General features: G+C 62.7%; 190 protein-coding genes, 4 tRNA genes, 1 other RNA gene, 2 pseudogenes and 1 riboswitch. Of the genes and pseudogenes, 77 read left to right on the forward strand and 120 right to left on the reverse strand.

Annotated elements, in window-relative coordinates; all coding sequences use genetic code 11:
* Positions 1-125: 125 nt before the first annotated feature.
* The 11 genes from NKH30_RS12010 to NKH30_RS12060 all read right to left on the reverse strand — a co-directional run bounded on the left by NKH30_RS12010 (position 126) and on the right by NKH30_RS12060 (position 11,970).
* Positions 126-1,457, reverse strand: a complete 1,332-nt coding sequence (locus tag NKH30_RS12010; RefSeq protein ID WP_352613954.1) for an ABC transporter substrate-binding protein — start codon at positions 1,455-1,457, stop codon at positions 126-128.
* Between the two features lie 49 nt (positions 1,458-1,506).
* Positions 1,507-2,544, reverse strand: a complete 1,038-nt coding sequence (locus tag NKH30_RS12015) for a branched-chain amino acid ABC transporter permease (protein WP_023722896.1) — start codon at positions 2,542-2,544, stop codon at positions 1,507-1,509.
* Positions 2,545-2,547: 3 nt separating this feature from the next.
* Entirely contained in the window at positions 2,548-3,444 is an 897-nt protein-coding gene (locus tag NKH30_RS12020; RefSeq protein ID WP_352453924.1) for a branched-chain amino acid ABC transporter permease, read from the reverse strand.
* On the reverse strand, positions 3,444-4,346 hold the full coding sequence (locus NKH30_RS12025) for an ABC transporter ATP-binding protein (protein WP_352517943.1): 903 nt from the start codon (positions 4,344-4,346) through the stop codon (positions 3,444-3,446). Before NKH30_RS12025 ends, NKH30_RS12020 begins: the two co-directional genes overlap by 1 nt.
* Before the next feature lie 55 nt (positions 4,347-4,401).
* On the reverse strand, positions 4,402-5,502 hold the full coding sequence (sfnG, locus tag NKH30_RS12030) for a dimethylsulfone monooxygenase SfnG (protein WP_023722893.1): 1,101 nt from the start codon (positions 5,500-5,502) through the stop codon (positions 4,402-4,404).
* Between the two features lie 27 nt (positions 5,503-5,529).
* Positions 5,530-6,099, reverse strand: coding sequence for an FMN reductase (msuE, locus tag NKH30_RS12035; protein ID WP_352813641.1), 570 nt, complete (start codon positions 6,097-6,099; stop codon positions 5,530-5,532).
* A 199-nt stretch (positions 6,100-6,298) separates the two neighbouring features.
* Complete coding sequence (locus tag NKH30_RS12040) at positions 6,299-7,186, reverse strand: ABC transporter permease (RefSeq protein ID WP_352995579.1); 888 nt, start codon at positions 7,184-7,186, stop codon at positions 6,299-6,301.
* Complete coding sequence (locus tag NKH30_RS12045; RefSeq protein ID WP_352453579.1) at positions 7,183-8,142, reverse strand: ABC transporter permease; 960 nt, start codon at positions 8,140-8,142, stop codon at positions 7,183-7,185. The genes NKH30_RS12040 and NKH30_RS12045 overlap by 4 nt, the downstream gene beginning before the upstream one ends.
* 7 nt (positions 8,143-8,149) lie before the next feature.
* The gene (locus NKH30_RS12050) at positions 8,150-9,787 is read right to left on the reverse strand and encodes an ABC transporter substrate-binding protein (protein ID WP_352813646.1); all 1,638 of its coding nucleotides are present in this window, start codon (positions 9,785-9,787) and stop codon (positions 8,150-8,152) included.
* A gap of 33 nt (positions 9,788-9,820) precedes the next feature.
* Complete coding sequence (locus tag NKH30_RS12055) at positions 9,821-10,597, reverse strand: DUF427 domain-containing protein (protein ID WP_352813648.1); 777 nt, start codon at positions 10,595-10,597, stop codon at positions 9,821-9,823.
* A 14-nt stretch (positions 10,598-10,611) separates the two neighbouring features.
* Positions 10,612-11,970, reverse strand: coding sequence for an LLM class flavin-dependent oxidoreductase (locus NKH30_RS12060; protein WP_352813650.1), 1,359 nt, complete (start codon positions 11,968-11,970; stop codon positions 10,612-10,614).
* A gap of 191 nt (positions 11,971-12,161) precedes the next feature.
* Between NKH30_RS12060 and NKH30_RS12065 the strand changes: the two genes are divergently transcribed.
* From NKH30_RS12065 to NKH30_RS12075, 3 genes are all read left to right on the forward strand, one after another.
* Positions 12,162-13,964 (forward strand): dipeptide ABC transporter ATP-binding protein, encoded by a 1,803-nt coding sequence (locus NKH30_RS12065; RefSeq protein WP_352813652.1) that lies wholly within the window; start codon positions 12,162-12,164, stop codon positions 13,962-13,964.
* Between the two features lie 295 nt (positions 13,965-14,259).
* Complete coding sequence (locus NKH30_RS12070) at positions 14,260-14,487, forward strand: hypothetical protein (protein WP_352813653.1); 228 nt, start codon at positions 14,260-14,262, stop codon at positions 14,485-14,487.
* Positions 14,488-14,554: 67 nt separating this feature from the next.
* A complete protein-coding gene (locus NKH30_RS12075) occupies positions 14,555-14,893 on the forward strand; it encodes a BRA0787 family protein (protein WP_352995584.1) in 339 nt (112 codons plus the stop codon).
* A gap of 165 nt (positions 14,894-15,058) precedes the next feature.
* On the opposite strand, the gene NKH30_RS12080 is transcribed toward NKH30_RS12075, so the two are convergent.
* Positions 15,059-15,133, reverse strand: a tRNA-Thr gene (locus NKH30_RS12080).
* A 160-nt stretch (positions 15,134-15,293) separates the two neighbouring features.
* On the opposite strand from NKH30_RS12080, the gene NKH30_RS12085 reads away from it, so the two are divergent.
* From NKH30_RS12085 to NKH30_RS12130, 10 genes are all read left to right on the forward strand, one after another.
* Positions 15,294-15,500, forward strand: coding sequence for a hypothetical protein (locus tag NKH30_RS12085; protein ID WP_352501732.1), 207 nt, complete (start codon positions 15,294-15,296; stop codon positions 15,498-15,500).
* A 157-nt stretch (positions 15,501-15,657) separates the two neighbouring features.
* Positions 15,658-16,950: a UDP-N-acetylglucosamine 1-carboxyvinyltransferase gene (gene murA / locus NKH30_RS12090; protein WP_023677408.1), complete on the forward strand. Its 1,293-nt coding sequence runs from the start codon at positions 15,658-15,660 to the stop codon at positions 16,948-16,950.
* Between the two features lie 301 nt (positions 16,951-17,251).
* Entirely contained in the window at positions 17,252-17,686 is a 435-nt protein-coding gene (locus NKH30_RS12095; protein WP_352470153.1) for a DUF2948 family protein, read from the forward strand.
* A gap of 4 nt (positions 17,687-17,690) precedes the next feature.
* Positions 17,691-18,983 (forward strand): histidinol dehydrogenase, encoded by a 1,293-nt coding sequence (hisD, locus tag NKH30_RS12100; RefSeq protein WP_352995674.1) that lies wholly within the window; start codon positions 17,691-17,693, stop codon positions 18,981-18,983.
* Positions 18,984-18,985: 2 nt separating this feature from the next.
* On the forward strand, positions 18,986-19,471 hold the full coding sequence (locus NKH30_RS12105; protein ID WP_352470151.1) for a UPF0262 family protein: 486 nt from the start codon (positions 18,986-18,988) through the stop codon (positions 19,469-19,471).
* A complete protein-coding gene (locus NKH30_RS12110; protein ID WP_502893829.1) occupies positions 19,459-19,941 on the forward strand; it encodes an arsenate-mycothiol transferase ArsC in 483 nt (160 codons plus the stop codon). The genes NKH30_RS12105 and NKH30_RS12110 overlap by 13 nt, the downstream gene beginning before the upstream one ends.
* An 89-nt stretch (positions 19,942-20,030) precedes the next feature.
* Positions 20,031-20,249: a translation initiation factor IF-1 gene (gene infA / locus NKH30_RS12115; protein WP_006200926.1), complete on the forward strand. Its 219-nt coding sequence runs from the start codon at positions 20,031-20,033 to the stop codon at positions 20,247-20,249.
* A gap of 25 nt (positions 20,250-20,274) precedes the next feature.
* Entirely contained in the window at positions 20,275-20,904 is a 630-nt protein-coding gene (locus NKH30_RS12120) for a Maf-like protein (protein ID WP_352470150.1), read from the forward strand.
* Positions 20,901-21,092: a DNA gyrase inhibitor YacG gene (gene yacG / locus NKH30_RS12125; protein ID WP_352470149.1), complete on the forward strand. Its 192-nt coding sequence runs from the start codon at positions 20,901-20,903 to the stop codon at positions 21,090-21,092. The genes NKH30_RS12120 and yacG overlap by 4 nt, the downstream gene beginning before the upstream one ends.
* Positions 21,093-21,411: 319 nt before the next feature.
* A tRNA-Phe gene (locus NKH30_RS12130) sits at positions 21,412-21,487 on the forward strand.
* A 190-nt stretch (positions 21,488-21,677) separates the two neighbouring features.
* On the opposite strand, the gene ggt (NKH30_RS12135) is transcribed toward NKH30_RS12130, so the two are convergent.
* The 8 genes from ggt (NKH30_RS12135) to NKH30_RS12170 form a co-directional block, all read right to left on the reverse strand.
* Positions 21,678-23,270 (reverse strand): gamma-glutamyltransferase, encoded by a 1,593-nt coding sequence (gene ggt / locus NKH30_RS12135; protein WP_352813654.1) that lies wholly within the window; start codon positions 23,268-23,270, stop codon positions 21,678-21,680.
* Positions 23,271-23,291: 21 nt separating this feature from the next.
* The gene (locus tag NKH30_RS12140; RefSeq protein WP_352995676.1) at positions 23,292-23,984 is read right to left on the reverse strand and encodes an ABC transporter permease; all 693 of its coding nucleotides are present in this window, start codon (positions 23,982-23,984) and stop codon (positions 23,292-23,294) included.
* A gap of 22 nt (positions 23,985-24,006) precedes the next feature.
* Positions 24,007-24,720, reverse strand: a complete 714-nt coding sequence (locus tag NKH30_RS12145) for an ABC transporter permease (RefSeq protein WP_502906845.1) — start codon at positions 24,718-24,720, stop codon at positions 24,007-24,009.
* Between the two features lie 84 nt (positions 24,721-24,804).
* Positions 24,805-25,650, reverse strand: a complete 846-nt coding sequence (locus NKH30_RS12150; RefSeq protein ID WP_352470146.1) for a transporter substrate-binding domain-containing protein — start codon at positions 25,648-25,650, stop codon at positions 24,805-24,807.
* 78 nt (positions 25,651-25,728) lie between these two features.
* Positions 25,729-26,376, reverse strand: coding sequence for a GntR family transcriptional regulator (locus NKH30_RS12155; protein ID WP_352683191.1), 648 nt, complete (start codon positions 26,374-26,376; stop codon positions 25,729-25,731).
* A 535-nt stretch (positions 26,377-26,911) separates the two neighbouring features.
* Positions 26,912-27,289 (reverse strand): VanZ family protein, encoded by a 378-nt coding sequence (locus NKH30_RS12160; protein WP_352501727.1) that lies wholly within the window; start codon positions 27,287-27,289, stop codon positions 26,912-26,914.
* Between the two features lie 652 nt (positions 27,290-27,941).
* Entirely contained in the window at positions 27,942-28,208 is a 267-nt protein-coding gene (locus tag NKH30_RS12165) for a DUF6894 family protein (protein ID WP_352501726.1), read from the reverse strand.
* A 102-nt stretch (positions 28,209-28,310) separates the two neighbouring features.
* Positions 28,311-28,502 (reverse strand): DUF3606 domain-containing protein, encoded by a 192-nt coding sequence (locus NKH30_RS12170; RefSeq protein ID WP_023719459.1) that lies wholly within the window; start codon positions 28,500-28,502, stop codon positions 28,311-28,313.
* A gap of 422 nt (positions 28,503-28,924) precedes the next feature.
* Between NKH30_RS12170 and NKH30_RS12175 the strand changes: the two genes are divergently transcribed.
* The 3 genes from NKH30_RS12175 (at position 28,925) to NKH30_RS12185 (ending at position 30,333) form a co-directional block, all read left to right on the forward strand.
* The gene (locus NKH30_RS12175) at positions 28,925-29,224 is read left to right on the forward strand and encodes a DUF1236 domain-containing protein (RefSeq protein WP_352470142.1); all 300 of its coding nucleotides are present in this window, start codon (positions 28,925-28,927) and stop codon (positions 29,222-29,224) included.
* A gap of 136 nt (positions 29,225-29,360) precedes the next feature.
* Positions 29,361-29,810, forward strand: a complete 450-nt coding sequence (locus NKH30_RS12180; protein ID WP_352775778.1) for a hypothetical protein — start codon at positions 29,361-29,363, stop codon at positions 29,808-29,810.
* Between the two features lie 181 nt (positions 29,811-29,991).
* A complete protein-coding gene (locus tag NKH30_RS12185; protein ID WP_292663955.1) occupies positions 29,992-30,333 on the forward strand; it encodes a hypothetical protein in 342 nt (113 codons plus the stop codon).
* A 59-nt stretch (positions 30,334-30,392) separates the two neighbouring features.
* Here the strand turns inward: NKH30_RS12185 and ggt (NKH30_RS12190) are convergent, their stop codons facing one another.
* On the reverse strand, positions 30,393-32,129 hold the full coding sequence (gene ggt, locus NKH30_RS12190; RefSeq protein WP_352813656.1) for a gamma-glutamyltransferase: 1,737 nt from the start codon (positions 32,127-32,129) through the stop codon (positions 30,393-30,395).
* 388 nt (positions 32,130-32,517) lie between these two features.
* Positions 32,518-32,658 (reverse strand): annotated as a pseudogene (locus NKH30_RS12195) (sugar isomerase); the annotation flags it as partial.
* A 26-nt stretch (positions 32,659-32,684) separates the two neighbouring features.
* Here NKH30_RS12195 and NKH30_RS12200 point away from each other — a divergent pair.
* Both NKH30_RS12200 and NKH30_RS12205 read left to right on the forward strand, forming a co-directional pair.
* Entirely contained in the window at positions 32,685-32,813 is a 129-nt protein-coding gene (locus NKH30_RS12200; RefSeq protein ID WP_352813657.1) for a hypothetical protein, read from the forward strand.
* Position 32,814: 1 nt separating this feature from the next.
* Positions 32,815-33,060, forward strand: coding sequence for a hypothetical protein (locus NKH30_RS12205; protein WP_352813658.1), 246 nt, complete (start codon positions 32,815-32,817; stop codon positions 33,058-33,060).
* A 67-nt stretch (positions 33,061-33,127) separates the two neighbouring features.
* On the opposite strand, the gene rhaI is transcribed toward NKH30_RS12205, so the two are convergent.
* The gene (gene rhaI, locus NKH30_RS12210) at positions 33,128-34,420 is read right to left on the reverse strand and encodes an L-rhamnose catabolism isomerase (protein ID WP_352470137.1); all 1,293 of its coding nucleotides are present in this window, start codon (positions 34,418-34,420) and stop codon (positions 33,128-33,130) included.
* A 125-nt stretch (positions 34,421-34,545) separates the two neighbouring features.
* The gene (locus NKH30_RS12215) at positions 34,546-36,648 is read right to left on the reverse strand and encodes a bifunctional rhamnulose-1-phosphate aldolase/short-chain dehydrogenase (RefSeq protein WP_352613935.1); all 2,103 of its coding nucleotides are present in this window, start codon (positions 36,646-36,648) and stop codon (positions 34,546-34,548) included.
* 187 nt (positions 36,649-36,835) lie between these two features.
* Here NKH30_RS12215 and NKH30_RS12220 point away from each other — a divergent pair, with 187 nt between their 5' ends.
* The 7 genes from NKH30_RS12220 (at position 36,836) to NKH30_RS12250 (ending at position 43,977) form a co-directional block, all read left to right on the forward strand.
* On the forward strand, positions 36,836-37,645 hold the full coding sequence (locus tag NKH30_RS12220) for a DeoR/GlpR family DNA-binding transcription regulator (RefSeq protein ID WP_023677380.1): 810 nt from the start codon (positions 36,836-36,838) through the stop codon (positions 37,643-37,645).
* 55 nt (positions 37,646-37,700) lie between these two features.
* Positions 37,701-38,696, forward strand: a complete 996-nt coding sequence (gene rhaS / locus NKH30_RS12225; RefSeq protein ID WP_352541324.1) for a rhamnose ABC transporter substrate-binding protein — start codon at positions 37,701-37,703, stop codon at positions 38,694-38,696.
* Between the two features lie 83 nt (positions 38,697-38,779).
* A complete protein-coding gene (locus NKH30_RS12230; RefSeq protein ID WP_352685301.1) occupies positions 38,780-40,321 on the forward strand; it encodes a sugar ABC transporter ATP-binding protein in 1,542 nt (513 codons plus the stop codon).
* A complete protein-coding gene (locus tag NKH30_RS12235) occupies positions 40,318-41,295 on the forward strand; it encodes an ABC transporter permease (RefSeq protein WP_352501720.1) in 978 nt (325 codons plus the stop codon). The genes NKH30_RS12230 and NKH30_RS12235 overlap by 4 nt, the downstream gene beginning before the upstream one ends.
* Positions 41,292-42,293, forward strand: a complete 1,002-nt coding sequence (locus NKH30_RS12240; protein WP_352501719.1) for an ABC transporter permease — start codon at positions 41,292-41,294, stop codon at positions 42,291-42,293. The genes NKH30_RS12235 and NKH30_RS12240 overlap by 4 nt, the downstream gene beginning before the upstream one ends.
* The gene (rhaM, locus tag NKH30_RS12245) at positions 42,293-42,610 is read left to right on the forward strand and encodes an L-rhamnose mutarotase (protein WP_352470130.1); all 318 of its coding nucleotides are present in this window, start codon (positions 42,293-42,295) and stop codon (positions 42,608-42,610) included. The genes NKH30_RS12240 and rhaM overlap by 1 nt, the downstream gene beginning before the upstream one ends.
* Positions 42,607-43,977: an FGGY-family carbohydrate kinase gene (locus NKH30_RS12250; protein WP_352995590.1), complete on the forward strand. Its 1,371-nt coding sequence runs from the start codon at positions 42,607-42,609 to the stop codon at positions 43,975-43,977. The genes rhaM and NKH30_RS12250 overlap by 4 nt, the downstream gene beginning before the upstream one ends.
* 36 nt (positions 43,978-44,013) lie before the next feature.
* Here the strand turns inward: NKH30_RS12250 and NKH30_RS12255 are convergent, their stop codons facing one another.
* Complete coding sequence (locus NKH30_RS12255) at positions 44,014-45,264, reverse strand: D-amino acid dehydrogenase (protein ID WP_352813661.1); 1,251 nt, start codon at positions 45,262-45,264, stop codon at positions 44,014-44,016.
* Positions 45,265-45,307: 43 nt separating this feature from the next.
* Positions 45,308-46,303: a UDP-glucose 4-epimerase GalE gene (gene galE / locus NKH30_RS12260; protein ID WP_352813663.1), complete on the reverse strand. Its 996-nt coding sequence runs from the start codon at positions 46,301-46,303 to the stop codon at positions 45,308-45,310.
* Between the two features lie 265 nt (positions 46,304-46,568).
* Here galE and hemA point away from each other — a divergent pair, with 265 nt between their 5' ends.
* Complete coding sequence (hemA, locus tag NKH30_RS12265) at positions 46,569-47,846, forward strand: 5-aminolevulinate synthase (RefSeq protein ID WP_352613927.1); 1,278 nt, start codon at positions 46,569-46,571, stop codon at positions 47,844-47,846.
* 151 nt (positions 47,847-47,997) lie between these two features.
* On the opposite strand, the gene NKH30_RS12270 is transcribed toward hemA, so the two are convergent.
* Positions 47,998-49,164, reverse strand: a complete 1,167-nt coding sequence (locus NKH30_RS12270) for a pyridoxal phosphate-dependent aminotransferase (protein ID WP_352488243.1) — start codon at positions 49,162-49,164, stop codon at positions 47,998-48,000.
* A 111-nt stretch (positions 49,165-49,275) separates the two neighbouring features.
* Positions 49,276-49,698 (reverse strand): large conductance mechanosensitive channel protein MscL, encoded by a 423-nt coding sequence (gene mscL, locus NKH30_RS12275; protein ID WP_352577002.1) that lies wholly within the window; start codon positions 49,696-49,698, stop codon positions 49,276-49,278.
* A 232-nt stretch (positions 49,699-49,930) separates the two neighbouring features.
* Between mscL and NKH30_RS12280 the strand changes: the two genes are divergently transcribed.
* Positions 49,931-53,419, forward strand: coding sequence for a PAS domain-containing hybrid sensor histidine kinase/response regulator (locus tag NKH30_RS12280; RefSeq protein WP_352813664.1), 3,489 nt, complete (start codon positions 49,931-49,933; stop codon positions 53,417-53,419).
* Between the two features lie 3 nt (positions 53,420-53,422).
* Here NKH30_RS12280 and NKH30_RS12285 read toward each other — a convergent pair whose 3' ends face one another.
* Positions 53,423-54,085: a response regulator gene (locus tag NKH30_RS12285; protein WP_473556440.1), complete on the reverse strand. Its 663-nt coding sequence runs from the start codon at positions 54,083-54,085 to the stop codon at positions 53,423-53,425.
* 119 nt (positions 54,086-54,204) lie between these two features.
* Positions 54,205-54,636 carry a hypothetical protein gene (locus NKH30_RS12290; RefSeq protein WP_352613925.1) on the reverse strand — a complete coding sequence of 144 codons (432 nt, stop codon included), beginning with the start codon at positions 54,634-54,636 and terminating at the stop codon, positions 54,205-54,207.
* Positions 54,637-54,762: 126 nt separating this feature from the next.
* Between NKH30_RS12290 and NKH30_RS12295 the strand changes: the two genes are divergently transcribed.
* Both NKH30_RS12295 and NKH30_RS12300 read left to right on the forward strand, forming a co-directional pair.
* On the forward strand, positions 54,763-55,113 hold the full coding sequence (locus NKH30_RS12295; protein WP_352613924.1) for a DUF952 domain-containing protein: 351 nt from the start codon (positions 54,763-54,765) through the stop codon (positions 55,111-55,113).
* The gene (locus NKH30_RS12300) at positions 55,110-56,186 is read left to right on the forward strand and encodes a quinone-dependent dihydroorotate dehydrogenase (protein ID WP_352813666.1); all 1,077 of its coding nucleotides are present in this window, start codon (positions 55,110-55,112) and stop codon (positions 56,184-56,186) included. Before NKH30_RS12295 ends, NKH30_RS12300 begins: the two co-directional genes overlap by 4 nt.
* 3 nt (positions 56,187-56,189) lie before the next feature.
* On the opposite strand, the gene NKH30_RS12305 is transcribed toward NKH30_RS12300, so the two are convergent.
* The gene (locus tag NKH30_RS12305) at positions 56,190-57,614 is read right to left on the reverse strand and encodes an MATE family efflux transporter (protein WP_352814096.1); all 1,425 of its coding nucleotides are present in this window, start codon (positions 57,612-57,614) and stop codon (positions 56,190-56,192) included.
* Between the two features lie 50 nt (positions 57,615-57,664).
* Between NKH30_RS12305 and NKH30_RS12310 the strand changes: the two genes are divergently transcribed.
* Positions 57,665-58,567 carry a histone deacetylase family protein gene (locus tag NKH30_RS12310; RefSeq protein WP_352813668.1) on the forward strand — a complete coding sequence of 301 codons (903 nt, stop codon included), beginning with the start codon at positions 57,665-57,667 and terminating at the stop codon, positions 58,565-58,567.
* Positions 58,568-58,571: 4 nt separating this feature from the next.
* On the opposite strand, the gene NKH30_RS12315 is transcribed toward NKH30_RS12310, so the two are convergent.
* Positions 58,572-58,835, reverse strand: a complete 264-nt coding sequence (locus NKH30_RS12315) for a DUF6460 domain-containing protein (protein ID WP_023677362.1) — start codon at positions 58,833-58,835, stop codon at positions 58,572-58,574.
* A gap of 131 nt (positions 58,836-58,966) precedes the next feature.
* Here NKH30_RS12315 and NKH30_RS12320 point away from each other — a divergent pair.
* A tRNA-Gly gene (locus NKH30_RS12320) sits at positions 58,967-59,040 on the forward strand.
* A 314-nt stretch (positions 59,041-59,354) separates the two neighbouring features.
* On the opposite strand, the gene NKH30_RS12325 is transcribed toward NKH30_RS12320, so the two are convergent.
* Entirely contained in the window at positions 59,355-60,344 is a 990-nt protein-coding gene (locus NKH30_RS12325; protein WP_352464898.1) for a LysR family transcriptional regulator, read from the reverse strand.
* A gap of 315 nt (positions 60,345-60,659) precedes the next feature.
* On the opposite strand from NKH30_RS12325, the gene chvE reads away from it, so the two are divergent.
* The 4 genes from chvE to araD1 all read left to right on the forward strand — a co-directional run bounded on the left by chvE (position 60,660) and on the right by araD1 (position 65,829).
* Entirely contained in the window at positions 60,660-61,724 is a 1,065-nt protein-coding gene (chvE, locus tag NKH30_RS12330) for a multiple monosaccharide ABC transporter substrate-binding protein (RefSeq protein WP_254816339.1), read from the forward strand.
* A gap of 99 nt (positions 61,725-61,823) precedes the next feature.
* A complete protein-coding gene (gene mmsA, locus NKH30_RS12335) occupies positions 61,824-63,356 on the forward strand; it encodes a multiple monosaccharide ABC transporter ATP-binding protein (RefSeq protein WP_023677359.1) in 1,533 nt (510 codons plus the stop codon).
* Positions 63,353-64,645, forward strand: a complete 1,293-nt coding sequence (gene mmsB, locus NKH30_RS12340; protein WP_352774687.1) for a multiple monosaccharide ABC transporter permease — start codon at positions 63,353-63,355, stop codon at positions 64,643-64,645. Before mmsA ends, mmsB begins: the two co-directional genes overlap by 4 nt.
* A gap of 191 nt (positions 64,646-64,836) precedes the next feature.
* Entirely contained in the window at positions 64,837-65,829 is a 993-nt protein-coding gene (araD1, locus tag NKH30_RS12345) for an AraD1 family protein (protein ID WP_352457733.1), read from the forward strand.
* Between the two features lie 30 nt (positions 65,830-65,859).
* Here araD1 and NKH30_RS12350 read toward each other — a convergent pair whose 3' ends face one another.
* Positions 65,860-66,954 carry a 2'-deoxycytidine 5'-triphosphate deaminase gene (locus NKH30_RS12350; RefSeq protein ID WP_352995596.1) on the reverse strand — a complete coding sequence of 365 codons (1,095 nt, stop codon included), beginning with the start codon at positions 66,952-66,954 and terminating at the stop codon, positions 65,860-65,862.
* Between the two features lie 135 nt (positions 66,955-67,089).
* Positions 67,090-67,167, forward strand: a riboswitch (SAM riboswitch).
* Between the two features lie 70 nt (positions 67,168-67,237).
* On the opposite strand from NKH30_RS12350, the gene NKH30_RS12355 reads away from it, so the two are divergent.
* Positions 67,238-68,428 (forward strand): O-succinylhomoserine sulfhydrylase, encoded by a 1,191-nt coding sequence (locus NKH30_RS12355; RefSeq protein WP_352813673.1) that lies wholly within the window; start codon positions 67,238-67,240, stop codon positions 68,426-68,428.
* A gap of 36 nt (positions 68,429-68,464) precedes the next feature.
* Here the strand turns inward: NKH30_RS12355 and NKH30_RS12360 are convergent, their stop codons facing one another.
* The gene (locus NKH30_RS12360; protein WP_352813674.1) at positions 68,465-69,616 is read right to left on the reverse strand and encodes a ceramide glucosyltransferase; all 1,152 of its coding nucleotides are present in this window, start codon (positions 69,614-69,616) and stop codon (positions 68,465-68,467) included.
* A 227-nt stretch (positions 69,617-69,843) separates the two neighbouring features.
* Here NKH30_RS12360 and apaG point away from each other — a divergent pair, with 227 nt between their 5' ends.
* Complete coding sequence (gene apaG / locus NKH30_RS12365) at positions 69,844-70,236, forward strand: Co2+/Mg2+ efflux facilitator ApaG/CorD (RefSeq protein WP_352470114.1); 393 nt, start codon at positions 69,844-69,846, stop codon at positions 70,234-70,236.
* A gap of 6 nt (positions 70,237-70,242) precedes the next feature.
* Here the strand turns inward: apaG and NKH30_RS12370 are convergent, their stop codons facing one another.
* The 3 genes from NKH30_RS12370 to NKH30_RS12380 all read right to left on the reverse strand — a co-directional run bounded on the left by NKH30_RS12370 (position 70,243) and on the right by NKH30_RS12380 (position 73,541).
* Entirely contained in the window at positions 70,243-71,253 is a 1,011-nt protein-coding gene (locus NKH30_RS12370; protein WP_352501705.1) for an Hsp33 family molecular chaperone, read from the reverse strand.
* A 162-nt stretch (positions 71,254-71,415) separates the two neighbouring features.
* Positions 71,416-72,327, reverse strand: coding sequence for an ornithine carbamoyltransferase (gene argF, locus NKH30_RS12375; protein WP_352470112.1), 912 nt, complete (start codon positions 72,325-72,327; stop codon positions 71,416-71,418).
* A gap of 14 nt (positions 72,328-72,341) precedes the next feature.
* On the reverse strand, positions 72,342-73,541 hold the full coding sequence (locus tag NKH30_RS12380) for an aspartate aminotransferase family protein (RefSeq protein ID WP_352470110.1): 1,200 nt from the start codon (positions 73,539-73,541) through the stop codon (positions 72,342-72,344).
* A 355-nt stretch (positions 73,542-73,896) separates the two neighbouring features.
* Here NKH30_RS12380 and NKH30_RS12385 point away from each other — a divergent pair, with 355 nt between their 5' ends.
* Positions 73,897-74,421, forward strand: coding sequence for a GcrA family cell cycle regulator (locus NKH30_RS12385; protein ID WP_023677348.1), 525 nt, complete (start codon positions 73,897-73,899; stop codon positions 74,419-74,421).
* A gap of 166 nt (positions 74,422-74,587) precedes the next feature.
* Here NKH30_RS12385 and NKH30_RS12390 read toward each other — a convergent pair whose 3' ends face one another.
* The 3 genes from NKH30_RS12390 to NKH30_RS12400 form a co-directional block, all read right to left on the reverse strand.
* Entirely contained in the window at positions 74,588-75,595 is a 1,008-nt protein-coding gene (locus tag NKH30_RS12390; RefSeq protein WP_023677347.1) for a magnesium and cobalt transport protein CorA, read from the reverse strand.
* A gap of 116 nt (positions 75,596-75,711) precedes the next feature.
* Positions 75,712-76,437, reverse strand: coding sequence for a phosphate signaling complex protein PhoU (gene phoU / locus NKH30_RS12395; RefSeq protein ID WP_023677346.1), 726 nt, complete (start codon positions 76,435-76,437; stop codon positions 75,712-75,714).
* A gap of 117 nt (positions 76,438-76,554) precedes the next feature.
* Entirely contained in the window at positions 76,555-77,817 is a 1,263-nt protein-coding gene (locus NKH30_RS12400; RefSeq protein WP_352813676.1) for an ATP-binding protein, read from the reverse strand.
* Positions 77,818-78,014: 197 nt separating this feature from the next.
* On the opposite strand from NKH30_RS12400, the gene ppk2 reads away from it, so the two are divergent.
* Positions 78,015-78,917, forward strand: coding sequence for a polyphosphate kinase 2 (gene ppk2, locus NKH30_RS12405; protein ID WP_352766989.1), 903 nt, complete (start codon positions 78,015-78,017; stop codon positions 78,915-78,917).
* A gap of 24 nt (positions 78,918-78,941) precedes the next feature.
* Here ppk2 and NKH30_RS12410 read toward each other — a convergent pair whose 3' ends face one another.
* The 3 genes from NKH30_RS12410 to NKH30_RS12420 all read right to left on the reverse strand — a co-directional run bounded on the left by NKH30_RS12410 (position 78,942) and on the right by NKH30_RS12420 (position 81,174).
* Positions 78,942-79,691 carry an enoyl-CoA hydratase-related protein gene (locus NKH30_RS12410; protein WP_023677343.1) on the reverse strand — a complete coding sequence of 250 codons (750 nt, stop codon included), beginning with the start codon at positions 79,689-79,691 and terminating at the stop codon, positions 78,942-78,944.
* 15 nt (positions 79,692-79,706) lie between these two features.
* Complete coding sequence (locus NKH30_RS12415; RefSeq protein ID WP_023677342.1) at positions 79,707-80,345, reverse strand: acyl-homoserine-lactone synthase; 639 nt, start codon at positions 80,343-80,345, stop codon at positions 79,707-79,709.
* Positions 80,346-80,442: 97 nt separating this feature from the next.
* Positions 80,443-81,174, reverse strand: a complete 732-nt coding sequence (locus NKH30_RS12420) for a helix-turn-helix transcriptional regulator (RefSeq protein WP_023677341.1) — start codon at positions 81,172-81,174, stop codon at positions 80,443-80,445.
* Positions 81,175-81,445: 271 nt separating this feature from the next.
* On the opposite strand from NKH30_RS12420, the gene NKH30_RS12425 reads away from it, so the two are divergent.
* Positions 81,446-82,297: an ABC transporter substrate-binding protein gene (locus NKH30_RS12425; RefSeq protein ID WP_352501702.1), complete on the forward strand. Its 852-nt coding sequence runs from the start codon at positions 81,446-81,448 to the stop codon at positions 82,295-82,297.
* A gap of 14 nt (positions 82,298-82,311) precedes the next feature.
* On the opposite strand, the gene NKH30_RS12430 is transcribed toward NKH30_RS12425, so the two are convergent.
* A complete protein-coding gene (locus NKH30_RS12430; RefSeq protein ID WP_023677339.1) occupies positions 82,312-82,722 on the reverse strand; it encodes a tellurite resistance TerB family protein in 411 nt (136 codons plus the stop codon).
* A 238-nt stretch (positions 82,723-82,960) separates the two neighbouring features.
* On the opposite strand from NKH30_RS12430, the gene NKH30_RS12435 reads away from it, so the two are divergent.
* Positions 82,961-84,616 (forward strand): lysine--tRNA ligase, encoded by a 1,656-nt coding sequence (locus NKH30_RS12435; protein ID WP_352685723.1) that lies wholly within the window; start codon positions 82,961-82,963, stop codon positions 84,614-84,616.
* Here NKH30_RS12435 and NKH30_RS12440 read toward each other — a convergent pair.
* The 7 genes from NKH30_RS12440 to NKH30_RS12470 all read right to left on the reverse strand — a co-directional run bounded on the left by NKH30_RS12440 (position 84,579) and on the right by NKH30_RS12470 (position 93,532).
* Positions 84,579-85,418: a thermonuclease family protein gene (locus tag NKH30_RS12440; RefSeq protein ID WP_352813677.1), complete on the reverse strand. Its 840-nt coding sequence runs from the start codon at positions 85,416-85,418 to the stop codon at positions 84,579-84,581. The two genes, NKH30_RS12435 and NKH30_RS12440, sit on opposite strands and share 38 nt — an antisense overlap.
* 11 nt (positions 85,419-85,429) lie before the next feature.
* On the reverse strand, positions 85,430-86,074 hold the full coding sequence (locus NKH30_RS12445) for a S24 family peptidase (protein ID WP_352995600.1): 645 nt from the start codon (positions 86,072-86,074) through the stop codon (positions 85,430-85,432).
* A gap of 82 nt (positions 86,075-86,156) precedes the next feature.
* Positions 86,157-88,376: a 3-hydroxyacyl-CoA dehydrogenase NAD-binding domain-containing protein gene (locus NKH30_RS12450; protein WP_352813680.1), complete on the reverse strand. Its 2,220-nt coding sequence runs from the start codon at positions 88,374-88,376 to the stop codon at positions 86,157-86,159.
* Positions 88,377-88,388: 12 nt separating this feature from the next.
* Positions 88,389-89,597, reverse strand: coding sequence for an acetyl-CoA C-acetyltransferase (locus tag NKH30_RS12455; protein ID WP_352813682.1), 1,209 nt, complete (start codon positions 89,595-89,597; stop codon positions 88,389-88,391).
* A gap of 32 nt (positions 89,598-89,629) precedes the next feature.
* On the reverse strand, positions 89,630-90,799 hold the full coding sequence (locus tag NKH30_RS12460) for an acyl-CoA dehydrogenase family protein (RefSeq protein WP_352813684.1): 1,170 nt from the start codon (positions 90,797-90,799) through the stop codon (positions 89,630-89,632).
* 237 nt (positions 90,800-91,036) lie between these two features.
* The gene (locus NKH30_RS12465; protein WP_352813686.1) at positions 91,037-92,833 is read right to left on the reverse strand and encodes an acyl-CoA dehydrogenase; all 1,797 of its coding nucleotides are present in this window, start codon (positions 92,831-92,833) and stop codon (positions 91,037-91,039) included.
* 237 nt (positions 92,834-93,070) lie between these two features.
* Entirely contained in the window at positions 93,071-93,532 is a 462-nt protein-coding gene (locus NKH30_RS12470; RefSeq protein WP_023677331.1) for a MerR family transcriptional regulator, read from the reverse strand.
* Positions 93,533-94,083: 551 nt separating this feature from the next.
* Here NKH30_RS12470 and NKH30_RS12475 point away from each other — a divergent pair.
* The 4 genes from NKH30_RS12475 to NKH30_RS12490 all read left to right on the forward strand — a co-directional run bounded on the left by NKH30_RS12475 (position 94,084) and on the right by NKH30_RS12490 (position 101,215).
* Positions 94,084-97,944: a peptidoglycan-binding protein gene (locus NKH30_RS12475; protein WP_352995605.1), complete on the forward strand. Its 3,861-nt coding sequence runs from the start codon at positions 94,084-94,086 to the stop codon at positions 97,942-97,944.
* Between the two features lie 191 nt (positions 97,945-98,135).
* Positions 98,136-99,059, forward strand: coding sequence for a sulfite exporter TauE/SafE family protein (locus NKH30_RS12480; protein WP_023676949.1), 924 nt, complete (start codon positions 98,136-98,138; stop codon positions 99,057-99,059).
* On the forward strand, positions 99,059-99,850 hold the full coding sequence (locus tag NKH30_RS12485; RefSeq protein WP_352455141.1) for a TIGR02186 family protein: 792 nt from the start codon (positions 99,059-99,061) through the stop codon (positions 99,848-99,850). The genes NKH30_RS12480 and NKH30_RS12485 overlap by 1 nt, the downstream gene beginning before the upstream one ends.
* A 108-nt stretch (positions 99,851-99,958) precedes the next feature.
* Positions 99,959-101,215, forward strand: a complete 1,257-nt coding sequence (locus tag NKH30_RS12490; RefSeq protein ID WP_352995607.1) for an Hsp70 family protein — start codon at positions 99,959-99,961, stop codon at positions 101,213-101,215.
* Between the two features lie 5 nt (positions 101,216-101,220).
* Here NKH30_RS12490 and NKH30_RS12495 read toward each other — a convergent pair whose 3' ends face one another.
* Positions 101,221-102,123 carry a LysR substrate-binding domain-containing protein gene (locus NKH30_RS12495; RefSeq protein ID WP_352770812.1) on the reverse strand — a complete coding sequence of 301 codons (903 nt, stop codon included), beginning with the start codon at positions 102,121-102,123 and terminating at the stop codon, positions 101,221-101,223.
* Between the two features lie 280 nt (positions 102,124-102,403).
* On the opposite strand from NKH30_RS12495, the gene NKH30_RS12500 reads away from it, so the two are divergent.
* The 3 genes from NKH30_RS12500 to NKH30_RS12510 are packed head-to-tail and all read left to right on the forward strand — an operon-like array spanning position 102,404 to position 107,012.
* Positions 102,404-105,334 (forward strand): molybdopterin oxidoreductase family protein, encoded by a 2,931-nt coding sequence (locus NKH30_RS12500; RefSeq protein ID WP_352995610.1) that lies wholly within the window; start codon positions 102,404-102,406, stop codon positions 105,332-105,334.
* Positions 105,331-106,065 carry a 4Fe-4S dicluster domain-containing protein gene (locus tag NKH30_RS12505; RefSeq protein ID WP_352767011.1) on the forward strand — a complete coding sequence of 245 codons (735 nt, stop codon included), beginning with the start codon at positions 105,331-105,333 and terminating at the stop codon, positions 106,063-106,065. Before NKH30_RS12500 ends, NKH30_RS12505 begins: the two co-directional genes overlap by 4 nt.
* Before the next feature lie 11 nt (positions 106,066-106,076).
* A complete protein-coding gene (locus tag NKH30_RS12510; protein ID WP_352767013.1) occupies positions 106,077-107,012 on the forward strand; it encodes a dimethyl sulfoxide reductase anchor subunit family protein in 936 nt (311 codons plus the stop codon).
* A 2-nt stretch (positions 107,013-107,014) separates the two neighbouring features.
* Here the strand turns inward: NKH30_RS12510 and pdeM are convergent, their stop codons facing one another.
* The 5 genes from pdeM to NKH30_RS12535 all read right to left on the reverse strand — a co-directional run bounded on the left by pdeM (position 107,015) and on the right by NKH30_RS12535 (position 112,977).
* Positions 107,015-107,731: a ligase-associated DNA damage response endonuclease PdeM gene (gene pdeM / locus NKH30_RS12515; protein ID WP_352470092.1), complete on the reverse strand. Its 717-nt coding sequence runs from the start codon at positions 107,729-107,731 to the stop codon at positions 107,015-107,017.
* Positions 107,728-110,250 carry a ligase-associated DNA damage response DEXH box helicase gene (locus NKH30_RS12520; RefSeq protein WP_352813695.1) on the reverse strand — a complete coding sequence of 841 codons (2,523 nt, stop codon included), beginning with the start codon at positions 110,248-110,250 and terminating at the stop codon, positions 107,728-107,730. Before NKH30_RS12520 ends, pdeM begins: the two co-directional genes overlap by 4 nt.
* 67 nt (positions 110,251-110,317) lie before the next feature.
* A complete protein-coding gene (locus NKH30_RS12525) occupies positions 110,318-111,229 on the reverse strand; it encodes a C40 family peptidase (protein ID WP_502899550.1) in 912 nt (303 codons plus the stop codon).
* Positions 111,192-111,542, reverse strand: a complete 351-nt coding sequence (locus NKH30_RS12530) for a MarR family winged helix-turn-helix transcriptional regulator (RefSeq protein WP_023676939.1) — start codon at positions 111,540-111,542, stop codon at positions 111,192-111,194. Before NKH30_RS12530 ends, NKH30_RS12525 begins: the two co-directional genes overlap by 38 nt.
* A 70-nt stretch (positions 111,543-111,612) precedes the next feature.
* Positions 111,613-112,977, reverse strand: coding sequence for a leucyl aminopeptidase family protein (locus tag NKH30_RS12535; protein ID WP_352767021.1), 1,365 nt, complete (start codon positions 112,975-112,977; stop codon positions 111,613-111,615).
* A gap of 122 nt (positions 112,978-113,099) precedes the next feature.
* Here NKH30_RS12535 and NKH30_RS12540 point away from each other — a divergent pair, with 122 nt between their 5' ends.
* The gene (locus NKH30_RS12540) at positions 113,100-113,921 is read left to right on the forward strand and encodes a tetratricopeptide repeat protein (protein ID WP_352470190.1); all 822 of its coding nucleotides are present in this window, start codon (positions 113,100-113,102) and stop codon (positions 113,919-113,921) included.
* Positions 113,922-114,037: 116 nt separating this feature from the next.
* On the opposite strand, the gene NKH30_RS12545 is transcribed toward NKH30_RS12540, so the two are convergent.
* The 9 genes from NKH30_RS12545 to NKH30_RS12585 form a co-directional block, all read right to left on the reverse strand.
* Entirely contained in the window at positions 114,038-115,054 is a 1,017-nt protein-coding gene (locus NKH30_RS12545; RefSeq protein ID WP_023676936.1) for a type II secretion system F family protein, read from the reverse strand.
* 9 nt (positions 115,055-115,063) lie between these two features.
* Positions 115,064-116,077, reverse strand: coding sequence for a type II secretion system F family protein (locus tag NKH30_RS12550; RefSeq protein WP_023676935.1), 1,014 nt, complete (start codon positions 116,075-116,077; stop codon positions 115,064-115,066).
* 29 nt (positions 116,078-116,106) lie between these two features.
* Positions 116,107-117,615, reverse strand: a complete 1,509-nt coding sequence (locus NKH30_RS12555; RefSeq protein ID WP_352541281.1) for a TadA family conjugal transfer-associated ATPase — start codon at positions 117,613-117,615, stop codon at positions 116,107-116,109.
* A gap of 29 nt (positions 117,616-117,644) precedes the next feature.
* Positions 117,645-118,928, reverse strand: a complete 1,284-nt coding sequence (locus NKH30_RS12560) for a CpaE/TadZ family protein (RefSeq protein ID WP_352541280.1) — start codon at positions 118,926-118,928, stop codon at positions 117,645-117,647.
* 55 nt (positions 118,929-118,983) lie between these two features.
* Positions 118,984-119,718 (reverse strand): CpaD family pilus assembly protein, encoded by a 735-nt coding sequence (locus NKH30_RS12565; RefSeq protein ID WP_352448620.1) that lies wholly within the window; start codon positions 119,716-119,718, stop codon positions 118,984-118,986.
* Between the two features lie 14 nt (positions 119,719-119,732).
* Positions 119,733-121,259, reverse strand: coding sequence for a type II and III secretion system protein family protein (locus NKH30_RS12570; RefSeq protein WP_352613899.1), 1,527 nt, complete (start codon positions 121,257-121,259; stop codon positions 119,733-119,735).
* Positions 121,256-122,071, reverse strand: coding sequence for a Flp pilus assembly protein CpaB (gene cpaB / locus NKH30_RS12575; protein WP_023676931.1), 816 nt, complete (start codon positions 122,069-122,071; stop codon positions 121,256-121,258). The genes NKH30_RS12570 and cpaB overlap by 4 nt, the downstream gene beginning before the upstream one ends.
* Before the next feature lie 189 nt (positions 122,072-122,260).
* On the reverse strand, positions 122,261-122,779 hold the full coding sequence (locus NKH30_RS12580) for an A24 family peptidase (RefSeq protein WP_352613898.1): 519 nt from the start codon (positions 122,777-122,779) through the stop codon (positions 122,261-122,263).
* A gap of 149 nt (positions 122,780-122,928) precedes the next feature.
* On the reverse strand, positions 122,929-123,099 hold the full coding sequence (locus NKH30_RS12585; RefSeq protein ID WP_023676929.1) for a Flp family type IVb pilin: 171 nt from the start codon (positions 123,097-123,099) through the stop codon (positions 122,929-122,931).
* Between the two features lie 342 nt (positions 123,100-123,441).
* On the opposite strand from NKH30_RS12585, the gene NKH30_RS12590 reads away from it, so the two are divergent.
* The 3 genes from NKH30_RS12590 to NKH30_RS12600 all read left to right on the forward strand — a co-directional run bounded on the left by NKH30_RS12590 (position 123,442) and on the right by NKH30_RS12600 (position 125,227).
* Positions 123,442-123,864, forward strand: a complete 423-nt coding sequence (locus tag NKH30_RS12590) for a pilus assembly protein N-terminal domain-containing protein (RefSeq protein ID WP_352613897.1) — start codon at positions 123,442-123,444, stop codon at positions 123,862-123,864.
* A 151-nt stretch (positions 123,865-124,015) separates the two neighbouring features.
* Entirely contained in the window at positions 124,016-124,576 is a 561-nt protein-coding gene (locus tag NKH30_RS12595; RefSeq protein WP_352613896.1) for a TadE/TadG family type IV pilus assembly protein, read from the forward strand.
* Positions 124,577-124,606: 30 nt separating this feature from the next.
* Complete coding sequence (locus NKH30_RS12600; protein ID WP_352470083.1) at positions 124,607-125,227, forward strand: TadE/TadG family type IV pilus assembly protein; 621 nt, start codon at positions 124,607-124,609, stop codon at positions 125,225-125,227.
* 101 nt (positions 125,228-125,328) lie between these two features.
* Here NKH30_RS12600 and NKH30_RS33130 read toward each other — a convergent pair.
* Positions 125,329-125,457: pseudogene (locus NKH30_RS33130) on the reverse strand (phosphate/phosphite/phosphonate ABC transporter substrate-binding protein); the annotation flags it as partial.
* A gap of 160 nt (positions 125,458-125,617) precedes the next feature.
* On the opposite strand from NKH30_RS33130, the gene NKH30_RS12605 reads away from it, so the two are divergent.
* From NKH30_RS12605 to NKH30_RS12645, 9 genes are all read left to right on the forward strand, one after another.
* A complete protein-coding gene (locus NKH30_RS12605) occupies positions 125,618-126,859 on the forward strand; it encodes a phosphopentomutase (protein ID WP_352813700.1) in 1,242 nt (413 codons plus the stop codon).
* Entirely contained in the window at positions 126,852-127,742 is an 891-nt protein-coding gene (gene mutM / locus NKH30_RS12610; RefSeq protein ID WP_352613894.1) for a bifunctional DNA-formamidopyrimidine glycosylase/DNA-(apurinic or apyrimidinic site) lyase, read from the forward strand. The genes NKH30_RS12605 and mutM overlap by 8 nt, the downstream gene beginning before the upstream one ends.
* A 24-nt stretch (positions 127,743-127,766) precedes the next feature.
* Positions 127,767-128,540 (forward strand): enoyl-CoA hydratase, encoded by a 774-nt coding sequence (locus NKH30_RS12615; protein ID WP_352613893.1) that lies wholly within the window; start codon positions 127,767-127,769, stop codon positions 128,538-128,540.
* A 160-nt stretch (positions 128,541-128,700) separates the two neighbouring features.
* The gene (rpsT, locus tag NKH30_RS12620) at positions 128,701-128,967 is read left to right on the forward strand and encodes a 30S ribosomal protein S20 (RefSeq protein ID WP_023676922.1); all 267 of its coding nucleotides are present in this window, start codon (positions 128,701-128,703) and stop codon (positions 128,965-128,967) included.
* Between the two features lie 841 nt (positions 128,968-129,808).
* Positions 129,809-131,356: a chromosomal replication initiator protein DnaA gene (gene dnaA / locus NKH30_RS12625; RefSeq protein ID WP_031211816.1), complete on the forward strand. Its 1,548-nt coding sequence runs from the start codon at positions 129,809-129,811 to the stop codon at positions 131,354-131,356.
* 208 nt (positions 131,357-131,564) lie between these two features.
* Positions 131,565-132,683 (forward strand): DNA polymerase III subunit beta, encoded by a 1,119-nt coding sequence (gene dnaN / locus NKH30_RS12630; RefSeq protein WP_023676920.1) that lies wholly within the window; start codon positions 131,565-131,567, stop codon positions 132,681-132,683.
* A 26-nt stretch (positions 132,684-132,709) separates the two neighbouring features.
* Positions 132,710-133,858, forward strand: a complete 1,149-nt coding sequence (recF, locus tag NKH30_RS12635; RefSeq protein WP_352470079.1) for a DNA replication/repair protein RecF — start codon at positions 132,710-132,712, stop codon at positions 133,856-133,858.
* A gap of 76 nt (positions 133,859-133,934) precedes the next feature.
* Positions 133,935-134,696 (forward strand): molybdopterin-synthase adenylyltransferase MoeB, encoded by a 762-nt coding sequence (locus NKH30_RS12640; RefSeq protein WP_352470078.1) that lies wholly within the window; start codon positions 133,935-133,937, stop codon positions 134,694-134,696.
* A complete protein-coding gene (locus NKH30_RS12645; protein ID WP_352819237.1) occupies positions 134,693-135,181 on the forward strand; it encodes a GNAT family N-acetyltransferase in 489 nt (162 codons plus the stop codon). Before NKH30_RS12640 ends, NKH30_RS12645 begins: the two co-directional genes overlap by 4 nt.
* Before the next feature lie 64 nt (positions 135,182-135,245).
* On the opposite strand, the gene NKH30_RS12650 is transcribed toward NKH30_RS12645, so the two are convergent.
* On the reverse strand, positions 135,246-136,247 hold the full coding sequence (locus NKH30_RS12650; protein ID WP_352470076.1) for a 2-hydroxyacid dehydrogenase: 1,002 nt from the start codon (positions 136,245-136,247) through the stop codon (positions 135,246-135,248).
* A gap of 156 nt (positions 136,248-136,403) precedes the next feature.
* Here NKH30_RS12650 and NKH30_RS12655 point away from each other — a divergent pair, with 156 nt between their 5' ends.
* The gene (locus NKH30_RS12655) at positions 136,404-136,961 is read left to right on the forward strand and encodes an SH3 domain-containing protein (protein ID WP_352541270.1); all 558 of its coding nucleotides are present in this window, start codon (positions 136,404-136,406) and stop codon (positions 136,959-136,961) included.
* A gap of 80 nt (positions 136,962-137,041) precedes the next feature.
* On the opposite strand, the gene NKH30_RS12660 is transcribed toward NKH30_RS12655, so the two are convergent.
* Together NKH30_RS12660 and irrA are read right to left on the reverse strand one after the other, a co-directional pair.
* Positions 137,042-137,401 carry a DUF4260 domain-containing protein gene (locus NKH30_RS12660; RefSeq protein WP_352770784.1) on the reverse strand — a complete coding sequence of 120 codons (360 nt, stop codon included), beginning with the start codon at positions 137,399-137,401 and terminating at the stop codon, positions 137,042-137,044.
* Positions 137,402-137,410: 9 nt separating this feature from the next.
* Positions 137,411-137,842, reverse strand: coding sequence for an iron response transcriptional regulator IrrA (gene irrA, locus NKH30_RS12665; RefSeq protein ID WP_352969655.1), 432 nt, complete (start codon positions 137,840-137,842; stop codon positions 137,411-137,413).
* Between the two features lie 239 nt (positions 137,843-138,081).
* Here irrA and fabA point away from each other — a divergent pair, with 239 nt between their 5' ends.
* The 3 genes from fabA to fabI all read left to right on the forward strand — a co-directional run bounded on the left by fabA (position 138,082) and on the right by fabI (position 140,769).
* Positions 138,082-138,600 carry a 3-hydroxyacyl-[acyl-carrier-protein] dehydratase FabA gene (gene fabA, locus NKH30_RS12670; RefSeq protein WP_352470073.1) on the forward strand — a complete coding sequence of 173 codons (519 nt, stop codon included), beginning with the start codon at positions 138,082-138,084 and terminating at the stop codon, positions 138,598-138,600.
* Between the two features lie 122 nt (positions 138,601-138,722).
* A complete protein-coding gene (fabB, locus tag NKH30_RS12675; RefSeq protein WP_352969656.1) occupies positions 138,723-139,943 on the forward strand; it encodes a beta-ketoacyl-ACP synthase I in 1,221 nt (406 codons plus the stop codon).
* Between the two features lie 13 nt (positions 139,944-139,956).
* Positions 139,957-140,769, forward strand: coding sequence for an enoyl-ACP reductase FabI (gene fabI, locus NKH30_RS12680; protein WP_352613887.1), 813 nt, complete (start codon positions 139,957-139,959; stop codon positions 140,767-140,769).
* A gap of 36 nt (positions 140,770-140,805) precedes the next feature.
* Here fabI and NKH30_RS12685 read toward each other — a convergent pair whose 3' ends face one another.
* The 10 genes from NKH30_RS12685 to rimP all read right to left on the reverse strand — a co-directional run bounded on the left by NKH30_RS12685 (position 140,806) and on the right by rimP (position 153,185).
* Positions 140,806-141,819 (reverse strand): class I SAM-dependent methyltransferase, encoded by a 1,014-nt coding sequence (locus NKH30_RS12685; protein ID WP_352969657.1) that lies wholly within the window; start codon positions 141,817-141,819, stop codon positions 140,806-140,808.
* 89 nt (positions 141,820-141,908) lie between these two features.
* Positions 141,909-144,056, reverse strand: coding sequence for a polyribonucleotide nucleotidyltransferase (gene pnp / locus NKH30_RS12690; RefSeq protein WP_023676908.1), 2,148 nt, complete (start codon positions 144,054-144,056; stop codon positions 141,909-141,911).
* Between the two features lie 406 nt (positions 144,057-144,462).
* Positions 144,463-144,774 (reverse strand): 30S ribosomal protein S15, encoded by a 312-nt coding sequence (gene rpsO, locus NKH30_RS12695; protein WP_280940423.1) that lies wholly within the window; start codon positions 144,772-144,774, stop codon positions 144,463-144,465.
* A 140-nt stretch (positions 144,775-144,914) separates the two neighbouring features.
* A complete protein-coding gene (corA, locus tag NKH30_RS12700; RefSeq protein WP_352680483.1) occupies positions 144,915-146,009 on the reverse strand; it encodes a magnesium/cobalt transporter CorA in 1,095 nt (364 codons plus the stop codon).
* A 145-nt stretch (positions 146,010-146,154) separates the two neighbouring features.
* Positions 146,155-147,108, reverse strand: coding sequence for a tRNA pseudouridine(55) synthase TruB (gene truB / locus NKH30_RS12705; RefSeq protein WP_023676905.1), 954 nt, complete (start codon positions 147,106-147,108; stop codon positions 146,155-146,157).
* Positions 147,108-147,533: a 30S ribosome-binding factor RbfA gene (gene rbfA / locus NKH30_RS12710; RefSeq protein ID WP_352969659.1), complete on the reverse strand. Its 426-nt coding sequence runs from the start codon at positions 147,531-147,533 to the stop codon at positions 147,108-147,110. Before rbfA ends, truB begins: the two co-directional genes overlap by 1 nt.
* Before the next feature lie 123 nt (positions 147,534-147,656).
* Positions 147,657-150,224 carry a translation initiation factor IF-2 gene (gene infB / locus NKH30_RS12715; protein ID WP_352995620.1) on the reverse strand — a complete coding sequence of 856 codons (2,568 nt, stop codon included), beginning with the start codon at positions 150,222-150,224 and terminating at the stop codon, positions 147,657-147,659.
* A complete protein-coding gene (locus NKH30_RS12720) occupies positions 150,221-150,871 on the reverse strand; it encodes an RNA-binding protein (RefSeq protein ID WP_352995623.1) in 651 nt (216 codons plus the stop codon). Before NKH30_RS12720 ends, infB begins: the two co-directional genes overlap by 4 nt.
* Positions 150,872-150,909: 38 nt before the next feature.
* Entirely contained in the window at positions 150,910-152,505 is a 1,596-nt protein-coding gene (nusA, locus tag NKH30_RS12725; RefSeq protein WP_023676901.1) for a transcription termination factor NusA, read from the reverse strand.
* Positions 152,506-152,552: 47 nt separating this feature from the next.
* Positions 152,553-153,185, reverse strand: a complete 633-nt coding sequence (gene rimP, locus NKH30_RS12730; RefSeq protein ID WP_023676900.1) for a ribosome maturation factor RimP — start codon at positions 153,183-153,185, stop codon at positions 152,553-152,555.
* Positions 153,186-153,466: 281 nt separating this feature from the next.
* Between rimP and NKH30_RS12735 the strand changes: the two genes are divergently transcribed.
* Entirely contained in the window at positions 153,467-153,631 is a 165-nt protein-coding gene (locus NKH30_RS12735; RefSeq protein WP_352995626.1) for a hypothetical protein, read from the forward strand.
* Between the two features lie 60 nt (positions 153,632-153,691).
* On the opposite strand, the gene trmB is transcribed toward NKH30_RS12735, so the two are convergent.
* The 17 genes from trmB to NKH30_RS12820 form a co-directional block, all read right to left on the reverse strand.
* Complete coding sequence (gene trmB, locus NKH30_RS12740; protein WP_352969663.1) at positions 153,692-154,393, reverse strand: tRNA (guanine(46)-N(7))-methyltransferase TrmB; 702 nt, start codon at positions 154,391-154,393, stop codon at positions 153,692-153,694.
* 11 nt (positions 154,394-154,404) lie between these two features.
* Positions 154,405-155,694, reverse strand: coding sequence for a methionine adenosyltransferase (gene metK / locus NKH30_RS12745; RefSeq protein WP_023676896.1), 1,290 nt, complete (start codon positions 155,692-155,694; stop codon positions 154,405-154,407).
* 329 nt (positions 155,695-156,023) lie between these two features.
* Positions 156,024-156,443: a helix-turn-helix domain-containing protein gene (locus tag NKH30_RS12750; RefSeq protein WP_023676895.1), complete on the reverse strand. Its 420-nt coding sequence runs from the start codon at positions 156,441-156,443 to the stop codon at positions 156,024-156,026.
* A 137-nt stretch (positions 156,444-156,580) separates the two neighbouring features.
* Positions 156,581-158,167 carry an apolipoprotein N-acyltransferase gene (gene lnt / locus NKH30_RS12755; RefSeq protein ID WP_352969665.1) on the reverse strand — a complete coding sequence of 529 codons (1,587 nt, stop codon included), beginning with the start codon at positions 158,165-158,167 and terminating at the stop codon, positions 156,581-156,583.
* A gap of 376 nt (positions 158,168-158,543) precedes the next feature.
* Positions 158,544-159,617 carry a hemolysin family protein gene (locus NKH30_RS12760; RefSeq protein ID WP_352613880.1) on the reverse strand — a complete coding sequence of 358 codons (1,074 nt, stop codon included), beginning with the start codon at positions 159,615-159,617 and terminating at the stop codon, positions 158,544-158,546.
* Positions 159,618-159,645: 28 nt separating this feature from the next.
* Positions 159,646-160,143 (reverse strand): rRNA maturation RNase YbeY, encoded by a 498-nt coding sequence (gene ybeY, locus NKH30_RS12765; RefSeq protein WP_352541254.1) that lies wholly within the window; start codon positions 160,141-160,143, stop codon positions 159,646-159,648.
* 17 nt (positions 160,144-160,160) lie between these two features.
* Positions 160,161-161,210 carry a PhoH family protein gene (locus NKH30_RS12770; RefSeq protein ID WP_352541253.1) on the reverse strand — a complete coding sequence of 350 codons (1,050 nt, stop codon included), beginning with the start codon at positions 161,208-161,210 and terminating at the stop codon, positions 160,161-160,163.
* 26 nt (positions 161,211-161,236) lie between these two features.
* Positions 161,237-162,646 (reverse strand): tRNA (N6-isopentenyl adenosine(37)-C2)-methylthiotransferase MiaB, encoded by a 1,410-nt coding sequence (miaB, locus tag NKH30_RS12775; RefSeq protein ID WP_352681250.1) that lies wholly within the window; start codon positions 162,644-162,646, stop codon positions 161,237-161,239.
* A gap of 63 nt (positions 162,647-162,709) precedes the next feature.
* Positions 162,710-163,510, reverse strand: a complete 801-nt coding sequence (gene olsA, locus NKH30_RS12780; RefSeq protein WP_352613878.1) for a lyso-ornithine lipid O-acyltransferase — start codon at positions 163,508-163,510, stop codon at positions 162,710-162,712.
* A 21-nt stretch (positions 163,511-163,531) separates the two neighbouring features.
* Complete coding sequence (gene rimI / locus NKH30_RS12785) at positions 163,532-164,026, reverse strand: ribosomal protein S18-alanine N-acetyltransferase (protein WP_352470057.1); 495 nt, start codon at positions 164,024-164,026, stop codon at positions 163,532-163,534.
* On the reverse strand, positions 164,026-164,718 hold the full coding sequence (gene tsaB, locus NKH30_RS12790) for a tRNA (adenosine(37)-N6)-threonylcarbamoyltransferase complex dimerization subunit type 1 TsaB (RefSeq protein WP_352969667.1): 693 nt from the start codon (positions 164,716-164,718) through the stop codon (positions 164,026-164,028). The genes rimI and tsaB overlap by 1 nt, the downstream gene beginning before the upstream one ends.
* Before the next feature lie 159 nt (positions 164,719-164,877).
* Positions 164,878-165,984, reverse strand: coding sequence for a DUF1513 domain-containing protein (locus NKH30_RS12795; RefSeq protein WP_352969669.1), 1,107 nt, complete (start codon positions 165,982-165,984; stop codon positions 164,878-164,880).
* A 2-nt stretch (positions 165,985-165,986) separates the two neighbouring features.
* On the reverse strand, positions 165,987-167,060 hold the full coding sequence (locus NKH30_RS12800; RefSeq protein ID WP_352969671.1) for an imelysin family protein: 1,074 nt from the start codon (positions 167,058-167,060) through the stop codon (positions 165,987-165,989).
* A complete protein-coding gene (locus NKH30_RS12805) occupies positions 167,060-168,667 on the reverse strand; it encodes a di-heme oxidoreductase family protein (protein WP_352470052.1) in 1,608 nt (535 codons plus the stop codon). The genes NKH30_RS12800 and NKH30_RS12805 overlap by 1 nt, the downstream gene beginning before the upstream one ends.
* Before the next feature lie 12 nt (positions 168,668-168,679).
* The gene (bfr, locus tag NKH30_RS12810) at positions 168,680-169,165 is read right to left on the reverse strand and encodes a bacterioferritin (RefSeq protein WP_023676883.1); all 486 of its coding nucleotides are present in this window, start codon (positions 169,163-169,165) and stop codon (positions 168,680-168,682) included.
* Entirely contained in the window at positions 169,131-169,442 is a 312-nt protein-coding gene (locus NKH30_RS12815; RefSeq protein WP_023676882.1) for a (2Fe-2S)-binding protein, read from the reverse strand. Before NKH30_RS12815 ends, bfr begins: the two co-directional genes overlap by 35 nt.
* Before the next feature lie 57 nt (positions 169,443-169,499).
* Positions 169,500-170,792, reverse strand: a complete 1,293-nt coding sequence (locus NKH30_RS12820; RefSeq protein WP_502895699.1) for an imelysin family protein — start codon at positions 170,790-170,792, stop codon at positions 169,500-169,502.
* Positions 170,793-171,215: 423 nt separating this feature from the next.
* On the opposite strand from NKH30_RS12820, the gene NKH30_RS12825 reads away from it, so the two are divergent.
* From NKH30_RS12825 to NKH30_RS12835, 3 genes are read left to right on the forward strand one after another with little or no spacing between them, the layout of a single operon-like run.
* Positions 171,216-172,469: an NAD(P)/FAD-dependent oxidoreductase gene (locus NKH30_RS12825; protein WP_352969675.1), complete on the forward strand. Its 1,254-nt coding sequence runs from the start codon at positions 171,216-171,218 to the stop codon at positions 172,467-172,469.
* A gap of 44 nt (positions 172,470-172,513) precedes the next feature.
* Complete coding sequence (locus NKH30_RS12830; RefSeq protein ID WP_352995632.1) at positions 172,514-172,729, forward strand: hypothetical protein; 216 nt, start codon at positions 172,514-172,516, stop codon at positions 172,727-172,729.
* Positions 172,730-172,756: 27 nt separating this feature from the next.
* The gene (locus NKH30_RS12835; RefSeq protein WP_352969677.1) at positions 172,757-173,359 is read left to right on the forward strand and encodes a sulfotransferase family protein; all 603 of its coding nucleotides are present in this window, start codon (positions 172,757-172,759) and stop codon (positions 173,357-173,359) included.
* Between the two features lie 62 nt (positions 173,360-173,421).
* Here NKH30_RS12835 and NKH30_RS12840 read toward each other — a convergent pair whose 3' ends face one another.
* The 12 genes from NKH30_RS12840 to ffs all read right to left on the reverse strand — a co-directional run bounded on the left by NKH30_RS12840 (position 173,422) and on the right by ffs (position 186,432).
* Positions 173,422-174,699, reverse strand: a complete 1,278-nt coding sequence (locus tag NKH30_RS12840) for a 4-aminobutyrate--2-oxoglutarate transaminase (RefSeq protein ID WP_352969679.1) — start codon at positions 174,697-174,699, stop codon at positions 173,422-173,424.
* A gap of 353 nt (positions 174,700-175,052) precedes the next feature.
* Positions 175,053-175,802, reverse strand: coding sequence for an ABC transporter ATP-binding protein (locus NKH30_RS12845; protein WP_352995635.1), 750 nt, complete (start codon positions 175,800-175,802; stop codon positions 175,053-175,055).
* Positions 175,799-176,632 (reverse strand): ABC transporter ATP-binding protein, encoded by an 834-nt coding sequence (locus tag NKH30_RS12850; RefSeq protein ID WP_352542928.1) that lies wholly within the window; start codon positions 176,630-176,632, stop codon positions 175,799-175,801. The genes NKH30_RS12845 and NKH30_RS12850 overlap by 4 nt, the downstream gene beginning before the upstream one ends.
* 10 nt (positions 176,633-176,642) lie before the next feature.
* Positions 176,643-177,563, reverse strand: coding sequence for a nickel transporter permease (nikC, locus tag NKH30_RS12855; protein WP_352448584.1), 921 nt, complete (start codon positions 177,561-177,563; stop codon positions 176,643-176,645).
* 13 nt (positions 177,564-177,576) lie between these two features.
* Positions 177,577-178,644, reverse strand: a complete 1,068-nt coding sequence (locus tag NKH30_RS12860; RefSeq protein WP_352448583.1) for an ABC transporter permease — start codon at positions 178,642-178,644, stop codon at positions 177,577-177,579.
* Positions 178,645-178,675: 31 nt separating this feature from the next.
* Positions 178,676-180,319 carry an ABC transporter substrate-binding protein gene (locus NKH30_RS12865; RefSeq protein WP_352681266.1) on the reverse strand — a complete coding sequence of 548 codons (1,644 nt, stop codon included), beginning with the start codon at positions 180,317-180,319 and terminating at the stop codon, positions 178,676-178,678.
* A 201-nt stretch (positions 180,320-180,520) separates the two neighbouring features.
* Positions 180,521-181,786 carry a lytic murein transglycosylase gene (locus NKH30_RS12870; protein ID WP_352995639.1) on the reverse strand — a complete coding sequence of 422 codons (1,266 nt, stop codon included), beginning with the start codon at positions 181,784-181,786 and terminating at the stop codon, positions 180,521-180,523.
* A 178-nt stretch (positions 181,787-181,964) separates the two neighbouring features.
* Positions 181,965-182,570 (reverse strand): recombination mediator RecR, encoded by a 606-nt coding sequence (gene recR, locus NKH30_RS12875; RefSeq protein WP_023676872.1) that lies wholly within the window; start codon positions 182,568-182,570, stop codon positions 181,965-181,967.
* Positions 182,571-182,811: 241 nt separating this feature from the next.
* Complete coding sequence (locus NKH30_RS12880) at positions 182,812-183,750, reverse strand: cell wall hydrolase (protein WP_352995642.1); 939 nt, start codon at positions 183,748-183,750, stop codon at positions 182,812-182,814.
* Positions 183,751-184,037: 287 nt separating this feature from the next.
* Positions 184,038-184,361, reverse strand: coding sequence for a YbaB/EbfC family nucleoid-associated protein (locus NKH30_RS12885; protein ID WP_352470044.1), 324 nt, complete (start codon positions 184,359-184,361; stop codon positions 184,038-184,040).
* 31 nt (positions 184,362-184,392) lie between these two features.
* Positions 184,393-186,231, reverse strand: a complete 1,839-nt coding sequence (locus NKH30_RS12890) for a DNA polymerase III subunit gamma/tau (RefSeq protein WP_352995645.1) — start codon at positions 186,229-186,231, stop codon at positions 184,393-184,395.
* A 104-nt stretch (positions 186,232-186,335) separates the two neighbouring features.
* Positions 186,336-186,432, reverse strand: an RNA gene (ffs, locus tag NKH30_RS12895) — signal recognition particle sRNA small type.
* A gap of 359 nt (positions 186,433-186,791) precedes the next feature.
* Here ffs and NKH30_RS12900 point away from each other — a divergent pair.
* From NKH30_RS12900 to NKH30_RS12910, 3 genes are read left to right on the forward strand one after another with little or no spacing between them, the layout of a single operon-like run.
* The gene (locus NKH30_RS12900) at positions 186,792-187,211 is read left to right on the forward strand and encodes an HIT family protein (RefSeq protein ID WP_023676868.1); all 420 of its coding nucleotides are present in this window, start codon (positions 186,792-186,794) and stop codon (positions 187,209-187,211) included.
* A gap of 38 nt (positions 187,212-187,249) precedes the next feature.
* Positions 187,250-188,191: an NAD(+) diphosphatase gene (gene nudC, locus NKH30_RS12905; RefSeq protein ID WP_352995648.1), complete on the forward strand. Its 942-nt coding sequence runs from the start codon at positions 187,250-187,252 to the stop codon at positions 188,189-188,191.
* Between the two features lie 25 nt (positions 188,192-188,216).
* On the forward strand, positions 188,217-188,519 hold the full coding sequence (locus NKH30_RS12910) for a Dabb family protein (protein ID WP_352995651.1): 303 nt from the start codon (positions 188,217-188,219) through the stop codon (positions 188,517-188,519).
* A gap of 25 nt (positions 188,520-188,544) precedes the next feature.
* On the opposite strand, the gene NKH30_RS12915 is transcribed toward NKH30_RS12910, so the two are convergent.
* The 7 genes from NKH30_RS12915 to NKH30_RS12945 form a co-directional block, all read right to left on the reverse strand.
* Entirely contained in the window at positions 188,545-189,486 is a 942-nt protein-coding gene (locus NKH30_RS12915; protein ID WP_352455091.1) for a 2-hydroxyacid dehydrogenase, read from the reverse strand.
* A gap of 95 nt (positions 189,487-189,581) precedes the next feature.
* A complete protein-coding gene (locus tag NKH30_RS12920; protein ID WP_352995654.1) occupies positions 189,582-191,213 on the reverse strand; it encodes an ABC transporter ATP-binding protein in 1,632 nt (543 codons plus the stop codon).
* The gene (locus NKH30_RS12925) at positions 191,210-192,349 is read right to left on the reverse strand and encodes an ABC transporter permease (RefSeq protein ID WP_352995657.1); all 1,140 of its coding nucleotides are present in this window, start codon (positions 192,347-192,349) and stop codon (positions 191,210-191,212) included. Before NKH30_RS12925 ends, NKH30_RS12920 begins: the two co-directional genes overlap by 4 nt.
* Positions 192,349-193,443 (reverse strand): microcin C ABC transporter permease YejB, encoded by a 1,095-nt coding sequence (locus NKH30_RS12930; RefSeq protein WP_352470038.1) that lies wholly within the window; start codon positions 193,441-193,443, stop codon positions 192,349-192,351. Before NKH30_RS12930 ends, NKH30_RS12925 begins: the two co-directional genes overlap by 1 nt.
* Before the next feature lie 279 nt (positions 193,444-193,722).
* A complete protein-coding gene (locus tag NKH30_RS12935; RefSeq protein ID WP_352995660.1) occupies positions 193,723-195,591 on the reverse strand; it encodes an extracellular solute-binding protein in 1,869 nt (622 codons plus the stop codon).
* On the reverse strand, positions 195,591-197,474 hold the full coding sequence (locus NKH30_RS12940) for an extracellular solute-binding protein (RefSeq protein WP_352995662.1): 1,884 nt from the start codon (positions 197,472-197,474) through the stop codon (positions 195,591-195,593). The genes NKH30_RS12935 and NKH30_RS12940 overlap by 1 nt, the downstream gene beginning before the upstream one ends.
* A 172-nt stretch (positions 197,475-197,646) precedes the next feature.
* Positions 197,647-198,300 (reverse strand): c-type cytochrome, encoded by a 654-nt coding sequence (locus tag NKH30_RS12945; RefSeq protein WP_352995665.1) that lies wholly within the window; start codon positions 198,298-198,300, stop codon positions 197,647-197,649.
* A 192-nt stretch (positions 198,301-198,492) separates the two neighbouring features.
* Here NKH30_RS12945 and NKH30_RS12950 point away from each other — a divergent pair, with 192 nt between their 5' ends.
* On the forward strand, positions 198,493-199,221 hold the full coding sequence (locus tag NKH30_RS12950) for a 3-deoxy-manno-octulosonate cytidylyltransferase (RefSeq protein WP_352995667.1): 729 nt from the start codon (positions 198,493-198,495) through the stop codon (positions 199,219-199,221).
* A gap of 30 nt (positions 199,222-199,251) precedes the next feature.
* Positions 199,252-200,115, forward strand: a complete 864-nt coding sequence (locus NKH30_RS12955) for a prephenate dehydratase (RefSeq protein ID WP_352969707.1) — start codon at positions 199,252-199,254, stop codon at positions 200,113-200,115.
* A 7-nt stretch (positions 200,116-200,122) separates the two neighbouring features.
* Here the strand turns inward: NKH30_RS12955 and NKH30_RS12960 are convergent, their stop codons facing one another.
* Both NKH30_RS12960 and NKH30_RS12965 read right to left on the reverse strand, forming a co-directional pair.
* The gene (locus tag NKH30_RS12960; RefSeq protein ID WP_352681286.1) at positions 200,123-200,479 is read right to left on the reverse strand and encodes a hypothetical protein; all 357 of its coding nucleotides are present in this window, start codon (positions 200,477-200,479) and stop codon (positions 200,123-200,125) included.
* A 55-nt stretch (positions 200,480-200,534) separates the two neighbouring features.
* Complete coding sequence (locus tag NKH30_RS12965; protein ID WP_352969709.1) at positions 200,535-201,479, reverse strand: methyltransferase domain-containing protein; 945 nt, start codon at positions 201,477-201,479, stop codon at positions 200,535-200,537.
* A 108-nt stretch (positions 201,480-201,587) separates the two neighbouring features.
* Between NKH30_RS12965 and NKH30_RS12970 the strand changes: the two genes are divergently transcribed.
* Both NKH30_RS12970 and NKH30_RS12975 read left to right on the forward strand, forming a co-directional pair.
* Positions 201,588-202,598, forward strand: a complete 1,011-nt coding sequence (locus NKH30_RS12970) for a ligase-associated DNA damage response exonuclease (protein WP_352969710.1) — start codon at positions 201,588-201,590, stop codon at positions 202,596-202,598.
* A gap of 235 nt (positions 202,599-202,833) precedes the next feature.
* Positions 202,834-204,435, forward strand: a complete 1,602-nt coding sequence (locus NKH30_RS12975) for a cisplatin damage response ATP-dependent DNA ligase (protein ID WP_352995672.1) — start codon at positions 202,834-202,836, stop codon at positions 204,433-204,435.
* Between the two features lie 98 nt (positions 204,436-204,533).
* On the opposite strand, the gene NKH30_RS12980 is transcribed toward NKH30_RS12975, so the two are convergent.
* Complete coding sequence (locus NKH30_RS12980) at positions 204,534-205,685, reverse strand: hypothetical protein (RefSeq protein WP_352969714.1); 1,152 nt, start codon at positions 205,683-205,685, stop codon at positions 204,534-204,536.
* Between the two features lie 341 nt (positions 205,686-206,026).
* Here NKH30_RS12980 and NKH30_RS12985 point away from each other — a divergent pair.
* Positions 206,027-206,102 (forward strand) — tRNA-Thr (locus tag NKH30_RS12985).
* Positions 206,103-206,214 lie beyond the last annotated feature (112 nt).

Raw genomic sequence — 206,214 nt, forward strand, 5'->3', positions numbered from 1 at the left:
GGCGTTGTTAGCCGCCCGCCACGCTACTCCCACACTGTATCGTTTTTCCGGGGCGGTACATCTTTTACACCCAAATCGGCTGTAAATCGCGGCCGGCCGGTGGGCCGGCCGCGAGTTGTTGGACTTCAGTTGCTGACCACTGCTTCGGCGTCTTCGGCCGTGCGGATCTTGATGCCCTTTTCCCTGGCATAGGCCTCGGACGACTTCTCGATGATCGGACGCAGCAGCTTCCAGTCGGGCGCAATCCAGTCGGAGACGACGTTCCACTTCTTGCCGTCCCACTGCTGGAAGGTCACGTAGCCGTCACCTTCGTGATTGTCCCAGGAGACGTTGATCGAGTGGAACAGGTCCTTGGCGCCCAGCGCCTCGACGCGTGCCGGATCGAGCTTGAGATGCTCGAAGCCCCAGCGGACTTCGTCGCCGGTGAGCGTGCGGTTGCCGAACTTGGCCTGCGCGATGCGGACCGCCTCGACATTGAGGATGCCGTTGACGATGCCGAGATTGTGGTAGACCGAGCCGATACGGCTCTTTTCCTCGAGATTGCCTTTGCCGGCGCCGTAGACCGTTTTGACGATCTCCTGGACTACCGGATACTGCTCGCCTGACGCCTGGGTGGTGATGGCCGTATAGCCCTTGGCGGCATCGCCGGCGGGGATCACATCCTCTTCCGAATTCGACCAGACATTGCCGACGATGTGATCGGCCGGGAAGCCGGTCTTCTGCGCGGTCTTGAGCGCAACCGGGTTCATCACGCCCCAGCCGCGCAGCACCACATAGTCCGGATGCTCGCGACGGATCGTCAGCCACTGCGCCTGCTGCTCGTTGCCTGGATGCGGAACCTCGATCTGCGACAGCTCGAAGCCGTATTTCTGCGACAGCAGCTCATAGATCGGAATCGTCTCCTTGCCATAGGGCGAGCCGTGATAGAGCACGACGATCTTCTTGCCCTTGAGCTTGTCGAGGCCACCTTCCTTGGAGGCGATATAGTTCACGATGCCCGAGGTCTCGCTGTAGGGATTGAGCAGCAGCGGGAAGACGTAAGGGAACACGCGTCCGTCCGTGGTGTCGGTGCGGCCGTGGTTGATGGTGATCAGCGGCACCTTGTCATCGGTGATGCGGTCGATCATGGCATAGGCGATGCCGACCGAAAGCGGGTTCCAGGCGGCGATGCCGGGATTGCTCTTCAATCGTTCATAGACCTCGACGCCCTTCTCGACCTCATACTGCGTCTCGCCCTCGCTCCAGGTCAGCTTGACGCCGTTGACGCCGCCGTCGCGGATGTTGATCAGGTTGAGATAGTCGATGAAGCCGCCGAAGAAGCCGGTGCCGCCGGCGGCATAAGGGCCGACGCGGTAGCTCTGCAGGGGAAAATACTGCTCGTCGGCGTGGACCGCCGTCGCGCCGAGGACGAAGGCCGTGGCGATCGCCGCTTTCTTGAGGTGACTGAAGAAGGTCATGGATTGCGTCTCCTGAGGTTGTGGTCCGTGAGAGGATGTCGAGCGGCGCTCAGCTGGACCTTGAGCCGATCCGTCGTTTCAGGCGGTCGAAGAGGGCCGACAGCCCGTTCGGTTCCGCGATGAGGAAGATGATGATGAGCGCGCCGAGCACGATGCGCTGGCTCATGTCGAGAACACCCGAATCGAACAGTCCGCCAAACAGGAAGGCGCCAAGCCGCGACAGGATGAGCGGAAAGATGACGATGAACGCCGCTCCCAGAAAGGCGCCGCGTATCGAGGCCAGCCCGCCGATGATGATGATGAACAGGATCTGGAACGAGCGGTCGAGATTGAAGCCGGCCGGCTCGACCGTGCGCAGATAGGTGAAGGCCCACAGCACCCCGGCGACGCCGATAATGAAGGACGAGATGGCGAACGCGAGCAGCTTGGTCTTCAGCACAGGGACGCCGATCACCCGCGCGGCGGTCTCGTTGTCGCGCACGGCGATGAAATTGCGGCCGGTCGCGCTGTTGACCAGGCGCCAGACGAGCGCCGTGAGCACGATGACCGTGGTCACCGAGAGCAGGTAGCGGCCCGTCGCCCTGTCGAGCGAGAAGCCCGCAACGGCAAGGTGCGGCGCCGAGATCACCCCGGAAGGGTTGTCGTTGGAGAACCAGCCGAACTTGGTCAGCGCCCACTGCACGAAGAACTGGGCGGCGAGCGTCGAGACGGCGAGATAGAAGCCGCGCAGGCGCAGGCTCGGCAATCCGAACACGACGCCGATGCCGGCGGCCGAAATCCCGGCCAGGATCATGGTCGCAGCCAGCGGCAGTCCTTCGACCCGAAGGTTGAAATTGTAGGCGGCGAAAGCGCCGACCGCCATGAAGGCGGAGGAGCCCAGCGAAAGCTGGCCGCAATAGCCGGTCAAAAGGTTGAGGCCGACCGCCGCCAGGCTGAGCGCAAGGAACGGCAGCAGGATCGCCTCGACGAGATAGCTCGACGCATAGGCGGGGATCAGGCCGTAGGCCACGGCAATCAGGGCGACGGGCAGAGCTAACCTCTGCCAGTCGATGGGAAGCCTTGCGGCATCGAGCGCTTGCACGGCCATCGGTCAGACCCTTTCGACAGTCTTCTGGCCAAACAGGCCGGAGGGGCGCACCAGCAGGACGACCAGCGCCAGCGCATAGGCGAACCAGCCTTCGATGCCGCCACCGACAAAGGGTCCGAGGTAGACCTCGGCGAGCTTCTCGCTGGCGCCGATGATGAGGCCGCCGACGATGGCGCCGAGGATAGAATCGAAGCCGCCAAGCACCAGCACCGGCAGCGCCTTCAGCACGATCAGCGACAGCGAGAACTGGACGCCGAGGCGCGCGCCCCACAAGAGCCCCGCGACCAGTGCCACGAACCCCGCGGCCGTCCACACCGTTCCCCAGATCCGGGGCAGCCGCAGCCCGACGGCGAGCGCCGCGAACTGGTCGTCTGCGACGGCGCGAAACGCTAGGCCGACGCGGGTCCAATAGAAGAATGCGCTCAAGCCGGCGACCATCGCCGCGGCAATGCCTGCAGCAAGAAGATCGAACGACGATATCAGGATACCGCCGACCTCGAACGGCGTGTCGTCGATGCCGAGATCGAGCCCGTGCACCTGCGTGCCCCACACCAACTGGGCAGCGCCTTCAATGATGTAAGACAGGCCAAGCGTGGCCATGAACAGCGTCATCGGCGAGCGATTGACCAGCGGCCTCAGCACAGTTCGCTCGATGGTGAAGCCCAGCGCAACCATGACCGCGAGGGTAATGAGCATTGAAAGCGCAAACGGGATGCCGCGTTCGACAAGGCTGACAAAGGTGAGTGCGGCGAACAGCACCATCGACCCTTGCGCGAAGTTCAGCACGCCCGACGTCTTGTAGATCAGCACGAAACCGATGGCGACGAGCGAATACATGACGCCTGAGAGCAAGCCACCGACCAGCACCTCGATGACGAAGAGGAAATCATAGTAGCTCATCAGATGCCCTCGCCATCTTCGCCTTCGGCGGTGCCGATATAGGCCCGGATCACCGCCGGATTGGCCCTGACCTCGGCCGGTGTCCCGTCGGCGATCTTGCGGCCGTAGTCGAGCACGGCGACGCGGTCGGAGAGCCCCATGACCACGCCGATGTCGTGTTCGATGAGGATGATGGTGACGTCGTGCCGGTCGCGCGCTGCGCGCACGAAACCGGCCATCTCGGCCTTCTCGGTCGCCGTCATGCCGGCCATCGGCTCGTCGAGCAGCAGGATCTTCGGCTCGGCGACAAGCGCGCGCGCCAGTTCGACCCGCTTCTGCAGGCCGTAGGGCAGCGTTGCGACCAGGCGATCGGCGACGGCCTCGAGATGCAGGAAGGCGATTGTCTGGTCGACCTTTTCAGCGATCGCGGCATCTTCGCGCCGGGCGCGCGGTAGACCGGCGATATGTTCGACGAAGCTGGCGCGCCGAGTGTGGACGCGGCCCGACGCGATGTTGTCGCGCACTGAAAGCCCACCGAACAGTGCCAGGTTCTGGAAGGTGCGCGCGACGCCGAGCCGTGCCAGACGGCTTGCCGACACCCGGGAGAAGGACTGGCTATCGATCGCGATCTTGCCCTGATCGGCGTGATAGAGGCCGCTGATGATGTTGATCAGCGAGGATTTGCCGGCGCCATTGGGACCGATCACAGCGCGAATCTCGCGGCTTTTGACCTCGAGGTCGACATCCCGCAGTGCCGTGACGCCACCAAAGGAAATGCTGATCCCGCCCAGCGCCAGGATCGCATCAGCCTTTGCCGACAGGCGCGCCGGGCGCGTGTCCTCGACGGGACCAGCACCAGCAAGAATGCCGGAAATTTCGGGCGCGCGCTCGTATGCGGCGGCTCCCAGCGAAGCACCAATCATGAAACGTCCCTGATTTTGAAGGCGTGCGGGCGGCGGCCTGGAGGCCGCGCGTGTCCTATTCCGCGGCGACGAGCTCCCTGTCGCGCGCCGCTTCCAGTTCGCGCACCAGAGGGATGACGCGCTTGCCGAAGAACTCCACCTCTTCCTGGAAATGCAGGAAGCCGAGCAGTATCAGATCCGCGCCGGCATCCTTCAGCTTGAGGATGCGTTCGGCAATCTGTTCCGGCGTGCCGATGAGATTGCTGCGGAAGCCGTCATTGTATTGGACAAGATCCTCGAACGAGGATTTCGCCCAGTTACCCTCGCCTTCCGGCGACGCCTTGCCGGCATTCTTGACCTGATCGGCGAAACCCTGCACCGCCTCCGGATTGGCCTTGGCGATGATCTCGTCGAGCACGGTGCGCGCTTCTGCCTCGGTTTCGCGAGCGATGGCAAAGGCGTTGACGCCGATCTTGACCTTGTGGCCATTGGCCTTCGCCTTGGTCTTGATGTCGTCAACCTGCTTCTTGATCTCTTCCGGCGTGTTGCCGTTGGTGAAATACCAGTCGGAAACCCGCGCAGCCATGTCGCGCGCCGCGCGTGATGAGCCGCCCTGGAAGATCTCCGGCTGCGGATCGATCGGCTTCGGCTTCATCGAGTAGTTGGTAAAGCGATAGAAGTCGCCCTTCAGAGTGAAATTGTCCTCGGTCCAGATGCCGCGCAGCGCACGGATGAATTCCTCCGAACGGCGATAGCGCTCGTCATGGTCGAGCCACAGCTCGCCGATGGCGGCGAACTCACCGCGGAACCAGCCGCTGACGACATTGACGGCGACACGGCCATTGGTCAGGTGGTTGATGGTGGCTATCTGCTTGGCCGCCAGCGCTGGATTCCATGGGCCGGGCAGGATCGCCGCGATGACTTTCAGCGTTGTGGTCGCCGCAAGCAAGGCATGGCTGAACGATACCGATTCGTGCTGGTTGTCGGCGCCATAGCCGGCCGTGAAGCGTATTTGGCTCAGCGCGTAGTCGAAGCCGTTGGCCTCGGCGATCTGGGCGAGCTTGCGGTTATAGTCGATGTCCCAGCCGGTCCGCTGCTCGATGTTGGAGATGACCAGGCCGCCCGAGACGTTCGGGACCCAGTAGGCGAATTTCACGTTGTCGGAATTCGAGGTCATTTCGTTCGTTTCCCCTTTTGATTGGCTTCAACCGACGCGCGTGGCGACGGCAGTGTTTGCATCACTGGAATTAAGCAAGGAAATCGCTTCGGTAGCGGCCCGTGAGATGCGCTCGATAATCGCCGCGCCGACGATCTTGGCATCGACGAAATCGTCGGGCGCGCCGTAGACGCCGGTCGGGACCGTGACGGCCCCGAAAAAACCGAACAATGGCCGGAGCTGATGTTCGAGAACCAGGCCATGGTATGGACTTCCGCCGGTTGCCGCGAGAAGCACGGTCTTGCCCGTCAGTGCACGATGATCGACGAGGTCGAACAGGTGCTTGAGAGCGCCGGTGTAGGACGCCCGATAGACCGGCGTTCCGACCACGAGCAGGTCGGCCTTCTCGACACGCTGGATGATCGCTTCGCCAGACGCGCCGAGCGCACGACGAGACAGCCCGGCGAAAATCGAAGGCGCCGCCTCGGTGATTTCGATCAGGCCGGTGTCTGCCGGGACGCGCAAGGCGACTGCCTTGACCAGCGCGTTGACCACCGCGGTAGTGCGCGATGGTGTGCTTACGCCGCCGGATATTCCGAGAACCGATAGCCTTGCCAACTCGTCAATCTCCCGGACCCTGCATGCGCATCGGGTCATTTCCAAACCGGGGCAGACGATATTCGACAAAATCTATAGAGATAAGGAACTACGTTCCGATTTTTCGGCCTCGCGGAGAAAAATGCCGTTCTGCTAATGGACGTAGCAATGTCCGTATAGCGAGCAGACCGAAGCTCAGGCCATCAATACGGCTTCGCATTCATCCATCACCATTTTCAAACGCGCCTAAGCCTTGGGCAATTAGGTTCGTTGCCATGACCAGTGAAACGATCGCGCCGGAATTGAAAACGACGACCCACCATTTACCGTCGGTCAGGAAGCCGTAGCCGTCGGCGACGGCTAGCCCCCAATCGGCGGAAGGCGGCTGGATGCCGAGGCCCAGAAAACTCAGCGTCGCGATCGAAAAGAACGCGTAGCCCAGCCGAGTGACGAACTCGATGAGGATGGTCTCCCTGATGTTGGGCAATATCTCCAGGAACATGATGGCGAGCGCGCCTTCGCCGCCAAGCCGGGCGGCGCTGACATAGTCGCGCTGCTTCTGCTCGCGCACGGCGGCGCGGACGGTGCGCGCCACCAGCGGCGCATAGGCGATGCCGATCACCAGGACGACGGTCAGGTTCGACGGCCCGATCGCCACCAGCGTCATGGTGACGAGAACGATGAATGGAAACGCCATCAGTGTATCGAGCAGCCGCGCGCCGATGGCATCGGTGAGGCCATCGAAATAGCCGAGCACCAGGCCGATGATGCTGCCGGCGGCAACGCCGACCAGCGTCGCCAGCGGCGCAACCAGCAGGATATCGCGCGATCCGGCGATAATGCGGGACAGCACGTCGCGGCCGAGCTGATCGGTCCCGAACCAGTGCGAGGCATCGGGCGGCGTCAGCATCGCCAGAAAATCCTCGGCATAGGGATCATACGGAGCGAAAAGATTGCCTGCTACCGCGCATACGACCCAGAACAGTAGCAGCAGCGTTCCGATCACGACCGATGGGGGCAGTCCGGAGAAGGCACTGCCGATCCTGCGCACCGCCGGAAAACCGGCCACGGCGCGCCGTGATGCGGGAAACTCCGTCAGATCCGTCATGGCGAGGTCCGACGGCGTTGCCGCGGATCGAGCAAGGCCAGCACGAAGTCGCCCGCCGCCGCCGAAAGAACAAAGATTGCCGCCATCACCAGCACCCCCGCTTCAAGCATCGGGAAATCTCGCGCCTTGGCCGCGTTCAGAACCAGATTGCCAAGTCCCTGGATGCCGAACAGCGCTTCGATCACAACCAGCCCGCCAAGCATGTATCCGGTCTGCGTCGCCAGCACCGCGATGGTCGGGGTCAGCGCATTGCGCAGCACGTGCCGAAGGATGATCTCGCGCCGCTCAAGCCCTTTCAGGACGGCGGTGCGTGTGTAGTCGGCGGCCATCGCCTCGATCACGCCGGCCCGCGTCATCCGGGCGATGTAGCCGGCAAGATTGAGCACCAGCGGCAGCGCCGGCAGGATCAGATAATAGCCTTGCGTCCAGAAGCCCGCGCCATCCGGCGCAACGCCTGAGATCGGGAACCAGTTCAGCCACAGGCCGAAAACGATGAGCAGCATCAGGCCGGACACAAAATCCGGCACGATGCCGAAGGAGACGCCCGCCATCACGATCAGCCGGTCGATGAGGCGGCCGGCGTTGAGACCGGCGATGACACCGCCGCCAACCCCGAGCGGAATGAGAAAGACCAAAATAATGCCGGCAAGGGATGCGGAGCGCTTCAGGCTCTCCAGCACGAACGGGGCCACCGGCGCGCGCATCGAAAGCGAGGTGCCGAAATCGCCTGACACCGCCTTGCTGAACCAGAGCCAATACTGGACGAGAACTGGCTGGTCGGCGCCCAGCCGCTTGTTCAGCTCCGCCACCGCCTGCGCGTCGGCAAACGGCCCGAGCATCACGCGGCCGACATCGCCGGGCAAAACCTGCCCGGCGAAGAAAACCAGGACACTGACAAGCCACAGCGTGAGGACAAGAGTGCCCACACGCGCTGACAGAATGCGGCCGGTCAGCATGTCGCGATCATGCCTGGACGAAGGAAACGCGATCGAGCAGCAGATGCGAGATTGCGGTGAAGCGCACGCCCTCGACCTTCGAGCTGACAATCCGGCTGTATTGCGAGAAGTAGCTGATGATCGCCGGCGTCTCGTCAAGCAAAAGCGTCTGGATCTTGCCGGCAGCAAGGCGCTGGGCATTGAGGTCACGCGCCTTCGAGTAGTCGAGCAGCAGCGCATCATAGCCGGGGTTGTTGAAATGCGCCGCGTTCCAGGCTCCCGTACTCTTCAGCGTGGCGTTGAGGAAGATGTCGGGCGTGCCGCGATGGCCGTAGTCGGTGATGCCGAGAACCGAATCCAGCCAAGGCGAGCTGCCGAAGGTCGCCGAGCCGTAATAGGCGTCCTGCGGCAGGACATTGAGCTTGACATCGATGCCGATCTTTTTGGCGAAGTTCTGGATGATCACCGCATAGTCGGGAATGTCATAGGCGCGTTCGGTGGTCAGCGTCACCTCGAAGCCGTTCGGCACGCCAGCCTCGCCAAGCAGCCGCTTGGCTTCCGTGATATCGTGCTTGCGCTGCGGCACCGACGGATCGGCCGAAGGGAAGATCGGCGCGAACGGGGTGTCGTTGCCGACGATGGCGCGGCCCTTCAGCAGCCCCTTGACCACCGCCTCGCGGTCGATGGTGAGTGCCAGCGCGCGGCGGATGCGCTTGTCGGTGAACGGCGCCTGGTCGGTTCTGAGATGCACCTGGTCATGCGAGCTTGCCTGCACGCTGAGCAGCTTGAAGTTGGGGTTGCCCTCGATCGCCAGTTCCAACCGCGTCGTGCTGGGGATGACGTCGAGCTGGCCGGCCTGCAGCGCCAGCACCTGCGCCTGCTCGTCGTCGAAGAACTTGATCTCGATGCGGTCGGGCAGTGCCTTCTCGCCCCAGTAATCCGGATTGCGCACGAAGCTGGCGCCTTGCTTGGGACGGAAGGATTCGAGCTTGAACGGGCCGGTGCCGTTGAAAGTCTTCTCGAAATCGCCGGCATAGTCGGCCGGCAGGATGACGGCATTATAGACGTCGGAGGAGACATAGAAGGGAAAGTTGCTGTTGGGACCGTCGAGATCGAAGGCGACGGTCTGCTCGTCGACCAGTTTGGCGCCACCCTTGGACAGGATGCCCTTGTAGGCTGAGAGCGCCGACGAGCCGCTGGCGGGATCGACCAGCCGCTCGAAGCTCGCCACCACGTCCCTGGCGGTGACCGCGCGGCCATCGTGGAATTTCACCCCTTGCCGCAATTTGAAGGTCCAGCGGCTGGCTGTCTCGTCGGCCTCCCAGGACAAAGCGAGCTTCGGCTGGAGACCGTCCTTCGGATCGTCGAGGATCAGATATTCGCCGACCTGGCTGATCACCCCGATGCTGGCCGGATCGGTCACCGAAACCGGATCGATCGCCTTGGTCGGCTGACCGAGCCCGACACGAACCGTGCCGCCGGCGGCGGCCGCGGCGCGTGCGGCTCCGAACCCCTGCGAGGCGGCAAAGCCTGTCAGGCCGAGCAGTGCGGCGTATTTCAGGAGATCGCGGCGCTTGAGAAAGCCGCCCTGATATTCGTCGACGGCGACATTCCAGATGTCCCCCGACAGGCTGCGAAGTGCGTCGATATCCCTGCGTTTGGTCATGTTAAACCCTGCTTTGAAATGAAAATTAAAAATCTATGCGACGGGTTCGCCGTCGAGATGGATGCGGTCAACGGCCTGCGGATAGAAGGCGATGAGGCCTTTGATCTTCGGCATTTCGACGATTGGATCCCGGTAGCTCCAGGCGATGTCCGGGCGCACCGTTCCGTCGCTCAGCAGCCCCGACCAGTAGGAGGCAATGCCCTTGTAGGGACATCGCGTCGTTGTAACGGACGCCATCAGCCGCTCCAGCCGGATGTCTTCCGCCGGTAGATAGAAACGCGTCGGCAGATGGGTCTCGAACAAAAGCACCGGGCGGTGACTGTCGGCGATCGGCTCGCCGTCGAACCAGACCTGCACATGGCTCGTGCTTTGCAGCACATCAATGCGCGCATAAGGGTCTCGCGCATGGACGAAGACCTCTTCGTCCTCCTCGAACCATTGGTCGACGGCCTTCCAGGTGAAGGCGATCCGCCCGGCCAGGGACGCCAGCGCTTCGTCCGGCGGCGAGATGAACGCCCACGCCGCGTTGGCACTGCGCCTGTCGCCGCTGTCGATATCCCAATAGGCCGTCTCGCCACCGACTGGATGCGGTTCGCGATGCAGCGAGGGCTTCAGCACCGACGGATCTACCGCTGACGGCGGGAAGAAATAGATCGGCAGGAAATGGTTGGAGCGCAGCACCAGCACGTTGCGGCTGTCGGCGATGGTGCGGCCGCCGAATTTGACGCGCACACGCTTGGGACTGTGCAGGACATTGACGAGCTGCGGCGCGGTGGCTTCGCGAGGCTGCAATCTTGGCGCGACGGTCATGATCGTTCTCCCGGTCAGGACACGGCGCGTGCGTTGTCGCGCTGCTCGGCGAAGCGGTTTGCCGGCCGCGCCAGACCGAAGCGGTCACGCAGCGTTCCCGGCGCGTATTCGGTCGGGAACACGCCGCGGCGCTGCAGCTCCGGCACCACCTGCTCGGCGAAATTCACCCAGTCCTCGGGCAGCAGCGGGAACATCAGGTTGAAGCCGTCGGCGGCGCCTGAAACGAACCAGTCCTGCAACTGGTCGGCGATCTGTTTGGGCGTGCCGGCGACGGTCGGCACCGAACCGCTGTTGGCGAGCTTGCGGGCGATGTCGCGTAGGCTGAGATTCTGCTTCGACCATTCCTTGACCCGGTTGAGCGATGTCCGTCCGCCATTGAAGGTGCTCTCGTCCGGCAGCGGCGGCAGCGGCCCGTCTGGCGGATAGACGGAGAGATCGATGCCGCTCCAGCTGGACAGAAGGTCGATGCCGACCTGATCGGGCAACAGGGTCTGGAGGTATTCCTGCTTTTCGCGGCCTTCCGCCTCGGAAGCGGCGACAATCGGCAGAATGCCCGGCAGGATCTTGAAGCTCTCCGGCCGCCTGCCATAGCGGGCGAGGCGCTCGTTGATGTCCTGCCGGTATTTGATGCCGTCTTCCCTGGTGCTGTAGATGGCGAAATGCACGTCGGCCTGGGCGGCGGCGAAGTTCTTGCCGTCCTCGGACGAGCCTGCCTGGACGATCAGCGGGTGGCCCTGCGGCGGCCGCGAAACGTTGAGCGGCCCGCGCACCTTGAAGTGCTTGCCCTTGTGATCGATGGGGTGGACCTTGTCGGGATCGGCGAAATAGCCCGTCTCCTTGTCGATCAGCAGCGCCTCGTCTTCCCAGCTGTCCCAAAGCGCCTTGACGATATCGAGGAATTCGGCCGCGCGCTCATAGCGGAACGCATGTTCGATGTTGCCGTCGCGGCCGAAATTGCGCGCCTCCTCGTCCATGGCCGATGTGACGACGTTCCACGACGCCCTGCCCTTGCTGATATGGTCGAGCGAGGCGAACATGCGCGCAACATTGTAGGGCTCGCTGTACGAGCTCGACACCGTGGTGATCAGGCCGATGTGTTTGGTCACGCCGGCCAGTGCCGACAGCAGCGTCAATGGCTCAAGGCGGGCATTGGCGTAGTGGGCGACACCGCTCTTGACCGAATCCCAGATCGAAACGTGGTCGGCGACGAAGATGGTGTCGATCCTGGCCCGCTCGGCCGCTTGCACGAGATCACGGTAGAACTCGAAGTCCAGCACCTCCCGGCCCGGCGCCCGCGGATGGCGCCACGACATCCGATGATCGCCCTGCGGGTTGAAGAAAAATGCGCTGAGGATCATGTGGTCTCGAGCCATGCCGGTCTCCTTCCAGATCTGCTCCGGAGATTGTCGCACTGCTTCGGCAAGCGGCGACAATCGCTCTTGAGCCATGAAAGTTAGATTGCGCTCCGTCCTAATTCGAGTAACTTTATAGATATAATGCGTTGCGAAAGTGGAAGCGATTGCCCTCGATCGCGACGCTGGAAGAAAGTGGTTTCAAGCTCCCAATGTCCTCCTCGGTTCTGAACGTCGACCAGCTTTCCATCGCCTATGACGGGCGCAATGGATCGCATCCCGCCGTCAGTGGCGTCTCCCTGCGCATAGGCGAAGGCGAAGCACTCGGCCTTGTCGGCGAGTCTGGATCGGGGAAAAGCTCGGTGGCGCTCGCCATCCTGCGCTATCTGCCGAAGAATGCCCGCATCGCGGCGTCAGCGCTGGAGTTCCAGGGCCGCGAAATCCGCGACCTTTCCGCCGAGCAGTTGCGCCAACTCAGGGGAAATCATATCGCCGCCGTCTACCAGCACCCGGGCGCGGCCCTCAACCCAAGCATGACGATCGGCCGCCAGATCACCGAGACGATCATGCGGCATCGCCCGGTGCGCCATGACGAGGCGCGCGAGCGGGCTTGCGAACTGCTCGGGCGCGTTCGGGTGAGCCATCCGGAGCGGGTGCTGGGGCTCTATCCACACGAACTCTCCGGCGGCATGCAGCAGCGCGCCAACATCGCCATCGCGATTGCGCTCGACCCGTCGCTGCTGGTGCTGGACGAGCCGACGACGGCGCTCGACGCCAGCGTCCAGTCCGAGATCATCGCTATCCTCTCCGGCCTGCGCAGGGACCACAAAACCAGCATTCTGCTGATCAGCCACGACATCAACATGATCCGCCGCACCTGCGACCGGGTGGCGGTGATGCAGTCGGGAACCGTGGTCGAAAGCGGCGCCGCCGCCGACGTCTTCGACAACCCCTCTCACGCCTATACGAAGGCGCTGATCGCCTCGATCCCGGCGCTCAACTACACGAAGCGGAATGGAAGACTGGCGGAGACGGACGGCCTGCCATCGCACTCGGCGGTCCAGAATGAAGACGCGGGCCGGCGCAAAGAACGCCGAATCGCGATCGCCTGCAAAGGCATCAGCCATGCGTTCGGCAGCCAACTGGTGCTCAGCAATATCGATCTCGACATCGGCCACGGCGAGACCTTCGGGCTGATCGGCGAATCCGGTTCCGGCAAGTCGACGCTGGCAAGGATCGTCACCGGCCTACAGATGCCAGACGCCGGATCGGTCGAGCTGTTCGGCAGGACGGTCGCACCGCGCGTCGAGAAGAGAAGTATTGGCGAACGCCGCGATGTGCAGATGGTTTTCCAGTCGCCGGATCGCACGCTCAATCCGCGTAAGCGGATCGGCAGGATACTCGGCCGCCCGCTGCGCCGGCTCGCCGGCCTGCGCAGCAGTGAGATCAAGGCCCGCGTCAGCGATTTGCTGCAATCGGTTCGCCTTGCCGGCGCCACAGCCGAGCAGAAGTCGCGATCACTATCCGGCGGCCAGCGGCAACGGGCGGCCATCGCACGGGCCTTCGCCGGCGTGCCGAAGGTCGTCGTGCTCGACGAACCCACTTCGGCGCTCGACGTTTCCGTCCAGGCAACCGTTCTCAACCTGCTCAACGACCTGCAGCGCGACAAGGACACGACCTATCTGTTCATCAGCCACGATCTCAGGGTCGTGCGCTACATGGCCGACAGGATCGGCGTGCTGTACCGCGGCCGCCTGGTCGAAACCGGCTCATCCGACCAGATTTTTCACGGACCCAATCATCCCTATACGAAACTGCTGCTGGCGGCGTCTTCAGACGATGCAGCGCCGAAGATCATCTCTCAGGCCGACATCGCGGCGGGCCCGAGCCAGGGATGCGCCTTCGCCGGCCGTTGCTCGCTCGCTGTTGCTGATTGCTGGAAAGCCGAACCGCCCCTCAGCCAAGCTGGCGACGAGCACCTGATCGCATGTTGGCGGCTCGACCAAGGTTCATGAAGGACGGATCATCATTCTGAAGATCCGTCGCGCTCGCGAGGAAGGCGCGATGGAGCTGATCCCCGTCGCAAAGTGCCAAGAGACCGGGAGCTGCGGCCGTTCGAGGCGCGGATAGCAGGAAGCTTGGCGATCAGGCATCCACCGTAGTCACAGGCAAGCTCGCATGGTATTTCGTCTGAGGCTCGCTCCTTACAAGCCAATGTCTACAAGTTTGATAGACATTTGCTAAGAAGCCGGTCATACTGCCCGCTTCAAGTGCCTGACTTTTCGCCGTCCATGTTCGCAGGATCAGGAGATGACGATGACGCAGACATTTCTGGAAGCCGTTCCGGGCTGTATCAGGATCGTGATCGGCGCCCTTTTCCCGCCCATGGAGCGTTCACGTTATGCGCCGGATCAGGCGCAGGCGGACGACGCTTCTGATTCCGAGGCGAAATTTCGCCGCTCAGGACGGGATGAAGCCTTCTATTGGGGCATCGGCACTTGCGGCTATTGGGTACGCGCCCGTCGCATCCGGCCATAGACCAATCATCGAAATGCGGGGGTTACCTGGCAGCATTGGCTGGCTGCCGCGATCCAGGAGGAAACCGATGACCACACGCCTTTTACCCGTACTGCATGAGGGCCATGCTCCGATTCATTTGCACGGAGCCTTCGACGCTGCCTTGGAAGCTTACCAAACCTGGATTCCGGGAACGGACGAGCCGCACGTGGAATTTGAGGACCAGATGGTGCCGATCAGTTCGGTCTTCGGCCGCATGCGGACCTGCACCGATATTCTTCCTTGGCGCATCGAGGGCGATGTCCTAGAGGTTGTCGGCAATGCACTGGTTTTCGGCGGCGAAAAGGCGATCACTTACGCCGATGCCGCTCTGGTCCTTCGCGCTTTGTGCGTGAAGCGGCTCCGGAGCGGCGACGTCGGCAACTAACAGGCGACGCTGCATAGGTTCCCGTCAAAGCCGGAGGAGCCGGGCACAAGGCAGCTCGGCTCCGTATCATTCAGCCGGTATGCGTCGCGATCTGCCCTGATAGCCTCTATTTGCTCAGTCGGTCATGCGCGGCGATGGCCATAGCTCTGCATGGTGCGGATAGACTGGTGCTGCGAGAGAGGATTGAACTCTCGACCTCTCCCTTACCAAGGGAGTGCTCTACCACTGAGCTACCGCAGCCGCCGATGGCGGGGCTTCTGCCATATCGAACCGGCAAGCGCAAGGCCAAGACAAAGACGGGTTGAAAGGCCGCACCGGGCGATCGTTGCGGACATGGCCGTGCCACAATGTTGGCTATCCCTTTATATGCACCGGCGGGTCGCCGGCCGGGGGCAGAACGATGAACGGCAAGACAGTTTCTCCGAACAAGGATGGATCACCGAAGAAGGATGGTTCAGCGAAAAAGGCCGGAACGGGCCGCAAGGACCGGCTGGCCGAGCAGTTGCGCGCCAACCTGCAGAAGCGCAAGGCGCAATCGCGCTCACGAAGAGCCGGCGACGCCGACAAGCGGCCGGAGGGGCTGCAAGCGGTGATGAAAAAAGATTAACGCGAATCGGCTATGTTGGTCGCCGGTACTTTGGCCAAGTCGGCGTGGGCCAAAGTGGGGAGTAGCCTGTTTCTTGAACCAAGCCGGCCAATGGTCTAGATGGCCGCAACAGACTCAACCGATTTAAACCGGCCTTGGCGCCGAGGGGACGCTCTTCATGGATCGCATCAGAATTGTCGGCGGCAACAAGCTTGCCGGAAGCATTCCGATCTCGGGCGCGAAAAACGCTGCGCTGCCGCTGATGATCGCCGCGCTTTTGACCGATGACACGCTGACGCTGGAAAACGTGCCGCATCTGGCCGATGTCGAGCAGCTGATCCGCATCCTCGGCAATCACGGCGTCGACTATTCGGTCAATGGCCGCCGCGAAAAGCAGCAGGAAGGCTATTCGCGCACCATCACTTTCTCGGCCCGCAACATCGTCGACACGACGGCGCCTTACGAGCTGGTGTCGAAGATGCGGGCGTCGTTCTGGGTGATCGGCCCGCTGCTGGCCCGCATGGGCGAGGCCAAGGTGTCGCTGCCCGGCGGCTGCGCCATCGGCACACGGCCGGTTGACCTCTTCCTCGAAGGCCTGCAGGCGCTGGGCGCCGATATCGACGTCGACACCGGCTACGTCATCGCCAAGACCAGGAACGGCCGGCTTGTCGGCAACCGTTATGTGTTCCCGAAAGTTTCGGTCGGCGCCACCCATGTGCTGATGATGGCGGCCTCGCTGGCCAAGGGCGAGACGGTGCTCGAAAACGCCGCGCGCGAGCCGGAGATCGTCAATCTCGCCGAATGCCTCAACGCCATGGGCGCGAAGATCTCGGGCGCCGGCACGGCGACCATCACCATCGACGGCGTCGAGGCGCTGTCGGGTGCTCGCGTCAGGGTGATCCCCGACCGCATCGAGACCGGCACCTATGCGATGGCGGTGGCGATGACCGGCGGCGACGTCGTGCTGGAAGGCGCGCGGCCCGACCTGTTGCAGACGGCGCTCGACATCATTTCGCAGACCGGCGCCGAGATCACGCAGACTAATTCCGGCATCCGCGTCAGGCGCAACGGCGCCGGCATTTCGCCGGTCGATGTGACGACGGCGCCCTTCCCGGCTTTCCCGACCGATCTGCAGGCGCAGTTCATGGGCCTGATGACGATGGCCAAGGGCAAGTCGCGCATCACCGAGACGATCTTCGAAAACCGCTTCATGCACGTCCAGGAACTCGCCCGGCTCGGCGCCCACATCACGCTGTCCGGCCAGACGGCGATCGTCGACGGCGTAGCGAAGCTGAAGGGCGCGCCAGTCATGGCGACCGATCTTCGGGCCTCGGTGTCGCTGGTCATTGCCGGCCTTGCGGCCGAAGGCGAAACCACGGTCAACCGCGTCTACCATCTCGACCGCGGCTTCGAGCGGCTGGAGGAAAAGCTGTCCGGCTGCGGCGCGGAGATCGAGCGCATTTCGGGGTGACCATAGCAGGCTCAGGTCGGCGCTGCCCCTCATCCCCCTGCCGGGACCTTCTCCCCGTATAGGGACGGGGAGAAGGGACGCCTCGCGAAGGATTTCGCCAATCTCCAGCGTTGCGGGAGGGTGCCGAGGTTGCGGCCAGCCCCTTCTCCCCGTCCCTATACGGGGAGAAGGTCCCGGCAGGGGGATGAGGGGCAGCGCCGACTGGGGCGATTGCCTGGACAAGACCTCCGGCGCGGTTGCACGAGCAGGAAAGACCGCCTAACAGAAGGTCGAATAATCAACTCGCAGGTGCGAATTCCGCATGAATGGCCTCAAGCTTGTCGCGCTCGACGATCAGGATCTGAGCATCATCTCGGCGCATGTCCAGGATGCCGTCATGAAGGTCAGCGATCTCGAATACCTGCCTTCGGTAAAGCGCTTCGTGCTGACCATGAACCGCTTCGTCTGGGAGGCGAAATCCGGCTTCTTCCGCCAGCACAATGAGCGGCGGCAGGCCGTGCTGCATTTCGACCGGGTGCTCGGCGCCAAGACCAGCGGCATTGCCCGCGACAAGCCGGACGAGGTGCTGTCACTGCTGGCGATCAGCTTTCTCGCGCTCGACAAACCGGCCGGCATCGTCGAGCTGATCTTTTCGGGCGGCGGCGCGATCATGCTCGATGTCGAATGCATCGAGGCGCGGCTTGCCGATGTCGGCGGCGCCTGGGAAGCGACGTCGCGCCCGGTCCACAGGGTCTGATATGATGGTTATCACGCTTCGCCAGTCCGACGCCGATTTCGAGCAGCGCTTTGCCGCGTTCCTGCTGACCAAGCGGGAAGTCTCGGCCGATGTCGACGCCGTGGTGCGCGAGATTATCGCCAAGGTGCGTGCCGAGGGCGACGCGGCGCTGGTCGGGTACACGCAGAAATTCGGCGGCGGCGACCTGGCCAGGCTCGGCATCGCCGTCTCCAGGGACGACATTGCCAAGGCTTACGAGGCCGCCGATCCGCAGACGGTCGAGGCGCTGAAATTCGCGCGCGAGCGCATCCGCGCCCATCACCAGCGGCAGCTGCCGCAGGACGACCGCTACACCGATGCCGCCGGCGTCGAGCTCGGCTCGCGCTGGACGGCAATCGAGGCCGTCGGGCTCTACGTGCCGGGCGGCACGGCGAGCTATCCGAGTTCGGTGCTGATGAACGCGGTACCGGCCAAGGTCGCCGGCGTCGAGCGCATCGCCATGGTGGTGCCGGCCTCTGGCGGCGAGGTGCCGCCGCTGGTGCTGGTGGCAGCCGATCTTGCCGGTGTCTCCGAAATCTACCGCGTTGGTGGCGCCCAGGCGATCGCGGCCCTTGCCTATGGTACCGAAACGATAAAGCCCGTCGCCAAGATCGTCGGCCCCGGCAATGCCTATGTCGCGGCGGCCAAGCGCCAGGTGTTCGGCACGGTCGGCATCGACATGATCGCCGGGCCGTCGGAAGTGCTGGTTGTCGCCGACGGCAGCAACGATCCGGACTGGATCGCCGCCGACCTCCTCGCCCAGGCCGAACACGATGTGTCGGCGCAGTCGATCTTGATCACCGACGACCGTGCCTTTGGCGCAGCGGTCGAACAGGCGGTGGAGCGGCAGTTGCAGAACCTGCCGCGCGGAGAAACGGCGGCGGCGAGCTGGCGCGATTTCGGCGCCGTCATCCTGGTGCCGACGATCGAGGCAGCACTGCCGCTGGTCGACCGAATCGCGGCCGAACATGTCGAGCTTGCCATCGACGACCCAGAGGCGTTCCTGGCGCGGATGCGCAATGCCGGTGCGGTGTTTCTCGGCCGCCACACGCCGGAAGCCATCGGCGACTATGTCGCCGGCTCCAATCACGTGCTGCCGACGGCGCGCTCGGCGCGCTTTTCGTCCGGGCTTTCGGTGCTCGATTTCGTCAAGCGCACTTCGATCCTGAAGCTCGGGCCGGAGCAGTTGCGGGCACTGGCGCCGGCGGCGATCACGCTCGCCAAGGCGGAAGGCCTCGATGCGCATGGACGCTCCGTCGCCATCCGGCTGAACATGTAGAAATGTCCGACTACGACCAAACCCGCGCCAGGCTGATCGATGTCGAGCTCGACGAGACGATCGGCCGCTCGACGCCCGATGTCGAGCATGAGCGGGCGGTGGCGATCTTCGACCTGATCGAGGAGAACCGCTTCCAGCCGGTCAATGACGACGGCGCCGGGCCATACCGGCTGAAACTGTCGCTGGCCGAGTCCCGGCTGGTGTTCGCGGTGACGCGCGAGGACGGCGCAGCCGTGGTCACCCACATCCTGTCGCTGACGCCGCTTCGGCGCATCGTCAAGGACTACTACATGATCTGCGAAAGCTATTACGATGCCATCCGCACCGCGACGCCAAGCCATATCGAGGCGATAGACATGGGCCGGCGCGGCCTGCACAATGAAGGCTCGCAGAGGCTGATGGACCGGCTTGCCGGCAAGATCGAGATTGACTTCGACACGGCGCGCCGGCTGTTCACGCTGGTTTGCGTGCTGCACTGGCGAGGCTGAAACTGGCCGCCCCGCTGCCCCGCCAGATCCTGCCCCGCTCGATCCTGTTTGTCTGCGGCATGAACGCCGTGCGCTCGCCGATGGCCGAATTGCTGGCGCGCAAGGTGCTCCCGCCTACCACCTTCGTCGCCTCGGCGGGAGTGCGCGGCGGCGAACGCGATCCGTTCGTCGATGCCGTGCTGGCCGAAGAAGGGCTGTCGCTCGGCGAACGGCACCCGAGAACGATGGATGACCTCGAGGACGATTATTTCGACCTGATCGTCACGCTGGCGCCGGAAGCCCACCACATCGCGCTCGAACTCACCCGCTCGCTGGCCGTCGAGGTCGAATATTGGCCGATGCCCGACCCGACCGGCGTCAGCGGCACGCGCGAGCAGATCATGGCCGCCTACCGCGACGTGCGCGAGCGGCTGAAGGCGCGGATCGGCCGCCGTTTCCTCGGCAACGGGGCTGAAAACGCCGCGGATTAAGCATGTTCACAAGCGGGCGTTTATCATATAGGTTCCGCGCAACTTTCCGGCCGGGGCGCTGGAAGTACCCATCCAAGCAAAGGTATCGAATGCCGAAGGAAGAAGTCCTCGAGTTTCCGGGTGTCGTGACGGAACTGCTGCCCAACGCGATGTTCAGGGTCAAGCTCGAAAACGAACATGAAATCATCGCCCATACCGCCGGCCGCATGCGCAAGAACCGCATCCGCGTTTTGACCGGCGACAAGGTCCTGGTCGAGATGACGCCCTACGACCTGACCAAGGGCCGCATCACCTACCGCTTCAAGTAAGTTCAAGGACCCGGCCGGGATCGCGATGGGCATTTTGCAGAAGCTCGTGCTTGCCTCGGGTTCGCCACGCCGGATCGAGCTGCTGCAGCAGGCCGGCATCGAGCCGGACCGTGTGCTGCCGGCTGATGTCGACGAGACGCCGCTGCGCGCCGAGCACCCGCGCTCGCTGGCCAAGCGCCTGGCGACGCAGAAGGCCGAGAAAGCGCTGGCCTCGCTGAAAACCGAGACGGACTACGCGCCGAGCTTCGTGCTGGCGGCCGACACGGTGGTGGCCGTCGGGCGACGCATCCTGCCCAAGGCCGAGACGCTCGACGACGCCGCCAACTGCCTTGGGCTTTTGTCCGGCCGTTCGCACCGCGTCTATTCCGGCATCTGCCTGATCACACCTGGCGGCAAGCAGCGCTTGCGGCTGGTCGAGACCAGGGTGCGCTTCAAGCGGCTGCCGCGCGAGGAGATCGAGGCCTACATCGCATCCGGAGAATGGCGCGGCAAGGCCGGCGGCTATGGCGTCCAGGGGCTTGCCGGCGCCTTCGTCGTCAAGCTTGTCGGCTCCTACACCAACGTCGTCGGCCTGCCACTCTACGAGACGGTAGCGCTTTTGAGCGGCGAAGGGTTTAAGGTGCACGCCAACTGGCTGTCGGGTGCGCGGATATGAGCCCGGACGACAAGGTCACGCCGTTGCGGCCCAAGCGGCCCTGCCCCGAATGCGGCAAGCCATCGGCGCGCGAAACCTACCCGTTCTGCTCGACGCGCTGCAAGGACATCGACCTCAACCGCTGGCTGAAGGGGGTCTACGTCATCCCGGGCCGCGACGACGAGGATCAGAACGACGACCAGAAATAGCACCGTCCACCTGCGGTTTTCCACAGGCTTGGGACGGTTTCGCAGCCGCGATCGTGACCGATGATCGGCCTTGCGGACTGCCTGTCGTTTCCCGCCTGAAATCAATGTCCAGAACTTGTTCCATCCGGACACTGTCGGACGGAACAGGTTCTGGCGTTTTGTCTGAGCATGATCTTTTCCGAAAACCGGATTCCACTTTTCGGGATCATGCTCTAAGCGCTGGACAGGCCGGATTCCCGTGCTATAACCCACGCGCTTTCAAGGGGTGCCGACGGCGCTTTCATGAACCCGGTGTGCAGATTGCCGCCTACCGGAGCAGGCCCAGATAGCTCAGTTGGTAGAGCAGCGGACTGAAAATCCGCGTGTCGGTGGTTCGAATCCGCCTCTGGGCACCATTTTTTCCCTGTACGGCTCGGAGACATGGGTAACAGTTTGTACCTAAGACATGGGTGACAACCTCGCGCCGATCGGATTGTCGATGGCGTGCAAGAATTATCGGGACCATGGCGCCAGCGGCTCCTGCTCGGCCAAATGTCGATGGAGTGCATCTTCGGCATCTTGCATCTCGCTCTGGCCATAACCGCTCTACAGACCGAGGGCGCAGCCGTCCTTGCGCGGTTCAGAACCGCCCAGCAGGGTCCCGTTTGCCCAATCGATGCGAATGGCCTGCGCACCGCCGATCGGGTCCGTGGCGGGAATGATTTCGAAACCGCGTCGGCTAAGTTCAGCTACGGTTTCGCCAGCGAGCCCGTGTTCGGCCTGGACGTTCATGGTGCCGCTGACGGGGGTGACCCGCGGCAGATCAATCGCCTCCTGCAGATCCATCCCGAAATCGAGCACCTTCGTCAGCAGGTGCGCGTGGCCCATTGCCTGGTAGTAGCCGCCCATAACGCCGAAAGGCATTTCTGCCCGGCCGTCTCTCGCAAGCATCCCGGGTATGATGGTATGCAAAGGTCGCTTGTTCGGCGCCACTGCATTGGGGTGCCTGGGGTCAAGCGAAAAGCTTTGCCCGCGATTGTGCAAGACGACACCGGAGCGTGGCGAGACCAGGCCCGAGCCAAAGCTGTCGAAGACCGAGTTAATGAAACTGACCGCATTGCGGTCCTTATCGACAACGGAAATATAGACCGTGTCGCTGTGCAGCGGCATATCGAACGCCGGCAGGTCCGCGCGGGCGCGCTTTAGGTCAATCATGCCGGCCAGACGATCGGCCCAGGCATTCGACAACATCTCGGCCACCGGGACCTCGGAAGTGTCGGGATCGGCGACGAGCAGGTCACGCGCGGCGTAAGCGAGGCGTGTTGCTTCGATTTCCAGGTGAAGCCGGTCCGCGGATTGCGGGTCGCCGTGCGCTTCGAAGCGCGAGAGGATGTTTAGAATGAGCAGCGCGATCACACCCTGGCCATTCGGCGGACATTCGAACACATCGCAGCCTCGGAACGCCGTGCTGATCGGGGTCACGTATTCGCCTGTTGCCGAGGCGAAATCTTCGAGTGTGTGCAATCCGCCGAGCCCACGAAGATAGGCGACCATGTCGTCGGCCACAGGGCCAGTATAGAAGGCCTCGCGTCCCTTCTTGGCGATCAGCCGCAGCGTTGCAGCCAACTCAGGCTGGCGATGCACTTCGCCAACACGTGGCGCGCGGCCGTTTGGCAGGAAAATCCGTTTCGCGGCTACATCGGAGGCCAGAAGTTCTTCTTCCAACGCCCAGTCACGATGGACCCGCGGTGAAATGGCGTAGCCTTCCTCGGCGAAACGTATAGCGGGGGCCAGGATTTGATCGAAGGGCATATGTCCATGATCAGCGTGCAATCTGGTCCAGGCATCGATGGCTCCCGGGATGGTGACGGAGCCGGGAGAATTGCGGGCCACCTCGGCCATGCCACGTTCGAGGAACCAGTCAATTGTCAGGGCGGCGGGTGTCCTGCCCGATCCGTTGTAGGCGATGACCTCGCCGGATCCGTTTCGCGACAGAAGAGCGAAGCAGTCGCCTCCAATGCCGGTCGAGGCTGGCTCGACGACACATTGCACCGCGCAGGCTGCGATGGCGGCATCCATGGCGTTGCCGCCGGCCGCCATGATCTCGACCGCCGTCAGGGTCGCCGACGGATGAGAGGTGGCGGCCATGGCCTCGCGTGAAACGACGACCGAGCGCGTTGGTTTCTCAAAATTTCGCATGCTATGCCCTTCTGATCGTGCTCAAGAGGCGGCGTCGCTCATCGTCGAGGGGCGGTGCCGCAGATGCCGCGACATCCAGTATTCGAGTGCCGCCAAGGCACGGATGATCGCGAAGTTCAAAGCGAGATAAATGGCGCCCGCGCAAATGAAGACTTCAAAGGCGCGGTAGGTCTGGGAGATCAATCCCTGGGCAATTCCAGTCACCTCCATCAAGGTCACGATGGAAGCCAGAGACGTGCCCTTGATCATCAGGATGATTTCATTGCCGTAACTCGGCAGCGCCTGGCGAAAGGCCAGCGGCAGGATAACGTGCCGATAGGTCAAACAGGTGGACAGGCCGACAGACCGCGCCGCCTCGACAAGGCCGCGTGGCACCGATTGAATCGCGCCGCGGAGGATTTCGCTGCCATAGGCGGTGGTGTTGAGGGTCAGCGCGATGATTGCGCACCAGTAGGGTTCGCGGAAAACGGCCCATAATCCAATTGCCGACAGTTGGTGCCGGAACTGACCAAGGCCATAATAGGTCAGAAAAATCTGCACCAGCAGAGGCGTGCCCCTGAACACGGCAACGAAGCCACGGATCGGCAAGACGACGAAGGGCGATTCCGATTGCTGGGCAAGCGCCAATGTGACGGCAAGAACGAAGCCGGCAACGATGGAAGTCAGGGCCAGTTCCACCGTGAGCGGCAGGCCGGCGAGTAGCTTCGGCAGGATTTCGAGGAAAAACTGAAATCTATCATGCCGACCGGACGCGCCACGGCGCCTTCCGTTCCAGACGGTAAAAGGCGTGGCCCGTGACGGAAGCGATAGCCAGATAGAGCAAGGCTGCAGCAATGTAGAAGATGAACGGTTCACGGGTCGAACCTGCAGCGATCTGCGCCTGGCGCATCAGTTCAACGAGGCCGATTACCGATATCAGCGAGGAGTCCTTCAGAACCAACTGCCACACATTGCCGAGACCTGGCAGCGCGTATCTCAGGAGCTGGGGAAAAATAACCTGTCGCAGCCGCTGCAGCCGGTTGAGACCAAGCGCGCAAGCGGCATCGTGCTGTCCCTGGTCGATGGCGACGTAAGCCCCTCGATAGACCTCGGCTTGATAGGCGCCCGAGATGATCGCGATAGCCAAGGTTCCGGTGGCAAAGGCCGGAACGCCGACGAATCCGGACCCGCCCAGGCTATGACCAAGCGAGGTCAGGGCGACGCTACCTCCATAGTAAAGCAGATAAATGGTCAGAAGGTCGGGCACGCCCCTGAAAACCGTGCAATAGCCAAGGGCCAAGAACCTCAATATTCTGGAGTTGCGGAGACGCCCGGCCGCTGCCAGCCCGCCAAATACAGCGCCAAGCGCAAAGCCCAGCACAGACAGGAGCACTGTGACCGAGGCCGCCATGAGAAGAGCAGCCCCCCAACCTCCGTGCTGGAAACCAAGCAGCCGGAATGCGTCAACCATTGATACCCCCGGCATTGATGCCCCGGCAGGACGAACGGCTCAGCTCCGGAACGTGGTCAGGAATGGCCGTTCGCCGGCAAGCGCTTACTTGACTGGAGTAACGTCGCTCTTGAGCCATTTAAGCGACAGAGTTTTGATCGTGCCGTCGGCGGTCGCGGCGTCGATGGCGCCGTTGAGCATGTCTTTCAGCTTGGTGTCCTCTTTGCGGATGCCGGCCCCTGAGCCAAGACCGAAGAGACCCCCGACAAATCCTGGTCCTGCAAGCGTATAGTCGCTGAACTCCGGCTTGCTCAGCGTGGCGGCCAGCGCTGTCTGTTGCGCGAAGAGCGCGTCGATGCGACCCGCGGCAAGATCGAGATCGTGTTGCTCGGTGGTCTTGTATTCGCGAATCTCGGCGACGTCCGAGAAGTATTTTTTCAGGAATTCCAGGTTCGCCGTTGCAGCCTGAACTCCAATGATCTTTCCCTTCAGCAATGGCTTGAGCTTGTCGATTGCCGCCTGCGAAGTGGCTTCATTGTCCAGCTTGAACCGCTCGTTGGAAATGCCGAGCTTGCCCAGTTCGCTATCCTTGGCGACCGCGAAACCTGAGGGGTCAACCGCATATGGCTGGGTAAAATCAATGACCTTCAGACGTTTTTCAGTGATGAACATGCTCGCCATGATCACGTCGAACTTGCCGACGGTCAGCGCGGGGATCATGCCGTCCCAGTCCTGTGCGACGATCTTGCACTCGATCTTCATTCGCCCGCACAGATCATTGGCGAGATCGACTTCGAAGCCGTCCAGCTTGCCGTCGGCTGTTGTGAAATTCCAGGGCGCGTAGGCTCCTTCGGTGGCAATGGTAATTGCCTTTGGTGTTTCTTGTGCAACGGCGGCCTGGACCAGGCCGAACAGGACCGACGCAATGGCTGCGATGCGGCTAATTTTCATGTCATTCTCCTCTTTTTTGCCGGTACGGCAGTTCCCTTTCGTCGTGCCGGATTATCTTTCGGCTTCAACGAGTATTCCCTAGCGGCGGCCGGGACTTGCGAAGTTGGCCAGAAGCGGCGCTGTCTCGACGATATGATCCCGCATGACGATCTCAGCCTTGCCGGCGTCACCTGACCGCAGCACGTCGATCAGGATCTCGTGCTCGGCACGCGCGCTGGCGGGCTTGTCGACATAGTCGAACCAGATGCGCAGGTAGGGTTCGATCACGACGTGCAGGCTGGCAATCTGCCGGACGAGTTTGGGTCGGTTGCTCAGTTGGCAAATCTGCAAATGGAAGGCCTGATGGCGCACGACCCAGTCGCTGCTGCCGGTCTGGCTGGCGCGCTCCATGCGGTCCAGCTGGCGTTCCAGTTCTTCAAGCACTTCGGCATCGATGTGCGGCATGGCAAGCCTCACCGCCAGCCCTTCGAGCACCGAGCGTATTTCAAAGGTTTCGTAGATCTCATCGAGGGTAAGCCCGGCGACGATGCAGCCACGGTTCGGGCGAATGACCACAAGACCTTCCGCGGCCAGTTGGCGGAATGCTTCGCGAACCGGCATGCGGCTCATGCCGATTTCCGTCGCGATCTCTTCCGGGATCAGCCGGTCCCCGGCCCGGTAACGCCCCATCCTCAGGGCCCGCTGAATGTGGCGATAAGCCTCCTCCTCGGCGGTCGTGATGCCCAACGGCTCGATTGCGTCAGCTGCCATGTCCCTGGTCCGATCAGAGCGTATCTGTGTATCCACTTATCCAGTTATCGAAACCTGTGTCAAGCACCGATGCTTGGGCGCTTTAGAATTTCTCTTGTGAGAATAAGCACTTGGCAGGGGAAATCGGGCTAAGCACACCGTGATCGGCTAAGCCGCTGATCGGCCTACTTTTCAACGTCCGGCAAAAGGCCCGCCGCTCCATTTGCGAAGCGGCGAGGCCCCATATTCGGGGACGATTGCCGGGATTTCCCGGCATTGCCTGCAGTGCAATTCAGGTGCCAGATTTGTTGATCCAAAACGGGTCACCGCACCGGAGGCGCCAACGCGGACCTTCCGCGATCACGCTACTGCCGCGCTTTGCCGTTCCTGCTATGTTACTTTGCGGCGGACGTAATTTTTCCGCCTGGCCGGCGCCCCATCAGGCAACTTACCCCAACGCGCCCCCCAGTGGCGCCGGCCAATTTCCCCTTATTGGGGCACGGGCGCGCCGATTCCGTTATGCGCTTTCGAGCTATGGCAATCCGCCGGCGAGCCGCCTTGTCCAGCTTGCAACCATCAGTCCGCACGCGATTCCCGCGCAGTCGGCGACCCAGTCGAATAGATCCGGGTCGCGCCCTATCAGTCGCACGGCCTGAAGCCCCTCGATCGCCGCGCCCGTGAGAACGAGGAGTACGATCAGCTTCGCCTTGCGTTCCGGCCAGCCGAAACTTCCGAGAGCCGCCAGGACGACGAAGGCGGCGGCGTGATTGAGCTTGTCGTGATCAGACGTGAAAGCCAGGCCAAGGCCCCGCAGGACTTGCTCCGGCAAAAGGGCGAACAGCAGAACGCCGGCAAACGCGGCCGTAAAGGCAAACCTTGCCACGATCTGATAAGAATCCAGGCGCGACAAGGATAGAATGGCCTTTCGTCCGAAATCTGCAGGGAGCATCGGCCGCTGAATCGAGAGCGAGTGCTGCGTCCAATTTCCGCCGTCGGGGCGTCCGGTGCATCGTCAGAATGAATGAATGCATCGGGTCAGCCGCTGGGCAGACCGAACTGCTGGGAGGGCTCTGCAATGGTGCGGCTTCCGCGATCACGCAATTACCTGCTGCGCCGGCGCGGCTACAATCTGGCTGCGGCGGACCTGATTTCCGCTTGGCCGGCGCTGCGTCAGGGCACCTTACCCCATGCCACACGAAGCGGCGCCGGCCAGAATTCCATCGATTGCGTGATGACCGACCCGCGTCAAAAAAGCCCGCCGCCCTGTCGGACGACGGGCTCCGTTGCCTGGGCGCCAGGGCGCCGCGGTAGCGACAGATGTTACTAATGCTCCCGCAGGCCTCCAATATGCTGCTGCCGAACGGCGTTGCGCATCGGCTAAACAAACGAAGCCCGCGCCTCTGGCGGAGGGCGCGGGCCGATCGGGTTGCACCCGATCTGCAGCAGAAACCTGGGAGGTTCCCGCTGCTTAAGATAACAATTAGAGATTTCTAATGTTCCGCGCCAGGGGAAGATGCCGCTGCACCAGAAATCTGATGCTCGGCGCGATGATGATCGAGCCGTCAGTTCGTGCGCAAGTCGATCCGGAAAATCCGCTCGTCGAAGTGCCGCGTTTCAACGGCAAAGGTCAAAGCCACTTCAAGGACCAGACCGCCACGGTCGTCCCGGACCTTGACTGCAATCCTGCGATGAGGAAGGCCATCCCTGGCCATCTCGGCCAATGTGCGAAGGGCTTCTTTCCTGACCAGCGGGAGATCGTCATATAACGTTCCCTGATCGTCGGAATAGACAATTCCGTCTTCATCGGAATCGAAGAAGTAGCGGGGCATTGCGCTTGGCCGAAGCGGCGGCATCCGGGCACGTTGTCGATAGCTGGCCGGATCTCGGCCGATCGCGATCAGTGCCTTTCCACCGTTGGCTTCGCCGCCAGCTCACTTGCGCTCGCGCAATGCCTTCACCGCCTGCGAGAGGATCATCCGGTCGCCGCCGGTCCTTTTGATCAGCTTGCTCACCTGGCTGGGCGAAACACCATTTTCCCGCGCGAAATATTCGACCTCATAATATTCATCCGCCGAAACGCGATTGCGGTCGCTGAAGTCTCGCTTGCTCTTGTCATCGGCCATTTCCGCTCTCCTCGCCCCTTCTCTTCGCTTCAGGGGGTCAACTTTGGTGCACACAGCAATTTGAGGGTTCGCCCGCCACAAAGTGACGCGCGAACCCTTATCGGCGCAGGAAGGGACAGTGCTGCGCAGATGCCGGGTTCGATCGGAATGGAAACAGCCTGGACCGGTGCGAGCAACCGTCGACCTTTTCCATGGAATCCTCCCGGAACGTGCAGCCAGCAACGGCCACGCGCCGCCACGGTTCCGGGTCACGCGGCAAACCCACCCTTTGCGCGCAAGGATCAGACTTAGGTCCTGCGGCAACACGTCGGTTGGTCCCTGCCGGGCGGGACCGAAGCCCCGTCGACGGAACGTTTTCAGCTGCCTTCCGTTCGAGTGAGCCTTGGCGTGAAGAGCGGACCGAGTTCGCAAAGGAGACGACCATGAGAATGCATCTTTCCACCGCGGTGGCGGGATTTTTGCTGCTGGCAGGCATCGGCGCCGCTGCGGCGCAAGACGTTGTCATCGAACCGCAGCAGGAAACGATCATCAAGGAGTATGTGAAAAAGCAGCCGCTGGCCTCGGTGAAAATCCCTGGGGTGGAGCTCAATATCGGCTCGACGCTCCCCGATACCGTCGAGCTTCATGAAGTCCCCAACGTCAAATACCGCTATGTCGTCGTCGACAACCGCACCGTCGTCGTCGACCCAGGCACGCGCAAGATCGTCAAGATCATCGAGTGACGTGAAAGCTCGGGCAGTCGTCGCCCGCCGCTCGGAAATGCGCGGCGGGCGACGTATGCGTTAGGCGGTTCCTCGGCGTCGTCGCTCAGCAGGAACCCGCCGTACCGTCGAGGCGGGGGCCTCACAGGCAGTTTCAATGCGAACAATCAGCAGACTTTTTGATTCCCATGACCAGGCGGCGCGAGCCGTCGAAGCACTTCAGGCGGCAGGAATTGCGCGCCACCAGATCAGTATCATCGGACCCTACGACGACGAAATCGGCGCCGTCTTGCGCGGTCCAGGCACCGGTGCCGCCCTCGGCGCGGCGGCGGGTTTGTTGGCCGGCCTCGGCGCCTTCGATATCCCCGGCATCGATCCGCTCGGCGCGGGATGGCTGGCATCGGTCCTCGTCGGTGCAGTCTTGGGCTGCGTTGCCGGCAGACTTTTCGGCGCATTGTCCGATATCGGCAAGCTGCCAGGCAAGCCGGATGCCGCACAAGGTGTGATCCTGCTGCTGGCGCATGTCGATGAAAGGCAGGCAGACAGCGCACAGGCGGTGCTTGGGGCTTCCGTTCAGGCAACGCAGTCCTTGGCCAGGGCGGCATGAAGGTTCAGCTCGGGCAAAGCGCTTGACCAGGCCGCGCAGCGGGGCGGCGATCCAATCGCGAATTCAAAAATCTCTGGCAAGCCGCCGCCAGAAAGTGTTGAACACCGTGCCGATCACATTCGGCGAGCGGTTGCGCTCGGCGAGGCTTGATGATTTGCTGTCGGTTTGCGGAGAACGAATAATGCATGAGCCTGTCGGTCAAGACGAATATGGGTCGACCAGCCCGTTCGATCCGGACGATCTGTCGAGGTTGAACGCAATCGGCCCGAGCGCCGGCAGCAACGATTTCGAAAAATACGCAGTCGCCGTGATCATCGTGTTCGGCGCCCTGATCATCGGTGGCCTGATGGCTGCCGGCTTGAGCTTCGGGCGCCGCAGCACCTTCTTTTTCGCGCTTGGCGGAGCCACCGCGGCATGGATATCCGGCAATGCGCTTCTGCTCGACCGGCCACGCATCTACGCCCTGTTCGTCGGCATCGCGGCGCTGATGCTGATAGCGTCGACGATCGCGCTGGTCACCTGATTCAGAGCGAAATTGTTGACCATGATCTTATCCGAAAAACCGATTCCCACTCTTGGGGTCTAATACCCGATAGCCTTGCCGGATGCGGCGCGGCTGTCGATGGCGCCATTGTAGCGGGCGCCGCCGCCCTTCTCGATTTCCGCCAGGCTCTTGCCGCCGACCAGGATGCCGGTCGCCTGGCCCCAGGTCGTGTCGGCAAGATCGAGGTGGTAGCCCATGCCGGTGAGCAGCTTTTCGGTATCGGGCGACAGGCCGAAACGTTCGATATAGACCGTGTCAGGCAGCCATTGGTGATGGATGCGCGGTGCGTCGATGGCCTCCTGGATGTTCATACCGTGGTCGACGACGTTGACGATCGCCTCCAGCGTGATGGTGATGATGCGTGAACCGCCGGGGCTGCCGATGACCATGAACGGCTTGCCGTCTTTGGCGAGGATGGTCGGGCTCATCGAGGACAGCGGCGTCTTTTTCGGCGCGATCGCATTCGCCTCGCCCTGGACCAGGCCATAGAGATTGGGCACGCCGGGTTTCTGGGTGAAATCGTCCATCTCGTTGTTGAGCAGGATGCCGGTGCCGGCGGCGACAACGCCGGCGCCGAAAGAGCCGTTCAGCGTGTAGGTTACCGCGACGGCATTGCCATCATTGTCGATGATCGAAAAATGCGTCGTCTCGTTGCTCTCGCCAAAACCCTTCGGCATCAATTCCTGCGAGACGCCGGCCCGGAACGGATCGATCTTTTCGCGAATTTCCCTGGCGTAATTCTTGTCGAGCAGTTTTGCGACCGGATTGTCGATGAAACCGGGATCGCCGAGCGCCGAATTGCGGTCGACATAGGCGTGGCGCATCGCCTCGACCATGACGTGAACCGTCTCGGCCGAACCGGCGCCGAGATAGGACAACGGATAGAACTCAAGCACGTTGAGGATCTCGCAGATGATGACGCCGCCGGAGCTCGGCGGCGGCGAGGAAATGATCTCGTAGCCGCGATAATTGCAGGTCACGGGCTTGAGCTCGCGCACCGCATAGCTTTCGAAATCAACCCTGGCCAGAATGCCGCCCTTCTCCCCACTCGCCCTGACGATGGCGTCGGCGGTCGCGCCTTTGTAGAAGGCATCCGCCCCGCGTTCGGAAATGGCGGCCAGCGAAGCCGCGAGGTCGGGCTGAACAAGACGCTCGCCGACAGCATAGGGCTTGCCGTCCGGCTTGAGGAAAATGGCCGCCGCCGCTGGGTCCCTTGCCAACCGCTCCGCGCCGCCCTGGAGCGAGGCCGCATCGCCCTGCTCCAGCACGAAGCCTTCCTTGGCAAAGCGGATGGCCGGCGCCAGCAAGTCCTGCCGCGACAGCGTGCCGTATTTCTCCCGCGCCATCTCGAAACCAGCGACCGAGCCCGGCACGCCGATCGCCAGATAGCCGTCGAGACTGGCGCCTTTTACCGGCTTGCCGTCCTTGTCGAGATACATGGTTTTGGTCGCGGCCAGCGGCGCGCGCTCGCGAAAATCGAGGAAGGTCGAGCGGCCGTCCTTGAAGCGGATGGTCATGAAGCCGCCACCGCCGATATTGCCGGCGGTCGGGTAGACCACGGCCAGCGCATAGCCGACGGCGACCGTGGCATCGACCGCGTTGCCGCCCCTCTTCAGCACCTCGACGCCGACCTCAGACGCAAGATGCTGGGCGGTCACCACCATGCCGTGCTCGCCCTTCGCCGGCTGCGGCGAGGCGGCATAGGCGAGGAAGGGTACGAAGGTCAGGGTGAGGGAAAGGCTTACGGCAATCAGCGTCCGGCGGAAATTGTGCATGGCCGTTCTCCGAGGCTTGGGGTGGGCCTAGGAAAGCGGTTTGGGGAGGTCGAGTCTACTGCGAAGATCGAAAGAATCGGGAGGGTTCGCACGCCTGTGCCGGTTCGCCTCGCAACCGCCGTTGCAATCTTCGGCGACTGCAACGGCATGGATCCTAGGGTCTCCGCTACGTCGCTTCGCTCCTGCTCCGCCCTAGGATCCATGCCGTAACTTCTGAGCGCCGCAGCGTTGGTAGCAAGGCCACGCTTCATCGCGGCTCTCAGAATTTTTCAGTTACACAGCAACTTTGTTCTTGCTTTGTGCCGGCAGCTATGCTATTAATTTGGTAATGGTGCTAATTGGCTCCAACGACCCGCCCTTCGTGGCGGGTTTTCATTTTCAGCCAATATCAAACAATCCCGCCGCCGACGCTCGCCACGGCCGGCCGTTCCGCTGCAACCTTCGCCCGGTAGCCCGCGGCGCGGTAGGCGGCGACCGGATCGATGGCGCCGCCGGTCTTCAGCCGCGCCATGGCAAGGATAGGCCGCAGCCACTGAGCATGGTACAGGCGCAAGCATGGCTGATCCGAAGCAATCCCAGATCCACAACTTCAAGGACGTAGCCCGCGGGCCTGAACGCGACGACGAGAAGCCCTTGGGCGAGCGGCTCAAGAAGCTGGTGAAGTACAAGCGACAGAGAATTTGACGTGACCGACGAGCAGTTGGTTTTGGTAGCGATCCCATCGCTTGTGGCGGTTCTGCTCAATCGCGAACAGCAAAAGGGCTCGCCTTTGACTGAGGACGAAGTCGTGGCGATCAGGGACAGCGCCGCATGCATGGCGATGCCATACGACGTCGCCGCGCAGGTGGCGGAGAAGCGCGGCTATGATGACATCAGGCTTGAGAATGCTTGGGAAGACTGGAATGCGGTCCGCCCAAGCCTGGGCTTATAAACGCAACAATCGCGATTGATTCGCACCGACGACCCGCCTTAGGCGGGTTTTCGTTTTTCAGCCAATATCAAACAATCCCGCCGCCGACGCTCGCCACCGCCGGCCGTTCGGCTGCGACCTTCGCCCGGTAGCCGGCGGCGCGGTAGGCGGCGACCGGATCGATGGCGCCGCCGGTCTTCAGCCGCGCCATGGCAAGGATAGGCTCGACGTCGGTGCGATAGGCTGTCTTCAGCGTCTGCGTCGCCATCAGCGCGTCATTAGCGTCCTGGAAGCCTTCGAGCGCCTTGCGGTCGACCAGCAGCGCCTGCGCATAGGCGCGCTGCACCTCGACCGCCGACAACATCAGGCTTTCTATCGGATCGGTGACGTTATGGCTCTGGTCGAGCATGTGGGCCGGATCGAAACCTTCGGCACCGGCAAGCTCGGCATCGACCAGTTCATTGAAGACGAGGAACAGCCGGTAGGGATCGATCGAGCCGGCGTCGAGATCGTCGTCGCCATATTTCGAATCGTTGAAATGGAAGCCGCCAAGTTTCTTGAACTGGATCAGTCGCGACACGATCATCTCGATGTTGACGTTGGGGGCGTGATGGCCAAGGTCGACCAGACAGAACGCCTTGTCGCCAAGCTCGTTGGCGATGATGTAGTTGGTGCCCCAATCCTGCACGACGGTCGAATAGAAGGCCGGCTCGTACATCTTGTGCTCGGTGAACAGTTTCCAGCCGTCCGGCAGTCCGGCATAGATCTCCTTCATCGCGTCGAGATAGCGCTCGAATGCCTTGGCGAAATTGACCTGGCCGGGAAAGTTCGAGCCGTCACCGATCCATACCGTCAGCGCTTTGGAGCCCAGCGTCCTGCCGATCTCGATGCATTCGAGATTATGCTCGACCGCCTGCCGGCGTGTCGCTGCATCGGCATGCGACAGCGAGCCGAATTTATAGGAAAGTTTTTGGTCCCTGGCGTCGGAGAAGGTGTTGGAGTTGATGGCGTCGAAGCCGAGGCCGAAGCGGGATGCCGCCTGCTTCAGCCGGTTCGGATCGGCCTTGTCCCAGGGAATATGCAGCGAGACGGTCGGCGTCGCCTGCGTCAATTGCCGGATGACGGCGCAGTCCTCGATCTTGTCGAAAATGTCACGCGGCTCTCCGGCGCCGGGAAAGCGGGCAAAGCGGGTGCCGCCGGTGCCGACGCCCCAGGACGGGATGGCGACGGCGAATTTCTCGACCTTGTCGCGGATGGCGTCGATGGCGATGCCGCGGCGGTCGAGGCGCTCGCCGAGGGACTCGTAGTCGCGCTTGAGATTGGCGTTGCGCGCGGCATTATCTTTCTCGACAACATCGGCGGAGATGATGGTTTCGGACACTAAAGTTTCCTCCCAAATGCGTTCGGTTGGCGCTGCCCCTCATCCGCCTGCCGGCACCTTCTCCCCGTATGGTAACGGGGAGAAGGGTAAAGCTCCGGCGTCGGCGCCAACCCTCAAACGACTGCTTATCGCGTAAAGCTCTGTGCGTTGCCGGCGTCGACGTTGATGATGTTACCGGTCGATTTGGCCGACATATCGGAGGCGAAGAAATAGATCGCCTCGGCGATGTCTTCGGGGAACACCGACCGCTTCAGCATCGAACGCGAGCGGTAGTGCTCCTCGAGATCGTCGGTCGACATCTTGTAGGCGGCGGCGCGCTGTTCCTTCCATTCGCCGCTCCAGATCTTCGAGCCGCGCAGCACGGCGTCGGGGTTGACGACATTGACCCTGATCTGCGCTTCCGCGCCTTCCAGCGCCAGGCAGCGTGCCAGATGGATTTCGGCGGCCTTGGCAGTGCAATAGGCGGCGGCGTTTGGCGATGCGGCAAGCCCATTCTTGGAGGCGACGAAGACGACGTTGCCGCCGATCTTCTGCGCCCGAAACAGCCGGAACGCCTCCCGCGAAACCAGGAAATAGCCGGTCGACAGGATGTCCATGTTCTTGTTCCACAGCGTCAGCGTGGTGTCCTCGATCGGCGCCGAGGAGGCCAGGCCGGCATTGGAGACCAGAATATCGATGCCGCCGAATTCGACCGCCGTTTCGGCAAAGCCGGAGATCACCTGATCCTCGGACGTGACGTTGATGACTACGGGCCGCACGAAATCCTTGCCATAGGCCTTGGCAAGCTCGTCATTGGCGCCGGCAAGGGCTGCTTCGTCGATATCGGCCAGCACGACGCACGCGCCCTCGCGCAGCAGCCGGTTGGCGGTGGCCCGGCCAATGCCGCCGGCGCCGCCGGTGACCAGCGCAATCTGGCCGGCAAGAGCCTTTGGTTTCGGCAGGCGCTGCAGCTTTGCCTCTTCGAGCAGCCAGTATTCGATGTCGAAGGCTTCCTGGTCGGGCAGGCCGACATAGGTCGAGACCGTCGAGGCACCGCGCATGACGTTGATGGCGTTGACGTAGAACTCGCCCGATATGCGCGCCGTCGCCTTGTCGCCGGCGAAGGTGAACATGCCAACGCCGGGCATCAGATAGACGACGGCGTTCGGATCGCGCACCGGTGGCGAATCCGCGTGCTTGCAGCGGTCATAATAGGCCTGATAGCCGACGCGATACTCCGCCACATCATCGGCAAGACGGGCAATGACGGCATCGACGTCGGGATTTTGGGGGTCGAACTCGATGACGAGCGGCCGGATCTTGGTTCGCAGGAAGTGGTCCGGGCAGGACGTGCCGAGTGCCGCCAGCGGCCGCAAATCCCTGGAATTGACGAATTCGAGCACGGCAGGGGAATCGTCGAAATGGCCGAGCTTGTGGCTGTTCTCCGAGATCAGGCCACGGATCCTCGGCATCAGTTTTGCGGCCGCGGCGCGACGCGCAGGCGCATCGAGGGATTTGACGACTTCGCCGCCGAAAATCGGCTTGCCCTGGCTCTTGCGCTCGAACCAGTCGATCGCCTGGTTGATCACCGAGATCGTCGTCTCGTAGCATTCCTTCGGCGTGTCGCCCCAGCTGAACAGGCCATGACTGGCCAGTACGACACCCTTGGCTTCGGGGTTTTCGCGGCAGAATTTCTCCAGCCACAGGCCGAGCTCGAAGCCCGGACGTTTCCATGGCAGCCAGCCGATCGTGTCGCCGAAGATCTCCTTGGTCAGCGCCTGCGAATCCTTGGCGGCGGCAATGGCGATGATGGCATCGGGATGCATATGGTCGACAAAAGGCTTCGGCACGAAGGCATGCAGCGGCGTGTCGATGGAAGCCGCGCGCGGGTTGAGGTTGAAGGTGCAATGGGGCAGATAGCCGACCATCTCGTCTTCATGTTCGAGGCCGCGATAGAGACCTTTCAGCGCGCGCAATTTGTCCATGTAGAGCGTGGCGAAGCCGTCGAGCTTGATCGAGGCGCTGTCGCCGCCCGAGCCCTTGACCCACAGCACTTCCACGCTCTCGCCGGTGAGCGGATCGTTTTGCCAGATCTTGGAGGAGGTGTTGCCGCCGCCATAATTGGTGACGCGCTTGTCGGAGCCAAGAACATTCGAGCGATAGACCAGACGTTCGGGCTCGCTCATTGCTTGCGCTTTTGCGTCATCCCAAAGATTGGCGAGGCGCGTGCCGGAGCGCTTGTCGAGCATAGGTATCCTCCCTTTGGGACACGCAAACGGCGCGGGTCCCTTTTGTACGAATTTCTACGCAAGCAGCGGCCTTGTCAATCACAAACGATCAATATCAGTCATATTGCATTGCACAATGAAATTATCTGATCGGAAATGATTGACACTGCGCGCTTTGGGTGACTAGATGCTCCGGCAGGGAGGAACCATGCACGAGAAAGAGCGCCACAGGATCATTCTGTCCGCCGTCCAGGAAAAGCCTGTGGTGACGGTGCAGGAGATGGTCGACCTGACGGAGTCGTCGGAGGCGACGATCCGGCGCGACATCGCGGCATTGCATGTGCAAAAGCGGCTGCGCCGGGTGCGCGGCGGCGCCGAGGCGCTTTCGCCGCCGCAGTTCATCGGCCTTGCCGGCCGGCCCTTTTCCGTCAACGAGACCATCAACGCTTCGCAGAAGCGGGCAATCGCGCGGGAAGCCGTGGATCTGTGCAAGGACGGCGAGCCGATCATCATCAATGGCGGCACCACCACCTTCCAGATGGTGCATTTCCTGACCGGCCGCCGCATGCCGATCTTCACCAATTCCTTCCCGATCGCGGAGCACTTGCTCAGGCACTCCAAGAACACGGTGATGCTGTCGGGCGGCACCATCTACCGCGAGCAGAACATCATCCTGTCGCCGTTCGACAATGACGTGACGCGCAATTTCTACGCGCGCCGCATGTTCATGGGCGCGCAAGGGCTGGGGCCGCTCGGTCTTATGGAAGGCGACCCGCTGCTGATCCAGGCCGAGCAGAAACTGATCGACCAGGCAGACGAATTGGTGGTGCTGGTCGATTCCTCGAAGTTCCGCAAACGCTCGAGCCTGATCCTGTGCGGCCTGTCGCGCATCGCCACGGTGATCACCGACGACGCCATCGAGGATCGCGAAGCCAAGATGCTGGAGACCGCCGGCGTGACGCTGATCATCGCCCGCACAACGGCAACCAACAAGGAAGAATCTTCGCTGCAGGCCTGAGAACCACTCACGCCCGCAGCGGCGATGGAATGCAACGCTCAAGGGAGGATATTCGATGAGCTTTCTGAAGAAATTGATGGTTACGGCGGCGTTCTCCGCCGCCATGTTCGTGAATGCCGCCTACGCCGAAAACGTCAAGATCGCGCTGGTGGTGAAGTCGCTCGGCAACGGCTTCTTCGACGCCGCCAACAAGGGCGCCGAAGAGGCGGCCAAGGAACTCGGCGATGTCGACATCATCTACACCGGCCCGACCAAGGCGACCGCCGAAGCGCAGATCGAAGTGGTCAATTCGCTGATCGCCCAGAAGGTCGATGCCATCGCCATTTCGGCGAACGACGCCGACGCGCTGGTGCCAGTGCTGAAGAAGGCGATGCAGCGCGGCATTACCGTCATCTCGTGGGATTCAGGCGTCGCGCCGGAAGGACGCCAGCTTCACCTCAACCCCTCCGATACCAACCTGATCGGTGAGACCATCATCAAGCTGGCCGCCGACTACCTGCCGGAAGGCGGCGATGTCGCCATCCTGTCGGCTTCTTCGACCGCGACCAACCAGAATGCCTGGATCGACGCCGCCAAGAAGGTGCTGCCGGAGAAGTTCCCCAAGATCAAGCTCGTCGCCACCGTCTATGGCGACGACGACTCGGCCAAGAGCACGGACGAAGCCAAGGGCCTGCTGAAGTCCTATCCGAACCTCAAGGCGATCATCGCACCGACCACGGTCGGCGTCGTTGCCGCCGCGCAGGTGGTGACCGATGAAGGCCTGATCGGCAAGGTCAACGTCACCGGCCTGGCGCTGCCGTCGGAGTTCAAGAAGTTCATCGACAATGGCGCCAGCCAGGCGGTTGCGCTGTGGAACCCGATCGATCTCGGCTACTCCGCCGTCTACCTCGCCCACGACCTGGCGGTGAAGAAGGAAGAGGCCAAGCCCGGTGCTACGCTGTCGATCGGCCGCGTCGGCAAGGTCACGCTCGACGACACCAACTCGGCTGCGATGGCTCCGCCCTTCCAGTTCGACAAGTCGAACATCGAAAAGTTCTCCAAGATCTATTGATCCTGGGACCTTCGAAACGGTGCGGCGGGGCTCAGGTTCCGCCGCGCTTTCAAACGAACCTTGCTACAGGGCTTGATACGATTATGGACACGACAGCCCAGCACGAAGTGGCACATGAAGCGCCTTTGTCATCCGGACCGCGCCTGACGCTGTCCGGCATCTCGAAAAGCTTTCCCGGCGTGCGGGCGCTGCACAATGTCGGCCTGTCGCTGTATCCCGGCCAGGTAACCGCGCTGATCGGCGAAAACGGCGCCGGCAAGTCGACGCTGGTCAAGATCATGACCGGCATCTACCAGCCGGATGCTGGCACGATCAGCATCGACGGCCAGCCGGTCACACTGCCCAGCGCCCACGCCGCGTTCGGGCATGGCATCACCGCCATCCACCAGGAAACCGTGCTGTTCGACGACCTGACGGTGGCCGAAAACATCTTCCTCGGCCATGCGCCGCGCACGCGTTTCAAAACCATCGACTGGCGCACCATGCGCAAGAATGCCCGCGAGGTGCTCGACACGATGGGCGCCGGCCATATCGACGCCGACGCCAGGCTGAAGGATCTCGGCATTGCCAACAAGCACCTAGTCGCGGTTGCCCGCGCCATGTCCATCGACGCGCGGATCGTCATCATGGACGAGCCGACGGCAGCGCTTTCGATGAAGGAGATCGAAGAGCTTTTCCTGCTGATCGAATTCCTCAAGAGCGACGGCAAGGCGATCCTGTTCATCAGCCACAAATTCGATGAGATCTACCACATCGCCGACCGCTATACCGTGTTCCGGGACGGCGAGATGGTCGGCGAAGGCCTGATCAAGGACGCCGGCCAGAGCCAGATCGTGCGCATGATGGTCGGCCGCTCGGTCGATCACATCTTTCCGCAGCGCAAGGCCGAGATCGGCGCGCCGGTGCTGGCCGTCTCCGGCCTGTCGCACCCGACCGAGTTCGACGACATAGGCTTCGAGCTGCACAGGGGCGAAATCCTCGGCTTCTACGGCCTTGTCGGCGCCGGGCGCAGCGAGGTGATGCAGGCGATATCAGGCATCACCCGCACCAGCGGCGGCACGATCACGCTGGAGGGTAAGGCAATCGCGCCGAAATCGGCGGCGGATTCGATCGACGCCGGCATCGTCTATGTGCCGGAGGAGCGCGGCAAGCAAGGCGTGGTGATCGGCCTGCCGATCTTCCAGAATGTCTCGCTGCCCTCGCTCAAACGGACATCCAAGTCCGGCATATTGCGGCTGGCCGAAGAGTTCGCGCTGGCCCGCTCCTACACCGAGCGGCTCGATCTGCGCGCCTCCTCGCTCAGCCAGGACGTCGGCACGCTGTCGGGCGGCAACCAGCAGAAGATCGTCATCGCCAAATGGCTGGCGACCGCGCCCAAGGTGATCATCCTGGACGAGCCGACCAAGGGCATCGACATCGGCTCGAAGGCGGCCGTGCACGGCTTCATGGCCGAGCTCGTCGCGCAAGGCCTGTCGGTGATCATGGTGTCGTCCGAATTGCCGGAAATCCTCGGCATGTCGGACCGCGTCGTGGTTATGCGCGAGGGCCGCATTGCCGCGGTCTACGACAATAAAGGGCTCGACGCCGAAACCTTGGTCAGGACGGCAGCGGGGATCGCGGCATGAAGGCTCTTCTCAAACATCGCGAGGTCTGGCTGCTGGCGGCAATCGCCGTGCTGATCGGGCTGATCTCCACGCGGTTTCCAGGTTTTGCCGATCCGGCCAACCTGCGCCAGGTGTTCAACGACACGTCGATCCTGATGATCCTGGCGCTCGGCCAGATGGTCGTCATCCTGACCCGCTCGATCGACCTGTCGATGGCTTCAAATCTCTGCTTCACCGGCATGGTGGTGGCAATGCTGAACGCCGCGCATCCGGCGATCCCGATCCCGCTGCTGATCGTCATCGCACTTCTGGTCGGCCTGGTGCTCGGCGCCATCAACGGCCTGCTGGTATGGCGGCTGAACATTCCCTCGATCGTGGTAACGCTCGGCACCCTCACCATCTACCGCGGCGCCACGTTCGTCATTTCAGGCGGCGCGTGGGTCAACGCCGACCAGATGAGCGCTGAGTTCATCGGGTTGCAGCGCGCGGCTTTCCTCGGCATTCCGGTTCTGTCCTGGATCGCCCTGCTGGTCATTGCATTGTTTTTCCTCGTGATGACGCGCACCGCGCTCGGCCGCTCGATCTATGCCATTGGCGTCAACCCGACCGCATCGGTCTATGCCGGCATCGATGTCGGCCGGACGAAATTCATCGTCTTCTGCATCTCGGGGATGATCGGCGGCCTCTGTGGCTATCTGTGGATCTCGCGCTACGTCATCGCCTCGGTCGAGGTCGCGAATGGCTATGAGCTCAATATCATCGCCGCCTGCGTCATCGGCGGCATTTCGATCGCCGGCGGCATCGGCTCGGTCGGCGGCGCCGTGCTCGGCGCGCTGTTCCTCGGCATCATCTCCAACGCACTGCCGGTGATCAACATCTCACCCTTCTGGCAGATGGCGATTTCAGGCAGCGCCATCATCCTGGCCGTGGTGCTCAACGCGCGCGGCGAACGCCGGCAAGGCCGCATCATTCTCAAAAAGGCGGAAGCGGCATGACCGATACCCCTGCCCCACGCCACATTCCCGATCGGCTCGACAAGCCGTTCACCGCGGCGGTCTTCTCCTGGGAGGCGCTGCTCGTCGCGGTGGCGGTCGCCATCTTTGCCATCAACAGTTTTGCCTCGCCCTATTTCCTCGACCCATGGTCGCTGTCGGACCTGACCTTCAACTTCACCGAAAAGGCGCTGATCGCGCTGGCCATGGCGCTGCTGATCATCTCCGGCGAAATCGACCTGTCGGTGGCCGCCATCATCGCGCTGGCGTCAACAATGATGGGCATGGCGGTGCAGGCCGGCGCCGGCACGCCTGAACTGGTGGCAATCGGCCTCGTCGTCGGGCTCGGCTGCGGCGCCTTCAACGGACTGCTCGTCACCAGGCTCGGCTTGCCGTCGATCGTCGTCACCATCGGCACGATGAGCCTGTTTCGCGGCATTGCCTTCATCATCCTCGGCGACCAGGCCTACAAGGGCTATCCCGCGAGCTTCGCCTTCTTCGGCCAGGGCTATGTCTGGTGGGTGGTGTCGTTCGAACTGACGCTTTTCCTGATCGCGGCAGTCGTCTACTGGTTCCTTCTGCACCGGACGAGCTTCGGCCGCCGGGTCTTTGCCATCGGCAACAACCCGGTCGCGGCGCAGTTTTCCGGCGTACGCGTCGGCCGTATCAAATTCATCCTGTTTTGCCTGACCGGCCTGATGGCGGGCATCGCCTCGGTGCTGATCACATCGCGGCTCGGCTCGACCCGGCCGTCCATCGCACAGGGCTACGAGCTGGAAGTCATCACCATGGTGGTGCTTGGTGGCGTCAGCATCCTGGGCGGGGCCGGCAGCATAGTCGGCGTCGTGCTCGCGGCCTTCATCATGGGGCTGGTGACCTTCGGCCTCGGCCTGCTCAATGTGCCAGGGATTGTTATGTCGATCTTCATCGGCCTGCTGCTGATCATCGTCATCGCGCTGCCGATCCTGTGGCGGCGAGTACGGCGGGAGCGCTTTGCCTGATGCCGGAGAAATACGCGTTCAAGATGAAGCTCAATCCGGGCATGAAGGCCGAATACAAGAAGCGCCACGACGACATCTGGCCGTCGCTGGTCGCGCTGCTCAAGCAGGCCGGTATCTCCGATTACTCGATCCATCTCGACGAAGAGACCAACACCTTGTTCGGCGTGCTGTGGCGCCGTGACGACCACGGCATGGACGAATTGCCGAAGCATCCGGTGATGCAGCGTTGGTGGGCCGAGATGGCGGACATCATGGAGACCAAGCCGAACAACGAGCCGGTGGCGGTGCCGCTGGAAACAATGTTCCATATGGAATGACCCGCCACGTCGCCGTCATCGATATCGGCAAGACCAACGCCAAGGTGGCGCTGGTCGATCTTGCCGCAGCAAGCGAAGTCACGCTGCGCAGGATGGTGAACGAGCCGGTTCGGCAAGGCCCATACCCGCACCATGACGTCGAGCGGTTATGGGCGTTTATCCTTGGCAGCCTGGCCGAGATCGACTGCGAGCAGCGCATCGATGCGATATCGATCACCACCCATGGCGCAACGTCCGTGCTGGTCGACGCATCAGGCGAACTGGCGCTGCCGGTGCTCGACTACGAATTCGATGGTCCGGATGCCTTTGCCGGGGACTATGACACGATCCGTCCGGCGTTCTCCGAGACCGGCACGCCGCGCCTGCCGGCCGGCCTCAATCTCGGCGCGCAGCTGTTCTGGCAGCAGAAGCGCTTTCCGGCGGATTTCGCCAGAACCGCCGCGATCCTGATGTATCCGCAATACTGGGCCTTGCGCCTGACCGGCGTCGCCGCCAGCGAGGTGACTTCGCTCGGCTGCCACACCGATCTGTGGAACCCGTGGAAAGCGGATTTTTCGTCGCTGGTCGACCGGCTGCAATGGCGCCGGCTAATGGCGCCGGTGCGGCAGGCCAAGGACCGCCTCGGGCCGATCCTGCCCGCGCTTGCGACACGGACCGGGCTCGACCCGCAAACGCCGGTGTTTTGCGGCCTGCACGATTCCAACGCCTCGCTGCTGCCACATCTCCTGTCCGACCGACCGCCTTTCTCCGTGGTCTCGACCGGCACCTGGGTGGTGTCGATGGCGGTTGGCGGCAACAAGATCGCGCTCGACCCGGCCCGCGATACGCTGGTCAATGTCAACGCGCTCGGCGATCCCGTGCCGTCGGCGCGCTTCATGGGTGGCCGCGAGTTTTCCGTGCTGACCGAGGGCCAATCGGAGAACTGGACGGAAGACGATGTTGCCACGGTGCTGGCGCGCAAGACGTCCCTATTGCCCTCGACCCAACAGGGTTCGGGCCCGTTTCCGCATCATACCGCATCATGGCTTAACGCGGACGGTATGAGCGTCGGCCAGCGCTTTGTCACCATCTCGTTCTACCTGGCGCTGATGACCGCGACCTGCCTCGACCTGATCGGCGCGGACGGTCCAACCATCGTCGAAGGACCCTTCGCCCGCAACCGGCTGTTCACCCGCATGCTGGCTGCGGCGACGGCGCGTGGCGTCATCGCCTCCGAGGCCGCCACCGGCACCAGTATCGGCGCCGCCTTGCTGGCGTCGGACCAGGGGACACCGCAAGGCAGAGGCGAAAGGACCGAACCGTCGGCCGATCCACTCTGGACAAGTTACGTGCGCTCCTGGCGTTCAGCGGTCGACGAACGAGCCTGACCGCCGAGCTCATGGCGCCCTGATGTCCGGAGATGCCTAGCCCGCATAGAGCAATCCTTGCGGGTCGATCTCCGGCTTGCGGCCGGCGACCACATCGGCAAGGAACTTTCCCGAGCCGCAGGCCATGGTCCAGCCGAGATGACCGTGGCCGGTGTCGAGGTAGAGATTGTCGTACCGCGCCCGGCCGATGACCGGCACAGAGTTCGGCATCATCGGGCGAAGTCCAGCCCAGAGCTCGGCCTTGCTCTCGTCGAAAGCGCCGGGGAACAGGTCCTTGGCGGTGTTCAGGATCGAGTTGAAATCGCGTGGCTTGAACGTGCGGTCGAACCCGGTGAACTCCGCCGTCGAGGACATCCGCAGCCGATTTCCCAGCCTGGAATAGCCGATCAGCCGGTCCTCGTCGGCGCCACCCATGATCGGCCCCTTGCTTTCATCTTCCAGCGGAACAGTCACGGTATAGCCCTTCACGGGATAGACGGGCAGATCGATGCCGTAGCGGCGGCCGAGCAGACCGCTCTCCGGCCCCATGGAAATGACCACTGCGTCACCTGCCACCGGGCCGGCCGAGGTCATCACGGCGCGCACCCGATCGCCGTCGATGTCGAGGCCTTCGACCGTGGTGCCGTAGAGGAATTGGACGCCGAGTTTCTCGGCGGCATAGGCAGCGAGGTTCTGCGTGAATTGACTGGAGTCGCCGGTCTGGTCGATCGGCGAATAGACGCCGCCGGCTATCTTGTCCTTGGCGCCGGCAAGGCCGGGCTCGAGCTCGACCAGCCGGTCGCGGCCGACGATCTCGATCGGCAGGCCGTGTTCGCCGAGATAACGATAATTGTCGGTGCCGGTATCAAAGCTCTGCTGCGAGCGGAAGAAATAGAGAATGCCTTTCTTGCGCTCGTCATAGTGGATGCCGGTTTCGGCGGAGACGGCGTTGATGCAGTCGCGCGAATAGAGCGCCAGACGCAGCTTGACGTCGGTGTTGGCGCGCATGCGCTTATGCGTGCACTGGCGCAGGAAGCGCAGGCTCCAGGCGAAAAAATACGGATCCAGGCGCAGCCGCACCTTGATGCCGAGATCGTGGTTGTAGAGGCCGCGCAGGAACGTCTTCAGCGCGGCGGGCGAGGCCCAGGCGGTGGCATCCCCGGGCGACACCAGGCCGGCATTCGACCGGCTGGTGCCGCGTGCCGCCGCCGGATGGCGCTCGATCACCGTCACCTCATGGCCGTCGCTGGCCAGATAAAAGGCCGCCGCCGTACCGACGACGCCGGCCCCAAGCACCAGGATTTTCATTCCGCCCCCAGCCCGCTGAACCAACCTTTGCGGAGAGCCCACTTCACCCCAGAGCCGAATTCTTGCTGGTCAGGATGCGCTCCCAGGCAAGCGCATCGGCAACGATCTGGTCGAGGTTGTCGCGCTGCGGGGTCCAGCCGAGCTCGCCGCGCGCCAGCTCCGAATTGGCGACGACCGCGGCGGCGTCGCCGGCGCGGCGATCGCCCATCCGCACGTCGAAATCATGGCCGAAGACGCGGCGGACGCTGTCGATGACCTCGAGCACCGAATACCCGTGGCTGTAACCACAATTGGCGACCAGGCTCGATCCGCCGGCACGCAGCCGCTGAAGCGCCAGCCGATGCGCCGCCGCCAGGTCGCTGACGTGGATATAGTCGCGCATGCAGGTACCGTCCGGCGTCGGATAGTCGGTGCCGAACACCTGCATGAAGGGGCGCTTGCCGAGCGCCGTCTCGCAAGCGACCTTGATCAGATGCGTGGCACCGGGCGTCGACTGGCCGGTGCGGCCCTTCGGATCGGCGCCGGCGACGTTGAAATAGCGCAGCGCCGTATAGCGCAACCCATGGGCAATTGCCGCGTCGCGCAGCATCCATTCACTCATCAGCTTGGACAGGCCATAGGGCGATTCCGGCGCAAGCCGGGCATCCTCGCGCACCGGCTCCAGGCCGGCGCCGCCATAGACGGCGGCGGTCGAGGAAAAGATGAAATTGGGCACGCCTTCGCACACCGCGGTCTCGATCAAGGTGCGCGTGTTGCAGGTGTTGTTCTCGTAATAGGCAAGCGGGTCAGCGACCGATTCGGGGACCACGATCGAGCCGGCGAAATGGATGATCGCGTCGATCTTATTGTCGCGAATGATCGAAGCGACCAGTTCCCTGTCGGCGACGTCGCCGACGACGAGCTTTGCTTCCGGGGCCACCGCCCATTCAAAGCCGGTAGAAAGCCGGTCGAGGACGACGACGCTGTCGCCCGTGTCCAGCAATTCCCAGACCATATGGCTACCGATATAGCCGGCACCGCCTGTCACCAAAACCGTCATCCGCATCCTCGCTATTTATGATTTATCGGAACTGTCTCAATCGTCGCCGTACTGGAAAATCCGCCGCCAGGCCATTAAAACCTGCGGTAACCAGTCTCATCGGCGCGTGGCATTGTCCTGAAACAAGATTGATCCACATCAAGGGAATAGGCCACGTTCCGTGGTCGTTAGGAACAGGCTCGGGGCGTGGCATTTTGACCAAAAAGGCCAGGTGGACGACGAATGGGCCAATGACTATGATCCCGCGCAAAACTGGGAAGGCGACATGAATTATCAGCGGTTTTTCGAGGAAGCGATCGACCAGCTCCATGCGGAGCGTCGCTATCGCGTCTTCGCCGACCTTGAGCGTATCGTCGGGAAATTCCCACGCGCCATCTGGCGCGCCAATGGCCGCGCCGAGGAAATCACCGTCTGGTGCTCCAACGACTATCTCGGCATGGGCCAGCATCCCGACGTCATTGCCGCGTTCCAGAAGGCGGCAGGCAAGATGGGGTCGGGGGCCGGCGGCACCCGCAACATCTCCGGCACCAGCAACCCGCTGGTCGAGCTCGAACTGGAGCTTGCCGACCTGCACGACAAGGAAGCGGCACTGGTTTTCACCTCCGGCTTCGTTTCCAACGAGGCGTCGATCTCGACCATTGCAAAGCTGCTTCCCAATTGCCTGATCATCTCGGACGAGCTCAACCACGCTTCGATGATCGAGGGCGTGCGGCGCTCAGGCGCCGAGAAGAAGATCTTCCGCCATAACGACGTCGCGCATCTCGAAAGCCTGCTGCAGACGGCCGGCCGCGAGCGCGCCAAGCTGATTGTCTTCGAGAGCGTCTATTCGATGGACGGCGACATCGCGCCGATCAAGCAGATCGTCGATCTCGCCGAGCGCTACAACGCCATGACCTACATCGACGAGGTCCACGCCGTCGGCATGTACGGGCCGCGCGGCGGCGGCATCACCGAGCGCGAAGGGCTGGCCGACCGCATCGACATCATCGAGGGCACGCTGGCCAAGGCGTTCGGCACGCTTGGTGGCTACATCGCCGGCACCAGCGCCGTGATCGACGCGGTGCGCTCCTATGCGCCGGGCTTCATCTTCACCACGGCGTTGCCGCCGGCGATCGCTGCCGCGGCAACCACCTCGATCCGCCATCTCAAGCGCTCGCAGGCCGAGCGCGATGCGCAGCTGCGTCAGGCGACGCGGACCAAGCAAGTGCTGGCCGCGGCCGGCCTGCCGGTGATGGAGTCGCCTACCCACATCGTGCCCCTTCTGGTCGGCGATCCCGAGCTCTGCAAGATGGCCAGCGACCGCCTGCTCGGTGTGCACGGCATCTACATCCAGCCGATCAACTACCCGACAGTGCCGCGCGGCACCGAGCGGCTGCGCATCACGCCGACACCGTTCCATTCGGACGCGTTGATTGCGTCCCTGCAGGACGCGCTGGTCGAGACATGGGATGCGTTGGGGATTCCTTACGGTTCGGCGGGCCGACCGTCGGTCGCCAAGAGCGACCGCGTCATTCCGTTGCTGGTGCCGAAGTCGGGCGGCTGAAGCCCGTTTGAAACTCTACTCCGGCGGCCATCTGACGCGGCTTTCTGCGCTTCCGGTGCTCACGGACCCAAATGTCCGCTGCGCTCCGGTTCTCGAAACCCACGCCAGCTGACTCGCCGGAGCGAGTTTGAACTCGGGGCTTCGAGGCAGCTCACATATTCTTCATCCATTTCGCCAGCCGGTGCGCGGCTTCCTCGAGCTGGTCGAGACGGCGGTGGAAGCATAGCCTGAGAAAGGATTCGCCGCCGGGGCCGAAGGCGGTGCCGGGAGCCAGGCCGACATTGGCGCGGTCGACCATGTCGAAGGCGGCAGCGCGGGAATCGGTGATGCCGTCGACCGCGAAGAACAGATAGAATGCGCCCTGCGGCACGGTGAACCGCGCCCTGCCGGTTTCGGCGAGAATGCCGCACACCAGGTCGCGCGCCGCCCTCGCCCGCTCCACCTGCTCGACGATGAAGGCGTCGCCCTCATCGAGGGCAACGACGGCGCCGCGCTGCATGAACTGCGCAACGCCGGACGTCGAATACTGGACCAGGTTCTCGAACACCTGCTGCAAGGCGGGATGGATCTTGATCCAGCCGATGCGCCAGCCGGTCATCGCCCAGTTCTTGGAAAAGGAATTGACGAACAGGATGCGATCCTCATCGGCCATGATGTCGATGAAGGACGGCGCGCGACTATCGCCGTAATGAAACAGCGAATAGATCTCGTCGGCGATGATCCACAGGCCCCTTTCGCGGGCAAGGTCGAGGATCGCCTGCAGCGTCTCCTTGTCGGCGGTCCAGCCGGTCGGGTTGGACGGCGTGTTGACGAACAGCGCCTTGGTCCGCGGCGTGATCGCGGCTGCGATCTTGTCGACATCGCAGGACCAGCCATTGCCCGACTGGTCGAGCGTGACCGCGACCGGCACGGCGCCGGCGACGCCGGCGGCGGCGGCGAAGTTCGGCCATGCCGGCGACAGGTAGACGAGTTCGTCGCCCTTGCCGGCCACCGCGTCGATGGCCATCTGGATGGCATGCATGCCGGAGCCGGTGACGATGAATTCCTCGTTGGCGAAAGTCTTGCCGAAATGCCTGGTGTAGTAGCGGGCGAGTGCCTGCCTGAGTTCGGGAATGCCCCGCTGCCAGGTGTAGAAGGTTTCACCGCCGGCGAGTGCCTTGGCGGCGGCATCAGTGATGAAGGCAGGCGTCGGCAGGTCGCCCTCGCCGGCCCAGAGCGGGATCATGCCGTCGCGGCCGCGGCCACGGTTCATGACGGCGACAATGCCGCTTTCAGGCGCCGCCCGCGCTTCGGCGCGCAGAGTATCGATCAGGGTCATGGATGGGTCCGTTTTCGTTTGCTCGACTGCTAGCGTGTTTCAGGGCGGACGAAAACAGAAAACCCCGGCCGCAGGCGACCGGGGTTTTGGTCCAGAAAGTTGCCGCAGGCGCTATTTTCTGGCGAGGAGATCGCGAATTTCGGTGAGCAGCGCGACGTCGGCCGGTGGCGGGGCAACCGGGGCGGCCGGTTTCTCGCGCTCCAGCCGCTGGCGCAGATTGTTCACCGCCTTGACCATCAGGAAGATGATGAAGGCGAGAATGAGAAAATTCAGCGCCACGGTGATGAAACTGCCATACGCAAAGACCGCGCCCTGCTTCTTTGCGTCGGCCAGCGATGTGGCGTTGACGGCTGAAGACAAGGGCAGAAAGTAGTTGTTGAAGTCCAGTCCGCCGAAAATCGCCCCGATAATCGGCATGATGATGTCGTTGACCAGCGAATCGACGATCTTGCTGAAGGCAGCGCCAATGATGACGGCGACGGCCAGGTCCATCACATTGCCCCTGGAAATGAATTCCTGAAATTCTTTCAGCATTCGACCCTCCTTGTCCTGACCGGCCGTGCTGCCGTCCACGCCTCGGCATCGACCGGTCGGCAGAATAGCAAAAACCTGCGGTTGCGACAGGCGCAAAGACGTGTTTCCCCGGCCTGGATTGCGCGAAGCCACAGCCATAATGCGCCGAAAGCCGCGATGGACTTGATCGCCAAGCTGTGATTGCGTCTGCAAGGCCGGATGAAAAAACCGGCGCAGGGAGGAAGTTCGAGGCGTGCAGGGCTGGTTCATCGTCATCATCGCGATCGCCTATGTGACGTTGCTGTTTGCTATCGCCAGCCTGGGCGACCGGCGCTCGACGTCATCGGGGCCTGGCCGCGCCCGGCCCTTCATCTATGCGCTCAGCCTCGCCATCTACTGCACCTCCTGGACCTTCTTCGGCTCGGTCGGGCTGTCCTCCGAGCGCGGCCTGGAGTTCCTCGGCATCTATATCGGACCGGTGCTGGTGTTCGTGTTCGGCTTTCCGCTGCTGCAGCGCATCGTCAGGCTGGCCAAGACCGAGAAGATCACCTCGATCGCCGACTTTCTCGGCGCCCGCTACGGCAAGAGTTTTGCTGTCGCGGCGATCGCCACACTGATCGCGACCATCGGCGCGGTGCCCTATATGGCGCTGCAATTGAAGGCGATCTCGGGCTCGGTCAGCCTGATGGTCGAGCACTATACCGGCTCGCCGCCGTCGTTCGATCCGTTCGTCAGCGACATCTCGCTGGTCGTTGCCATGCTGCTGGCGCTGTTTGCGGTGCTGTTCGGCACGCGCCACGCCGATGCCACCGAGCACCAGGACGGGCTGGTGCTGGCGGTGGCAGTCGAAACCGTGGTCAAGCTCGCCGCCTTCCTGGCAATCGGCCTGATGGTCATGTTCCTGATCTTCGGTGGGCCAGGCGACATGTTCGACCGGCTCGCCGAAAACACGCAGGTGCGCCAGGCGATGGGCTACAACACCTCGCTCGCCACCTGGCTGGTGCTGACATGCCTGAGCGGCTTTGCCATCCTGATGCTGCCGCGCCAGTTCTATGTCACCATCGTCGAGAACCGCAGCGAGGCCGAGCTGCGCACCGCGACATGGGTGTTTCCGCTCTATCTGGTGGCAATCAACCTGTTCGTGCTGCCGATCGCGCTGGCCGGCCTGGAACTGGTCGGCCCCAGGACCAGCAGCGACCTTTACGTGCTGTCGCTGCCGCTGTTCAGCGGCCACGACGTGCTGGCCATGGCCGCCTTCATCGGCGGGCTGTCGGCGGCGACCGCAATGGTGATCGTCGAAAGCGTCGCGCTGTCGATCATGATCTCCAACGACCTGGTCATTCCGCTGTTCGTGCGCCGGCTGCTGCGGACCACGACATCCGAGAACGAGGACTGGTCGACGCTCATCCTCAATGTACGCCGGGCGGCGATCTTCATCATGCTGTTCATCGCCTTTCTCTACTACCGCGAGAGCACCAATAGCGCGCGGCTGTCCTCGATCGGCCTGATGTCGTTCGCCGCGATCGCGCAGTTCGCGCCGGCAATGATCGGCGGCCTGATCTGGCGCGGCGCCAACGGAAGGGGTGCCGCACTTGGCATGGTCGCCGGCATCGTCGTCTGGAGCTATACGCTGCTGCTTCCCTCGCTCGTCGCGCCCGATACCGGCATCCTCGTCCACGGCCTGTTCGGCTTCGATGCATTGCGGCCGCAGGCTCTTTTCGGCACCGTCGCCGAGCCGCTGAACCATGGCGTGCTGTGGAGCCTGTCGATCAACACGATTTTTTTTGTGTTCGGCTCGCTGTCGCGCGCCTCCGTGCCGCTGGAACGCATCCAGGCATCGATCTTCGTGCCGCGCGAGGCGGGGCCGCTGCCGAGCCTGCGCCGCTTCCGCACCACCATAACCGTCAACGACCTCAAGGACACGATCGCGCGCTATCTCGGTGTCGAACGCACCGAGCGGTCATTTCAGTCGTTCGAAAAGAGCGGCGGCACTTCACTGCACGGCAACGAACAGGCCAGCATGGATGTCATCCGCTTCTCCGAGCAGCTTCTGGCCAGTGCCGTCGGCTCCTCTTCGGCGCGGCTGATCCTGTCGCTACTGCTGCGCCGCAACGACCGCGAATCCAAGGACGCCTTCCGCCTGCTCGACGACGCCACGGAGGCGCTGCAGCACAATCGCGATCTGCTGCAGATCGCACTCGACCAGATGGAACAGGGCATCACTGTCTTCGACCGCGATTTCCGGTTGATTTGCTGGAACCGCCAGTACCGGGCGCTGTTCGACCTGCCCGACGAGATGGGCCAGGTCGGCGTCTCACTCGATCGTATCCTGCGCCACCTTGCCGAGCGCGGTGACATACCGGCAGACCAGCGCGTCACCATGCTCAACCGCCTGACCAGCTTCGTCAGCCCATGGCAGATGGAGCTGAAGACCAGCGGGCGCATCCTGGAATTGCGCTCCAATCCGATGCCGGACGGCGGCATCGTCGCCACCTACGCCGACATCTCTGGACGCGTCGAGCAGGATCTGGCGCTGAAGCGCGCCAACGAATCCCTGGAACAGCGAGTGAAGAGCCGCACCGCCGAGCTCACCCGCGTCAATGAGGAGCTGGCGCAGGCGCAGATGCTGGCCGAGGAGGCCAATCTCGGCAAGACCCGCTTCCTCGCTGCCGCCGGCCACGACATCCTGCAGCCGCTGAACGCCGCCCGCCTCTATTGCTCGTCACTGATCGAGAAGACTGGCAAGGGACCTGCCGGCAAGGCGGCGATGAACATCGAATCGTCGCTGGAATCGGTCGAGACCATCCTCGGCGCGGTGCTCGACATTTCGCGCCTCGATGCCGGCGCGATGAAGCCGGACGATACGAGCTTCGGCCTCGACGGGCTGCTGCGCCAGATCGGCAACGACTTCCGGCCGCTTGCCGCCGAAAAGAAGCTCGAACTCTCGATCATGCCGTCGTCGCTCAGCGTCATGACGGACCGCAATCTGCTGCGCCGGCTGATCCAGAACCTGGTCTCAAACGCCATTAAATACACGCGCCATGGCCGCATCCTGGTCGGCGTGCGGCGGCGCGGCGAATTGGCCGAGATCCAGGTTATCGACACCGGCATCGGCATTGCCGGCGACAAGCTCAACACCGTGTTCCGCGAATTCACCCGGCTCGACGAGGGCGCACGCGAGGCGGAAGGCCTCGGCCTTGGGCTCTCCATTGTCGACCGCATCGCCCGCGTCCTGCGCCTCGAAATCCGGATCTTCTCCAACCCAGGCAAGGGCACACGCTTTTCCGTGTTGCTGCCGGTGGTGGCCGTGCAGGCACCGCGGCGCGAGGCCGAGGCGAAGCCGCCTGCCCGTGCCGCGGCCTCGCTTGCCGGGCTCCATGTGCTCTGCATCGACAACGACGCCCGCATCCTCGACGGCATGCGGCTGCTGCTCGAGGGTTGGGGCTGCAGCGTCGACACGCTTTCCGGCGCGGAGGATCTCGAGAGGTCCGGCATGCATCGGCCGGACATCGTGCTTGCCGACTATCATCTCGACAACAGGACCGGCCTCGAATTGATCGCCCAGTTGCGTGCGATCCATGGCGAGGACTTGCCGGCCGTGCTGGTCACCGCCGACCGCTCCAGCGAGGTTCGCGCCGCTGCCGGCAGGCTCGACGTGCCGGTGATCAGCAAACCACTGAAACCGGCAATGCTGCGCTCGATGATGGCCAGGGTCAGGCCGCTGGCGTCGGCGGCCGAATAGGAATCAGCCGGCCGTCTGCAGCGGGTCGCTGCCGATTTTGGACAAAAGGATCACCGCCTGCGTGCGGCTGTCGACGCCGAGCTTCTGCAGGATGGCCGAGACATGCGCTTTGATCGTCGCTTCGGAGACCCCGAGCTCATAGGCGATCTGCTTGTTGAGCAGTCCCTCAGCCAGCATGCCGAGCACGCGCGTCTGCTGTGGAGTCAGCGCTTGCAGGCGCTTGATCAGGTCGGAAATCTCGGGATCGCGCTCGACACCGAGATCGACCCCGGCGGGTGCCGCGATATCACCTGCGAGCACCGACTGCACCGCATTGCGGATCTCCTCCATGCTGGCCGATTTGGAGATGAAGCCGGAGGCGCCGAGATCGAGCGCGCGCCGGATCGTCACCGGATCGTCATGCGCCGAGACCACCATCATCGGCACCGCCGGATGGATGCCGCGCAGCGAAATCAGGCCGGAAAGACCGCTTGCCCCCGGCATCGAGAGATCGAGCAGCACCAGATCGACATCCTCATTGGCCAGGACCAGCGCCTTGGCGCTTTCGAAATCGCCGGCCTCGTGAATGGCGGCAACGTCTCCGATGCCCGCGAGTGCCTCCCTCAATGCACCGCGAAAAAGCGGATGATCGTCGGCAATGACGAATGTGTAGCCCAACGGTGATATCCCTCCCCGACTCCCATTGGCGATGTTCCGCCTTGCAGGATCTGAACGATTGTAACGCTACGCCTGCCGTCCGGCGTGGGCGGCTTGCTATTCCCGCCCCAGGTCTTTTTGCGAATTGCCTAGGTCTTTTGCGAATTGGGCTTGGCGCCGTCTTCGTCCTTGTCCATGTCCTTGACGATATCCATGAAGCTGCGCAGGAAGCGCTCCATGTAGCCCATCGTCTTGTTGAAATCCTCCTCGCTGGGCAAAGTCGATTCGAAACGGGCGGCAAGCGAATTTTCGAGCTTGGCGACGCGTTCGTCGAGCGCCTTCACCGAACTTTGCAGCCGGTCGACCTCGCCCTGGAAGGCGGCGCGCTCGTCGGCCGCCATCTTGCAGACGAGCTGGCCGGAACGCTCCTCGCAGAGCGACATGGCGCCGGTTTGCGTATCCATGCGGACATAGCCATTGGCCGATTTCTCCAACCGGTAGCGATCGGCTTCATCGGAAAAGGCCGACGCCGCGACAAGCGACACCAGTGCTGCGGGGATCAAGACGTGTTTCAGACGCATGTTTTCCTCCATGAGCCAGTCAGCGCAATCTATCACAGTTTGCGCCTGAAATGGGGACGAACCTGAAATGGGGAAGAACACGGGCCTGCCCTTCCCCGCGTGGTCGGTTCGGACTATAGCGCAACTATGTCCGAGATCATCTACAAGATAGTTCCCGAGGTGCTGTGGCGCGAGGCTGAAAGAGAAGGCCGCTTCACCGGCGCGCCTATCGACGTCGCCGACGGCTTCATCCATTTTTCTACCGCCGGGCAGGTTCGGGAAACGGCGGCCAAACATTTCGCCGGCCAAAGCCGGTTGCTGCTGGTCGCCGTCGATAGCGCGCGCCTCGGCGATGCGCTGAAATATGAGGTCTCGCGCGGCGGCGCCCTGTTCCCGCATCTCTATGGCGGGCTCGGCCTCGATGCGGTCGTTTCGGTGCAGGCATTGCCGCTCGGCGCTGACGGCCGGCATGAATTCCCGGCGCTGGAGGCCGAATGAGCGCGTTCGACCGGATCGGCCAGAAACTGCTGTTCACGCTCGATCCGGAAACCGCGCATGGGCTGTCGATTGCCGCGCTGAGATGCGGGCTGCCGGTCGCCGGTCGTCCGCCGCAGGACAACAGGTTAAAGGTCAGCCGTTGCGGGCTCGATTTCCCGAACCCGCTCGGCATGGCCGCGGGTTACGACAAGAATGCCGAAGTGCCGGACGCGCTGCTCGGCCTCGGCTTCGGCTTCGCCGAGGTCGGCACGATCACGCCGCTGCCGCAGACGGGCAATCCAAAGCCACGCATCTTCCGGCTGCCTTCGGAGGGGGCGGTGATCAATCGGCTGGGCTTCAACAATGAGGGCCACGCCGCCGCGGAGAAGCGCCTTGCCGCCCGCAAGGGCCGCCCCGGCATCGTCGGGATCAACATCGGCGCCAACAAGGACAGCGCCGACCGCGTCAGTGATTATGAGCGCGGCATGATCCGGTTCGCGCGATATGCCAGCTATCTGACGATCAATATCTCCTCGCCGAACACGCCGGGCCTGCGCAACATGCAGGCGCGCGACCAGCTTGGCGAGCTCCTGTCGCGGGTCATGGCTGCGGGTGCGGCGGCACCGGCAAAACCGCCCGTCTTCCTCAAGATCGCCCCGGACCTGGTCGAGCCCGAGCTTGAGGACATCGCCGCCGAGATCAGCGACAAGCAAATGGACGGCGTCATTGTCTCCAACACCACGATCGCGCGATCCGGCCTGCGCAGCGCCGGCCTTGCTGGCGAGGCCGGCGGGCTTTCGGGGAAACCCTTGTTCGAGCGCTCGACCATCGTGCTGGCAAGGATGCGAAAACTGCTTGGCCCGGATCCCACTATCATCGGCGTCGGCGGCGTTGATTCCGCCGAGACGGCGTTGGAAAAGATCCGCGCCGGCGCCGATCTCGTGCAGCTCTACACCGGCATGATCTATGCCGGGCCCGCGCTGCCGGGGCGCATTCTTTCCGGCATGGCCCGTTTCATGGACAGTCAAGGGCTGAAGTCGCTGCGCGAGCTTCGCGACAGCCGCCTCGATCACTGGGCGGCGAAACCGCTTTAGCGATCAGTTAAAGGCTGTGCGCGCCCGCAGCCGCAATATGGCGAGCAGGCTGAAGCCGCGTACCAGCAGGAAGACATGCAACGCCGCCCACAAGCCGTGATTGCCGAATGCCGGCGCCAGAATCAGCAGCGCGGCGCTGAACGACAGGAACGACACCAGCATCATGTTGCGCATGTCGCGCGACCATGTTGCGCCGATGAAAATCCCGTCCATCTCGAAAGCCAGCGCGCCGCTGAGCGAGGTGAACGCCGCCCAGGGCAGGTAGATGTCGGCAATGGCGCGGACGTCTGTCGCGGTCGTGATCAGGGCGACGAGATCGGCGCCCTCCAGCAGGAAGAAGAGCGTCGCCGCGCCCGCCAGCCCGAGCCCCCAAAGCAGCGTCAGCCGCACCGCCTGATCAAACGCCGTGGCGGCACGGGCGCCGATGGCGCGCCCGGCGAGCTGTTCGGCAGCGGTGGCGAAACCATCGAGGAAATAGCCGGCAACCAGGAAGAGGTTCATCAGCACGGCGTTGGCGGCCAGCGTCAGAGTGCCGAATTGTGCGCCTTGGCGCGTGAACAGCGCGAAGGCGGCGAGCAGCGAAAAGGAGCGGATCATGATATCGCGATTGAGCGACATCATGCGCAGGAATGCCGGCAGATCGAGGACGCGGTGGCGCGGCAGCCTGGGCGCCGCCCAAAAGCGCCGGCCGACAATGGCGAGACCCAGCAGCATGGCGACGAATTCGCCGGTGACCGTTGCCCAGGCAACGCCGGCAACGCCCCAGCCGAGCTCCAGGCCAAGCAGGAAGCAGAGGGCGATGTTGATGCCGTTCAGTATCAATTGCAGGATCAGCCCGAGCCCGCCCTCGCCGCGCCCAAGCACGTAACCGAGGATGGCGTAATTGATCAGCGAGAACGGTGCCGCGAGCATCCTGATGCGGATATAGACGTCCATCGCCGCGCTGACGCGCGGCTCGGCGCCGATGAACCATTGCCCGGCGGTGGAGACCAGCGGCGCAAGCGCGGCAAGGACGACGCCGGCGACGACCGCGATCAGCACGGCGCGCCAGAACACCGCCTGCTCCTCCAGCGCATCGCCGCGCCCGAAGGCCTGGGCGACGAGGCCGGTGGTGCCGGAGCGCAGGAAGTTGAAGGTGGTGAAAACGACGTCGAAGATCAGGGCGCCGGCCGCCAGGCCGCCGAGAAGGGCGGCGTCGCCGAACTGCCCAACCACCGCCGTGTCGACAATTCCGAGCAACGGCGTCGTCAGATAGGCAAGCGTCATCGGCACGGCGATGGCGAGCACCGAGCGGTTGGTGACGACGAAGGCCCTGGCTTCGGTGGTGTGGGCTTCGATGGGTAAAGCCTGCTCCAAACGCGTGTTGCTTCCTGTTGCGGCTTGATCGGCCAGCCGATGTGCCCCAGTTTGCGGACCTCGCGCAACCATCCACCCCGTTATGTTCAACCGAAATCCGCCTCTGGCGCACCGGCCGCCCCATGCCCCTGCAGATCGTTCATCATCCCGACTACGACGCCGGCTTCGCCGTCAACCACCGCTTCCCGATGAGCAAATATCCGCGGCTGATGGATGCGTTGCGGGCACGCGGCCTGGCGCAGCCCGAAGCGCTCAACATGCCGGAGGCGGCGCGGCCATCATGGCTGAAGCTTGCCCACGCGGCAGACTATGTCGACCAGGTGCTTGCCTGCAAAGTGCCGGTGGCGATCGAGCGCGAGATCGGCTTTCCCGTCGGACCGCGGGTTTCGCTGAGGGCGCAGCTCGCAACGGCCGGCACGGTGCTGGCAGCGCGGCTAGCGTTGCTGAACGGCATCGCCTGCAACACCGCCGGCGGCAGCCATCATGCACGGCGCGCGCAAGGCGCCGGCTTCTGCACCTTCAACGACGTAGCCGTTGCCGCGCTGGTGCTGCTCGCCGAAGCTGCTGTCCAAAACATTCTGGTCGTCGACCTCGACGTGCATCAGGGCGACGGCACGGCGGATATCCTGAACGACGAGCCGCGCGTGTTTACCTTCTCCATGCATGGCGACCGCAACTACCCCGCGCGCAAGATCGCCTCCGATCTCGATGTCGCCCTGCCCGACGGCGCCGGCTATGCAGCCTATCTGGAGCGGCTGGACGCCATCCTGCCGGAGCTGTCGGCGCGAAGGCGCTGGGACCTCGTCTTCTACAATGCCGGCGTCGATGTCCATGTCGAGGACCGGCTCGGCAGGTTGTCGCTCACGGATGACGGGCTGCGCGCCCGCGACGATATGGTGATCCGCCATTTCCGCACGCTTGGCATACCGGTATGCGGCGTTATCGGCGGCGGCTATTCGACGGATGTCGCAGCACTTGCTGCACGGCACGCCATCCTGTTCGAGGTGGCGGCGGGCTACGCCTGAAAATTCACTTCCGGTAGTTAGCGATCCTGAGCAGGATGAAGGCCGGCACGACGATCGCGGCACCGAGCAGGATGTAGCCGAGAAAGCGGTCGATGGCGTGGAAGCCCAAATTCCACAGGTCGATGAAGAATTTGCGAATGCCATAAAGCACATCCATCGGCGACCAGCCGAAGGCATTCATGACCAGCCCGACGAGGAACGACACCACAAGCAGCTTCAGGATCACCCGGAGCGGCGTATCGCCGAGAAAGCGGTTCAGTGCGGACAAGCCTGTCTCCACAGTCGGGTGCCGCGATTCGGGCACATGCCTAGAAATACGCAGTTGATAGCCCTGCATCAAGCCGAGCCCTCAAACCGGATTGCGCATCGGCGCCGGGCCATGATATCGGAGGAACCAGCGCGGGTATGATGTAATGGTAGCTTGTCAGCTTCCCAAGCTGAACGCGCGGGTTCGATTCCCGCTACCCGCTCCAGCTTTTGCCCCCGGTGCATTGCACTTGTTCTGGCCAAGCTGAAAACCAGCGGATTTATAGGCAGTTTTACGGCCCGGCTGGCCGTCTTTCATCTGTTTGGCCGATGTGCCAGTTCGTGGAATATCTCACATTGAGGGTCGGCGGGGCCTCGAATGACCCCAACCGGAAAGTCTACCCTTGGCCCGCTGGCTTCTGCTGGCGGGCTTTTTTTGAGCATCAGGCAATAGTGGCCGACGTGCATCGGCGCCGCTGCTGGCGGGCCTGTCTGGTCGTCTGGCCGGCCACGGGATGCGCTCCGCTTGCCGCTCCAGCCCTTATCCCACCTCCCGCAGAATAAAGTCGTGCAGCATCTTGGCTGCCGGTGACAGCGCGCGGTTCTTCACCGTGATCAGGCTGTAGGGCCTGACCTCGATGTCGAATTCAGTCTGGACAACATCGATGGCGCCGGCCAGGCCTTCCGGGTTCTGGATGAACTTCGCGACCTGGATCGAAACCGGCGCAATGGCGTCGGATTGCGCGACCATGACCAGAGTCAATAGCAGCGAGCTGGTGTTGAGGATGCGGTCCGGCAGCGCGATGTTGCGGTTCAAAAAGTTGCTTTCCATCGCCTGGCGCAGCGGCGAGCCGCCCGACTGGAAAACCCAGTCATAGGCGGCGGTGTCTTCCAGCCGCACCGCCTTGCCCTTGGTCAGCGGGTGGCCGCGGCGCACGATCAGGCAGGCTTTCTCGACGCCGATGACGCGCGCTTCGAACAGCCGCGGATTGAGGTCGTCGGGGATGCGGGCGATGATGAAATCGTGGCGCGAGGCGATCAGCTCGCGCGCCAGGACGTTCGAGGTCTCGACCTGCATGGTGATTTCGATGCGCGGATAAAGGCGCCGGATCTCGCGGATCGCCGGCACCGCCAGCTCGATCGCCGGTGCTGTCACCGCGCCCAGGAATACTGAGCCGCCCTTGCCCGCCTTGAGCTCGAAAATCTCGCGGTCGACCTCGCGCATCTCGAGCAGGATCGATCGCGCGCGCCGTGCCAACGCCTTGCCATAGGGTGTCAGCGTGATGCCGCGCGGCAGCCTTTCGCAGAGCTTGACGTCGAGCACGGCCTCCATCTCGGCGATCATGCGCGAGGCCGCCGGCTGCGAGATGTTCATGACCTGGGCCGCGGCGCTCACCCGGCCGTGCTCGTCGAGGGCTGCGATCATGCGCATGTGACGCAGGCTCAAGCCGCTGCGCAGCAAGGTTCCGCCATCACCCGGGATCTCATCGTAACCGGCTGATATTCCGCCAGGATTTCGCAGCGCCGCCATGATTCTTCCCTACTCTTACGCCCGGCGCCCTGGCTGGATCCGGCTGCGTCGTCACTAGCCTAAGCCATATCAGTCTCGATATAGCAACCATCAAAGATCGCATTTGACAGTTATGGCAAAGCGACACACCCTTCGCGCGTCCTGAGGCTTGACGGTCGGTGACGAGGGAAACTCGTATCGATTGAACCAGAGTCTCGGGGCCGATTGGGAGGATACCGGAGATCGATTGACGGCAGCGGCGCGTTTGGCGCTCCTGCACGATTGCGCGGCCCACGAAACCCAAGGGTACGCGTCCATCAACCAGGGAGAGTTAATGTGAAGATTATCAAGACACTGGCCGCCGTCGCGGCCCTAGGTATCGCGGCCATGACGCTGCCGGCGCAGGCGGGCGAAGGCCTGATCGGCGTGCTGATGCCCACCAAGACCTCGCAGCGCTGGATCAACGACGGCGACGCCGTCAAGTCCCAGCTCGAGGCTCTGGGCTACACTGTCGACCTGCAGTACGCGCAGGACGACATTCCGAACCAGCTCAGCCAACTGGAAAACGAAATCACCAAGGGCCCGAAGGCGCTGATCATCGCTTCGATCGACGGCACCACGATGGGCGATGCCTTGCAGAAGGCGAATGACGCCGGCGTTGTCGTCGTCGCTTACGACCGCCTGATCAAGAAGACGCCAAATGTCGACTACTACACCACCTTCGACAATTTCGGCGTCGGCGTCATCCAGGCCAAATCGCTGCTCAAGGGTCTCGGTTATCCCGAGAAGAAGGGCCCGTTCAACATCGAGCTGTTCGGCGGTTCGCCGGACGACAACAATGCGTTCTTCTTCTATAACGGCGCGATGTCGGTTCTTCAGCCGCTGATCGATGACAAGACCCTCGTCGTGAAGTCCGGCCAGATGGGCATGGACAAGGTCGGCACGCTGCGCTGGCTGGCGGCAACCGCCCAGGCCCGCATGGACAATCTGCTCTCCGCCAACTACTCGGACGGCAGCCGCGTCGATGGCGTGCTCTCGCCCTATGACGGCCTGTCGCGCGGCATCATCGCTTCGCTGCGCGCCGTAGGCTACGGCACCGCCGATCAGCCATGGCCGATCGTCACCGGACAGGACGCCGAGACCGCTTCGGTCAAGGCGATCATCGCCGGCGAACAGTATTCGACCGTGTTCAAGGACACCCGCGAACTCGCCAAGGCGACGGTCGAACTCGTCGACAAGGTGCTCTCGGGCGGCAAGCCGGAAGGCCTCGACACCACGACCTACAACAACGACGTCAAGGTCGTTCCCTCGATCCTGTTGACACCGCACGACGTCGACAAGTCGAACTATCAGGCCCTGGTGGTCGACTCCGGCTACATCAAGGCCGAAGAGCTGAAGTAATCGCGGTTACAAAGCCTGGGGTCCTGCGCAGGCAGGGCCCCTTTTCGTTGGCGAGCCAGCCCGGTATTGTTTGCGGACCTCGCAGGAGTGGTATTCTCAATGGCATCGACGATTTTGGAGATGCGCGACATCACCAAGACGTTTCCCGGCGTCAAGGCGCTGTCGAACGTCAAGCTCATGGTCGAGGAAGGCGAGATCCATGCCGTGGTCGGCGAGAACGGCGCCGGCAAGTCGACGCTGATGAAGGTGCTGTCGGGTGTATATCCGTCCGGCACCTATGACGGCCAGATCATCTATCGCGGCGATGAGTGCCATTTCAAAGGCATCCATGACAGCGAGCGCAAGGGCATCGTCATCATCCACCAGGAGCTTGCGCTGGTGCCGATGCTGTCGATCGCCGAAAACATCTTTCTCGGCAACGAGCACGCCAGATACGGCGTCATCGACTGGAATGCCAATGAGGCGCGCACCAGTGCCCTGCTCAAGAAGGTCGGCCTCAAGGAAGACCCCAACACGCTGATCACCAATATCGGCGTCGGCAAGCAGCAGCTGGTCGAGATCGCCAAGGCGCTCAGCAAGGAAGTGAAGTTGCTCATTCTCGACGAGCCAACCGCGAGCCTGTCCGAAAAGGACAGCCAGGCGCTGCTCGATCTGCTGCTCGAATTCAAGCGGCAAGGCATCACTTCGATCCTGATCTCGCACAAGCTCAACGAGGTGAACCGGGTCGCCGACAAGGTCACCATCATCCGTGACGGGCGGACCATCGAGACGCTGGCCAAGAAGGACATCTCGGAGGACCGCATCATTACCTCGATGGTCGGCCGTTCGCTCGACGACCGCTATCCGCCGCGCGAGCCGAAGATCGGCGAGACCGTTCTCGAAGTGAAAAACTGGTCGGTCTACCACCCCATCCATGCCGAGCGGCAGGTCATCAAGGGTATCAACCTCAACGCCCGCAAGGGCGAAGTGGTCGGCATTGCCGGGCTCATGGGTGCCGGCCGGACCGAGTTTGCCATGAGCCTGTTCGGCCGGTCCTATGGCCGTCGCATCACCGGCGAGGTGTTCCTCAACGGCAAGCCGATCGACGTCTCTTCGGTGAGCAAGGCGGTGGAACACGGCATCGCCTACGTTACCGAGGACCGCAAGACCTACGGTCTCAACCTGATCGACCACATCAAGCACAACATCACGCTGGCCAACCTGCCCGGCGTGTCGCGCCACGGCGTGATCGACGATTTGCGCGAGCTTTCGGTCGCCAACGATTATCGCGGCAGGACCAATATCCGCGCCTCGAGCGTCTACCAGATGACCGGCAACCTTTCTGGCGGCAATCAGCAGAAGGTGGTGCTCTCGAAATGGCTGTTCGCCAATCCGGAAGTGCTGATCCTCGACGAGCCGACACGCGGTATCGACGTCGGCGCCAAGTATGAAATCTATACGATCATCGCGCGTCTCGCCTCCGAGGGTAAGGCAATCATCGTCATCTCGTCGGAAATGCCCGAACTGCTCGGCATCACCGACCGCATCTACGTCATGAACGAAGGGCGCATCGTCGGCGAAATGGCGGCAAGCGACGCCAGCCAGGAAAAGATAATGCGCGCCATCGTCCGCGGAGAAGGAAAAGCATCATGAGCACCGAAAGCGCTCCCGGGCCGCAGACCGGCGTTGCCCAGGATCTACAACAGGGACCTCGCATTGCCGTCTCGGCGCTGGTCACCAACCTGCGCGAATACGGGTTGGTGCTGGCGTTGATCGCAATCATGGTGTTCTTCCAGTTCACCACGTCCGGAACGCTGTTCAAGCCGGTGAACCTCAGCAATCTCGTGCAGCAGAACAGCTTCATCATCGTGATGGCGCTGGGCATGCTTCTGGTGATCGTTTCGGGCCACATCGATCTCAGCGTCGGCTCCGTCGCCGGCTTCATCGGCGCGCTGGCGGCGATGATGATGGTCATCTGGCCGCTTGGCCCATTGAGCAATCCGCTGGTGGTGTCGATCATCTGCCTGATCGTCGGTGGTGCGATCGGCGGGGCACAAGGCTACTGGATTGCCTATCACCGAATACCGAGCTTCATCGTCACGCTGGCGGGCATGCTGATCTTCCGCGGCATCTGCCAGGCGCTGCTGGGTGGCGGGTCTTCCGTAGGGCCGCTTCCCGTCGGCTTCAAGGCGCTCAGTTCCGGCTTCATTCCGGACCTGATCGGCCCATTGACGCTGATACCGCCAACCGTGAACGCCGCCGGCAAAACCATTGTCGGCAGCGGCCTGACGCTGCACCTGACGACGATCGTGATCGGCCTCGTCGCCGTGCTCGCCTATGCCTATTTCGGGCTCAGGGCACGGCGCACCCGCGAGAAGCATGGCTACGAAGCCGAGCCCTTCTCGCTGTTCGTCGTCAAGACCCTGGTGATCAGCGCGCTGGCGCTGTTTCTCGTCTACCAATTCGCCACCTATAGGGGCCTCCCCATCGTTCTCATGGTGATGGGCGTGCTGATCGCCTTGTTCGTCTTCGTTACCAAACGCATGACGATCGGCCGTCGCATCTATGCGATGGGCGGCAATGCCAAGGCAGCCCAGCTATCGGGCATCAAGACCGAACGGCTGACGTTGATGGTGTTCATCAATATGGGCGTGCTGTCGGCACTCGGCGGCCTGATTATCGCAGCGCGCCTGGGGCAGGCTGTGCCGGCGGCCGGCCTCGGCAGCGAGCTCGACGTCATCGCCGCGGTGTTCATCGGTGGCGCTTCGGCGATGGGCGGCGTCGGCCAGGTGATCGGCGCGGTGGTCGGCGGCTTCATCATGGGCGTCATGAACAACGGCATGTCGATCATGGGCGTCAATGTCGATTGGCAGCAGGTGGTCAAAGGCCTGGTGCTGCTCGGCGCCGTCGTCTTCGACGTCTACAACAAGAACAAGGCTTGAGAGGCAACCAGGAGGCATACGGGTCACATCGCGACGCTGCCGGGCGGCGCAAAGAAGTCCCCCCGAGGGACCTGATCCGCGAGCGCAATCCGGACGAAGAATTTCAACCGAGGCGCGGACAGGGTCCGGGCCGCGCAGGGTAGGGTTTGCCGAGAAAGGGCAGGCCAGCCCACAATTCAGAGAGGGTTACCATGCTGATCTCACAAATCCTCGACGACGCCGAGACGATCCGCGTCGTTGCCCGCAACGGCGGCAAGACCCGCGTCATCAACGGCGCCCGCAGCGTCTATTCGCTGGCGATGGAAGCCGCGCGTACCGGCAGCGGGCTTGTCGCCCTGATCGAGCGCAAGGGCTTCGGCGAAACCGTCGACCTCGACGCTGCCTACAAGAAGGGCCGGCTGCTGTCGCCGATCAACCATCCCGATCCGGCGCATCTCCATCTCACCGGCACCGGGCTGACGCATCTCGGCTCCGCCGCGACCCGCGATTCCATGCACAAGAAGCTCAGCACGGACGGCGAGGAACAGCTGACCGATTCCATGAAGATGTTCCGCATGGGGCTTGAGGGCGGCAAGCCGGCGAAGGGCCAGATCGGCGTGCAGCCGGAATGGTTCTACAAGGGCAACGGCACCATGGCGGTGGCGCCCGGGGCGGCGCTTATGTCGCCGGCCTTCGCCCAGGATGCCGGCGAGGAGCCGGAAATCGCCGGTATCTATGTGATCGGCGACGACGGCGCCCCGTTCCGCGTCGGCTTCACGCTGTCTAACGAGTTTTCCGACCATGTCACCGAGCGTGTGAACTATCTCTTCCTTGCCCATTCCAAGCTGCGCAACGCTTCGTTCGGGCCGGAGATCCTGATCGGCGATCTGCCGTCCGATATCCGCGGCGCTTCACGCATCCTGCGCGACGGCAAGCTGCTTTGGGAAAAGCCGTTCCTGTCGGGCGAGGCGAACATGTCGCACACCATTGGCAATCTCGAGCATCACCACTTCAAATACTCGGCCTTCCGCCAGCCGGGCGACGTGCATGTGCACATGTTCGGCACGGCGACGCTGTCCTTTGCCGACGGCATCAGGACCGAGGCCGGTGACGTATTCGAAATCGAGGCGCAGGATTTCGGCCTGCCACTGCGCAACCCGCTTGAAATCGAGCAGCCGGTGAAGGTGGCGGTGAAGGCACTTTGAGCCGGGCGTAGCCCGCAAGTGAGAGGAAGGTCAGCGCGCGGCGCGGAAATGCTTGGACAGTTTCAGGCCCTGTGCCTGATAATTCGAGCCGAGATCAGTGCCGTAGAGCGCCCGCGGCCGTTTCAGCATGTGCTCATAGACCAACCGTCCGACGATCTGGCCGTGGTCGAGGATGAACGGCACTTCGTGGCTGCGTACCTCGAGCACCGCCCGGCTGCCGGCGCCGCCCGACGCCGAATGGCCGAAACCCGGGTCGAAGAAACCGGCATAATGGACGCGGAACTCGCCGACCAGCGGATCGAAGGGCGTCATCTCGGCCGCGTAGAGCGGCGGCACATGCACCGCCTCGCGCGACACCAGAATATAGAATTCGTCCGGATCGAGCACCAGCTCGCCGGCACCGCTCTTGTAGAGCGGCTCCCAGAAATCGACGACCTCCTGCGCGGCGCGCTTGTCGACGTCGACCAGGCCGGTGTGGTGCTTGCCGCGATAGCCGACCAGCCCGTCCTTGTCTCCGTCGAGATCGATCGATAGCGCGATGCCCCCGCCTGAGATGTTGGGTGGTTCGGTGGCGACCAACATTTCGGCGCGGTGCAACTCGTGCAGCTCGTTTTCCGACAAGAGCGCATTGCCGGTGCGGAACCTGATCTGCGACAGCCGCGAGCCGGTCCGCACGACGATCGGGAAAGTGCGCGGGCTGACCTCCAGGTAGAGCGGGCCTTCATAGCCGGCGGCGATCTTGTCGAACTCGTGGCCGCGGTCGGTCATTACCCGAGTGAAGATATCGAGCCGTCCGGTCGAGCTTTTCGGGTTGGCGGAGGCGGAAATATGGGCGGGCAGCGCCAGGCTTTCGAGCAGCGGCACGATGTAGACGCAGCCGGTTTCCAGCACGGCACCTTCGGCGAGGTTGATCTCGTGCAGCTTCAGCCGGTCGAGCTTGTCGGCAACCCTGTGGTCCGGGCCGGGCAAGAAGGAAGCACGCACCCGCCAGGCCTTGTCGCCGAGCCTGAGGTCAAGGCTGGCCGGCTGGATCTGATCGGCATCGAGCGTGCGCGGCGATTTCAGCGCGCCCGTCTGGAACAGCGCGGAAATATCCTGATCGGGAAGAATGCCTGTCTGCCGCAAGGGTCTGGCTCCGTTCGAACGCCGGGCGAGGTCTTGTTCTGTCGCAGGTCCGACCGTGGACGCGTTTGGCACCTGCTTGGTACAACCCTCTTAATCATGCCGGCAATTGACGCAAGCGTGGCGCGGGTCTAAAGCTCGTTATCCCGTGGTGATTTGGCCGGTCGGCTTGCAGCCACGTTAAACAAGTCGCTAAAGGACCGTCGGGCCGCAAGGCCATATGGACCGGTTGCGACTTTCGCGACCGGTTTTTTGTTGTTTGGACCAATTTTGGTGTTTGGATAGAATGATGACCAAGAAGCGCGACTGGAAGCCTCAGACCGCACTCGTGCATGCCGGAACGCTGCGTTCCGGCTTCGGCGAGACCTCCGAGGCGATGTATCTCACCCAAGGCTATGTCTACGAGACGGCGCAAGCGGCGGAGGCCCGCTTCAAGGGCGAGGAGCCGGGCTTCATCTATTCGCGCTATGCCAATCCGACGGTCGACATGTTTGAGAAACGCATGTGCGCGCTGGAAGGAGCCGAAGACGCGCGCGCCACGGCATCCGGCATGGCGGCGGTGACGGCAGCACTGCTGTGCAGCGCCAAGGCGGGCGACCATATCGTGGCGGCGCGCGCGCTGTTCGGCTCCTGCCGCTGGGTGGTCGAGACGCTGGCGCCGAAATACGGCATTGAGGCAACGCTGGTCGACGGCACCGACATCGCCAATTGGGAAAAGGCGGTCAAGCCGAACACCAAACTGTTCTTCCTGGAAAGCCCGACCAATCCTACGCTGGAAGTGATCGACATTGCCGCCGTCGCGGCACTTGCCAATGCGATCGGCGCCAGGCTGATCGTCGACAATGTGTTCGCCACGCCCTTGCAGCAGAAACCCCTGCAGCTCGGCGCCCACATCGTCGTCTATTCGGCCACGAAGCATATTGACGGCCAGGGGCGCTGTCTTGGCGGCATCGTTCTGTCGGACAAGAAATGGATCGACGAGAACCTGCATGACTATTTCCGCCACACCGGCCCAAGCCTCTCGCCCTTCAATGCCTGGACGCTGCTGAAAGGCCTGGAGACGCTGCCGCTACGCGTACGCCAGCAGACGGAAAGTGCCGGCCGCATCGCGGATTTCCTGGCCGAGCGCCCGCAAATCGCCCGTGTCATCTATCCCGGCCGTGCCGATCACCCGCAAGCGGCCGTGGTCAAGAGGCAGATGTCGGGTGGCTCGACGCTGATCTGCATGGATGTGAAGGCCGGCAAGCAGGGGGCCTTTGCCTTCCAGAACGCACTCGACGTCGTGCTCATTTCCAACAATCTCGGCGACGCCAAGAGCCTGATCACCCATCCGGCCACGACGACGCACAAGAACTTGACCGATGAGGCCCGCGCCGAGCTCGGCATCGGACCGGGAACGCTCAGGCTGTCAGTTGGCCTTGAGGACGCCGACGACCTGCTCGAAGACATCGAGCAGGCACTGAGGTTTGCCGGATAAGGGCTGGCCGAACAGAGGCGAGCGGGGACGCGCCGATCAGGCGCCGGACGGGGTCTCTTCCAGCTCCGCGACGGCCTTGGTCTGGATAGTCATCACATTGCCGCGCCAGTCGACGGCGCCGCTCAGCCATCCGCGCGCCCAAATGGCGGGAAGCATCAGGTCTCGCGCCATCATCGCCGGGATGGTGCGCAGCGACAGCTGCCATCCCTTGGCCGAGGCCAAGGCGCATTCCGGCAGGTAGGCCGCAACCAGCACGGCGATGGCGGTTGCCGGCAGGCTGACGCCGGCGTCAGCCGCCGCGATCAGCGCAAGCACCAGCGGCGGCGCCGCGCCGATCAGGATCTCGGGGGCGAAGAACAGCGCGAAGGTGACGCGGCGCAGCCGCGCCCAGCGCGCCTGCCGCGACCAGATCTCGCCAAGCGTGCGCCGGCCGAGCGGCTGTTCGAAGGGCGAGGCGACAAGATTGACCCGCAGTCCGAGCCCGTTGACCAGCTTGGTCGCGGCGGCGTCCTCGGCGATCTCGGCGGCAAGCGCGCGGATGCCGCCATTGGCGTCGAGCATCGGCTTGTTCCACAACATGCTCTTGCCCTGCGCGAAGCCGAGGCCGAGCGCCTCTCCAGCGTACTGCCAGCGTGCCTGCAGCGTGTTGAGAAAGGCGCATTCGACCTCCCCCCAGAAGCCGTCCGGCCGCGAGCCGATCGGCGTCGAGCAGACGAGGCCAGTGCCATGCCGCCATGCCGCCATCAGCTGCTGGACGTAGTCGCTCGGCATAAGCACATTGGAATCGGCAAGGATGACCCAGCGATAATGCGCCGCTTCCCAACCCTTCACGCAATTGTTGAGTTTTGGATTGCCGCTGATGCGGTCGTCACCGACTAGAAGGCGGGCGCGAATAGCTGGAAAGCGCGCCATTGCGGCGGTGATCGGCTTGACCACCGGGTCGTCGGCATGGGCAACGCAGAAGATGAGTTCGTAGCGCGGCCAGTCGAGTGAGAAGGCGCGCTCCAGCGTCTCTTCGGCAAACGGCTCGATGCCGCGTGCCGGGATGACGATCGATACCGGCGGCGCGTTGGCGGGCGGTGCGATCCTGGCTGGTCGCTTCAGCTTCAGCGAAGCTAACAGGATGCTGGCGAGATTTGAAAGAAGGAGGGCTATGGAAAGGAGGGCGGCTGCGAATGTCGGTTCCATCGAGATCTGGTCACTCCAGAAGTGCCGGCCGCATGACGGCCGTTTTCAACAATTCGACAGAACGCTGAGTCGCCCGGCACAAGCCTGCACACCATCATTGTCATGTGTCACTTAAATGACATTGTTTTTCGGCACCTGCGCTCGAGTCGGGCAAGGAGATGACGCGCATCGTTGATCAAACTGCGCTGAGCGTCGAAAGTTCCATCTACATTGCTTTGGAGCAGTTTATGTACAGCGCCGTCACCCGCAACATCGAAGTGCAGGTCAGGCCGTTCTATCTGGAGGATCACTCCGACCCGCCGCAAAACCGCTATGTCTGGGGATATCAGGTGACCATCGACAATCAGTCGGATGAGTTCGTGCAGCTTCTGTCGCGCTACTGGCACATTACCGACGGCACCGGCAAGGTCGAGGAAGTGCGCGGCCCCGGGGTCGTCGGCGAGCAACCCGGACTCAACCCCGGCGACAGCTATCAGTATACGTCTGGATGCCCGCTCTCGACGCCGTCCGGCATCATGGTCGGGCACTACACCATGCGCAACAGGCGGGGCGAGACGTTCGACGTCGCCATCCCCGCCTTCTCGCTCGACTTGCCGGGAATGCGGCGCACCGTCAATTGACGGCCGTCATCCGGCCGCTGCAAACTCCGCCGGGTCGAAGTCATATTGCTTCGAGCAGAATTCGCAGGCGACGTGAATGCTGCCATCCTCGGTGCTGTCCCTGATCTCCTCGGCGGAAAAGCCTTCGAGGATGCCGTGGATCTTCTCCCTCGAGCATGAGCACTGGTCGGCGACCGGCACCCCGCCGAACACGCGGACGCCATGCTCGTGGAAAAGCCGGTAAAGCAGCCGTTCGGCACCGATCGTCGGATCGATCAGCTCGGTCGGTTCAATAGTACCAAGCAGCGCCAGCAGCTCCTGCCAGGAATTGTCGGTCGGGTCGTGGATTTCCTCACGCGGATCGCCGTCGCCACCTGGAAGGTCGGGTACGCGCATGCGCTCCGCCGATTGCGGCAGGAATTGTGCCAGCAGGCCACCGGCCCGCCATTGTTCGCGGGCACCGCCGACGCCGGGCGTCAGAAGCTTGGCAACCGAAAGCCGGAGGTCGGTCGGAATCTGCTCAGACTGGCGGAAATAAGTGCGTGCGGCATCTTCCAGTGTGACGCCGTCGAGCTGGACGATGCCCTGGTAGCGTTGTGTGTGGGCGCCCTGGTCGATGGTCAGCGCCAGGACGCCGCTGCCGAGCAGCGTCTGCGGTGACGTCTCGCCGGCAGAAGTCAAAGCCTGCAGCCGGTCGGCATCGAAGCGGGCATAAGCGCGCAGCGCGTGCGGCGTGGAGAAATCCGCGACCAGCATGTCGACCGGCCCGTCGGTGCGGGTCTGCAGAATGAACTTGCCCTCGAACTTCAGCGAAGTTCCGAGCAATACCGTCAACACACAGGCTTCAGCCAGGAGCCGGGCGACCGGCTCGGGATAGTCGTGGCGGCTGAGAATAGCATCGAGCATCGGCCCGAGCTGGACGGTGCGACCGCGCACGTCGAGCGGGCCGACCTCGAACGGCACGACATGGTCGTCGCCGGCGTAGCCGAATTCGCCGAGCTTGGGTTTATGTTCAGCCAATTGATGAGTTTCCAACATGACAAAGCTCCGGGGCGCGGCGATGCCGCCCTCCGGGGCGCATGCGACGAGACGCGCTCGATTTGCGTGATGCGCCTGAGATAGGCACCACCAACTCCCGGATCAAGGCGGCCCAGATCAAGGCGGCGCAGATCAGGCCGGCCCGGATCACCGCGGCTCGTATCAAGCGCCCAGGCACCAGGCCAGGACCGCCTTCTGGGCATGGAGCCGGTTCTCGGCCTCGTCGAACACCACCGAATGCGGTCCGTCGATGACCTCGTCGGTAACCTCCTCACCGCGATGCGCCGGCAGACAGTGCATGAACAGCGCATCCGGCTTGGCTTTCGCCATCAGTGCCGCATTGACCTGATAGGGCAGGAAGACATTGTGGCCGCGGGCACGGTGCTCCTGGCCCATCGACACCCAGCAGTCGGTGACGATGCAGTCGGCCTCGTGAACGGCCTCCTCGGGCGAACGGGTGAATTTCAGCTTGCCGCCATTGGCTTTCGACCAGTCGACATGCTTCTGGGCCGGTTCGCTGCCCTCGGGCACGGCGACATTCAGCTTGAAATGGAACCGCGCGGATGCCTCCAGCAGCGAATGCAGCACGTTGTTGCCGTCGCCGGTCCAGGCGATCGTTTTACCGGCCACCGGACCGCGGTGCTCTTCGAAGGTCATGATGTCGGCCATCAGCTGGCAGGGATGGGTCTCGTCGGTCAGCCCGTTAATGACGGGGACCGTAGCGTTTTCCATCAGTTCCAGCAGCCGGTCATGCGAGGTGGTGCGGATCATGATGGCATCGACGTAGCGCGACAGCACCTTGGCCGTGTCGGCAATGGTCTCCGAGCGGCCAAGCTGCATCTCGGTGCCGGTCAGCATGATCGTCTCGCCACCCAACTGCCGCATACCGACGTCGAACGACACGCGCGTGCGCGTCGACGGCTTGTCGAAGATCATCGCCAGCACCTTGCCTTCGAGCGGCTTGCTGCGTTCGCCGGCCTTGAGCCTTGCCTTTCGCACCGCTGCGTCGTCGAGCATGAAGCGCAGATCGCCTTCGGAAACGGCGGAAAGATCGGTGAAATGGCGAAGGGACATCAGGAATTCCAGGATTACTTCGCAGCGGCAGCGACGATGGCATCTGCCAGGCTCTTGGCGCCGGCACGAATGCGCTCGAGCGCTTCGTGGATCTCGGCGTCGGTGACGGTGAGAGGCGGCAGCAGGCGGATAACGTTGTCGCCGGCCGGAACCGTCAAGAGATGCTGGTCACGCAGTGCCACCGTGACCTTGGTGTTGGGCATCGCGCATTTAAGCCCGAGCATCAGGCCGGTGCCCCTGATGCTTTCGATAACATCCGGAAATTCGTCGGCGACGCCAGCGAGCCCCTGCTTCAACAGCAGTGCCTTGCGCTGGACGTCTTCGAGAAAGCCGTCTTCCAGTACCACGTCGAGCACGGCGTTGCCGACCGCCATTGCCAGCGGATTGCCGCCGAAGGTGGTGCCGTGCACGCCGGCGGTCATGCCGACCGCTGCCTCGTCGGTGGCGAGGCAGGCACCCATCGGGAAGCCGCCGCCGATGCCTTTGGCCACCGCCATGAGGTCGGGGGTGACACCCGCCCACTCATGCGCGAACAGCTTTCCGGTGCGGCCGACGCCGCATTGGACCTCGTCGAAAATCAGGAGCAGTCCGTGCTGATCGCAGAGCTGCCTGAGCCGCTTCAGCGATTGCGTCGGCACTTGCCTGATGCCGCCCTCGCCTTGCACCGGCTCGATCAGGATCGCCGCGGTTTCAGGCGTGATCGCCTTCTCGGTGGCATCCACATCGTCGAAACCGACCTGGTCGAAGCCGTCGACCTTGGGGCCGAAACCTTCCAGATACTTGTACTGGCCGCCGGCGGCGATGGTCGCCAGGGTGCGGCCGTGGAAGGCGCCTTCGAAGGTGATTGTGCGGTAGCGCTCGGGATGGCCCTTGACGAAGTGGTAGCGCCGCGCCGTCTTGATGGCGCATTCGAGCGCCTCTGCGCCGGAATTGGTGAAGAACACCTTGTCGGCAAAGCTTGCGTCGGCCAGCCGCTCGCCGAGCCGGCTCTGTCCCGGAATCTCGTACAGATTAGAGACGTGCCAGAGCTTGGCGGCCTGCTCGGTGAGGGCCGCGACCAGATGCGGATGGCTGTAGCCCAACGAATTCACGGCGATGCCGCCGGCGAAATCGAGATATCGCTCGCCCTTGTCGGTGACCAGCCAGGTGCCTTCACCGTGGTCGAAAGCCAGGGGTGCGCGAACAAAGGTCTCGAAAAGCGCCGAACCGCTCATTATATGCGTCTCCGGAACCGGAAAAATCAAAAAGCCGCCAAAGCGGCGGCCCTTGTGGCTTATCGTGTTTTTCGGCCGTGAAGTCAACGAAAAGGTCGCGCAAGGTCGCGCGGCAAGCCCCCCAGCATAACGCCGGCTCCTAAGCGACCGGGCAAGTTGGGGAAAACCGAAAAAACCGATTCGTGTTGGCCTTGGGACTCTTGTCACCGAGTCAGCGCATAAGGTAATTGTAGCAGAGAAATAACTAGATTTCGTGCGGCGGACCTAATCACCCGATATATGTGGTGTCTGCCCGGCAGAAGCCGGGTCGGGAATGGATTCCGATTGCCGCACGTTTCAGCAGGAGCGCGGTCTCATGAACTGGACTGACGAGCGAGTCGAACTTCTCAGAAAATTGTGGTCGGAGGGCCTCAGCGCCAGCCAGATCGCCGCACAGCTTGGCGGGGTCAGCCGCAATGCGGTCATCGGCAAAGTGCACCGGCTGAAACTGTCCGGTCGCGGACGCACGACCGCCTCACCGGCACGCCAGAAGAAGACGGTGCAGGGATCGACGATCCAGAAATCGGTGTCCCGGGCAGCAAGCGCCACGCGCCATGCCACCACCTCGATGTCGATCGGTGCGACCGCGCTCAAGGCGCAGTTCGATGCCGAACCGGTGGCGCGCCACTATATCCGCCCGGTCGAGAACGTCGTCGTGCCGATCTCGCGGCATCTGCAACTTGTCGAACTCAACGAGCGCACTTGCAAATGGCCGAACGGCGATCCGCTTTCGGAAGACTTCCATTTCTGCGGCAACGACGCCGCCGAAACCGGCCCCTACTGCAAGTACCACGCCCGCGTGGCGTTCCAGCCGGCATCGGAGCGGCGGCGGAGCAGATAGTTAGGGGAATAGGGGAGTAAGGCAGTACGGCAGTAGGTGAATTGTAGAGAAGCGCGCTCCCGAAGCGATAGCCTACTGCCCTACTGCCCTACTGCCCTACTGCCCTACTGCCCTACTGCCCTACTGCCCTACTGCCCTACTGCCCTACTGCCCTACTGCCCTCGCTTCAAAGCCACCCATTCTTGCGAAACCGCCAGTAAAGAAACGTGCAGATCAGGGCAATTGCCGCCAGGACGGCCGGGTAGCCATATTCCATCCTCAGTTCCGGCATGTCGCTGAAATTCATGCCGTAAATGCCGGCGAATGCCGTCGGCACGGCCAAGATTGCGGCCCATGAGGCAAGCTTCTTGGAGATCGCCGTCTCCTGGCTTTGACCGACCAGAAGGCTCGCCTCGAAGGCGAAGGCGAGAACCTCACGCAGGCTGTCGATCTTTTCCTGGACAGTGCGGATGTGGTCGGTGACGTCGCGAAACAGCGGGTGCATGGCTGTGTGGATTTGCGGCAGATCGGCGCTGGTGAGCCGCCGGCAGACCTCCACCAGCGGCAGGGCCGCATTACGCAGGCGCAAGAGATCGCGGCGCAGCATGTAAAGCCGTTCGATATCGGAGCCGGTCATCGGTTTCAGCAGAACCTTGTCCTCGATCGCCTCGACCTCGTTTTCGATCTGCTCAAGCACCGGCATATAGTTGTCGACGATGAAATCGAGAATGGCGTAGAGGACGAAATCCTCGCCCTTGGCAAGGGAATGCGGGCAGCTTTCCCAATGCTGGCGAACGGCGGCGTAGGAGGTCGACGGGCCATGCCTGACGCTGACGATGTAGCCCGCGCCGACGAACAGATGCGTCTCGCCGAAGGTGACGCGGCTGTCGATCAGCTGCGCCGTGCGGGCAACGATGAACAGGGCATCACCATATTGCTCGATCTTCGGTCGCTGGTGCGGATGCTCGGCGTCCTCGATCGCCAGCTCATGCAGATGGAATTGCGCCTGGACGCGCAGCAACAAATTGCGGTCGGGCTCCAGCAGTCCGATCCAGACCACGTGGCCCGGCTTCCCGGCCCATTCGCCGGCTTCCTCGATCGGAATGTCGGCGATGCGCCGCCCAGCCGTATAGACGCCGCAAGCGATTATACCGGACATCGGCGGCGCAGGAGCAAACTCGCGGACATATTCCATCGCAGCCTCCTGAAGGCGGGGCCTTCATCGCGGAACTGAGAAGTCGGCGCGTCGAAAGCTTAGCGCAATTTTCTGTCGGGTGGCGAATCCGAAATTCGCATCAGTGCTGAGAGAACTCACTTCGCTGGTTGGGTTGCGGGAAGAATAATCTTGTCCGTCTTATCGCCCTTCGGACGATCGGCCGGCATCTGATCGCCGGTGACGATATAGTAGATCGTCTCGGCGATGTTGGTGGCGTGGTCGCCGATGCGCTCGATGTTCTTGGCGCAAAACAGGAGATGTGTGCAGGGGGTGATGTTGCGTGGGTCTTCCATCATGTAGGTCAGCAATTCGCGAAACAGAGAGGTGTACATGGCGTCGATCTGGTCGTCGCGGTCGCGCACGAAACCGATTTTCTCCACCGACCGCGACGCATAGACGTCGAGTACTTCCTTGAGCTGGGTCAGTGCCAGATTGGCCAAAGCCTCGAGGCCGCGGAACAGACTGTTCGGCTGGCGCCCGTCTGCGACGGCAACCACCCGCTTGGCGACGTTCTTGCCGAGGTCGCCTACCCGTTCGAGGTCAGCCGAGATGCGGATCGCGCCGACGATTTCGCGCAGATCCGTCGCCATCGGCTGGCGTTTGGCGATGATGATGATCGCCTTGTCGTCGATCTCGCGCTGTCCCTCATCCAGAACCAGGTCGTCCCGAATGACTTTCTGGGCAAGCCCCGGATCAGCATTGACCAGCGCCGCGACGGCCTGCTCGACCATGCGCTCGGCATGCCCGCCCATCGCCGCGATGCGCTTCGACAGATATTTCAGCTCCTCGTCATAGGCGCTGACGATATGCACGGACTGCATGGACGAAATGCCTTCCCGGGATCTCGTGGTTGAGTCGTTCCCTCGAATCCCCGCTGATACGCTAGCCGGATGACAGAAAAAAGAAACGGCCCATTATGTGCTAGAGATAGTACTACGCTAGCGAGCCGGCAAATGGACCGTGAACGCCGCACCCTTGCCGACCTCCGACCTGATGGAGAGTCTGGCGTTGTGGCGGGTCAGGATATGCTTGACGATGGACAGGCCAAGGCCGGTGCCCTTCTGGGTTCGGCTGTTCTCGACGTCGACACGGTAGAAGCGCTCGGTGATGCGCGGGATGTGCTCTTCGGGGATGCCGGGGCCGAAATCCCTGATGGTGACGTCGATGCCCGGTTCGGGATCGCTGTCGCTGCGTATGATCGACACCACGACACGTCCGCCCGACTGACCATATTTGCAGGCGTTTTCCAGCAGGTTTTCGAAGACCTGGAAAAGCTCGTCCCGATCGCCGGCCACGTCGAGCGGCCCTTCCGCGAAATCACGCTCGATGACGACGCCGTTTTCCTTTGCGAGCGGCCCAAGCGAATCGATGACGCTGTCGATGGCCTGGCGCAGATCGACCTCGGTTCCCGGCTTGAGATAGGGCTTCATCTCCAGGCGCGACAGCGACAGAAGGTCGTCGATGAGGCGCGCCATGCGGCTGGTCTGGTTCTGCATGATCTGCAGGAACTGCTCGCGCGCCGCGGGGTCGTTGCGGGCCGGCCCGCGCAGCGTCTCGATGAAGCCGGCGATCGAGGCGAGAGGCGTGCGCAGCTCGTGGCTGGCATTGGCAATGAAGTCGGCACGCATTCTGTCGATCCGGCGCGCCTCACTCTGGTCCTTGAACACCAGCACGTAGAGATCCGTGGCATGGCCGACTGAAGACGCGCTCACCCGATAGGCTCGTTCGACCGGCAGCTTTTCTATGTAGTCGACGCTGTCCGAAGCGACGTTGCCCGCCAAGATGCTATCCAGCAAGGCCTGCATTTCCGGCGCGCGGAATTTCAGCGACAGCGACATGCCGGGGGCAATCCCACCGAAGGCGGCAAAGGCAGCGGCGTTGGCGTGGACGATGGCGGCGGAGCGATCGAAAATGATCAGCGGATCGGCAACCGCCGCCGCGAGATATTCGCCGGAAAGTTGTTGCACGCCCGACTCGATGGCCGCGGCATTTTCGGTCGATTGGCGGGCGATGCCGGCCGGCAGCATCGCAGCGGCAACCAGCACGGCGCCAGCCAGCAGCACCACATAGCCAGACATGCCGGCAAAACCATAGACCATCAGAACCGCAACGAGACCGGCCGCCAGCAGCCAGCGGCTGTTCCACAGCCGCATGGCGACGGTTTGCGCCCTGCCTCTCCGCTCTGTGCCGATGTCGGCCATTTGCGCTCCGTCTGCGGCCACTTCAAGAACTTCTTGCTGGACCGGCGCTAGAGCGCAGTGCGTCCAATTGGGCGCACAAAGGACGCTCTACCTCTTTATCTGCTGCATCGTTCTTTCCGAAAATCGATTCCGATTTTCGGGCCGATGCAGTAAGGCTCCCAATAGCACGAGTCCGGAAGCTGGAAAGGTTCGCCTCGATGAAAAACGCCAACGAAAGCCCCGCCGCACCCTCATCGGGGCCGCTGAAGATCATGATCGACGGCAAGGAGAGGGCGTTCGACATCGAGGCCCCCGCGCTTCCCGACTGGGTCGAGGACCGCAAGCTCACTGCCGGCGGTTACCCTTACGACAAGAAGATGAAGAGCGAGGAGTATGACGAGAGGCTAGAGAAGCTGCAGATCGAGCTGGTCAAGGCGCAGGCGTGGCTGCAGTCGACAGGCAGGCGGGTAATGTCGCTGTTCGAGGGGCGCGACGCTGCCGGCAAGGGCGGCACGATCTTCGTTTTGCGCCAGTATCTGAATCCTCGCACGGCGCGCAACGTGGCGCTGACCAAGCCAACGCCCACCGAGCTTGGACAATGGTACTTCCAGCGCTACGTCGACCACTTCCCGACGTCGGGCGAATTCGTCACCTTCGACCGCTCCTGGTATAACCGCGCCGGCGTTGAACCGGTGATGGGATTCTGCACGCCCGAGCAGCACGAGCAATTTCTGGACGAGGTTCCGCATTTCGAGCGGATGATTCGCAACGAGGGCATACATTTCTTCAAATTCTGGCTGAACATCGGCCGGGAAACGCAGCTCGAGCGATTCCACGACCGCCGCTGGAGCCCGCTGAAGAGCTGGAAGTTTTCGCCAATCGACATCGCCGGCATCAGCAAATGGGACGAATACACCAAAGCGCGCGACCTGATGGTCGAGCGCACGCACAAGGAGTTCGCGCCCTGGATCATTGTGCGGGCGAACGACAAACGGCGCGCGCGGCTGGCCGTCATGCAGCGCATTCTCCTTTCGCTTCCCTATGACGGCCGCGACCTCGACGTCATCGGCAAGGAGGACAAGAAGATCATCGGCGAAGGGCCGACTTTCCTCGAAAAATAAGCTCACCTCATCGATACGCGGCTCTCATGCCGCCAGCCGGGCAATCCGCTGCAGTCGCTTCAGCGTGGTGTCGTCCTGCAGCGCCTGCTGGAAAAGCGAGATCTCCTGATCGATACGGTCGCAGAGCGCGCCGGTGTCGCCCCTAAGCAGGTCGCGCGTCTGTAGCAGCGCCGCGACAGGCTTCTTGGCGAGTTGCCTGGCTCTTGCCAACGTGGCTTCCTCGACGCTGCCGTCCGTCACAATCTCGCCGACAAGGCCCAGTGCCCTGGCATCTTCGGCGGCGAGCGTGTCGCCCAGGCAGAAGAAGCGGAACGCCCCGGCATAGCCGAGCTTCTGCGGCGCCAGAATGCTGGTCGCCGCGTCCGGCACCAGGCCGAAATCGACGAACGGCACCCGAAACGTGCTCTTGCTCGAGGCGATCACCATGTCGCAGTGGAACAGGATGGTGCAACCGACGCCGACGGCGTCGCCGTCGACACAGGCAAGGACCGGTTTCGGAAACGTCGCCAGCGTGCGGAACATATCGGTGACGGCGGCGATCAGTCGCCGATGTTTGGTGGCGTCGAGAAATTCGGAGAAATCGGCACCGAGGCAGAAGCACCCGGCCAAGCCGCGCAGGACCACTACGCGGACGTCGTCGTCGACAGCGGCTTCGTGGAATGTCCTGGCCAGGCTTTCATAGGCCCGCCTGTCCAGCACCGGGCGGCCGTCACCCGACGATACCGTGACGATCAGCGTGTGATTGCGGAATTCTGCTTTTGAGTGAACGTTCATGGCCTCTCTCCAATCTCACGAGGCGCGTCTCTGTCCGAGCATGTCCGGATACCCTCTGGCCAGCACCGGCGCAAAGTGGTTGCGGCGCGAACGCACCACGTCGAGCGTGTGCTCGTTGAAGGTGAGCAGTGTGGCAACCACCTGCTGGTTGCCATAGGTACGCTGGTAACCGAGCGGCGTTGCCAGGAAATGCAGCTGCAGCGCGCGAAGCACCCACATCGGCTCGAATTCGATGATCACCTGGTTGACGTTGCGCTTCAGACCCCACTCGACGAAGCCGGCGATCAGCTCGGTGCCGACCGTCGACACGCCGCGCCGACCGTCGCGGAATCCCGGCGCAACCGCATAGCGGGTCAGTTCATAGACATTCGGGCCCGACGGTGGGGTTCCCTCATAAAGGTCCGCCAGCACATCGGTTAGAAGATGGGCCCGGGTTGTCGGCAACATCCGCTGATAACCGGCGAGCTCGCCATTGCGGATGACGATCTGGTGCACTGCCTCGTCGTGGTCGAATTGATCGATCTCGAGGCCATCAGGGCGCTGCAGATCGGTCCATCCCATCTCTTCGACGAAAACTCTGTAACGCAAACGATGAACTGCCTCCCAGAGGTCGGGCCGTTCCATCAATTCCTGGGTTGTGAGGGAAAAAAGCATTTGCCGTCTCCTAGTTTCAATAGGAAGATACGGCCGTGCTTTCCCAAAAAAATTACGCGATCACGCAAGCAAGAATTTCTAGGCCGGCGCGGCCGACCTAGTTAATATAGCCGCGCCTTATCGCTTCCGCGACGGCCTGGACCCGGTTGACGGCACCGAGTTTGCTTTTGGCGTTAAGAAGGTGTTTCTCTGACGTGTGTTCCGAAATGCCGAGAATTTGTGAAATCTCCCATTCGGACTTGCCAACAGCAGCCCATTGCAGGCATTCGCGCTCACGCGGCGTTAATTCGACATGATCGATGGTTTTGCCCGCCATGGTGTGGAGCTGCATTGCGCGGCCAATCGCATAAGTCGAGACCAGCGACACCAACCCGAACTCGGCGCTCGACAATTCGACAGCCTCGCCGCCTAGCGACACCATGACGATCTGGCCATCGAGCGTGATTAGCGGGAAGGCCAACCCGTCGCGCAGCTTGAATTCCCCGGCATCGCCCATCACCTCGCCGCCGCTCTTGCCGATGCGGATGCCCTGAGATGCTTCCCGCCACTGGAATGGCGCTTGAAGCTGCTTCATGTGGCTGACGACGGGGTCGTGATCGACGTAGTTGCGCGCGACGTAGCGCTCAAGCCATTCAGCCGGCCAGTCGCAGAGCAGCACATGGTCCTTTTGCTGGTTTCTCGGCGTGCCAGGTTGCGGAACCGTCCCGGCCATCAGCGCCGTCAGCCCGAACCCGCTTGTTACCCCCAACAGCTTCTCGCAGACGGCGGCGGCTGTGCCGGCGTGCTGCAACTGATCTATCAACTCCAGCGTACGATCGAAATGACCCATCGCAACATCTACCCCATGTTGCCTTCCGCTCTTGAGGCCAATGGCAGTGATCAACCCGCACCACGCCATCAACCCCGGACTGCAAAGCTGCCTCCCCCGTGCGTCCTACTGCTCCTCTTCAGCCGGCATCACGCAGTCACTTGCAAACTCACTAAACAATATCCCTAAATTGCAATGATGAAACCAAAAACCGTCGCACCTGTGTTTTTTTCGTACAAAAACCTGTGTTATTTCGTACGAAAGCCGGGGCAAGACCGAACGGAGTCGTCGCGTGGCGTTTCGGCGCATATCCATTTCATTGATCTCGATATTGATCGGAGCGCAATCGCTTGCGGCTGCTGCGCTCGCCGCGGAGCCGCAGGTGCCCGTGTTCTGGGACGCCAAGGAGCGGCTGCCAAAGCCGGACCTTTCGATGCTGCCGCGGCTGCGATTCCTGACCACCACGGATTTCCCGCCGTTCAATTTCCTCGATGGGGCAGGCCGGCTGTCGGGCTTCCATGTCGACCTGGCGCGCGCCATCTGCGCCGAGCTCGGCGTTGCCGAAAAATGCCAGATCCAGGCGCTGCCCTGGGCCGAGCTCGAAGGTGCGCTCGGGAAAGGCGAGGGCGAAGCGATCATTGCCGGCATCGCCGCGACGCCGGAGTCGCGGTCGAAATACGCATTTTCACGCTCCTACCTGCAATTTCCGGCCCGCTTCATCATGCTGAAGACACAGGCGCTGACCGAACCAATGTTCGACAAGCTGCGCAGCAAGCGTGTCGGCGTGATCGCCGGCTCCGCGCACGAGCGGGTGCTGCGCGATTATTTCGGCGACGTCCAAATCGTCCCGTTCGCAAAGCCGGAGGAGCTTTATGGCGAGCTGAAAGCCGGCAAGATCGACGCCGCCTTCGGCGACGGCATGCGTTTCGCCTTCTGGCTCGGCGGTTCGGATGCAGCGGGCTGCTGCCGCTTTGCCGGCGGCCCCTATCTGGCGCCCGAATATCTCGGCTCAGGCATGGCAATCGCCACCAGGGCCGACGATCCGGCACTGGCCGCCGCTTTCGACTACGCGCTGCAGGAAATCTCGGTGAAAGGCACGTTCGCCGAGTTCTATCTGCGCTATTTTCCCGTCAGTTTTTTCTGAGCTTGGCCGCCGGCTCAGGTCAGCGTGCGAAGGCGGGCCTTGGCGGCTCGCGCAATGGCGGCGACCGTCAGCGCATCGAGGTCGAGTTCCCGGCGGACGAGCTGCAGAACGCGTACCTCCTCCAGGCGCATTTCGAGATCGACAGCTGCGACCTCGAAGGCGGCGGCATAGGCGGTGTCACGCAGGCGTTCGGGCAGCGCCTCGGCGACGCGCGCCAGGACGCCCTCCAGCCCATCCTTTTCATGCAGCATTTTCTGGCAGGCCTGGGCGACCTCGACCAGCCGCTCCTGGTTGAAATCCTCAAACACCGGCCAGGATCGAACGACGTCGCCGATCCGCGCCAGTTCGACGTCGGTCATGTCGCGGTCTGACGCCGAGGTGATGACCATCAGGTAGATCATGGCTTCGTGTGGCGACAATGGCATTTACAACTCCTTGAGATGGTCCCGAAGTTAGGAACGAGGGACCGGCGCCGCAAGGAAAAACAGCCGCGATCGTTGGCGCTCCGATCACGCCTTGGAAGTTGATCCATCCTGACTATCGGGACGGGGGCTTCTTGCCTGATCACGGTCCTGCCCGAAAACCGGGTTCCACTTTTCGGGATCATGGTCTAGAGCATGCGGCTGCCGGCATCGATGCTGGCAACGTTGCAGGAATAGCATCATGGCCGAACAACAGCCGATCGATCTCAGCCCGGAAGTCCTCGCCGCCGCCGCCGAAAGCAAGGCGTGGCCATTCGAGGAAGCGAAAAAGATCGCCGCCCGCTACGCGAGCAGCGGCTACCCGGAAACGGTGCTGTTCGAGACCGGCTACGGCCCGTCCGGCCTGCCGCACATCGGCACGTTCGGCGAGGTGGCGCGCACATCTATGGTGCGCCACGCCTTCCGCGTGCTGACTGAAGACAAGGTCAAGACGCGGCTGCTGTGCTTCTCCGACGACATGGACGGATTGCGCAAGGTGCCTGACAATGTGCCTAACAAGGACATGCTGCGCGCCTACCTCGGCAAGCCGCTGACCAGGATACCGGACCCGTTCTCCAATGAGTATCCGTCCTTCGGCGCCGCCAATAACGCACGGCTGCGCACTTTCCTCGACCGTTTCGGCTTCGATTACGAATTCGCTTCCTCGACCGACTATTATACTTCCGGCCGCTTCGACGCGACGCTGCTCAAGATGCTCGAGCGCTTCGATAAGGTGATGGCAATTATGCTGCCGTCGCTGCGCGAGGAGCGGGCGCTGAGCTATTCGCCCTTCCTGCCGATCCATCCCAAGACCGGCATCGTCATGCAAGTCGCGATCGACGAGCGCAAGCTCGACGCCGGCACCATCGTGTGGCGCGACCCGGACACCGGCGAGCGCTTCGAGACGCCGGTGACCGGCGGTCATGCCAAGCTGCAATGGAAGCCAGATTGGGCGATGCGGTGGGCAGCACTCGGCGTCGATTACGAGATGTCCGGCAAGGATCTGATCGATTCCGTCAAGCTCGCCGGGCAGATTTGCCGCGCGCTCGATGCTCCGGCACCGGAGGGCTTCAATTACGAGCTGTTCCTCGATGAGAACGGCCAGAAGATCTCGAAGTCGAAGGGCAATGGGCTGACCATTGACGAGTGGCTGACTTACGCGCCGACCGAGAGCCTTAGCCTTTATATGTTCCAGCGCCCGCGAACCGCGAAGAAGCTCTATTTCGACGTCATCCCGAAGGCGGTAGACGAATATTACACGTTCCTCTCTGCCTATCAGAGGCAGGACTGGAAGGAGCGGCTGGGCAATCCGGTCTGGCACATGCATGACGGCAATCCCCCGGCAGTCGACCTGCCGGTTCCGTTCTCGCTGCTGCTCAACCTGGTCAGCGCCTCGAATGCGCAGAACAGGGACGTGCTGTGGGGTTTCATTTCGCGCCACGCGCCGGGTGTGACGCCGACAACCCATCCCGAGCTCGACCGGCTGGCCGAATATGCCATCCGCTATTTCGACGATTTCGTGAAGCCGGCGAAAGTGTACCGTGCTGCCGACGCGGTCGAGCGCGAGGCGCTGACCAAGCTTTCGGTAGCGCTCGCCGCGCTGCCGGCTGATGCCGACAGCGAGGCAATCCAGAACGCTGCCCTCAATGTTGCGCGCAAGATCGAGCGCTACCAGGACCATTCCAAGCAGAGCCCGGAGGGCGGACCCGGTGTCTCCGTCGCCTTCTTCCAGATGATCTATCAGGTGCTGATAGGTCAGGAACGCGGACCGCGCTTCGGCTCCTTCGCCGCGCTCTACGGCATCGCCGAAACGCGCGAGCTCATTCAGCGGGCGCTGGCTGGTCAACTGGCGGCATGAGGACGCCGTCTTGCTCCTCCAGGATCGAGCTAGGCGCTACAGGCGCGGATCGCGACGCAGCAGCCGGGAGCGGCGGCAGGCCTGAAACGCTCGGCGCCGGCCCGAAGACGCCTTTTTTTGCTGCACGCGCCTTCTCGCCGGCTTCTGCGTAAGGGCCGCCCTTGGCGGCGCGCGCCCAGCCATTTTCGACCAGCCATTGGCCGATATCCTGATTGCCGATCCGGCACTCGGCGGCGATCAGATCACGACCGCCTTCGGGCGGCACGGCACAGACCACCGCACGACTGCGGAGAAAGGCGCGGAAGGCCGTTCGCGCCCGAATGCCGCAATTCCAGGACTCGCCGCCGTCGGTGCAAGTCTCCTCCTGCTTGACGATGTCGATACCGGAAACCGCAATCGAATAGCCCTTTGCTTCGATGACCCCGGCGGCCGACGCGACGGGCTGGAATAGTTTCGTGCCTTTCCAGTCGTCAGGCATTTTCGTTTTTGGCGGCTTGGGCGGTGCGGCCAATGCCAGATCGCTCAACGGGGCGCGCGGCTCTATCCGTTCAAGCTCGTTGGAACCGGGCTGCGGCGGCACCACGATTTCTGGATCGATTGCCCTCGAATGCGCCGCCTGCTTGGCCGGAACTGGTTTCGGGATGGCCGACGTAGCCGGCGCGGCGGGCTGAGGTTCAGCGCCGACCTGGATTTGCTCCCAGGGGCCGCCGCCTTCGCTCTGGACGGCGCGGCCGCCGGCGACAATTGCCGTGGCCATCGCCGGGATCGCCAGAACAGCCAAGGCAAGGTGAGGCAGACGCACCGGCCCCGCGCCTACTGGCTTGCCCAGACAATCCGCGCCACCCATTCGATATTGTGCATGGGGATGTCGCGGTCCGGGTGATCGGGATTGAGGGAGACCAGCGCGATCGACCTCGGTGTCTGGCGGTCGAGCACCTTGGCCATCACCTCGCCGGCATTGGTCTTGACGACGACGCGATCACCCTTTCGTATGGTAGCCCCTGGCTCGACGATCAGGACATCGCCATTGCGATAGAGCGGCAGCATGGAATCGCCCTGGACCTTCAAGGCATAGGAGGTTTCGGTTGCCCGTGCCGGAAGCTCGATAAGGTCCCATCCCTGCCCCGCTGGGAACCCGGCGTCGTCGAAGAAGCCACCGGCGCCCGCCTGGGCGAAGCCGAGCAGCGGCACCGACGATCTCTGCACGGGTAGTGCGCCGGAATTACCCCGACCCTCGACCAGCCCCGCAAATTCGTCCAGCGAGGCGCCGGTCGCCTCAATGATCTTGGCCAGCGATTCGGTCGACGGCCAGCGCGGCCGTCCATCTGAGGACAGCCGCTTCGATTTGTTGAAGGCGGTCGAGTCGAGGCCAGCGCGCTTGGCCAGTCCAGAGGCCGAAAGCGAATAACGCTCGGCAAGAGCGTCGATGGCGGCCCAAACGCGGTCGTGCGAGAGCACCTTGCTCTTCCTTCGAAACAGGAAAAAATACCTTCCCTGTTCTACCCCTTGGCCGCCATCTTGTCCACCGCCGAAGACGGCGTCAGGCCGCCTCCTTGGCCTCGTCCCTGGTATAGGGATCGAAGCGCTCGTAGAAGGTCTCGCCCTTCTCGGCCATATCAAGCAGCAGCTTCGGCGCCTTGAACTCGGTGCCGTATTTCTTCTGCAGGCGCTTGGCGAGTTTGACGAATTTCTTAGCGCCGATGCCGTCGATGTAGGACAGTGCACCGCCTGTATAGGGCGCGAAGCCGAAGGCCAGGATCGAGCCGACATCGGCCTCGCGTGGGTCGGTAACGATGCCCTCTTCCATCACCCGTACCGCCTCAAGCGCGATGGTGACCAGCAGCCGCTGCTTCAGTTCCTCATAATCCACCTGCTCCGGCGCCAGCTGCGGGTAGAGATCCCTGAGGTCTGGCCACAGCTTCTTCTTGGCCGGTTTTGCCGGATAGTCATAGAAGCCCTTGCTGTTCTTGCGGCCCAAGCGACCATGCGTGTCGACCATCGTGTTGATCAGCGCCATCTGCTTCGGATCGACCGCCTTGTCGCCGAGGTCGCGCATGGTCTGCTTCATGATCTTCTGGGCAAGGTCGATCGCAGTCTCGTCGGTCAACGCCAGAGGACCGACCGGCATGCCGGCGGCCTTGGCCGCGTTTTCGATCATCGGCGCCGGAACACCTTCGATCAGCATCTTGTAGGCTTCCGACATGTAGCGCAGCACGCAGCGATTGACATAGAAGCCGCGCGTATCGTTGACGACGATCGGCGTCTTCTTGATGGCGCGGACGAAGTCGATCGCGGTGGCCAGCGCCTTGTCGCCGGTCTTCTTGCCGAGGATGATCTCGACCAGCATCATCTTGTCGACCGGCGAGAAGAAATGAATGCCGATGAAATTCTTTGGCCGCGCCGAATTCCTGGCCAGCGATGTGATCGGTATGGTCGACGTATTCGAGGCGAAGATCGCCGACTGCTTGAGCACAGCCTCGGCCTGTTCGGTGGCATCCTTCTTGACGGCCGAGTCCTCGAACACCGCCTCGACCACAAGATCGCAGCCGGCAAGATCCGCGTAATCGGCCGTCGGCGTGATCAGCGACAGCAACCGATCCTTGTCCTGCGGCTTGGCACGGCCCTTTTTCACCTGATCCGAGATAAGGGTCTCGGAATGCGCCTTGCCCTTGGCGGCGGACTCCATGTCACGGTCGAGCAGCACCACCGGAATGCCGGCCTTGGCCGTCACATAGGCAATGCCAGCGCCCATGAAGCCGGCGCCGAGTACGCCGATCTTCTTGAACTTCGTTTCCGGCACACCGGCCGGGCGGCGCGCGCCCTTGTTCAGTTCCTGGAGCGACACGAACAGCGAACGGATCATCGCTGCCGCTTCCCTGGTCTGCATAATCTCGGTGAAATAGCGTTGCTCGATCCGCAGGGCGGTGTCGAACGGCACCAACAAGCCCTCGTAAACGCATTTCAGGATGGCGGCAGCGGCGGGATAATTGCCATAGGTCTCGCGGCGCAGAATGGCGATGGCCGGGGGCCACAGATTGGCACCGGCCACCGAATAGATCGGGGCGCCGGGCAGCTTGAAGCCCTTTTCATCCCATGGCGCCACCGGTTTCAAGCCGTTCTTGATCATCGCCTTGGCGGTTTCGACCAGCTTGTCCGGCTCGGCAATCTCATGGATCAGGCCCATCGACTTGGCCTTCTGAGGCAACAGCGTCTGGCCGGACGTCAGCATTTGCAGCGCCTGCTGCTGGTCGGTCAGCCGTGGCACGCGCTGGGTGCCGCCGGCGCCCGGAAAAATGCCGATCTTCACTTCGGGAAGCGCCATCCTCACTTTGTCTGAATCGGCCGCGACACGGCCATGGCAGGCGAGCGACAATTCGAACGCGCCGCCCATGCATGTGCCGTTGATCGCCGAAACCCATGGCTTTCCCGAAGTTTCCAGCTTACGGAACAGGCCGTTCATGGTGCCCGCATTGTCGAACAGGGCCTTGGTCGCCTTCTCCGGGTCCTTCGCCTTGTCGGCGGCGAAGGTCGCCAGCATCTTCTGCAGCATGGTGATATCGGCGCCGCCCGAGAACGTATCCTTGCCGGAGGTGATCACCGCGCCCTTTATCGCTGCATCGCTCGCCACTTTGTCGACGATGGTATTCAGTTCGAGCACCACCTCCTCGGTGAAGACGTTCATCGAACGGTCCGGCATGTCCCAGGTGACCAGCGCAATGCCGTCGGCGTCGATGTCGAGGGTGAAATTGGTGTAGCTCATCATCTCTCTCCGTCAGACGCGTTCGATGATCGTTGCGGTGCCCATGCCGGCGCCGATGCAAAGCGTCACCAGCGCGGTGTTGAGGTCGCGGCGTTCCAATTCGTCCAGTACCGTACCGAAGATCATCGCACCGGTGGCGCCGAGCGGATGGCCCATGGCGATGGCACCACCATTGACGTTGATCCGATCATGCGGAATGTCGAATGCCTGCATATAGCGCAGCACCACCGAAGCGAAGGCCTCGTTGAGCTCGAACAGGTCGATGTCCGACAACTTCATCTTCGCCCGCTTCAACAGCTTCTCGGTGACGTCGACGGGGCCGGTCAGCATCAGCACCGGTTCGGAGCCGATGTTGGCGAACGCACGGATGCGTGCGCGCGGCTTGAGGCCGAGCGTCTTTCCCGCCTTTTTCGAGCCGAGCAGCACGGCCGCCGCGCCATCGACGATGCCGGAGGAATTGCCGGCATGGTGGACGTGGTTGACCTGTTCCACCTCGGGATGCTTCTGCACGGCGACGGCGTCGAAGCCGCCCATTTCGCCCGGCATGACAAAGGACGGATTGAGTGCGGCTAGCGACTGCATGTCGGTCGAGGGCCGCATATGTTCGTCGTGGTCGAGGATGGTCAGGCCGTTCTGGTCCTTGACCGAGATCACCGAATTCTTGAACCGGCCCTCGCCCCACGCATTGGCAGCACGCTTCTGGCTTTCGACCGCGTAGGCATCGACGTCGTCGCGCGAAAACCCGTATTTGGTGGCGATCAGATCGGCCGAGATGCCTTGCGGCACGAACCAGCCGGGCAGGCCGACCGACGGGTCCATGAACCAGGCGCCGCCGGAGGCGCCCATGCCGACGCGCGACATCGATTCAACGCCACCGGCAATGACGATCTCGTCGGCGCCTTGCGCGATCTTGGCGGCGCCGAAATTGATGGCGTCGAGGCCCGAGGCGCAGAAACGCGATATCTGCATGCCAGGCGCCTTGGTGTCGTAGCCGGCCTCGAAAGCAGCAGCACGTGGCATGACCGCACCCGCCTCGCCAACCGGATCGACACAGCCGAAGATGATGTCGTCGACGGTACCGGTGTCCAGCCCGTTGCGGTCGCGGATGGCCTCGAGCACCTTGGCGCCGAGCCGCACCGCCGGCACTTCGTGCAGAGAGCCATCCTTCTTGCCCCTGCCGCGCGGCGTGCGCACGGCATCATAGACATAAGCTTCGGCCATTTTCCTGCTCCTTGGGTTTGCCGAAAAGTCGCTCAGAGCGAGCGCCCGATCAGCAATTTCATGATCTCGTTGGTGCCCCCGTAGATGCGCTGGACGCGGGCGTCGCGAAACATGCGCGCAATCGGATATTCATTCATGTAGCCATAGCCGCCATGCAATTGAAGGCATTCGTCGACGACTTTTCCTTGCAGGTCTGACAGCCAGTATTTGGCCATCGAAGCCGTCACCGGGTCGAGGCCGCCGTTAACGTGGCGGGCAACGCAGTCATTATAGAAGACGCGGCCGATGGTCGCCTCGGTCTTCAATTCGGCAAGCTTGAACTGGGTGTTCTGGAATTCGATGATGGCCTTGCCGAAGGCCTTGCGCTCCTTGACGTAGTCGATGGTAAGCGCCAGAGCCCGCTCGACCATGGCAATAGCAGTGGTGCCGATCTGCAGCCGCTCCTGCGGCAATTGTTGCATCAACTGGACGAAGCCCAGGCCTTCGTCGTTGCCGAGCAGGTTCGAGGTCGGCACACGTACGTCGTTGAAGAACAGTTCCGACGTGTCGTTGGCCTTGAGGCCGATCTTGTCGAGGTTGCGGCCGCGCTCGAAACCCTCCACCTCGTCGGTCTCGACGACGATCAGCGAGATGCCCTTGGCGCCCTTCTCAGGATCGGTCTTGGCAACGACGATGATGAAATTGGCGAGCTGGCCGTTGGTGATAAAGGTCTTCGAGCCGTTGAGCTTGTACCGGTTGCCGTCCTTTTCGGCGCGCGTCTTGACGCCTTGAAGGTCGGAGCCCGCACCCGGCTCGGTCATGGCGATGGCGCCGATCAGCTCGCCGGTCGCCAGCCTCGGCAGCCACTTCTTCTTCTGCTCCTCCGAGCCGTAGTGGAGGATATAGGGGGCAACGATCGAATTGTGCAGGCCAATGCCGAACCCGTCGACGCCGACATGGCCGATCGCCTCGATGATGGCGCTCTCATGCGCGAAGGTGCCGCCCGATCCGCCATATTCCTCCGGCATCGAGGCGCAGAGCAGGCCGGCAGCACCCGCCTTCAGCCAGCTCTCGCGGTCGACCATTTCGTTCTTCTCGAATTCGTCGTAACGCGGCGCGATCTCTTCCGACATGAAGCGGTGCGCCATGTCGTAAAGCATGCCGACCTCGTCCGCCGCCCAGGCGGGCTTGGGAAGGCCAAGGATTTCGGCGGGGTGGGTCATGGTTTCTCCCTCGCGCCGACGTTCCCCTCCCCCTCGAGGGGAGGGTGGCCGCGAAGCGGCCGGGTGGGGTCGCCGATGACTTGCTCGACCTTATCTTTTACAACCTGCGCCATGTGCCACGGCATTGCGATCATTTTCCTCCAAGGCATGCATCAGAATGAAGGTCGGCGCACTGCACGCAGGACCCCTCCCGGCCCTTCGGGCCACCCTCCCCTCGAGGGGAGAGGAACGCCGAAGCTAGAACGCTTCCGCCGGCAGTGCCATCAATGTGTCGGCACCGCTGGAGATGCGGGCAAGATGCGCCGACGTCTCCGGCATGATCCGCTCTATGAAGAAGCGCGCCGTCACCAGCTTGTGGTCGTAGAAAGACGAAGCGCCGTCGGCGCCATTCGCCAATTTCGCTGCGGCCACCCTGGCCATCTGCGCCCACATATAGCCCAGCGCCACCAGGCCGAAGAGATGCATGTAATCGGTCGAGGCGGCACCGGCGTTATCGGGCTTGGCCATGCCGTTCTGCACCAGCCACATCGTCGCCGTCTGCAGATCGTTGAGGCCCTTCTTCAGCGCCTTGGTGAAGGGCGCCATCGTCTCGTCGGTGCGGTTTTCCTCGCAGAACTCTCCGACTTCCTTAAAGAAAGCCTGGACCGCGCGGCCGCCATTCAAGGCCAGCTTGCGGCCGACGAGATCGAGCGCCTGGATGCCGTTGGCACCCTCATAGATCATGGCTATGCGGGCATCGCGGACGAACTGGCTCATGCCGTGTTCTTCTATATAGCCGTGGCCGCCGAACACCTGCTGCGCCATTACCGCGTGATCGAAACCCTTGTCGGTGAGCACGCCCTTGACCACCGGCGTCATCAGGCCGGTATAGTCGTCTGCGACCTGGCGATCTTTGTCGTCACCGGAGCGGTGAGCGATGTCGGACTTGATTGCCGTCCACAGCGCCAGCGCGCGCCCGGCCTCGTTGAACGCCTTCATGGTCATCAGGCTGCGGCGGATGTCCGGATGGACAATGATCGGATCGGCCTTCCTGTCCGGCGCCTTCGGTCCTGACAGCGAGCGGCCCTGCAGACGGTCCTTGGCGTAGGAAACCGCATTCTGATAGGCGACCTCCGATAGCGAGAGGCCCTGCAGGCCGACGCCAAGCCGCGCCTCATTCATCATGGTGAACATTGCTTTCAGCCCGCCATTGGCCTCGCCGAGCAGCGTGCCTTCAGCGTCGTCGTAATTCATGACGCAGGTCGAGTTGCCATGGATACCCATCTTCTGCTCGATCGAGCCACAGGAGACGGTGTTCTTCTCGTCCGGATTGCCTGAGGCATCGAGCTTGAGCTTCGGCACGATGAACAGCGAGATGCCCTTCACGCCATCCGGCGCGCCCTCGATACGGGCCAGCACCAGATGGACGATATTGTCCGACATGTCATGCTCGCCGGCAGAGATGAAGATCTTCTGACCGGAGATCCTGTAGGTGCCGTCGCCATTTGGGACGGCCTTGGTGCGCAGCAAGCCAAGATCGGTTCCGCAGTGTGGCTCGGTCAGGTTCATGGTGCCGGTCCAGGCGCCCTCGACCAGCTTCGGCAACCATGTTGCCTTCTGCTCTTTGGTGCCATGGGTGATGATCGCAGCGATCGCGCCTTGCGTCAGGCCGGCATACATCATCAGCGACATATTGGCCGACACCATGTATTCGGCAACCGCAGTGTGCACCGCGTAGGGCAAGCCTTGCCCGCCAAACTCGACAGGTGCCGCGAGCCCCATCCAGCCGCCTTCGCGATACTGGTCGAAAGCTTCCTTGAAGCCTTTCGGCGTCGTTACCGAACCGTCGTCATGGCGCATGCAGCCTTCCACGTCGCCAACGCGGTTCAGCGGCTGCATCACGTTTTCGGCGAGCTTCGCGCCCTCGGCAAGGATGGCCTCGAGCACATCCGGTGTGGCGTCGGAAAATCCGGGAAGATTGGAATAACGCTGATATCCCAGCACTTCGTTCAGCACGAACAGCGTGTCCCGGACCGGCGCTCTGTAGATCGGCATGCGTTTCCTCCACCATGCGGTCTTGGCCCCGAAATCAGCCCCAGCATATGAGGATGGCAGACGGACCAACGTTGTGGTCGAGATAACAAATATTGACGTTTGCGTAAACGTCAATTCTGCGCTGCGGCAAATTTTCTCCCGCGCGCCAGGACGACAAACGACAAAGCACGGCAAACGACGAAGAACCGCGCAGCGAAAGCCGCGCGGCTCCTATTCGTCACAAATCGAAAGCTTAGTTTAGCTCGCCACACTGGCCTGCGGCGTCGAGCGCTCGATCAGCATTTGCCGGACGGTCGACATCGAAGCACTCAGTTCGCTGATGGCATCGTCGATCAGCGCCCGCTGCTTCTGCAGGCGGGCAAGCTGCTTCTCCGACTTGTCGAGCGCCAGCCGCAATTGCTTGGTGTTGGAGCCGTTCGGATCGTAGAGGTCCATCATCTGCTTGACGTCACGCAGCGAGAACCCGACCTTGCGGCCAAGCAGGATCAGCTTCAGCCGGGCCCTGTCGCGGCGTGTATAAAGACGGGTCGAGCCGTCGCGCTGCGGGTTGAGCAGACCCTTGTCCTCATAGAAACGCAGCGTACGCAGCGTCACTCCGTATTTCTTGGCCATTTCGCCGATGCGGACAAGCTCTTCACCGGCTTCGCTCGACATATCGTTGGTGTTGGCCGCGGCTTGGCCGGGCGAAATAAGTTTCATGGTCACTGGCTTTCCCCGTCTGGTGGCGTCGCGGTCGCCGACCTTGCGTCGCCTGAGTGAAAGCGGGGGCGTGCTTCCACTCGTGGTTTCAACAAACAAATCGCAAACGGCGTAATCCGCTCATTTACGTTTACGTCAATTCTATATCGATAGCCGCCTCAGCACGCAAGAGTGTTCTGGTCTTGCAACTTTATGCCGCAGCACCAGCGGACAACCTAAAAGGTCGTCGCCGATTTCGGGAGCGATCATGCGGCTGATCAAAATTCTACAACGTCTTTTGCGCGTCCAAAAAAGACACCCGGCGCCGTCGGCAGCCAGCCGACAAAGTTGCAACTTCTTAAGCTTGGTTAACGCGTTGTTTACCACGTTGGGGCGAAATGTGCGCATGTCGGTTACCCGTGTCTATCCTGTACTGAATTTTTCACGGTTTTTCGGAGCGCGGATGAGACCGGGAAGCTCGTCTTCCACTGCAACAAGCCAAGCAGTCGCCTTCGTCCCGGCAGGACTTTGGGAACCTGGTGAGAGCCAGCAATTCTGAAACGGGCGCATTAATGAACAGCAAGCGGTCCTACCTCGATACACTCAACGCTGGCAGGCAACGCCGGCCGCACACGACGCTTGAAGAGCTCAACCGCTCCCTGGAAACTCTGGAGCAGCGGCTGGAGCGGACGCGCGAGGAGACGGCAAGCCACGCCGATCCGCGCCGACCAGCGGCAGAACCACGCTATCCCAGCGCCCAACCCTATGGCCAGCAGCGCCGGTATGAGGATCCACGCGCGCAGGGGCCGAAAGGTCCAGCAGCGGCTTTCGACCAGAATTACCAGGCGATCGCCTGCGATATCGACCGGGTGCGGGGCCAGGAGGACGGCGTCGCCCTAGCCGGCAAGATCGCCGGGGAATTGCGCGGCCTGCGCGAAGAGTTGCGCCAGCAGATGACCTCCGGCATGCAACGCGAGTTCGAGGTACTGCGGAAGAATATTGAGCGAGCCTTCCAGTCAAATGGCGGCGGCAAAGGCAGCGCCGAACTCAGCGTCGAATTCGAGCGGCTTTCCGGCGCCATCCAGACACTGGCCGAAAAAAGCGACGACAGAAGCGTCAATATGCTGCGGCTCGAGCTTGAGCAGGTCAAAGCCGCGCTCGATACGCTAGCGCGCGAGGAGAGCGTGCAGGCGGTCGGACGCCGCTGGGACGATTTCGACCGCCGCTGGAACGCTTTCGAGGATCGCGTCGAGGCCGATCAGCGCAAGCGTTCCGATGCACCCGGCCTGTCGGCGCTGACGGAGCGGCTCGAACAGATCAGCAATGCCGTCAGCAATCTGCCGGAATCGCTGTCGCTGCGCTCGCTCGAGGAAAAGGTCCGCACGCTTGCCGGAGCGGTCGACCATTTCGCCCGCCAGCAGGACAATCGCGGCGGCGACACATTCAGTCAGATCGACGAGCGGCTCGACGAGATTTCCCGCGCGATCGTCGCCTCGACGGTTGCCGCGCAAGCCAATTCGTTCGACCCCGAGCCCTTCGAACGCATCGAGAAGCGGATCGATTCACTGGCCCAGCAAATCGAAGAAGTGTCGCAGGATCGTCCGGGTCGGGAGGTCATCGACCGTCTCAACACATTGTCGAGCCGCGTGGATGAACTGGCCGGCCGAGCCAATCTGCCGGAACAGGCGATGGAGCGCCTTGGCAGGCAAGTCGCGCTTATTGCCGACAAGATCGACCACGCACCTGCCATGCCCGACGCCGACTACATCTTCCAGGGGCTCGAGCAGCGCTTCGACGTGCTGTCCAGCATGATGGAACGTCGCCAGGGCGACGCAATCGAACAAGGCAACATGCTGTTTCGCGACCTTGAGCGCCGGTTGGACGAGGTCGCCGACAGGCTGGACCAGCGCATGCCGCAGGTCGATAGCGCCGGCATCATGGATGCCATCGACGCCCGCTTCACCGCGCTGGCCAAGCGGATTGAGACGCGCGTTCCAGATCCCGCCAACGAGGCGGCGATCCGTGGCCTGGAGAGCCGGCTCGAAGACATCTCAAGCCGGCTGGATTCGTCCGCGGCACAGGTCGCCAGCATCGACCCGGCGTTGATCCGCAGCCTTGAAGCGCAGGTCGCCGGCCTGACGGCGCATCTTTCCAAGCCCGGCACGCCGCTGCCGGAATTCGACGACATCAGCCCGCGTCTCAACGAAATCGAGAAGTCGCTGGCCGGAACCCGCGATTCCGTCCTCGGCGCGGCGCGCGAGGCGGCTGAGAGCGCCGTCCGCTCACTGGCCGGATCAAGCGCCAACACGGCGGCCGTTACCGGCCTCGCCCAGGACCTGAAGACGCTCGAGGCACTGACGCGGCGTTCGGACGAGCGCAATTCGAGAACGTTCGAGGCTATCCACGATACGCTGCTCAAGATCGTTGACAGGCTTGGTTCATTGGAGACGGGCGAACCGGCAAGCGCTGAGTTGAGCAAGCGTTTCGGCCGGCCATCCAAGATCTCGGTACAGGACGCACCGTCGATGGACCTCGACCAGCCGCTGCCGTTGACGGGCAGCATGGCCGATCTCGACGGCCGCGCCGCGGCGCTCGTCCGCGACGAGCCAGGTCCGCGTACGCCAGCCGAGGCCGCCGCCGCCGCAGCCCTGGCGGCTCTCGGTTCAGACACGACGCGTGAAAAATCCGAGCAAGGCGGCGGCAGGAAATCGATGTTAGGCGGGCTGGCGCGCGCCTTGAAGGGCAAGAAGGACGCCGAGATGCCGCCGCTTGCAGCCTCGGCGCAGAGCGCCGAGATACCGAGCGTCGATCTCGACGAGCCCCTCGACCCCAAGCTCGCCAACCGGCCACTGGAACCCGGCTCCGGCGCACCCGACCTCAGCGCCATCATGAAGCGCGTGCGCGACGAGCGCGGGCAGCCGACCCGGGAAGGCGGCGCTGAGGCGGCAAAATCGGACTTCATTGCGGCAGCCAGACGGGCTGCGCAAGCGGCGGCTGCCGAGGCGGACGCCCTCAAGCGCCAGTCGACGATGAAAGGCCCGGTCAAGGCACTCAGGATCGGCGACCTGCTCAAGGCGCGGCGCAAGCCGATCCTGATGGGGGCAATCGCCATCATGCTGGCGCTTGCCGGCCTGCAACTGGGCAAAGCCTTCTTCTCCGACCCGGTCGAAGTTACCAACAATGAGGCGGCACCGGCCGTGGCCGTACAGCCGGTGGAAACCAATTTGGCCAGCGTTGCCGGCGAGCCGAAGGCGGACGCGCAGACGACACCACAGGAGAGCGCGCCGTCGCCCACCGTCAGGCAGGCAGAGCCATCCGCATCGATGACCAAGGACGACACGGCGGCGCAAACCGGCCCCGCTACACCGGCAGCCGAGACATCGACGGCGCCCTCGGCTTCCGCGGAGTCCGCTGACCTGGCGGCGCAAGACACCGCGGCCGCAGTGCCCACGCCGGCAGCGGCGACGGCCAGCGACGCCGAGCCAATGGCTGCCGCGCCTGCTATAGCCACCGCTGCGACGCAGGACACGACCGGCACGGTGCCACCGGCGGATGCTGCCGCGGCAGGCGTTGCCAAGATCGACGTTCCGGCCGATGCCGGTCCGGCCGCCCTGCGCGATGCAGCGGCGGGCGGCGACGCCAAGGCGCTGTTCGAGATCGGCTCGCGCTACGCCGAGTCTCGCGGCGTCAAAGAAGACATGGCGGCGGCGACCAAATGGTATGAGAAAGCTGCCGAACTCGGTTTCGCGCCGGCAGAATACCGCATCGGCAATTTCTACGAGAAGGGCATCGGCGTCGCACGCGACATCAAGAAAGCGAAAACCTGGTACCAGCTTGCCGCAACGCAGGGCAATGCCAGCGCGATGCACAATCTTGCCGTGCTGTTTGCGATGGCGGCGGATGGCGTGACTGACAATGAATCGGCAGCGCGCTGGTTCCAGGCGGCGGCGGATCTCGGTGTCAAGGATAGCCAGTTCAATCTCGGCATCCTCGCGGCGAAGGGCGTCGGCATGAAGCAGAACCTCGAGGAGAGCTACAAATGGTTCGCACTCGTCGCCAAGACCGGCGACAAGGATGCGGCGGCCAAGCGCGACGAGATCGCCAAGGCACTGAGGCCCGAGCAGCTGGAGCGTGCGCGGGCCGCGGCTGAACTGTGGAAGGCCAAGCCGCTCGATCCAACCGCCAATTCGGCCGACGTTCCTGAATCGTGGCAGGACGGCACACCGCAGACGACCGCCGGCATCGACATGAAGAAAGCGGTCCAGAACATCCAGCGCATTCTCAACAAGAACGGCTACGAGGCCGGCAATCCCGACGGGATGATGGGCCAGAAAACCAAGAACGCGATCATGGCCTTCCAGGCCGACAACGATATGAAGGCAACCGGCGCGATCGACGAAAAGCTGGTCAAGGCGCTGCTTGCGCGTAAATAACGGCGGATGCGTCGTTTCCGCGACGCCCTTGCCACAGATTTGCCTGTTAACTGATTGAGTTGTTTTTTGTTTCGGCGGTGCGGCGAAGTTTGACTTCACGGCCCGGCCGGCGCAAGAACGAGATAGCCTTCTGACGCAAAATGCCCGCAACGGTTGCATTCGCCAGGAGGCAAACTGATCGAGACTGACGGGTGGGCATCTATCTCCCGATCGCGGAAATTTCCGTCAACATCTTCGTGCTGCTGGCCATGGGTGCGGCGGTGGGTTTCCTGTCGGGCATGTTCGGCGTGGGCGGCGGCTTTCTCATTACGCCGCTGCTGATCTTCTACAACATACCGCCGGCAATCGCGGTCGCCACCGGCGCCAACCAGGTCATCGCTTCCTCCTTCTCCGGCGCCCTGTCGCACATGAAGCGCGGCACGCTCGACTTCAAGCTTGGCGGCGTGCTTTTAGCCGGCGGCATCGTCGGCTCGACTGGTGGTATCTATGTCTTTGCGCTCCTGCGCCGGCTCGGCCAGCTCGACCTGTTCATCTCGCTGCTCTACGTCGTGCTGCTCGGCACCGTCGGCGGACTGATGCTGGTCGAGAGCGTCAATGCGCTGCGCGCCACTCGCAGCGGCGCCGCACCGGTGTTGAAGAAGTCCGGCCAGCATAATTGGATCCACCGCCTGCCGCTGAAGATGCGGTTCAGGGCCTCGAAGCTCTTCGTCAGCGTCATTCCGGTGCTTGGGCTGGGTGCGGCGATTGGCTTCCTGTCCTCGATCATGGGCGTCGGCGGCGGCTTCATCATGGTGCCGGCCCTGATCTACCTTTTGAAAGTGCCGACCAACGTCGTCATCGGCACCTCGCTGTTCCAGATCATCTTCACCTCGGCTTACACCACGCTGGTCCACGCCACCACCAACCAGACGGTCGACGTCATGCTCGCCTTCCTGTTGATGGCAGGCGGCGTCGCCGGCGCGCAATATGGCGCCAAGGCTGGTCAGAGGCTGCGGGGCGAGCAACTCAGGGCGCTGCTGGCGCTGCTCGTGCTGGCGGTAGCCATCCGGCTTGCCATCGATCTTTTCGTCACGCCGCCCAATCTCTATTCTCTGTCCGGCGTGGGCCTGAGCTGATGGCCGGCCTAAGGACGCTCGCGGCCGCCGCCTTGCTGTCGCTGCTGGCTGCTGCGCCACCGGCGAAGGCGCAGGCGCCACTAACCGAAAACATCCAGATCGGCCTTTCCACCGACAATGTCTCGATTACCGCCGGCTTTTCCGGCGCCGACCTGACCATTTTCGGCTCACTGGAAAATGCCGATCCGCTTGTCGCGCGGCAAGGGCGCTACGACGTGATCGTCGTGCTGGAAGGCCCGGCTCGGCCGGTCGTCGTGCGCCGCAAGGACCGGGTGCTCGGCGTCTGGGTCAATCTGGAGTCGGAGACCTTCAAAAACGTACCTGTCTCCTATTCGGTGGCGACGACGCGGCCGCTGCAGGACGTCACCGATCCGAACAGCTACAAGCAGCTGTCGCTTGGCGCCTCCAACCTCTATTTGCAGCCGGCCGACGCGGAGGACAGCCCGGCGACAATCGAGGAGTTCACCGCCGCGCTGCGCGAACGCAAGGCGGCGACCGGCCTCTACAGCGAGAATGTCGGCGGTGTGCAGTTCCTGTCGCAGAACCTGTTCCGCGCCACCGTCAGGCTCGCCCCAAACGTTCCGGTCGGCACCCATAAGGCCCGCGCCTTCCTGTTCAAGAGCGGCTTGTTCATCAAGGAAAGCTCCGCCCAGCTCGAAATCCGCAAGTCCGGTTTCGAACAGTCGATCTTCCGCGTCGCGCACGACTATTCCTTCCTCTACGGTGTCTTTGCCGTATCGCTGGCCATGCTGACCGGCTGGCTCGGACGACTGGTGTTCAGGAAAGACTGAACTCTCGTAAAAGTGGTTTCCCTTTCCGAGGGTATGGGTTAGACCGCGACCCCCGGCCCGACCGGATACGAGCTGCTGCTCCCCAAATCAGAACTACAGGAACGCACGATGCGACCAGCATTTGCCGGTATCGACTGCGGCACTTCGAATTCCACCGTGAGCGTGGTCAGGAACGGGCAGCCGCGGCTGGTGGCGTTGGAAGACGGCCAGGTCACGCTGCCCAGTGCGGTATTCTTCAATTTCGAGGAGAACCGCACCTATTTCGGGCGACGCGCCCTTGCCAACTATACGGACAGTATCGAAGGCCGCCTGATGCGCTCGTTGAAGAGTGTGCTCGGCAGCTCGCTTGCCCACGAAAAGACGCGCATCAAGGCGCGCTCGATCGGCTTCATGGAGATTGTCGGCCTGTTCGTCGGCCATCTGAAAAAGAAGCTGGAAGAAGAAGCCCATGACGCGGTCGACAGCGTCGTGCTGGGACGGCCCGTGCAGTTCGTCGACGACGATGCCGAGGCCGACGCCAAGGCGGAGCACGAACTCGAAAACGCCGCTCGTGCCCACGGCTTCAAGCAGATCGCCTTCCAGTTCGAACCGATTGCCGCGGCACTCGACTACGAACAAAAGGTGACGCGCGAGGAACTGGCGCTGATCGTCGACATGGGCGGCGGCACGTCCGACTTCTCAATCGTGCGGGTCTCGCCCGAGCGCGCCCGCTCGCTTGACCGCAAGGACGACATCCTGGCCAGCCGCGGCATCCACATCGGCGGCACCGACTTCGACCGGCTGCTGAGCATCGCCCATGTGATGCCGCAGCTCGGCCATCTCTCACCGACCAAGGATGGCAAACGTAATCTGCCGGCGAGCTACTTCATCGACCTGGCGACGTGGCAGCGCATCAACCTGGTCTATACCGCGAGGGCGATGACGCATCTGCGCCAGATCCGCTACGAGGCGGAGCACGCAGACCTGGTCGACCGCTTCATCCACATCATCGAGCATCGTTACGGCCACGCGCTGGCGGCGCTGGTCGAAAAGGCCAAGATCGAGCTGACGGACCGATCGTCGGCCGATGTCGAGGTCGCGCTGCCCGAGGTGAGGTTCACGGCAGAAATCACGCGCAAGGGTCTCGAAGCCATCATAGCCAGGGACATTGAGCGTGTTGCGGCTACGGTCGAGCAGACCATCCGCGACGCACAGGTGAAGGCCTCGGACATCACCGCGGTGTTCCTGACCGGCGGATCGACCGCGATCCCGCTGGCCAGGCAGCAGATCCTGGCGCTGGTGCCGCAGGCGTCGGTAATCGAAGGCGATGTGTTCGGCTCGGTCGGGCTTGGGCTGGCGCTCGACGCGCAGCGGAAGTTCGGCTGATCGGCTTAAAGCGGCGCGAATCTCTCAGCTTTGCCGCCAAGATGCGCCTTGAGCGCCATCTGGGCCAGGCTTGGCTGCCGGTCGCGATGCGTGATCATGGCAAATTCGCGCTTCGGCAGATCGACCGGCACGGAACGCAGACTGCCTTCGGCGACCGCGCGCGCGACGACGAGTTCCGAAATGATGCTGGCGCCGGCGCCGGCCTCGACTGCCTGGCGAATAGCCTCATTGCTCGGCAATACCAGGAATATCTGCAGGTCCGCGAACGAAATCCCGTCGCGTCGGGCAAGGTCCTCCAGCACCTCGCGCGTGCCCGACCCGCCTTCGCGAATGATCCAGCGAAGCCCGCCAAGGTCGGGATGTCCAGGCGAAACTTCTGCGATCTCAGGGTGCGAGCGCGCCACGACCAGCATCATGCGATCGATATCGACCTTGGCACGGCGCAAAATGTCGGATTCGGTGCGCCCCTCGACCAGGCCAAAATCGGCTGCGCCATCAAGTACATTGGTCTCGACCTGCCTGGTGTTGCCAATGCTCACGCTCAGCCTGACGGCAGGATAGGCTTCGTGGAAAGAGGCGAGCCGGCGCGGCAGCCAATAACTGGCGATAGTCTGGCTGGCAGCGATCGAGAGACTGCCTGATATCGTCTGCGCGACATGCTCCAGCACATTGTGGGCGGCCGCAGTCCGCTCGAGGACCGCCTTGGCCTCGGGCAAGAATCGGCGTCCGGTCTCGGCGAGCTCGATATTGCGGCCCACTCGGTTGAACAACTGGACGCCGTGCTGCTGTTCGAGCGAGCGGATGGCGGCGGATGCGGCCGACTGTGAGATGCCCAGCAACTCGGCCGCTTTGGTCATGTGCGCCCGTTCGGCGACGGCGACGAAGATCCGCAACTGGTCCAGGGTCATTCCGACACTAAGAAGCAAATCCGATTGGAATTACAAGAGCAAGTTGTTAGACGGATCGGTCGCTTTTGTTCTAAATTTTGACCCGAAATTGGAAAAAAGTCGCGCCAGAGCAGTCGAGGGTAGAGTTGGTGGGGCGGTTCAAATCCGTGTTTGCGCACTGGACCCGCAGCCTGCGGCGGCGGCTCTTGGGTGAACGCTATCGGCCGGAAGAGCATTACATGCGCGGCCCCGGCCCGAAGACGAGAGCCAAGGTCGCGGAGCGCAAGAGCATCACCGGATCATGACCAACAACCTGCTGCGCGGAGCCAATTCGGCACCATCACAACGGCCGCTTGCCGATACGCGCGCGCCCGCTGAAGGCGACGGCGTCGATACGTCGCCCGATGTCTCCGACAGCATCGCCAAGACGACTTGCTACATGTGCGCCTGCCGCTGCGGCATCGACGTCCATGTCAAGGACGGCAAGGTCCGCTACATCAACGGCAACAAGGATCACCCGGTCAACCGCGGTGTGCTGTGCGGCAAGGGCAGCGCCGGCATCATGCAGCATTACAGCCCGGCCCGGCTGAAGAAGCCGCTACTGCGCACCGGCCCGCGCGGCTCGGGTGAGTTCCGCGAAATCGAGTGGGAGGAAGCCTTGTCGATCGCGACAGAACGGCTTTCGAACATCCGCCGAACCGATCCGAAGAAACTTGCCTTCTTCACCGGGCGCGACCAGTCGCAATCGCTGACCGGCTGGTGGGCGAGCCAGTTCGGCACGCCGAACTTCGCGGCCCATGGCGGTTTCTGCTCGGTGAACATGGCAGCCGGCGGCCTCTACACGATTGGCGGCTCGTTCTGGGAGTTCGGCGAGCCCGACTGGGACAACACCAAGTATTTTATGCTGTTCGGGGTTGCCGAAGACCATGATTCCAATCCGATCAAGATCGGCCTCGGCAAGCTCAAAGCGCGCGGCGCCAAGGTGGTTTCAATCAATCCCTGCCGCAGCGGCTATAATGCAATTGCCGACGACTGGATCGGCATCCGGCCCGGCACCGACGGCCTGTTCGTGTTCGCCCTCATCCATGAATTGCTGAAGGCTGGCCGCATCGATCTCGAGTACCTCTTGCGCTACACCAATGCCCACATCCTGGTCGTTCAGGAGCCTGGAGCTGTCGATGACGGGCTGTTCATGCGCAATGGCGACGGCAATCCGCAGGCTTGGGATAGGGTGGCGAAGATGCCTGTCAATGCCAGCGATGCCGACGCGAAGCCCGCATTGACTGGCAGCTTTCTCGTCGACGGCCGCCGCTGCGTGCCGGTCTTCCAACTCGTCGCCGACCGTTATCTGGACGAGAGCTATTCACCGGACGCCGTCGCTGACCGGTGCGGCATCTCCGCCGACACCATCCGACGCATTGCCGCAGAACTCGCCCATGTCGCCTTCGAACAGCAAATCGAATTGCCGGTGGCCTGGACGGACTGGGCCGGCCGCCGGCACGAGACCATCAAGGGCCGCCCGGTGTCGATGCATGCGATGCGCGGCATCTCGGCCCATTCGAACGGATTTCACACTTGCCGGGCCATTCATCTGCTTCAGGTGCTTCTCGGCACGGTGGACGTGCCGGGCGGCTTCCGCTTCAAGCCTCCCTATCCGCGGTCCGCGCCGCCGGGTCCAAAGCCCGCCGGCAAGAATGTGAAGCCGATGACACCACTCGAAGGCATGCCGCTCGGCTTCGTCTGCGGGCCGGAAGACCTGCTAATCGACGGAGGCGGCAAACCGATCCGTATCGACAAGGCCTACTCCTGGGATGCGCCGCTGGCCGCACACGGGCTCATGCACACGGTTATCCGCAACGCCTGGGTCGGCGATCCCTACAAGATCGACACTCTGTTTATGTACATGTCCAACATGGCCTGGAACTCGTCGATGAATACGGTCGAGACGATGGCGATGCTGACCGATATCGATGCGTCGGGCGAGTACAAGATCCCGTTCATCATCTATTCCGACGCTTATTATGCCGAGACCGTGCCTTTTGCCGATCTGGTGCTGCCGGACACCACCTATCTCGAGCGTCATGACTGTATCAGTCTGCTCGACCGGCCGATCAGCCATGCCGACGGTCCGGGCGACGCCATCCGCCATCCGGTCGTCGAGCCGGACCGCGACGTCAGGCCGTTCCAGACGGTGCTGATCGAACTCGGCGCGCGGCTCGGTCTGCCCGGCTTCGTTCATGACGACGGCTGCGCCAAATACCGCGACTATGCCGACTACATCGTCAATCACGAGCGCACGCCAGGTGTCGGTCCGCTCGCCGGCTGGCGCGGCAAGGACGGGGCCTCGGTCGGCAAGGGCGAGGTCAATCCCGACCAGTTGCAGCGCTACATAGATAATGGCGGCTTCTGGCACCAGGATTTCGCCGCCGATCAGCGCTACTACAAGATGGCCAACCGCTCGTATCTCGAATTGGCTGAGAGCATGGGCTTCATGCCGAAGGCCGAGCCGATCGTCTTCCAACTCTATTCGGAGCCGATGCAGCGCTTTCGCCTTGCGGCGCGCGGCCATGGCGGGGTGCTGCCGCCGGAGGCGGAGCGCAGCCGCATCGAGACCTATATGGATCCGCTGCCGTTCTGGTATGCGCCCTTCGAAGAGGCTGCGGTCGACAGCCAAGCCTATCCGCTGCACGCGCTGACGCAGCGGCCGATGCACATGTACCATTCCTGGGGCGGGCAGAATGCCTGGCTAAGGCAGATCACCAGCCAGAACCGACTGTTCGTGCACTACCGGACGGCAGCCGGCCTCAGCCTTGTCGACGACGATTGGGTTTGGATCGAGAGCATCAACGGCAAGGTCAAGGGGCAGATCAAGCTGGCCGACGGCGTCAACGCCGATACGGTGTGGACCTGGAACGCGATCGGCAAACGGCGCGGCAGCTGGGGGCTCAAGGACGACGCGGCCGAATCCAATCGCGGCTTCCTGCTCAACCACATCATCGGCGACCAGACCTCCGCCGATGCCAACGGCAAACGCTATTCGAATTCCGACCCGGTAACGGGCCAGGCCGCATGGTTCGACCTGCGCGTGCGCATCGTCAAATGCGCGCCCGAGGAAGCGGGCTTCACCGAACCGCAGTTCGAGCGGTTCCGCCAGCTGCCGGACTCTGAGCTCTCGCCCGACAAGCTCAGTTTCGGCGCCGAGTTCCGCATGAAAAGAGAAGCCGCCGAATGACTTGCCTTCCCGCCCATACCGACAAGAAGCTCGGCCTTGTCGTCGATCTCGACACCTGCGTCGGCTGCCAGGCCTGCGTTACCGCCTGCAAAGAATGGAACACCGGCGGCCATATGGCGCCGCTAACCGACATCGACCCCTATGGCGGCAATGTCGACGGCGTCTGGTTCAACCGCGTGCACAGTTATGAGCACATGACCGAGATGGGTGGGCGCTCGGTCAATTTCCCACGCTCCTGCCTGCACTGCGAAACGCCGGCGTGCGTCACGGTCTGCCCGACCGGCGCCTCCTACAAGCGGGCGTCGGATGGCATCGTGCTGGTCGACGAGGACAAATGCATCGGCTGCAAATTGTGCAGCTGGGCCTGCCCCTATGGCGCGCGCGAGTTCGACACCGATGTCGGCGTGATGAAGAAATGCACGTTGTGCGTCGACCGCATCTACAACGACAATCTGGCGGAAGAAGATCGCGTGCCGGCCTGCGTCGCTGCTTGCCCGACCAGCGCGCGGCATTTTGGCGATCTGGGCGATCCGGCATCCGCTATCTCGCAACTGGTGGCCGAGCGTGGCGGTGTCGATCTGATGCCGGAAATGGGCTATAAGCCGACCAACAAATATCTGCCGCCACGTGCCCACACCACCCGCGCCGCATCGGTGCCGGCGCCAGCGCTTGAAGCGGTGCGGGCCGAAGGCGGCTTTCTCGGCTGGGTCGACCGCATGCTCTCGAACTGACCCGTGCCTTCATGCATCCAGCCTTCTCCGTCGTCTTTTTCACCACGGCCACGGGCGCCGGTTACGGCCTGCTCGCGCTGCTTGGCGTGCTCGCTGGACAGGGCTTTATCCCGCCCGATTTCTGGCTTGGCCTCACCGGCATGGGGCTGGCGCTTGGCCTGATCTCGACAGGCCTGCTGTCGTCGGCCGGCCATCTCGGCCGGCCCGAACGCGCCTGGCGTGCCTTCTCGCAATGGCGTAGCTCATGGCTGTCGCGCGAAGGTGTTGCCTCGGTCGCCACCTTCGTGCCGGCGGGACTGTTCGGTATTGGCTGGGTGGTCCTCGGCCGTACGAGCGGCTGGGCGGCTGTCGCCGGGCTGCTCGCTGCCGTCGGCGCGGTCGCAACCGTCTGCACCACCGGCATGATCTACGCGTCGTTGAAGCCGATTGCCCAGTGGCACAGCCGCTTCACCCTGCCCGCCTACCTGGTCTTTTCGGCGATGACCGGCAGCGTACTGCTCAACGCCCTGCTGCAGGGATTTGCCGCAGGCTCGAATATGCTTCTGGCGGCTGCCCTGTTGCTGACCGCGCTCGGCTGGGGTTTGAAGCTGGCGACCTGGCGATACAATGACAGGCTGGAGATCCCGACCAACGCCAACACCGCAACCGGGCTTTCCGGCGGCACGGTGCGGTCGCTGGAATGGCCGCATACCGAGGAAAACTATCTGCTCAAGGAGATGGGTTTTCGCATTGCGCGCAAGCACAGCGCTAAACTCCGCCAGACCACGCAGGTGCTGGCCTTTGCTTTGCCCGCGTTGCTGCTGGTCGCGGCGTTCGCCTTGCCGTGGCCCTATGCGGCAGCACTGTCGATACTCGCCCCAATCGCCCAACTCGCCGGAATGCTGGTCGAGCGCTGGCTGTTCTTCGCCGAGGCCAAGCACACGGTTACTTTGTACTACGGCAGGTAGGTTCAGCCCGGCCTGAGCATCGCGTGGGAAATCGCGAAAATGCGCTCTGTGCCAAGCATATAGGCCATCAGCGTTTCGCGGCGGAACAGCCCGGCATAGGCGCGATCGAGCACGTTGAGCGAGCCGGTATAGGCGCCGAAAGCCGGCATGATCATGCGGCCGCCATCGCCGGCAAAGCAACGACGCCGCACCGAACGGCCTTGCTGCACGATGCGGGCGCAAGGATGCAGGTGACCTGATATCTCGCCTTCCGCCCTCACCGCCGAAGGCTCGTGCCGGAAGAGCAGAGAACCGATGGCCAATTCGCGCACGGTTTCGCCCGGCAGGTCGGCCGGTGCTTCCGGGTCATGATTGCCGGCGACCCAGAACCAGTCGCGCCCGACCATCAGCCCCTCCAGCCTTTGGCGAAAGCTCGCGTGCATACGTGCGGCGCCGCCGCCATCGTGAAAACTGTCGCCCAGGCTGATAACGATCGCAGGCTGATAATCGGCGATCACCGCCTGCAGCCGGAGCAACGTCGCACCGGTGTCGTAAGGTGGGACCAGCGTGCCGCGCCTGGCCAGTGATGAACCTTTTTCCAGATGCAGGTCGGATACGGTCAGAAGCCGGAATTCGGGAAAATAGAGCACGCCGCGACGGTCGCAGATCGCGCGTTCGCCGGCGATACGGACAGCGCCCGCATCCGCCAGAGGCGCAGCCATGGCGAGCGCGACAGTCATTTCGTCCCCATGGCCTCCTCGACCAGCGTGGCTGCATCCATCAGCAGCGTGTCATCGGCCTCGCCGTGCACCGGCATTTTGCCGATCTCGAGCATGATCGGCACGGCGAGCGGCGATATCTGCTCGAGGTTCTTATGCATGATTCGACCTTGGACGCGCGAGAGCATCTCGGCAAGTCTGCTGACATCCAAGAGACCGGTCGCGGCATCGGCACGCGTCGCCTGCAAAAGGATGTGGTCGGGCTCGTGGCTGCGCAGCACGTCGTAGATGAGATCCGTCGACACGGTTACCTGGCGGCCGCTCTTCTCCTGCCCAGGGTGGCGTTTCTCGATCAATCCCGAGATCAGCGCGCAATTGCGAAAGGTGCGCTTCAACAACCAACTGCCGGCGAGCCAGGCTTCGAGGTCGTCGCCCAGCATGTCCTGATCGAATAGCGCAGCCAGCGACGGTTTCTTCGCCCTGAACATATGGCCCATATCGGCCAGCGACCATATGGCAAGCGCATAGTCGGTGGCGACGAAGCCGAGCGGCTTGGCTCCCGCCCTGTCGAGGCGGCGGGTGAGCAGCATGCCGAGCGTCTGGTGCGCCAGCCTGCCCTCGAACGGATAGGCCACCAGATAGTAGCGGTTGCCGCGCGGAAAGGTCTCGATCAGCAGATCGTCGCGTTTCGGCAGCACCGACTTGTCGGCCTGAAAGCGTAACCAGTCGGCGACCTGCTCCGGCAGCTTCTTCCAGCGCTGCGGATCGTCCAGCATGGCGCGGACCTGTTCGGCCAGGTACGTCGAAAGCGGGAATTTGCCACCACCGTAATACGGCACCTTGGCGTCGCTGCCGGGTGCATTCGAGACAAAGCACTCATTCTCGCGGATACCTTCGAAGCGCAGCACCTTGCCGGCGAACATGAAGGTGTCGCCATGCGTCAGCGTTTCGAGGAACGCCTCCTCGATTTTGCCCAGAACCCGGCCGCCACGCGAAGCCGCGCCTCTGCTGCCGGCCTGGACATAGCGGACGTTGAGCGCCGGCACTTCGATGATGGTGCCGACATTGAGCCGGTATTGTTGGGCGACGCGAGGATTTGAGACCCGCCACAGCCCGTCCTTGTTGAGACGAATACGGGCGTAGCGTTCATAGTTCTTCAGCGCATAGCCGCCGGTGGCGACGAAATCGATGACGCGATCGAATGTCGGCCGATCGAGATCGGCATAGGGTGCTGCCGTTCGCACTTCCTCAAACAGCGCATCGGCATGGAACGGCGCACCGCAGGCACAGCCCAGCACGTGCTGCGCCAGGACGTCGAGCCCGCCATTGACCAGCGGCGGCGTATCCTGGGCACCGAGATAATTGGCGTCGAGCGCCGCCCTGCATTCCAGCACCTCGAAGCGGTTGGCCGGTATCAGGATCGCCTTCGACGGCTCGTCCATACGGTGGTTGGCGCGGCCGATGCGCTGCGCCAGCCGGCTGGCACCTTTCGGCGCGCCGACATGGACGACTAGATCGACATCGCCCCAGTCGATGCCGAGGTCGAGCGTCGACGTGGCGACGATGGCGCGCAGGGCGTTCTCGCCCATTGCCTTTTCGACACGCCGGCGCTGCGCGGCGTCGAGCGAGCCGTGATGCAGCGCGATCGGCAAGGTCTCCTCGTTGACCCGCCACAACTCCTGGAACAGCAACTCCGCCTGGCTGCGCGTGTTGACGAACAGCAGGGTTGTCTTGTGGCGCTTGATCTCGTTGTAGATTTCCGGCGTTGCGTAGCGGGCCGAATGTCCCGCCCACGGCACGCGCCCCTCCGAATCGAGAATGGAGATGTCGGGCTTGGCGCCGCCAGTGACGACGATCAGTTCGGCCATCGGCCCCGGTGGATTCTGGCTGACCAGCCAGCGCCGCAATTCGTCAGGCTCGGCGACCGTCGCCGACAGGCCTATCGTCTGCAGGGCGGGCACAAACGAGCGCAGCCGGGCCAGCCCGAGCGAGAGGAGATGCCCGCGCTTCGAGGTCACCAGCGAATGCAATTCGTCGAGCACGACATAGCGCAGGTCCTCGAAGAAGCGCCTGGCATCGGGCGCGGCAATCAGCAGCGCCAATTGCTCGGGCGTGGTCAGGAGAATGTCGGGCGGCGCCAGCTTCTGCCGCTGGCGCTTGTGTGCGGGCGTGTCGCCGGTGCGCGTCTCGACGGTGACCGGCAGCCCGATTTCTTCGACGGGTTTGCCGAGATTGCGCTCGATGTCGACGGCCAGCGCCTTCAGCGGCGAGATGTAGAGTGTGTGGATGCCTCGATGCGCCTGCCCCGGCCTTCTCCTCGGCCGGCCGGCCAGTTCGGTCAGCGATGGCAAGAACCCGGCCAGCGTCTTGCCGGCGCCGGTCGGGGCGATCAGCAATACCGACCGGCCGCCCTGGGCTTTGGCCAGCAAATCGATCTGGTGGGCGCGCGGCGACCAGCCCTTTTCCGCAAACCATTTGACAAATGGCTCGGGCAGGACGACGGCGGCATTCTGTTCGGCAAGGCGCGGCTGCTCTGTCACGCGCCAGACGTAGCGCGGCGGCGCGCAATCGCCAAGCAGAATCAGAACAAAAGGTGATCGATTCGCGCTACGGCCGGCGAAACCCGGTCGGTCCGCCATAAAGATAGCCGATACGGGCGACCGCCTCCCTCAGTCCTTCACGCGACACCAGCATGGTGTGGCCGTTGGCGTGGATCATGGTCTCCGGATCTGTCATGATCGCGACGTGGCCTTTCCAGAAGACCAGGTCGCCGCGCCGCAACCCGGCAAAATCCGGCCCGGGTTCGAGCGGCTCGCCGACGGTCGCCGCCTGCATGTCGGTGTCGCGCAGCACTTGCCTGCCAGCCATGTGCATTGCAAGTTGCACGAGACCGGAACAATCGATGCCGAAGCCGGAGACGCCGCCCCACAGATAGGGCGTGCCGAGAAACGCCTCGGCGACCGCGACGTAGTCGGGATGAACCTCGGCGACCGGCCTGAGATGACCCGAGATGACCGCCTGGCCGGACGGCAGCAGAGCATAATGCGTGCCGCGCGTTTCCGCTGAGCCCGTCACCGCCACCAATGACCCCATCGAGAGCTCCCCGCTCACCGGGAACCGCAAATCCGGTCCCGGATAGAGGAAAGTGCGCGGCACCGAGACAACATGGGTGGGCGCATGCTCCCGACCGCCCAGCACGGTGTCGGCGACATAGCCGACATAGCCGTCGCGCTCGGCCTGTATCCAGGCCCAGCCCTCAACGTCCTCGAAGACGAGGACGTCTTCGCCGAACAGAAGCTGGGTATCGACGCCGGCGTCCGGGCGCGGCGCCTTGCGGATGTCGGCGACGCAGGCTGATATGCGAGCCGGCCGGCCGGCGACGAAACGGTCGGCGGCGACCTCGCCTCGCAGCCTGGCGTCGGCGAGATCGGAGCGGAAGGCATGGAGGCGGGCATCCCTGGCGGTCAAATCGGCAACTCGTTCAAATGGGCAACTCTTGGGCTCTGGCAATGATAACATCGCCAAAGCGCTCGACAAAGAGCGCGCCTTCGACTGTGCGCCTGACCAGCACGTTGCGCTTGTCGAGCTCGTCGCGGTGGCGCGACACCAGTTTCAGCGCCCCCATCGTATCGAGCGCACGGGTGATCACCGGCTTGGTGACGTTGAGGCGGGCGGCTAACCCCCGTACCGTGTGGGGCGGCGGATCGAGATAGATGGTGAACAGGATCGCCGTCTGGCGCATGGTGAGATCGGGCGCGTCGTCGCGCACCTCCGACAGCACCACCTGTTGCCATAGTCGCAACGCTTGGCTTGGACGCATGATAATCGACATCCGTCCAGCATGACGGAAAATTGTTTCGGTTCCGTTTCAGTCAATAACCTTCGTCGGCTATGCCCGAGAATCAGCCGTAGCGGTTCGAAATGACCTGCTCCAGCGCCCGGATGCCTTGCGCTTCGCCACCGGCAAGGCCGTGCGGGCGGTCGAACGGGTTCCAGGCGAAGATGTCGACATGCGCCCAGCCGGCGGTCTTTTCCACGAAGCGCTTCAGGAAAAGCGCCGCGGTGATCGAGCCGGCGAAACCGTCCGGCGTGACGTTGTTGACGTCGGCCACCTTCGACGCCAGCTTGGCGTCATAGGGCTTCCACAACGGCATCCGCCATAGCGGATCCTCGACCGCAACGGAGGCGTCCGCCAGCTCGGATGCAAGCGTCTCGTCACCGGTATAGAACGGCGGCAAGTCGGGACCGAGCGCAACACGGGCAGCGCCTGTCAGCGTTGCCATATCGACCAGCATCTGCGGCTCTTCGTCATCGGCCAAGGCCAGGGCATCGGCGAGCACCAGCCGTCCTTCGGCGTCGGTGTTGCCGATTTCGACGGTAATGCCCTTGCGGCTCACCAGCACGTCGCCTGGCCGGAAGGCGTTGCCGGCTATCGAATTCTCGACAGCCGGGATGAGCACGCGCAGCCGAACCTTCAACCCGGTGGCCATGATCATGGAAGCGAGACCCAGCACGTTGGCAGCGCCACCCATGTCCTTCTTCATCAAAAGCATGCCCGAGGACGGCTTGATGTCGAGACCGCCTGTATCGAAGCAGACGCCCTTGCCGACCAGCGTTATCTTGGGGGCATTGTTCGGCCCCCAAATCATGTCGATCAGGCGTGGCGCGTCGGCAGAAGCCCGACCGACGGCGTGGATCATCGGAAAGTTGGCGGTAAGAAGATCGTCGCCTTTGGTCACCGATATTTCGGCCTTGTGCGTCGCGGCCAAGGTCCGGGCGGCCTTTTCCAACTGCCCGGGGCCCATATCGCTGGTCGGCGTGTTAACCAGATCGCGCGCCAGGAAAATGCCATCGGCGAGGCGGCGGATGCGGGCGGCGTCGGTGCCTGCCGGCAGCGCGAGGCGAAGCGTCTTGCCTGGCTTCTTGCCGTAGCGGGTGAAGACATAGCCGCCGAGCGCCACGGCGAGTGCCGTAAGCTCCGGCTTGGCCGGTGCGGACGCAAAATGCCACTCGCCTGCGGGCAAGGCTCTCGCTAGTGCGCCGATGGCCAGTGCGCCCTCGCCATCACCGGTGCCGAACAGGGCTCCGGCAATCGCGCCGTTGTCGCCAGGCATGATCAGCGTCCTGCCGGCCTCGCCGGAAAAGCCGTTGGCCTTGGCCCAGGCGACCAAGGATGGCGCAAGGCCCGCCGCCGCCAGAGCATCCTTCGCCACCAGATGGACCGGCAGCGCATTGCTCAATTCTTTCTCGACGAGTTCGACAGGCATTCGCTGGCCTCCGGCTTCCGAGTCGGCGTTTCTTAACTCTCCGTTAGGGTTAACAGAATATTTCTGCGGGAGGAAAGATGACCTCGCAAATGGTCACGCGCATGAACGGAGCCCTGGTGCCGATGCCGACCAACCGCAGGATGAACGCCAGCGCAAATAGGCTGATCACCACGGCGTTGATGATGGTGCTTGCTGCAGGCGTCGCCGGCTGCGGAACCAGCAAATTGACGACTGGCTCGATTTCTCGTCCAAGCGGCAAGCCGCTGGAAACAATGTCGGCGGGCGAACTGCACAACGCTACGATGGCGCTCGGCCAGTCCTATTCGAAAAACCCCAGCGACAAGCGGATCGCGACAAATTATGCCGCGGCGCTGCAGATGGACGGCGACGCAGACCAATCGCTTGCGGTGATGCGCAAGCTGGCGATCGCCTTGCCGAAGGATCGCGACGTGCTCGCCGCCTATGGCAAGGCGCTTGCCGCCAACGGACAGTTCGAGCCGGCACTCGATGCCGTGCGCCGCGCCCAGACGCCCGAATATCCTGACTGGAAACTGGTATCGGCGGAAGCTGCTATTCTCGACCAGCTCGGCCAGAAGGACGAGGCTCGCCAAGGCTATCGCAAGGCGCTTGACCTCAGGCCGAACGAACCGTCGATCCTTTCCAATCTCGGCATGTCGTACGTGCTGGAAGGTGATTTGCGCACAGCCGAAACCTATATGCGCTCAGCCGCCCAGCAGCCGAATGCAGACAGCCGCGTCCGCCAGAACCTTGCGCTGGTCGTCGGTCTGCAAGGCCGTTTCGACGAGGCAGAGAAGATCGCCTCGCAAGAGCTGTCGCCGGATCAGGCGCAGGCTAACGTCGCTTACCTTCGCCAGATGCTGGCGCAGCAGAATGCCTGGAGCCAGCTCAAGGACCAGGACAAGGCAAAGCCCGCCACCAACTGACCGCTTCGAGCGCCGAACCGGCGCGCGAATTCCGCAACATATCTAACGCAAAGAGCCGCGCTGCACCGGCAGCGTGGCTCTGGATCGTATCAGCGTTTCTGGCAACGCCGCTGGCGCTACTCGCTGCTTGATTTCGGCTGGTCGCCAAAGATGCCGCGCTGGCTCACCTGGATGCCGGCGGGACCCAAAATGATGGCGAACAGCACCGGCAGGAAGAACAGGATCATCGGCACGGTGAGCTTCGGCGGCAGCGCGGCCGCCTTCTTCTCGGCGGCATTCATGCGCATGTCGCGGCTCTCACTGGCAAGCACCCGCAATGCATGCGCCACGGGCGTGCCGTAGCGCTCGGCCTGAACCAACGCCTGGGACACCGACCTGACGGATTCCAGGCCAGTTCGGCTTGCAAGGTTCTCGTAGGCCTGCTTGCGCTCCTGCAGATAGGAAAGCTCGGCGTTTGTCAGGATGAATTCTTCCGCCAATGCCACCGATTGCGCGCCGATCTCATCGGCGACCTTGCGAAGCGCCGCTTCCACCGACATGCCGGACTCGACGCATATCAGCAACAGGTCGAGCGCGTCCGGCCACGCCATCTGAATCGATTGCTTGCGCTTGGTAGCGCGGTTGTTGACGTAGAGCACCGGCGCGTAGAATCCCGCATAGGCTACCACGATGCACACGAACAGCTTCACGAAAAGCGGCTGCTCGGGCAATCCGCCGAGCACGAACAGATACATTGCCGCCAATGCAAAGCCGATGAAGGGCAGGACGAGACGGAAGAAAAGGAAGCGCGTCAGCGGATTTTGCCCGCGAAAACCCGCCACTTTCAATTTCTGCAAGGTACCTTCATCCGCCAGCGCACGCCTGAGATCCAGGCGATCGACAATATTGCGCATGCCGACCGACTGTTCTTCGCGCAGGCCCTTGCGGCGGCGGTCGGCTTCGACTGCCAGCCGCGCGCGCTGCTTGGCGCGCAGCTCATCGCGCTCCAGCGCTACGGATTTCATGCGCGCCTTGAGCTGGTTCCCGCCAAAAGCGGGCAGCAGCGTGAAGACGGTCGCAAACACCGCGATGCCGACCAGCAGTGCGATCAGCAGGGACGGGTCGGTGAGAGTTCTGATGACGTGATCGGTCATACGCGAGTCCTAGACTTCGAAATTCATCATCTTGCGCATTACCAGGACGCCCATCGACATCCAGATGCCGGAACAACCGAGGATCAGATGGCCGGTGCTGGTGATGAAGAGGGGCATGATGTAGTTCGGGCTCGTCAAATAGACGAGAAAGGCGACGACGAAAGGCAACGCGCCGATGATCACCGCGGATGCCTTGGCTTCCATGGACAATGCCTGGACCTTGGCTTTCATTTTCTTGCGGTCGCGAAGCACGCGCGAAAGATTGCCCAGCGCTTCGGAAAGATTGCCGCCGGCCTGAGACTGGATCTGGATGACGATGCCGAAGAAGCTCGCCTCGGTGCACGGCATCGTTTCTGGCATGCGCATGGCCGCGTCGGGGATCGACAAACCCATTTGCTGCGAATCGACTATGCGGCGGAACTCGGTCTTGACCGGCTCGGGGGATTCGTTGGCGATCAGGCGCACGGCGTCGTTCAGGGGCAGGCCGGATTTTACCGCACGCACGATGATATCGAGCGCGTTCGGAAATTCGTTGAGGAACGCCTTGACGCGGTGCGCGCGGCGAAACGAGACGAACCAGCGGGGCAGACCCAAGACGCCGACCAGCAGCGCAGCCGGCAAGACCAGCAACGGTGCGCCGATGAAATAGACAAGAGCCGTCAAGACGACGCCGCAGACCGCCGAGTAGACATAGAAGCGCTCAAGCGAGATCTTCATGCCGGCCTGGCGGATTTGGATCTTCAGCGGTGGTTTCTTGACCAGGCTCTGATTGGACTTTTGCTTTTGATCGAGATCCTTCAGCGAATCCTGGACGGACTTGCGACGCTTGGCCGCTTCCGCCACGCGATCGCGCGACGCCTTGACGACGGAACGATCCGTCTCGGCGGTCTTGATCGATTCAAGCCGCTTGCCAACCTGCTTCTCGGTGCTGATCCGGTTGAACAGGAAAGCATAGGCCACAGCGCCGGCGCTGAAGCCGGCGAGCACGACGAATGCCAATACGGTGCCGTCAATTCCGAACATCGACCCTGGCCCCCACGCTTCCAGACGGATCAATCAGCGCGTTTCTCCATCGCCTCGAGCGCGACCGCGAGGCGCTGCTCCTCACCGTAGTAGCGGGCGCGCTCCCAGAAATGCGGACGGCCGATGCCAGTCGACACGTGCTCGCCCAGCAGCCTGCCGCTCGCGTCCTCGCCCTTGATGTTATAGAGAACGATGTCCTGGGTGATGATGACGTCGCCTTCCATGCCGATTACCTCGGTGATGTGGGTGATACGCCGCGATCCGTCGCGCAGGCGTGCAGCCTGTATGATCACGTCGACGGAGCCGACGACGATCTCGCGCACGGTTTTTTGCGGCAGCGTGTAGCCGCCCATGGCGATCATCGACTCTATGCGGTTGAGGCATTCGCGCGGGCTGTTCGAGTGGATCGTTCCCATCGAGCCGTCATGGCCGGTGTTCATCGCCTGCAGCAGATCGAACACTTCGGGTCCGCGCACTTCGCCGACGATAATACGTTCGGGGCGCATGCGCAGACAGTTCTTGACCAGATCGCGCATGGTCACTTCGCCCTCGCCTTCGAGGTTGGGCGGACGGGTTTCGAGACGCACCACATGCGGCTGCTGCAATTGCAACTCAGCTGAGTCCTCGCAGGTGATGACGCGTTCTTCGCGGTCGATATAGTTGGTCAGGCAATTGAGCAGCGTCGTCTTGCCTGAGCCGGTACCGCCCGAGATGACAATGTTGCAGCGGACACGCCCGATGATCTTGAGAATCTCGGCCCCTTGCGGAGAAATCGAGCCGAACTTGACCAGCTGGTCGAGCGTCAGCTTGTCCTTCTTGAACTTGCGGATGGTAAGTGCGGTGCCGTCGATAGCCAGGGGCGGTGCGATGACGTTGACACGGGAGCCATCAGGAAGACGCGCATCGCAGATCGGGCTTGATTCATCGACGCGGCGGCCAACCTGGCTGACGATACGCTGGCAGATGTTGAGGAGCTGCTGGTTGTCGCGGAAACGGATGCCGGTCTGCTCGACCTTGCCGTTGACTTCGATGTAGACGTTCTTGGAGCCATTAACCATGATGTCGGCAATATCGTCGCGGGCAAGCAGTGGCTCCAGCGGCCCGTAGCCCAAAACGTCGTTGCAGATATCCTCGAGAAGCTCTTCCTGCTCGGCGATGGACATCGCGAAATTCTTGATCGCGATGATGTCGTTGACAATGTCGCGGATTTCCTCGCGCGCGCTTTCGGGATCGAGTTTGGCGAGCTGCGACAGATCTATCGTATCGATGAGTGCGGCGAAGACCTGGCTTTTGGTGTCGTAGTAGGTTTCGCTCTTTTGGCGCTGGATACTTTTCGGCTCCGGCGCCAATGGCGGCGGCTCGACCGCACGGCGAACCGCCGGCGCGGCAGGCGCGCCGGATGGCGGCAGCGCCGCCGGCCTGGCAGCTACAGCCACTTCCACAGGGTTCGCGGCCGCCGGCGCGGCAGGCGCGGGTGCTGGCTGACGGAATTCCGGAATGGTCCGGTTGCCGTCGTCGCTGCCTCTTTTACCAAACATGATCGCTTACCAATTCCACCGCTGAGGCATCACTTCTTGTTGCGCGAAAGCTTGCCGATCAGACTGCCGAGGCCAGCCTTCTTCTTCACCTTGATTTCGCTGCGCCCTGTCAGCACATGGGCGATCTCGTTGATCGTGGCGACAACCGGACTCTTGGCATCCATCTCACCGAGCATACGTCCGTTGTTGGCAGCATTTCCGAACAAAAGCGGCTCGAACGGGATGACCGACATCGGCGAAAGGCCGAGCGATTCGGAGAAGTCGGACGGCGTAATCTCAGGACGTTTCGGCACACCGGCCTGGTTGATCACAAGCTTTGGCGCTGGGTCGTTCGGACGAAGCCGCTTCAGCATGTCGACCAGGTTCTTCGTGTTGCGCAGATTGGCAAGTTCGGGCGTCGCCGTGATGACGATCTCGTCGGCCTTGACCAGCGTGTTCTTGGTCCAGCCGGCCCACACGTGGGGAACATCGAGCACGAGGAGCGGCGCGCTACGCTGGGCTATGTCGATAAGCTGGGTGAAGGCGTCGGGATCGAAATCGTAGACCCGCTCCAGGGTCGAAGGGGCCGCAAGCAGCGACAGGTGCTCGGCGCATTGGGCGAGCAGCCGGTCGAGATAGACCTCATCGACGCGTTCCGGCGAGAAGACTGCCTCGGCAATGCCTTGCGCCGGATCCTGGTCGAAATTGATATTGGCCGTTCCGAAGGCGAGGTCGAGATCGGCGACAACCACTTCGGATTTGAAAAGGGACGACATGGCCCAGGCCACATTATGGGCTATGGTCGAGGAGCCGACGCCGCCTTTGGCGCCGATGAAGGCAATCGAGCGGCCGATCGGCTCAGCTTCCGGATCAACGAAGATCGAAGACACCACGCTGACGATGTCGGCCATCGATACGGGCGCGATGACATACTCGGAAATGCCCGAACGGATGAGTTCGCGGTACAGACCGACATCGTTGTAGTGGCCGACAACCACCACCTTGGAGGTCGGGTCGCAATGCTCGGAGAGCTGGGCGAGTTGTTCCAGCAACAGCTTCGGCTCGCTGCGCGATTCAAGCAGGATCAGGTTCGGCGTCGGCGCCGACTGATAGAATTCGATAGCGGTGGGGATGCCCCCCATATGCACCTTCAAATGGGCCTTGGCCATGCGGCGATCCTCGCCGGCGCGCTCGACCGGATTGGCTACGCCTTCGGTCTCGCAAAATGCCTGGATCGAAATGCGCGGGATCGGCCGCAACGCCTGCATCGCGGCAATATCCTGCTCCGAGGTTTCGCCGCCCGGTACCTCTGTGTCATAGGCAAGATTGCTCATTGTCATCACTTTCCGTGACTTGCGCGGCTTAGGGTTTGTTGAGCCTCAACACTCGTTAATATTCGACTTCCGAATTGCCGAGGAATTCGTCCGAAATACCTCTGTCACGATAGACGTCGATCACCGCGCCGCGATTTTCCGCGTCGATCGGCGTCGGCTTGCGTGGCCCGATCAGATCGGACGGATTGGCCATCTGGGCAGCCAGGTTGTTCTGATACGAACAGCCGAAATCGGCATAGTGCTTGTTTTCCGAAGTCTGCAGCAGGTCTTCGGGCCAGCGCCCGCATTTATCCGTCTGAGCCTTCACCGAGACGTAGGCAACACGAACCGGTGCGGACGCTTCGGCCGAAACAGACTGATAGGACCGCATGTCGATCCGCTTCCGGCTGATGCCGCTGGCTATGGCCAGCCTGGCGAAATCGCGGCCGGCCGCGGCCGCTGCGATTTCGTTGGCTGAGCCGCTCGGAATCTCGATCGTCAGCACCGGAGCCGCGCTCCTGTCGTATCCGTCCAGGAAGCCCAGGAGCGTGTCACGCTGGGATCTGGTCATGCCACGGTCGCCGGCGCCGACCGGAAGGTCGATCTTCTGTATCTTCTCAGCTATGACGATCGGATGGGTGGTGCGATAATCGTCCGGTATGGCACCCACCGTGACGCTGTCGCGATTGGCGCAGCCGGCCAGCAATGCCGCCACCGCGATCGCCATAATGGGAACGGCCGGCCGCCAGATTCGCGAATGGACTGACCGCGTCGCGGTGATCGCCCGTGCCTTCGATGTTGCCTTAGACATGACCGCTTCCCCGCTTACTTGTAGATAAAGCCGACAACGCCGTGGTAACGGCCGTTGGGCTTGTTGGTCTGCATGGTGCCGTAGACACGGTTGACGCGGCCAAGGAAAATGCCGGCGCCATCGCTGGCGGCGTTGAAATTGTCATCCGGCTTGGCAAGATCGTTGCGCGCCACCGGCTTCACCAGATAGGGCGTAATGATGATGACGAGCTCGGTCTCGTTGCGAACGAAATCCCTGCTGCGGAACAGCGCGCCAAGCACTGGAATCTTTGTCAGACCGGGCAAGCCGTTGACAGCTTGCCTGAGATCATCGCGGACAAGGCCGGCAATCATCATCGAGCCGCCCGAAGGCAGTTCCACTGTTGTGTCGGCCAAGCGCTTGCGGAGCGACAGGGCATTCATGCCCGGGCTCGTTACGCCTTCGGACAAAGACACAGATCCCTCCGTTGTCGGCTCGGAAACCGAGGTTCTGACTTTCAGGCTGATACGGCCGGGAGACAGCACCACCGGCTGGAATTCCAGGCCAATGCCGTATTCGATCTTCTCGACCGAATACGTCTTCAGACCGGTCTGGTTATCGTTTGATACGGCTTGGGAAACGCTGGTCACCATGTTGTATTCGCCGCCAACCTTGAAGGTCGCCTTCTCGCCGGATACGGCCGTCAATGTTGGTTCGGCGAGGGTTTTCATGACACCGGACTGTTCCATGGCATTGATGTAGGCCTGCAGCGTCGAGCTCCCGATAGAGAGGCCCGAGTTCGACAGCGACTTGCCCAAACCAGTGAAATTGTCGCTTACCGCGCCCCAGCTGATGCCGTTGCTGCTGCCGTTGCCCACCATGTTGACGCCGAGCTGCTTCATCACCGAGCGGCTGACTTCCGCGACCGTCACCTTCAGCGTCACCTGGTCGTCGCCGATGATCTGCAGCAGGTTGACGATCTTGCTGACGCGGCGCTCGGCATCCGGGTTATCGATCGCGACGCCGGCTTCAGCCGAACCGCCGGCAGCGGTCTGCGAGTATTGACCCGTGGTTGCCTCGCCGCCGGACACGAAAATAGTTGCCAGATCGGCCGCGCGCTTGGCGTCCAGAGGAGTGTCCACGGTTCCGGTCAGAACGACGTTGTCGTTCAGCAACTCGACCTTGACCTCCGATGACGGGATGAAGCGCTTGATATAATCCTCCAGCCCGGCGACGTCACGTTCGACCGCTAGGTCAAGGCTGACGATCTGCTCGCCATTCGAGCCAAAGACGAAGATATTTGTCTCGCCGACCGCCTTTCCAAACAGATAGATGCGCCTGGCGGTGCGGGTCACCGCGTCGGCTACAGCGGGGTTGGCGACGAGAATGTCGTAGGCATCGCTCGGGAGGTCGATGACCACCGACTTGTTCAGTCCGAGCTTAACCCGCTGGGTGGCGGTCGAAGCCGTCACCCTGGCATTGCCCGCCGCACTGGCATCGACAATGCCATATGCATTCGTTCCAAGGAGAAACAGGCCGATCGCCGCAGCCAGGATGAGCGGCAGTTTGGTTTTTAGCCTCATTTCCTTGCCCCCACTTCGGAAACTTCGCCCGACTTGATCAACCGCACTGTTCCGCGCCGGCCATTGCCGGAAACCAGGTAATCGGCTTCGCCCACATTCTTGTCCTGGCTGTCCTTGATCGAGCGCAGCGCCAATGTCAGGCGATCCGCCATCTGCTGTGCGACGGTGATGATCTCGGACTGCTGCGGCGTCAGTTCCAGGGTGGCGGTCTGGCCAACCCTGGTCTTCTTACCTTCCTCGTCCTCCTGAATGGTCTGGTCGATCGCCAGGACGCGAATGTTCTTCAGGATAGTTTCGGTCGTGAAGCCCGGACCACCGCCATTGGCGGGATCGGCTCGGCGGGTCATGATGACGTCGACGAAATCGTTGGGAAGAATAAAGCCACCGGCCGAGGTGTCGGCCGAGATGCTTGTGGCAACGGCCCGCATGCCGGAGGGCAGGATCGACGACATGAAGCTTTGCCCTTCACCGATCAGCTTCGAGCGCCGCAGCGGCTCGCCGGCGTAGAGCGCCACGCGAGCGACGGCGCCCTTCAGCTTGTCCAGCGCTTCAGGCTCGGCGGCGCGGGTGATGAAATTTGCGTTGATGCCTGCGGACGGCCATGACTCCCAGGAAATGTTGTTTTCAAGCGGACTGCCCATCGGAACGTCGCCGGAAAGAACAAGCACATCCTGCAGCGCGATCGCCGGCGCCTGAGGACCGGAATCGACAACCGGAGGCGGCGGAGCCACGACCATGTTCTTCGCGACATAGCCTGCACCACCGGCCGCGGCTATCGCCACGCTCAGAATAATCAATCGGGATGCTGGCATCTGTCCGAACCTCGCCTTGGCAAACCACGTAGCCAAGCGGGACTTTGCAGCGGCAATCGTCAAAACAAGGTTAATGTTATACTTACGATCGTGATTAATTTAACGTTTATATAAATTGGACCGACAAGCCCGGCCCGAAGGAAAACGTGGCCAACTCGCCTGCTCGGCGCCAACCGCGTAAAGTGAAATTCAGCCCGCCAGCCTGGTAAGTGCCCAGGCCATCAATGGCGAGTCGGAATAGGTGAGCAGACCGCCAATGCCAAGCGCGATGCCGTACGGAACGCCGGTCGCCTCATCGGCGAAATGGCGCAGGAACGGATTATGGCTTGTGACGGCGGCAAGCGGCGATTTTCGATAGGCGAGGATGGCTAGCGTCAGCAGGCCGCCGATGAATGTCGAGGCGACGAGGTATTCGATGAGATGGATGTTCAGTCCCATCCACATGCCAGTGGCAGCCAGAAGCTTGGCGTCGCCGCCGCCCATGCCGCCCAGCGCGAACAGGCCGAACGTCACCGCGAGAACCAGGCCGGCGGCGGCGAAATGCCAGCCATAGGTGGCCCAGTCCATACCGGTCAAAGGCGCAACCAAGGCGAAGACGACCACAAGCAACACCGGCACGCGATTGGCGATCGTCATCGAAAGCATGTCGGAGATCGCGGCAAAAAGCATGCAGAACGGAAATACGACGAAGATCACGGCTTCAAGCATCGGCGCGCCTATGACCCAATTGCATCTGGCCCCCAACCCAATCCTATTCGACTAACGACTGATGAGGCGCAAATTTCAATTCATACCAGGACTAAATAAGGGCCGCCAGTGCGGCGGCCCTTATTTCAGAACAAGCGAACCCGTTACGGTCAGCTACCGTTCACCTTAGTGGAGATGGCGGTGAACTTGGCGTTCAGCGAGTTGCCGAGCTGGCCGGCGCCGACCATGATGGCGAGTGCGATAAGAGCGGCGATCAGACCGTATTCGATAGCGGTCGCGCCGGATTCGTCCTTCACAAAACGTGCGATGAGGTTAGACATTCGAGCTCCTACTCCAATTGTTACAGCACTTCCGTCAACTTCTCTTGGTGGCTGATCGGATACTGCGAATCTAAGGAGAAGCTGTTTCAATCGGCTTAATAAACAGGCTTACCGATTCCTTTCCCGCTTCGACGACATTGCGTGGTTAACCCAGAACTAAAATACCCGCCGCCAGGGCCCCGGCCGACAAAAGGCGCAACAGGCGCAATTCGGCAAAGACGTTTCAGCCGTGCCGGCTAGACCCAATGCCGGTTCCGGCTTGATTCTGAATTCCAGCCGCTTAACGGTTGGTTCACCAATCTCGTTCATGTTCCGTTGAACAGTTTGCCAGGGGGCGCCTCAATGGCCGGGCCGAGATCATCATTTCCAGTTGCCGTGCTTTTTGCCGCAGCGGCTTTCGCCTTTCCAGCCAAGGCCGGCGCCGGCATCGAGGTGACGATGAACCAGGCAAAGATCATCAAATTGTCGCGCGCCGCCGATACGATTGTCGTCGGCAATCCGGCGATCGCCGACGCCTCCGTGCAGGACGCATCGACGATCGTACTGACCGGCAAGGGATTTGGCGTCACCAATCTCGTCGTCCTCGACCAGCAGGGCAATCCGATCGTCGATGAGCAAATAACCGTCGTGCGCCAGGCAGCGTCGTCGGTGCGCATCTATCGGCGTTCCGAAGTACAGACCATGTCCTGTGCGCCATATTGCGAAAGCTCGTATAAGAGCGATGCCGAGAAGGCCTCTGAAGCCGAAATGAGCGCCGTGCATTAGCTAGCCGACGTCTCCGTCTTTGGCGAGAACGTGCTTCGGTTATCGCCGGGTTAAGGCCTTCCCGTTGAATTTAACGGTCATTCCAACCGGACTTCAATCGGTTCCGACTAAGGGTGGACCGATACAGAAGCGGCATCGGCGGGCAGCGGACATGAGCAAGGCAGGACGAGCAGGTTCTCCAAGACGGTTTTTGGGCGACCGCCGCGGAAGCACGGCGATCGAATTCGCCATGCTTGCAATTCCTTTCGCGCTTCTTGTCTTCGCCATCCTGGAGAGCTGCATTTCTTTTGCCGCACAGGAAGTGATGGCAAACGCAACCGACGACATCGCGCGCCAGCTGCGTACCGGCCAATTAAGACCGACCGATGTGTCCGGCACCAAGCTGCGGGATATGATCTGCACCAAATTGGAGATCATGGTCGCCAAGACCTGTCCCGGATTGCTGGTGGACTTGCGCGAATATCCGACCTTCGCCGATGCGGCGCTGGCCGGTTTCAAGGTCCAGGATGGCGACGTCGTGCTGACCAAAGGCACGAGCACACAGACCTTCACCGTCGCACCTGGCCTGGCGGAGTCGAGAAACATGCTGCGTGTTTTTTACAAATGGCCGGTGATGACCGACTTCATGGCCAAATCGATGGCCAACCTGAAGGACGGCAAAACGCTGCATTTTGCTTCGATCACTTGGCAGAACGAGCCGTTCGACAACTGAACCACGTAGTCGCTTGAAAAGGGCAAAGCCATGATTCGTGCGGGGGCACAGCTGGGCATCGCAGGGATTTGTACAAGAGCAGTCCGACTTTGCTCGGACCGCCGCGGTATTGCGGCTGTCGAGTTTGCCCTCATCGTGCCTATCCTGTTGATCATGTACTTTATGACAATGGAGGCCTCGCAAGCCATCGAGACCAGCAAGAAGGTCAGCCGCATCGGCAGCATGGTAGCGGACCTCGTCACGCAGCAGCAGACCGTCAAGGCGGCCGATGTCGATGCCATCATGGCGATCGGCAGTTCCACGCTCCAGCCCTACAACCGCTCGAAACCGAAGATCATTATCACGGCGATACAGGTGACGAACGAGACGACGCCGAAAGTCCTGGTCGTGTGGTCGCGCAAACTGGTCGATGGCGTCTCTAGCGTCGACGCGGTCAAGGATTCCACCACAACGGTCCCTAGCGCGCTCAAGATCAAAGGCACGTTCCTCATCCGGGTCGAAAGCGATCTCGCCTACAAGCCAATCATTACCTGGTCGGCGGACGGCCAAAGCCGGTTCGGGTTGAGCTCGGTCTTCAATTCGATATCGATGGCGGAAACTTATTATCTGCGGCCGCGCAGGAGCCCGACCATTCCGTGCAGCGATTGCTGACGCCTGAAGCCCGCTAACCGGTCTGTTGCTATTGCTTGCGACCGCGGGCCGAGACTAGACGCACGATGGCTGCAGCCAGCACATAGTCCCTCGACCGGCAACGGTTCGGCGACGATACCGATACGGAACGTTCCGATAACATCGCGCCAATCGGCTCGCGCCAGGTTTGTGCAAGACGCATCCAGCAGCAAAGCCAGTACGGTGGCGAATGCTGTCAGGGCAAGCCTCATGCGAGCTCCGCGCCGCGCATTTCCATCCGCAGATCGACCATGCCGCGATTCGTCTCTCCGGGACCAGCACGCCAAGCCGTGCTGTTTGGGTTTCCGAATTGCCAATGGCGGCGCGGAACCCTATGTCTGAGCCAACACACAGGCAATGATGAACCTTTCGATGGCACGCGCCTTCCTTTTTGTCCTCGACTCCTTCGGCATCGGCGGCGCGGCCGATGCCGAACGTTATGGCGACACCGGCTCCAATACGTTCGCACACATCGCGCGGGCCTGCGCAGAAGGCCGCGCCGACCGCGAAGGCCTGCGTGCCGGACCCCTTCTTGTACCAAACATGCTCGCGCTCGGTCTCGGCCAGGCCGCGGCAACGGCAACGGGTTTCAGGTTTGAGAATGCCGGCAGTGCACCGCTTGCCGCCGCCTTTCACGGCGCGGCCCAAGAGGTTTCGAGCGGCAAGGATACGCCATCGGGCCATTGGGAAATAGCCGGCCTGCCGGTCCGTTTCGACTGGGGTTACTTCCCAGACAACATTCCTGCCTTTCCGGCCGAGTTGACCGAAGCAATGGTGCGTGAAGGGAAGGTGCCTGGCATCCTCGGCAATTGCCATGCTCCGGGCACCGAGATTATCGAACGGTTCGGCGAAGACCATATCCGCACCGGCAAGCCGATCTGCTACACTTCGATCGACTCCGTCCTGCAGATCGCCGCGCATGAGGTTCATTTCGGCCTGGAACGGCTTTACGAGTTCTGCAAACTGGTGCGCAGGCTCGTCGATCCGCTGAATATCGGCCGCGTCATCGCGCGGCCGTTTATCGGTGAAACCGCCGCCACGTTCGAGCGAACGCATAATCGTCGCGACTATGCCGTACCGCCACCGGAACCGACGCTGCTCGACCGGCTGACGGCGCGCGGCAGCCGGGTTATCGCGATCGGCAAGATCGGCGACATTTTCGCCCATCGGGGGATCTCGGAAGTCCGCAAGGCTGCCGGCAACATGGCGATGTTCGACAAAACGCTTGGTGCCATGGAAGACGCCCGCGACGGCGACCTCGTCTTCGCAAACTTTGTCGACTTCGACACCGAGTTCGGGCATCGGCGCGACGTTGCGGGATATGCCGCCGCACTCGAAGCTTTCGACCGGCGCCTGCCCGAGGCATTCGCACGGCTGAGGCCAGGCGATCTGCTCATCTTGACCGCCGATCACGGCAATGATCCGACGTGGCGCGGCACCGACCACACGCGCGAGCGTATTCCGATTATCGGGACACGGCCGGGTTTCAAAGGCGCAGACATCGGACTGAGGACAACATTTGCCGACATCGGCGAAACCGTGGCCGAACATCTCGGGCTGGCGCGCGGCCGTCACGGCACCTCCTTCCATGCCACGATAGGTGGCCATGCCTGAGCTGCCGGAGGTAGAGACAGTCAGGCGCGGTCTGCAGCCGGCCCTTGAAGGTGCCCGCATTGTCGGTGTCGAGGCACGCCGGCCGGATTTGCGGTTTCCGTTCCCCGAGAGATTTTCGGAGCGGCTGACCGGCAAGACGATTGCGGCGCTCGGCCGCCGTGCCAAATATCTGACAATGCACATGGACAACGGCCCGGTTCTGATCTGCCATCTCGGCATGTCGGGTTCGTTTCGCATCGAAACAGCCGACGAGAGCGCAACGCCCGGCGCGTTCCACCACGAACGCTCGAAAAACACTGCTCACGATCACGTCGTCTTCGACATCGCATCCCCTTCCGGCGTCCGCTCTCGCGTGATCTTCAACGACCCGCGCCGCTTCGGGTTCATGCTGTTTTCGGAAGGCGAGCCCGACATGCATCCGATGCTGGCGGGATTAGGCGTCGAGCCTACAGGCAACGCACTGGACGGCGCGCTGCTCGCTTCGTTGCTGAAAGGTCGCAAGTCACCGCTGAAAGCGGCACTTCTGGACCAGAGGCTGATTGCCGGGCTAGGCAATATCTACGTCTCGGAAGCGCTTTGGCGGGCCGGCCTGTCGCCGCTGCGCGAAGCGGGCACCCTCGCGAGAGCCGGCAAGAAAGCCAAAGAGCAAAGCGAACGCCTGGCCGAAGCAATCCGGTCGGTCGTCGCCGATGCGATCGCCGCCGGCGGCTCGTCGTTGCGCGATCATATGCAGACCGATGGATCACTGGGCTACTTCCAGCATTCCTTCGCGGTTTACGATCGCGAGGGGGAAGGCTGCTCCAAGCCTGGTTGTGGCGGCCACATCGAGCGTATCGTGCAAAGCGGTCGTTCGACTTTCCACTGCCGGGCCTGTCAGGCTTGAACCAGAACCGAGGAGGAGCAAAGCATGGGCTATGAAACCATCATCGTCGAAACCCGCGGCAAGGTCGGGCTGATTACGCTGAACCGGCCGCAGGCGCTCAACGCGCTGAATTCACAAGTGCTGGCGGAACTGGTCGCGTCGGTGAATAGCATGGGCGCCAATGCCGACATCGGCGCCATGGTCATCACTGGTTCGGAAAAGGCTTTCGCGGCAGGTGCCGATATCAAGGAAATGCAGTCCATCTCCTATGTGGATGCCTATCTGCAGGATTTCTTCGTCGGCTGGGAGGAATTTACGCGGGCACGAAAGCCGATCATCGCGGCAGTGGCGGGCTATGCGCTGGGGGGCGGCTGCGAACTGGCGATGATGTGCGACTTCATCATCGCCGCCGACACCGCCAAGTTTGGCCAACCCGAGATCACGCTGGGCGTCATGCCCGGCATGGGCGGATCGCAGCGCCTGACCCGCTTTGTCGGCAAGTCGAAGGCGATGGATATGTGCCTGACGGGTCGAATGATGGACGCATCCGAGGCCGAGCGTTCCGGCCTTGTCTCGCGCGTGGTGCCAGCCGGCGAGTTGATCGAGGAAGCGCTTAAGGCAGCGTCCAAGATCGCTGGTTTTTCCTTGCCGTCGGTGATGATGGCAAAGGAGGCCGTCAACCGCGCCTATGAGACGACGCTCACCGAGGGTCTGCGGTTCGAGCGCCGGCTATTTCATTCGCTGTTTGCGCTGGATGACCAGAAGGAAGGCATGGCGGCCTTCAGCGGCAAGCGGAAGCCGAATTTCACGAACCGATGAGATGACGAAGGCGCCGGTCAAAAAGAAAGCGCTGCAGCGTTGACGCGCCGGAAAAGCTGAACTATAAGCCGCACCAACCGAGGCGGCCCTGTGGCTGCCCGTTTGTTTTTTGCGCCCTGCGGTATCCCGCAAGCGCCCACCAGATCAGAAGAGAGGCACCATGGCCAATACCTCCTCGGCCAAAAAGGCAACGCGCAAGATCGCCCGTCGCGCAGCGATCAACAAGAACCGCCGCTCCCGCGTCCGGACCTACATCCGCCAGGTCGAAGAGGCGCTCGCGGCCGGCGACAAGGCGGCCGCACAGGCTGCCTTCAAGGTGGCCGAGCCGGAATTGATGCGCGCCGCGACCAAGGGCGTGGTGCACAAGAACACGGCATCGCGCAAGGTGTCGCGGCTGGCCCAACGGGTCAAGGTGCTGTCGGCCTAATATATCTTTTCCTGAACTGCGCTTCTTCAAACCCGGCCAATCGCGCCGGGTTTTTTTCGTTTGCCGGCAAGTACTTAAAAGAAAGCCCGCAAAATGGCGCTCCGCATGCATTTCAAAGTTCGAAATGCTTTGCCGGCGTATACATACCCGCTGATATTCGCAGCCTTCGAAACCGCCAATGCGAAAATTTCCGAGCGTCACAGATTACTGTTTTTTTTCAGAGGCTTACCGATGGTGATCCACAGCTTGTTCACATCGGCTGTGGCCGATAGGCGGCAATTGGCTGTCAAGTGAATTATTTCAGAAAATTTCGCGTTGTGTGGCCTTTTTCACATTCGCCGGAAAAGGGTTTGAATCACAATGGCTTTGTCAAAATCAACTGTTGCGGCATGGCGTTCGAAACGTCCCTTGCTAGTCAGATTCCTTAAAAATCCGTTAGGGGTGGCCTTGCCCTATCCACAGCGATTTCGGTAATGTCTGTCCATCGAAGGGACGGGCCCTTGGCCCTTGACCAGCCTGAAACCGGCCAGCTCAAATTGGCAGAGTTTACAGCTCGGATTCAACTCCGCGGACGGGGTTGGTTTGTCTTTTCGATACGGTAGGGGACTGGCGTAATTGTACATGGCAGGTCGACGGTGCGCCGGCGGTTTTTCGCCGGGCGGCATTTTGTTGCCCTGACATGACCAAAGCGGATCGGCTCTTCGGCGCCGGACCGACAACGAGGCGATTCATCAGCCCGGCGGCGGCGATGGTGTCGCAGCGAAGACACGGTCGCCGGAAACATGGATGCAGGAGGCGCATCCCCGGCGGAAAACAGGTACAAGAGACAAGGAACTCGATCATGCAGAGCGGCGGCATCGAAAGGGAGCTTACAGGCGACCTCCCATTTCCTGGAACGTTAATCGGAAGGAACGACATGGCGGCTTCCAATGAAGCTGAACAGAAGTTCGATCGGGTCAAGGCCCAGTTGAAGGCGCGTCTGGGAACCGAGGTCTATTCGAGCTGGTTCGGGCGCATGAAGGTCGCTGAATCCTCTAAGGGCATTGTCCGCATCTCAGTGCCAACCGCATTCCTGCGTTCATGGATCAACGGCCACTATCTCGATCTCATCACCGAGTTGTGGAAGCACGAGGATCCGGAAATCCTCAAGATCGAGATCGTGGTTCGCACCGCCACACGGCAGGGCCGCAACAGCGTCGAGCCAGAAGTGGCCCCGGCGCGCAAGATGACCAGGCAGACGCAAACCGCGCTCTCTGCGGGCACGGCGAGCCCCAGCAGGGTCGAACGGGTCCCGGTACCCCGCCCGGGGATGCCGGCAGAAACCGAGTTCCGGCACAATGTTCTCGGTTCGCCACTCGATCCACGCTATACTTTCACCTCCTTCATCGAAGGACCATCGAACCGAGTGGCTTTTGCCGCCGCCAAGGCGGTCGCGGAATCGCAGTCGAGCGCGGTGCGTTTCAATCCGCTCTTTCTTCACGCGACGGTCGGGCTGGGCAAAACGCACCTGTTGCAGGCGATCGCCGCAGAATCGCTGAAGCAGAATCCGAAATCGCGGGTCGTCTATCTGACGGCTGAGTATTTCATGTGGCGGTTCGCCACCGCGATCCGCGACAACAACGCACTGACGCTGAAAGAACAGCTGCGCGACATCGACCTCCTCATCATCGACGACATGCAGTTCCTGCAGGGCAAGTCGATCCAGCACGAATTCTGCCATTTGATCAACATGCTGCTCGACAGCGCCAAGCAAGTGGTGGTCGCTGCCGACCGGCCGCCGTCGGAATTGGAGTCGCTGGAGCCACGCGTCCGCTCGCGCCTCAACGGCGGCGTCGCGCTGGAAATGTCAGCCCCGGATTTCGCCATGCGTATCGGTATGCTCAAGCTCAGGCTTGCCACCGCCAAGCTCGACGATGCGTCGCTCGATATTTCCGAAGAGATCCTCAACCACGTCGCCCGCACGGTGACCGGCAGCGGACGCGAGCTCGAAGGTGCCTTCAACCAGCTTTTGTTTCGCCAATCCTTCGAACCGCAGATCACCATCGACCGCATCGACGAGATCCTTGGCCACATCTATCGTTCGGGCGAACCCAAGCGGGTGCGTATCGAGGACATCCAGCGCATCGTCGCGCGCCACTACAACGTGTCGAAGACCGAACTTCTGTCCAACCGGCGCACACGCACCATCGTCAAGCCACGGCAGGTCGCCATGTATCTGTCGAAGGTGATGACGCCGCGCTCGCTGCCGGAGATCGGGCGGCGGTTCGGCGGTCGTGACCATACGACCGTGCTGCATGCGGTGCGCAAGATCGAGGATCTTTCCGGTGCCGACAACACACTGGCGCAGGAACTCGAATTGCTGAGAAGGCTGATCAACGACCAGGCCTGACGGCCCGAAAAACGCCGGCTCGCGGACTCCGGCCTTTTTATCCCCTTTATCCCCGGAAAGCCCGTGCAGCCGGTCCGAACCGGTGGCGCGGGCTTGCGTTTGCCGGGTTTTTCCTGTCAGTTTACGCAGATTCTGAGCCTGTTCAGACCTTTCGCGGGGCGCCGCTTGCCGGAGACCCGTTCATTCATTCAAGCGAGCCTGTTTTGTCATGCGTGTTATCCTGGAACGGTCAAATCTCCTGAAGTCGCTCAACCATGTTCACCGCGTGGTCGAGCGGCGCAATACCATTCCGATCCTGTCGAACGTGCTGCTCAGCGCCGAGGGGGCCAGCCTTGAAATGAAGGCGACCGACCTCGACCTGGAGGTGACCGAAGCAACGCCGGCAAAGGTCGAACGTGGCGGGGCGACGACGGTCCCGGCACATCTGCTCTACGACATCGTGCGCAAGCTTGCCGACGGCGCGGAGGTGGCGCTGAAGACCGACGAAGACGGCAACGCCATGACGGTGACGTCGGGGCGCTCGAGCTTCCGCCTGCAATGCCTGCCGCAGTCCGACTTTCCCGAGCTTTCAGCCGGGTCGTTCTCGCATATTTTCCGGCTCGATTCCGTCGGACTAAAGGGCCTCATCGAAAAGACCCAGTTTGCCATCTCGACCGAGGAGACGCGCTATTATCTGAACGGCATTTATCTGCACACGCACGAGGCCGGCGGCAAGCTGAAGCTGCGCTCTGTCGCGACCGACGGCCACCGGCTGGCGCGCGCCGAGATCGATGCGCCGGCAGGCTCTGAGGGCATGCCTGGCGTCATAATCCCGCGAAAGACGGTCAGCGAGCTGCAAAAGCTGGTCGACGATCCCGATGTTGCAGTCACCACCGAGTTGTCCGACACCAAGATCCGTTTCACCATCGGCAGCGTTATCTTGACCTCCAAGCTGATCGACGGCACTTTCCCGGACTACCAGCGCGTCATTCCGACCGGCAACGACAAGAAGCTGATTATCGATCGCCAGAGTTTCGCCGCTGCCGTCGATCGCGTTTCGACCATTTCGTCCGAACGCGGCCGGGCGGTGAAGCTTTCGATCGCCGAAGGGCAGGTCACGCTTGCGGTCAACAACCCGGATTCGGGCAGTGCCACCGAGGAACTGGCGGCCGACTATTCGTCCGATCCGATTGAAATCGGCTTCAACGCCAAATACCTGCTCGACGTTGCCGCGCAACTGACCGGCACGGAGGCGAAGTTCATGCTGGCGGATGCCGGTTCCCCGACACTGATCCACGATATGGCCGACGAGACCGCGCTCTACGTGCTGATGCCGATGCGGGTGTAGGGCCCGAACGGGGCCATCTTGCTGTCGTGACCAGATCTGCAAAACCGCAGCAGACGTACATAAGTAAGCTCATACTTACGAATTTCCGCAACTATGCGGCGTTGGCAATCGACCTTGATCCCGGCGCTGTCGTTTTCTCCGGCGACAATGGCGCCGGCAAGACCAATCTGCTTGAAGCGATCTCGCTGCTCACGCCGGGCCGCGGCCTGCGCCGCGCACCCTATTCCGAGGTGGCGCGCGAAGGCGGCGACGGTGGCTTTGCGCTGCATGCCCGGCTTGACGGGCCGGAAGGCCAGGTCGAGATCGGTACCGGAATATCGGGCAGCGACGGCGAAGCCGGCCGGCGGGTGCGGATCAACGGCGCGACGGCACGCTCAGCCGAAGACATGCTGGAATGGCTGCGCGTGGTCTGGCTGACACCGGCCATGGACGGCCTGTTCCCCGGGCCGGCTGCCGACCGCCGGCGCTTCCTAGACCGGCTGGTGCTGGCGATCGATCCTGGCCACGGCCAGCGCGCGCTTGACTACGAAAAGGCAATGCGCGGCCGCAACAGACTGCTCGCCGACGGTTCACGCGACGGTGCCTGGTTCGATGCGATCGAGATGCAAATGGCCGAGACCGGCGTGGCGATTGCCGCGGCGCGTGCCGAACTGGTGCGCCTGCTCGCCGCCATGATCGACCGGCTGCCCGGCGACGGACCGTTTCCGCAAGCCGACATCGGCATCTCTGGCGAACTGGAAGGCGAACTCGGTATTTTGCCGGCCGTCGACGTAGAGGAACGGTTCCGTCGTGCGCTTGCCCAGGGGCGCGACCGCGACCGCACCGCCGGACGCACGCTCGACGGCCCGCACCGTTCCGACCTCGTGGTGCGCCACCGGCCCAAGGCGATGCCGGCCGAGCTCTGTTCGACCGGCGAGCAGAAGGCGCTGCTGGTCGGCATTGTCTTGTCGCATGCGCGGCTAACCGGTGAGATGTCGGGCATGACACCGATCCTGCTGCTCGACGAGATCGCCGCCCATCTCGACGGCGGTCGACGGGCGGCCTTGTTCTCGATCCTGGAGGAACTAAACTGCCAGGCCTTCATGACCGGGACCGATGCCGCGTTGTTTGACAGCCTCAAGGGACGCGCGCAATTCCTGACCGTCGATCACGGCACGGTCAGGCCGACCATTTGAACTTGGTTCATGGCGCACTTCTGAGCGGCATGCATTGATACCTGACAAGCTTTTTCCTCCGCTATATGGTCCGGCGATGATCACAGCCGCCCTCACCGATGAAGAGCTCGAACGCTACGCCCGCCACATCGTGCTGCCCGAGATCGGCGGCGCCGGCCAGCAGCGGCTGAAGCGGGCGCGGGTGCTCGTCATTGGCGCCGGCGGATTGGGAGCGCCTGTGCTCGAATATCTCGCCGCCGCAGGGATTGGCACTCTCGGTATCGTCGACGACGACATCGTTTCGCTTTCCAACCTGCAACGACAAGTGATCCACGGCACGGACATGGTCGGCATGGCAAAAACCGACAGTGCCAGAGCGGCGATCATCCGCATCAATCCAAACGTCGTCGTGGAAGAGCACAATTTCAGGCTGACCGTCGACAACGCCCCTACCCTCATTGCCCGTTATGACATCGTCGTTGACGGCTCCGACAATTTCGAGACACGCTACGCGGTGGCCGACGCCTGCGCCGCGGAAAGCCGGCCGCTCGTGCATGCCGCCGTTGGCCGCTTCGACGGCTCGGTCACCGTACTGAAGCCATTCGAAACCGGCCCGGACGGCAAGTTGAACCCAAGCTACCGCGATCTCTTTCCCGAGGCGCCGCCGCCGGGACTTGTGCCATCCTGCGCGGTGGCCGGCATTGTCGGCGCGCTGACCGGGGTCATCGGCACGCTGCAAGCCATGGAAGCGATCAAGCTGATCACCGGGATTGGCGAGCCGCTGGTCGGACGACTGCTGCTCTACGATGCGCTGGCGGCACGCTTCGACACGATCCGCTACAAGCGAACCAGCCCATGAGCCTGCCTGCCGACGTTTCCATCGTGCAGCTTGCGGCCGATTTCGACCGTTGGGACGAGGTGCTGGCGCTGGTCATGCGCGCCTTCGCCTTTATGGACGAGGTTGTTGACCCGCCGTCCTCGGCGCATCGGCTCACCGTTGAAAATCTCAGGGCTAGAGCGCTGGAGGAGACAGCATTCCTGGCACTGAAGGGAAACGAGATCGTCGGTTGCGTCTTCGTCCTGAAGCGCGCAGACGACCTCTATATTGGAAAGCTCGCGGTCGAGCCGACGCTTCAGGGACAAGGCGTCGGAAAACAGCTGATGCAGGCCGTCGAAGATCTTGCCCGCAGCCGCAACAGGACCGCCATCGAGCTCCAGACCCGGGTCGAACTGACTGGAAACCACGCTGCCTTCGCCCGCCTCGGCTTTCGCGAAACCGAACGGACAGCACACAAAGGTTACGACCGGCCGACCTCAATCACCATGCGCAAGGTGCTTTTGTAAGCAAACGCTATCCAAAAGCGAGCAGGCAGCTGCCGCGACCAGAATTCGCTGCCACGATGGCCGGTCACGCCCGCAGCGGCAGCACGCGGTCGGGCGGGCGATGACCGTCGAAGAAGGCGCGGATGTTGATGATTACCTTCTCGCCCATGTCGATACGGCCTTCGAGCGTCGCCGAGCCCATATGCGGCAACAGCACGACCTTGCCTTTGTGGGCGAGTTTCAGCAGCTTGCTGTTCAGCGCCGGCTCGTGCTCGTAGACGTCGAGGCCGGCGCCGGCGATCTTGCCGTCATGGATGAGCTTGACCAGCGATTCCTCATCGATGATATCGCCGCGCGCGGTGTTGACTATGTAAGCTGACGGTTGCAGAAGCGCCAGCCGCCGCGCCGAAAGCAGGTGGAAGGTTGCCGGTGTCGATGGACAATTGACCGAGATAATGTCCATGCGGGCGAGCATCTGGTCAAGGCTTTCCCAATACGTGGCTTCCAACTCGTCCTCGATTGCCGGCAGTACGCGGTGGCGGTTGTGGTAGTGGATCGAGAGGCCAAACGCCTTGGCACGCCTGGCGACGGCGGTGCCGATGCGACCCATGCCGACAATGCCGAGCCGTTTGCCCCAAATGCGCCGGCCGAGCATCCAGGTCGGCGACCAGCCCGCCCATTTCTTATCGCCGGTCAGCACGTTGGCGCCTTCGGCCAGCCGCCGCGGTACGGCCAGCATCAGCGCCATGGTCATGTCGGCCGTATCTTCGGTCAGCACGTTCGGCGTGTTGGTCACGGTGATGCCTTTCTTGGCCGCTGCCGCAACGTCGATCTTGTCTACCCCATTGCCGAAATTGGCGATCAGCTTGAGGTTGTCGCCGGCCTGGGCAATCAGCGCCGCGTCGATATTATCGGTGACGGTCGGCACCAGCACGTCGGCCTCCTTGACCGCAGCCACCAGTTCCGGCTGCGTCATCGGCCTGTCCTCCACATTCAAGCGGGCGTCGAACAACTCGCGCATGCGGGTCTCGACCGGGTCGGGCAATTTGCGCGTGATGACGACGAGGGGCTTCTTTTTGCCTGCCATTGTTTTCCTCGAACCCGATCTCGTTGAGACCTCTTTAACCAAGAACGGCGAAACTGAGTGCCGATCGCGGTACCGGTCATTCATGTAACAAGCGGTTCCGCCGAAGACAAAGAAAAAGGGGCGAAGGCCGATGGGCCGGCGCCGAAAGGAACGAAAGTGTCTGGTTTCGCGTCGCTCCGCCTGACCCTCAGTGCAGCATTCCTCGGCGCTCTCATCCATAGCCCACTGGTGATGGCGCAAAGCGCCGCCGCACCCGCCCAGAGCATCACGCTCGGACCAAGCGGCTTGCCACTGCCGCGCTTCGTCAGCCTGAAATCCGGCCGCGTCAACTCGCGCGTTGGGCCGGGCGTCAATTATTCCGTCGACTGGATGTATATGAAGCCCGGCCTGCCGATGGAGATCATCCAGGAGTTCGATACGTGGCGCCGTGTGCGTGATGCCGACGGCTCGGAAGGCTGGATCAATCAGTCGCTGCTTTCGGGCCGTCGCACGGCGATCGTCGCCCCCTGGCAGCGCGGCAAGGACGCTCGCGTCAACCTCCTTGACGACCCGGCAAAAGACGCAGGCGTCATCGCGATCCTCGAACCGGGGGTGATGGGCACGATCAAGTCCTGCGATGGCCAGTGGTGCGAAATGACCTTCGACGGCCATACCGGCTGGCTCGCGCAGTCGCTGGTCTGGGGTGCCTATCCCGGCGAAAAGGTCAAGAACTGACTTTCCGAACCGCAGGTCGGGCCAGCGCTGCAAGCACCGGATCCGGCATTTGTTTCGCTGGTCTTCGGTTCGGGGATGGTTTAGCGGCCGATGCGGCCGAGATGGGTATCCTGGAAACTGCTTGACAGCTTCAAACCATAGCCCAGAGCGCGGTCGATGGCGATGTGGGCGATCCAGATCAGCGCGACAGCTACCGCCATTGCATTGTCAAAGACGCTGCCGACAAGCGCCAGCAGAACGGGGAAGATCAGTATGTGCAAGGCGTTGTAGGCGACGGCCCCGACGCGCGGCCCGGCGATGTAACCCAGCATCGACAGGTCGGGCGCCAGAATGAGCACGGCAAACAGCCACCAGGAAACACCGGCGATTGCATAGAAGATAAGAGCCGCCACCGCGACGGCGACCCATTCGAGCCGGAGCGTCAAATCCAGGAATTTCATAAGTGCCGGTCAGTCGCAGCGTTTCGGACGCAGTCTCACCACGATATCGACATTGGCGATCTCCATGCCCTCCGGCGGCTCCGGCAGGTTGGAAACCGTCACCGGGCCGCTGTCAATATCGAAGATCCTGTTTTCGCCCTCGATATAGAAATGATGGTGATCGGAGGTGTTGGTGTCGAAATAAGTCTTCGCCCCCTCGACGGCAAGGATGCGCAGAAGACCGGCCTGGGTAAACTGGTGCAGAGCATTGTAGACGGTGGCCAGAGACACCGGCACGCCGGCGGCAAGCGCCTCCTCGTGCAGTTCCTCGGCCGAAAGATGGCGGTCGCCCTTGGCGAAAAGCAGATCGGCCAGCGCGATGCGCTGGCGTGTCGGCCTCAGACCGGCCTCACGAACCCGCTTGTCCACAGCGACATTATCCTTCCGGCAACCCAGATCCATCTATCCGTCGCGCTCACAGTTCCGCCTCAGACGGTCCAAAATGGCAGAAATTGAGCATCTGCCGAAACTGGACGTGTCCTGACATATATTCTGTCGACCGAATGCGATCAATAGCGCGCATTGACCCGGGCAGACGGGCAGGTTAAGCGCAAACGCCGGTTTCCGGCCTGAAACAGATTGTGTTAGGAAACCACCGACAAGGGCGCCTTTCGCCCGGGACGATCACGGGGACGAGATTGATGGCGGATCCGAAATCCAGCTACGGTTACGAGGAATTGCTTGCCTGCGCCCGCGGCGAGCTGTTCGGACCGGGAAATGCGCAGCTGCCCTATCCGCCGATGCTGATGTTCGACCGCATCACCGAGATCAGCGAGACCGGCGGTGCGTTCGACAAGGGTTTCATCCGCGCGGAATTCGACATCAAGCCGGATTTGTGGTTTTTCGCCTGCCATTTCATCGGTAATCCGATCATGCCGGGATGCCTGGGCCTGGACGCCATGTGGCAGTTGACGGGGTTCTATCTCGGATGGCTCGGTGAACCCGGCAAGGGGATGGCGCTGTCGACCGGTGAGGTGAGGTTCAAAGGCATGGTCACGCCTTCGGTCAAGAAGGTGGAGTATGGCGTCGACTTCAAGCGCGTGATGCGCGGTCGGCTTGTGCTGGGCATCGCCGATGGCTGGCTGAAGGCAGATGGCGAGCCCATATACGCGGCAACGGATCTGAAGGTCGGTCTGTCCAAGCAATCGGCCGCCGTCTGAACGAAGACCCTACAGTACGACGTCTTGGACGTCTGATGAACGCTGTAGCACTTTAATTTTGCGCATGGTTCCATTCCGGAAATTGATTTCAGGTTCGGGGTCGGCGCTGGAAGGAGTTGCGAATGAGACGGGTCGTAGTCACAGGTCTCGGCATCGTGTCGTCGATAGGCAACAATGCCAACGAGGTGCAGACCTCGCTGCACGATGCCAGATCCGGCATCAGCTTCTCCGACTCTTTCGCCGAGCATGGCTTCCGTTGCCGGGTGTGGGGTGCGCCGACGCTGGACCCATCGGGCATGATCGACCGTCGCGCCATGCGCTTCCTGTCGCAGGGTGCTGCCTGGAACCATGTCGCAATGGACCAGGCGATCGCAGACGCCGGCCTCGACGAGGCCGACATCACCAATGAGCGCACCGGTATCGTGATGGGCTCCGGCGGACCGTCGACCCGTGCAATCGTCGAGGCGGCCGAGACCACGATTAAAAACGGCAGCCCCAAGCGGATCGGGCCGTTCGCGGTGCCAAAAGCGATGTCGTCGACCGCGTCGGCGACGCTTGCCACCTGGTTCAAGATCCACGGCGTCAACTATTCGATCTCATCGGCCTGCTCGACGTCTGCGCATTGCATCGGCAATGGCTACGAGCTGATTCAGTGGGGCAAGCAGGACATCGTCTTCGCCGGCGGCCATGAGGATCTCGACTGGACGATGTCGGATCTCTTCGATGCCATGGGCGCCATGTCGTCCAAGTTCAACGACAGGGCGTCGGTCGCCTCACGCGCCTACGACGTCGATCGCGACGGTTTCGTCATTGCCGGCGGCGCCGGCGTGCTGATTCTTGAAGAGCTCGAGCATGCCAAGGCACGCGGCGCCAAGATCTATGCCGAGATCGTCGGCTATGGCGCGACATCGGACGGCTACGACATGGTGGCGCCGTCGGGCGAAGGCGCGGCGCGCTGCATGAAGCAGGCGCTCGCAACGGTGTCCTCGCCGGTCGACTACATCAATACGCACGGCACCTCGACGCCGGTCGGCGACTCCAAGGAAATGGGCGCCATCCGCGAGGTGTTCGGCGAGAAGATGCCTTTCATCACGTCGACCAAATCGTTAACCGGCCATTCTCTGGGCGCCGCCGGCGTGCAGGAATCGATCTACTCGATCCTGATGATGCAAGGCGGCTTCATCGGCGAGAGCGCCCACATTGAGAACCTCGATCCGGAATTCGAGGGCATGCCGATCGTGCGCAAGTGCATCGACGATGCAAGGATCGACACCGTTTTGTCCAATTCGTTCGGTTTCGGTGGCACCAACGCAACGCTGATTTTCCAGCGCTATTCCGCATAAGGATTTGCCGACCATGGACGGATTGATGAAGGGCAAGCGCGGGCTTGTCATGGGTGTTGCCAACGATCATTCGATCGCCTGGGGTATCGCCCGCAAACTGTCCGAACATGGTGCGGACCTCGCCTTCACCTATCAGGGCGAGGCCTTCGGGCGCCGGGTCAAGCCGCTCGCCGAGAAATTGGGCGCATCCCTGGTGGTGCCTTGCGACGTCGAGGACAGCGTGTCGGTCGCCGCGACTTTCGAGACTTTGGGGAAGGCGTGGGGCGGGCTGGATTTCGTCGTCCATGCCATCGGCTTTTCCGACAAGAACGAGCTGAAAGGCCTCTACGCCGACACGAGCCGCGACAACTTCATCCGCACCATGGTGATCTCCTGCTACTCCTTCACCGAGATCGCCCGTCACGCCGCCACATTGATGAAGGATAGCGGTTCGATGGTCACGCTGACCTATGCCGGTTCGGTCCGTGTCATGCCGAACTACAACGTTATGGGTGTCGCCAAGGCGGGGCTGGAGGCCAGCGTCCGCTATCTCGCCAACGACTACGGCCCGCGCGGCATCAGGGTGAACGGCATATCGGCGGGACCGGTACGGACGCTTGCGGGCGCCGGGATTTCCGACGCACGCCACATGTTCTCCTACCAGCAGCGCAACTCGCCGCTACGCCGTACAGTGACGATCGATGAAGTCGGCGGCTCCGCGCTCTATTTGCTGTCCGACCTGTCCTCCGGCGTCACCGGCGAAATCCATTATGTCGATTCCGGCTATCACATCGTTTCCATGCCGACGCTTGACGAATTGAAGCAGACCGACGGCGGGCGGGAATAGCGCGAGCGACGTATCGCCGGCTTGCCCCGCAGGATTTCAGCGTCGCGCCGATAAGACCTTGAACATGCCGTCGCGGGCGAGCTCCGCATGGCTGGAGAAGGCGGCCGCCAGCACCGGTTCGTAGGGAAGCTGGCGGTTTGCCACCATGAACAGCCGGCCGCCGGGCTTCAGCGCCTTGCCTGCCGCGCGGATCATGCCGGCACCGATTTCCGGCTCAGTCGCCCGGCTGCGGTGAAAGGGCGGGTTCATGACGACCACGTCGTAGCGGCGCTCGACCGGTTCGCTCAACAGATCTATCCAGAAGAAACGTGGCTCCACGCCTGTGTTGCCGACATTGGCCTTGGCCGCCTCCAGCGCCTCGAAATCCGCTTCGTAAAGGTCAAGCGCCGATATGCCGGGTGAGCGGGCGGCGACTTCGGCGGCGACATAGCCCCAACCGGCACAGAAGTCCGCAACGCTGCCACGCAGATCGTTGGGCAGATTTTCGACTAGCAGCTTCGATCCGGCATCGATCTTGTCGAAGGAAAACATGCCTGGGGCCGTGCGGAAGCGGTCCTCGACCACCAAGTCCGGATTGGCGGCGCGAAGCGTTGCCGCGGCAACGGTATCGGCCGGCCGGCGAAACCAGAAGGCAATGCCGTGATGCTTCGGCAGGTGGCCTTCGAGCGGCACAAGGGCGCCGACATGCTTGCGCAGGCTGGCGATTCCATCGTCCTTGCTGCCGGCGACGACGATCAACCCGCCTGGTGCTGCGCGTTCGACCGCTTCGGCAACGCGCAACTCGTTTTGGCCGCGATGGCGGCCAGCGAGCACAAATGCCGCGTCGAAAGCCTCGCCTTCGACCTGCGGCGTGACCGCGAAGCCAGACGCCTGCAAGGCGCGAAAGTGCGGCCTGAAGCCTTGGACAAGATGAAGCTTGGCATCAAAACTTTCCGGCAAACGAAAGCCGGGCTCGGCACCGAGAAAGAGTATGCGTTCATCCTTTCGTGGCAGGGAGACAGCACCGGCCCCGAACGGATGGAAAAGCGTTTTCAGCGGCTCGGCGGACATTCACCACTCTTGAACTGCAAGGCTGTTGTTGAAACGCAAACGGGCGCGACCTTCCGGCGCGCCCGCTTCGATTGCATAGTTAGATCAGCTTAGGCGGCGTTTTCTTCGCCTTCGCTCTTCTTGTCGCGCACGATTTCCTTGCCGGTGGCCTGGTCGACGACCTTCATCGACAGGCGGACCTTGCCGCGCTCGTCGAAGCCCATCAGCTTGACCCAGACCTTGTCGCCTTCCTTGACCACATCGGAGGTCTTGGCGACGCGGTCATTGGCGAGTTGCGAGATGTGGACGAGGCCGTCACGCGGACCGAAGAAATTGACGAAAGCGCCGAAGTCGGCGGTCTTGACGACCGTGCCTTCGTAGATTTCACCGACTTCCGGCTCGGCGACGATGGTGTGTATCCACTTCTTCGCCGCCTCGATCTCCTTGGCATTGGCCGAGGCGATCTTGACGGTGCCGTCGTCCTCGATGTTGATCTTGGCGCCGGTCTTTTCGACGATCTCGCGGATGACCTTGCCGCCCGAGCCGATCACGTCGCGGATCTTGTCGGTCGGGATGTGCATGACCTCGATGCGCGGCGCGAACTCGCCGAGCTCGGCACGTGCGCCGGACAGAGCGTGGGCCATTTCGCCGAGAATGTACTGACGGCCATCCTTGGCCTGGTCGAGGGCGATCTTCATGATCTCCTCGGTGATGCCCTCGATCTTGATGTCCATCTGCAGCGAGGTGATGCCGTAGGCGGTGCCGGCAACCTTGAAGTCCATGTCGCCGAGGTGGTCCTCGTCGCCAAGGATGTCGGAGAGCACGGCGAAGCGCTCGCCTTCCTTGATCAGGCCCATCGCAATGCCGGCGACCGGCTTGGCAAGCGGCACGCCGGCATCCATCAGAGCCAGCGAGGTGCCGCAGACGGTAGCCATCGACGACGACCCGTTGGACTCGGTGATCTCCGAAACGACGCGCAACGTATAGGGGAACTGGTCGGCGGTCGGAAGCATCGGCCGGATGGCGCGCCAGGCGAGCTTGCCATGGCCGATTTCGCGGCGGCCCGGCGAACCCATGCGGCCGGTTTCACCGACCGAATAGGGAGGGAAGTTGTAGTGCAGGAGGAACTTCTCCTTGTACATGCCGGTCAACGAATCGACATACTGCTCGTCCTCGCCGGTGCCGAGCGTGGCGACGACCAGCGCCTGGGTCTCGCCGCGAGTGAACAGCGCCGAGCCGTGCGTGCGCGGCAGGACGCCGACTTCCGAGACGATCTTGCGGACCGTCTTCAGGTCGCGGCCGTCGATGCGCGAGCCGGTGTCGAGGATGTTCCAGCGCACGACCTTGGCCTGGAGCTCCTTGAACACGGTGCCGATCTGTTCGGACGTGTATTTGGCCTCTTCGCCTTCTGCCGGCGCGAACGCGGCCTTGACCTTGGCCTTGACGGCGTCGACGGCGGCATAGCGCTTCTGCTTGTCGGTGATCTTGTAGGCATCGCGAAGCTCGCCTTCGACGATCTTGAGCATCTCGGCTTCAAGTGCGGAATAGTCCGGCGCGTTGAAGTCGCGCGGGTCCTTTGCCGCGACTTCAGCCAGCTTGATGATCGCGTCGATCACCGGCTGGAAGCCCCTGTGGCCGAACATGACGGCGCCGAGCATAAGGTCCTCGCCGAGTTCCTTGGCTTCGGACTCGACCATCAGCACGGCGTCGGCGGTGCCGGCGACGACCAGGTCGAGCTTCGATTCCTGCATCTCGTCGACGTGCGGGTTGAGCACATATTCGCCGTTGATGTAGCCGACACGGGCGCCGCCAACCGGGCCCATGAACGGCACGCCGGACAAGGTCAGGGCGGCGGAGGTGGCGACGATCGACAGGATGTCCGGGTCATTTTCGAGATCGTGCTGGACGACGGTGACGACGATCTGGGTGTCGTTCTTGTAGCCTTCGGCGAAGAGCGGGCGGATCGGGCGGTCGATCAGGCGGGAAACCAGCGTTTCCTTCTCGCTCGGACGGCCTTCACGCTTGAAATAGCCACCCGGGATCTTGCCGGCGGCGTAAGTCTTCTCCTGGTAGTTGACCGTCAGCGGGAAGAAATCGAGGCCGGGTTTCGGCTCCTTCATCGAGACGACGGTGGCGAGAACCTTGGTTTCGCCGTAGGTGGCCAGCACCGCGCCATCAGCCTGACGCGCGATCTTGCCGGTTTCGAGAATGAGCGGACGGCCGCCCCATTCGATTTCCACTTTGTGGTAATTGAACATGTCTTGTCCTTCGTATGCGGAAAGGGCCGCGCCGTCTTAGCGTGCGCGGATGCCCCTTTCCCTTGGCTTCCTTTCTCGGGCAGCCACGGGCAAGACAACGGGAAGCTCGGCTATTCGGCGCATTTGCCGCACGAGCGTCCTGCAATCCTGCCCCATGACCGTCCATGGGCGGTTTCGAGCGGCCCTCTGCTGTTCGAAACCGGGTTGGCCAATCGATCCGAGTGGCCTTGCGCGTGAACCCGAAAACCAGGTTTTCGGAAAATATCCTGCGCAAATCTAAACTTCAGAGCGTCCTTTGCGCATCCAAACCGATGCGCGGCGCTCTACTTCCTTCATGGAGCCTTGGATGACCCGATGCTCCAATGCGCGACCGGCGGGCTCTCGAAAGAACCCGCCGGTCAATTCGTCAACGGCGCAGACCGAGCTTCTCGATCAGCGTCTGATAGCGCGCGTCGTCCTTGCGCTTGAGATAATCAAGCAGGCTGCGGCGCTGGGAAACGAGAGCGAGCAGACCACGGCGGGAATGGTTATCCTTCTTGTGGTCCTTGAAATGGTCGGTCAGGTTCTTGATGCGCTCCGAAAGGATGGCCACCTGGACTTCCGGAGACCCGGTATCGCCCTTGGCGGTTGCGAATTCGCCCATCAATTCCTTCTTGCGTTCGGCAGTAATCGACATCGTGTTTTTCCTTGTCTGTTTGAGGAAACGGGACGCCCTCAGCCGGGATGTCGTCCAGCAGGGGCCGGTGCAAGCAACGCGTCAAAGCGCGAAGCTGCGGCGCATATAGTGCAATTCCGACAAAAAGGCCAGCCTAATTCACAAGCCGGCTTTTTGCTGCATAAACGGGCACTTCCGCCTAGTCAGAGCCATTTCTTCCATTTGAAGTACGCAAAGAGCCCGACCGCAACAAGCGCCATGAAGACGAGCGACAGGGGATAGCCGTAATAGGCCTTCAGCTCCGGCATGTTCCAGGGCGAGGTGTCGGGGTCGAAATTCATGCCCCATACGCCGACGAGAAAGGTAAGCGGCATGAAGATCACCGAGACGATCGTCAGATAGCTGATGACGTCGTTGGTGCGCGCCTGGCTGAGCGACAAGTGCATCTCGATCAGGCCGGTCAGCATGTCGCGCTGGGTTTCGACCAGTTCGATCAATCGCAGCGAATGATCGAGCGTGTCGTTCAGAAATATCTTGGTTTCGGCCTTCACATAAGAGACGTCATTGCGGATCATGGTCGCCAGCGCGTCGCGCATCGGCCAAAGCACGCCCTTCAGCACATTGGCATCGCGCCGCAATTCGTGAAGCTGCCGCATCTGATGCTTGTGCGCCTGGTTCAGCATCTGGTCCTCAATGCTGTCGACCAATTCGCCGGCAGCCTCGATTGGCGGGAAATAGCTGTCGACGATGGCGTCGATCAAAGCATAGGCGAGATAGTCGGCGCCGCGCGAGCGCAAGCGGTTGGGCACCGAGCTTGCGATCCGCTTGCGCACGGGATCGAACGGGTCGCCTTCGCGTTCCTGGAAGGTGACGACGAAGTTCCTGCCGAAGAAGACGGCGATCTGTTCGTAGCGATGCGCGGTGACATCGTCGATCATCCTGACGACGACAAAGGCATGGTCCTCGAAGAAATCCACCTTCGGCCGTTGGCCGGTGTTGACGACATCTTCCAGCGCCAACGGATGCAGGTTGAAGATCCGGCCGATCTCCTCGATCAGCTGGATGTTGGCGAGGCCTGTGCAATCGAGCCAGATAACCGGCCAATTGTGGCAATGGGTGTTGACGTCGTCGATGCTGGCATTGTCGATGGTCTTGAACTTTTCGGGCGAGATCAATGTCAGCCTGAGCTCGGAACGGCGTGCCGCCGGGTCGGCGATCAGCGTGCCGGGCGAGGCCCCGACCGGCGGCCTCCGTGTTTTGAGCGCCGCTCGTTTGTTGACCGTGTCAGCCTTTGCCATGTGCCCCCTCGAGTGCAGCGTCGAACGGCACTACAGCGCAGTGCATCCTTTCGGACGGCAAACGACGCCGTAGGCCTGTTGATTTAGCGCATGATCCTTTCCCAAAATAGAATCCGGTTGGAGATCATGCGCCGAGAGACAGCTGTTACCCGATAAAGACCCGCTTTGGCTTGAACATGCCTTGCTCGATGGCGCCGATGGCGACCAGCTTGCCGCGCGCGGTGGCGCAGGCCTCCTCCGCTTCTACCGGCGCGTCACGGCCGCGAATGATGACCGGATTGCCGAGGCGGATTTTGGTTGCCGCATCATCGCTGATCGCGACCTGCGGCAGGCATTCGAGCGCGGCGGCGGTGTCGACCAGAAGTGCATCGATGGCACCGAAGTCGATCGGGGCGTCTGCTGCTTGCGGCTCGCCCTGCTCGCCGAAGCGGGCGGCTTCCAGCTCGGCCAGGGTAACGAAATCTTCCTGCGTGAACGGCTCGACCTCGACCCGCCGCAGCTCGGCGATGTGACCAAAGCAGCCAAGGTCGCGGCCCATGTCGCGCGCCAGCGAGCGGACATAGGTGCCCTTGCCGCATTCGACCTCGAAGATGGTGCGATCGGCCATGTGCTCGACCAGATCGAGCCGGCCGATCTCGACCTCGCGTGCCGGAATGTCGATCGTCTCGCCATCGCGGGCAAGGTCGTAGGCGCGCTCGCCGGCGATCTTGATCGCCGAAAATTGCGGCGGCGTCTGCATGATGACGCCGGTATATTTCGAAAGCAGCGCCCGTACGTCGGCTTCCGCCGGACGGCGGTCCGAGCTTTTGGTCGCCGGGCCTTCGAGGTCGTCGGTCGAACGCTCCTCGCCCCAGGCAACCGTGAAGCGGTAGACCTTGGCGCCGTCCTGGACGTATGGCACGGTCTTGGTCGCTTCGCCGAGCGCGATCGGCAGCATGCCGGACGCCAGCGGGTCGAGCGTGCCGGCATGGCCGGCCTTTTCCGCCTGGAACAGCCATTTGATCTTGGAGACGGCTTCAGTCGAGCCCATGCCGACCGGCTTGTCCAGTACCAGCCAGCCCGAGATCGGCCGGCCCTTCTTCTTGCCGCGACGCGCCACTATTCGCTGTCCTTCCGGTCGTCTTTGTCTTTGTCGTCGGCGCTGAGATCGCGCGCCACTTCGGGCGAGTGCAGCAACTCGTTTATCTTCTGGAAATTGTCGTAGCTGGTGTCGAGCCGGAAGCGGAATTCCGGCATGTACTTCATCTGGCGCAGCGCGCCGGAGACGCGGCCGCGCACGAACTTCGCATGCTTGTTGAGCGCCTCGATCACCGCCCCGGCATCCTTGGCGCCGAGCGGCGAAACGAAGGCGGTGGCGATCTTGAGATCGGGCGACATGCGCACTTCCGAGACCGAAACCACCGTGTTCTCGATCAGCGGATCGAGGATCTCGCCGCGCTGCAAGGTTTCCGACAGAGCATGGCGCACCTGCTCGCCTACGCGAAGCATGCGCTGGGATGGGCCTGATGTGATTGAACGGGACATTTTTCTCTATCCTGAAATCGTGGGGCGCGGGATAGGACCGCACCACATGTCTCATATGGTTTGGGCGGCGGTCTTTCGACCACCGCCCGGTCTCGATGGATGCCCGAACTCGAACGTTCGAGCTCAGAGCGTCCTGGTCACCATCTCGACGCGGAAGCACTCGATGACGTCACCGACGCGCATGTCCTCGTAGTTCTGGAAGGCCATGCCGCATTCCTGGCCGCCCGGAACTTCCGAAACCTCGTCCTTGAAGCGCTTCAGGGTCTTCAGCGTGCCTTCGTGGATGACGACGTTGTCGCGGATCAGGCGCACGCCCGCACCACGCTCGACCTTGCCTTCGGTGACACGGCAGCCGGCGATCTTGCCGACCTTGGTGATGTCGAAGATCTCGAGGATCGCGGCATTGCCGATGAAGGTCTCGCGCCGCTCCGGCGAGAGCAGGCCGGAAAGAGCCGCTTTCACATCATCGACCAGATTGTAGATGATCGAATAGTAGCGGATCTCGATGCCTGCCGCAGCCGCGGCTGCGCGGGCCTGCGCATTGGCGCGAACGTTGAAGCCGATGATCGCAGCCCCCGAAGTTTCCGCCAGCGACACGTCGCTTTCAGTAATGCCGCCAGCCCCCGCATGGACGATGCGGGCGCGCACCTCGTCGGTGCCGAGATTGTCGAGCGCGGCGTTGATCGCCTCGATCGAGCCCTGCACGTCGCCCTTGATAACCAGCGGGAATTCTTTCAGTCCGCTGGTCTGCAACTGCGACATCATCTGCTCCAGCGAACCGCGCTGGCCGGCATGCCTGGCAACCGCCTTCTCGCGTGCCAGACGCTGGCGGTATTCGGTGATCTCGCGGGCGCGGGCCTCGTTGTTGACCACGGCGAAGCGGTCGCCGGCCTGCGGCGTGCCTTGCAGGCCGAGCACCTCCACCGGCATTGCCGGCGGCGCTTCCTTGACCTGCTCGCCGCGATCATTGACGAGCGCGCGTACCCGGCCCCATTCGTTGCCGGCGACGAGAATGTCGCCCGGCATCAACGTGCCGGTCTGCACCAGCACGGTGGCGACTGGGCCGCGGCCCTTGTCGAGCTGGGCTTCGATGACCACGCCTTCGGCGGTGCGGTCCGGATTGGCCTTCAGGTCGAGGATTTCGGCCTGCAGCAGGATCGCTTCGAGCAACTTGTCGAGATTGATGCCCTTGGTCGCCGACACCTCGACATCCAGCACCTCACCGCCCATGGATTCGACGAACACCTCGTGGCGCAGCAGTTCCGAACGCACCTTCTGCGGGTCGGCGTCATGCTTGTCGATCTTGTTGATCGCCACAATGATCGGAACGCCGGCCGCCTTGGCGTGATTGATCGATTCGATCGTCTGCGGCATGACGCTGTCGTCAGCTGCCACCACGAGGATGGCGATATCGGTCGCCTGGGCACCGCGGGCACGCATCGCCGTGAAGGCGGCGTGGCCGGGCGTGTCGATGAAGGTAACCTTGTGACCGTTCTTCTCGACCTGATAGGCGCCGATATGCTGGGTAATGCCGCCGGCCTCGCCGGAGACGACGTTGGCATTGCGGATGGCATCGAGCAACGAGGTCTTGCCGTGATCGACATGACCCATGATCGTTACCACCGGCGGACGCGGCTGCAGGTCCTCGGGACGATCGGCGATGTTGAACAAGCCCTCTTCGATGTCGGACTCGGCGACGCGGCGGACCGTATGGCCAAATTCGGTGGCGACGAGTTCGGCCGTGTCGGCGTCGATGACGTCACCAGGCTTCAGGATCTGGCCCTGCTTCATGAAGAACTTGACCACGTCGACAGCGCGCTCGGACATGCGCTGCGCCAGCTCCTGGATGGTGATGGTTTCGGGCAGGATCACTTCACGCATGACTTTCTCGCGTGGCTCGTTATGCAACGCGCGCTTGAATTTCTCCTGACGGCGGCGCATCGACGAGAGCGAGCGGGCGCGCGCATCCTCGTCGGAAAGCGCCGAATTCAGCGTCAGCTTGCCGCGGCGGCGGTCCTCCTCGCCCTTGGTCGGTTTGGCCGGACGCGCCACTTCCGGCGTGACCAGACGGCGCACTGGTGCGCCGGCACCGGTCCGCTTCGGTTTGACCTCTTCCTCGTCATCGACTGTTGCCAGTTCGGCGGCGAGCGGCGCACGGCGGCGCGCCTCTTCCTCGGCACGGCGGCGGGATTCGGCCTCGGCTTGCAGCCGTGCCTCTTCCTCGGCCTGACGGCGAGCCGATTCCTCCCGCTCGCGGCGGCGGCGCTCTTCGTCCTCGCTGCGGCGCTTGGCTTCCTCGATGGCGCGCTGGCGATCCTCGACATCGCGGACCTTCGAGCCCTCGAGAGCCCGGCGGCGTGCTTCCATTTCCTGGCGCGACAACTCGTTCAGCACCATGCCGCCGCGTTCGACCGGCGGCGGAGGGGGAGGCGCCTTGGGAGCTTCCTGCACGGCGGGCGCTGCCGCGACCGGCTTCGGCGTGAAGACGGACACAGGCGCTGCCGCCGGCTCCGGCTTGTCGCCGGGCAGCGAGAACTTGCGCTTCTTGGTCTCGACGACCACCGACTTGGTGCGGCCGTGCGAGAAGTTCTGGCGCACCGTGCCCTGTTCCATACCGGGGCGCTTCAGCGTCAAGGTCTTCTTCGGCGTAACACTCAGCGTCTTGTCGTCGCCCGATTTCGTATCGCTCATTCCATATCCTCTGCGGCATCATCTTCGTCAGCAACGGCCGCAAGCATTGCCAGATCGTCCGGGGAACCGCCCCGATATCGGTCGAGCGCAACCATGCGCTTCTGGACCGCCCTGCCCGCGTCTCCCGCGAGAACGGCAGCATGTATCACATTTGTACCCCCCAATGCCAAGCTCAACTCGGCCTCGGAGAAAAGTTTGTAAGCGCGGATCGCAGGCCCGCCGAGGTGGACGGTTGCCCGTCGCGCCTGGCTTATCTTGCGGACGCCATCGTCGGAACCCTCGGTCGCGTGGAGCACGAAAAGTGCAAGTCCGCCGCGCACGGCGCTCTCGACCTTGGTCGCTCCGAGCGCTATGGCGCCCGCCTTGCGGGCCAGGCCAAGCATGCCCAGAGCGGACCTGGAAAGCAGCGCGTCGACCATGCCGCCAAGATTGGCCGGCACGCTCACCTGCGCCTTAAAAGCACGGGCAAACAGATTTTTGGCCGCTGCCTTTTCTATATGTAGGCGGTCGGCCGTCACCCAGCAACCGCGGCCGGGCAGGTTTCTCTTGATGTCCGGAACGACGGCCGAATCCGGGCCGACGACGAAACGGATCAGTTCATCCGGTTCGGCTTGCCTGCGGGTGACGATGCAGGTGCGATCGTTCATCTCGTCCAAGGGCGGGTTCGGTGCGATGCGGTTTCACCTCACGCACCGACGGTTTCGTCAGCCGGCACGCCCTCGGCGGCAAGCTCGTCTTCGGTGATCCAGCCAGCCTTCAGGCGAGCCGCCAGGACCATCTGCTCGGCATCGGCGCGTGATACGCCGTGGTTGGCGAGCACACCCGGGAATACCTTCGTCTCGCCGTCCTTGCGTTCCTTCCAACCGGTCAGGTCGTCGGCGGCGTAGCCGGCGAAATCCTCGATCGTCTTCACGCCGTCCTCGCCGAGCGTCACCATCATGGCGGTGGTGATGCCGGGAATCTCGCGCAGCTCGTCCTTGACGCCGAGCGCCTTGCGCTTCTCGTCATGCTCGGCTTCGATCTTCTCCAGATATTCGCGGGCGCGGGTCTGGATTTCCGAAGCCGTGTCCTCGTCGAAGCCGTCGATCGACGCGATTTCGCCGGAGTCGACATACGCGACCTCCTCGACGCTGGTGAAGCCTTCGGAAGCGAGCACCTGGCCGACCATCTCGTCGACGTCGAGGGCTTCCATGAACAGCGACGACCGTTCGACGAATTCCTTCTGGCGGCGTTCGCTCTCTTCCTGCTCGGTCAGGATGTCGATATCCCAGCCGGTGAGCTGCGAGGCAAGACGGACGTTCTGGCCGCGGCGGCCGATGGCCAGCGACAGCTGATCGTCGGGAACGACGACCTCGATGCGCTCGGCATCCTCGTCGAGCACGACCTTGGCGACTTCCGCCGGCTGCAATGCATTGACAATGAAGGACGCCGCCGAAGGCGACCAAGGAATGATGTCGATCTTCTCGCCCTGCAATTCACCGACGACCGCCTGGACGCGGCTGCCGCGCATGCCGACGCAGGCGCCGACCGGATCGATGGAGCTGTCGCGCGAGATGACAGCGATCTTGGCGCGCGAACCCGGATCGCGGGCGACCGACTTGATCTCGATGATGCCGTCGTAGATTTCCGGCACTTCCATGGTGAACAGCTTCGCCATGAACTGCGGATGGGTGCGCGACAGGAAGATCTGCGGGCCGCGCTGTTCGCGGCGCACGTCATAGACATAGGCGCGGACGCGATCGCCATATTTGTAGTTTTCGCGCGGAATCAGCTCGTCGCGGCGGATGATCGCCTCGCCGCGGCCGAGATCGACGATGACGTTGCCGTATTCGACGCGCTTGACGGTACCGTTGACGATCTCGCCGATACGGTCCTTGTATTCGTCGTATTGCCGGTCCCGCTCGGCCTCGCGCACCTTCTGCACGATGACCTGCTTGGCCGACTGGGCGGCGATGCGGCCAAAATCCATCGGCGGTAGCTGTTCGGCAATGAAATCGCCGAGCTGGGCGTCCGGATTGCGCTCGCGCGCCGAGGAAATGGCAATCTGTGTCGCGTAGTCATCGACCTTCTCGACCACTTCCATCAGCCGCTGCAGCTTCATCTCGCCGGTGTTGGCATTGATGTCGGCGCGGATATTGGTTTCCTGGCCGTAGCGCGAGCGCGCGGCCTTCTGGATCGCATCGGCCATGGCGGCGATGACGATCGACTTGTCGATCGACTTTTCACGCGCGACCGCATCGGCGATCTGCAGCAGTTCAAGCCTGTTGGCGCTTACAACCATCTTCTTTCTCCCGAGCTTGTTGCCGACCTCTACGGCCGGCAGCCCAATCACATTTCCTGTTCGGTTTCGTCTTCCGCACCCTCTGGTGCGTCTTCGGGTTCGCCGCGGCGTTTCCTGGCTTCCTTGCGCGCCCGATTGTCCTTCGACAGCGCATCGCGGATAAGGTCGTCGGTCAGAATCAGCCGCGCTTCGGCAATCGCATCGTAGGGAACACGTACCGTCGGCTCCTCGCCGTAAGCGGCCTTGTCACGCTCGATCAGCACACCGTCCGCGTCGCTTTCGGCGATCTTGCCCTTGAAGCGCTTACGGTCGGCGACGAGAACCGACGTTTCCATCTTCACCAGATGGCCGGTCCAGGCTGCAAAGTCCGATTTGCGGACCAGCGGCCGGTCGATGCCCGGCGACGACACTTCGAGATGATAAGCCTTCTCGATCGGATCATCGACATCGAGCGCCGGCGATACCGCCCGGCTGACCTCTTCACAATCCTCGACCGTCATGGTGCCGTCCTCGCGCTCGGCCATGATCTGCAGCGTCAGCCCGTTCTGGCCCGACAAGTGCACACGTACCAAGCGGAAGCCAATGGCGCGCAGTACCGGCTGAACGATCAGCGCGATGCGCGCATCGATGCCGCTTTCGCGGATGATGCGGTCGTCGCCTTCGCTTGCCGTCACTGTCATTCGGTCCCGTCACTCGATTTCTGTCGGTCGGCAGGTAATAAAAAAGAGCGGGACCGGGTGGACCCACTCTTCGTCATACCGACCAAGAATTTGAAGCTGATATAGACGATCGTGGTCCTCGTTTCAAGCCCGTCCTGCATGACGGCAAGGCTCCGAGTCCGCAGCGCTGCTCCAAATGCATGGCGCCCATGCAGTGATCACCGTTTGAGCACCGGCCACGCACGACTATCTACGTTGCATTGCACAATTGGAGCGCTCACTGCGCTCGAAAGGGTCCCATCATGAACAATCGTGGATTTTTTTCAGCCATAGGCGATGTCTTTAGCGTGTTCGGCAGCGCCGTAGCCGCGTCGCGGGCTGTGGAAAGCGGTCGCAAGCCGCGTGCGCATGATCTGCGCAATCCCGGCATGGAGCCGGCAGCCTTCGACAAGATCCGTCGCTTCTGAGCCAAGTGAGCGCCGAGAGCCTTCGGCCGGCTCGCCTTGTGCTCAGCTCTAATTTCCCGCTTATTTCCGCACGAAGGTGAGATAGGCGGGCCGTCGGCCTTCGCGAATGGCCTTGGCCTCATAGCGCGTCCCCGGCCAGCCATCATAGGGCCGGTGCCAGTCGGCTGCTTCGCTTGCCTGCCACGTGAAGGCGTCGTGCGCCCGGCAATGCAGGAGCGTCCAGTTCACATAGCTATCGATATCGGACGCAAAGTGGAACTTTCCGCCGTGCTTCAGGACGCGCGCGAAGCGGTTGAGATTGACCGGGCTGACGAAGCGCCGCTTCCAGTGCTTCTTCTTCGGCCACGGATCCGGATAGAGAAGGTCAATGCCGTCAAGCGAAGCCTGCGGCAGCCAGTCCAGCAGACGTGTGGCGTCGTCGTCGTAGACGCGCAGATTGGCAAGCGGCCGCTCCCGGACCGCCATCATCATCTTGGCCATGCCGTTGACGAAAGGCTCGACGCCGATAAAGCCGGTCGCCTGGCTGGCCGTAGCACGGTGCAGAAGATGTTCGCCGCCGCCAAAACCGATTTCGAGCTGGACAGCCGAAACTTCGGCTTCGAAAAGGCTGCGCAAGTCGGCCGGCGGTTCAACCGTCAGATCGAGCTTGTAGGCGGCGAAGCCGCTCTCCAGCGCCGCTGCCTGTTGTGGTCGAATGGTCTTGCCGCGCCGGCGACCGAAAAAGGCCTCGGTCGCACGGCTTGGCCGGTCCTTCGGATCCATAGGCGCCGCGGTTAGGCGGCGACTGCTTCGGCGACCGGTTCGGCGAGAGCGTCCTTGAGCGCCTTGGCGAGATCGGTCTTCTCCCAGGAGAAGGATCCGTCGCGGCCGGCCTTGCGGCCAAAATGGCCGTAGGACGACGTCTTGGCATAGATCGGCTTGTTGAGATCGAGGTGGCGGCGGATGCCGGAAGGCGACAGGTCCATCACGGCGCGCAGTGCACGCTCGAGTTTTGCCTCGTCGACCTTGCCGGTGCCGTGCAGGTCGACGTAGATCGACAGCGGCTGGGCGACACCGATCGCATAGGAAAGCTGGATGGTGCAGCGATCGGCGAGCTTTGCGGCAACCACGTTCTTGGCGAGATAACGCGCCGCATAGGCCGCCGAGCGGTCGACCTTGGTGGTGTCCTTGCCAGAAAAAGCGCCGCCGCCATGAGGCGCAGCCCCACCATAAGTGTCGACGATGATCTTGCGGCCGGTCAGGCCGGCGTCGCCATCAGGCCCGCCGATGACGAACTTGCCGGTCGGATTGATGTACCAGTTGCAATTGTCGGCAATCTTCAGGTCGCCCAGTGCTTCGCGAATATAGGGCTCGACGACGTTGCGCACCTTCTTCGAATCCCACGTCTCATCGAGATGCTGGGTCGACAGCACGATCTGCGTCACTTCCGCCGCTTTGCCGTCGACATAGCGGACGGTGACCTGGCTCTTGGCATCCGGCCCGAGCCTGCCGGCATCACCGCTGCCTTCATGGCGCGCAGCCGCCAGCAATTCGAGGATCTTGTGGCTGTAATAGATCGGCGCCGGCATCAAGTCCGGGGTTTCGCGGCAGGCATAGCCAAACATGATGCCCTGGTCGCCGGCTCCCTCCTCGCCTTGCCGGTCGGAGGCGTTGTCGACGCCTTGGCCGATATCCGGCGACTGGCCGTGCAGCAGGACCTCGATCTTGGCTGTCTTCCAGTGGAAGCCGGCCTGCTCGTAGCCGATTTCGCGGATCGCCTTGCGAGCGACCGACTTGAACTTGGCCGGGTTGACGATCGGATGGCCGGCCGCATCCTTCAGGACGTTGCCCTCCTTGTCCTTCTTGAGCAGCGTCTCGGGGACGCGCACCTCGCCGGCGATGACAACGCGATTGGTCGTCGCAAGCGTCTCGCAGGCAACGCGGACCTTCCACGGGTCCATGCCGGTCTTTCTGGCTTCGCGATAGACGAGATCGACAATCTCGTCGGAGATGCGGTCGCAGACCTTGTCGGGATGGCCCTCGGCAACGGATTCCGAGGTGAAGAAGTAATTGTGCCGCGTCACGGGTGTCCCCTCTTGAAAAAAATATCGGCAGGCCGCCGATTTTGGCGCGCCAGTTGTTAACGGTGCCGGGCGTCGCTAGTCAAGCCATGCAGCCGTTCTGGCATGAATTTTGACGTTATTATCCTTGCATCCCGAGACGGCGGCAGGGCGCACTGCGATCAGCCCTTGCGCAACAGACTGAGGAAAACGGCTTCCAGGAAGCGAGTCGAGCGAAATCGATCTGCGCTTTAGCGCATCTGCGGAATGAACATCCCTCAATGCGCGCAGCCGCGAGAAATTGCATGCCCAGCTACGACGAGCCCTTCCTTGTTGAACTCTTCACGGGCCAGTCAATCGACTTCGTCGGTGGAAAGCGACTTCACCAACTCGATGATCTTGCGGCGCACTTTCACATCGGCGATCTTGACGAAGGCGCGATTCAGCTGGAGGCCTTCCGGGCTGCCGCAGAATTCGACGGCGGAGGTCATCGAAGCATCCTCGGCAAATCCACGGTTGCCCACGGGCTCCTGACCGGGCGCATCCTCGAAAAAGAAGGCGACGGGGACGCCGAGTATGGAGGCGATTGCCTGCAAACGGCTGGCGCCGACGCGATTGGTGCCCTTTTCGTACTTTTGGATCTGCTGGAACGTTATGCCGAGGTTTTCACCCAGTTTTTCCTGGCTCATTCCCAGCATATTGCGGCGAAGCCGGATGCGGCTTCCGACGTGGATGTCGATCGGATTCGGCTTTTTCTTGTTTTCTTCTGTCATTTTTTCCTCGCCGAATTTTTCCGGCTTTTTCTATTTTGCTGCCCAAACGACGCCGCGGCCCGTGCCCCAACAGAACGACCTTATCGACTTCGAAAATTTTCAGGCGCTTACAGTATGAGTTTCTAATGTGTCGGCTGTCAATTCGCCCGTAGCCTTTGCCTTACGTTCAAAATGCATGCCGCAACGGCAAGCAAAAACATGATCAGCATTCCGTTAATGCGTCGTTGGCCGGAGGAAACGATGGCTTGGTTGGAGATCGGCACACGCACATCGATCGCGCCGCGTGCATCGATTGCCAGCGCGTCGACGATGCGACCGCGCGAGTCGACAACGGCCGAAATGCCGTTATTAGCCGCGCGCAACAGGGGCACCCCATTCTCCACCGCCCGGATCTGCGCCTGCCTGAAGTGCTGGTACGGCCCCGGCGTGTCGCCGAACCAGGCGTCATTGGTGACGTTCACAATAAGCTCGGCTGACGTTGCGTCAACTGCGACCAGATCGGGAAAGATGACCTCATAGCAAATAAACGGCAGCGCCCGGATACCGCCGGGCAGCGCGATCGGATGCCGCTCATTGCCCGCCGCGAAGGTCATTGGACCGGCAACAAGCTGCTCAAGCCCGAAGCGGCCGAGCAGATCGGCAAAAGGCAGGTATTCGCCGAAGGGTACCAGGTGGACCTTGTCGACGGCATCGACGATTTCGCCCCTTTCGTCGATCGCCACCACAGAGTTGTAGTAACGGCTGCCGGCCGCCGAGCCGCCTTCTTCGCGAACGACGCCGGCGACCAGCATCTGGCCATCGCCGAGCATCTCTCCGATCGCAGGCAGGGCATCCGGACGTTCGGTGAACAGAAACGGCACGGAGGTCTCCGGCCACAGGATCAATTGCGGCCTGTCATGGCCGGGTTCCGGCGCCTTGGCCGAAAGCCCCATCATGGTGGCGAAGATGCGGTCACGCACCGAGGTATCCCATTTTTCCGTAAGGTCGACGGCAGGCTGCACGATACGGACGTCAAGGCTGCGGGCGGCCGGCTTTTCGGGGGCGGCGAGCCGGATATAGCCGAAGCCGGCATGGGCGGCGACGAGCACGACAAGCAATGCCGCGCCGAGGCGGAGATGCCGGCGCGCCGCAAGCAGCGCCGGCAGCGCAAAGACGAAGACCGCAAGCGCGTCCATGCCGACCATGCCGGTCACCGAGACGCTCTGCATCAGCAAAGGTACCGGCATCGCCGCATAGCCGACGGCATTCCACGGAAAGCCGGTGAACAGGAAGCCGCGCAGCCATTCCGCCAGCGCAAAGCCGAAGGCGAGCGCGGCGATGCGTCCGATGTCGTTGCTCCACAACAGCCGGGCGACCACGGCGGCGAAACCATAGAAGAAGGCGAGCGCGAGGGGGATGCCGACCACCGCGAACGGCAAGGCCCAGGCAAAGCTGTCGGCCTCGACCAGAAGCGCCGAGCCGACCCACCAGAGACCGGCAAGAAAGTAGCCGAAACCGAACCACCAGCCGATGGCGAAGGCCGGACGCAAGCGCCGCAGAAAACCGTCCGAGGCTTCGCCGGTCGCGCCGTCGAGGAGCCACACCAGCAGGGGAAACGAAACGAAACAGACGGCGAAGAAATCGTACGGCGCCTGGGCAAGAACCGCCAGCGCGCCGGCAAGAAACGCCACCAGCGCGCGCCGCCAGCCCCAAAGCAGAATTATCCGGCCGGCCTGGCGCTCCATCTATGCTTCCGAGTCGTGCGAATCAGGAAGCAAGATTTATCAGGCCGCGGCCTTGGCTCCAAATGGCGCCCAGCTGGGGCTGCCGAGCATTAACTTCGGCCTCGACCTCGGCAGACCTTGCCCAGCGATGCGATGATGCTGGTCGTCACGGGAGCACAATTCACTTGAGGCGACATTCGCTGCTCAATGGCGTCTGGCCATGCTGATGGTTTCCGTCCCAAGTGCAGTCCTGCTGTTCGCGCTGGCTCGGCCTTGGAAAGGAACTCTTTCGGTGTCGGATCTTTGGACCGCATTCGCTGCAAGCCATGGTCCAGGGTTGGCTCTAACGGCCAGCTAAGACGCTAAACGGTTTCCACCGCTTGCCGAAACGCAGCGTCTAAGCCTGCTCGGTGCGGACGGCGCGGCGGCGGCGCTCGCCCTTCAGGGTCTCGACGATGCGCACGCGCTTGACGCGGCGCGGATCGGCGTCGAGCACATGGAACTCGAAGCCGGGTATGGCCTGCACCACTTCGCCGCGCGCCGGCACCCGGCCAAGCGTGTTGAAGATCATGCCGCCGATCGTGTCGACATATTCGCCGTGCTCGCCGGCGGCGAAATCCTCGCCGATCATCTTGGCGACGTCGTCGATCTCGGCCTTGCCGTCGACGATGAAGACGCCTTCGCCGGCCTGGGTAATCATCGGCTCGTCCTCGTCATGCTCGTCCTCGATGTCGCCGACCACCATCTCGACGATATCCTCGAGCGAGACGAGACCGTCAGTGCCGCCATATTCGTCGATGACCAGCGCCATCTGGGTGCGCGTCGTCTGCATTCGCCCCATCAGGTCGGAGGCGAGCATCGACGGCGGCACGAACAGCACCGGTCGGATCAGGCTGAGATCGCCGATGGTGCGCGCCAGATCGACCTGGGCGAGATCGAGAACCGTCGCGACCGGAGTTTTCCTGGTCGTCCTGCCCTTTCTGACGCGGGCGACCTTGGTGATATGCGCCAGCACGTCGCGGATATGGACCATGCCGCGCGGATCGTCGAGCGTCTCCGAATAGACCGGCATGCGGGAATGGCCGGACTGCTCGAACAACCCCAGAAGGTCGCCGAGCTTCGTGGTGATCTCGACCGCCTCGATGTCGGCGCGCGGCACCATGACGTCCTCGACCCGCACTTCGCGCAGGCGCAGGATGTTGTTGAGCATGGCGCGTTCGCCGGGCGAGAAGGATTCTGCATCGCTCGCCGTTTCGGCAAGCGCACCGGCAATCTCCTCGCGCAGGCTGGTGCCGTTGCGGTGCCTGAAAAGCCCGAGCACGCGATCGAACAGGGAAGGACCGGCAGGCGATGCCTCGCTGGCGAAGCTGCCGGTCGTGGTACTCGGACTCGAGCCCTCTTCCGTCGTTTCGGAAGGCTTGATCACACTGCCGGCGTCGGAGCGGGCGGCAGTCTCTGGTTTGTCGTTCATCATCGTCCGGTCAATTGGTCTTTTGTAATTACGTGTAGGGATCGGGAATGGCAAGCCTCGCAAGTGCTGCGCGCTCTGTCGCTTCCATCAGTTCCGCTTCGGCATCCGTTTCGTGATCATAGCCCAGCAAATGCAGCAGGCCATGGATGACGAGATGGGAGATATGGTCCTCGATGGGCTTGTCTTCCAGTGCCGCCTCGCGCGCGACAGTCTCGGCGGCCAGCACGATGTCGCCGAGCATCGGCGGCAGAGGCCCTCCCCTGGCAAACGGAAAAGCTGGAAAAGACAGGACGTTGGTCGGCTTGTCCTTGCCGCGCCAGCCGGCATTGAGCGTGCGGATACGGGCATCGTCGGAAAAGACGATGCTGAGCTCGGAACGGCCGTCGGCACCGGTTTCGGCAAAGGCGGCCGAGACGGCGTGGTCGACCAGCCGCATCAGCACCGCCTCGTCGGGCCAGTCGCCCGCCTCGATCGCGATATCGATTTCGACGGGAAGCGGTCCCCCCGCCTTTTGCTCCTCAGCCATGCGGCCGCATAATCGTATCAGCTTTCGACACCCAAACCCCTGGCCAGCTTGCCGTCACGGTCGTAGGCCTTGACGATCTCGGCGACCAGCGGATGCCTGACGACGTCGCCTTCATTGAAGCGTACGGTCACCATGCCGGTGACGCCGTCGAGGATTCTCAGCGCCTCGACCAGGCCGGATTTGGTGTTTGGCGGCAGATCGATCTGGGTCGGATCGCCGGTGACGATCATGCGCGAGTTCTCGCCGAGCCGGGTCAGGAACATCTTCATCTGCATCGGCGTGGTGTTCTGCGCCTCGTCGAGGATGACGGCAGCGTGCGCCAGCGTACGGCCGCGCATGAATGCCAGCGGCGCGATCTCGATGACCTCAGCAGCAATCGCCCGCTCGACCTTGTCGGCCGGCATCATGTCGTAGAGCGCGTCATAGAGCGGCCGCAGATAGGGATCGACCTTCTCCTTCATGTCACCCGGCAGAAAGCCAAGCCGTTCACCGGCCTCGACCGCGGGGCGCGACAGCACGATCCGTTCGACCATGCCACGTTCGAGCAGCATTGCCGCATGCGCCACCGCCAGATAGGTCTTTCCGGTGCCGGCCGGGCCGATGCCGAAGACGAGTTCCGACCGCTCCAGCGCGCGCATATAGGCGTCCTGGTTGAGCGAGCGGGCATAGATGGTCTTCTTGCGCGTCGATATCTGGGCGGCGGACACCTTGCCCTTGCGCTCCAGCGTCGGCAGCGTCAGCTGGTCGTCGGTGGCGATCGCCATGCGCACGGCGCCGTCGACATCGGACTGGCCGATATCGGTGCCTTTCTGCAGAATGCCGTAAAGATTGTCCAAGGCGCGGCGCGCCTGCTCGGCGGCCGAGGAAGAGCCCTTGATGGTCAATTGGTTGCCACGCGAGCGGATATCGACGCCGAGCTTCTGCTCGAGCCTGGCCAGATTCTCGTCGAACTGGCCGTAAAGGGCGCTGGCAAGCTTGTTATTGTCGAAAGTCAGTACGATGTGCGCGATATCCGAGGCCCCGGAGGGTAGATTCTGGGGCAGGTTCTTGACTTCAGCAGCGCTCAACCGTCTCTCCTCATCTGCCGAGGCCTTCAGGCCAATTCGGCGAACAGGCTGTTGTAGCCCGTCTTCGTGATTCGTACCTGGATAATGTCACCGATTTCGCCGGCCTTTTCATCAACAATAACCGGCTGCAGCCACGGCGAGCGGCCAACCTTCTGGCCGGCCTGGCGGCCAGGCTTTTCGATCAGCGTGTCGATAGTCCTGCCGACCAGGCTTGCGCCGAAATGCTGCTGCTGTTTCAGAAGCAGCGCCTGCAGCCGCTGCAGGCGCTCGTCCTTGACGGCCTCCGGCACGTGATCGCCCATCTCCGCGCCCGGCGTGCCGGGGCGCGGAGAATATTTGAACGAGAAGGCCGAGGCATAGTTGACGTCTTCGACCAACTGCATCGTCGCCTCGAAATCCGCTCCCGTCTCACCGGGAAAGCCGACAATAAAATCGCCGGACAGTGCGATGTCGTTCCGTGCGGCACGGATGCGGTCGATCAACGTCAGATAGTCCTTGGCCATATGCCTGCGGTTCATCGCCTTGAGTATGCGGTCGGAGCCGGATTGCACCGGTAAATGTAGATAGGGCATCAGCGTAGGCAAATCACGATGGGCGGCGATCAATTCATCGTCCATGTCGCGCGGATGGCTGGTCGTGTAGCGCAGCCGCGCCAGACCTGGAATCTCTGCCAGCCTGAACAGCAGCCGGCCAAGGCCCCATTCCTCGCCGTCTTCACCTCTTCCGTGCCAGGCGTTGACATTCTGGCCGAGCAGCGTCACCTCGCGCACGCCGGCATCCGCCAGGCGCTCGGCTTCGGCGACGATCTGTGCCACCGGCCGCGAGACTTCCGAGCCGCGCGTATAGGGCACGACACAGAAGGTGCAGAACTTGTCGCAGCCTTCCTGAACGGTCAAGAACGCCGTCACGCCGCGCCTGATCAGTTCGGCGCGCTTCGGCTGCGGCAGATGCTCGAACTTGTCTTCGACGGCATAATCGGTCTCGACGATCTTTTCGCCGCTCCGCGCCCTCGCCAGCACCCCGGGCAGCCGGTGGTAGGTCTGCGGACCGATGACCAGATCGACAGCCGGCGAGCGGCGGATGATCTCGGCACCCTCGGCCTGCGCCACGCAGCCGGCGACGCCGACCAGCATTTCGCGCCCGGCCTTGGCACGTTCCGCCTTCAGCTCACGGATGCGCCCAAGTTCGGAATAGACCTTTTCCGCCGCTTTCTCGCGGATGTGACAGGTGTTGAGCAGCACCAGATCGGCCTCGCCGATGGCGTCTGTCGCGGCATAGCCGTCGGCCGCCAGAGCATCGGTCATGCGCTGCGAATCGTAGACGTTCATCTGGCAGCCATAGGTCTTGACGAAGACCTTTCTGGTCGCGGCAGGCGGAACGACCAGGTTTTCGGCGGCAGCGCCGATGTCGTCACGTTCTATCGTGTTCAATTCCATTTCGCGGCTTCTAGCGCCTTTCCCCGACAAAAAACAGACGAATCTGGCCGGAACCTGCTCAGCCTACCGGCTCGGACGCGGTTCGGCGAGCGCCGCTTGTACCATCTCGCGAACCTGGCGTTCCATCTGCTTTGCCGTCTCCTTGCGGCTCGAGCCCCTGGAGAAAGCAATCGCCTCGCCAAAATGCACCTCGACGTCGAGGGCGCCCTCGGCCATCAGCACCTTGAGGTGCGGCATCAGCTCCTCATCGCCGATCCAGGCGGCAACCGGCCGATGCCGGCGGCCGAGCGGCACGCCATGCAGGCGCGTATAGACGATCGCCACCGGTTGGATGAAGACCTGTTCGGTCGCCCCTTCCGCAATCGCCATTGTAGCGGCGCCGAACAGCGTGCTCTTGAACGGCAGGATCATGTTCCCGTCGCCGGTCGAGCCTTCGGCGAACAGCACCATGGCGTCGCCCTTGGCCATCCGGCCGGCGATCTCGCTCGCCTGGTCGCCCGACGAGCGTTTGCGCTCACGTTCAATGAAGACGGTGCGTTGCAGCTTCGACAGCATGCCGATCAGCGGCCAGCCTGCCATATCGGCCCTGGCGATGAACGTCACGTCGACCATCGACCCCAGCACCATGATGTCGGTCCAGGAGATGTGGTTGGCAGCAATCAGCAATGGGCGCTGGCCGGACAGCGCTCCCTTGACATGGATGCGCAGCCCCAGCGCCCTGACGATCATTCTGTGCCAGATCTTCAGGATGAAGGTCTCGCGCCAGAGTCCGGTCCTCATCGACAGTATCTGCAAAGGCACAAGCACCAATGAGCCGACGACAACCAGCCCCAGGGCCAGGAAAATCCTGATTTTTCCGATCATCCGCACCACCCCGGCGTTTGGCTAGCGAAGATCGCGGCGCATGACAAGCGCGCCGGTCGGGCCGTGCTCCGGCGACTTGTAATAGTTGGCGCGCTTGCCGACCTCGCGGAAGCCGAACCGCCGGTAGAGCGCGATCGCGGCGACATTGGTCTCGTCGACCTCGAGGAAAAGTGCCTCGGCGCGCTGTGCGTGCAGTTCACGCAGCACCGCATCCATCAATTGCCAGCCGAGCCCCCGGCGCCGATGCGAGCGTGCCACCGCGACCGTCAGGATCTCCCCCTCGCCGGCCGCCAGCCGAGCCAGCACGAAGCCGACCGGCGGCTTGGCACCCTGTCCGGTCTCGCGCGCGGCATAGCCGAACACCGTGTCCTGCTCGAGCAGCGCGGCGAATTCGTCGTCGGTCCACGGCCGCGCGAAATCCTCGCGATGCAGCACCGACATGGCCGCGCTGTCGGCAACCGTCAGCGGCTCGATCGCATAGTCCCTGCGACGCGGCTGGAGGAATGGAATGCGCATCAGTTTTTTTGCCTAGATAGAATAAAGCCGGCCTGCGGCTTGGCGTCGGCGCCGCGCAGATAGAGCGGTTTCGGCTTTTCGCCCTCGCCCTTTTTACCGGCACGTTGGGCGGCGGCCAGCCGGGCATAGACGGCGATGTCGGCGGTGGCCGCCGTCCCGCCGAGATCGAAGCTGCGCCCGGCCGCCGCGGCAATTTGGGTTGCCGCCGTGCCGGCGAGAACCGCAGATCTGTCGACCGCGATGGCGGCTGCTTGCGAGAGCGTGGTCACGGCCGGACCATAGATCAGAACCGACCTCTCATCGTAAAGTGCCGCATGGATCTCCTCGCGACCTGCATCGAGCGCGGCGAGCACGGCGCGACCGGGAAATGCCGCTCTCGCTTGCGCCGCCAGGGCCTCCAGAGTCGTCACGCCGATCGCCGGGATTTTCAGCGCCAGCGCAAGGCCGCGCGCCGCCGAGACGCCGACGCGCAGACCGGTGAAGGAGCCCGGACCCATCGAAACGGCAATGGCGCCGAGGCCGGAATAGTCGGTTCTGCTGGTCCCCAACGCCTTTTCGATGACACCCATCAGATGCTCGGCATGACCCTTACCGAGATCGAGCACCGAACGGCCGAGTTCTTTCCCGGCCGCCGCGTCGTAGACGCAGGCGGCGCAGAGATTGGCGGCACAGTCGATGGCAAGCAATTTCATGAAGCGGCCGGTTGAGACAGTTTCGAAAACAGCTTCCCTCTGCCCGCCAGGGCTGATCCCCGCAAGGGAATAATGGATAAATCGTCAGGCGACTTGGCTTCGGCGCGGGTCCAAGAATGTAAGTTCCAACGCACGCAATCGCCACAATAGGTATCGGGACTAGCCGACCTGCTCGATACGCAGCACGTGATTGTCCCAGACATAGTCAGGCTCGGAATGTATCGAGCCACCGGACTCGACGATATCGCCGGCGCCGGTCGTCGCCATGAAGCTTTCCCCATCGGCTGCAACGCCGCAAACCTCGACCAGCGCCTTGGTGGCGACGATGCGGCCGCTGGCCGCGTCGATCACGGCAAGCGAATTGCCCTCAGGCGAAGACACCGCGATGGTGCCGGCGGCAGGGTTGGCGGCGACCGAGCCGATATAGTTCCTGAAGGCGGAGAGCACGTCCTGCGACATATCGAGCAATTTCAAGTCCATGCCGCGCGGCGCGCGGCCAACCAGCGGGGGACGATCGGTACCCGGCCCCCTGTATTGACAACCGAACCAGACGGTGCCGGAGCGGTCGGCGTCCATATGGCGGATCGACAGTTGGTGCAGCGCCGGCGGCAATTCGTGCTTTTCGGTGAGATCGCCTGTGAGACGGTCGACCAGCACGTAGGATGGCCGCATCGTGGCAATGTTGAGCTCGGCGCGGCCATAATCCGGATGCGTCTCGATGCCGCCATTGGCCACAGCAATCGTCCTGCCATCGGAAAGCAGCAAAAGCTCGTGTGGGCCCATGCCGTAGGTCGGGAACTCGCCGATGCGCTTGAATTTCGCATGCGCGTCATAGACGCCGACGACGCCGGCGGCATTGTCGAAATCGTTCTCGGTTGCGTAGAGCAGCGTGCCATCGGCCGAGAACACACCATGGCCGAAGAAATGCCGGCCGGCAACGCTGGCAATAGTGTGCGGTTTATCGCGGCCGGTATGGTCGAAGACGACAGCAAAGGTGCCCGGCTGCCTGGCAAACACCACCGAACGCTTGGACACCGGGTCGAAGGTAACGTCGTGGCCCCGATCGGGCAGATCGATCGTGTGCAACAACTTGCCGGCCTCGGACAGGACGGCCGCGCCATAGCTGCCGTCGCGCTTGACGAAAGCGGTGGCGAAGACCGCGTCGGCGTCGATTGTCTTTGCCCAGGCCGACGGCGCCATCGCCGCTACGAAACCAGCGCCTGCGGCCCTCAGGAAATCGCGCCGATCGATCAGCGGCGTCCTCATGATCAGTCACCATCCAATGACGAGAACCCGGCGGTCAGGCCGAATTCGGCGGTCAGCCTGGTGCCGATCAGGGTCGTCAGGCTGGATGTCACCAGCGAGAAATAGTCGAGCTTCTGGCGCAGCGCCGGATCGGCAAGTGCCTTGTCGATCGGTCCCCTGATCGCCTTGGCCGCCTCGATCCCGTTGGTGAGCTGGATGTGGAACGATTCTGCCATCCAGCGCGCATCGGGCGGCAGCGCGTCGCCAAGCTGCGAGGCCTGGAACAGCGTGTCCATGCCCGCCAGATTCCCGGTCAGCGAGCGGGCGGTGTTTTGCGAGCGCCAATAGATCGCCTGTTTCGGTTTGTCGGTCTCCGGCTTGGCGCCCAGGAAGCCTTTCAGGCGTACGTCTCGGACCATTTCCAGCTCGTTGATGAAGACGCCGACCAGTTCGGTCACCGCTTCGGTGCCGTCGTGGTAGAGCGCGTTCTGCGGACCCGGATTGGCCCAGAGCGCGGCAAAGCCGTTGGGATCCTTCCAGGCATCGGCAACCTCGCCGGCAATCTTCTCGACATTGCCGGCAATGGCCGCACCGTAGGCGCAGCGATAGGCGTCGTCCCTGCCGACCAATTGACCGGCTCCGTCGCCGTAGAGGACGAATTCCAGTGCGCCGAGCCCTTGCATGGCGACGCTCTTTGTAGCCAGCTGGGCCGGATCGGCGGCTGTCGGATCCTTGCCGGCAAGTGCTGCCTGCACCTGCTTCAGGCCGATGCTCTTGCGATCCGGCCAAAACAGCATGCGCTCAAGCCGGTTGTTTTCCGCGATCGGCCCGAAACGGATGATTTCCACCACCGACCAGGCATCCACGACGCCTGAGAATTCGGCGCGTGCCGCATCGAGATTGTCTCGCGAGGGCGCTTGGCAAAGCGCGTGCATGGTCTTGGCCAAGCTGTCCGCATGGTCATGCAATCTGGCATAGGCCGGGCGGACGAAGCCGTCGATCGCCCGCTGGATCACATCCGAAGCCTTCACCGTCGCGGATGCCGGCAGCGCACCGGCGAGGACCAGCATCAGAGCGAATGCAAGACGCTTCCGCATCAGAGCGACTCCAGAAACTTGATCAGCGCGGCGCGGTCGGCCGCATCGGCAGCGGCAAAGCGGTCACGCGCCTTCTGACCCTCGCCGCCATGCCACAGAATCGCCTCGGCCAGGCTTCGTGCGCGCCCGTCATGCAGGAAGAAGGTGTTGCCGCTGACGGTCTGGGTGAGCCCGATGCCCCACAGTGGCGGCGTGCGCCATTCGCTTCCCGTGGCCTCGCCCACCGCCTGTCCGTCGGCAAGACCGGGTCCCATTTCATGCAGCAGGAAATCGGAATAGGGCCAGATCAGCTGGAAGGCCTGCGCCTTGTTCGGGGTGTCGCGACGGGTGACGAATTTCGGCGTATGGCAGGAGATGCAGCCCATATCGTAGAACAGTTTTTTGCCGGCGAGCACGTCCGGTCTGTCGAGATCGCGCCGGGCCGGCACGGCAAGGTTTTGCGAATAGAAGGTCACGAGGTCCATGACCGGCGGCGGCGCTTCGACCGGACCGAGGCGCTCCTGTACACCGTTAGGTAGGCCAAGGCAGGTCTTTTCCGCGGCGCTGCAATCGCCCCAGTGCTTCGGCACTTCGGGCGTCGAAATGCCAATATCGCCGGCAAAAGCGTCCGCCGATTGCTGGCGGATCGATGCCGCCTGCGCCTTCCAGCCGAAACGGCCGAGCGTCAGTTCACCGCTGCTGGCGTCGCGTATTATGTTTGGCCTGCCGGAAATCCCGTCACCATCGCGGTCGGCCGCATCGGCACGCGTAAGGATGTCGGCGGGAGCGATCTGCTCGACCAGGCCAAGGCCGATCATCGGCGGTGTCATGCGCGGCGACAGCGTGGTGTGCGGATCGAGCGGCCCGTAGGCGAGACCCTCGACCGAATAGCTCGGCTTACGCAGCGACACGACGCTGCCGTCCGCCAGTTTTACTTTTTGCTCCTGATAATCGACATGCATCCTGCCTTCGCCCTGCAGGCCGGGAACGGCTAGCTCCTGAAGTTGTGTGCCATAGACCGGGTCGGGAAAGTTGAGCACCTTGTGATCGGCGAGCGCGGCTTTCTCCTCCTCGGTACTGGCTTCCCTTGCCAGGCGCAGGAACATCGAGGTGGTGCCGCTGTCGCCTTGGGGCGGATGGCCGCGACCGTCCTTCAGATGACAGTTCTGGCAGGCGCGCTCGTTGAACAACGGACCGAGCCCATCCGAGGCTTGTGTCGAGGATGGCGAGGACACCCAGTTCTTGCGGAAAATGGCATTGCCGAGCTTGAAGGTGCCCTCTTCCTCGAAGCTGATGTTGGCGGAGGATTGCGAGAAGGCGTCCTTGTTGACGTCCTTCTTCGAGGTGCCGGCGCCGCCCTGCATCAGCTCGAATTGCTCGGGCTTGGAGAAATCGCTGGTCGGCCTGGTGATGGCGATGACGCGCGCCAGATCCTTCGGCGTCAGATCCGTGCGGCTGGTGGCAAGCCCCGCCGGTTGCGGCGCCCCGGCCAGCGCCGAGGCTGTGAGCGTCGCCACCACGGCAAGAAAGGCGCCGCGAAGGATACCGTATCGCGGCTTCTTCTGAGGCGGCAGGCCACAGTGCTCGGCCGGCCGCAAGCGGCGCATGAAATCTAGGGGGCGCCGCATTCCGGCATGTCCTTATTCCGCCTCGTCGGCCGACGCTGCGTTGAGTTGACCGTACTTTTCTTCGCCGATCGAGGCGAGCAGGTCGAGTTGCGTCTCGAGAAAGTCGATGTGACCTTCCTCGTCAGCCAGCAATTCCTCGAACAGCTTCATCGTCACGTAGTCGCCTGCTTCGTTACAAACCTCGCGCGAACGCTTGTAGGCGGTGCGCGCGTCGTATTCGCCGGCAAGATCGGATTCGAGCACTTCCTTGACATTCTGCCCGATGCGCAGCGGCGCCACGGACTGCAGGTTCGGATGGCCCTCGAGGAAGATGATGCGCGCCACGAGCCGGTCGGCATGGTGCATTTCCTCGATCGATTCAGCGCGTTCCTTCTTCGCTAGCTTGGCGTATCCCCAGTCTTCCAGCAGCCGGAAATGCACCCAGTATTGATTGACCGCCCCAAGTTCCAGAAACAGAGCCTCGTTAAGCCGCTCTATGATCTGCTGTTCGCCTTTCATGGGTTCTGCTCCCGTATTGGACGCGCAGGCCTCTGACGCGATCCAGGTGTGAAACGATGTCCACGCCACTCGCCGCCGAGCGGGCATGGTAATTTTCGGTGACCCGAATGATCGTTTCGACCACATTTGGGAAGCAGCCGCAACAGCGACCGCGCTTGTGCATGGCGTGATAGACCTTCGCCGGCACGATCAGCTGCCAGGGGTCCTCATCCAGCAGCCCGACGATCGTCTGCTCTATCTCCTTTTCGGTGATGATGTTGCAATGGCAGATCAGCATTTTGTCGCTCTGGCTAACGGCGCTTCGCTGCGTCGCGTGGCTGGTGGTTTCGATAGTCTATTGGAACACCTTGTCCGGTGAATCGAGGCTGTCCGAGCCCTCGAAGGCTATCGCATTGAGCTTCAGGGTACCGACGGCGCGTTCGATCGATTTGGTCTGATCGACCAGCGCGTCGATCGCCGCCTGCACAGTGGCATTGCCTTCCGTGTTGCCTTCTCCGATCTGCTGGTCATAGGCCTCGCCGGCAAGCGCCCGCGCCTTGATGGCCTCCATCTTGGCGACGGTGACGTCCAGTTTGTCCGACAATTCCTTGGCAACCGCCGGGTCGGCCGCCTTGACCATGTCGGCCACCGACGGCCCCTCGACGACAGTGCCGTCGAGCCGCTTGTAGCTGCCGTGATAGGCGGCACGGATGCCGATCGCATCGTAAAGATGGGAGTTGTAGGTGTTGTCGGAGAAGCAATCGTGCTCCTCTTCCGGGTCGTGCAACAAGAGGCCGAGCTTCATCCGCTCTCCGGCGAGCTCGCCATAGGACAGCGAGCCCATGCCGGTGAAGATGGTCGAAATGGCGGCGTTCGGCTCGCCATCGACAAGGTTCTTGCGGGCGGCGCCGCCCTCCTTCCAGTCGTCGACCATATCCTTTAGATCGGAAACCAGAAGGTCGCTCGCCGATTTCAGATACTGTCCGCGGCGGTCGCAATTGCCGCCGGTGCAATTGGCGAGGTCGTAATCGGTGTAGGGCCGTTCGCCGGCGCCCGGACCGGTGCCGTGCAGGTCCTGACCCCAAAGCAGGAATTCGATCGCGTGATAGCCGGTCGCCACATTGGCCTCGATACCGCCGGCCTCCTGCAGGGTGCCGGAGAGGAACTCCGGCGTCAGGTCGGTGGCGTCGACCTTCTTGCCGTTGATCTCGATCGACTTGTTGGCGATCACATTGGCGGTGTAGAGCGCGTTGGCGTCCGACTCGGTGCCGTAGCTCTTGGCGACATAGTCGATCAAGCCTTCGTCGAGCGGCCAGGAGTTCACCTTGCCTTCCCAGTCATCGACGATGGCGTTGCCGAAGCGATAGACCTCGGTCTGCTGATAGGGAACGCGCGATGCCTTCCAGGCCTCGCGGGCGGCGTTCAGCGTTTCGGCAGATGGCTTGGCGAGCAGCGCATCGACAGCCTTGTCGAGCGCCTCGGCCGCGATCAGCGAATCCTCGTATTTGGCGAGCGCAATGTCGGAATAGGTCTTGATGACCGCCTTGGCATCGGTTTGCGCCTTGGCCGGCAGCACGAACACGGCCGCCGTCAGCATTGCGGTGGCGCCGATCGCCGCAAGCCTGCCGCCATACCGTGCCGTGATCATCGTTCTCATGATTGTCTCTCCTCGGGAATCAATGAAATGCCGGCGCCTCGGCGGGCAGCTGCCAGCGGGCAAAGAAGGGTCGCGCCATCGCGCGGTTCGCGGAAGAAAGACACCGAAATGCCTCCAATCGAAAGGGTTCAAGGCCCAGACATCAAAGGGATGCGCTGACGCGCGAGCTTCCATAAAACGGCGAAGACGCCGGATGTCAACTGGTGGCATAGAAAGAATTCAATTGAAACAACAGTTTAGAATTATTCTAAACTAGAACTGTCAACTTTAACACCGACGTATGAGGAATGCCGGCGCATGACGCAGTTGACAGGCGGCCGTTCCGGGTGCGACCCGGATCGGCGCTCTTGCGGCGGCGCCGGACAATCGCCACCTGGCGAGACGTCCTAGATTTGGATGAGGAATCGGGCTGTTATGAAGAACGGGGTCGTCATTGTCGGTGCGGGTCATGCGGGCGTGCAAGCGGCCGCCAGCCTGCGCGAAGAAGGCTATGACGGCCCGGTGATCCTGGTCGGCGACGAAAACGAATTGCCCTACCACAAGCCGCCGCTGTCGAAGACCTTCATCAAGGATCAGCAAGCAAAGCCGCAGCCGTTGCGCGGCGAGGCTTTTTATACCGGCAGCGCCATCGACTTCCGGCCAGGCATCCGGGTCGAGCGGATCGACGTAGGCGGCCGCAGGCTGGAGATATCGGGCGGCGGTGTGTTGCCGTTTGACCGGCTGATCCTCGCCACCGGCGCGCGGCCGCGCCTGCTGCCGCTGCCGGGTTCGGAGCTTTCTGGCGTTGTGTCGCTGCGCTCGCTCGGCGATGCCCGCCTGATCCGCGAATTGAGCGCGCAAAGCGAGGAGGTCGTCATCCTCGGCGGCGGCTTCATCGGCCTGGAGATTGCCGCGACGCTCACCGCGGCAGGCCGCAAGGTTACGGTGGTCGAGGCGGTCGACCGGCTGCTCGGCCGCGCCGTGGCACCGGTCATCGCCGGCCATGTGCGCCAGCGGCTGGAGGCCTCCGGTGTGCGCATCCTTACCGGCACCACCATCGAACGGCTGGAGGACGAGAACGGCCGTGTTTCGGCTGCAATCACCTCATCCGGCGAGACATTGCCGGCTCAGATGGTCGTCATCGGTATCGGCGTCGTGCCGAATGTCGAACTGGCCGAAGCCGCCGGCATTGTCATCGCCAACGGCATCCGCGTCGACCAGCAGATGCGCACGTCGGTGCCGGAAATCCTCGCCATCGGCGACGCGGCGTCTTACCGGCACTGGTTCACCGGCGGCGACGTGCGGCTGGAATCGGTGCAGAACGCCACTGACCAGGCGCGGCTCGCCGCGCGCACCATCGTCGGCCACACCGACAATTACTCGGCGGTGCCATGGTTCTGGTCCGATATCGGTGACATGAAGCTGCAGATGGTCGGCCTGATTGCGGGTGGTGACAGCCATGTCATGCTGGGCGACGTGGCCGAGAACAAATTCTCCATCTACCACTATGCCGGAAGCCGGCTGCTCGGCATCGAATCGGTCAACCGGCCGGGCGACCACATGCTTGGCCGCAAGATGCTCGGCGCCGGCTTTTCGCCGTCGCCGCAGATCGTCGCGACCGGGCCCGACGGGCTGAAGGCCGCGCTCGCCGCCTTCCAGCAGGCAGAGCCGGCCCGCGCGGCAGGATAAGATCAAACCCAATCACCCTGAATGACCGAGTTCGACCGATAGTGTTGAAAAAGTCCGGCGCACCGCAAATCGCCACCGATATTAGAATCCAGTTCCACCCCGGCGCATTGCATGGAATCAGGATTCAATTTTGGGGTCTCTGCGGAACGCCATGCTACGAAAGTGCCACGGGCGACTGCGACGCGGACTTTTTCAACAATATCGACCGGGAGCTGACCTTCAAAACATATAGCGAAGTAAAGGAAACAGCGGTATTTTGACCAATTGAAATTCGTCGGGGGGTGCTCATGGCTCTATATGTCATTGGCGCAGGCATGGGTCGCACTGGCACATATTCGCTGAAGCTCGCCTTGGAGCATCTTGGGTTCGGGCCGTGTCATCACATGGCAGATGTCCACGCCAATCCCGAGCAGAAGGCGCTGTGGCGCGCCGCCGGACAGGGACAACTCCCGACCTGGGATGCGGCATATGCCGGCTATCTTTCCGCGGTCGATTGGCCAACGGCGCATTTTTGGCGCGAAGTGAGTGACCACTACCCTCATGCAAAGGTTATCCTGACAGTTCGTGACCCCGAAGCCTGGTATGACAGCATGGCGCAAACAATAGGGCTCACGATGGATGCTGCTACCAATGATCCACAGTCCTTTGGTGTGGCGGTGGTTGGAAACAGTGTCTTTGGCGGTCGATTTGATAACCGTGATCACGCAATCGCTGTCTATGAAGCACATAACGCTTCCGTGAAATCAACGCTGCCACCTGAACGCCTTCTTACTTATCAGGCCTCCGAAGGGTGGGAGCCGCTTTGTGCCTTTCTCGGTGTACAGTTGCCTTCCGAACCGTTTCCACGCACCAATTCGACTGCCGAATTTCGTGCTCGCATAGGGCGTTGAACGGCGGCTTGCCACCTATCTCGGCCTTCGCCGCAGTTGAATCTAGGCGATATCCTCGCCGCTCAGGCGGCGCGGGCCTCGCGGATCGAACTTTCCAGAATGTCGAGCGCCTCGTTCATGACGCCATCCTGGATGGTGATCGGCGCGAGGAAGCGGATGACGTTGCCGTAGACGCCGCAGGTCAGCAGGATCAGGCCCTTGTCGAGCGCCTTCAGCCGGACCGCATTGGCGAGTTCCGGAGACGGCAGGCCCTTCGCCACATCGTTGAACTCGACCGCGTTCATGAAGCCGGGGCCTCTGATATCGACGATCTCCGGGGCTTCGTCGCGGATCGATTGCAGGCGCTGCTTCAGACGGTTGCCCAGCGTGTTGGCCCGGTCGCAGAGCTTCTCCTCGTCGATGACGTCGAGCACGGCATGCGCCGCGGCGACGCCGATCGGGCTGCCGCCATAGGTGCCGCCGAGTCCGCCGGGGTTCGGCGCATCCATGACCTCGGCGCGCCCGGTGACCGCCGCCAACGGGAAGCCGCCGGCCAGGCTCTTGGCCATGGTGGTGATGTCGGCCGCCACCTCGTGGTGGTCCATGGCAAACATCTTGCCGGTGCGGGCAAAGCCGGTCTGCACCTCGTCGGCGATCAGCAGCATGCCGTGCTGATCGCAGATCTTGCGCAATGCGGTCATGAAGTCGCGCGGCGCCTCGTAGAAGCCGCCCTCGCCCTGCACCGGCTCGACGATGATGGCGGCAACGCGGGCCGGATCTACATCGGCCTTGAACAGCCGGTCGAGCGCAGCCAGCGAATCGGCGACCGACACGCCGTGCAGTGCAACCGGGAACGGCGCATGGAAGACATCCGCCGGCATGGCGCCGAAGCCGACCTTATAGGGCACGACCTTGCCGGTCAGCGCCATGCCCATGAAGGTGCGACCATGAAAGCCGCCGGAAAAAGCGATGACCGCGGGCCGGCCGGTGGCGTTGCGCGCAATCTTGATCGCGTTCTCGACCGCCTCGGCGCCGGTGGTGACAAAAATCGTCTTCTTGTCGAACTTGCCGGGCAGCATGCCATTCAGCCGTTCGGCCAGCCTGATATAGCTCTCATAGGGCACGACCTGATAGCAAGTGTGGGTGAAGCGCTCGAGCTGCGCCTTGACCGCTTCGATCACCCTGGGGTGACGGTGGCCGGTGTTGACGACGGCGATGCCGGACGAGAAGTCGATGTAGCGGCGGCCTTCCACATCCCAGATCTCCGAGTTTTCGGCGCGATCGGCATAGATCTGAGTGGTCATGCCGACGCCGCGCGAAATCGACTGGCTCTTGCGTTCGGAAATGGCTGAATTTGTCATCGTATCCCTCACCGGGCCGGCGCCCGCTCTCGTTTGATGGCTGTTGAGACTCTTCTGGGCTTATTTCAGGTTTTCCTCAAGTTGGCACTGGCGGCGGGCGATTGGGCCTGCGGTCCGGCGGGCGACCTGACACAAAGTTGCCAAGTCCCGTTCCTTCGCGCCCCCCTCTGTCCTGCCGGACATCTCCCCCACAAGGAGGGAGATTGGCAGCTTCGTCGGCAGCGTTCCTTCTATAACGTTGGCGATTGGCGAAATCAGTGGTGACGGCCAATCTCCCCACCCGTGGGGGAGATGGCCGGCAGGCCAGAGGGGGCGCGAAAGAACACGACGCGGGGAATTGAAAGCAAGCCTACTCACGCCGTCCGCACAAATCCCTCGCTGGCCCTCAGCAAATTGCGCGTATAATCCTTGGTGACACGGCGTTCGACAAGATCGTCCGCGGTCAGATTCTCCATCGCCTCGCCGTTCTGCATCACCATCAGCCGTTCGCACATGTGGGTGATGATGGCTAGGTCGTGGCTGACCATCAGGAAGGTCAGCTTGCGGCGGCGCCTGATCTCTTCCAGCAGGTTCAGCACCTCCGCCTGCACCGAAGCGTCGAGCGCCGAGGTCGGCTCGTCGAGCAGCAGGATCGACGGTTCCAGAATCAGGGCGCGGGCGATCGCCACGCGCTGGCGCTGACCGCCGGACAATTGATGCGAATAGCGAAAACGGAACCCGCTGCCGAGGCCGACCTCGTCGAGTGCCCGCTGGATGCGCTTTTCGCCGTCGGCGAAGCCGTGAATGGCGAGCGGCTCCTGCAGCAGGCGGTCGACGGTCTGGCGCGGGTGCAGCGAACCGTACGGGTCCTGGAAGACCATCTGCACCTCGCGGTAAAACGCCTTGTCGCGACGCGCGCCGAGCGTTTTGCCGTTGACCGCGATGGTGCCTGATGCGGCCGGCGCCAGGCCGGCGATTGCCCTGAGCAACGTCGACTTGCCGGAGCCGGACTCGCCGACCAGGCCGAAGGATTCACCGGATTCGACCTCGAGGCTGACGCCTTTCAACGCGCGGAAGCGGTCGAAGACCACCTCCAGCCTATCGACGGAAAGGGCTGCCGTCATGCTGCCCACTCCGGCTTGCGGTCGAGCACCGGCAGCGGGTGACGGTCGGCGCCGATCTTGGGCATGCAGTTGAGCAGGCCGCGCGTATAGGGATGCTGGGCGCGGCCGAGCTCCGAGGCTTTGAGCTGTTCGACCACCTTGCCGGCATACATGACGATGACACGATCGCAGAAGGACGAGACCAGGCGCAGATCGTGCGAGATGAAGATCAGCCCCATGCCGCGCTCGCTGACCAGCCGGTCGAGGATGCCGAGCACGTCGAGCTGGACAGTGACATCGAGTGCCGAGGTCGGCTCGTCGGCGATCATCATTTCCGGCCCGGCGATCAGCATCATGGCGATCATGGCGCGCTGGCCCATGCCGCCGGAAACCTCATGCGGATGCAGGTCGAAGACACGGGCCGGATCGCGGATCTGCACAGCCTCCAGCATGGCCAGCGCGCGGTCGCGGGCTTCGGCCTTGGAGACCTTCTCATGCGTGCGCAGCGTCTCGACGATCTGGCGGCCGATGCTCATCACCGGGTCGAGCGAATATTTCGGATCCTGCAGGATCATGGCGATACGCTTGCCGCGCAGCGCGCGGCGCTCGCGCGGCGAGGCGGCCAGCAGGTCGATGCCGTCAAAAGCGAGCGTCGTCGCGGTCACCTCGGCCTGCGGCGGGGTGACGCCCATGATGGCGCGGCCGGTCTGCGACTTGCCCGAACCGCTCTCGCCGACGATGCCGAGCCGCTCGCGGCCGAGCGAGAAGGAAACGCCGCGCACCGCCTCGATCAGGCCGGTGCGCGTCGGGAAGGTAACGCGCAGGTCGTCGACTTCGAGAAGCGTGCTCATTGGTCGCCACTCATTGGTCACCGCTTCGGGGATCGAGCGCGTCGCGCAGGCCGTCGCCGAGCAGGTTGAAGCCGAGGCTGACGATGAGGATGGCAAAGCCCGGCGCGCCCGCCACCCACCACTGATCGAGCACGAAGCGGCGGCCCGACGCGATCATCGCGCCCCATTCGGGCAGCGGCGGCTGCGCGCCGAGGCCGAGGAAGCCGAGGCCGGCCGCGGTCAGGATGATGCCGGCCATGTCGAGCGTCACCCTGATGATCAGCGAGGAGATGCAGAGCGGCATGATGTGGCGAAGCACGATGCGAAACGGCGAGGCGCCCATCAATTGCACCGCCTTGATGTAATCGGAATTGCGCACCGTCAGCGTTTCGGCGCGGGCAATGCGGGCATAGGGCGGCCACGAGGTGATGGCGATGGCAAGCACGGCATTTTCGATGCCGGGGCCGAGCGCGGCGACAAAGGCCAGCGCCAGGATCAGCTTCGGAAAGGCGAGAAAGATGTCGGTGATGCGCATCAGGATCGCATCGGTCCAGCCGCCGGCGTAACCGGCGACGGTGCCGACCAGCAAGCCGATGGGCGCGGCGATGATGGCCACCAGAATGACGACGTAGAGTGTCCAGCGCGAGCCGAAGATGATGCGCGAATAGATATCGCGGCCGAGATCGTCGGTGCCGAACCAGTGCGCCGCACTCGGCGCCAGGAGCCGCGAGCCCTTGAGGTCGCCGAATGTCGGCGAATAGGGCGCCAGCACATCGGCGAATGCCGCGACCACCAGCAGGGCAACGATGATGAGCAGGCCGGCAAACGCCAGCCGGTTGGCGGAAAAGCGCCGCCACGCCACATAGGCGCGGCCGAGCCTCGCCTGCACGCGCGACGCCGGCCGCTCGCTGAGCAGCCAGTCGCGGCGGGTTTGAATCGCTTCTGTGCTCATCCTGCCTTGGTCCTCATCCTGCCTTGGTCCTTGGATCGAGCAGCCGGTAGAGCAGGTCGGAGAATAGATTGATGGCGATGAAGACCGAGCCGATGATGATCGTGCCGCCAAGCACGGCATTCATGTCGGCGTTCTGCAGCGAGTTGGTGATGTAGAGGCCGATGCCCGGCCACGAAAACACTGTCTCGGTCAGCACCGAGCCTTCGAGCAGCCCGGCATAGGACAGAGCGATCACCGTGACCATCGGCACCGCGGCGTTGCGCAGCGCGTGACCCCAGATGATGCGCGTTTCCGACAGGCCCTTGGCGCGCGCTGCGACGATGTATTCCTGGGTGAGTTCGTTCAGCATGAACGAGCGCGTCATGCGGCTGATGTAGGCGAGCGAGAAATAGCCGAGTAGCGAGGCCGGCAGGATGATGTGGCGGAAGGCATCGGCAAATACGTCCCACTGCCGCTGCCAGAGCGCATCCAGCAGGTAAAAGCCGGTAATCGGCGTGAAGGTGTATTCGTAGACGACGTCGAGCCGGCCGGGAAAGGCGACCCATTGCAGCTTGGCGTAGAACAGCACCAGCGCCAGCAGCCCCAGCCAGAAGATCGGCACGGAATAACCGACAAGGCCGATGATGCGCACGATCTGGTCGATGACGCTGCCGCGCCGCACGGCGGCCAGCACGCCAAGCGGCACGCCGATCACCGAACCGATCAATGTTCCTAACGTCGCCAGTTCGAGCGTCGCCGGAAAGGCGCGGCGGATATCGGTCATCACCGGATTGGTGGTCAGCACCGAGGTGCCGAAATCACCGTTCAGGGCATGTTTGACATAGATGTAGAACTGCTCGACCAGCGGCAGGTCGAGGCCCATCTCGCGGCGCGTTCGCTCGACGACGTTGGCCGGCGCCCGGTCGCCGAGCACCGCCAGCACCGGGTCGATCGGGATCACGCGGCCGATGAAGAAGGTCACCGCGAGCAGACCGAGATAGGTCGTTATCGCGATGACCAGGAACCGGGCGATCGATGAGGCCACGGCAACGGCGCGGGCGCCACCGCGCCCTGCCGTCACTTCGCTTTCAACTACGCTCATACGGCGCGTCCGCCGGCGTCACTCCCCGGCATCACTCTTTCGAGACGGGGCCGACGAAGTTGGTGTCGAAGCTCGGGCCGAGCGCAAAGCCCTTGAGGTTCTTGCGCAGGCCGGCCACTTCCAGCTGCTGGTGGATGATGACGAAGGGGCTGGTATCGAGAATCTTCTTCTCGAGATCCTGGTACATTGCGGCGCGCTTGGCCGCGTCCTTCTCGAGCAGGGCGGCTTCGGTCTGCTTGGTCAAGTCCGGAATGTCCCAGGCGTTGCGCCAGGCCAGCGTCTTGGTCTTGCCTTCATCCGAATTGTCGGGGTTGCTGGCGAAGGTCTGGGCGTTGGAGTTCGGATCGAAATAATCCTGGCCCCACTGGCCGATATAGATGTCGTGGTTGCGGGCGCGGTATTTGGTCAGTGTCTGCTTGCCGTCGCCGGGGATGATCTCCAGCTTGATGCCGGCCTGTCCCAGCGTCTGCTGGATCGATTCCGCCATGCCCGTCGTCGGCTGCCCGGTACGCACGTCCATGGTGACGGTGAAGCCGTCGGCGAGGCCGGCCTTGGCGAGCAGTTCCTTGGCCTTGGCGACGTCGAGCTTGAACGGATTCTCGTCCAGCTCGCCAAGCACGCCTTTCGGCAGGAAGGTCTGATGGATCTCGCCGATGCCCTTGAGGATGGTCGAGCTCAAGGCGTCGTAGTCGACCAGATATTTGAACGCCTGGCGAACCTCGGGCTTGGCCAGGTTGGCGTTCTTCTGGTTGAGGCTGATGTAATAGACCGTGCCCTTCGGCGCGCTGGTGGTGGTGAGGTCGGCATTCTTGGCGATCGCATCGAGGTCGTTCGGTTCGAGATTGCGGGCAACGTCGATGTCGCCGGCCTCCAGCGCCAGGCGCTGGCCAGAGCTTTCCTTCATGTTGCGATAGATGACGCGGGCAAGCTTGGCCTTCTCGCCGTAATAATTGTCGTTGCGCTCCAGCACGACGGCCTCGTTGGCGCGCCATTCGCGCAGTTTGAAGGCACCTGAGCCGGCATAACCGGTCTTTAGCCAGGCATTGCCGAAATCATTGTCCCATTTGTAATCGGCGCTCGGCGTGACCGCCGCGACATGCTCCTTGACCAGCTTGGCGTCGACGACCGAGGCGACCGTCGCCGACAGGCAGTTCAGCACGAAGCTCGGCGCATAGGCCTTGTCGACCGTGAACTGGAACGTGGTGTCATCAACGGCCTTGGCCTTCTCGGTGACGTTGCCGCCATCGATACCGAACTGGCCGATAATAAAGGCCGGGCTCTTGTCGAGCTTGATGGCGCGCTCGAACGAATAGGCGACGTCGGCCGCCGTGATCGGATTGCCGGAGGCGAACTTGAGGCCGGGCTTGAGCTTGAACGTGTAGGTCAGGCCGTCGTCGGAGACGCTCCAGCTTTCGGCGAGATCGCCTTTGACCTTGGATGTGTCGCTGAGGTCGAGGCGTACCAGAAGATCATAGGTGTTGCCGGTGACCTCTGCGGTCGACAATTCGAATGCTTCGCCCGGATCCATGGTGATGATGTCGTCGATGGCGAAACCCTCGACCAGCGTGTCGGCGGGCGTGACCGCGAAGGCAGGCGCACCGGCCAGAAGCAGCGCGGACATAGCCGCGCCCGCGAGCAAGAAGCGGGAGCGTAGAGCAAACTTTTCCATCATCATTTTAACTGTTCCCTGTTTTTGTTGACCTGAGTTCCCGGCTCAGGGTTGTGGCATTTCTTGCCGCGTCGAACGGTGATCCCCGGACCGTTGTCTTGGCAATTTTTTGTGCGGTTCCGGTTCACCATATCCGGCGGTTTCGAGCGCGGCAACGAGCATTTGCAGAACGGTCGATTGGGCCAGACCGGCGGTGCGAAAATCCGGCTATTTCAGCGCGGTAACCAGGTCGGCGTCGGGAAAGCAGGTAGCGGAACGGCCGTTGCTGGCCTGCCATTTGCCGATCGAGCGGCGCGTCTTGAAGCCAGGCAGGCCGTCGGCGCTGCCGACATCGTAGCCCTTGGCTTCCAGCGCCCGCTGCAGGGCGGCGATGTCGGAGCGGTAGAGCCCGCCGACCGCGCCCCAATTGCCCGAGAAATTGCTGTCGCCATGGGCGATGCGATCGGCGCCATGGCCGATGAACAGGGCATAGAGATCGCTGGTGTTATACTGCTTCAGCACATAGAAATTGGGGGTGACGATGAAGGCCGGGCCGCTACGCCCGGCCGGCATCAAAAGAAAGCCCTCGGCTTTCAGTTCGCTCGGCGGGAACGGTTTACCCGACACACGCCTGATGCCCATATCAGCCCATTGGGAAATCTTCTTGCCCTGGTCCGGACCTTCGAGCGAGCACGGGACGCTGTCCGGCACAGTCACCTCGAAGCCCCAGCCGCGGCCCCTGACCCAGCCATAATGGACGAGATAATTGGCGATCGATGCCAGTATATCGGGCGTCGAATTCCAGATGTCGGTGCGGCCGTCGCCGTCGAAATCGACGGCATGCTTGAGGAACGATGTCGGCATGAACTGCGGCTGGCCAAGCGCGCCTGCCCAAGACGATTTCATCGCGCCGACCGGGGCAAGCCCGCGCTCGACGATCTCGAGCGCAGCCAAGAGCTCGGTGCGGAAGAATTCCTTCTTGGTCGACATGAACGCCTTGGTGCCCAGCACCTCGAAGGCGTCATAAGGCATCTTCGCCGCACCGAAGCCGCTCTCGCGGCCCCAGATCGCCAGCAGCACTTCGCCAGGCACGCCGTAGCGTTTCTCGATCGCGGCAAGCGTCCTGGCGTTGGTCGCCTCGCGGGTGCGGCCGCCGGCGGTCACCGCTCGGACTATCTTTTCAGCGAAATAGGCGCCCGGCGAACCGAATTCGGCCTGATGCTGCTTCTGCGGCGTCGTCGCCTTCTCGCCCGGCTTCACCAGGTCGGGCAGCTTCAGGTTCGGCTTGACGCCTTCGAAGGCGGCATCGAAGGTTTTCCTGGAGATGCCTTTGGCATTGGCTTCGGGCCAGAGGTCGTTGCTGAGCCAGGCGCGGAACTGGTCGTCGATCTTTGCGGCGGAGGCGGGGGTGGCGAGGAGGAAGGCGAGAAAAAACGCGACGGCCAGCCTGCGAAGTCGGCGTCCTGTCGCGCCCCCCTCTGTCCTGCCGGACATCTCCCCCTCTAGGGGGGAGATTGGCTGTGGCGTCTGTGTTCGCCAATCTTCAACGTCGCAAGCTTGGCGGGGATGTCGAGGCTGCCGATCTCCCCCCTTGAGGGGGAGATGTCCGGCAGGACAGAGGGGGGCGCGACGGAACGCAATCATCTCGGAAGCACTCTCCCCGCAACTCGCCTCAAAACACTGTCCGCGACTTCAGTGCTGCGGCCAGCGTACCTTCGTCGAGATAATCGAGTTCGCCGCCGACCGGAACACCGTGCGCCAGGCGCGTCACCTTGATGTCGAAGCCGGAAAGCTGGTCGGTGAGGTAGTGCGCGGTGGTCTGGCCCTCGACAGTGGCGTTGACGGCGAGGATCACTTCCTTGACTTCGCCACCGGCGACGCGATCGACCAGCGAACGGATGTTTAGCTCATCAGGACCAATGCCGTCGAGCGGCGACAGCGTACCGCCGAGCACATGGTAACGCACGTTCATGGCTGTCGCCCGCTCCAGCGCCCAAAGGTCGGCCACGTCCTCGACGACGATGAGCGTAGTGGGGTCGCGGCGGGGGTCGGTGCAGATCATGCATGGATCCGAGGTATCGACATTGCCGCAGGTCGAGCAGATGCGCACCTTGTCGACCGCCTCGCCCATGGCGGCGGCGAGCGGCGCCAGCAGCTGTTCCTTCTTCTTGATGAGGTGGAGCGCGGCACGGCGTGCCGAACGCGGACCGAGCCCCGGCACCTTGGCCAGCAGCTGGATCAGGCGTTCGATCTCGGGACCGGCGATTCGCTTCGACATCGCACCGGTTTAGGATTTTTCCGCGCGCTTTGGAACAGTTGAGCGGCCAGGGGCTCCGCTCTTCCCTTCTCCCCTTGTGGGAGAAGGTGGATTGGCGCGCAGCGCCAAGACGGTTGAGGGGTGTTGGCCGGAGCGCCGTCGATGCCAAGCTGGAGCACCCCTCATCCGACCTCGCTCCGCGAGGCCACCTTCTCCCACAAGGGGAGAAGGGAAGGCCGACGTCGCGGCCAGTGCTGCCGCCTCAGTTTTCTTCCAGTGGCCGGGTCTGGCCGGCGATCATCGCGCCGATGGCGTCGGTGTTCTCGGGCGTCGCCTCGAACGACATTGTCGGCTCTGCCGGCGCGGCCTGGAAGGAGGTGACAGGCCGCTCGCTCGCGGTTCCGCCAAAACGGGCCGCATCCGGCTCCTGCATTGATTCCTGCAGCGCCACAAGCATCGGCTTCTCCGCCGTCGCCTTCTCCGGGGTCGCCATTCCGGCGGTCACCCTTGTCTGCTTTGCCGGCAGCGATGCGGCGGCGGTAACATAGGTTGCCTTGGCAAATGTCGGCTTGACCTCGCGAGCCGGCTCCGCCGAGGCGACAAGTATGGCCTGAGCGGCAGGCGCTTGCGGCTTGGCCTGGGCCATGGCGACCACCGGTTCGTCCGGCAGCGGCTGCCAGTTGCGGCCGCGCTTTTCATAGAAGGCATTGCCGCCGGCGACCATGGTGTAGTGCATGTTCTTGTAGGGGAAGCGCAGGCCGGCGGTGTGGAAATACATGGTGTTCTTCAGCTTGGCTTTGCGCTCGCCCTTGAGCACCGCCTCGGCGGCTTCCTCGACGTCGGGCATCGCCTTCGAATTCATCGGCCGTGTCATGACGCCCGGCGCGAACTGCCCGCGCTCGCCGACGACCTGGCAGATGGTGTTGCCGTGATTGCCGGACCGCAGCCGGTTCATCACCACGGTGCCGACCGCAATCATGCCGTCACGGCTGGAGCGGTTGGACTCGAAGAACATCGCCCGCTCCAGGCATTCCTTCTCCTTCGGCGTGGAATTGTAGGAGCGCGAGCTCAGGAAACTCGGCGTAATGGCATCGGTCAGGCTGGACATGCCGTGCGAGGCGGTCTGACTGCAAGCGGCCAAAAACAGCGGCGAGATAACGACGCCGAGCCGCAACGGCGTCTTCCATCGGGTAGAGATCAACAGGTGTCCCCTCAATTCTGCTGCCAGCCCGCCCCTGGTTGCGGCAAGAATGAGACACTTTCAGGCAAAAAGATGGCTAAAGCGTTATTAAGTGTGGGGAGTTGCCCAATAGACACAGTTGGCGGTAGAGCGAGCACTGGGCCGCTGCACTCTTCGGCCACTGTAACGGCATACCGATTGACTAGCGCGTCGCGTTCGACCGGCCTCATGCGACTCGCTTTAGGTTCTTGTTTTGATGCATGTCGTTATCGCAAAACCGCTGCACACTTGCGCGACATGCACTAGCCTTAGAACGGCAGTTTCATTCCCGGCGGGATCGGTAGGCCCGCGGTCAGCGCCCTGGTCTTCTCCTGCATGATCTGCTCGACCTTGGTCCTGGCGTCGTTGTGGGCAGCGAGAAGCAGGTCCTCGAGAATCTCGACCTCGTCTTCCTTGAACAGCGCCGGGTCGATCTTCAGCGACTTCATCTCGAATTTGCCGGTCAGCGTCACGCTGACCAGGCCGCCGCCGGCCTGCCCGGTGGCTTCCAGCGTGGCGATCTCATCCTGCATGGCCTGGAACTTGGCCTGCATTTCCTTTGCCTTGCCCATCATGCCGAGAAGGTCTTTCATCGCACTGTCCTTTGCAGCTGGTCCAGGTTGTTCAGGTTTCGTCGTCGTCGGCCGGCGGCTCGACCGGCACTTCGGCCTCGTCGGCTTCCGGCGCATCGGGAATGCGCACGTCGATGATCTTGGCACCGGGAAAGCGCGCCAGGATGGCGGCGACCGTCGGGTCGCTCTTGGCATCGAGGAAGGCGTTTTCGCGCTTTGTCGATTCCATCTCGGCCAAGGTCTGGCCGCCCTCGTCCTTCGACAGCGACACCAGCCAGTTGCGGCCGGTCCAGGCGCGCAGCTTGGCGGTCAAATCATTGAGCAACATCTTCGGCGCATCGTCGGTCAGGCTGACGTCGATACGACCGGGCTCGATGCGCACCAGGCGCACGCAACGCTTCACCAGCACCTTGAAGGCCATGTCGCGCTGGGCGTCGGCAAGGGCGACAATGTCGGCCAGCGATTTCACCGGCACCGGCGGCGCCTCGACCGCCGGCTCCGGCGGAGCAACGAAGTTGGTCGGCACGGGCTCGGCCTCGACCAGGCGCATCGTCTCGACCAGGCGCATTGTCTGGGCGCCGCCATTGGACGTCGGCATCCGCGCCTGCGCCACGGCGCCGGCACCACCGCCTGCAGGCGCATGGTTTGCGGGGCCGGGGCTTGCCGGCGTGCCATTCGCGCGCGGCGCGGCACCCGGCAGGGAAACGCCGTTCTCCAGCGATTTCAGCGCCTCGTCCAGCGTCGGCAGGTCGGCGGCATGGGCCAGCCGGATCAGCACCATCTCGGCGGCGCTGACCGGGCGGTTGGAGGTCTGCACCTCGGGAATACCTTTCAAGAGCATCTGCCACGTCCGCGACAGCACCTTGACCGACAGCGTGCTGGCGAAATCGGCGCCGCGCCGGCGCTCGTCCTCGGACAGCGAGGCGTCGTCGATGGCAGCCGGCACGAAACGCAGACGGGTGACCAGATGGTTGAACTCGGCAAGGTCGGTCAGCACCGCGGCAGGATCGGCGCCGGTATCGTACTGGGCACGGAATTCGGCAAGTGCGGCGGCGACGTCGCCCTTCATGACATGTTCGAACAGGTCGACGATGCGGGCACGGTCGGCAAGGCCGAGCATGGCACGCACCGCTTCGGCGCTGACCGCGCCGCCGCCATGGGCGATCGCCTGGTCGAGGATCGACTGCGCATCGCGCATCGAGCCTTCGGCCGCGCGCGCGATCATCGCCAGCGCATCCTCTTCGACTTCGATGCCCTCCAGACCGGCTATCCTGGCAAGGTCGGCCTTGATCATTGCCGCATCGATGCGCCTGAGGTCGAAACGCTGGCAGCGCGACAGGACGGTGATCGGCACCTTGCGGATTTCGGTGGTGGCGAAGATGAACTTGACGTGCGGCGGCGGCTCTTCCAGCGTCTTCAGCAGGCCGTTGAAGGCCTGGTTGGAAAGCATGTGCACTTCGTCGATGATGTAGACCTTGTAGCGCGCCGACACCGGGGCATAGCGCACACGCTCGATGATGTCCCTGATGTCGTCGATGCCGGTATGCGAGGCGGCGTCCATCTCGATGACGTCGACATGTCGGCCTTCCATGATCGCCTGGCAATGCTCGCCGAGCACGGCAAGGTCGACGGACGGCTGGTCGACGGTCGATGTTTTGTAGTTCAGGGCCCGCGCGAGTATGCGCGCGGTTGTCGTCTTGCCGACGCCACGCACGCCGGTCAGCATCCAGGCCTGGGCGATGCGGCCGGTGGCAAAGGCATTGGTCAACGTGCGGACCATCGGCTCCTGGCCGATCAGTTCGGAGAAATTCGACGGTCGGTATTTGCGCGCCAGCACGCGGTAGGCGGCAGGCTTGTCCAATTTCCCGGCCTCGTTTCCGGCTTCGCTCATTCGCCCGTTAAGCTCCAAGGGCTGCCACTGGAGGCGGCCGATTCCTGCGCATAGTTTCGCCCGCACGGCTTGGCGCCGTCAATGTCGGGGCAAAAGGCGAAGAGGCGGGAGGCTGGAACAATGACCCGTTCCGGGCTCGTTAGGGCTGCTTCCTTCCGGACCTGACCCGGTTGGCGAGTGGACCGTCCACCACCAACCTCCCAGCCTCCATATCGGCAATCCGGCGATGAAATGCAAGTGCGGATGATAGGGGCCTTGAGCGACGGCGAAAGCTGAAACCAAAAACCCGCCTCGGCGGGCGGGTCGTTGGTGCGAATAATCACCATAGCGAGGTTAGTAGCATAGCTGCCGGCACAAAGCAAGAACAAAATGTGGCCGCGAATCAAAATCGTGACCTCGGCGGGGCAGCGCCAACCTGATGCAATTTGCCCGGGTCCTCACTTCTTCGCGCACAATCAGCGCCGCGACGGCCAATGTTGCTTGCTGCCCCTTGCGGCCCTTCGGAAGCCGCTCTAGCGTCGATGGAGTTCAAAAAACGTCAAAAAGTGAGGGAAACGCCGATGTTGCCGGGCCTCAAGGCCGGATTCACGCTTGACGCCCAGCTGGAAGCCGACAGCGAACAGCTGATGTGGCTCGGACTGTGCGAATTGCGCGTCATGAACGACCGCCGCTGGCCATGGCTGCTGCTGGTGCCGCAGCGGCCGGGCATCGAGGAAATCCACGACATGACGCCGCTCGACCAGGCGATGCTGACCTTCGAGACCAACATGGTGGCGCTGGCGCTCAAGCGGGTGACCGGCTGCACCAAGATCAACACCGGCGCACTCGGCAACATCGTGCGCCAGTTGCATGTACACGTCATTGCCCGCTCGGAAGGCGATCCCGGCTGGCCCGGCCCGGTGTGGGGGCACGGCCTGCGCGAGCCCTATCAGCGCTCCGACCTTCGCAAGTTTGCGGAAAAGATCAAGGCAGCGCTATAAGCCTCTCCCGTGTCCACCTTGAACCTTCCCGAGTCTGCATGAGCTTTCGCCTGTTTGACGCGCCCTTGCGCGAGCCGAGCCAGTTCGTCGGCTTCGCCGGCAACATTATCGACCGGCAGTCCGAAAACCGCGCCAACGATTCCGTCGAAAACGCACTCGCCGATCCCTCGGCGCGGCTTTTGCTGATGCGTGGCGGCCGGCTCTATCTGAAGCTTGCGCAAGGCGCATTCGACCCCTGGTTCGGCGTGGCCGAATGCCGGCCGCTCGAAGCATCGCTCGAGAACGGCGTCCTGCTCGGTTTTTCCGAAAGCGGCCCGGTGCTGGCGGTGCCGGCCGGGGTCGAGCCCGAGCAGCTTCCCGAGACGATCAAGGCGATCGACTATCGCTCGGTCTATATGCAGGGGCTGATCGACGAAGCGGCGGCCGGCGCGCTGGCGCAAGGGGCGGCGTTGCTCGCCTGGCATGCCAGCCATCGCTTCTGCAGCAAATGCGGCACCGAAGCCGAGATGCGGGCGGGCGGTTACAAGCGGCATTGCCCGGCCTGCGGTACGGAGCACTTTCCGCGCACCGACCCGGTGGCGATCATGCTGACGGCAACACGCGAAAAATGCCTGCTCGGCCGCGGCCGGCATTTCGGGCCCGGCATGTATTCGGCGCTCGCCGGTTTCATCGAGCCGGGCGAGACGATCGAGGCGGCGGTGCGGCGCGAAACGCTGGAGGAAGCCGGCATCAGGCTCGGCCGCGTCGTCTACCACGCCAGCCAGCCCTGGCCGTTCCCCTATTCGCTGATGATCGGCTGCTTCGGCGAACCGCTCAACGACGATATCCAGCCCGACCTCAACGAGCTGGAAGATTGCCGCTGGTTCTTTCGCGACGAGGTGCTCTCGATGCTGGCCCGCGAGCATCCGGGCGGCCTGGTGACACCGCCGAAGGGGGCGATCGCCTACAACCTCATCCTCGCCTGGGCCGACAGCGCGTGACACGAAGACATCGCAGGAGCAGAAAATGATCCGTCACACCGTCGTGTTCACGCTGAAACACCCGCCGCATTCGCTCGAGGAAAAACGGTTCCTCGCCGACGCCAAGAGGATTCTCACGGCGATAAAGGGCGTCACGCAGTTCGAGCAGTTGCGGCAGGTCAGTCCCAAGAACGAGTACCGCTTCGGCTTCTCGATGGAGTTCGCCGATCAGCGGGCCTATTCCGGCTACAACGACCATCCCGACCACGTCGCCTTCGTCCGCGACCGCTGGATCCCGGAAGTCGAGGCGTTTATGGAGATCGACTACGTGCCGCTCGGCTGGGGCTGAGACTGGAAAGCGGCGCTCTAAAAAATTAATACCCGGCGTCGCGATCCACCACATTTTCCAGCGCTTCGCCGCGCTCGAAAGCATCCATCTGACGCAGCATGATCGGCGCCAGGTGGACCGGATCGGAGGTTGCCGCCGCGTGCGGCGTCACGAACACTTTGGGGTGGCTCCATAGCGGGCTGGTCTTCGGCAGCGGCTCGACCTCGAAAACGTCGAGGCTGGCTTCCTTCAGCGTGCCGTCGTCCAGCGCGCGCAAAATGTCGGCGTCCTTCTGCAGCCTGCCGCGCCCGGCATTGATCAGCACCGAGCCGCCGAGGCCGTTGCGCTTGCGCAGCTCCTTCAGCACGCCGTGGTTGATGATACCGTGCGTCTGCGGCGTCAGCGGCAGCAGCACCACCAGGATATCGGTGGCGTTGAGGAACGGGATCAGGCCGGCCTCGCCCGCGTAAGTCGAGACACCTTGCATCGGCCGGTCGCTGCGCGACCAGCCATTGACGGGAAAACCGAGCGACAACAGCACCGATGCCGCCGCGCGGCCAAGCGTGCCGAGCCCCATAATGCCGACCGAGATGTCGCTGGCCGGCCGCTGCTGCGGTTCATGCCAGATCTTCTTCTGCTGCTGGGCGCGGTAGAGCATGCCTTGGCGATGGTGATCGAGCACCCGCCAGACGACGTATTCGGTCATGTACTGGGTCAGGTTGTCGGCCACCACCTTGACGACCGGTACGTCGGGCAAGGTGGGATCGGCGAAGATGTGGTCGACGCCGGCGCCGATCGAGAAGATGGCGCGCAGATTGGGCAGCGACGACAACAGGTTCGGCCGCTGTTTCCACACCACCGCATAGGTGATCGAGGGATCGCCGGCGCCGTTCGGCTCGAGCACCACCTCGCGCTCCGCCGACAGCAGTTCGCGCCAGCGCAGCGGATGAATACCGGTGAGGGCAAGCAGGATGCGGCCTTTTTCCATTGCGGATTGTTTTTCCCTTTTTACCAACAGCGTTCGCGTCCCGACGCGCAAGGCGCGGCAGCGTTTTGATTTTGTGCATGATCTCTGGCGAAAATCTACTCGCTGACGATGCCGACCGGCGCCGTTTCGATCTTGAAGGCGGCCGAGATCAACGCCTTTGTATAGTCGGTCCGCGGTTTGCCGAAAATCTGTTCGGAAGGACCGGCCTCGACGATCCTGCCATTGCGCATGACGATGACTTCGTTGGCGAGCGCGCGGATGACCCTCAGATCGTGGCTGATGAAGAGGTAGGCGAGGTCGTGCTTGGCCTGCAGGCTGCGCAAGAGGTCGACGACCTGCGCCTGCACGCTCATGTCGAGCGCCGAGGTCGGCTCGTCCAGCATGACGAAACGCGGGTTGAGCACCATGGCGCGCGCGATGGCGACGCGCTGGCGCTGGCCGCCGGAGAATTCGTGCGGATAGCGGTTGCGCGTCGCCGGATCGAGGCCGACTTCCTTCAGCACGTCGACGACACGCTCGTCGCGCGCATCAGGCGACAGCTTCGGCTCATGGATCTTCAACCCTTCCTCGATGATCTCGGCGACCGACATGCGTGGACTGAGCGAACCGAACGGATCCTGGAAGACGATCTGCAACTCGCGCCGCAACGGCCGCATTTCGTTGAAGGACAGCTGATCGATGCCGCGTCCGTTGAACTGGATGGTCCCGGTCGACGAGATAATCCTGGCCAGTGCCAGGCCGAGCGTCGTCTTGCCTGAGCCGGATTCGCCGACGACGCCAAGTGTCTGGCCGGCCCGCACGGTGACGTCGATGCCGTCGACCGCCTTCACATTGTCGACGGTGCGCCGGAAGAAGCCCTTCTTGATCGGAAACCAGACCTTGACGTCCTTGCCGACCATCACCGGCTTGGCGGCCTGGTTGGCCGCCGGCGGCTTGCCTTTCGGCTCGGCGGCAAGCAGATGCCGCGTGTAGGCGTGCTGCGGATTGGCGAATATCTCCTTGGTCGGGCCGGTCTCGACGATCTTGCCCTTGGTCATCACGCAGACCCGGTCGGCGATCTTCCTGACGATGCCGAGATCGTGGGTGATGAACAGCATCGACATGTTCTTGCGGCTTTTCAGGCCGGCCAGCAATTCGAGGATCTGCGCCTGGACGGTGACGTCGAGCGCCGTCGTCGGCTCGTCGGCGATCAAAAGTTCAGGCTCGTTGGCCAGCGCCATGGCGATCATGACGCGCTGGCGCTGGCCGCCGGAAAGCTGGTGCGGATAGGCGTCGAGCCGCTTCTCCGGCTCGCGGATGCCGACCTCGTGCAGAAGTTCCAGCGTGCGCGCCTTGGCTTTGCGATCGCCCAGGCCCTGATGCAGCTTCAATACCTCGACGATCTGCTGCTCGATCGTATGCAGCGGGTTGAGCGAGGTCATCGGCTCCTGGAAGATCATGGTGATCTTGTTGCCGCGCACGCGGCGCAGGTCTCTCTCGTCGGCGGCAAGCAGGTCGGCGCCGAGGAACAGTATCCTTCCCGACGGGTGGCTGGCGGTCGGATAGGGCAGCAGCTTCAGCACCGACAGCGCGGTGACCGACTTGCCGGAGCCGGATTCGCCGACCAGCGCCACCGTCTCGCCCTTGGCAAGGTCGAAGGAAATATGGTCGACGGCGATCGACTGGTCGCCGGCTTGCGTGAAGGCGACGCTGAGATCCTGGACCGAGAGCAGCGGGGTGTCGCTCATCTGAACGTCTTGCGCGGATCGAAGGCGTCGCGGGTGGCCTCGCCGACGAAGACCAGCAGCGACAGCATCAGCGAGATGACGACGAAGCCGGAAATGCCGAGCCAGGGCGCGTTGAGGTTGCGCTGCGCCTGCTTCAACAGTTCGCCGAGCGAGGCGGAGCCGGGCGGCAGGCCGAAGCCGAGATAGTCGAGCGAGGTCAGCGTCGAGATCGAGCCGCTGAGCAGGAAGGGCAGGAAGGTCAGCGTCGCCACCATGGCGTTGGGCAGCAGATGCCGGAACATGATGGTGACGTTGGACACGCCGAGCGCGCGCGCCGCATTGACATATTCGAAGTTACGGGCGCGCAGGAACTCGGCCCGCACCACGCCGACCAGTGCCACCCAGGAGAACAGCAGCATCAATCCGAGCAGGATGAAGAAGCCGGGCGGCAGGATGGCGGCAACGATCAAGAGCAGATACAGCACCGGGATCGCCGACCAGATCTCGATGAAGCGCTGGAACAGAAGATCGGTCCAGCCGCCGAAATAGCCCTGCAAAGCGCCGGCCGCCACGCCGATCAGCGCCGAGCCGGCAGTCAGGATCAGCCCGAACAGCACCGAGATCCTGAAGCCGTAGATGACGCGCGCCAGCACGTCGCGGGCCTGGTCGTCGGTGCCCAGCCAGTTCCAGTTGCCGACGTTGCAATTGGGGTCTGCCTCGCCTTTCGGATACTGGTTGCAGCGCGTCTTCTTGTCGTAGAGCCAGGACGGCTTGGTCGGTGCTGCTTCGGGAATAGCGTTGTTGACGGTCTGGTAGGAGTAGCGCACCGGCGGCCAGCCCATCCAGCCATTGGCGTTGATCTCGTCCTGGATGACCGGGTCGCGGTAGTCGGTGACCGCATAGAAGCCACCGAACTTCTCCTCGGGATAGGCGACCAGGACCGGGAACAGGATCTCGCCCTTGTAGGAGGCGATGATCGGCTTGTCGTTGGCGATCAGTTCGGAAACCAGCGACAGCACGAACAGGAACAGGAAAATCCACAACGACCAGTAGCCGCGCCGGTTGGACTTGAAGTTCTGCAGGCGCCGCTGGTTGAGCGGCGACAGAAAGGGCCGCGCGATCCGAGGCGGCGCCGTTTCGGCTGTCACCTGCGCCATCAGACGTCTCTCCGCTCGAAGTCGATGCGCGGATCGACCCAGGTATAGATCAGATCGGACAAAAGCCCGACGAACAGGCCAAGCAGCGAGAAGATGTAGAGATTGGCGAAGACCACCGGATAGTCGCGCTGCACCACCGAGTTGAAACCAAGCAGGCCGAGGCCGTCGAGCGAAAAGATGTTCTCGATCAGCAGCGACCCGGTGAAGAATGCCGAGATGAAGGCACCGGGAAAACCGGCGATGACGATCAGCATGGCGTTGCGGAAGACGTGGCCATAAAGCACCTGCCGCTCCGACAGGCCCTTGGCGCGGGCTGTGACCACATATTGCTTGCGGATTTCCTCGAGGAACGAATTCTTGGTCAAAAGCGTCGTCGTGGCGAAGGCCGATAATACCAGCGCGGTCAGCGGCAAGGTCATATGCCAGAAATAGTCGACGATCCGCGCCGGCCACGACAGCTGGTCCCAATTGTCGGAGGTGATGCCGCGCAGCGGAAACCAGTCCCAGAACGAGCCACCGGCAAACAGCACCATCAGCAAGATGCCGAACAGGAACCCGGGTATGGCGTAGCCGACGATGACGACGCCGCTGGTCCAGACGTCGAAGGTGGAGCCGTCCTTGACCGCCTTGCGGATGCCGAGCGGGATCGAGATCAGATAGGACAAGAGCGTGATCCACAGCCCGATCGAGATCGACACCGGCATCTTTTCCAGGATCAGGTCGAGCACCGATATGTCGCGGAAATAGCTGTCGCCGAAATCGAAGCGGAGATAGTTCCACAGCATCATGCCGAAGCGCTCGAGCGGCGGCTTGTCGAAGCCGAACTGCTTCTCCAGCTTCTTGATGAATTCCGGATCGAGCCCTTGCGCGCCGCGGTATTTCGAGCCGACGTCGCCGGCGACATCGACATTGGCGCCGCCGGCATCACCGCCGCCGCCGCCGAGGCGATCGCTGCCGCCCTGGTTGGTCAGCCTGGCGATGACCTGCTCGACCGGCCCGCCTGGAGCAAACTGGATGACGGCAAATGACACCGCCATGATACCGAACAGGGTCGGGATCATCAAAAGGATGCGGCGCAATATGTAGGCGCCCATCAGGCTTTACCCTCCTTGAGGACGACCATTGTGTCTGAAGGTGCCCCTAAGGCAATCGCCCCAGGCCAATTGCCGAAGACGGTGCCGCCCTTCATTGTCCTGCCGGACATTTCTCCCCGTATAGTGACGGGGAGAAAGGGGCTGGCCGTAGTCTCGGCGCTTCTATTGCGACGCTTATGATCGGCGAAACCATCGATGAAAGCGCCCCTCTCCCCGTCGCTATACGGGGAGAGGATGCCGGCAGGCAGGTGAGGGGCGGCGCCAGCGCTCGCAAGAAATTCAGGCTTTGCCAATTTTTGCCGCCTTGTCTTTGTCGAACCACCACGACGTCTCGACCGGAAAGTCGTAATCCGGCTTTTGAGCGGGAAAGCCGAACATGTCCCAGAAGGCAGCCCGGTGATTCGCCAGATGATATGTTGGAATCCAGTCTAGCCGCGCGCGCAAGACCCGATCGAGCGCGTTGAGCGCCGTGACGAGTTCGATCCGGCTCTGCGCCTTACCGGCTGCCTCGATCAGCGCGTCGATGGCTTTGCTTTCCGTACCCGGATAGTTGCGCATCCCCGGCGTTTTCGCCATCCTGGAAGCATAGAGGATCTCCAAACCGTCGGTGGTGGGCGTCGCTCCGATCGACCATGCGAGCATGTTGAAGTCGAAGTCGAAATTGCTCTGCCGCGCTTCAAATTGCGTCGAGTCGACCTGCCGGATCGAAGCGTCGATGCCGATCGCCTTCATATTCTCGGACCACGGCGCAAAGATGCGGACGAGGCCCTCGTCCTCGGCCAGCATTTCCACCTGCAGTCGCTCGCCCTTGTCGTTGACAACGAAATTGCCCGCTCGCTTCCAGCCGGCTTCGGCAAGCAGCCTCGAAGCCTCGCGCAGCAGCTTGCGGTCATGGCCAGAACCGTCGGAAACGGGTTGCATCACCGGTTCGCCGAAGGTCTCCGGCGGCAACTCGGCGCGAAACGGCTCCAGCAGGGCCAACTCCTGCGGTGAGGGCAGGCCCTCGGCCTTGTAGTCCGATCGTTCGAAGTTCGAGTGCGAGCGCTCGTAGGAGCCGAAAAACAGCACCCGTTTCGTCCATTCGAAATCGAAGCAATAGGCGATTGCCTGTCTCACGCGCACATCGCGGAATTGCGGCCGACGCTGGTTCAGCGCGACGGCCTGCATAGAGGGCGTTTTCTCGCCGGGAAATTCGCGTTTGACGACCCTGCCATCCTTCAGCGCCGGAAAGTCGTAACCAGTCGCCCACACCCGCGCGGTGGCTTCCTCGCGAAAATGCGTGTCGCCTTTCTTGAACGCTTCAAAGGCCGCCTGGCGATCGAGATAGAAATCGATACGGATGCGGTCGAAATTATTAAGGCCGTGGTTCACGGCGAGATCGCGGCCCCAATAATCGGCGACGCGTTCATACTCGACAGTCTGCCCGGCCACCACCCGTCCCACCCTATATGGTCCGGAGCTGAGCGGTGGGGTTAACGTCGAGGCGTCGAAATCATTGGCCGTGTAGAAGGCTTTGGACACGATCGGCATTACGACGATCGCGAGGATATTCTGCGCCGACTGTTGGCCGTTGAAGGTAAGGCTGACTGTAAGCGGATCGATTGCGACCGCATCCGTCATGTGCCGCAGCGCTTGGGAAAGGTTCGGATGTCCCCGATCTTTGTAGAGGTTCAAGGCGAAGGCAACGTCCTCGGCGGTCAGCGGCGAGCCGTCATGGAAACGCGCTTGTGGCCGCAGGCTGAAGCGGAAGCCGTTGCGGTCCTGCGACAAGGTAACGGATTCGGCAAGCAGGCCGTAGACCGCATCCGGCTCATCGACTGCCCTTGCCATCAGCGAATCGAAACAGAGCTCGGTGCGCGGCGGCGAATCCCCCTTCAACACCAGCGAGTTCAACGTGTTGAAAGTCAGAAAGCTCTGATTGAGGGTGGAGTTCGGCGGGCCGAAATTCATCCGGCCGCCCTTGGGAGCGTCTGGATTGACATAGTCGAAATGCGTGAAATCCGGCCCGTATTTGAGATCGCCAAAAGCCGACAACCCGTGCAGTTTCACGCCGGTCGGAATGGCGGCGAAAGCTCGGCCTGGCAGCAGTGCCGCAGCGGCGGCAGCACCGCCAAGGGCCAGGAAGTCGCGACGAGGCAGCGCTGCCATCAATTGCCGCTCTTGTATTTGGCCGCCAGCGCCTTTTCCTTGTCCGGGTCGATCCACCAGGAATTCTGGTCGACGCCGCTATAGGCGGGCTGTTTCTCCGGCATACCGAACTTGTTCCAGTAGGCCAGCCAAACCACGGCGCGGTAATATTGCGGCACGACATAGTAGTTCCACAGCAGCACCCGGTCGAGCGCATGGGTGGCGGCAACCAGATCATCGCGGTCGGTGGCAAAGATGATGCGGTCGACCAGCGCATCGACGACCGGATTCTTGATGCCGGCGTAATTGCGCGATCCCGGCGAATCGGCGGCCTTGGAACTCCAGAAATCGCGCTGTTCATTGCCGGGAGAGTCCGACTGCCCGAGTATCGAAGTGACCACGTCAAAGTCGAAGTGGGTGACTCGGTTGATATACTGGGTTTGGTCGATCAGGCGCAGCGTTGCGTCGACGCCGATTTTGCGCAGATTGGCGACATACGGGCTGGCGATGACCTGGTCGGTGTCGTTCCAACCGAGGATCTCGAATTTGAACGGTTCGCCGGTCTTGGCGTTGACCATCTTGCCGCCTTTGATCACCCAGCCTGCCTTGGCGAACAGATCGACCGCGGTTTTCAGGTATTTGCGCTCCGCCTGGGCGGTGTCGTAGACCGGCAGCTTGAATTCCTGGGTGAAGACTTCAGGCGGCAGCTTGTCGCGGTACTGCTCGAGGATTTCCAGTTCCTTGCCTTGCGGCAGGCCGCTCGACGCCAGCTCAGTGCCCTGGAAATAGCTGCTGGTGCGGGTGTTGGAGCCAAAAAACAGCGTCCGGTTCATCGTCTCGAAATCGAACGGATACATCAGCGCGGCGCGCACCAGGCGATCCCTAAACAGCGGGCGCCTGGTGTTGAGCATGAAGGCCTGCATCGGTTCGGGCGACGCGGTCTTGAATTCCTTCTTGATGACGTCGCCGGCCTTGACCGCCGGGAAGTCATAGGCCGTGTTCCAGCGCCTCGAACTGTTCTCCGGCTTGATGTCGTCCAGCCCGCCCTTGGTGAAGGCCTGCCAGGCGGCATTGTCGTCGAGAAAATAGGTGAAACGCTGCCTGTCGAAATTCTCACGGCCAATTTTCACCGGCAGCTTGGCCGCCCAGTAGTCCGGCACGCGCTGCCAGATGATTTCGGACCCCGGCTTGAAGCTGGCGATCTTGTAGGCGGCCGAGCCGAGCGGCGGCTCCTGCGTCGGCTTTGTGACGTCGCGCTTCTTGCCGTTGGCGTCGGTGCCTTCCCACCAGTGCTTGGGCAGCACGACGAGACCGCCGAGAATCTGAGGTAACTCCCGATTGCCCTTCTGGTTGAAATGGAACTCCACCTCGCGATCGGAGATCGCAACCGCGTCGGTGACGTTCTCGAAATAACGGCTGTACATCGGGCTGTTCGCCTTCAGCACCTGGAACGACCAGATCACGTCGTCGGTGGTGATCGGCTGGCCGTCATGCCATTTGGCGCGCGGGTCGAGCCGGTAGGTCGCCGAGGAATAGTCGGCCGGGTATTTGTAGGCATCGGCGATCAGCGGATGGTTGACGCTGCCCTCATCCGTCGCCTGCTCCATCAGCGTGTCGTAGAGCAGGCCGCCGCCGAACTGCACGAAGCCGGCGGCCGGCGAACCCTGCACGATATAGGGGTTGAAGCTGTCGAACGTGCCGAGCACTACTGAGTTCACTGTGCCGCCTTTCGGAGCATCCGGATTGACGTAGTCGTAGTGCTGGAAATTGTCGCCGTATTTGGATTCGCCGATCAGCGACGAGGTCGTGCGCCATTCGTCCGCGAAGGCCGCCTGCAGGCCGCCGGCAAAAGCAGCCAGCATCAGCACTGATTTCAGAAGCGTCCGCGCTCGGCCAACCGTCATGCGTTCTCCTCTTCGCGATATAGCGCCGTCACCATAGCGTCTGGCCCAATCTAGATCATTTGGCGGCGCTGAAAACCGCAACCGAGCGGCTTTGTCGTCGCATATGCATTTTTCCTAACGAAAAAGCCGGGCTGAACCCGGCTTTTTCAAGGATAATGTCATTACAGTTTTGTTATTTTGCGGGTGTCGCCGGGGCGGCTGGCGCCGCGCCTTCTGCCGGCTTGGCAGGGGCTGCACCTTCGGCCGGCTTGGCGGGCGCGTTTTCGGCCGAGGCGCCGGGCGCCGGCAGCGGCTTCGGATTGTCCGACAGCGTGCGCAGATAGGCGATGACGTTGGCGCGGTCCTCATCCTTGGGCAGGCCGGCGAAACCCATCGCCGTGCCCTTCACGAACTTCTTCGGCGAGGTGATGAAGTGGTTGAGATTGTCGTAGGTCCACTTCTCGCTGCCGCCCTTGGAGAACTCCTTCATGCCGGCCGAATAGGCAAAGCCCTCATGCTCGGCGACCGGACGGTCGACGATGTCCCAGAGATCGGGCCCAACCTTGTTGGGGCCACCCTTTTCGCCGGAGTGGCAAGCCTGGCATTTCTTGAAGATGGCGGCGCCCGCTTCGGCGTTGGCAGTGGTCAGCAGCTCGGCGATCGGCTTCACGGCCGCGGCGGGAGCGGCCGGGCCGCCTTCGGCGGGCTCGGTCGCCTCGATGACGAAGCCGGGCTTTTCAGGCGCCGGCGAGGCAAACAGCGCGTCGGACACGATGCCAACGGAAAAGACGATGAACACGGTGCCGAGAAAGCCGGCGAGCAGCTTGTTGACTTCGTTGGAATCCATACGCCCCAGGCTCCCTTTTCCGGCGGACCGATCCGTCCACTCCGTCCGTCGGTATCGTGAACCACCCTGCGAGGCGGTCAAATCGCGCGGAAACTAGGTCTTTTGCTCCGGCGTTGCAACACCTATAAGGGCGCTGCCAGTGAGACCTTTTGCCACTTTTGTCCCCCTCTTTTTCGAGCCCCTGCCCGCCTCATGTCCACGCTCATCCTGATCCCGGCCCGCATGGCCTCGACGCGCCTGCCGGGCAAGCCGCTGGCCGACATTGCCGGCACTCCGATGATCGTCCACGTCGCCCGCCGTGCTGCCGAGGCGGGGCTCGGCCGGGTCGTCGTCGCCACCGACACGCAAGGCGTTGCGGAGGCGGTGCGCGCGCATGGTTTCGAGGCGGTGATGACGCGGGCGGACCACGAAACCGGTTCCGACCGCATCTTCGAAGCGCTGACCATCCTCGACCCTGGCAACAGCGTCGAGACCATCGTCAATGTGCAGGGCGATCTGCCGACCATCGACCCCCTTGTTATCGGCGCCGCGCTGAAGCCTTTCGAGAACGCAGCGGTGGATATCGCCACGCTCTGCGTCGAGATCGTACGCGACGAGGAAAAGACCAATCCGAACGTCGTCAAGCTGGTCGGCTCGCCACTCTCGACGACGCGGCTCAGGGCGCTCTATTTCACCCGCGCCACTGCCCCTTGGGGCGAAGGCCCGCTCTACCATCATATCGGCCTCTATGCCTATCGCCGCGCCGCGCTCGAACGCTTCGTTGCGCTGAGGCCGTCGCCGCTGGAGCGCCGCGAGCGGCTGGAGCAGTTGCGGGCGCTTGAGGCCGGCATGCGCATCGATGCGGAGATCGTGCAGTCGGTGCCGCTTGGCGTCGACACGCCGGACGATCTCGAACGCGCCAGGGCGCTCCTTTCCGACTAAGAAATTCCCTCAATTCCCGAGACTCCGCGCATGCCTGAAAAGACCAACAAAATATCCTTCCAGGGCGAGCCGGGCGCCAATTCCGACACCGCCTGCCGCAACATGTTCCCGTCGATGGAGCCGTTGCCGTGCCCGACCTTCGAGGACGCCTTCAACGCCGTCGAGACCGGCAGGGCCGATCTGGCGATGATCCCGATCGAGAACACCATTGCCGGCCGCGTCGCCGACATCCATCACCTCTTGCCGGAATCGAAGCTGCACATCGTCGGCGAATACTTTCTGCCGATCCACTTCCAGCTGATGGTGCTGCCCGGCGTCAGGCGCGACGAGATCAGGACCGTGCACAGCCACATCCACGCGCTCGGCCAATGCCGCAAATACATCCGCAAGAACGGCTGGAAGGCGACGGTGGCCGGCGACACCGCGGGCGCAGCCAAGATGGTCGCCGCGATGAAGGACCGCACCATGGCCGCGCTGGCGCCGGCGCTGGCCTCGACCCTCTACGGGCTCGACATCATCGAGGAGAATGTCGAGGACACCGACAGCAACGTCACCCGCTTCGTCGTGCTGACCAAGAACAAGCAATGGGCCGAACGTCCCTCGGCCGACGCCAGGATGATGACGACCTTCATCTTCCGCGTCCGCAATGTGCCGGCGGCGCTCTACAAGGCGATGGGCGGCTTCGCCACCAATGGCATCAACATGACCAAGCTGGAAAGCTACCAGCTCGGCGCGTTTACAGCGACGCTGTTCTACGCCGATATCGAGGGTCATCCCGACGATCCGCTGGTGAAGCTGGCCCTCGACGAGTTGCGCTTTTTCTCGCGCGAAATGCGCATCCTCGGCGTCTATCCCGCCAGCGCCTCGCGCGAGCAGTGGAAGGTGGCGGATTAGGATCCGGTCAGGTCAGGCCGAGCTTGTTCTGTTTGGCCGGCTTGCCGCATTCGCGCCGGCTGATCGACCGGTTCATGGCGTCGATCTTGCCGCTTGCCTGGTCGGCGTCGCGTTTGGCTTTTGAGCGCATATCCGGCGTGAACGGGCCAAAGCCCGTCGCCGGGTTGGAGAACGACGGCTTGGCGTCCACCGGCAGATGATATTGCTGCGCCAGGCCGTTTCGTTGCGCCAGCAATTGATCGCAAGGCACCTTGTCATATAGCAGCGAGGACTGGACGTTTTCGTCCTGCCGTTCGGACATCGAATTGCCGACGCAGCCGGCCATCGCCAGGCAAGACGCCAAGACCGTCATGTTCCAGCGCATGAACGTGCTCCTTGTCTTTCGCAGCTGCGGCTTCTCATGCGCAGCGGCAGAAGTCTTAGCCAGATTTTACGCTGCCGGAAAGCAAGCTTGCCACTACGGCCAGCCCTTCGACCGGTTCGCGGCGATCCTGCCGGATGATCGTTGCCTGCAGCGACAGGATCGAAAAGCCGTCGGCATCCAGAACGCGCTCTACATAGCCTTGCGAATGCGCGTAGCGGCGCGACGGCTGCAAGGCGAAGCCGGCGCTGTCAGACGATTCTCCGCCCGGGAGCGTCTCGACGGAGAACGCAAACAGACCGCCGCCGGCAAGCATTCCGGCAATCTTGTTCACCACCTTTTCAAGTAGGCCGACATACATGAACACATCGGCCGCCGTCACCAGATCGGCTTTCGGGCCAGAATAGCAAAAGTCCTGCAGATCCGTCTTGACGAGCAGATCGTAGACGCCTTTGGCGCTCGCCTGCCTCAGCATGCCGGCCGAGATGTCGTAACCCTCCAGCCGGTCGGCGATCGGCCGCAGCTTCTGGCCCATGAGGCCGGTGCCGCAGCCGAGATCGAGCACCAGCGAAAACCGGCCCGGCCGTGCCGCCTGGATGGCGCGGTCGAGGCATTCGGGCAGGCGGTAGCCGAGCCTGTCGACTAGTTCAGCCTCGAAACTCCCGGCATAGTGGTCGTAAAGCGTCTCGACAAAGGCGCTGGGCGGCGCCTGTGCCGCCGCCGCCATACCGATCAATTGCAGCTTGAGCACCGCGCCAAGCCTGTCCGCCGGGTCCAGCCGCAGTGCCGTCGTCCAGGCCTGCGCGGCACGATCGCGCGCGCCCGCCGCTTCCTGCATCTCGCCGAGGCGGAACCAGCCGGCTGGCCATTGCGGCGCCAGTTCGAGCGCGCCGAGCAGCAATTCCGCCGCTGCCGCATGATCGCCGGATGCATAGAGCATTTCGGCATAGTCGGCGCGGCGGTCGGCGGTCAAATCGCCGGACGAGGTCTGGAGCGGTTTCATCGTGATCGGGTTCCGCCGGGTGTTTGCAGCCGGCTTGCGCTCTATGCTGGAGTCAGCAGTGACTTACAACAGGCTTCCCGCGCCGGAATTAGCGCCTATCTTGGGGCCATGCGCGCCAGCGACCTGCTTCATCCCCGGCCGGAAGGGCTGTATTGCCCGCCCGGCGATTTCTTCATCGACCCGGTGCGGCCGGTCAACCGGGCGCTGATCACACATGGCCATTCCGACCATGCCCGCTCCGGCCACCGCTCGGTGATGGCGACGCAGCAGACGCTCGACATCATGGGGCTGCGCTACGGCGACAGTTTTGCCGGAACGACGCAAGCCGCCGTGCTCGGCGAGACGATTGCGCTCGACGGCGTCACCGTCAGCTTTCACCCGGCCGGCCATGTTCTGGGCTCGGCGCAGATCAAGGTCGCGCATCAGGGCACGTGCATCGTCGCGTCCGGCGACTATAAACGCCAGAAGGACGCGACCTGCGAGCCGTTCGAGCCGCTCAAATGCGACGTCTTCATCACCGAGGCGACGTTCGGCCTGCCGGTGTTTCGGCATCCGCCCGATACCGAAGAGATCGCCCGGTTGCTGAAATCGACCGAACAGTTTCCCGAGCGCACGCATCTGGTCGGCGCTTATGCGCTGGGCAAGGCGCAGCGTGTCATGCGGCTGCTGCGCGATGCCGGCTACGAAAAGCCGATCTACATCCATGGTGCGCTGGCCAAGCTCAGCGAATATTACCAGAGCCAGGGCATCGATCTCGGCACATTGGAACCGGCGACCGTCGAGACCGGCCAAAAAAGCGACTTTGCCGGCGCCATCGTCGTCGGCCCGCCATCCGCCTTCGCCGATCGCTGGGCGCGGCGTTTTCCCGATCCGATGTCGTGCTTCGCCTCAGGCTGGATGCGCATCCGCCAGCGCGCCAAGCAGGGCGGCGTCGAGCTGCCGCTGATCATCTCCGATCACTCCGACTGGGACGAGCTGACAGCAACGATCAAGGAGACCGGCGCCGAAGAAATCTGGGTAACGCATGGCCGCGAGGAGGCGCTGGTGCGCTGGTGCGAACTCGAAGGCATCGCCGCCAGGCCGCTGCATCTGGTTGGTTATGAGGACGAGGGCGATTGAGAATGCGAGGTTCGATGGTCACCTGCGCAGAGCTCTACGGCGCCCCCCTCTGTCCTGCCGGACATCTCCCCCACGAGGGGGGAGATTGGATGTCGCGCCGGCTTTCGCCAACCACCAACGTTGCTGGACGGGTGGCAAGGACGAAACTGCCAATCTCCCCCCTCGTGGGGGAGATGTCCGGCAGGACAGAGGGGGGCGCGACAGAACGCAAGCCTTTCCCATTGGCGCTCCGCTCATGAACCGCTTCGCCGAGCTTCTCGACCGGCTGGTGCTGACGCCGTCGCGCAACGGCAAGCTGACGCTGTTGACCGACTATTTTCGCAGCGTCGAGGATCCGGACCGCGGGCTGGCGCTGGCGGCCATTACCGGCGATCTGTCCATCGCCGCGGTCAAGCCGGCGATGCTGCGCACTCTGGTGATCGAGCGCATGGATCCGGTGCTGTTTGGCTATTCCTATGATTATGTCGGCGATCTGGCCGAGACCGTGTCGCTGGTCTGGCCGCAATCGCCTCTCGATATCGCGAACCACGAGCCGACGCTGGCCGAGGTGGTGGCCAAGCTGCAGGCGGCGAGCCGCTCCGACGGGCCGCAGGTGCTGGCCCGGCTGCTCGACAGCGCCAGCACGTCGGCGCGCTTCGCCATCATAAAGCTGGTCACCGGCGGCCTGCGCATCGGCGTCTCGGCGCGGCTGGCCAAGCAGGCGCTAGCCGATTTCGGCAAGGTCGATATCGCCGAGATCGAGGAACTCTGGCACGGGCTGACGCCGCCCTATATCGGGCTGTTCGCCTGGCTGGAGCGTAAAGCGGAAAAACCCAGGAAGACGGCGCTGGCGCTGTTCAGGCCGGTGATGCTGTCGAATGCCGTCGGCGACGGCGACCTCGAAAAGCTCGACCCGGCCGACTACGCGGCCGAATGGAAATGGGACGGCATCCGCGTCCAGGCGGTTTGCGAAGGCGGCATTCGCCGGCTCTATTCGCGCACCGGTGACGATGTCTCCGGTGCCTTTCCGGATCTTGCCGAGGCCATGGATTTTTCAGGAGCCCTCGACGGCGAGCTTCTGGTCGGTGACCCCAGGCAGGCGACGGGCACGTTCTCGGACCTGCAGCAGCGGCTGAACCGCAAGACCGTGTCACCCAAGATCCAGCAGCAATACCCCGCCTTCATGCGCTGCTACGATGCGCTGCAGATTGGTGACGAGGATGTGCGCGGATTGCCCTTCCGCGAACGACGCGGCCGGCTCGAGGCCTTCGTCAGGACGCTCGATCCGAGCCGCTTCGATCTGTCGCCGCTGGTCGAATTCACCAACTGGCAGGCACTCGAGGAATTGCGCCGCAAGCCGCTGCATCCGGTCATCGAAGGCGTCATGCTGAAGCGCTGGGATTCGCCGTATGTGGCCGGGCGGCCGAAGGGCCCGTGGTTCAAGTGGAAGCGCGATCCGCACACGGTCGACGCGGTGCTGATGTATGCCCAGCGCGGCCACGGCAAACGCTCGAGCTTCTATTCCGACTACACATTCGGCGTCTGGTCCGGGCCGGAAGGATCGGAGGAGCTGGTGCCGGTGGGAAAAGCCTATTTCGGCTTCACCGACGAGGAACTGAGGCAGATCGACAAATATGTCCGCGACAATACGATCGAGCGCTTTGGCCCGGTCCGCTCGGTGCGTGCCGACCGCAGGAACGGGCTGGTGCTGGAGGTTGCGTTCGAAGGTCTCAACCGCTCGACGCGGCACAAATCCGGCGTTGCCATGCGCTTTCCGCGCATTTCGCGGCTACGCTGGGACAAGCCGGCGGCCGAAGCCGACCGCATCGAGACGCTGCAGGCGCTGCTCGATAGTTAATGCATGTCGCGCAAAAAGTGTGCAGCGGTTTTGCGGTAACGACATGCATCAAAACAAGAACCTGAAGCGCGTCGCATGAGGCCGGAACGCGACGTGCTTTAGGGAACGACTGAAACGCGGATCTCGTAGATGTCGACCGACTTGCCCTGCTTGTCGAAGTCGGAATTGATGGCGATGGTGCCGGCAGCGCCCGGACGCTTGTTGGGAAAGCGCACGTCGAACAGATATTCATTGCGCTCGCGACCGACGGCATAGCGCTTGCGGCCGCAGTCGCCGAGTTCGCCGAAATTGCAATCGACGGAAATCTGCGTCTCCTGGCCCTCCTCGGAGCGCGCGATGATGTCGAATGTGGCATGCTTGCCGGCCAGTTTTTCCAGCACGCCTTGTCCGACGTCGAAGCTGATGGCCGAGCCGGATGCCCCCGAGCGGATGCGCAGGAAGGAACCGCTTTCGTCCTGGATGACGTCGGCCTTGGCGTCCGACGGTGCATTGACCTGCGTCGGGTCACCCGGCGAAAAGACATTGATCCAGTCGTGCGTCTGGTCCTGCTCGCCCTGCTTCGGCGGCGAAGCAGTGTCGTCCGGCGTGAAATCATCGCCGTCGACCGTTGGCGGCGCTTCCGGTGGCGCTGTGTCGAGCTCGGTCGCCGATTTGAAGACGCCGGTCTGGTTGGCGAAATAAAGGCCGATGCCGGCGGCTGCGAGCAGCGTCACACCGAAGAAGATGGCGGTCAAGGGCAGGCGCCGCCGCCTCGCCCGCCGGTCGTCGCGGTCGGGCGTCACTTCCGCGTCGTCCGTTTCGGCGTCGGCTTCGGTCGGAACCGAGGCCCCCATGTCGATCACGGGCGCCTCGGCAACAGGCGCATCGGGCATGATGTCGGGAACGACCGGCAGGACGCGCGACCGCGGCGCATCGGATTCGGGCGGCTGCGCCGGACCGTCAACGACGACATCGGGCGACGGCGCGGCTTCAGCTTCGGCCGGGGGCTCCACCTCCGGTGCTGCCTCCAAACTGTCGGTCGGCGCGGCGACGTCGGCAACCGCCGGCAGGAATTCCGATTCGATTTCGGTGATCTTCGCCTGGACCGCCTTGCGCCGCTTGATGGCGACCTCCACCGTGACGTTTGGATTGGCCTGCAGGGCACGGTCGAGTGCCGCGAAAGCCGATCGATAGACCCGCTCGCGAAACGCCCGGTCGTCGGCATTGCCTTTCTCGAAGGCATTGCGGATCGCTTTTTCGATCGCGTCCAAGCGAATTCCCTCTGCAATTTCACTCACATTGCCATGATCGTTAGCCGCAGGCGACCAATCAATCAACAAGCGAGCGGCCGCATTCTGCCTTGCCGAGGGGCACAAAGCTCATTTCGGCGGTTTTCGGTAAAGGAATCAACATTTTTCGCTGATTTTCCCGCCACCGCCAACGTGGCGGACGGGACGGCATCACGCGGCCAACGGCAGATCCGCGCGGCGGCTGCCCTTGCGCCCGGCCGGAGGCGGCACCAATTGCCTCGTCCTGAAATCGCGACTGCCATCTTGAATTCGCGGCCGGTTGCGTCTATCACGCAGCCCATCTTGGAAGCTCGGCTTCCCGGGCCGCTTTAGCTCAGTTGGTAGAGCACATCATTCGTAATGATGGGGTCAGGTGTTCGAATCACCTAAGCGGCACCAAATCCCGCGTGTCCAACCCGGAGACATGGGTAACAGATTGTACTTAAGACATGGGTGACAACCTCGTGCCGAACGGGTTGTCGATGGTCTGCAAGGTCCTCTGTTCCAAGTC

Origin of the sequence: Mesorhizobium sp. M1273, from assembly GCF_040318195.1 — a bacterium.
GTDB lineage: Bacteria > Pseudomonadota > Alphaproteobacteria > Rhizobiales > Rhizobiaceae > Mesorhizobium.

Excerpts from the sequence above, each read along its gene's own strand:
- NKH30_RS12070 (WP_352813653.1), top strand. The coding sequence starts at position 14,260 with ATGACGATGACGCAGACATTTCTGGAAGCCGTTCCGGGCTGTATCAGG.
- galE (WP_352813663.1), bottom strand. The coding sequence starts at position 46,303 with ATGACGGTTTTGGTGACAGGCGGTGCCGGCTATATCGGTAGCCATATG.
- NKH30_RS12760 (WP_352613880.1), bottom strand. The coding sequence starts at position 159,617 with ATGAACGACAAACCAGAGACTGCCGCCCGCTCCGACGCCGGCAGTGTG.
- infB (WP_352995620.1), bottom strand. The coding sequence starts at position 150,224 with ATGAGCGATACGAAATCGGGCGACGACAAGACGCTGAGTGTTACGCCG.
- NKH30_RS12170 (WP_023719459.1), bottom strand. The coding sequence starts at position 28,502 with ATGGCCGATGACAAGAGCAAGCGAGACTTCAGCGACCGCAATCGCGTT.
- irrA (WP_352969655.1), bottom strand. The coding sequence starts at position 137,842 with ATGGATCTGGGTTGCCGGAAGGATAATGTCGCTGTGGACAAGCGGGTT.
- NKH30_RS12240 (WP_352501719.1), top strand. The coding sequence starts at position 41,292 with ATGACCGATACCCCTGCCCCACGCCACATTCCCGATCGGCTCGACAAG.
- NKH30_RS12860 (WP_352448583.1), bottom strand. The coding sequence starts at position 178,644 with ATGAGCGTAGTTGAAAGCGAAGTGACGGCAGGGCGCGGTGGCGCCCGC.
- NKH30_RS12935 (WP_352995660.1), bottom strand. The coding sequence starts at position 195,591 with ATGGCAGCGCTGCCTCGTCGCGACTTCCTGGCCCTTGGCGGTGCTGCC.
- NKH30_RS12530 (WP_023676939.1), bottom strand. The coding sequence starts at position 111,542 with ATGTCGATTATCATGCGTCCAAGCCAAGCGTTGCGACTATGGCAACAG.
- apaG (WP_352470114.1), top strand. The coding sequence starts at position 69,844 with ATGTACAGCGCCGTCACCCGCAACATCGAAGTGCAGGTCAGGCCGTTC.
- NKH30_RS12805 (WP_352470052.1), bottom strand. The coding sequence starts at position 168,667 with ATGCGGCGCCCCCTAGATTTCATGCGCCGCTTGCGGCCGGCCGAGCAC.
- NKH30_RS12200 (WP_352813657.1), top strand. The coding sequence starts at position 32,685 with ATGGCTGATCCGAAGCAATCCCAGATCCACAACTTCAAGGACGTAGCC.
- NKH30_RS12890 (WP_352995645.1), bottom strand. The coding sequence starts at position 186,231 with ATGAGCGAAGCCGGAAACGAGGCCGGGAAATTGGACAAGCCTGCCGCC.
- rpsT (WP_023676922.1), top strand. The coding sequence starts at position 128,701 with ATGGCCAATACCTCCTCGGCCAAAAAGGCAACGCGCAAGATCGCCCGT.
- NKH30_RS12310 (WP_352813668.1), top strand. The coding sequence starts at position 57,665 with ATGCCCCTGCAGATCGTTCATCATCCCGACTACGACGCCGGCTTCGCC.
- pdeM (WP_352470092.1), bottom strand. The coding sequence starts at position 107,731 with ATGACTGTCGCGCTCGCCATGGCTGCGCCTCTGGCGGATGCGGGCGCT.
- NKH30_RS12380 (WP_352470110.1), bottom strand. The coding sequence starts at position 73,541 with ATGAGCGGTTCGGCGCTTTTCGAGACCTTTGTTCGCGCACCCCTGGCT.
- NKH30_RS12175 (WP_352470142.1), top strand. The coding sequence starts at position 28,925 with ATGAGAATGCATCTTTCCACCGCGGTGGCGGGATTTTTGCTGCTGGCA.
- olsA (WP_352613878.1), bottom strand. The coding sequence starts at position 163,510 with ATGATCGGAAAAATCAGGATTTTCCTGGCCCTGGGGCTGGTTGTCGTC.
- NKH30_RS12840 (WP_352969679.1), bottom strand. The coding sequence starts at position 174,699 with ATGACAAATTCAGCCATTTCCGAACGCAAGAGCCAGTCGATTTCGCGC.
- NKH30_RS12295 (WP_352613924.1), top strand. The coding sequence starts at position 54,763 with ATGTCCGAGATCATCTACAAGATAGTTCCCGAGGTGCTGTGGCGCGAG.
- NKH30_RS12120 (WP_352470150.1), top strand. The coding sequence starts at position 20,275 with ATGGGCATTTTGCAGAAGCTCGTGCTTGCCTCGGGTTCGCCACGCCGG.
- NKH30_RS12010 (WP_352613954.1), bottom strand. The coding sequence starts at position 1,457 with ATGACCTTCTTCAGTCACCTCAAGAAAGCGGCGATCGCCACGGCCTTC.
- NKH30_RS12825 (WP_352969675.1), top strand. The coding sequence starts at position 171,216 with ATGAAGAACGGGGTCGTCATTGTCGGTGCGGGTCATGCGGGCGTGCAA.
- NKH30_RS12660 (WP_352770784.1), bottom strand. The coding sequence starts at position 137,401 with ATGAAATTCCTGGATTTGACGCTCCGGCTCGAATGGGTCGCCGTCGCG.
- NKH30_RS12060 (WP_352813650.1), bottom strand. The coding sequence starts at position 11,970 with ATGGCTCGAGACCACATGATCCTCAGCGCATTTTTCTTCAACCCGCAG.
- pnp (WP_023676908.1), bottom strand. The coding sequence starts at position 144,056 with ATGTTCAATTACCACAAAGTGGAAATCGAATGGGGCGGCCGTCCGCTC.
- mmsA (WP_023677359.1), top strand. The coding sequence starts at position 61,824 with ATGGCATCGACGATTTTGGAGATGCGCGACATCACCAAGACGTTTCCC.
- NKH30_RS12270 (WP_352488243.1), bottom strand. The coding sequence starts at position 49,164 with ATGACCCTGATCGATACTCTGCGCGCCGAAGCGCGGGCGGCGCCTGAA.
- NKH30_RS12560 (WP_352541280.1), bottom strand. The coding sequence starts at position 118,928 with ATGAGCAATCTTGCCTATGACACAGAGGTACCGGGCGGCGAAACCTCG.
- NKH30_RS12360 (WP_352813674.1), bottom strand. The coding sequence starts at position 69,616 with ATGGAACCGACATTCGCAGCCGCCCTCCTTTCCATAGCCCTCCTTCTT.
- NKH30_RS12370 (WP_352501705.1), bottom strand. The coding sequence starts at position 71,253 with ATGTTGGAAACTCATCAATTGGCTGAACATAAACCCAAGCTCGGCGAA.
- NKH30_RS12435 (WP_352685723.1), top strand. The coding sequence starts at position 82,961 with ATGGCCGAACAACAGCCGATCGATCTCAGCCCGGAAGTCCTCGCCGCC.
- NKH30_RS12850 (WP_352542928.1), bottom strand. The coding sequence starts at position 176,632 with ATGAGCACGCTTCTCGAAGTCGACGACCTGCGCGTTACCTTCCCGACG.
- NKH30_RS12465 (WP_352813686.1), bottom strand. The coding sequence starts at position 92,833 with ATGCCGATCTACAGAGCGCCGGTCCGGGACACGCTGTTCGTGCTGAAC.
- NKH30_RS12470 (WP_023677331.1), bottom strand. The coding sequence starts at position 93,532 with ATGAAACTTATTTCGCCCGGCCAAGCCGCGGCCAACACCAACGATATG.
- NKH30_RS12235 (WP_352501720.1), top strand. The coding sequence starts at position 40,318 with ATGAAGGCTCTTCTCAAACATCGCGAGGTCTGGCTGCTGGCGGCAATC.
- NKH30_RS12750 (WP_023676895.1), bottom strand. The coding sequence starts at position 156,443 with ATGACAGAAGAAAACAAGAAAAAGCCGAATCCGATCGACATCCACGTC.
- nikC (WP_352448584.1), bottom strand. The coding sequence starts at position 177,563 with ATGAGCACAGAAGCGATTCAAACCCGCCGCGACTGGCTGCTCAGCGAG.
- araD1 (WP_352457733.1), top strand. The coding sequence starts at position 64,837 with ATGCTGATCTCACAAATCCTCGACGACGCCGAGACGATCCGCGTCGTT.
- NKH30_RS12410 (WP_023677343.1), bottom strand. The coding sequence starts at position 79,691 with ATGAACGTTCACTCAAAAGCAGAATTCCGCAATCACACGCTGATCGTC.
- NKH30_RS12105 (WP_352470151.1), top strand. The coding sequence starts at position 18,986 with ATGTCCGACTACGACCAAACCCGCGCCAGGCTGATCGATGTCGAGCTC.
- NKH30_RS12800 (WP_352969671.1), bottom strand. The coding sequence starts at position 167,060 with ATGCGGAAGCGTCTTGCATTCGCTCTGATGCTGGTCCTCGCCGGTGCG.
- miaB (WP_352681250.1), bottom strand. The coding sequence starts at position 162,646 with ATGGAATTGAACACGATAGAACGTGACGACATCGGCGCTGCCGCCGAA.
- rbfA (WP_352969659.1), bottom strand. The coding sequence starts at position 147,533 with ATGTCCCGTTCAATCACATCAGGCCCATCCCAGCGCATGCTTCGCGTA.
- NKH30_RS12495 (WP_352770812.1), bottom strand. The coding sequence starts at position 102,123 with ATGACCCTGGACCAGTTGCGGATCTTCGTCGCCGTCGCCGAACGGGCG.
- NKH30_RS12290 (WP_352613925.1), bottom strand. The coding sequence starts at position 54,636 with ATGCGTCTGAAACACGTCTTGATCCCCGCAGCACTGGTGTCGCTTGTC.
- NKH30_RS12900 (WP_023676868.1), top strand. The coding sequence starts at position 186,792 with ATGTTGCCGGGCCTCAAGGCCGGATTCACGCTTGACGCCCAGCTGGAA.
- argF (WP_352470112.1), bottom strand. The coding sequence starts at position 72,327 with ATGTCCCTTCGCCATTTCACCGATCTTTCCGCCGTTTCCGAAGGCGAT.
- NKH30_RS12020 (WP_352453924.1), bottom strand. The coding sequence starts at position 3,444 with ATGAGCTACTATGATTTCCTCTTCGTCATCGAGGTGCTGGTCGGTGGC.
- trmB (WP_352969663.1), bottom strand. The coding sequence starts at position 154,393 with ATGGATCCGAAGGACCGGCCAAGCCGTGCGACCGAGGCCTTTTTCGGT.
- NKH30_RS12605 (WP_352813700.1), top strand. The coding sequence starts at position 125,618 with ATGGCACGCGCCTTCCTTTTTGTCCTCGACTCCTTCGGCATCGGCGGC.
- NKH30_RS12510 (WP_352767013.1), top strand. The coding sequence starts at position 106,077 with ATGCATCCAGCCTTCTCCGTCGTCTTTTTCACCACGGCCACGGGCGCC.
- mscL (WP_352577002.1), bottom strand. The coding sequence starts at position 49,698 with ATGCTGAAAGAATTTCAGGAATTCATTTCCAGGGGCAATGTGATGGAC.
- NKH30_RS12490 (WP_352995607.1), top strand. The coding sequence starts at position 99,959 with ATGCGACCAGCATTTGCCGGTATCGACTGCGGCACTTCGAATTCCACC.
- NKH30_RS12180 (WP_352775778.1), top strand. The coding sequence starts at position 29,361 with ATGCGAACAATCAGCAGACTTTTTGATTCCCATGACCAGGCGGCGCGA.
- ybeY (WP_352541254.1), bottom strand. The coding sequence starts at position 160,143 with ATGGCTGAGGAGCAAAAGGCGGGGGGACCGCTTCCCGTCGAAATCGAT.
- NKH30_RS12865 (WP_352681266.1), bottom strand. The coding sequence starts at position 180,319 with ATGATGATGGAAAAGTTTGCTCTACGCTCCCGCTTCTTGCTCGCGGGC.
- NKH30_RS12565 (WP_352448620.1), bottom strand. The coding sequence starts at position 119,718 with ATGTCTAAGGCAACATCGAAGGCACGGGCGATCACCGCGACGCGGTCA.
- NKH30_RS12965 (WP_352969709.1), bottom strand. The coding sequence starts at position 201,479 with ATGAAACCGCTCCAGACCTCGTCCGGCGATTTGACCGCCGACCGCCGC.
- NKH30_RS12950 (WP_352995667.1), top strand. The coding sequence starts at position 198,493 with ATGTCCACGCTCATCCTGATCCCGGCCCGCATGGCCTCGACGCGCCTG.
- NKH30_RS12970 (WP_352969710.1), top strand. The coding sequence starts at position 201,588 with ATGCGCGCCAGCGACCTGCTTCATCCCCGGCCGGAAGGGCTGTATTGC.
- nudC (WP_352995648.1), top strand. The coding sequence starts at position 187,250 with ATGAGCTTTCGCCTGTTTGACGCGCCCTTGCGCGAGCCGAGCCAGTTC.
- NKH30_RS12055 (WP_352813648.1), bottom strand. The coding sequence starts at position 10,597 with ATGACCGTCGCGCCAAGATTGCAGCCTCGCGAAGCCACCGCGCCGCAG.
- NKH30_RS12390 (WP_023677347.1), bottom strand. The coding sequence starts at position 75,595 with ATGGAATATGTCCGCGAGTTTGCTCCTGCGCCGCCGATGTCCGGTATA.
- NKH30_RS12255 (WP_352813661.1), bottom strand. The coding sequence starts at position 45,264 with ATGAAAATCCTGGTGCTTGGGGCCGGCGTCGTCGGTACGGCGGCGGCC.
- NKH30_RS12215 (WP_352613935.1), bottom strand. The coding sequence starts at position 36,648 with ATGCTCGACAAGCGCTCCGGCACGCGCCTCGCCAATCTTTGGGATGAC.
- NKH30_RS12975 (WP_352995672.1), top strand. The coding sequence starts at position 202,834 with ATGAACCGCTTCGCCGAGCTTCTCGACCGGCTGGTGCTGACGCCGTCG.
- murA (WP_023677408.1), top strand. The coding sequence starts at position 15,658 with ATGGATCGCATCAGAATTGTCGGCGGCAACAAGCTTGCCGGAAGCATT.
- NKH30_RS12540 (WP_352470190.1), top strand. The coding sequence starts at position 113,100 with ATGCCGACCAACCGCAGGATGAACGCCAGCGCAAATAGGCTGATCACC.
- NKH30_RS12795 (WP_352969669.1), bottom strand. The coding sequence starts at position 165,984 with ATGAGGACGCCGCTGATCGATCGGCGCGATTTCCTGAGGGCCGCAGGC.
- NKH30_RS12325 (WP_352464898.1), bottom strand. The coding sequence starts at position 60,344 with ATGGCGGCGCTGCGAAATCCTGGCGGAATATCAGCCGGTTACGATGAG.
- NKH30_RS12025 (WP_352517943.1), bottom strand. The coding sequence starts at position 4,346 with ATGATTGGTGCTTCGCTGGGAGCCGCCGCATACGAGCGCGCGCCCGAA.
- NKH30_RS12940 (WP_352995662.1), bottom strand. The coding sequence starts at position 197,474 with ATGACGGTTGGCCGAGCGCGGACGCTTCTGAAATCAGTGCTGATGCTG.
- NKH30_RS12525 (WP_502899550.1), bottom strand. The coding sequence starts at position 111,229 with ATGTTATCATTGCCAGAGCCCAAGAGTTGCCCATTTGAACGAGTTGCC.
- tsaB (WP_352969667.1), bottom strand. The coding sequence starts at position 164,718 with ATGAAATTGCTTGCCATCGACTGTGCCGCCAATCTCTGCGCCGCCTGC.
- NKH30_RS12065 (WP_352813652.1), top strand. The coding sequence starts at position 12,162 with ATGTCCTCCTCGGTTCTGAACGTCGACCAGCTTTCCATCGCCTATGAC.
- NKH30_RS12475 (WP_352995605.1), top strand. The coding sequence starts at position 94,084 with ATGAACAGCAAGCGGTCCTACCTCGATACACTCAACGCTGGCAGGCAA.
- NKH30_RS12600 (WP_352470083.1), top strand. The coding sequence starts at position 124,607 with ATGATTCGTGCGGGGGCACAGCTGGGCATCGCAGGGATTTGTACAAGA.
- nusA (WP_023676901.1), bottom strand. The coding sequence starts at position 152,505 with ATGGTTGTAAGCGCCAACAGGCTTGAACTGCTGCAGATCGCCGATGCG.
- cpaB (WP_023676931.1), bottom strand. The coding sequence starts at position 122,071 with ATGCCAGCATCCCGATTGATTATTCTGAGCGTGGCGATAGCCGCGGCC.
- lnt (WP_352969665.1), bottom strand. The coding sequence starts at position 158,167 with ATGGAGCGCCAGGCCGGCCGGATAATTCTGCTTTGGGGCTGGCGGCGC.
- NKH30_RS12095 (WP_352470153.1), top strand. The coding sequence starts at position 17,252 with ATGAATGGCCTCAAGCTTGTCGCGCTCGACGATCAGGATCTGAGCATC.
- NKH30_RS12075 (WP_352995584.1), top strand. The coding sequence starts at position 14,555 with ATGACCACACGCCTTTTACCCGTACTGCATGAGGGCCATGCTCCGATT.
- hemA (WP_352613927.1), top strand. The coding sequence starts at position 46,569 with ATGAATTATCAGCGGTTTTTCGAGGAAGCGATCGACCAGCTCCATGCG.
- NKH30_RS12535 (WP_352767021.1), bottom strand. The coding sequence starts at position 112,977 with ATGCCTGTCGAACTCGTCGAGAAAGAATTGAGCAATGCGCTGCCGGTC.
- NKH30_RS12355 (WP_352813673.1), top strand. The coding sequence starts at position 67,238 with ATGATGACCAAGAAGCGCGACTGGAAGCCTCAGACCGCACTCGTGCAT.
- NKH30_RS12555 (WP_352541281.1), bottom strand. The coding sequence starts at position 117,615 with ATGTTTGGTAAAAGAGGCAGCGACGACGGCAACCGGACCATTCCGGAA.
- NKH30_RS12300 (WP_352813666.1), top strand. The coding sequence starts at position 55,110 with ATGAGCGCGTTCGACCGGATCGGCCAGAAACTGCTGTTCACGCTCGAT.
- NKH30_RS12015 (WP_023722896.1), bottom strand. The coding sequence starts at position 2,544 with ATGGCCGTGCAAGCGCTCGATGCCGCAAGGCTTCCCATCGACTGGCAG.
- NKH30_RS12085 (WP_352501732.1), top strand. The coding sequence starts at position 15,294 with ATGAACGGCAAGACAGTTTCTCCGAACAAGGATGGATCACCGAAGAAG.
- NKH30_RS12550 (WP_023676935.1), bottom strand. The coding sequence starts at position 116,077 with ATGTTCGGAATTGACGGCACCGTATTGGCATTCGTCGTGCTCGCCGGC.
- NKH30_RS12150 (WP_352470146.1), bottom strand. The coding sequence starts at position 25,650 with ATGAAAATTAGCCGCATCGCAGCCATTGCGTCGGTCCTGTTCGGCCTG.
- NKH30_RS12485 (WP_352455141.1), top strand. The coding sequence starts at position 99,059 with ATGGCCGGCCTAAGGACGCTCGCGGCCGCCGCCTTGCTGTCGCTGCTG.
- rhaM (WP_352470130.1), top strand. The coding sequence starts at position 42,293 with ATGCCGGAGAAATACGCGTTCAAGATGAAGCTCAATCCGGGCATGAAG.
- recR (WP_023676872.1), bottom strand. The coding sequence starts at position 182,570 with ATGTCGAAGCGAATCGCCGGTCCCGAGATCGAACGCCTGATCCAGCTG.
- rimI (WP_352470057.1), bottom strand. The coding sequence starts at position 164,026 with ATGCGCATTCCATTCCTCCAGCCGCGTCGCAGGGACTATGCGATCGAG.
- NKH30_RS12045 (WP_352453579.1), bottom strand. The coding sequence starts at position 8,142 with ATGCTGACCGGCCGCATTCTGTCAGCGCGTGTGGGCACTCTTGTCCTC.
- yacG (WP_352470149.1), top strand. The coding sequence starts at position 20,901 with ATGAGCCCGGACGACAAGGTCACGCCGTTGCGGCCCAAGCGGCCCTGC.
- ppk2 (WP_352766989.1), top strand. The coding sequence starts at position 78,015 with ATGAAAAACGCCAACGAAAGCCCCGCCGCACCCTCATCGGGGCCGCTG.
- NKH30_RS12640 (WP_352470078.1), top strand. The coding sequence starts at position 133,935 with ATGATCACAGCCGCCCTCACCGATGAAGAGCTCGAACGCTACGCCCGC.
- mmsB (WP_352774687.1), top strand. The coding sequence starts at position 63,353 with ATGAGCACCGAAAGCGCTCCCGGGCCGCAGACCGGCGTTGCCCAGGAT.
- NKH30_RS12545 (WP_023676936.1), bottom strand. The coding sequence starts at position 115,054 with ATGACCGATCACGTCATCAGAACTCTCACCGACCCGTCCCTGCTGATC.
- infA (WP_006200926.1), top strand. The coding sequence starts at position 20,031 with ATGCCGAAGGAAGAAGTCCTCGAGTTTCCGGGTGTCGTGACGGAACTG.
- mutM (WP_352613894.1), top strand. The coding sequence starts at position 126,852 with ATGCCTGAGCTGCCGGAGGTAGAGACAGTCAGGCGCGGTCTGCAGCCG.
- NKH30_RS12595 (WP_352613896.1), top strand. The coding sequence starts at position 124,016 with ATGAGCAAGGCAGGACGAGCAGGTTCTCCAAGACGGTTTTTGGGCGAC.
- NKH30_RS12815 (WP_023676882.1), bottom strand. The coding sequence starts at position 169,442 with ATGCTGATCTGCCATTGCAACATCATCACCGAAAAGGAGATAGAGCAG.
- NKH30_RS12920 (WP_352995654.1), bottom strand. The coding sequence starts at position 191,213 with ATGAGCGACACCCCGCTGCTCTCGGTCCAGGATCTCAGCGTCGCCTTC.
- rhaS (WP_352541324.1), top strand. The coding sequence starts at position 37,701 with ATGAGCTTTCTGAAGAAATTGATGGTTACGGCGGCGTTCTCCGCCGCC.
- NKH30_RS12400 (WP_352813676.1), bottom strand. The coding sequence starts at position 77,817 with ATGGCCGACATCGGCACAGAGCGGAGAGGCAGGGCGCAAACCGTCGCC.
- NKH30_RS12910 (WP_352995651.1), top strand. The coding sequence starts at position 188,217 with ATGATCCGTCACACCGTCGTGTTCACGCTGAAACACCCGCCGCATTCG.
- NKH30_RS12230 (WP_352685301.1), top strand. The coding sequence starts at position 38,780 with ATGGACACGACAGCCCAGCACGAAGTGGCACATGAAGCGCCTTTGTCA.
- fabI (WP_352613887.1), top strand. The coding sequence starts at position 139,957 with ATGGACGGATTGATGAAGGGCAAGCGCGGGCTTGTCATGGGTGTTGCC.
- NKH30_RS12685 (WP_352969657.1), bottom strand. The coding sequence starts at position 141,819 with ATGTCCGCCGAGCCGCTGAAAACGCTTTTCCATCCGTTCGGGGCCGGT.
- corA (WP_352680483.1), bottom strand. The coding sequence starts at position 146,009 with ATGGCAAAGGCTGACACGGTCAACAAACGAGCGGCGCTCAAAACACGG.
- bfr (WP_023676883.1), bottom strand. The coding sequence starts at position 169,165 with ATGAAAGGCGAACAGCAGATCATAGAGCGGCTTAACGAGGCTCTGTTT.
- hisD (WP_352995674.1), top strand. The coding sequence starts at position 17,691 with ATGGTTATCACGCTTCGCCAGTCCGACGCCGATTTCGAGCAGCGCTTT.
- dnaN (WP_023676920.1), top strand. The coding sequence starts at position 131,565 with ATGCGTGTTATCCTGGAACGGTCAAATCTCCTGAAGTCGCTCAACCAT.
- NKH30_RS12050 (WP_352813646.1), bottom strand. The coding sequence starts at position 9,787 with ATGACCAAACGCAGGGATATCGACGCACTTCGCAGCCTGTCGGGGGAC.
- NKH30_RS12960 (WP_352681286.1), bottom strand. The coding sequence starts at position 200,479 with ATGCGCTGGAACATGACGGTCTTGGCGTCTTGCCTGGCGATGGCCGGC.
- NKH30_RS12820 (WP_502895699.1), bottom strand. The coding sequence starts at position 170,792 with ATGATCACGGCACGGTATGGCGGCAGGCTTGCGGCGATCGGCGCCACC.
- NKH30_RS12945 (WP_352995665.1), bottom strand. The coding sequence starts at position 198,300 with ATGGATTCCAACGAAGTCAACAAGCTGCTCGCCGGCTTTCTCGGCACC.
- NKH30_RS12930 (WP_352470038.1), bottom strand. The coding sequence starts at position 193,443 with ATGGGCGCCTACATATTGCGCCGCATCCTTTTGATGATCCCGACCCTG.
- fabB (WP_352969656.1), top strand. The coding sequence starts at position 138,723 with ATGAGACGGGTCGTAGTCACAGGTCTCGGCATCGTGTCGTCGATAGGC.
- fabA (WP_352470073.1), top strand. The coding sequence starts at position 138,082 with ATGGCGGATCCGAAATCCAGCTACGGTTACGAGGAATTGCTTGCCTGC.
- NKH30_RS12735 (WP_352995626.1), top strand. The coding sequence starts at position 153,467 with ATGAACAATCGTGGATTTTTTTCAGCCATAGGCGATGTCTTTAGCGTG.
- NKH30_RS12580 (WP_352613898.1), bottom strand. The coding sequence starts at position 122,779 with ATGCTTGAAGCCGTGATCTTCGTCGTATTTCCGTTCTGCATGCTTTTT.
- ggt (WP_352813656.1), bottom strand. The coding sequence starts at position 32,129 with ATGCACAATTTCCGCCGGACGCTGATTGCCGTAAGCCTTTCCCTCACC.
- NKH30_RS12570 (WP_352613899.1), bottom strand. The coding sequence starts at position 121,259 with ATGAGGCTAAAAACCAAACTGCCGCTCATCCTGGCTGCGGCGATCGGC.
- NKH30_RS12650 (WP_352470076.1), bottom strand. The coding sequence starts at position 136,247 with ATGGCAGGCAAAAAGAAGCCCCTCGTCGTCATCACGCGCAAATTGCCC.
- NKH30_RS12040 (WP_352995579.1), bottom strand. The coding sequence starts at position 7,186 with ATGACGGATCTGACGGAGTTTCCCGCATCACGGCGCGCCGTGGCCGGT.
- NKH30_RS12925 (WP_352995657.1), bottom strand. The coding sequence starts at position 192,349 with ATGGCGCAGGTGACAGCCGAAACGGCGCCGCCTCGGATCGCGCGGCCC.
- NKH30_RS12915 (WP_352455091.1), bottom strand. The coding sequence starts at position 189,486 with ATGGAAAAAGGCCGCATCCTGCTTGCCCTCACCGGTATTCATCCGCTG.
- NKH30_RS12885 (WP_352470044.1), bottom strand. The coding sequence starts at position 184,361 with ATGAAAGACCTTCTCGGCATGATGGGCAAGGCAAAGGAAATGCAGGCC.
- NKH30_RS12430 (WP_023677339.1), bottom strand. The coding sequence starts at position 82,722 with ATGCCATTGTCGCCACACGAAGCCATGATCTACCTGATGGTCATCACC.
- NKH30_RS12955 (WP_352969707.1), top strand. The coding sequence starts at position 199,252 with ATGCCTGAAAAGACCAACAAAATATCCTTCCAGGGCGAGCCGGGCGCC.
- NKH30_RS12505 (WP_352767011.1), top strand. The coding sequence starts at position 105,331 with ATGACTTGCCTTCCCGCCCATACCGACAAGAAGCTCGGCCTTGTCGTC.
- ggt (WP_352813654.1), bottom strand. The coding sequence starts at position 23,270 with ATGCGAAATTTTGAGAAACCAACGCGCTCGGTCGTCGTTTCACGCGAG.
- NKH30_RS12145 (WP_502906845.1), bottom strand. The coding sequence starts at position 24,720 with ATGGTTGACGCATTCCGGCTGCTTGGTTTCCAGCACGGAGGTTGGGGG.
- NKH30_RS12185 (WP_292663955.1), top strand. The coding sequence starts at position 29,992 with ATGCATGAGCCTGTCGGTCAAGACGAATATGGGTCGACCAGCCCGTTC.
- NKH30_RS12250 (WP_352995590.1), top strand. The coding sequence starts at position 42,607 with ATGACCCGCCACGTCGCCGTCATCGATATCGGCAAGACCAACGCCAAG.
- NKH30_RS12720 (WP_352995623.1), bottom strand. The coding sequence starts at position 150,871 with ATGAACGATCGCACCTGCATCGTCACCCGCAGGCAAGCCGAACCGGAT.
- NKH30_RS12590 (WP_352613897.1), top strand. The coding sequence starts at position 123,442 with ATGGCCGGGCCGAGATCATCATTTCCAGTTGCCGTGCTTTTTGCCGCA.
- rimP (WP_023676900.1), bottom strand. The coding sequence starts at position 153,185 with ATGACAGTGACGGCAAGCGAAGGCGACGACCGCATCATCCGCGAAAGC.
- NKH30_RS12450 (WP_352813680.1), bottom strand. The coding sequence starts at position 88,376 with ATGAGCTACACCAATTTCACCCTCGACATCGACGCCGACGGCATTGCG.
- dnaA (WP_031211816.1), top strand. The coding sequence starts at position 129,809 with ATGCAGAGCGGCGGCATCGAAAGGGAGCTTACAGGCGACCTCCCATTT.
- NKH30_RS12420 (WP_023677341.1), bottom strand. The coding sequence starts at position 81,174 with ATGGGTCATTTCGATCGTACGCTGGAGTTGATAGATCAGTTGCAGCAC.
- NKH30_RS12385 (WP_023677348.1), top strand. The coding sequence starts at position 73,897 with ATGAACTGGACTGACGAGCGAGTCGAACTTCTCAGAAAATTGTGGTCG.
- NKH30_RS12835 (WP_352969677.1), top strand. The coding sequence starts at position 172,757 with ATGGCTCTATATGTCATTGGCGCAGGCATGGGTCGCACTGGCACATAT.
- NKH30_RS12645 (WP_352819237.1), top strand. The coding sequence starts at position 134,693 with ATGAGCCTGCCTGCCGACGTTTCCATCGTGCAGCTTGCGGCCGATTTC.
- NKH30_RS12415 (WP_023677342.1), bottom strand. The coding sequence starts at position 80,345 with ATGCTTTTTTCCCTCACAACCCAGGAATTGATGGAACGGCCCGACCTC.
- NKH30_RS12500 (WP_352995610.1), top strand. The coding sequence starts at position 102,404 with ATGACCAACAACCTGCTGCGCGGAGCCAATTCGGCACCATCACAACGG.
- NKH30_RS12220 (WP_023677380.1), top strand. The coding sequence starts at position 36,836 with ATGCACGAGAAAGAGCGCCACAGGATCATTCTGTCCGCCGTCCAGGAA.
- NKH30_RS12455 (WP_352813682.1), bottom strand. The coding sequence starts at position 89,597 with ATGGCCGAAGCTTATGTCTATGATGCCGTGCGCACGCCGCGCGGCAGG.
- NKH30_RS12845 (WP_352995635.1), bottom strand. The coding sequence starts at position 175,802 with ATGACGGCAGCCCTTTCCGTCGATAGGCTGGAGGTGGTCTTCGACCGC.
- NKH30_RS12305 (WP_352814096.1), bottom strand. The coding sequence starts at position 57,614 with ATGGTTGCGCGAGGTCCGCAAACTGGGGCACATCGGCTGGCCGATCAA.
- NKH30_RS12615 (WP_352613893.1), top strand. The coding sequence starts at position 127,767 with ATGGGCTATGAAACCATCATCGTCGAAACCCGCGGCAAGGTCGGGCTG.
- phoU (WP_023677346.1), bottom strand. The coding sequence starts at position 76,437 with ATGCAGTCCGTGCATATCGTCAGCGCCTATGACGAGGAGCTGAAATAT.
- NKH30_RS12460 (WP_352813684.1), bottom strand. The coding sequence starts at position 90,799 with ATGACCCACCCCGCCGAAATCCTTGGCCTTCCCAAGCCCGCCTGGGCG.
- NKH30_RS12585 (WP_023676929.1), bottom strand. The coding sequence starts at position 123,099 with ATGTCTAACCTCATCGCACGTTTTGTGAAGGACGAATCCGGCGCGACC.
- NKH30_RS12870 (WP_352995639.1), bottom strand. The coding sequence starts at position 181,786 with ATGTCCGGCAGGACAGAGGGGGGCGCGACAGGACGCCGACTTCGCAGG.
- sfnG (WP_023722893.1), bottom strand. The coding sequence starts at position 5,502 with ATGACCTCGAATTCCGACAACGTGAAATTCGCCTACTGGGTCCCGAAC.
- NKH30_RS12165 (WP_352501726.1), bottom strand. The coding sequence starts at position 28,208 with ATGCCCCGCTACTTCTTCGATTCCGATGAAGACGGAATTGTCTATTCC.